This is a genomic window from Variovorax sp. YR634 (assembly GCF_900106655.1).
Lineage (GTDB): Bacteria > Pseudomonadota > Gammaproteobacteria > Burkholderiales > Burkholderiaceae_C > Variovorax.
The window spans coordinates 281,971-503,864 of the sequence record NZ_FNOL01000001.1; the positions used below are offsets into that span (position 1 = coordinate 281,971).

A 221,894-nucleotide genomic window follows, 5' to 3' on the forward strand; every position below is an offset into this window, starting at 1 on the left:
GACAAGGCGCCCAACAAGACGACCGACGTGGCCGCCTTGCAGAACGGCGCCAAGCTGTTCGTCAACTACTGCCTGAACTGCCACTCGGCAGCCTTCATGCGCTACAACCGCCTGCAGGACATCGGCATCACCGAGCAGCAGATCAAGGACAACCTTCTGTTCGCGACCGACAAGGTCGGCGAAACCATGAAGGCCAACATCGATGCGCGCCAGGCCAAGGAATGGTTCGGCACCACGCCGCCCGACCTGACGCTGGTCGCCCGCTCGCGCGCCGGCCACGGCGGCACCGGCGCGGACTACCTCTACACGTACCTTCGCACCTACTACCGCGACGACACCAAGGCCACCGGCTGGAACAACCTCGTGTTCCCGAGCGTCGCCATGCCGAACCCTCTGTGGGAACTGCAAGGCGAACGCCGCCCGGTCTACACCAAGGTCGAACAGCACGGCCACGAAACCGAAGTGTTCAAGGGCTGGGAGCAAGTCACTCCCGGCACCCTGACGCCCGTGCAGTACGACAATGCGGTCGGCGACCTGGTGAGTTACCTGCAATGGATGGCCGAACCGGCACAGAACACCCGCATCCGCATCGGCGTGTGGGTGCTGCTGTTCCTGGCCATGTCGGTGGTATTCGTGTGGCGACTGAACGCCTCGTACTGGAAAGACGTCAAGTAGTTCCGTCCACGCCGACCGGATACCCTCGGGCATCCGGTCCCACAGAGTGGGTTGCCAACGCGACCCACTCTTTTTGATTTTTAGGAGTCTCTCGCCATGATGGTCTTGTATTCAGGAACGACCTGCCCCTTTTCCCACCGCTGCCGCTTCGTGTTGTTCGAAAAGGGCATGGACTTCGAGATCCGCGACGTCGATCTCTACAACAAGCCCGAAGACATCAGCGTGATGAACCCGTACGGCCAGGTGCCGATCCTGGTCGAGCGCGACCTGATCCTGTACGAGTCGAACATCATCAACGAGTACATCGACGAGCGCTTCCCGCATCCCCAGCTGATGCCCGGCGACCCGGTCGACCGCGCCCGCGTGCGCCTGTTCCTGCTCAACTTCGAGAAGGAACTCTTCGTGCACGTCTCGACGCTCGAGAACCGCACCACCAAGGGCAACGAGAAGGCGCTGGAAAAGGCCCGCTCGCACATTCGCGACCGCCTCACGCAGCTGGCACCCGTGTTCCTCAAGAACAAGTACATGCTGGGCGACAACTTCTCGATGCTCGACGTGGCCATCGCGCCGCTGCTGTGGCGCCTCGACTACTACGGCATCGACCTAAGCAAGAACGCGGCACCGCTCTTGAAGTACGCCGAGCGCATCTTCTCGCGCCCGGCCTACATCGAAGCACTCACGCCTTCTGAAAAGGTCATGCGAAAGTAAGTAAGCTTCGTGCCTGCTTCCATCGTTTTCCGTCGCTTTTCATGATCAACGCGCTCGAGTCGTCTTCCACCCGCCCGTACCTCATCCGGGCGCTGTACGAATGGTGTACCGATAACGGGTTCACGCCCTATGTCGCGGTGCAGGTCGACGACACAGTCCAGGTGCCGCGCGAGTACGTGAAGAACGGCGAGATCGTGCTCAACATCAGCTTCGACGCGACCAGCTCGCTCAAGCTCGGCAACGACTTCATCGAGTTCAAGGCCCGTTTTGCGGGCACGGCGCGTGAAATCAGCGTACCGGTTGGGCGCGTGATTGCCATCTACGCACGCGAAAACGGACAGGGCATGGCGTTTCCCGCGCCGGCGCCGTCGGTTCCTGCGGAGCATGATGGCAGCGATGGCCCGGTCTCCGCGCCTTCGCCCCAGGGCCCTGCCCGCATGCCCTTGCGTGACGCCTCGCGCGGCACCGAAGGCGATGCCGGCAAGATCGTTCACCTGGTGACGGGCGAGGACGGCGACGAAACGGTCGATGCGGGCTCGCCCGCCGATCCGGTCGACGAGCCGCCGCGCCCGCCGGCCGGTGGCGGCACCAGGCCCTCGCTCAAGCGCATCAAGTAGCAGTGGCAGGAGCGAGCAGCCGGGCATGCCGGCTGGCGCTACTAGAATCACGCACTGGAATTTCGCCGCTTTAGCTCAATTGGTAGAGCACCCGCCTTGTAAGCGGAAGGTCGTCAGTTCGATTCCGACAAGCGGCACCATGCAAAGAACCCCTGAGTCCTGAACCGGCTCAGGGGTTTTTTCATGCCGAGGCCGATTGCGCCACGCCCTGCATCAGCAAGCCGAGCATTGCCAGTTGCGCCACCAGCGCCGGCCGTTGCGATGACCGCAGATTCTCGAGCACGGCCTCCAGCAGCGTTGCGCCTCGCCCCAGCCCGGCCTGCTTCAACCGCAGCACCTGCGCTTGCGCTTTCGACATTGCGCCGCCGCCCTGATGGCGCAGGCCTTGGCGCAGCCACAGCGCCAGCAGCTCCAGCGTGTCGCCGGCCAGCGCGTTCAACGCCGGTACTTCTTCGGCGTCGCTTTCCAGATCCAGCGGCTTCGGCGCGACCGCTTCGACTTGCAGTACCACGGCGCGCTGCGCCGTCAGCAGGCTCAGAGGCTGCATGACTGCCTGGCTGCCTTGCAGATGCACCGTGCCCGCCACGGCCCGCAGCGCGCCGTATTCGCCGGCGAGCGTGCGTGCCAGCGCATCGACCGCGCCAGGCGTGGCCGCGCGATGCGGCAACGCCAGGTGCAGCCATGCGTCTTCGGCCTTGGCTTCGTTCGCCTCGTCCGCCGCCGCCTGTCCAAGCCGCGCATGCAGCACCTGCGCCGCCGCATCCCAGTGACAAGACGCCACCTCCATGCGTTCGAACGCCACCACATGCAGCTGCCCTGAGGCACCAGCCGACGCGCCGCTCGCAGCCTGCCGCGGCCGGACGAAATCGGGCTGAGCCTCTTTCAGATGCGCCACCAGCCCCGCCACGCTGTCCTGTCGCAGCGGCGCGACCAGGTCGTCCCACGATTTCGGCGACAGCGGCAGCACGCCCGTTTGCCGCGCGCCCGCCATGATGTCGACCAGTCCGTTGGCGCGCCGCGTCGCGGTCTTGGTGATGACCTGTCCGCTCGCCAGTTGCCGCAGCGGAAAGCCCGCGACACGCCGGTTCAGCAGGTTGGGCGCCGCGCCGCCGGCCGCCGCATCGGCCTCGCGCGACCACTGGCGCTCCAGCACGGTCACGTTCTGCGTGTCGGGGTCGGCAAAGAGAATGTTCGCGCCCTCGGCCGTCTCGTCGGACCAGAGCTCCGCGCCGAGCGACACCAGCCGCAGATGATCGAGCGCGACCTCGCCCTTCACGCCGATACCAAGGATCTGGCTGGCCGGCAGCGCGGGCCGTGCAGAGCCATTCTGCGGCCGCCCGGCATGCGTCGCTGCCTGCAGCCGCGCCCACAGTTCGGTCAGCACGCGCACCAGCCTCAGCGGCTCGAAGCGGCTGCTGCGCGCCTGCTGGGCCTGCAGCAGCTGCCAGAGTTCGTCGAGCGCGTCGTCGATCCAGTTCCAGCCCAGCGCGCGGACCTGGCTGCGCACGGACTCGAAGCGGGCCGCAAGCGCCATCAGCGGCTGGCTGGAGCCGTCGAGCCAGAGCGACAGCAGCAGGGCGTCGATCTGCGCGCGCAGGGCCAGCGCGGCTTCGCCCTGCATGGCTGAGGGCAGCGGCGCGGGTTCCGCCGTGTCCACGCCCGCGGATGTGGACGGTTGCACCTCGACCATCACCTCCGCCGAACCCGGCACCAGCGATCCGGCCTGCCGGAAGGCCCACACCGCGATCACCACGTGCGCGCAGCCGCTGCCCTGCTTGCAGTCGCAGCGCGCATGAACCAGCGAGCTGCGTGAGAAGAAGCGCACGCTGCACATCGGCAGCCGCGCCACGGGCGGCGCGCTGGCGCTGCGCCAGGCCTGCACGCCGACCACAGGGCGCGCGGCGGCGAGCTTGTTCGCCTGTTCGAGCACCGAGGGCGCGAGGCTCGCGGCCAGCGCGGCATCGTCGAACTGCGCGGGGTTCCATGCGCCGTCAGGCTCTGCCGAAGCCTCGTCGGGCGTGTCCGGCGCATCGGCCTTTGCCGACGCCGCCTGCGCCTGGTAAGCCAGCACCAGCATCACCCGATGCCGGCACATGCCGCTTGCCGGGCAACTGCATTGCGCGTCGCGCAGCGTGCGGCCCGGCGGCAGGCTGGTGCGCACGCCGTCGTCGAACTGCGCCTGCACCACGCCATCGGCACCGGTCTCCATCTTCGGCAGCAGGCCCGCTGCCACGTCTTTCTGCGCGCGCTTGACGAAGCCCGCATTGGCCAGCGCTGTCAGCGCCTCTGGCGTCAGCTCCAGCAGATCGGCGCGCCATGTTGTCGTGGAGCCACTCATCCCTGCACCTTCTCGGCCAGCCAGCCCGCGAGCTGGCCAGGCGTCATCGCGCCGATCTGCGCGCCTTCGCGCACCAGCCGGGCGGCCATCTCGCGGTCGTAGTTGGGCTCGGCCTTCGAATCGAGCGCGGCCAGCCCCAGCACCTTCGCGCCGGACTCGACCAGCGCCTTCACGCGGCGCACCAGTTCATGCTCGCTGCCGCCTTCGTAGAAGTCGCTCACCAGCACCACGATGCTCTTGCGCGGATTGGCGACGAGCGATTGCGCATAGGCCACAGCCTTGGCGATGTCGGTGCCGCCGCCCAGCTGCACCTTCATCAGCAGCTCTACCGGGTCCGACACGTCGGCAGTCAGGTCGACCACCGCGGTGTCGAAGGCCACGAGCCGCGTGCGCATGCCGGGCAGCTGCCACAGGCAGGCGGCCATCACCGCGCTGTGGATCACCGAGTCGACCATCGAGCCGCTCTGGTCGATCAGCAAAATGATGTCCCATGGCTCCGCATGCCGCTTGGTGCGGCTGATGAACACCGGCCGCTCCACGTAGAGCTTGCGGCGCTGCGGGTCGTAGCGGTGCAGGTTGGCCGCCAGCGTCTGCTTGAAGTCGAAGTTGCGCGCCACCTTCATGCGCGAGCGGCGGCGCCGGTCGCGGCTGCCGCTGAAGGCCTGGCGCACTTCGGTGGCGAGCTTTTCCATGATGCGCCGCACCACCTCGGCCACCAGCTTGCGCGCGGCCGCCAGCACCTGCGGGTTCATCAGGTGCTTGGTGTGCAGAACCGCGCGCAGCAGCGATTCCGAAGGCTCGATGCGCTCCAGCACTTCGAGATTCGTCACCACCTCGTCGATGCCGTAGCGCTCGACTGCGTCCTGCTCCAGCCGCTCGATCACTTCCTTCGGAAAGAGCGTGTGGATGGCGTTGATCCAGTCCGGCGTGCTGAGCGCTGACGGCCCCAGGCCCGCGCTGCGTTCGCCGCGGGTCGCACGGTCGCCGTCGCGGCCGTAGAGCCAGTCGAGCGCGGCATCGGCGGCCTGCGCCTCGGCGCTCAGGCTGCCGCAGGCCGATTCGGCGGGGTCGCCCAGCAACAGGCGCCAGCGCTGCAGCGGATCGGGAATGTCGAGGCTCATGGGTGAGGCCTTCCTTGCGCGTTTTCCAGCGTCACGCCCCAGGCTGCGAGGCGCGCGAGCACGGCGTCTTCCACGCGGCGTGCTTCGGCCAGCTGCTCGGGCGCAGCCTCGCCGGCGCGGTGGGCCGTGAGCGCGCGGCGCGACAGGTGCGTGGCGTCGTGCAGCGCCAGCACCTGGTCGGCCAGGAGCCCGCGCTCCTGCGGCGGCAGCCAGGCGAAGGCGGCGCGCAGGCTGGGCATGGCGCGCACGAAGTCCGCGTTGTCCAGCGCCTGCACGGTGCGGTCCATGCCGGCGACGAAAGCGGGCTCGGACGACAACGTTTCGCGTGCCAGCGCCAGCAGCCCGGTGAGCGCGTCGCCGAGCACCGGCGCGGGCAGCGAGTGCAGCAGCTGCATGGCTTCGCTCACACCGTGATCGCTGTGCGTTCGGGCATCGGCAATCCGGCCAGCCAGGCTCAGCGTTGCGCCGAGCGCCGCACCGCGGCTCACGGGCGCGGCGCTGGTGTCGGCGGCCTTGCGCTGCCACACGGCGAGCGCGCGGGCCGGCTCCACGTCGAGCAGCGATGGTGCGTGCGCATCGTGCGCGTTGTCCTGCGCATGGGCCAGCACGTCGGCCACGATCCGTCGCAGCGCGAGGTGGCCTTCGAGATGCGCCTGCATGTCTGCCGGCGTGATGGCGGCGGGCGGCTCCAGCAGCCACAGCGCACGGTCGAAGCCCGATTCGATCACCACGCGCAGCACCGGCGCATCGGCCATGCCGAGCATCTGGCCGTGGCGCAGCAGCGTGTGCAGCACCGACAGGGCAGGGCCCAGTGCCTCGAAGCGCGGCTCGCTGGTAATCGCGCCGCGCAACTCGCGCAGCAGCGCATCGCTGAGTGCCGACAGCCCCGCCCACGCGGCCTGGTTGAGTCCGTCGGCCAGCGGGCCGATGCGGCCGTGGGCCTGGCGCAGATCGACTTCGAGCCGGGCGCGCGCCGCGTCGTGCAGGCTCGCGCCCCAGGCGCCGGCCTCGATCAGCGCGGCCTGCTGCTCCAGCGGCTCGCTCAGCGACCAGAGTTCGGTGCGTTCGCCCGACATCGCGAGCTTCGGCCCTTGCGTGCGGCGTACGCCGGGCAGCCGCAGGATCGACAGCCGGTGCAGCACGCGGCTCTTCGCGCGGTCGGCATCGAGCAGCAGGTCGAGCTTGAGCTGGCCGCGCAGCACGATGCCATGCGCCGCCAGCTCGGCCTGTACGGCGGCCACCAGCGGCGGCTGCGGCGTGCCGGGCGCGAGGCGGCCGACGGTGTCGCCGGCCAGCACGTCCATGGCCTGCACCAACACGGGATCGGTGCCGGGGCGGATCGCGCCGCGATAGGTCCAGGGCAGGGGCGCGTCGAGCGCGTCTTTCACGAGCGCGCCGGCCAGTGCGTCGAGCCAGTCGGAGCGCAGCGGCTTCTCGTGCCCACGCAACCGCGCGAGCCCTTGCGCGCGCAGGTGCACAGCCATCAGGTTGGCGGTGGAGGCGGGCAGTTTCTTCTCGCGCAGGCGCTGCATCACGTGTTGCAGCGCGCGGTGTGCGGCGCCCTCGGGGCCGTGGTCCCAGACCCACTGGTAGTAGGCGGGGGAGGGCATGCCCGAGGCATAGCCCGCGAAGGCGTCGAGGCGCTTGAAGGTGTAGGGCACGAGGTAGGAGCCGAAGCGCAGCGTGGCCTCGGGGTCGGGCGTCCCCGGTGCTTCTTCATCGTCTGAGGATTCGAGCGAAGGTTGTGGCGTGACGGGCAGTTCAGCCGGCAGGCCTTGCCACAACCGCGCCAGCGCGGGCGCATGATAGCCGCCGCACACCACCAGCGCCTGCGCCCGGCCCGCTTGGCTCGGCTGCGCCATCGCCCAGGCGATCCAGCGCGCCATCATCTGCTCGCGTGCCTGGTTGCCTTGCGAGCCCCGGTCCTCGCCGCGCAGGTTGTCGAAATAGGTCGAGAGGCGCTGCGCCAGCTCGGCCGCATCGCAGCCGTCCTCGAACAGGTGGTCCCACAGCGCATCGCGGCCCTGCACCGAGAGCTTTTCGGTCAGCGCGCGCTCGTAGGCTTCGGCGCGCTCCTCGTGTTCGTGGTCGGCCACGTCGGCGTAGCGGTTCTCCATGCGCGAGAAGGCGTCGTGCCAGGCCGGCAGGTCGATGAAGCGCACGGCGGCGCCGACCTCGCGCGCCACCTGCAGCGCCTGCCACTCGGGCGAATGCTCGGCAAAGGGCGACCACGAACCGCGGTGCGTCTGGTCGCCCGAGAGATAGCTGTAGATCGCCACCGGCAACTGGTGCGGCAGGTACAGCTCGTCGAGCCGTTCGTTGAAGTCGGCTGGGCCTTCGATCAGCACGTACGCCGGGCGCAGCGTGCGGATGCGCTCGGCCACCAGCCGCGCACAGGCCGGGCTGTGGTGGCGCACACCGACGATGTGGGGTTGCTGCATCGGCGCGTGTTCAGGGCAGGCGGTGGCGTGCTTCGTAGTACGCGCGCCAGTGGGCGCCGTTGCGCTTGGCGGCCTTCTGCTCGAAGTAGCGCCGCAGCTTTGCGCGGTCGTCCGCGTTGTCCTTCACCACCGTGCCGGCGATGCAGTCGACCAAGTCTGCGGGCGAGCCTTCGCGCTGTTCGAGGAACCAGGCGCGTACGCCGACCGCATGCGCCACGTTCACGGCTTCGGCGGTGGACATCACGGCGGTGAGCCGGTCCATGGCCGCATCGCTGCCCGCATTGCCGTTGTCGCCCTTCGCGGGCGCACCGCGCAGGTCGCGGAAGGTCGACACCAGCAGCTCCAGCACCGGCGCCGGCACCGTCTTCGGAATGCCGCTCTGCGCAAGCAGCCGCGTCGACGATTCCTGCACCAGCGCCAGTTCGCGGTCGAAGTCGAGAATGGGAAAGACCGTCTCGAAGTCGAAGCGCCGCTTCAGCGCCGCGCTCATTTCGTTCACGCCGCGGTCGCGCGTGTTGGCGGTGGCGATGATGTTGAAGCCCTCGCGCGCGTAGAGCATGCCGTGCTCGCCCGACAGCTCGGGCACCGCCATCACGCGGTCCGACAGCATGCCGAGCAGGCAGTCTTGCACTTCGAGCGGTGCGCGCGTGATTTCTTCGAAGCGCACCACCTGGCCCTTCTGCATGCCGAGGTACAGCGGCGCCGGCACCATCGCGCGCGGGCTCGGCCCTTCGTTGATGAGCAGCGCGTAGTTCCAGCCGTACTTGATCTGGTCTTCGGTGATCGATGCGCCGCCCTGGATGGTGAGCGTCGAGATGCCAGAGATGGCCGTGGCCAGCAGCTCCGACAGCATCGACTTCGCCGTGCCCGGCTCGCCCACCAGCATCAGCCCGCGGCCGGTGGCGAGCGTGACGAGCATGCGCTCGATGCTGGCCACGGGCGCGACGATCTTCGGTGCGATGTCGAGCGCCGCGTCGCCGAGGATGAACGAGCGTGCGGCCTTCAGGCCGAGCACCCAGCCGGGCGGGCGCGGGTCTTTGTCCTGCGCCTGCAGCCGCGCGAGTTGTGCGGCGTACAGGATCTCGGCTGGCGGGCGCTGCAGGTTCGATGCGCCGGTGTCTGGGGAGGACTTGCTGGAAGTGGCCATGATGGGTGGGGGTGAAGCTAGAGGATCCTGTAGTGACCGGGCTTGCCGGTCTCGATCGTGATGTCCGTGTTGTCTTGAGAATAGGTGTGGGTGGACCTCAGCCGGATCCTGCTGCCCTGGAAAGCCTCGCCCCGGTCGTCCAGCCTGAGCACAGCCATGCCGTTCGACAGTTCCTTCACGAGCACTCGGGCCGTTCGCCGTGGCGTACCGCGCTCGCCAATGGTCAGCCATTCGATCCAGAGGCGCGAGTGCACATGCTCGAAGCCCTCGTCGGCAATCACGACGCGGAGCACGCCGCCGCCTTTCGGCGAGAGCCATTCGCCGCCTGTTGCCACCGTGCGGACCTGCGTCGGCACCTCGGGCGCCATGCCCTGGGCTGCGGCCGTGGTCACAGCCAGAGCGAGCCCTGTGGCCAACATCCAGCAGCGCAGCCTCATGCCCTGAGGCCTTCCATGTCGCGGATCAATTCACTCGCGGAAATCGGATCGAGCTGGTGCAGCGCCTCGGCATCGCGCATGTCGCCCCAGCCCGAGGGCTTGCCCACCTGCACCTGGCCGAGCGTCTGCTCGGGGTATTCGTCCACCATGCCGACGATGATGCCGGGGTCCAGGCTCAGCTCGATCACGCGGTCCGTGCCCAGCGGCTTGCTGAAATACCAGATGCAGCCGCCGTCCTGCGCCTGACCGCGGCGCCAGCCCTTGTTGGCCAGCCCCAGCACGCGGCCGGTGGGCACTTTGGCGTCTTTCCAGCGCTCCAGCTTCAGGCTCTTCTTCTCTTCGTCGGTCAGCGTGTAGATGTCGCGGCCGATCTGCGCGAAGGGCTGCAGCAGTTCGTAGTCGGCGAACACCTGGCCGAAGGCCGCTGCGTCGGCGGCTGGCAGCTCCAGCGCATGCGGCACGCCGATGCGGATGTTCTCGCCCTCGGGCAGTTCGAACGGATCATCTTCCGCCGTGGTGTAGCTGCCGTCTTCCGCCACGCGGAAGCAGGCCTGCAGCGTGCCGCCGTAGCTGGCACTGCCCTGCACCGCGTACACGCCCCAGATCAGCCGCTGCACGATGTGGCGCACCAGCGGGTGCTCGACCAGGAACATGCGGAACACCTCGGGCGTCCAGCGGCGGCGCGCGCACATTGCCACTTCGAGGCGCAGCAGCTGCTGGCTGGCGATGGTGCGCACGTCCTTCTTCAGCAGCTTGAAGCGTTCGACCGCTTCCTTGCTCAGTTCGGCGTCGTCGGTCTTCTTGGGCTTGGGCAGGTCGGGCAGGCGCGCGCCGTCGACACCGTCGGCGCCGGTCTCGCGCACGTAGGGCTTGAGCGTTTCGTCGAAGCCGACCTTGAATGCGCGTGGGCCGAAGTCGAGCCGCATCGTGCCCTGCTCGTCGAGGCCGAGGTCGGGCGCGAGCCGGTCTTCGAGTTCCTCGGTGCTGAGGCCGCGTGCTTCGGCGATGGCATCGATCTTCTCGCGCGCCTTGTCCTGCAGGCCCTTGAACTTGACCTTTTGCGCGATGCCGTTGAGCAGCATCAGCGCGACGTCGCTGCCGATGGTGGAGAGCACGTCGAGCCCGGTCACTGCGCGCGCATGCGCGGCCTCGCCGGGCCAGGCGCGGATGAAGGGCGTGAGCTTGCGCGCGGTGTCGTCATTGCCGAAGAAGCCGAGCGCGGTGAGCGCCCAGCCTTCCTTGCTCGGGCCACCGGCTTCGAGCCAGGCGGTAAAGGCGTCCCAGGCGAATTCGGCAAGAGAGTTGGTGTCGCAAGCCTCCTTGGCCACGGCGATGCCGCCGTAGATTTCCTCGTTGGTCGGAAAGGTCAGCATCTGGCCGAGGTTGTCGAGCACGTCGTCGGGCAGGGCCTTGCCGTTCTTCAGCGTGGGTCGGCGCCAGCCGCGCGGCTGCCAGAACTCGGGCAGCTTCGCGCGCCTGGTGGGAAAGCGGTCGAGCGGGCTTTCGTCGAGCACGGCGCGCAGCGCCTCAACAACTTCGGGCTTGCCGTAGCGGCCGGCCACGTCGAGCAACAGCGCTTCGTGGCCGTTGGCCTGCAGCAGGCGCAGCGCCGAACCCGCGCAGTCACGTGCTTCGCCGGCCTTGCCGAGCGCGGGCGCAATCAGGCCGGCGGCGGCGTGCTCTGGATATTTCAGCAGCCATTCGCGGCCTTCGGCGCGCAGCGTCTTGAGCTTGGCGAAGGCGCGCGCGGCCGGCATGGCCAGTTCGGCGGCGCCGTAGTTCAGGGCGTACGAGAGGTTGTCGGTGGGCTTGGAGCGCACCATGGCCACCAGCCCCGGCAGCACGGCGAGGCCGTGCGTGGCCAGGATCATGCCGATGCTGTCGCTCTCGGCTTCGCCTGCGACCGCATTCCAGAACGACACGCCGATTGCCGCCGGCAGCAGCGCCGAGAAGCTTGCATTGAAGGTGAACCAGTAGTAGCGGTCTTTCTTGCGCTCGGCCACCATCGCGCGCCAGCTGGCGGTCAGGCCGTCGGCGTCGCCGGCCGCGACGGCCGCCGCGGCGGTCTTGGCGAAGGGCGCCAGGCTGATCCTGCCCTTGTCGAAGCCCAGCGAGTCGAGCAGCGCCTCCGTGTTCTTGCGCGCAGCGTCGTAGCGGCCGGTTTGCCATGAGTTCAGGCGCAGCGCCTTCTCGCGCTCGCCTTCGCCCCACTGCTCCACCGGCGCCAGCGCCAGCGGCTCCAGCACGAGCGCGCCGGCCGCCTTCTTCTGCACCTTGGCGAGCCACGGCGGCGCTGCCAGCACGCCGGGCAGCTCGCTCGCGTCGGCCACTTCGGTGGGGCCGGCCAGCAGCGCCAGTTGCCGGTCGATCACCGCCTGCGCGCCGGCATCGAGCCAGGGCCGCAAGGCCGGCAGGGACGCGCCGTGCGCGCGCAGCAGGCGCGTGAGGCTGGGCGTGACGAGGTTGGCGTCTTTCCCTCCCGCCGCGACCAGCCGCGACAGCGCGGGAATGGCCGCCATCGGCCAGCGGTCGACGGCCAGCGCCAGCCGCGCCAGCGCACCCTTCGAATTGCTCGCCACGCGGGCCAGCGCCTGCACGGCTTCGGGCGTGCCGATGCAAGCCAGCGCATCGCCCGCATCGTCGGTGGCGGCGCCGCGCTCCAGCACCGGCACCGCGTCAAGGCCGCGCTCCTGCACCAGCGTGCTCGTCATGGGGCCGCTGCCCCAGAAGCCGGTCGAATAACTCAGGCGGACCTTCGCGGCCAGTGCGATGGCGTCGGGGTCGGTGGCTGTCAGCAGCAGCCAGTGCATGGTTTCGGGCGTGGTCTTGTCGGCCGCGAGCGTGTGCACGAGCGTGTTCGAGATCTCGGGCGCATCGGGCAGCAGCATTGCCAGCGCGGGCTGACGGCTGGGGTGCACCTTGGGCAGGCCGGCTTCGATGCGGTCGCGGCAGTCCTGCCAGACATCGGGGGTGGCCAACGCCAGGTGTGCGCGCAGCGTCTGTTCGCCTTGCCCCAGCGGGCCGTAGTAAGAGTCGCCCATCTGGCGGGCGACGGCGGTGCCGAAGCTGCTCTGGTGCTTCTGGGTTGCGCGGTCGTAGGCGGTCTGCACATCGATCTGCTGCGCGGCCAGCGCCATGTCGACGGTGGCTGGCAGCCCGTACTGCTTCACGAGGTAGTTCACCAGCACGTTGCCTATCTCGTGCACGTTGTAGCGGCCCCCAGTGCCCAGCGCGAGTGCCAGCAGCACGGTGTCGGCCTCGGCGTCGGCCGCGGGGTCGGGCTGCGTGCTGCGGTCGACCATGCGCTGCGTGGCCGCCCGTAGGGTCGCGTCAGTGCCGGTCATGTTGACGTTGAGCTCGAGCTTGCGGCGCACCGGCAGCCAGGCTGCGGCCACGCTCACCGCTTCGTCGGAGGGCTTTGGCGGAAAGCGGCGCGACGGGAAGGCTTCGCGCTGCATGTCGGGCGAGAGCCGTATGGGCGTGCCGGCGGCGAGCCAGGGCGGGGTGTCGGCGCTTGCGGGTATTTCGACGCTGGTCGCGGGGGGAACTGCGTGCGATGCGCCTGGCGCTGCGGCGCCCAGTGCTTTCGCGATGGCCTGGGCGTCCTTGGCTGGCGTGCAACTGGTGCCCCAGCCTGACAGCAGGCCCTCGTTCTTGAGGCGCTTGAAGGCAAGCGCCGCGCCTTGCTCGCTCACGCCGTGCTGGCGCTTGAGAGTGCCGGCCGAGAGCGTGTCGCTGGAGGTCAGCGTGCCGGCTTCGATCTGCGCGCGCACGGTTTCGAACACGCGGTCGGCCTGGCTGTCGATGCCTTCGGTGGGTGCCGCATCCGCGGCCGTGGTGCTGGCGGCGACGGCCGTCGGCGTAGGGGGCTTTTCCGCTGGCTCTGCCTTCTCCACCTTCGGCTTCGCCTCGGTCTTGCCGATGGCCGCGCTGGCGGCCACGCCCACTTCGGAGTAACCCTTGCCGGTCTTCTCGGCCACCAGCTTGGTCAGCGCGGTGGCAGCCTTGGTGGCGTCGTCGAAAGACTTGGTCTGGCTCTGGCCCGCGGTGCCGATGCGGCCCCAGCGAATGTTGAGCTCGGTGTCTGCCTGCTCGATTTCCCAGAATTTGCTGGCGGTTCCCTCGATGAGTTCAAAGCGGCGCATGGAAAAAACATCCTCCTGTGAGTTCGCCGCAGAGGATAAAGGGCCTGCGTGAAAGCTCGGCCCCTCTGCAGCAAGAAGATTTCGCTCCGCGCGACAACGCTTACGAAGAAATCATTCACGTACCGCCGCGCCGCCTGCATGTTCCCCCGCGAAGGCATAGGCCGGCCCCATGCGCTGCCGCTTGCAATGCTGAAGCGCGCGGCCGGCCGATTCGAGCAGGCCGGCCAGCGTGTCGCCGTCGGCGGGGTGGCAGGCAATGCCCATGCTGAGCTCGCCCCCTGCGAGCAGCCGGCCTTCGTAGGCCACCGGCCTGGCGCCTGCGGTCTCGATGCGGATGGCCATCTCCGCGAGCTTTTGCCGCGGCGGGCTGCCGACCAGAAGAATCGCGAACTCGTCGCTGCCGAGCCGGGCGACCATGTCGTCGGCGCGCACCTGCTCGCGCAGGCGCTGGGCGATGGCGGTCAGCACCGCGTCGCCGCCCGCGCGGCCATGCCGCTCGTTCACGGCCTTGAAGCCGTTCAGGTCGATCAGCATCAGCGAGAAAGGCCGGCCGTCGCGCAGCCATTCTTCAGCACGGCTCTCGAAGCCGGCGCGGCTGGCGGCGCCGGTGAGAGCGTCGGTGCCCGAGTCTCCCGCCTTCTGCTGGACGCGTGCCTCGCCAGCGCCATCGCCCCGCAGGCGCATGCCGAGCGCGAAGACGAAGACCACCAGTTCGGCGATCACTGCGGCCTGCACCAGGTTCGGCTGGGGCGGCGCCCACGCCGGCCCGATCCAGGCCGACATCCGCGCGGTCGAGAGGCCGCCGAGCAGCAGTGCCGCGCCGGCCAGGAAGAGCGCCGCCGGCCACGGCTGGCGGCGAAGCACCTTCACAGCGCCTGCTGCGAGGATCACGGTGGAAGCCACCGCCAGCGCCTGCACCATGCGCAGCGTCCACAGGCGCTGCGTCTCGAGCGTGGCATAGAGCGTGGCGATCGCGAAGATGACCAGCGTTGCCCGCGCGACCCGGTCGAGCCGGGGCGAGAAATCTTCCAGCCGCAGCAATTGCCGCACGAACTGCAGCCGGCAGGCCGTCCACAGCACCAGCGCCGCCGCGGGCCATTGCGCGAATTGCGTGGAAGGCGCGAGGCTGTTCAACCCGGCGAAGGCTGCCAGCGCGCACGCGCAGCTCAACGCGTACCAGCCGTGGATCTTCGTGCCGAACACCAGCAGCAGCACCAGGCCGCAGGTCGTCAGGCCGGCCAGCAGGCCGTAGCTCACGCCGTCGAACATCGAGGCCCCTTAGAACTCAGCGCCTTCGACCAGGAAGCGCAGCCTGCGCACGCCCTGCCATTCATCGGCATCGAGCCGGAACGCCAGCTTGACCTTCGGCGGCAGCGGCTCGGTGTGGCTGAACCAGATCGCGTCGATAGGCTGACCCTGGTGCCTGAGCTTGAGCGACAGGTGCTTCTCGCCCACCAGCCGCTGCGACACCACTTCCACCTCTTCGCTGAAGGTGGGCGGCGCAAAGCCCTGGCCCCACACCTCGCGGTGCAGCGTGTCGACGAGGTCGATGCGCATGTACTCGCGAGCTATCGGCCCGTCGGTCTCGATCTGTCGCGTGAGCTCGGCCTCGGCCAGCCATTCGCCGGCAACCTGCGCGAAGCCTTTTTCGAAAGTCTCGAAGTGCTCGCGCGCGACCGTGCAGCCGGCTGCCATCGCATGGCCGCCGAAGCGCAGCAGCACGCCAGGGTGGCGCTTGGCCACGAGGTCGAGCGCGTCGCGCAGATGGAAGCCGGGAATCGAGCGGCCCGAGCCTTTCAGCTCCTGCTCCTTGCCCGGCGCGCCGCTCGCGGCGAAGACGAAAGTGGGGCGGTGAAAGCGGTCCTTGATGCGCGAGGCCACGATGCCCACCACGCCTTCATGAAAGCCCGCGTCGAACACGCTGATGGCAGGCGGCGGGGCTTCGATGCCTTCGCCATCGGTGGCGAACAGCGATTCGGCCAGCAGCAGCGCCTGGTCGCGCATGCCGCCCTCGATGTCGCGCCGCTCGCGGTTGATGCCGTCGAGTATGCGCGCAAGTTCTTCGGCGCGGCCTGCGTCGTCGGTCAGCAGGCATTCGATGCCCAGCGTCATGTCGGCCAGCCGGCCGGCGGCGTTGATGCGCGGGCCGAGTGCAAAGCCGAAGTCGAAAGTGGTGGCGGCCGAGGCATTGCGGCCCGCGGCCTTGAAGAGCGCCGCCACGCCGGCGGGCATGGTGCCGGCACGGATGCGGCGCAGGCCCTGCGCCACAAGGCGGCGGTTGTTGGCGTCGAGCTTCACCACGTCGGCCACGGTGCCGAGCGCCACAAGCGGCAGCAGCACATCGAGCTTGGGCTGCGTGGCCGTGTCGTACACGTCGCGCTTGCGCAACTCGGAGCGCAGTGCGAGCAGCACGTAGAACATCACACCGACACCGGCGATGCTCTTGCTCTCGAACTCGCAGCCGGGCTGGTTCGGGTTGACCAGCACGTCGGCCGTGGGCAGCTCGGGGCCGGGCAGGTGGTGGTCGGTCACCAGCACCTGCAGGCCGCGCACCTTGGCGGCCGCCACGCCTTCGACGCTGGCGATGCCGTTGTCGACGGTGATCAGCATGTCGGCGCCGCTGTCGGCCACGCGCTCGGCGATGGGCGGCGTGAGGCCGTAGCCGTCGACCACGCGATCGGGCACGAGGTAGCTCACGTGCCTGGCGCCCAGCAGACGCAGGCCGCGCACGCCGACTGCGCAGGCGGTGGCGCCGTCGCAGTCGTAGTCGGCGACGATGCACAGGCGCTTGTCCTGCGCAATGGCGTCGGCCAGCAGCACTGCGGCCTCGTGCGTGCCGCGCAGCGTGTCGGGGAGCAGCAGGCGTGCGAGGCCGTCGTCGAGTTCTTCCTTGGCGCGCACGCCGCGGGCGGCGAAGAGCCTTGCCAGCAGCGGATGCACGCCGGCCTGCTCCAGCGCCCAGACGGTGCGCGGGGGAATCTCCCTGGCGATGATCTTCATAGCGCCTCCAGCACTGTGGCGGCCCGCTTGCGGTCGAACAGGCTCCTGGCCCAGCCGGCCAGGCCGCGTGGCTGCACGGTGTAGCGCTGGGCGGCACGGTCGCCGCACAGCGTGAGCGAGACGGCGTCGCCGCGCGTGTAGTCGGCCAGAAGCGCGGCGAGGGGGCCCGCGTCCAGCTCTTGCCAGGCGCCGGCCCAGGCCATGCCGTCGTCGCGCAGGGCGGCGATGCGCAGGGCGTCGCTCACTGTCGGTGCCGCGGCAGGCGCGGCTTCCTTGTTCAGCGCGCCGGTGCCGCTGAGCCAGAACGAATTGATGGGTGGCACGCCGCGCGCGGCGCGGTCGTCGTTCACGCGCTGCGTGTACAGCAGCATCTGCATTTCGTTCTGCAGCCGGCGCAGCGGCCGCGCGGCATCGGCCAGCGGCGACCATTGCGAGATCGGATAGCCCACGGCGCGGTCGATGGAGGCGGTAGCCAGCCCGTCGAAGATGCGCGCGCGCGCCAGCCATCGGCCGGGCACGGGCGAGGGGTGCAGCACGATGCCGTCTTCCTCGAAGAAGGGGCGCGCGGCTTCCAGCAGGGCGGTCGATTCGTCGGCGTCGATCTCGATGGCGGCGGGGTCGCCCAGCACCACGTCGTCGATGCCGACCTGCCAGTTGCACAGCATGACGACGCCCCAGCCTTCGGTATCGCCGGGCGTGGCGATGCCCAGCCGCCGCGCATCGAGCGCGCCCCAGGGGATGCAGCCGTCGGCGGCCGTGATGCCCAGCGCCTGAGCCAGCGCGCGTTCATGCGGAGGCGAGCGCGTGCTTTCGTCCTGCGTGTCGGTGTCCGCGAGGGTGAGCCGCTGGAGCAGGGTTTCGAGATTGGGGAGCCGAAGCGTCGGCAGCGCCGCGCGGCATGCCGGGGAACCGCGGCCGGCAAAGGGGATCAACAAGTGACGTGGGGAGGTTTCGGCCATTCCCGTATTGTCCGGGAAGCCCCAAGGTCATCCGGAATGCCACAATTCCGCCCCTATGCGACTTCCTTATGAACTGCAACTCGGCTGGCGCTACACGCGCGCAGGCCGGGCGACGCGGCGCAACGGCTTCATCTCCTTCATCTCCGGTGTCTCGATGCTCGGCATCGCGCTGGGCGTGGCGGCGCTGATCATTGTGCTCAGTGTGATGAACGGCTTCCAGAAGGAGGTGCGCGACCGCATGCTCGGCGTGGTGTCGCACATCGAGATCTTCTCGCGCGACGGGCAGGCGCTGCAAAGCCTCGACCAGATCATGGCCGCAGCGCGCAAGCACCCCGAAGTGGTCGGAGCGGCGCCCTTCATCAATACGCAGGCGCTCATTGCGCGCGGCGAGGACATGAAGGGCACGATCGTGCGCGGCATCGATCCCAAGCTCGAACCCGAGGTCACCGACATCAACGGTATCGCCTCGAAGGGCACCTTCGACAAGCTGGTGCCGGGCGAATTCGGCATCGTGCTCGGCGCCGAGCTGGCGCGCTCGCTCTTCGTGCAGCCGGGCGACCAGGTCACGCTGGTGGCGCCGGGCGGGCAGGTCACGCCGGCGGGCGTGGTGCCGCGGCTCAAGCAGTTCACCGTGGTCGGCACCTTCGACTCGGGCCACTACGAATACGACTCGGCGCTGGCCATGGTCCACGAGCAGGACGCGGCCAAGGTGTTCCGCCTCGAAGGGCCGACCGGCATCCGCCTGAAGCTCAAGAACCTCAACGAGGCACGCGACGTGGCCGACCAACTGGCCGTGACCCTGCCGGGCGAGTTCCTCATCCGCGACTGGACGCGCCAGAACAAGACATGGTTCGCGGCCGTGCAGGTCGAGAAACGCATGATGTTCATCATCCTCACGCTGATCGTGGCGGTGGCGGCCTTCAATCTCGTCTCCACGCTGGTGATGACCGTGACCGACAAGCGCGCCGACATCGCCATCCTGCGCACGCTGGGCAGCTCGCCGCGCAGCATCATGGGTATCTTCGTGGTGCAGGGCGCGATGGTAGGCGTGATCGGCACCGTGGCCGGGCTGCTGCTGGGGCTTGGCATTGCCTACAACATCGACGTGATCGTGCCCTTCCTGGAGCAGCTGTTCCACGCGAGCTTCCTGCCCAAAGACATCTACCTGATCAGCAAGATGCCGAGCGATCCGCAGCGCAGCGACATCATGCCCATTGCAATCATCTCCCTCGTGCTGGCCTTCCTGGCCACGCTGTACCCGAGCTGGCGCGCCAGCCGCGTGAACCCGGCCGAGGCTCTGCGCTATGAGTGAAGTCGTATTGAAGGCCCGAGGCCTGACCAAGCGCTTCCACGAAGGCCGGCTCGACCTGACCGTGCTGCACGGCGTGGACCTCGACGTGCATGCCGGCGAAACGTTGGCAATCGTCGGCGCCTCGGGCTCCGGCAAGAGCACGCTGCTGCATTTGATGGGCGGGCTCGACGAGCCCACGGCCGGCAAGGTCGAACTGCTGGGCAAGGACATCGCGCACGCGGATGCGGCGGAGCAGGGGCGGCTGCGCAACCAGCACCTGGGCTTCGTCTACCAGTTCCATCACCTGCTGCCCGAGTTCAGCGCGCTAGACAACGTGGCCATGCCGCTGAAGATCCGGCGCGTGGAGCCCCATGCGGCCGCGCAGTCGGCCACGAAGATCCTCGAAAGCGTGGGGCTGGGCCAGCGCCTGCATCACCGGCCGGCCGAGCTGTCGGGCGGCGAGCGCCAGCGGGTTGCGATCGCGCGCGCACTGGTCACGAAACCGGCCTGCGTGCTGGCAGACGAGCCTACTGGCAACCTCGACCGCAGCACAGCGGACACGGTGTTCGAACTGATGCTCGAACTTGCGCACCGGCATGGCACTGCCTTCGTGATGGTCACGCATGACCAGGATCTGGCGAAGCGGTGCGATCGGGTGTTGCAGTTGGTGGCGGGGCGGCTGGCGGGCTAGACAGCCAGCAGTTCGGTCATTTCTTCCTGTTGCCGCACATCCAGCGGCAGCACGCACAACACCTTTCCACCCAGCGTGAGCACAAGGCCGAGCCGGCCGCCGATCTGCATCACCTGGCAGACCACGCGCGGAGCATCAGGTCTTGGGGCAGCCGTTGCCGACACTGCGACAGCACGCGTCGGTGGCTGCCGCAGCATCGCAAACAGCGTTCGTGCATCGCAGTCGCTCAGCGCCTGCCGATACACATGGAAGGCCGCTTCCGAGGCGCTTTCTGTTCCGTCCTTGTCCTGCCGAAGACGCAGCAGCGCCCGATGCAACTGCTGCCGGCAAGCCGCCTCGGTCTTGCCGCTGGCCTGGGCAATCTCCTTGAAGCTGGCTTCGAATACTTCGCGCAGCAGCACCGCGGCGCCGTCCGCTGGCGACAGCCTCGCGGCGATCAGACGCAGCGCCCGCTCGATGGATTCGGCCTGCGCCGCATCCACTTCCGCCGAAGGTGCCTCGGGCGCAAGCCCTTCGACATCCCGCAGCCACCGCTGCATCCAGTTCTCCCGCCGCAACTTGTCGATGGCAAGGTTCTGCATCACCGTCGTCAGCCAGGCCTGCACCGAGTCGGGCTCGGGCATGCCGCCAGCCTCGAGCGCGCGCAGGTAGCTTTCCTGCACCACGTCTTCGGCATCCGCCGGGCCACCCAGCATTCGCGCCGCCGCGCGAACCAGCCGGCTTCGCAGCGCCGGGAATTGCGAGAGATAGCGTTCATCGAGCATCGCCGCAGCTTGCCATAGCGCGCAATGTCACGAAACTGTGGGCTTGTTCGTCAAGACAGTTCAACCACAGGAGCTTTCTCCATGCAGCCCATGTTTTCAATGGAATCCGATGACGACACCAAGCCCGCCGCCACCGCCGAGCCGCGCAACTCCTACCTGGAGGAGAAGGCGTTCAAGTCGCGCACGCTGCTGATCTTCGGCACCATCAGCGACTCAGTGGCGGCCGATGTGACGCGCCGGCTCATCGCACTTGACGCCGACAGCCCCGACAAGCCCATCGACATCCTCGTGAGCTCGCCGGGCGGGCATCTGGAGTCGGGCGATGCCATCCACGACATCGTGCGTTTCATCAGCGCGCCGGTGAACATGATCGGCACCGGCTGGGTCGGCAGTGCGGCCACGCACCTGTTCCTGGCGGCGCCGCGCGAGCGCCGCGTGTGCCTGCCGAACACGCGCTTCCTGATCCACCAGCCCAGCGGCGGCGCGGGCGGGCAGGCGACCGACATCGCCATCCAGGCGCAGGAAATCATCAAGGCCCGCCAGCGCATCGCGCACGAGATCGCGCGCGAGACCGGCAAGCCCATCGACGTGGTGCTGGCCGACATCGAGCGTGACCGCTGGCTCTCGGCCACGGAGGCCGTCGAATATGGATTGGTCTCGCGCATCATCCAGCGCAAGACCGAACTGCAGGCCTGATCAGGCCTTGGGCTTGTAGGCGACCACGTCGATCTCTACCTTGGCGTCGACCATCAGCCGCGCCTCGGTCGTCGAGCGCGCCGGCTTGTTTTCACCGAAGTAGCTCATGTAGATGCGGTTGAAGGCACCAAAGTCGCGCGCGTCCTGCAGCCAGACGGTGCTCTTGCACACGTCGTCGAGCGTGGCGCCGGCCAGCGCGAGCACGGTCTTGAGGTTTTCCATCACCTGGCGCGTCTGCGCCTCGATGCCGCCCACCACGATCTCTCCGTCCTTGTTGGCGGGCACCTGGCCCGACACATAGACGAAGTCGCCGGCTCGCACGGCCGGGGAGAAGGGGCGAACCTGGCGGTCGGAGGCAAGGGGCGGGGCGCCGAGGTATTCGAGAGGCATGGGAGGACTCCTGGGGTTGAAGTGAACGATGGAAGGGGGATTGGCGAGTATCCATCCAATCTGAAAATCTATTTCAGAAAAACCCTTTATCGAGGGTTAACACGGATGATTTGGCATGAATACTGCTTCAAAGTCCGGGCCGAAGAGAAATTTTCTTTCACAAACTCGCCCGCCCCATGAAGGAGTTCCCCATGCCCCACGTCGGTCTTGTCCAGCGCCTGCCTATGCTGTCGAAGCGCAGCCTGCTGGGCGCTTCCCTGCTCGCGATGCTGTGCGCCGCGCTGCCCTACCAGAGCGCCCAGGCCCAGGGCCCGCGCAACTTCGCCACGCTGGCGATGGTGGCCGAGCCGCAGACGCTCGACCCGATGGCCTCGACTGCCGACCTGGTCGGAACCATCATGCAGCACGTGTACGAGACGCTCTACACCTTCGACGCCAAGTGGAACGTGGTGCCGATGCTGGCCGAAGGCATGCCGAAGATCTCGGCCGACGGCAAGACCTACGCCATCACCTTGCGCAAGGGCGTCATGCTGCACAACGGCCGCGAACTCACTGCTGACGACGTGGTGGCCAGCCTGCAGCGCTGGATGGAACAGTCGCCGCGTGGCAAGGCCGTGGGCAAGGAAATCGACAGCCTCAAGGCCAAGGGCCCGCTGGCGGTCGAGGTGGTGCTGAAGGAGCCCTATGCACCGCTGCTCTCGCAACTCGCGCTGCCCAGCGGCATGGCCGCCATCATGGCCAAGGACTCCATCGCCTCGCCGCTGAAGGATTTCGTCGGCACCGGCCCCTACAAGTTCAAGGAACGCCGCCCCGACCAGTTCGTGCTGCTCACGCGCTTCGACAAGTACACGGCGCGCAAGGAGCCCGCGAGCGGCTACGGCGGCAAGCGCGAAGCGGCCATCGAGGAGCTGCGCTTCGTGCCCGTGCCCAACGCCAGCACGCGCGTCGAAGGCGCGCTGGCCGGCCAGTACGACTTTGCCGACCTGCTGCCGGTGGAAGCACTGCCGCGCCTGGAGAAGTCCGGCGGCAAGACGGTGCCGATCATGACGCCCTCGTTCGGCTTCCCGTACCTCGTGCTCAACACCAAGGAAGGCGTGGCCGCCAGCCAGCCGGTGCGCCAGGCGATCCAGACCGCGCTGGGCGAAGGCGAAATGCTCGCGGCCGGCTTCGGCGACACGCGCTTCTTCGTGGCCGAGGGCAACCACTTCCCCAAGGGCTCGCCGTTCTATTCGACGGCCGGCACCGACCAGTACAACCAGCGCAACGCCGCCAAGGCCAAGGAGGCTGCGGCCAAGGCCGGCTACAAGGGCGAGCCGATCCGCGTGCTCACCAGCCGCCAGTACGACTTCCACTACAACATGGCGCTGCTGATGGCCGAGCAGCTCAAGCGCGCCGGCTTCAAGGTTGATCTCAACGTGGTCGACTGGGCCACGCTGGTGCAGCGCCGCAACGACGCCAAGCTGTGGGACATCTACGTCACGCATTCGGGCCAGTTCCCCGAGCCGATGCTCTCGCCGCCGCAACTCGGCGACGGCGCGCCCGGCTGGTGGGACACGCCCGCGAAGAAGTCGGCGCTGCAGGCCTTCAATGTCGAGAGCGACCCGGCCAAGCGCGGCGCGCTGTGGGGCAAGGTGCAGCAGGTCGTCTATGACGAAGTGCCGTACATCAACGTCGGCAAGTTCAACGGCCTCTCGGCGAAGAGCCCGGCGCTGGACAACTACACGCCCGCGACCTGGCCGTTCTTCTGGAACGCGAAGATCAAGTAAGGCAGGGATACCAGCCATGCCATCGCGTCGCCAACTTCTGCAAGCCAGCGCACTGGCCTCCGGCCTCGGAGCCCTCGGCCTCACGGCCTCCACCGTTCAAGCCGCAACCTCCGGCCCGGTCTACGCCTACGTCGGCACCTACAGCGACGGCGGCAAGCCGTGGCGCGGCGGGCGCGGACTGGGTGTGCACCAGTTCGTGCTCGACAGCGCCACCGGTGCGCTCAAGCCCATCCCCGGCGCGCCGCCGGCCGTGACCAGTGCGGGCGAGGGCGCGAAGCTGCGCAACCCCGCGTCGCTCGCGCGCCACCCGAAGCTGCCGATGCTCTATGCGGCCAACGAGTTCGAGGCCGGTTCGGTCTCGGCCTTCCGCATCGGTGCTGATGGCGCGCTGTCGTTCGTCTCCGAGACGGCCTGCGGCGGCAAGGACCCGGCCTACATCAGCGTGCACCCCGATGGCCGCTTCCTGTTCACGGCCAACTACGCCAGCGGCGACGTCAGCGTGATCGCGCTGCGCGCCGACGGCACGCCCGATGCCGGCACCCCCGCAGTCGTCTACAAGGACGTCGAGGCCTGCGGCGCATCCACGCCCTGCAAGCCCGGCGCCGACGTGGTGCCGGCAGCCGCGCGCTCGCACGAAGGCTTTGCCACCAGCGACCACGACGGCCCGCACGCGCACATGGTGCACGCCGACCCGAAGGGCAACTTCGTGCTGGTGGCCGACCTCGGGCTGGACCGAGTCATCTCCTACCGCTTCGACCGCATCACCGGCGTGCTGAGCCAGCCGAGCACGGTGGCCGTGTCGGAAAGCTCGGGCGCACGCCACTTCGTGTTCCACCCGAACGGCAAGTGGCTCTACCTGGTGAACGAAGAGGCATCGACCATCGCCTTCATGCGCTACGACAGCGCCACCGGCGTGCTCACGCTGGTGAGCGAAACCTCGGCGCTGCCCAAGGGCTTCAAGGGCACCAGCTACGCATCGGGCATCCGCATGCTGCCGGACGGCCAGCACTTCGTGTCGCTCAACCGCCTGCACGACTCGATCTCGCTCTTCAAGATCGACGCACGCACCGGCGCGCCCACGCTGGTGCGCGAGGAATGGTCGCGCGGCAACTACCCGCGCAGCTGCACGCTCGACCCGAGCGGCAGGTTCCTCTACGTGTGCCACAACAAGCAGGGCGACAACGTCAGCGTCTTCCGCGTGCAGGGTGGCGACATCAAGTTCACCGGCCAGTACGTTGCAGTGGGCAGCGCCGCCGCCATCGAGTTTTCTGCGTGATGAAGAAATCGATGTTCCGCTACATCGCCTCCCGCGCCGCGGGCATGCTCGTCGTGCTCGCCATCGTGGCGGTGCTCGTCTTCGTGCTCACGCGTGCGGCCTCGGGCGATCCGGTTTCGGTGCTGCTGGGCGACCAGGCCACCGCGGCCGACATCGCCCGCGTGCAGAAGGAGTACGGCCTCGACAAGCCGCTGCCCGTGCAGTTCGGCTACTGGCTGCGCGAGGTGCTGCAGGGCAACCTGGGCACTTCGATCTTCCTGCAGCGCCCCGTGACGCAGGCGCTGTGGGAGCGCTCCGAACCCACCACGCTGCTTGCGCTGATGGCGGTGGCCATCGCGGCGCTGATCGGCGTGCCGTGCGGCATCGTCTCCGCCGTGTTCCGCGGGCGCGCGGTCGACCAGCTGTTCACCGGCATCGCGATGCTGGGCGCGAGCATTCCGAGCTTCTGGCTCGGCATCGTGCTGATCCAGATCTTTGCCGTGTCCTTCGGTTGGTTCCCGGTGTCGGGCTATGGCGCGCCCGATGCGGCGCTGGCCGAGCGGCTGCATTCGCTGGTGCTGCCCGCCACGGTGCTGGGCCTGCTGAACTCCGCGCTCATCATCCGCTTCACGCGCGCCTCGATGCTCGACGTGCTCGGCGAAGACTATGTGCGCACCGCGCGTTCCAAGGGCCTGAGCGAAAGCACGGTGGTGCTCAAGCACGCGCTGCGCAACGCGCTGGTGCCCATCGTCACGGTGATCGGCCTCACGGTCGCGCTGATGATCGGCGGCGCCGTCATCACCGAGACCGTGTTCGGCCTGCCCGGCGTGGGCAACCTCGTGGTCAGTGCCGTGCTGCGGCGCGACTACCCCGTCATTCAAGGTGCGCTGCTCGTGATCGCCGCGATCTATGTGCTCATCAATTTCTCGATCGACCTGCTGTACGCGGTGGTCGATCCGCGCGTGAAGGTCTGAGCGATGCGTATGCCCCGAATGCTCCGACAGCTGATGCATCGCCGCATCGTGATGGTTTCCGCCCTGGTGCTGCTGGTGATTGCGGTGCTCGCGATCGGCGCGCCGCTGTTCGCCTCCATCGACCCCAACGACACGGCCGTGCTGGAGCGCCTAAAGGCGCCGAGCGCCGAGCATCTGCTCGGCACCGATGAACTGGGCCGCGACCTGTATTCGCGCATCGTGCACGGCGCGCGCTACTCGCTGGCCATCGCTGCTCTTACGGCGCTGGGCGCGGTCATTGCCGGCACGGTGCTGGGCCTGATGGCCGGCTTCTTCCGCCGGCTCGACGCGCCGCTGATGCGCGTGGTCGACGCGATGATGTCCTTCCCCGACATCCTGCTGGCCATCGCGCTGGTGGCCATCCTCGGGCCGTCGTTGATGAACACCGTGCTCGCGCTGGTGCTGGTCTACACGCCGCGCGTGGCGCGGGTGGTGCGGGCCTCGACGCTGGTGGTGCGCGAACTGCTGTTCGTCGAGGCCGTGCGCGCGCTGGGCGTGCGCACCTCGCGCATCCTGTGGCGGCACATCTTGCCGAACCTGATGTCGCCGATCCTCGTGCAGGTGTCGTTCATCTTCGCGTACGCGATCCTGGCGGAGGCGGGCCTTTCGTTCCTCGGCGTCGGCGTGCCGCCCGAGATCCCGACCTGGGGCACCATGGTCGCGGGCAGCCAGCAGTACGCGCACCAGGCCTTCTGGGTGGTGCTGTTCCCGGGGCTCGCGATCATCTTCACGGCGCTGTCGCTGCAACTGCTGGGCGACGGTGTGCGCGACCTGCTCGACCCGAAGCTCAAGAAGACATCGTGATGACGAACGCCAATCAAACACCACGTCTCACGGTCAGCAACCTGAGCACCAGCTTCCCCACCGAAGACGGCCTCGTGCGTTCGGTGGCCGACGTGAGCTTTTCCATCCAGCCCGGCAAGACGACCGCGCTGGTCGGCGAATCGGGTTCGGGCAAGTCGGTCACCAGCCTCACGCTGATGCGCCTGCTGCCCAAGACCGCGAACGCGCAGGTCAGCGGCAGCGCCTCGTTCGTGACGCGGGAAGGCAAGACGCTCGACCTGCTGCAGATCGGCGAACGCGAGATGCGCTCGCTGCGCGGCAACCAGCTGTCGATGATCTTCCAGGAGCCGATGACCAGCCTGAACCCGGTGTTCACCATCGGCGAGCAGATTGCGGAAAGCGTGCGCCTGCACAAGGGCCTCGACCGCAAGGCGGCGCTGGCCCATGCGCTGCGCATGCTGGAGCTGGTCGAGATACCGGCCGCCGCGCAGCGCATTCACGAGTACCCGCACCAGCTCTCGGGCGGCATGCGCCAGCGCGTGATGATCGCGCTGGCCATGGCCTGCGACCCGACGCTGCTGATTGCCGACGAGCCCACCACCGCGCTCGACGTGACCATCCAGGCGCAGATCCTCGAGCTCATGCGCCGGCTGCAGGCCGAGACGGGCATGAGCATTCTCTTCATCACCCACAACCTCGGCGTGGTCGCGCACCATGCGGACGACGTTGTGGTGCTCTACGCGGGCCGCGTGGTCGAAAGCGCACCGGTGCGGCCGCTGTTCGCGCAGCCCGAGCATCCGTACACGCAGGGCTTGCTGGCCTGCCTGCCGGGCAAGGCGCGCCTGCCCGGCCAGCCCAAGCCCAAGCGCCTGTTCGCCATTCGCGGCCAGGTGTCGAGCCCGCTGGCACCGCCGCCGGGCTGCGCCTTCGAGCCGCGCTGCGATCTCGCGCTGGCCGGCTGCACCGCCGGGATGCCGCCGCTGATCGAAACGCACCACGGCCGCCAGGCGCGCTGCATCCGCGTGCAGCCGGCGCAACCACTCGTGAGGGTCGCATGACCGCTGTTTCTTCTTCTCCACTCATCGAAGTCCGCGGACTCAAGAAATACTTCGGCAGCAGCGACCGCCCGGTGCGCGCGGTCGACGACGTGTCGTTCGCGATCCAGCCCGGTGAAACGCTGGGCCTGGTGGGCGAATCGGGCTCGGGCAAGAGCACCATCGGCCGCACCGTGCTGCGACTGCTCGAACGCACCAGCGGGCAAGTGCTGTACCGCGGCGACGACATCGGCACGCTGTCGGGCGAGCGCATGCGCAAGCTGCGCAGCAAGCTGCAGATCATCTTCCAGGACCCGTACGCCAGCCTGAACCCCAAGATGCGCATCAGCGCGATCCTCGGCGAGGCGCTGTCCACGCACGGCCTGCACAAGGGCGCGGCGGCGCGCGACAAGCGCATTGCCGAGCTGCTCGAGACCGTGGGCCTGCGCGCCGAGCATGCGAGCCGCTTTCCTCACGAGTTCTCGGGCGGGCAGCGCCAGCGCATCGGCGTGGCGCGCGCGCTGGCCGTGGAGCCCGAATTCATCGTGGCCGACGAGCCGCTGTCGGCGCTCGACGTGTCCATTCAGTCGCAGGTCATCAACCTGCTGGCCGACCTGCGTGAGCGGCTGGGCTTGACGATGCTCTTCATCTCGCACGACCTCGACGTGGTCGAGTACCTGTGCGACCGCGTGGTGGTGCTGTACCTGGGCAAGGTGATGGAAGTTGCCACCACCGAAGAGCTGTTCGCGCGGCCCTCGCATCCCTACACACAGGCGCTGCTGGCCGCGAGCCCGAAGCCCGACCCCGAGGTGGCGACCGAGCGCATTGCGCTGAAGGGCGACATTCCCAGCCCCATATCGCCACCCTCGGGCTGCGTGTTTCGCACGCGCTGCGCGCATGCCATCGAGGCCTGCGCGCAGACTGTGCCGCCGCTCGAAGAAATTTCGGCAGGACACTACAGCGCCTGCATCCGCAAAGAACTGCTCTCCAACATTGCCGCATGACCATGACCGACAAAGCCGTCGCCGCCAACGATTTCAACGACCCGCTGCTGGGCAGCAACTTCAAGGGCTACCCGCGCACCCAGGCGCCGCGCCGCCGCAGCGAGATCGGCGCCGCCGGATGGAACGTGCTCGCCGGTGACCTGCCGCTGCCGCTGGCCGTGCTCAAGCGCGAGGCGCTCGAACACAACCTCGCCTGGATGCAGTCGCGCGTGCGCGAATGGGGCATCGACCTCGCGCCGCATGGCAAGACCACCATGTCGCCGCAGCTCTTCCAGCGCCAGCTCGACGCCGGCGCCTGGGGCCTGACCTTCGCCACCGTCACGCAGCTGGCCGTGGGAGTGGCGGCCGGCGCGCGCCGTACGGTCATCGCCAACCAGGTGGTGAGCGACGAAGACCTCGCGGGAATCCAGATGCTGCTGAGCGAGCATGTCGACCTGCGCATCGTGTTCCTGGTCGATTCGCTGGCGCAGCTCGCGCTGATAGAGGACTGGGCGAAGCGCCACCCCGCGAGCGTGCCTTTCGAGGTGATGATCGAGATCGGAGTCGACGGCGCGCGCACCGGCTGCCGTACGCACGAGCAAGCCGTGGAGCTGGCCACACGGCTGCGCGCGAGCGATGCGGTCAAGCTCGTGGGCATCGAGTGCTACGAAGGGCAGGGCGCCACCGGCCAGAGCGAGCCCGATGCGGCCTATGCGAATACGCTGATGGACCGCGTGGAAGCCGTGGCGCGCCACTGCGACACCAACAAGCTTTTCGAGACCGACGAGGTGCTGGTCTCGGCCGGTGGCTCGGCCATCTTCGATCTCGTGGCCGGGCGGCTCAAGCCCGCGCTCGGCGCGCCGGTGCGCGGCCTGCTGCGCTCGGGCTGCTACGTCACGCACGACCATGGCTTCTACAAGCGCATGGTGAGCGCGGTCGATGAGCGCCTGGGCTGCGGTTGTGGCGAGAGCCTGGTGCCGGCGATGGAAGTCTGGGCCACGGTGCAATCGCGCCCCGAGCCGGGCCTGGCGATTCTTGCGGTCGGCAAGCGCGACATTTCCTTCGATCTCTCGCTGCCCGTGCCCATCGCGCGCGCGGCGCGCGGCGTGTTGCAACCGCAGGCCGTGCCCGCGGGCTGGAAGATCACCGCGCTCAACGACCAGCACGCCTACCTGCGCTGGGACGCGAGCGAGGAAGCCGAAGCGCCCAAGGTCGGCGACCGCGTCGGCCTCGGCATTTCGCACCCCTGCACCACCTTCGACAAATGGCACTGGATGCCCGTGGTCGAGAACGACTACCGCGTGAGCGACGCCGTCGCCATGCACTTCTGAGCACGCTGCGATGACACCCTCCCTGCTTCAGAAAATCGCGCAGATCCGCAGCGACGCCCCGGCGACGCGGCGCGCGATTCTCGACCTGATCCTCGAAGACCCCGACCGCGTGCTCGAAGAGAGCTTCGAACAGCTGGCCGAGCGCTCGCGCAGTTCGGTGCCCACCATCATGCGCACCTGCCGCGACCTCGGCTTTGCCGGGCTGCGCGAATTCAAGCTCGCGCTCGCGCAGGAACTGGCGCTCGGCGGCTCGCCGCTGCACCGCCGCGTGAACATCGAGGACGCGGCCGACGAAGTGGTCGGCAAGATCGCGCGCAGCGCTGCGGCATCGGTCTCGGGCGTGCGCGGCCAGCTCGACATGCAGGTGCTGGACGGCGCCGTGGCGGCGATTGCGGCCGCGCCGCACGTCGACCTGTACGGCGCGGGCGCCACATCATGGTTCATGGCCAACGACCTTCAGGCGCGGCTCTTCAGGCTCGGCCTGTCGGCCAATGCCTGGGCCGACTACCACCTGCAGCAGGTGGCCGGCGCGGCGCAGCGGCCGGGCGGCGTGGTCATCGCCATCTCGCACGTGGGCGGCATGCCCTCGCTGCTCGACGCGGTGGACATCGCGCGCGGGCAGGGCGCCAAGGTGGTTGCACTGACGCGGCCTGGCACGGCGCTCGCGGCCAAGGCCGACTTTCTGCTCGGCCTGTCGGTGCCCGACGATGCGGTGATGCACGTGGGCATCGACGCCTACCTGACGCACCTCACTGCCATCGAGATCCTTACCGTGCTCGTGGCCCAGCGCCGCGGCGAGCCCGCCGTGCAGCGCCTTCAGCGTGCACGCGAGGCCTTCCAGCGCCACGGCATCGATGCCACCACGCACCCGCTGCAAAGCTGGGACGGCGGCGGCATCAACAGCAACAAGGGAGCCGCATCGTGAGTGCGAAGGGAAGCAAAGCCATCCTTCTCGAATCGGGCCTGGTGGTCGACGGCTCGGGCGGCCCTTCGTGGCCCGGCGACGTACTGCTGCAGGACGACCGCATCGTCGCGCTCGGCGAAGGCCTGCGCGAGCGGCTGCCCGATGGCCTCGCGCTGGCCGACGTCGAGATCGTCGACTGCCGCGCCAAGGTCATCGCCCCTGGCTTCATCGACGCGCACACGCACGACGACGCCATCGTGCTGCGCGACCCGCTGTGCTTGCCCAAGGTGTCGCAGGGCATCACCACGGTAGTGACGGGAAACTGCGGCATCTCGCTCGCGCCCTACCGCACGCCGCAGTCGCTGCCGCCGCTCACGCTGCTGGGCGCCGATTCGTTCAAGCACGCGACCATGGCCGAGTACCGCGCGGCGGTCGATGCGACGCAGCCCGCGCTCAACGTGGCAGCGCTGGTCGGCCACACCACACTGCGCTTCGCCACCATGGAAGCGCTGGACCGCCCCGCCAGCGCCGATGAGATGGCGCGCATGGAAGCGCTGCTCGACAGCTGCATGGCCGACGGTGCGCACGGCATGTCGTCGGGCCTGTTCTACGAAGAGGCCTTTGCTGCGCCCGCCGAAGAAGTGACGGCGCTGGCGCGCGTCGTGGCACGTCATGGCGGCGTCTATGCCACGCACCTGCGCAGCGAGATGCAGCAGATCATCGAGGCGCTGCACGAGGCCGGCGACTCGGCTTTCAATGCCGGCGTGCCGCTCGTCATCTCGCACCACAAGTGCGCCGGCCCCGCCAACTGGGGCCGCACGAAGGAGACACTGCCGCTCATCGAGTCGCTGGCGCAACGCCAGAAGATCGCGATGGACGTGTACCCCTACGTGGCCGGCTCGACCGTGCTGCGCGAGGACCTTGTCGATGGCGTGATCGACGTGCTGCTCACTTGGTCCGACCCGCATCCGGAGATGACGGGGCGCCTGGTCTCCGACATCGCGCGCGAGTGGGGCGTCACCGAGCAGGAGGCCTGCCTGCGCCTGAAGCCGGGGGGCGCCTGCTACTTCCAGATGCAGGAGGAAGACGTAGAGCGCGTCATCGCGCATCCGCTCACCATGATAGGCAGCGACGGCCTGCCGCACGACCGGCATCCGCATCCGCGCCTGTGGGGGGCTTTCCCTCGCGTGTTTGCGCGCTACTGGCGCCAGCGCAGGCTGTTCACGCTGGAGCAGGCGGTGCACAAGATGACCGGCATGACCGCGCGCAACCTGCGCATCGCCGACCGCGGACTGCTGCGCACCGGCGCGATGGCCGACGTGGTGGTGTTCGACCCCGAGACCATCGCCGACACCGCGACCTACGACCAGCCGCACGGCGTGAGCCTGGGTGTGGAGCGCGTGTTCGTGAATGGTGTGCTGGCCTACCGCGGTGGCGAGGCCGAAGCACGGGTGCTGGCGCGCGCGGGGCGGATGCTCACGCGCGGGAGCTGATCAGGCGAACACCAGGCAGGCCGGCGTCGGCACTTGTGCCACCTGCACCGGCTGGTCCAGCTTGCCGCTCGCGGGGTCGATGCGCAGGCGCAGGATAGCGTCGCCTTTCTGGCTGAGCGCGTAGAGGTGACTGCCACTGGGCGCCATCGCGAGCGCGCGCGGGAAGCGCAGGCCTTCGCTCCAGTGCTGCAGCGGTGTCAGCGTGCCGCTGGTTGCATCGACGCGGAATGCTGCAATGCTGTCGGCCAGCGGGTGTTCCGACTTCAGCCGGCGGTTGCTCGCGTAGAGAAACTGCCCCGAGGGATGCATCACCAGCGCCGCCGAGTTTTTCTGGCCGGTGAAGTCTTGCGGCACTGTCGAGATCCGCTGGCGTTGTCCGTCTATCAGGCCGCTGGCCGCGTCGTAGCCGAAGCAGGCGACTGTGGCGTCGAGTTCGTTCACCAGGTACAGGAAGCGTTGCGACGGATGCAGCGCCAGGTGGCGCGGGCCGCTGCCGGGCTGCGTGGCAGTGCGGCCGACCAGTGCCAGCTTGCCGTCGGTGAGCGTGAAGACGTTGATGCGGTCGCTGCCGAGGTCGGTGGCGAGCACGCGCTGGCCCGAGGCGTCGAACTGCACCATGTGCGGGTGTGGCGACTCCTGCCGTTCGGTGTCGGGGCCGGAGCCGGTTTCCTTCTCAATGCTCGATACCTTGCCGAGCTTGCCGTCCGCACCGATCGGCAGCACGTTGTAGGCGCCGCCGCCATACAGCGCCACGACCAGGGCGCGCCCGTCGGGCGACACTGCCAAGTGCGCCGGGATCACGCCTGACAGCGACAGCGGCTGGCGGTTGATCAGCGTCAGGCGGCCACTGCGCTCATCGATGGCATAGGCTTCGGCCGTTCCGGTGGGCAGGCCTTGGTAGGTGTCGATTTCGTTGATCACGTACAGGAATCGCTGGCTGGGGTGCACGGCGAGAAACGAGGGGTTCGCGCTTGGGACCGCTTGCACTTGCGTCCAGGCACCGTCGTTGATGGCGAGCACATAGATGCCCTTCGATGCTGGTCCGCCGGCTGTGCCGCCCGGTGCGTCGCTGGTGTAGGTGCCGACATAGGCGAAACGCGGTGTGAGTGTGCTGCGACTGGTGGCTGCGGCGTCTGGGGTTTGCGCGTTGGCAGGCAGCCATGGCGTCAGGGCACCAAGGGCGGAGGTGCCGCCGATCCATTGCATGACTGTGCGGCGTTGGGGGCGATGTGTCATGAGATTCCTCTTGTGATTTGGCTCAGTGGTTGCTGTTCAGGGTGTGTGCGAATGACACCGGGTACTCCCCTCCGCGAATGTCCCCCGGCCTTCGGCCTCCTCCTTTATTTCGCTGCGGGGAGCACCCGATGCCATTCGCACATGGGCGCAGCCGTTGTGCTGGCCGATCAACCAGTGCTCTGAACGATCACGTCGATGGGGTGCCTTGCGCAGCGAAATAAAGGAGGAGGCCGCAGGCCGGGGGACATTCGCGGAGCAAGGTACCCCGTCGGCGTGATTGCGCCCCAAACAAGAGCGAGGGCTCATCTCAAGGCCGTACAGACATTGCATGGTGAAAGATGTTGTTCGGGTCATACCGACGCTTCACCTTCCGCAGGAAGTCATAGAGCCCCTGGTCGCCGTAGTAGAGCTGCGACCAGAAAGGGTAGGCCAGCATGTCGCTGTCCGGGTAGTTGATGTAGCAGCCCTCGTAGCGCTCGCCGGGGTAAGGGGTGCCGGCGTAGCGCTCGGGTACGTCGGGCGTGCCGTACACGTCGCGGAAGAAATCGTTGATCCAGCGCAGATGACCGGCATCGTCCTTCGCATCGCGCCAGTAGGTCTGGTACTGCAGCTTCATGATCGAAGCGCGCTGCGGCACCGCCGTGTCGTTGATGCGCTCGGGCTTGTTGACGGCGCCGCCGTACGAATCCACCTGCACCAGCGACTGGCTGAGATCGACACCCGGTATCACGCGCGTCAGGTGCGTGTAGATGCGCTGCGCCTCGCGAGCGCTGAAGTTCTGCTTCATGTAGGCCGACTTGTATTTGCCGCGCTGGTTGTCGCCCGAGCCGTTGAGGTACTGGGTGGCCGTGAGCCAGTCGTAGCGTGTCACCGTGTGCGGCTTGGAGCACAGCAACTGCCCCGCGTCGCGTTGCGGGGCCGGGCCCACGCCCGGCGGCCGGCCCTTGGCGGGCACCGGCGCGCAGGCGCGAAAGCGATCGAGGAATTCGTCGAGCACCGTCAGGTCGTTGCAGGTGCCGTCGGGGTTGCAGAACTGCGTCAGCATCACGATCTGGCCCGACGAGCGATGCGTGAGCTTGAGCAGCGAGAACATGCCCCAGGTGTCCGGCGACTTGCCGCGGGTCGCCCAGTATTCGCCGTAGGTGGAGAGCAGGGTGGCAAAGCGCTCGGGCGTCATGGTGGCCCAGTCGAAGGCGACCACCGCCAGCGCAACCTCGCGCGGCGCGGGCGGCAGGGTGTCGAACACGTAGCTGGTGATCGCGCCGAAGTTGCCGCCGCCCGCGCCGCGACAGGCGCGGAACAGATCGGGCTCGCGGCGCGCATCCACGGTGCGCGGCACTACCTTGCCGCGAGAGTCCACCGTGAGGATGTCCACAGCGGAAAGCCAATCGACCGTCAGCCCCTGCAGGCGCGACAGCAGGCCGTAGCCGCCGCCGCAGATGTGCCCGCCCGCGCCGACCGAATAGCAGGAGCCGCCGGGCAGCGTGACGTTGCTGCGCTTGTACAGGTCGAGGTATTCGTTCCAGTTCTGCGTGCCGGGGCCGACACGGTAGCGCCCGTCGCCGCTGGCGGGGCTCGCCTGGTTGAGCAGGCTCAGGTCGAGGATCGCGCCGTTGGGGTTGTTGGAGACGAAGTCTTCATAACAATGCCCACCACTGCGCAACGTGGGCCGAAGGCCCGCATCGACGATGCGCTGCAGGGCGGCGGCCGCATCGCCGGCGTTCTCCGCCAGTTCGATGCGAGAAGCGGCGTCCGACTCCGTTGCAGGCCATCGCAGGTTGAAACCCTTTTTCAGGGTGTTGTAGCGAGCATCCTGGCGTGTCACGGTGATGGTCATGGGCACTTTCTGATGGTCGTCTTGCGACGGTGAGCGGTAAGCAGGCGCCTAAAATGAAAGACTTTTTCTTAATTTCCTTGATTTGACGAAAATATCGCGCTACGCCGCCTATATTGACGTCAATTATTGGATTGTTTGAAAGATATTTTCATAAGGACAACCCCGAATCGGTGGTCCTCAAAGTCAGGGGCCGCAGTACCGGCACTGCGTCGTATCCAGTTGAATATGACCCCACGACCCCTAAAGTTCTAACGCTCCCGGCAAAAATCGGTCAAACTGACGCACTCACCGGCCGTCGAATTCCGACTTGGAGCAAAGATGGACAAGGACGCTGAAGGCCTTGGCGCCGATTTCGAGCTGTGGCAGCAGCTCACTGACGACTATGAAGCAGCATTGGGCGCACTGGCCCGGGGTGAGCCGGGTGCGCGGGAGCGAGTGCTCCGGTTGTCGCTGGCGCTGCGGCAATTGCACCCGGACCTGTCCCCCGTCGACGACAACAGCTAGGACAGAAGCTCGCATTCAGCCGCGCGTCGTTTCCGTTTCCTCTTCTTCTCCCTCCGCCTGCGCCTGGAACATCCGCGTGAAGTCGCAGCATTCCTGCGCCAGCATCACGATGGACGAGGTGAGCGCGCTGCGGTGCTCGCCCTTGTGCATCGCCACGTAGCGCACCACGGGCAAGGCTGGCGTCACGTCGATCACCGTAAGCATCCCCGCCGCCACCAGCGGCTGCAGGCACTCGCGCGGCAGGTAGCTCACGCCCAGCCCCGACACGGTGAGCCCGGTCAGCGCTACCAGGTTGCTCACCACGATCACGTTGGCGGGCTGCACGCCTTGCTCTTTCATCCACGCGTCGTAGGCGCGGCCCGTGCCCGAGTTGTTGCCCTGCACCAGCATGCGATGGCGCGCCAGTTCGTGCAGTCGCACGGTGCCGCCGGCCGGCACCACGCCGGGCTTGCACATCCACGCGCTCTTCACCTGGCCGATGACCTTGTGCGGCAGGCGCGAGTCGGCAAAGGTGTCGGGCACGATGACCAGGTCAAGCTCGTCGGCCAGCAGCTTGTCGCGCAGCTGCAGGCTGTCGTCCACATCGGGCTCGAGGATCACCTTGGGATAGTGCTGCTGGATGAGGCCCACCAGCCGCGGCAGCCACGTCATCGCGGTGAGCTCGGTCACGCCCAGGCGGATGCGGCGCTCCACCACGCCGGGCTTGCCGAACTGCTCGACGGCGGCGTCGCGCTGCTCCAGCAGCTTCCGGGCGAGCACGAACATCTCTTCGCCCTTCTCGGTGAGCCGCGCGGCGCGCTGGCTGCGGTCGAACAGCTCGGTGTCGAACAGCTGCTCCAGCTCGTGCACCCGCTTGGAGATGGCCGACTGGGAGGTGTTGAGCTGGTTGGCCGCCTGCGCGAAGCCGCCGAGCCGGGCGATCCAGTACAGGGCTTCGAGTTGCTTGAAGGTCATCACGGTGCGTTGCTCCTGTGAAGGCTGACTGAAAGAACGCTTTTATTCATGCGATTCGATCACAAAAAATCGCTTTTAGAAATTCATTGCGAGGCAGAAGATTCGCCAAAACCACCGCGTTCGACCAACGTCATCGACTCTTCAAGGAACTCTCCATGGACTTCAAGAAACTGCCCCTCGCGCTCGGACTTGTCTTTGCCTTCACCTGCGGCGCCGCCAGTGCCCAGGACGGCGGCACGCTGCAGAAGATCAAGGAGAGCGGCACGATCCAGATCGGCGCGCGCGACAGCCAGATCCCGTTCTCGTACAAGCTCAGCGCCGACAGCGCGCCCATCGGCTTCACCAACGACATCTGCCTGAAGATCGTCGACGCCGTGAAGGCCAAGCTGGGCCTGGCCAAGATCGAGGTGCGCTACACCATGCTCAACTCGACCAACCGCATTCCGCTGCTGCAGAACGGCACCGTCGACCTCGACTGCGCCACCACCACAAACACCACGCAGCGCCAGCAGCAGGTCGACTTCGCGCCCAGCCACTTCGTTACCAACATCACTGCCGCGGTGAAGAAGGCTTCGGGCATCAATGCACTGGGCGACCTCAACGGCAAGAACGTGGCCACCGTCTCGGGCAGCACCTCGATCCAGCTGCTGCGCGGCGCGCGCAAGAGCGGCACCATCGAAGTGAACGAGATCGCCGGCAAGGACACCTCCGACGGCTTCCTGCTGCTGTCCACCGGCCGCGCCGACGCCTATGTGCTCGACGACGTGCAGCTCGCCGGCATGATCGCCAGCGCGACCAACCCGGGCGACTACAAGATCCTGAAGGAATCGCTGCGCCAGGAGCCCTACGGGATCATGCTGCGCAAGGACGACCCGCAGTTCAAGGCACTCGTCGACGAGACCGTCACGGGCCTGATGAAGTCGGGCGCCATCGAGCAGCTCTACACCAAGTGGTTCATGTCGCCGATCCCGCCGAAGAACGCGAACCTCAACTTCCCGATGACGGATGCGGTGCGCGAGATCTACAAGAACCCGAACAACAAGGGCGTCTGAGCGATGACTCTCCAGCTTCCTGCTCTCGACCGCGGCCAGGCCTTTTCCGATGCGCTGATGCGCGAGGTGAAAGCACGCTTCCTGCAGGTCGATCATGACCACCACGGCCGCGAGCGCCTGTACTTCGACAACGCCGGCGGCTCGTTCCGCCTCAAGGCCGCGGTCGAGCGCTTCGCGCAGGTCGATGCCATTCCCGACAACGCCGAGCGCATCCATGCCACGGCCGTCGAGCTGCAGAACATCCAGGCCAAGGGCAGCACCGACCTGCGCACCATCCTCAACGCCACGGGCGGCAGCGTGTACGCCTCGTTCAGCGCCTCGGGCGCCATGTTCGACATGGTGCGCGCCATCGCGGAGAACGTGCCGGGCACGAACATGGTCACCACCGTGCTCGAACACCCGTCGGCCTTCGACGCGATGAGCCTCTACGCCCAGCGCCTCGGCCGCGAGCTGCGCGTGGCGCAGAGCAACCCCGTCACCGGTGGCGTCGACGTGGAAGAGATCGTGCGGCTGGTCGACAAAGACACCTGCCTGCTCAACGTGATCTACGCGTCGAACATCTCCGGCGCCAAGCTAGACATGGCCGAAATCGTGCGCCGCGCGCGCGAGATCAAGCCCGACCTGTACATCCTGGTGGACGCCGTGCAGCATGCGCCGCACGGCCTCATCGACCTGCAGAAGACGCCGGTGGACGGCATCAACCTCGCGCCCTACAAGTTCTTCGGCTGCCGGGGCTCGGGGCTGTCGTGGGTGTCCGAGCGCGCGGCCGTGCTGCCGCACCACAAGCTGGCGGGCAAGAAGCCCGACTACTGGGACCTGGGCAGCGCGGCGCCGTGGCAGTTCGCGGTGCTCACGGAAATCGTTGACTACGTTTGCTGGCTGGGCGGCCACTTCAGCGACGCCACCGACCGGCGCGCACTGTTCATCGCCGGCATCACGCACATCGAACTGCACGAGCGCGCGCTGCTGGCACTGCTGCTCGACGGCAACGCGAACACCACCGGCATGCGGGAGATGAAGGGCGTCAACGTCTTCCTCGACCACGAAGACCTGACGAAGCGCGACCTGATCCTGGGCATCGGCTTCGACCGTATCGACTGCACGCAGGCGGTGGTCGAGTACGGCAAGCGCGGCGTGACCGTCTACGAGCGTGTGGCGACCAGCATCTACTCGAAGCGAATGCTCGAATCCTTCGGGCTCGCGGGCACCGTTCGGGTGTCGCCGCTGCATTGCAATTCCGTCGCCGACATCGAGAAATTCCTGCGCATTACCCAGGAAATAGCCACCGACATCTGACTGTCACAAACCGTCATATTCGGTAGTTAGCATGTTTCTCTACCCCCGTTCACAGGGGGAGAGGAGCATGAGATTTGGAAATCCGCAAGCTGATCGCACCAGCGCTGGCCGTCGTCCTGCTGGCCGCGGTCGGGTCCGGCGTCTGGTACTCGAACACCCGCCTGCACGATGAATCGGCCACCGCCGCCGCCGCGCGCATCGAGCAGCAGAAACAGGTCACGCTGCGCGGCCTGATCGGCTCCGAAAAAGAAACCTTCTTTGCCGACCCGCGCGTGCAGAAGGCGCTGGCCGCGCAGGGCATCACTGTCACCGTCGAGAAGGCAGGTTCGCGTGCCATTGCCAGCCGCTACGACGCCACCAAGTTCGACTTCGGCTTTCCCTCGGGCGCGCCCGCTGCGGCGCAGCTCAAGACGCTGGCCAAGGCGCCTAACGTCTTCAACCCGTTCTACACGCCCATCGTGCTGGCCAGCTGGCGGCCGATTGCGGAAATTCTCGTGGCCAACGGCATCGCGCAGAAGCAGGGCGACTTCTACTACGTGGTCGACCTGCCGGGCCTGATGGCCATGATCGAGAAGGGCACGCGCTGGAAGGAGCTCAAGGCCAGCAGCGCGTTTTCCACCAGCAAGTCGCTGCTCATCAACTCGACCGATGTGCGCACCTCCAACTCGGCGGCGATGTACCTTGCGCTCGCGAGCTACCTCGCCAACAGCCAGCAGATCGTGCAGAGCCAGGAAGACGTGGATCGCGTCATGCCCGTGGTTGCACCGCTCTTCCTGCGCCAGGGCTTCCAGGAGCAATCGTCGGCCGGGCCGTTCGAAGACTATCTCGCGCTCGGCATGGGCAAGGCGCCGCTGCTGGTGGCCTACGAGTCGCAAATGATCGAGTTCTGGCTGAAGAACCCCGACCGCCTCAAGAGCGACATGGTGCTGCTCTACCCCAAGCCCACCGTCTATTCGAAGCACGTGCTGGTGCCCTACACGCCCGGCGGCGCGCGGCTCGGCGCGGCGCTGGAAAACGACCCGGCCCTGCGCGAGCTCGCGCACGAATACGGCTACCGCACCGGCGGCGACGCCAAGGGCCCCGAAACCTGGGCCGCGCGCGGCGTGAAGGTGCCCGACGTGCTGGTCGACGTGATCGACCCGCCGAGCTTCGAGTGGCTCGAGCGAATGACCACGGGCATCGAAGCCCGCTTCAAGTGAACGACCGAACGACTGAACCAAGGAACGCATTCATGAACGCGCCTGTCACCGCAACCACCACCACCGCAACGGCCCCCGCGCCCATCGACCTGCAGCCGCCGCAGGCCTTCACGCTCGAACCGCCCGCGCCCGTTGCCCTGGTGCCGGTCGAGTCGGCCAGCGGCAAGGTGCGCCTGAAGCCCGAGGACGTAGCCGAGCTCGACGCGCAGGTGGCGCGCTTCATCGACGACATCACCGCACACGACAGCCAGCATCCGCAGTTCAAAGAGGCCGTGGAGCGCGTCCACTCGATGGGCAACAAGGACATCGAGGCCTCTGCATCGGTCTCCAACCGCATGCTCGACCGGCCCGTGGGTTCGCTGCGCAACGGGCTGTTCGACAAGGGCGCGCAGATCGGGCAGTCGCTGATCGACTTGCGCCACCAGGTGGAAGACCTCGACCCCTCGAAGCAGGGCGACCTGTTCTCGGCGCGCAAGCTGCTCGGCATCATTCCGCTGGGCAACAAGCTGCTCGCTTACTTCGAGCGCTACCAGTCGTCGCAGACGCATCTGAACGCCATCATCGAATCGCTCAAGCGCGGCAAGGACGAGCTGCTGCGCGACAACACCGCCATCGAACAGGAAAAGGTCAACCTCTGGACGCTGATGGAGCGGCTCGAGAAATACGTGCACATCGGCAAGGCCCTCGACGGCCAGCTCGACGCCAAGGCCCGCGCGCTGGAAACCACCGACCCCGAGAAGGCCCGCGTGATCCGCGAGGAAATGCTGTTCTATTCGCGCCAGAAGGTCACCGACCTGCTCACGCAGCTCGCGGTGAACATCCAGGGCTACCTCGCGCTGGACATGATCCGCAAGAACAACCTGGAGCTGATGAAGGGCGTGGACCGCGCCACCACCACCACCGTGGCCGCGCTGCGCACCGCGGTGATCGTGGCGCAGGCGTTGTCCAACCAGAAGCTGGTGCTCGACCAGATCAGCGCGCTCAACGCCACCACCGGCAACCTCATTGCCAGCACCAGCGAGATGCTGCGCGACCAGAGCAGTGCCATCCACCAGCAGGCGGCCTCCAGCACCATCGAGATCGCCAAGCTGCAGCAGGCCTTCGCCAACATCTACCAGACCATGGACACGATCGCCGACTTCAAGAGCAAGGCGCTCGACTCCATGCAGACCACGGTGGACACGCTGACGAATGAAGTCGCCAAGAGCCGCACCTATCTCGACCGCGTGCGCCGCCAGGAAACGACAGAGGCGCTGCAGTCGCCGCGCGGCGAGGTCGCGCTGTGAGCCTGCTGACCCGGCTGCTGACTCTGACGGCTGTGGTGCTGGGCCTCGCGGCCTGTGGCAAGGAAGAGCCGCCACAGGCGATGAACGCCGCGCCGGCCGCGCAAGCCACCGCGACCTTCACCATCCTCGCGGGCTCCGAACTCAAGGACCTCGAAGCCCCCATCGTTGCCGCCGCGAAGGCGGCCGGCGTGGACGTGAAGCTCTCGTACGCCGGCACGCTCGACATCGTCGAGCGCATCAACGCCGGCGAGCGCTTCGACGCGATCCTGCCGCCCAACGGCGCATACCCCGCACTCGCGCTGCAGACCAAGCCGCTGGCGCGCGACAAGCTCTTCTATTCGCGCATCGCGCTCGGCGTGAAGAGCGCCAAGGCCGCGCAGCTCGGGTGGAACAAGAAACCGCCAGGCTGGGCCGAAATTGCGAAGGCCGCGGGCGCAGGCCAGCTGCGCTACGGCATGACCAATGCCACCAGCTCCAACACCGGCATGAGCGCGCTGTTCGCCGTGGCCTCCGCGCTCGCGGGCAAGACCGAAGACCTGGCCGCCCAGGACGTGGACGAGAAAACGCTGAAGGCCTTTCTCTCCGGCCAGAAGCTCACCGCCGGCAGCTCGGGCTGGCTGGCCGATGCCTACATCAAGGACCCGTCGGCCATCGACGCGATGGTCAACTACGAAGCCGTGATCCTGCGCGCCAATGAGAAGCTGACCGCCGCCGACCAGCTCACGCTGATCTACCCGCGCGACGGCATGATCTCGGCCGACTACCCGCTGATGCTGCTCAACGCCGACAAGCGCGAGGCCTACACCCAGCTCGTCGCCACGCTGAAGGCCGCGCCGTTCCAGCGCGATGCACTCTCGACTGCCTTTCTGCGCCCCGCCAACCCCGAGGTTGCCGCCGCCGGCGCCTTGCCTACCGCCGCCGTGGCCGAGCTGGGCTTTCCCAACCGGCTGGAGGTGATCGACGCGGTGCTCGGCATCTACCAGTCGAAATGGCGCAAGCCCGCCACCTCGATCTTCGTGCTCGACCTCAGCGGCTCGATGGCGGGCAAGCGACTGGCCTCGATGCGCGAGGCGCTCAAGTTGCTGTCGGGTGCTGACGAAGCCACCACCGCAAGCGCTCGCTACAGCGCCTTCCAGAGCCGCGAGCGCGTGGTGCTCATCACCTTCTCAACCGAGGTGCAGGAGCCGGTGTGGGTGCGCTTCGATGCCGACCGGATCGATGCGGCCCGCGCCACGCTGCGCGAGCAGGCCGACGCGATGACGGCCAACGGCGGCACGGCCATCTATTCGGCACTCGCCGCCGCTGAAGAAGTGGCGCGCAAGGAACAGCAGCGCGAGCCTGACCGCTTCGTGAGCATCGTGCTGCTGACCGACGGCGAGAACAACGCGGGCCTGAAGCCGCGCGAGTTCCGCGAGCGCTATGCCGCGGGCGGCCTGCCCGCGCGCATCTTCCCCATCCTCTTCGGCGAGGCCAACGTGAGCGAGATGCAGGAGATCGCGCAGCTCTCTGGCGGCCGCGAGTTCGACGGCCGCAAGCTGCAGCTGGGGCAGGTGTTCAAGGAAATCCGGGGCTACCAGTGATGCCGGAGCGCTCGCTCAAACTGCGCGCGCTGCTGTTTCTCTACGGCAACGGCAACATCCTCGGCTGCGCGCTGGCGCTGCTGGGGCCGGCACTGCTGTTTGCCGGCGTCATCGACACCGGGTGGCTGCTGATCACCGCCGGCCTGTACGTAGCCGGCTGGCTGCTGGGCCGCAGGGCACCCGAACTCGAACGCCGCATCGAAGACAGCCTCAGCGTCGAGCAGACGCTGGAGCGCCTCGACCGCGTGGTCGCGCAGGCGCAGCCGCACCTCACCGAAGACATGCGCAAGAGCCTCGACAACGTGCGCGGCTCGGTGGGCGAGGTGCTGCCGCGCCTCGTCGGTACGGGCTCGCATGGCGACGACCTGTTCACCGTGCGCGAGACCGTGCTGCGCTACCTGCCTGAAACGCTCGCCAACTACGTCGCGCTGCCGCCGGCCTTTCGCATCACGCATGCGGTGAAGGACGGCAAGACCGCGCGCCAGTTGCTCGGCGAGCAACTGGGCCTGCTCGATGCAAAGCTGCGCGAGATCGTCGCCAACGTCGCTTCGAGCGACGCGGCCGCGCTGGTGGCCAACGGGCAATTTCTTGAAAAGAAGTTTCGCCAGCCGGACTTCCTGGCGGGCTGAAGCGTTCTTTCAGAACGGGTAGTGCCGCGGCGTCGTCTGCACCGTGATCCAGCGCAGTTCCGTGAAGGCCTCCACGCCGGCCCGGCCGCCGAAGCGCCCGTAGCCCGATGCCTTGACACCGCCGAAGGGCATCTGCGCCTCGTCGTGCACCGTGGGGCCGTTGACGTGGCAGATGCCGGACTCGATGCGCTGCGCCACGTTCCACGCACGCGCCACGTCGCTGCCGAACACGGCCGATGAAAGGCCGAACTCGTTGTCGTTGGCAATGGCCACGGCTTCTTCCACGCCGCTCGCGCGCACCACCGCCTTCACCGGCGCGAAGGATTCCTCGTGGTAGATCTCCATTGCGGGCGTCACATGGTCGAGCACGGTGGCGGGCATCAGCGTGTTCTGGGCCTTGCCGCCGCACACCAGCTTCGCGCGGATCGCCGAGCGGCAGTGCCTGCGCGCGGGCCGCGAACTTCGCGACGAATTCATCGGCCACCGCGTTGTCGACCAGGATGCGCATGGCGCTGGCCCTGCGCAGCAGCAAGCGCCTGCTGCACAGCGCCTTCGCGGACGACGACGAAACGCTGAATGGCTACATCCAGCACCGGCGACTGGCCGCGAGCATCCGCGAACTGCTCGACCCAGCAAACGCGGCAAGGTCGATTACCGACATCGCGCTGGCTTCGGGCTTCGGCAACCTCTCGCACTTCAGCCGAGTGTTCCGCGAGCACACGGGCGGCAGCCCGAGCGAATTCAGGCGGCAGGCGGCGTTGCGCTGATTGACGCAAATACTGCGTCTGCGGTGACGCAGAAAAGCGGCAACTCGGGCCGCAACAAATCAATGTTCGGGTCGATATCATCCTGGGCGGGTGCATCGAAGCAAGCCTGCAGGTCGATGACTTGCATGTTCCGGGGTACCCACATCAACAACGAGAAATTAATTTCCGGGAGGCCGTATGGCAATTCAAATTGACACGGATGGAATGATCATTCACGCGAAAGTCCGCAATGCGCGCAGCCCTGCGATCGAACGCGGTAGACGTACGAGCACGATCACAGGCATCGTTGTGCACCAGACCGATGCGGACACTTCAGCATCCTCGCTGAACAGCTACAAACGCCCAAAGGCCAATGGCGCGCACTTTCTTGTCGACACCGATGGAACTATTTACCAGACCGCCGCGATCTACCAGCGCACGAACCATGTCGGGCCACTGAAGGCGAGGTGCCTGATCACCGGGAGTGCTCTCCGCGAGACTACCCTGCGGGCGTGAACGCGGTGGATCCGATGCATCGCATCGAGATGCGCAGGGCACCTAGCGACCGGTATCCAGGCAACATGGAGGGCATTGGTATCGAGATGGTGGGCAGGGCCAGACTACCAGCAGGGTTCCAGGTACCACGAAACAACAAACTCTCCACGGATGAATTGAGAGGACGGTACGGTGTATACGACACGCCGACCACCGCCCAGAACCAAGCACTCTCGTGGCTTGTCAAGGCGCTCGAGGACTCCATGCAGATCGCACCGAGCGAGATATTTCGACATCCAGAAGCCAGCAGAAAAAATACGACCGAGGCACAAGGTGCGAATTGGAATCTGGTGGTCCCGACGCCATGAGAAAAGTCATCGTTCTTGCGGTAACGCTGGCTACCGTAGCTATGGCCCTGTCAGTTCACGCGGCAGACAAGCGCTATCCGGCAGCCTTCGTAAAGTCGATCAAGATCGACAACCCGTCGGGGAAAACAGCGTGGGAGAACAAAGATTTTCTAGATTGTCAGGATGTTGTTTTGACCGTCGAAGATGTGTTCTATGCGCTACGTCATATGCGGAGGGTCTCAAAGAGGTCGTATCTCGTGCCGCAGGCGCAAGAAACCGGATGCGAGGGCAGTGCGCTCGTTACATTCAAGAACGGAAAAATCCTCGCTATCGGCATTGAGCCCACGGGGAGAATCAGTACCGCGGAGTTGGACGAGGCGCTTGGGCCCACGACTGATCCCGGAAGCTACTACGACTGCGAACCCTGCAACGATCGCAAGATGGCACTGCTCAAAGATGCTCTCAATCGGGCAGATGAACGGCGCCTCAAGCGACTGGAGGCAGAAGGTCGGATTCCACCAGGTCAGGCGAAACCACGGCTTAAAACTCTGCGGGAAAGCCGCGAGCCCAAGCCACCCCCCAAGAGCTGAAATCCACACGGTTGAACACGCTGCCTCCGACGGCAGGTGATCAAGAAGACCGTGGTGTCCTGTTTTCTGGTTGCACCGCATCGTCGACGCTCCAGGGCGCGTACACCTCGGCATGCAGGTCGGGCGAATTCACCTTCGCGAGCAGATCGCGCACGTCGTCCTTCACGCGCGCCAGCGACAGGCGCAGGCCGCGCACCCGCACGTATGCGGCGAAGTCGCACAGCGCCTCGATGCTCGTCGCGTCGAGGTCGGCCGATTCTTCCAGGCTCAGCACCATGCGCCGCAGGCCCGGCGTCGCGTCGATACGTGCGCGGATCGATGCGAACACTGCATCCGCATTGCCGAAGAACAGCGGCACATCGGGCCGCGCGATCAGCACGCCCGGCGGCACCACGGCTTCGGGGTGGCGCGCGGTGTCTACAAAGTCGTGGCTCTGCCCAAGCCGGCCGAGCCAGCTCACGGTGGTGCGCGAGAAGCCGCGCAGCAGCAACAGCAGGCTCACGCCGATCGCAGCCAGCAGCCCGTTGAGCACGCCCAGCAGCAGCACCGCGGCAATCGCCACCAGCGCCACCAGCCGGTCGCGCCGCCACTGGAAATACGGCCGCAGCGCCGCCGGGCTCAACGTGTGGCTCACCGCGTGGATGACGATGGCCGCCAGCAGTGGCTCGGGCGTGTGAGCGATCCACGGCAGCAGCGTGAGCACCGCCACCAGCACCACCAGCCCTGCCACGATGCCGGCCGCGCGAGTCTTCGCGCCGGCCGATTCGTTGGCCGACGTGGCCGAATAGCCCGCGCCCACCGGCATGCCCTGGAACAGCGCCGACAGCAGGTTCGCACCGCCGAGCGCCAGCAGGTCGCGGTTGGCCGACACGTTGTCGCCATGGCGCATCGCGAAGGTGCGGATAGACCCGTAAGACTCGGCATAGAGGATCAGCGCCATCGCGAAGGCCAGCCCGCCGAGGCTCTGCCACTGTTCCCGGTCGAGCTGCGGCACACCCGGGTGCGAGAAGTCGAGCGAGATCGGCCCCACCGCCGCCACGCCCCAGGCATGGCACAGGCCGCTCACGTCGAGCACGATACCGGCCACGATCACCAGCAGGGCCGCCGGCACCGCGCGCCATCGTGCCAGGCCGCGCAGCAGCACCAGCGCGACAAGCGCCATGGCCGCGCCCGCAAGATTCCAATGCCGCCATTCGGCCACCAGCCCCGCGGCAAGGCGGAAGAAATCGCTGTGCGCCGGCTGCACCGCGAGCACCTTGGGCAACTGCTTGACCACGATGGTGAGCGCCAGCCCGAGTGCGAAGCCGCGCAGCACCGGCTTGGCGATCAGGCTAGACACAGCGCCGAGTCGGGCGATGCCCGCAATCACGAAGAACACCCCGGCCAGCAGCACGATGCCCGCGCCCAACGCAAGCCGCGTGACCGCATCGACACCCGTCACCGACATCGTGGCCGCGAACAGCACCGCGGCGGAAGACGAGGTGGCCGAGACGATCGCGAAGCGGCTGCTGCCGAAGAGGCCGTACACCAGCAGCCCCGCGAACAGCGCGATCACGCCGGCCTGCGGTGGCAGCCCCGCTATGCCCGAATAAGCGACCGCCTCGGGCAGCAGCAGGCCCGCGATGGAGACGCCCGCGACGACGTCGGCAAGGCCGGGGCGGTGTGGGGCGGTCGTGGGCGTGGGCATCGGGGGAGTTTCTGCGGTCATGGGCAAGTTTGTTGTTGTCGCTTCATGCTGGCAATGGGTAGCGGACCGGAACCTGACGGCGCAGCGGGATACCGGCGCGCGACCGTGCATACTCTCGCGCGCCCTAAAAACCATATTTCAGCAAGGATCCCATGTCAGGACACGGCTTTCACGTGCACGGCCCGCACGACCACGAACTGGAACACGCTGCATCAGGCGGCCATGGCGGTGGCCATGACGACGCAGCAGCAGCGCATTCCGGCGGCATGAGCATGACGAGCAAGATCGCGGTGTGCACCGCCGTGATCGCCACCGTCGGCGCGATCTTCTCGTACATGGGCGGGGCCACGCAGGCCAACGCCGGCCTCTACAAGAACAACGCCGCGATCAAGAAGACCGAGGCATCTAACCAGTGGAATTACTTCCAGTCGAAGAGCACCAAGCAGGCGCTGGCCGAGTTCGCGCGCGACACCGCGACCGACGACACCCGCAGGCAGGGTTGGCAGGTCAAAGTAGCGCGCTACGAGCAGGAGAAGACCGACATCCAGACCGAGGCGAAGAAGCTGGAGGCGGAGGCGAGCCGGTGGGATGCGCAGTCTGATGAGCAGATGCATCAGCACCATCGGTGGGCTCAGGCTACTACTGTGCTGCAGGTGTCGATTGCGCTGGCTGCCATTGCGCTGCTGACGAAGAAGAAATGGCTTGAGCGAGCGATGTTCGGCGTGGCGGCTGCGGGGCTTGTGGTGGGTGGGTTGGCGGCGTTTCACATCTAGTGCGTACCGCCTTCGCTCAAGGCGACACGCAACGACTGCATCGTGGTGTCGGCTGTTTCGATCCGCCGCTGCAATTCTTCATTAACCACCCGCACCAGCGCGCTGAGTTCGGTGCGTGTCGGATAAACCTCTTCGGTATCGTTCACCCCCTGTGAAACGATGAGCTTTTCGAGACCTACGTACGCACGCTGCACCTCGTGAAGACTGTCGATGTCATCGCATGCTTGCAGCGCAAGCGATTCAACGCTGGCGGCTTCAGAAGATTCGGGAAGTGAGTGAAGGTGCGCGGACGCGCGAGCGGATGCAGCCATGAATGGCCTCCAAGTGATTGCGGTTTGCTGAAACCGACGCACTCAACGCCAATTGAGGGCGGCAGCTCGACGGGTTGGCGTACCGGGCAATCACTTGCGTGAAACCGGCAGGGCGCGAGCCCTCCCGTCGAGCCGCCAAAACTGGAGGCACGAACGACAAAGCCGCAGACTCTGCGGAGAAACTGCGGCTTGCGTCGCAGTGATTGCACGGGACGCCAATCCCGATCACGCCTGTTTTTGACGTGACGGCGCGCAGTATAGCCACGCAGATACCTGTGATTCGAGGAGGGGCGGGATGGTCCTGCGCCTCACAGCCCCGGAGTTGGACCTGCTTCGGTGGAATGCTGCAGTGCGATACAAGCCAAGCCCATGACAGGTACGATTTCGCCGTGGCCGCATCCACACGGCCACCGTCTCCTCCCGCGTATGCCCCTAACCCGAGCAACCTCGTCCATGACCGCCTCCCACCGCCAGCCCGTTGCACTGAACAAAGCCTACCGCCTGCTGAACCACGGCCCCACCGTGCTGGTGAGTGCCGCGCATGGCGGCCAGCGCAACATCATGGCGGCAGCCTGGGCCATGCCGCTCGATTTTGATCCGCCCAAGGTGGCGGTGGTGCTCGACAAGAGCACCTGGACGCGTGTGCTGCTTGAGGGCGCGGGCAGCTTCGCGCTGCAGGTGCCGGTGCGTGCGCAGCTCGACCTGACCGAAGCGCTGGGCAACAGCTCTGGCCGCGAGATCGTCGAGAAGTCGGGGCAGGACAAGTTCGCCGCCTATGGCCTGGAGACCTTCGCGGGCACGGCCACCGATGCGCCGCTGCTCGAAGGCTGCGCGGCCTGGCTCGAATGCCGGCTGCTGCCCGAGCCCTCGATCCAGCAGCGCTACGACCTGTTCCTTGGCGAGGTGATCGCCGCGCAGGCCGATGAGCGCGTGTTTGCCAACGGTCGCTGGAACTTCACTGGGCACGACGAGCTGCGCACCTTGCACCACGTGGCGGGCGGGCACTTCATCGTCGATGGCGATGCAGTCGACGCGCAGCCACTGCCGCCGCTGTCTCGCTAGAAGAAGTTCAGGCTGAAGTGCCCCGTGCCGCGCGCGGCACCAGCATCGCCCGCAAGGCCAGCACGCCGCACACGGCTGCCGCCAGTGCCAGCAGCACGGCCCAGAGCAGGCGCGAGGGCGACGCAGCGTCCAGCCAGTCGGCCAGCAGCAAGGTGGTTGTGTTGTAGGCGGCGTGCAGCGCAATGCACGGAATGAGCGAGCGCGTGCGCTCGTACAGCCATGCGAGCACAGTGCCCATCACGAAGCCGACCACGAACTGGTAGATGTTCATGTGCGCCGCGCCGAAGAACAGTGCCGACATGAAGATCGCCTGCCCCCGCGGATAGCGCTGCAGGAAGCCGCGCAGCACGATGCCGCGGAACAGCATTTCCTCCAGCAGCGGCGCCAGCACGCACACCGCGAGCACGGCGGCGATGCTGCCGTCGGCCATGCGGCTGAACATCGATTCTTCCCAGGCCGACAGCGGAACAACGCGCATCAGCAGGTTGAGCGCGGAAGTAATCGTCAGCAGCAGCGCGGGCACCAGCAGCAGCACAGGCGGCACCACGAGCATGAGCACTGCCCCGGCGGAAGCCGGCGACTGGTGGAACAGCTCGCGGTACGTGAGCTTCTGGGCGTGCATCACCACCGCGAACACGCAGCCGTTGCCCAGCACGGCTGCGAGCACACCGATCTGCATGGTGTTGAGCTCCAGCCATCCGTTGGCGTCGCGCAGCGCTGCGCCAATGACGAACTCGCAGAGGAACAGCGCCACGAACAGGAGGGCGGCTTGCACCGCCGAGGGAAAGGCGGCGCTTTTCGGGGAGGGCATTGGGCGGGGCGCGGAGGGAGGGTGGCGCGGATGTTACGCGACCGGCTTGTCAGCCTCGCTGCAGGTGTTGCGAGAGCGGCGCGAGCGCTATCCCGCTGCTGCCGTCCTGCGCCGCCAGCACCAGTTCTCGCAGCAATGCGTACTCGCGCAACCGGGCAGCGCCATGCGGGTCGCCCGGCTCGATGCCGGCGGAGGGGTGGCACATGAGCACGTCGCCGGTATTGCATGCCGAGATCCATTCGGACAGGCGCTGCTCGTGTTGCTGCATGTCGCCCGAAAAATCGTAGACGCCCAGCAGGCGGGTGCTCACGGGAATGCCGCGCCGCGCGGCCAGTGCGGCCAACTGCGGGCCACCCAGTGCGTGGATGACCCGGGCCTTCAGCCGCTCGGGGCCCTGGCGCAAGCCCGGCGCCGTGCTGCGGATCCAGGGCGGCGACGTGGCATAGCGCCGCGCGATTTCCTCCACCAGCAGATCGCGTACGACCGGAAACTGGTGCACGTGCCGGTGCCCGTCGACGAAGGCGGGCGCGCGGCCCATGGCGTCCTCGAAGCGCGTCAGCTGGTCGCGGATGTCGGCCTGCAGCCCCGGTGCGAACACCGTGCGCGTGTACGTCCGTGCGAGCAGCCCCAAGAGCCCGGGCTCGGTGCCACCAGCACGGGCGGGCCGCGTGAGGTCCAGATGCAGGCCGGTATCGAACCGCGCCGGGTCAATGCGCCGCAGCATCCTCGTTCCGGTCAGCCAGGCATCGCGTCGCACCATGCAGCTGGCCGCGGAGATCTTTCCCTGCTCGGCCAGATCGAACACGGCGGAGTTGATGCCCGCGCTCATGCCGAAGTCGTCCGCGCAGATGCAGAGGTAGCGCAAGGCCTCACTCATCGCCGTTCGTTCCGGAGGTTGGGGCGGGTGCGGCATCAAGGCAGTGCGGGTCGTTCGTGGCGCTGCCTGCGAAACGCCAGACGGCGGCGCCGTCGTTCACTGCCACCAGTTGCATGCGAAAGAGCCAGGGATGCATGAGCTGCGCCGTGTTCGAAGCGACGAGCCATGTGGTGCGGGGCACGCACAGCGTCGCCGCGAGTTGCGAGTGGTCGATCAGCGTGCGGGCCGCGCGCTCCGGCTCGAAGCGGCCGGCGTCGGAGATCTCCTTGCGCCAGTTGTCGCGGGTGTCCAGCGCTGCCGCCTTCCAGTCGTCCGACACCAATACCGGCCCGCGCAGGTTCCAGTAGAAGGGAATGTCGTAGTAATAGCTGTCGAGCATCAGCACCTGGTCGCCGGGCGCCGCCGCCTGCCCGACCGGCAGCCGCAGCCGTGTGCCCGGCGGCGATGAAAGGATCGAAATGGCAACCACGCAGGCGATGCACACGGCGGCGGCCCCCAGCGCCATTACGCGCACCTTGGGTAGCAGCGTCTCCAGCACGCGGCCGGCGAGCACGCGCTGCGCGATCAGGTACGCCAGCGGCGGCAGGGCAGGCAGCACGTAGCCGACGAGCTTGGAGCGCGGCAGCGAGAAGAACACCACGATGACTGCGAGCCAGATCCACATCAACCAGTCGACATCGCTGAGCCGGGGGCGCGCGGTGCCGTCCTTGCCCCTGGGCACGAACACCCACGCGAACCAAGGCAGCGTGAAGCCTGCGAGCACCGGCAGGTAGAACCAGAAGCCATGCTCGTTGTTGAAGCCCGATGAAGCAAAGCGCCGGAAGTGCTGCGTGATGACGAAGTAGTCGAAGAACTCCGGGTACTTCATCTGCATCGCGATGAACCAAGGGCCGGCCACCGCCAGCACGATTGCCCAGCCGGGCAGCCACAACGCGAGCCGCAGTGTTGCGAGCCTGCGCGTTGCCGCGCACCAGATCGCGATCACCATCGCGGGCAGCACGAGGCCGATCAGGCCCTTGGCCAGCAAGCCGGCCGCGGCGAACAGGTAGGCGCCCGCAAGCAGCGCCCGCCATGGTTCCCGGCGCTCCTTCGCCATTGCGGCGCCGGCCGCCAGAAGCACCGTGGCAGAGATGCAGCCGGCCACCAGCATGTCGAGGTTCGCGAACTGCGCGCCCAGGAAGAAGAAGGGCGTGGTCACCAGCACCACCGTCGACAGCAGCGCCTGCGGCACTGTCGTCCATCGGCGCAGGAAGAAGAACAGCGAAGCCGCCGCTGCGCCACCACCCAGGACGGACGGCAGCCGCGCCGCCCATTCCACCGGCCCCGTCACCGCCATCGCGGCGGCGCCGATCCAGTAGAACAGCGGCGGCTTGTGGAAGAAGGGCAGGCCGTCGAGCCGAGGCACCAGCCAGTCGCCGGAGTGCAGCATCGCGAGCGCGACGCCGCCGTAGCGGCCCTCGTCAGGCGCCATCAGCGGACGGAGCCAGGCGGTGGCCAGCAGCCACGCGAAGAGCGCGGCAATGAGCCACAGCGGCCGGGGCACGGTCCGCCATGCAGAGTCGAATTGCTTCATGGCTTGCCGGTCTCGATCCCCGTGCCGCGCTCTTCGCGCACCACATACAGCGGACGGCCCTTGACCTCCTCGTAGATGCGCGCGATGTATTCGCCCACGATACCGGTAGAGATCATCTGGATGCCGATGAAGAACATCAGGCTCACGACGATGGTGGTCCAGCCCGAGACGGCATTGCCGAACAACAGGTGGTCGATTGCCACGAAGGCGCCATAGCCGAAGGCCGGCAACGCCAGCAGCAGGCCCACCACGCTGACCATGCGCAGCGGCCAGGTGGTGAAGGCAGTGAGCCCGTCGATGGCCAGGCGCACCAGCCGGCGTACGTTGAAAGTGCTGCGGCCTTCCGCACGCGGTGCGGGCGTGTAAGGCAGCGCCACTGCGCGAAACCCCACCCAGGCGTACAGCCCCTTCATGAAGCGGCTGCGCTCCGGAAGGCTCATGAGCGCATCGACCACCTTGCGGTCCATCAGGCGGAAGTCGCCCGCATCCTTGGGCACGGCGAAGCGGTCCGACGAATTGACGAGGCTGTAGAAGAGCCGGCTGCCGATCTGCTTGAAGCGGCTCTCGTCGCTGCGCTCTTCGCGCACCGCATACACCACCTCCGCGCCGGCCACCCACTGCGCGACCATTGTGTGGATGAGTTGCGGCGAGTGCTGCAGGTCGCCGTCGAGCAGCACCACCGCATCGCCCGTGGCAGCGGCAAGGCCTGCAGTGAGTGCGGCCTCCTTGCCGAAGTTGCGCGACAGCGAGATGCAGCGAAAGCCCGAGAGCTCGCACCACGCCTCGGCCACCGCGGCGGTGTCGTCGGTGCTGCCGTCGTCCACCACGATGATCTCCCAGCGCATGTGCGTGGCCCAGAGGATGTCTTCGAGCAATGGCAGCAGGTGCCGCAGGTTGGCCGCTTCGTTGAAGCAGGGGATCACACAGGAGATGCTGCGCGCTCCGGTCGGCGGAGTGAAAGGCGTGGCTGCGCGTGGTGCGGGCGCCTCGGCCTGCTGCAGCCTGGCCGGTGCGCGCGAATGCCTGCTGGCGTTGCTCGGGGAGATCATGGATGCCTCCAGAAAGAAGCGGCCGCTGTCTTGTCGTCGCGCGCGCGGCCAGCGTGCGACGCCGGAAAAGAAATGAACCGGTGCGCGAGCCATTGCACGGCGGCGAGCAGCCCTGCGATCGCGACCGCGAGCAGCAGGCCGGCTGCGATGTCGAGCGGGAAATGAACGCCCACGTAGACGCGCGCCCATCCGGTGATGGCGGCCAGCAGCAGCAGTGGCACGCTCAGCCTGCGCAGGCTGGGGCGCAGCAGGAAGGCCAGCGCCACCATGAACATCACCGTCGCGTGCGTGCTGGGCAGCGAGCCGCGGCCCGCATGCTCGATGTACGAAGGCGCCAGCCCCAGCATGAAGGGCCGCGGAGCGTTGAGCGACAGCGCAATCGCGTGCGAGGCCATCGATGCGAAGCCCGCGAGCGCTGCCACGATGCAAAGGTAGGCCCGGTCGGCGCGATGCCGCCACAGCGCCACAACGAGCACGCCCGCGCACAGCCAGCTGCCCCAGAGCGCGAAGGCCGATGCAACCGACAGCACCCACGGCGTCGGCTGGCTGCCGGCCGTGAGCCATTGAAAGAGTGTGAGGTTCAGCGCATTCATGGCGCCACCTTCTTCGGCAAGCTGGAGAAAACAGTGGGCGTGCGACAGCACCCGGTGCGGCGCGCGCACCAGAAAAATCCGGACATGGTCAAACCTTTCGAGAGGGACGCAGGAGCCCGCAGCGCGAAGCAGCGGACCACCAGACGCGCGAGGCGTCGTGTCTCAGATCCCGGAAGGTGGTGCAGCAGTGGGCGGCAGAAGCCGCCAGGGCTGCGAGAGAGGCGGGGCACCACCGTGCGGCGGCACGTGTTCGGGTGCTTCGCGCACGATGGGCATCACCAGCCGTGCGGCAGCCACGGCCAGCGGCAGCAGTGCCAGCACCATCGCCATCAGCGTGTTCAGCCCGAGCTTGAAGGCATCGGGGTGGTCGATGCTCGCCGGCGCCTGGGTGAACACCGTGGTCTCGCGGTCGGACGGATGATCCGCACGGTCGTCGGCTTCGAACTGCGTGGTTTCGCTGAGGTTGCGCAAACGCAGCATCGGCTCGTCTTCCAGCCCGTCGCAGCGGAAATGCACTGCGATGAACGGCTGCAGAAAGATCAGCAGGATGCCGGCAACGCACCACGCCTTGTAGTGCGCCTCAGCAAAACGACGGATGCGTGCGAGCAGCATGCACGAATGCTAGGAGGCTCGTGTGAACAGAACCTGATCGGGCGGGTCAGCATCCCGCAAGGTTGAGGATGACGTGCGTGTGAAAAGGCCTTCGTGGACTGCTTCATCGACCCCTCGTGCCGCAAGGCTGCTTCTTGACCCTGGAGTGGCTTTGGGGCTTTCAATCGCCTGCATGAATCCAGCTCTTCAGCATCAGGCTTTTGACCGTGAAATGTCATTCGCGCGCGCCGCACTGGCAAACGGCGACACCGCACAAGGGTGGCGTGCGCTCGAACTTGCACACGTCATCGGGCAGTCGCGCTTCCTTCTGCATCTGCGCGTCCATATGGCGATGCTCGGTGTCGCGGTGCGGCACAACGACCTGAAGGAAACGGGCGCACAACTGCTGCGCTTGGCCTTGGTTCCATTGGGTCACATGCTTGGCCGCCTGCCCGCCTTCAACCCCGGCAGTGGCCGCGTGAGTGCGCTATCGCCTGCTGACTGGCCTGGCGAACTCGACCCTCACTCTCTCGAGCGGATCGATCCTTCGGCATCACCACGCCGTTGCTGAACGGCGCTCACGCGGAGACGAGCTTCGGCCGCCCGCTAAAGCAAAAACGGAATAAACCGCCGCGTGCCCCGCATGTAAGCACGGTAGTCATCGCCGAAGTGCGCGATGCACTCCTGCTCGTCGCGCAGCGCCGTCAGAAACAGCAGCACCGTGGCCGCAACAACCAGCGCCAGCGTGAGCCATGTGAACTGCTTGAGAAAAGCACCCCACGCCAGCAGCATCAGCGCCGTATACATCGGGTGGCGGATGTAGCGGAAGGCGCCGGTGCTGACGATGGCTGAGGTTTTCTCGAAACCGTACAGCGCGGGGTCGTCGCTGCGCGCCTCGGTCGGCTTGCCCTGCGCCTTGAGCAGCCGCACCGCGTGGATCGGCAGCCAGATCGACAGCACGAAGAAGAGCGACGAGACGATCTGCTTGGGCGAGAACGGATCGTCATGCCACATGGGCAGGTTCACGACGATCAGCACCAGCATGCATTCCCATGCGAAGAAGCGGTAGAAACCGTGCGAGCCGGGCTGGCTCAGCGGGCCGCGCGACACATACAGCAAAGCGGCCGTGCCGGCGACGAAAAGGAAGAGCTGAATCCAGAAGAGCATGGCGGGCGAATTTACACGGCCCGCGGGCATCAGCCCGAAATGGAAAACCCGCCGTCGACGGGAATGGCCGTGCCCGTCACGTAGTCCGACGCGGGGCTCGCGAGGAACACGGCGGTGCCGGCAATGTCGGCCGGCTGGCCCCAGCGGCCGGCGGCGGCGCGTGCCTTCACCCGCTCGTACAGGCCCGGAACCTGGCTGCGTGCGCCGTCGGTCAGTTCGGTCTCGAACCAGCCCGGCAGGATCGCGTTGACCTGGATGTTGTCGGCCGCCCACGAGAGCGCCGTCGACTTGGTGAGCTGCACGATGCCGGCCTTGCTCGCGGCATAGGCCGGCGCATAGGGCGCGCCGAAGATCGACATCATCGAGCCGATGTTGATGATCTTGCCGCCGCCCGCGGCCTTCAGGTGCGGGTGCGCGGCGCGGCTGCACAGGAAGGCGCTGGTGAGGTTGGTGTTCATCACCTTGTGCCACTCGTCCAGCGAGAGCTGGTCGACCGGCTTGCGCACGGTGGTGCCGGCGTTGTTGACCAGGATGTCGAGCCGGCCGCAGCGCGCGGCGGCGTCGTCGAACAGCTTCTGCACCGAGGCTTCGTCGCTCACGTCGGCTTCGAGCGCGAAGCTGTCGCTGCCCAGCGCCTTCAGTGCTTCGACGGCAGCGGCCGACTTCTGCGCATTGCGCGCGGCGACGATGACGCGCGCGCCGGCCTTGGCAAGGCCCTGCGCCATGCCGAGGCCGATGCCCCCGTTGCCGCCCGTGACGAGCGCGACTTTGCCAGTGAGATCGAACATCAGGTAGAGGCTGGAGTGGAGGTGGTTTCGGGTTTCTTGGAAACGAGCGTCAGGATATCGTAGCTGGCGACCAGCTCGCCGTCCTGGTTCGTCACTTCCACGTCCCATGCCACCACGCCCTGGCCCTGGCCGCTCGCGTCCTTCTTGTTGCGGTCGATCTTGCGCTTGCAGGTCAGGCGCGCCTGGATGGTGTCGCCGATGCCCACGGGCTTGGTGAAGCGCAGCGTGTCGAGGCCGTAGTTGGCCAGCACCGGTCCCGGCGATGGCGACACGAACAGCCCGGCCGCGGCCGACAGCACGAAGTACCCGTGCGCAATGCGCTTGCCGAAGGGCGACTGCTTCGCGGCCACCTCGTCGAAGTGCATGTAGAAGTAGTCGCCCGAGATGCCGCCGAAGGCCACGATGTCGGCCTCGCCGACGGTGCGGCGGTGCGTGAGCAGCGAGTCGCCGATGCGCAGGTCTTCGAAGTAGCGGCGGAAGGGGTGCACATCGCTCTCGCGCACGGCCGCGCCGCGCACGTGCTCGCCGGTGATGGCGGCCAGCATGGTGGGCGAGCCCTGCACCGCGGCGCGCTGGAGGTAGTGCTTCACGGCGCGCAGTCCGCCGAGCTCTTCGCCGCCGCCCGCGCGGCCGGGGCCGCCGTGCTTGAGCTGCGGCAGCGGCGAGCCGTGGCCAGTCGACTCGGCCGCGGCCTCGCGGTCGAGCACCAGCAGGCGGCCGTGCCATGCGGCAGCAACCGGGATCGCCTTGGCCGCGATGGCCGGGTCGCGCGTGACCAGCGTGCCCACCAGGCTGCCGCGGCCGCGCGCGGCCAGTGCCAGCGCTTCGTCGATGCCGTCGTAGGGCATCAGCGTGCTGACGGGGCCGAAGGCCTCGACATCGTGCGCAGCGTCGTGTTCGAGCGGCTTGCGGCTCAGCAGCAGCGTGGGCGCGAAGAACGCACCTTCGCTCACGCCGTCGCCCACCGGCGAGAAACCGTCGCGCTCGCCGTACACCAGTTCCGCGCCCTTCAGCAGCGTGGCCACGCGTTCGGCCACGTCGGCTTGCTGGTCGCGCGAGGCGAGGGCGCCCATGCGCACTTCTTCGCGTGACGGATCGCCGACGACAGTTTTCGCGAGCCGCGCGCGCAGCCGCTCGGCCACCGCATCGAGATGCTGGCGCGGCACGATCGCGCGGCGGATGGCCGTGCACTTCTGGCCGGCCTTGGTGGTCATCTCGCGCGCCACTTCCTTCACGAAGAGATCGAACTCCTCGTCGTCGGGCGTCACGTCGGGCGCGAGGATCGCGCAGTTCAGCGAGTCGGCCTCGGCGTTGAACGGGATCGACTGGCGCACGATGTTCGGATGCACGCGCAGCTTGGCAGCGGTATCGGCCGAGCCGGTGAAGGTCACCACGTCGGGGCCTTCGAGCCGGTCGAGCAGGTCGCCCGTGCTGCCGATCACGAGTTGCAAGCTGCCCGCAGGCAGGATGCCCGACTGCACGATGAGGCGCATCAGCGCTTCGGTGAGGTAGCTGGTGGCCGTGGCCGGCTTGCCGATGCAGGGCATGCCCGCGAGGAAGCTGGGCGCGAACTTCTCGAGTAGGCCCCAGATGGGAAAGTTGAATGCGTCGATGTGCACCGCCACACCGCCGCGCGGCACCAGGATGTGCGTACCCGCGAAGCCCCCCTTCTTGCCGAGCGGGAAGGCCGGGCCTTCGTGCACGAGGTTGCCCGAGGGCAGCTCATTGGTGCCGATGCTGGCGTAAGCGCTCAGCGTGCCCGCGCCACCCTCGATGTCGATCCAGCTGTCGGCGCGCGTCGCACCCGTGTGGGCCGAGACGGCGTAGAGCGCTTCCTTGTTCGCGGCCAGGTACTTGGCCAGCGCCTTCAGGCGTTCGGCGCGCTGCTGGAAGTCGAGCGCCATCAGCGCGGGAATGCCGGTGCGGCGCGCGTACTGCAGTGCCTCGGCGAAGTCGATGGCCTCGGCGTGCGTGCTTGCCACGGGCTGGCCGTTGACGGCACTGCGCAGTTGCTGCGCGGCCTGCTGGCCGATCCAGCGGCCGGCGATGTAGCTTTGGAGGGTGGTGGTCATGGTGCGTGTCCTTTGGTCAATGGCGCCGGGTCGAAGACTGGGTCAGTCCTTCTTGCCGATGCCCAGGTAGGTGTCGATGATTCGTTGGTCGTGCAGCAGGTCGCGCGCCTTGCCTTCGAGCGCCACGGCGCCCATTTCGAGCACGTAGGCGCGGTCGGCCACCTGCAGCGCGGCGCGCGCGTTCTGCTCCACCAGCAGCACCGACACGCCATGGCTGCGCAGCTGCGACACCACGCGCAGCACTTCGCGCACCACCAGCGGTGCAAGGCCGAGCGAAGGTTCGTCGAGCATCAGCAGGCGGGGCCGCGCCATCAGCGCGCGGCCGATGGCCAGCATCTGGCGTTCGCCGCCCGAGAGCGTCGATGCCATCTGCGGACGGCGTTCGCGCAGGCGCGGGAAGATCTCGAAGATTTCGTCCATGCGCGCACGCTGGTCGCGCTTGCCCTTGCGCCACTGGTAGAAGCCACCGAGCAGCAGGTTGTCTTCGACCGACATCTCGCCGAACAGCTCGCGCCGCTCGGGCACCAGCGCCACGCCGCGCGCCACCATCGTTTCGACGCCGGGGCGAGCGATGCGCTCGCCGCCCAGCGAGAGCCGGCCGGTGGACTGCAGCAGGCCCATGGCAGCGCACAGCAGCGTGGTCTTGCCGGCGCCGTTGGGGCCGATCACGGTGACGATCTCGCCTTCGTTCACCTGCAGGCGCACGCTGTGCACCGCCTCCACGGTGCGGTAGGCAACGCAGAAGTCCTCGAGTTGAAGCAGAGGGTGGCTCATCGTGCGTCTTCCAGCAGTTCGTCGTCGGCGCCGCCGAGGTAAGCCTCGAGCACGCGCGGGTTGGCCTGCACTTCGGCGGGCGTGCCGGTGGCGATGACGGTGCCGAATTCGAGCACCGTGATGCGGTCGGCGAGATTCATCACGAACTCCATGTCGTGCTCCACCACGAGGATGCCGAGGCCCTCTGCGCGCAGCTGGCTCAGCAGCACCGAGAGGGCGCGTTTTTCAAGATGGCGCAGGCCGGCCGCGGGTTCGTCGAGCAGCAGCACCGAAGGCTGGCCGGCGAGCGCGCGGGCGATTTCGACCACGCGCTGCTGTCCCAAAGAAAGCGATGCGGCGGGCGTGTCGGCATGTGGGCCTAGGCCGCAGCGTTCGATCTGCTTGCGGGCTTCGGCCATCAGCGCGGCTTCTTCGGCGCGGTCCAGCCGCAGCATTGCCGCGAGCCAGCCGCGCTTTGCGCGCAGGTGGGCGCCGAGCGCGACGTTCTCGACCACGCTGCGCTGGCCGAGCAGGCGCACGTGCTGGAAGGTGCGGCCCAGGCCCAGTGCGGCAAAGGCGCGCGACGGCTTCGTTGCCATCGACTGGCCTGCGAGCTTCACCTCGCCCGAGGTGGGATCGTCCACGCCCGAGATCATGTTGAAGAAGGTGCTCTTACCAGCGCCGTTCGGGCCGATCAGCGCGTGGATCTCGCCGGCCTTCAGCGTCATCGAGATCGAGTTGTTGGCGACGAGGCCGCCGAAACGCTTGCTCACGTCGCTGGCTTGCAGAAGCAGTTCGCCACTAGGGGGCAGGGCGCGTTGTGCGAGCTGCACGGTAGAGGGAGTCTTGACGAGCGCTGCTGCTGCGGCGGCCTTGCCCGCCGAGTCATCGCGCACCCAGCGGCGCACGATGCGCGCCAGCGTGGGCCACAGGCCATCGGAGAAGCGCTGCAGCACGAAGAGCATCAGCAGACCGAACACGATCACTTCGAAGTTGCCGCTGCTGCCGAGCAGCGCGGGCAGGATGTCCTGCAGCTTTTCCTTCAGCAGCGTGATCAGCGTTGCGCCCAGCACCGCGCCCCACAGATGGCCCGCGCCACCGACCACCGCCATGAACAGCAGCTCGATGCCGATGTTCAGGTTGAAGGGCGTCGGGTTCACGAAGCGCTGCAGGTGCGCGTAGAGCCAGCCCGACACCGCCGCGAGCAGCGCGGCCAGCACAAAGAGCTTGATGCGGTGGCGTGCCGTGTCCACCCCCATCGATTCGGCCATGAGCCGCCCGCCCTTGAGCGCGCGGATGGCGCGGCCTTCGCGCGAATCGAGCAGGTTGTGCAGTGCCCACAGCGCCAGCAGCAGCGCCGCCCAGATCACCACGCCCAGCATGCGCGGCGTGGCCAGCGACACGCCGGCCACCACCAGCGGCGGCACGCCGGTGATGCCGGTCTGCCCGCCCAGGAAGTCCATGTTGCCCAGCAGGTAGTACAGGCTCAGGCCCCAGGCGATGGTGCACAGCGGCAGGTAGTGGCCTTGCAGCTTGAGCGTGACCGAACCCAGCGCCCAGGCCAGCGCGAAGGTGAACACCAGGCCCAGCAGCAGGCCGGCCCATGGCAGCAGCGCCGGGCTGACCGCGCCGCCCAGCCACGCGGCGGCGGTGGGCGACGTGCAGATCCACGCCGTGGCATACGCGCCCATGCCCACGAAGGCGGCCTGGCCGAAAGAGGTCATGCCGCCCACGCCGGTCAGCATGACCAGCCCGGCCGCGACCAGCGCATACAGGCCGATGTTGCTGAGCACCGAGACGGTGAATTCGGGCAGGAAGCCCCAGGCCAATGCCAGCAGCACCACGCACACCAGCGTGAGCTGGCGCGGCGTGACCAGCGGCTTGCCTTCGGGTTGTGCGGGCACGGCAATGTTGTTCGAAGAAGACGCGCTCATTCTTCGTCCTCCACATGATGGCTGTTGAGCGAACGCCACCACAGCACGGGAATGATCAGGGTGAAGACCAGCACTTCCTTGAACGGGCTGGCCCAGAAAGAGGCGAACGATTCGAGCTGGCCGACCAGCAGCGCGCCGGCCAGTGCCAGCGGATAGCTTGCGAGCCCGCCGACGATGGCGGCGACGAAGCCCTTCAGGCCTATGAGGAAGCCGGTGTCGTAATACACCGTGGTGATCGGCGCGATCAGCAGGCCCGAGATGGCGCCGATGAGCGCCGCGAGCGCGAAGCTCAGGTCGCCCGACAGTTCGGTCGGAATGCCCGACAGCCGTGCACCTACGCGGTTGATGGCGGTTGCGCGCAACGCCTTGCCCACCATCGAGCGGCCGAAGAACAGGAACATGGCAATCACCAGCAGCAGCGTCACGCCCACCACCACCAGCGATTGCCCAGTGACCGGAATGCCGCCTATGTCGAAGCGCGCTTCTGAGAACGGCGTGGTGCGCGAACCCTCGGCGCCGAAGAACAGCAGGCCCAGGCCGACCAGCACGCCGTGCAGCGCGACCGAGACGATCAGCAGCATCAGCACGTTGGCATCCGCCAGTGGCCGGTAGGCCAGGCGATAGAGCAGCGGGCCGAGCGGCATGATGAGCAGCAGCGTGGCGAGCGTCTGGCCCGTCATCGATGTCGGCTTGAGCAGCAGCACCAGCGCGGCCGCCGCCGCCGGCAGCACCACGCACCACGCGAGCGCAGAGGCCCAGTCGACCACCGCGCCGCGCTTCCAGCGCCAGAACTCCACCAGCAGCACCGCGACAGCCAGCACCAGCAGAAGCCACAGCGTGGCCGGCACGCGGCCTGCCTGCAGCATCGCCATGGAGAGCGCCCCGAAGGCGACGAACTCGCCCTGGGGAATGAAGATGACGCGCGTGACTGAAAACACCAGCACCAGCGCGAGCGCCATCAAACCGTAGACGGCACCGTTGACGATGCCGTCCTGCCCCAGCAAAAGGGCGATCTGCGAATCCATATAACAACAGCCTTCGGGCGGCGCCCGTTAGTCAGATCGGGAACACCGAGGAACCGGCTTTGCCGGGCCTCCGGTGTTGCCCCCGGTAGGGGGTAGGAGAAGCGACACGAAGTGCGCGAAGCCTGGGGGCGAGCCCAGTTGATCAGGGCTGGTATTTCCAGGCGCCGTTTTCGATCTTCACCATCACGCGGGCGCGTTGGTCCAGGCCCAGGTGGTCCTTCTCGGTCATGTTGAAAACGCCATGTGCGCCCGACACTTCCTTGGTCTGCTCCAGCGCGTCGCGCAATGCGGCGCGGAACTCGGGCGTGCCGGGCTGTGCCTTCTTCAGCGCGACCGGCACGGCCGAACTCATCAGCAGGCCGGCGTCCCAGGCGTGCGCGCCGAAGGTCGACACCGTGCCCTTGCCGTAGGCGGCTTCGTAGGCTGTCACATAGGTCATGGCCGACTTCTTCACCGGGTTGCTGGCGGGCAGCTGGTCGGCCACGAGCACCGGGCCGGCTGGCAGGAAGGTGCCTTCTACGTCCTTGCCGCCGACGCGCAGGAAGTCGGCGTTCGCCACGCCGTGCGTCTGGTACATCTTGCCGGTGTAGCCGCGCTCCTTGAGCGCCTTCTGCGGCAGCGCGGCCGGAGTGCCCGCACCCGCGACCAGCACGGCGTCAGCCTTCGAGGCCATCATCTTCAGGACCTGGCCCGTCACCGAGGTGTCGGTGCGCGCATAGCGTTCGTTGGCGACCACGGTGATCTTCTTCAGCGCGGCGGCCTTGGCGAATTCTTCAGACCAGCCTTCGCCGTAGGCGTCGGCAAAGCCGATGAAGGCGACGGTCTTCACGCCGTTGGAGGCCATGTGCTCGGCAATGGCGAGCGACATCATGATGTCGTTCTGCGGGGTCTTGAACACCCAGCGCTTCTTGGCGTCCACCGGCTCGACGATGCGGGCCGAAGCTGCCACCGAGATCATCGGCACCTTGGCCTCGCTGACCACGTCGATCATGGCGAGCGAGGTGGGCGTGGTGGAAGAACCGAGCACGATGTCGACCTTGTTCTCGGTGATGAGCTTGCGCGTGTTGGCCACGGCTGCGGTGGTGTCCGATGCGTCGTCGAGCACGATGTAGTTGATCTTCTGGCCCCCGAGGGTCTTGGGCATCAGCGAGATGGTGTTCTTCTCGGGGATGCCGAGCGAGGCGGCAGGGCCGGTGGCCGAGACCGTCACGCCGACAGTGACGTCGGCCCACGATGCGGCGGCGGTGGCGCACAGCACGGCGATCAACAGGGGCTTGAAGAAGAATTTCATTTGGTCTTGTCTCCGGGTTGAAAAAAACGTTGAAGTGCTAGCGCTCGTCGAATGAGAGCGTTACTCGTTCGGTCAGGGGGTGGGCCTGGCAGGTCAGGATGAATCCCGCGGCTACTTCATTCTTGTCGAGCGCGAAGTTTCTTTCCATGCGGACTTCCCCGTCAACGCACTTTGCGCGGCAGGTGCCGCACACGCCCGAGGTGCACGAGAAGGGCACTTCAAGGCCCGCAGCCGATGCCGCGTCGAGGATGCTGGGTTGCCCTTCGGTGTAGGTGATCTCGCGCTGCAGGCCGTCGCGCACGATGACGATGCGCGCCTGCTTGGCGTCTCCGGGCTGCGCCTCGTGCACCACCGCGCCCACCTGGGTGGCCGAGGGCAGGGCGACGCCGAAGCGCTCGATGTGGATGCGGTCTTCGGGCACACCGGCTGCCAGCAGCGCGGCCTCGGCTTCGTCGTTCATCTGGAACGGGCCGCACACGTACACGTGGTCGATCTGCGCTGCCGGCACCACGCTCTTGAGAAACTCGCCGATCTTCTCGCGGTTCATCACGCCAAAGCCCAACGGCGAATCGGTGTGCTCGTCGGAGAACACATGCTGCAGCACGAGGCGCGTCATGTAGCGGTTCTTCAGGTCCTCGATTTCTTCCTTGAACATCGTGGACTGGAGCTGGCGGTTGCCGTAGATCAGCGTGAAGCGGCTCGCGGGCTCGCGCGCCAGCACCGTCTTCATGATCGACAGGATGGGCGTGATGCCGCTGCCGCCTGCAATGCCCACGTGATGGCGGGCCGAGGCCGGCTCGATGGGCACGAAGAAGCGGCCTTGCGGCGCCATCACCTGCAGGGTGTCGCCGGGCTGCAGGCTGGCGTTGATCCAGTTGGAGAACACGCCACCGCGCACCTTGCGCACGCCGACGCGCAGCTCGCCGTCGTCGAGGCCGGCGCAGATCGAATAGGAACGGCGCAGGTCCTGGCCGTCGATGTCGTGGCGCAGGGTGAGGTACTGGCCCTGGGTGAAGCCGAAGACTTGCTGCAGGTCGCCCGGCACTTCGAACGAGACGATGACGGCCTCGGCCGTATCGGGCTCGATGGCCTTCACGCGCAAGGGGTGGAAGAGGGTGCTCATCGCTTGGGGCGCTTTTTAGATTGGCTTGAAATGTTCGAAAGGCTCGCGGCAGGCCATGCAGCGATAGAGCGCCTTGCAGGCGGTCGAGCCGAAGGCCGAAAGGCGCTCGGTACGCTCGCTCGCGCAGCGCGGGCAGGCGATGCGTTCGCCTGCGATGCGGCCGAAGAGCTTGATCGGCATTGCGGTGTTGGCCGCGGCTTCGGGTGTGAGGTGGGCCGGCGGCGCGATGCCGTAGGCCTTGAGCTTGGCGCGGCCTTCGTCGCTGATCCAGTCGCTGCTCCAGGCGGGGGCGCGGCGCAGGGTGGCGCGGGCGTGGCCGAGGCCGGCCTGCTCGATTGCGGCCAGCACGTCGTGCTCGATGGCTTCGGTCGCGGGGCAGCCGGAGTACGTTGGCGTGAGCACGATCTCCAGGCCGTCGTCGTGCTCGATCACGTCGCGCACGATGCCGAGGTCGCAGACCGACACGGCCGGCACCTCGGGGTCGAGCACGGTGTGCAGCACGGCCCACGCGGCATCGACGCGCGAGGCTGCCATGAGGTCGACCGTGGTCACCACACGCCCCCGGGGTAGCTGCGCTGCAGGTGCTGCATCTCCGCGAGGATGTAGCCCATGTGCTCGCTGTGCACGCCGCGCTTGCCGTTGCTGCGGAAAGCGGCTTCCTTCGGCATGGCGAGGCCGGCCGCGTCGAGCACCTGCTGCATCTCGGCCAGCCAGGGTTCGCGCAGCTCGCTCCACGCCGGGCCGAGGCCGCTGGCGCTGGCTTCGGCATCCACCGCATCGCTTTCGAATAGCTCGGGCATGTAGAGCCACAGCTGCTTCAGCGCTTTTTCAGTGCGTTGGCGCGATTCGTCGGTGCCGTCGCCCAGGCGCACCACCCAGTCGCCCGAGTGCTGCTGGTGGTAGCGCGCTTCCTTCACGGCCTTGCCGGCGATGGCGGCCACTTCGGCGTCGTTCGATGCGGCGAGGCGCTGCCACAGCAGCTTGAGCAGCGTCGAGACCATCGTGTTGCGCACGACGGCAAAGGCGAAGTCGCCGCGCGGCAGTTCGGCGATGGTGAGGTTGAAGTAGTCGCGCTCGTCGCGCAGGTAGGCCAGCTGGTCTTCGTCGTGTTCGCGGCCGGCTCCTTCGAGCTTGCCGGCGTGCGTGAGCAGCGCGCGCGCCTGGCCGACGAGGTCGAGCGCGATGTTGGCCATCGCGATGTCTTCCTCCAGCACGGGCGCGTGGCCGCACCATTCACCCAGGCGCTGCGCGAGCACCAGGCAGGTGTCGCCGATGCGCAGCAGGTACTGCACGGCGGGCGTGCGGTTCAGTTCGATCGATGCTTGCATGGTCCTGGCCTTGCTCACATGTGGTCGACCGACTTGGGCAGCGCGTAGAAGGTCGGGTGGCGGTACACCTTGTCTTCAGCCGGGTCGAAGAACATGTCCTTGTCGCCCGGGTCGCTGGCCACGATCTGCTCGGAGCGCACCACCCAGATGCTGCTGCCTTCCTGGCGGCGCGTGTACACGTCACGCGCCATCTGGATCGCCATCTTCGAATCTGCCGCGTGCAGGCTGCCGCAGTGCTTGTGGTCGAGGCCGGCCTTGCTGCGAACGAACACTTCCCACAGGGGCCACTCTTGCTTGCTGTCTTGGGTATTTGGGGCGCTCATGCGGCCTCCTTCATTGGTTGCTTGTTGGCGTGGGCCATCGCGGCTTCGCGTACCCATGCGCCGTCTTCCCACGCGTCGACGCGCGCCTGCAGCCGCTCGCGGTTGCAGGGGCCGTCGCCGCCGATCACGCGCCAGAACTCGCTCCAGTCGATGGCTCCGAAGTCGTGCGCCTGGCGCTCTTCGTTCCACTTCAAGTCGGGGTCGGGCAGGGTCACGCCGAGGATGGCGGCCTGCTCGACGGCGGCGTCGATGAACTTCTGGCGCAGCTCGTCGTTGCTGAAGCGCTTGATGCCCCAGCGCATCGATTGCGCGCTGTTGGGCGACTGGTCGTCCGGCGGGCCGAACATCATGATCGACGGCCACCACCAGCGGTTGACCGCGTCCTGCACCATCGCCTTCTGCGCGTCGGTGCCGTGGGTCATCATGGTCAGCAGGGCTTCGTAGCCCTGGCGCTGGTGAAAGCTCTCCTCGCGGCAGATGCGGATCATGGCGCGGGCGTACGGCGCGTACGAGCAGCGGCAGATCGGCACCTGGTTCATGATGGCCGCGCCATCGACCAGCCAGCCGATGGTGCCCATGTCGGCCCAGGTCAGCGTGGGGTAGTTGAAGATCGAGCTGTACTTGGCCTTGCCGCTGTGCAGCGCGTCGAACATCTGGTCGCGCGAGGTGCCCAGTGTTTCGGCAGCGGCATACAGGTAGAGGCCGTGGCCGCCTTCGTCCTGCACCTTGGCCAGCAGGATGGCCTTGCGCTTGAGCGTGGGCGCGCGGCTGATCCAGTTGCCTTCGGGCAGCATGCCGACGATTTCGGAGTGCGCGTGCTGGCTGATCTGGCGCACCAGCGTCTTGCGGTAGTGCTCGGGCATCCAGTCTTTTGCCTCGATGAAGTCGCCGGCATCGATGTGCGCGTCGAAGCGCTCTTCGAGCTGCATTTCCTCGGCGGAGCGCACGGCCTTCTGCTTGCCGTCGCCTGCGTCCTTGCCCATGGTGTCCATTGCCTGGGTGTACATGTGCGTGTCCTTTCGGTGGGGTGTGAGGGGCGGCTCAGCGCGGACGCGTGTCGATCACGCGGCGTGCCTTGCCGGTCTGGGTGCGTTCCATCTCGTTGGGCGCGTGAACCACCACGCGCGTGGAAATGCCGATGAGCGTCTTCACGCGGTGCTGCACCCATTCGCCGATGGCGGTGCGGTCCGCCGAGGCGGCGTCGGCGGGGTTGAGCTCGCAGTGCACCTCGACCTGGTCGAGCTTGTCGGCGCGGCTCACGTGCACCTGGTAGAGGCCCGACAGCGCCTTGTGCGCGAGCACGATTTCTTCGACCTGCGTGGGAAAGACGTTGACGCCGCGGATGATCATCATGTCGTCGCTGCGCCCGACGATCTTGCCCATGCGGCGGAACGAACGCGAGGTGGGCGGCAGCAGGCGCGTGAGGTCGCGCGTGCGGTAGCGCACGATGGGCATGGCCTCCTTGCTCAGCGAGGTGAAGACCAGTTCGCCTTCTTCGCCGTCGGCCTTCAGCTCGCCGGTCTCGGGGTCGATGATCTCGGGGTAGAAGTGGTCTTCCCAGATGACGGGGCCATCTTTGCTCTCGACGCATTCGCTGGCCACGCCGGGGCCCATCACTTCGCTCAGGCCGTAGATGTCGACGGCGTCGATGCCGGCCTTGGCCTCGATGTCGCGGCGCATGGCTTCGGTCCACGGCTCGGCGCCGAAGATGCCGACCTTCAGCGAGCTGTCTTTGGCGTCGAGGCCCTGGCGCTCGAACTGCTCGATGATCACCTGCATGTAGCTGGGCGTGACCATGATGATGTCCGGCTTGAAGTCCTGAATGATCTGCACCTGCTTCTCGGTCTGGCCGCCCGACATCGGGATGACGGTGCAGCCCGCGCGCTCGGCGCCGTAGTGCGCGCCGAGGCCGCCGGTGAAGAGGCCGTAGCCGTACGACACGTGCACCATGTCGCCGGGCCGCCCGCCCGCAGCGCGGATGGAACGCGCCACGAGATCGGCCCAGGTGTCGATGTCCTTCAGCGTGTAGCCGACCACGGTCGGCTTGCCGGTGGTGCCCGACGACGCATGGATGCGCGCGACGTTTTCGCGCGGCACGGCGAACATGCCGAAGGGGTAGTTGTCGCGCAGGTCGCTCTTTACCGTGAACGGAAACTTCGACAGATCGGCGAGCGACTTCAGGTCGTCGGGGTGCACGCCCTTGGCATCGAAGGCCTTGCGGTAGTGCGGCACGTTGTCGTAGGCGCGCTGCAGCGTGGCGCGCAGGCGGGTGAGCTGCAGCGCGGCGATCTCGTCGCGGCTGGCGGTTTCGATGGGGTCGAGGTCGCCGGGGGCGGGGTGCTTCACGGTCATGTCTGTTGTCTCCTCAGGCGGCAGCGGCGTTCGGGACGGCGGGGCGGCCCTTGGCTGTGTAGGAACGGCCGCGGAACATCGCGATGCGCTCGCCGCGCTGGTTGATGATTTCGGTGTCGTACAGGCCGGTGCGGCCGGCCTTGGACACCTCGTGGCAGCGCGCGGTGAGCAGGTCGCCCTCGCGCGCCGGGGCGATGAAGTCGATGGCAAAGCCCGAGGCCACGGTCAGCTCGTTGTACGAGTTGCAGGCAAAGGCGAAGGTCGAGTCGGCCAGCGTGGCCATGAAGCCGCCGTGGCAGATGGCGTGGCCGTTGAGCATGTCGGCGCGCACGCGCATCTCGATGGTGGCCTGGCCGGGGCCGACCTCGACGATGCGCATGCCCAGGCCCTTGCTGGCGTTGTCGTTCTCGAACATGCCGTCGCGGACGTACTCGGCCGTCTGCTGGGGTGTGCGGGTGGTGTCGGTCATGGCTCAGCGATCCTTGAACACGGGGGCGCGCTTGGCGCGGAAGGCTTCGACGCCTTCGCGGTAGTCGTTGGCGTTGCCCATGTCGCGCTGGAGGCGGGCTTCTTCGGCGAGTGCCGCGTCGAGGTCCATGTCTTGCGCGGCGGCCATGGCCTGGCGCGTGGCGACGAGGGCGCGGGTCGGCATGCCGGCCAGCTTCAGCGCGAGCGCCGCCGTGGTTTCAGTCAGCGCCGCGTCGTCCACGCATTGCCAGATCAGGCCGATGCGAGCGGCTTCTTCGGCGGGCAGCTTGTCGCCCAGCAGCGCGATGCCGAGCGCGCGGGCCGAACCCACGAGGCGCGGCAGCAGCCAGGTGCCACCGGTGTCGGGCACGAGGCCGATCTTGGTGAAGGCCTGGATGAAGCTGGCCGAGCGGGCGGCCACCACGAGGTCGCAGCACAGCGCGAGGTTGGCGCCCGCTCCGGCCGCAACACCGTTGACAGCTGCGATCACCGGCACCGGCATCGAGCGCAGGCGCGCGACCAGCGGGGCGTAGTAAGTGGAGATGACGTGGCCCAGGTCCTTGGGCGCGGCGCCGGGCGTCGGGTCGGGGGCGACCGAAGGATCGGCCAGGTCCTGCCCTGCGCAGAAGGCGCGGCCTGCGCCCGTGAGCACTACGCAGCGCACGCTCGCGTCTTGGGCCGCCAGCTCCAGCGCCGCCATGAGTTCGGCGTGCAGCTGCGTCGTGAAGCTGTTGAGCGCCGCGGGGCGGTTGAGGCTCAACGTGCGCACGGCGCCGGCGTTGCCGGTGAGTACCAAAGGCTCAGTCATCGCGTGTCTCTTTCATCCTTTGTGGGAGCGGATCGGAGTGCAAACACTATTGACCGACCGTTCGGTTGATTTTAGTATCGAGCCTGCTACCGGCACAAGCGGGAGCTATTCAGGGCAAACCCTGAGTCCCGCGAAAAACAAAGGAGACCGAATGCCCAGCTATTCCATCGACGGCGTAATTCCGGTCGTCGACCCGAGCGCGTACGTGCACCCCACTGCCGTGCTGATCGGCGACGTGATCGTCGGCCCGAACTGTTATGTGGGCCCCTGCGCCAGCCTGCGCGGCGACTTCGGCCGCATCGTGCTGGAGGAGGGCTCGAACGTGCAGGACCACTGCTGTGTGCACGGCTTTCCCGACAACGACACGGTGATCGAGGTCAACGGCCACATCGGCCATGGAGCGATCCTGCACAGCTGCATCGTTCGGCGCGACGCGCTGGTGGGCATGAACGCTGTGGTGATGGACGAGGCCGAGATCGGCGAGAAGGCCATCGTCGCGGCCTGTGCCTTCGTGCCGGCCGGCATGAAGGTGCCGGCACGTTCGCTGGTCGCGGGCATTCCGGCAAAGGTGAAGCGCGAGTTGAGCGAGGACGAGATCGCGTGGAAGCTCGAAGGCACGCAGACCTATCAGGAGCTCACGGTGCGCAGCCTCGCGAGCCTGCATGAAGTGGCGCCGCTCGCGCAGGTGGAGGCAGACCGCCCGCGCCTGCCGGCCACCGAGGTGCGTTCGCTCATTGCCACCAAGCGGGGCTGACCCCATTCGCGCTTCGTGCAAGATCGCGCGTTGTCTCCAACAGTCCAACCCAGGAAACCGACCCGATGCCGCGTGGAAGATCCGCCACTTACGACGATCAGCGTGAACTGATCCTCGCGCAGGCCGCCCAGCTGTTCGCGCGCAGCGGCTATCCCGCCACCTCGATGAACCAGGTGGCCGAGGCCTGCGGCCTCTCGAAGGCCACGCTCTATCACTATTACAAGGACAAGAGCAGCCTGCTGATCAGCATTGCCGAGACGCACGTCTCCAAGCTCGCGGCGCTGGTAGCCGAGGAAGAGGCCTCGACGCACACCGACGAGCAGCGCCTGCGCCGCTTCATCTACCGCATCGTCGAGGAATACGCCGGCGCGCAGGACGCGCACCGCGTGCTGACCGACGACGTGCGCTTTCTCGCGGAAGCCGACCGCGAACGCGTGCTCGACAAGGAGCGCGAGGTGGTCGCGGGCTTTGCGCGTGCGGTGTCTGCGCTGCGCCCCGGTGCGCCGAGTGACGACCTTGCCAAGCCGCTGACCATGCTGCTGTTCGGCATGATCAACTGGATGTTCACCTGGATGAAGCCCGGCGGCCGGCTCGATCACGCGGCCATTGCGCCGATCGTGGCCGATCTGTTCCTGGGGGGCATCGGGGCGGTCAAGACGCCCGATGCGCCTGCGGCCAAGCCACGCAGATCCTCTAAAGAATCCGGTTGAACCAGAGCAGCGACAGCCCCGCCGACAGCAGCGTCAGCACCGCCGCGCACATCGCGAACAGCGCCGAGATTTCGGTTTCCTTTTTCTCCACCGTGAGCTTGGAGCTCAGTGTCTCGTAGACCTTCTTCAGGTCGTTCGCGGTGCCGGCGTAGAAGTACTCGGCGTTCGTCTTGTTGGCGATGGCCTTGAGCGTGTCTTCGTCGAGCCGCACGCGCATCGACCAGCCTTCGAAGCCGATGGTTTCGCCGTCGACGGTGCCCACGCCCACCGTGTAGATGCGCACGCCGCGGTCGGCCGCGGCCTTGGCCGCGTCGAGCGGGTCGACGCCGGTGGTGCGCTGGCCATCGGTCAGCATGATGATCGCGGCGGAGGTGAAGGAACCCGGCGCCACGGGTGTGAACTCCTTGAGCTTCTTCTCGTTCTGGTCGATCGGCATGCCGCGCTGGCGGCTTGGCGCGCTGAACTGCTCGACGTCGATGCCCGCATCGGGGAACAGCGTGGCCAGCGACACCACGATGGCATTGCCCGTGGCGGTGGCGCGCTGGAGCTGGAAGCTGTCGATGGCTGTCACCAGGTCTTCGTGGTTGGTGGTGGGCAGTTGCGCCACCTGCGCGCTGCCCGCGAAGGCGACGATGCCCACCTTCACGCTGCGCGGCAGGTCCTTGATGAAGCTCTTGGCTGCCTCCTGCGCCGCCACGAGCCGGTTGGGCTGCACGTCGGCCGCGCGCATGCTGCCCGACACGTCCATCGCCAGGATGATGGTCTGCTGGTTCGACGGCAGCACCACCACCGCCATCGGCCGCGCCGCGGCCACCAGCATCGCGGCCATGGCCAGCAGGAAAAGCAAGGGCGGAATGTGCCGCCGGATGCTCTGCCCGGCGCCCATGGCTTCGCGCACGATCGACAGGCTGGCGTAGCGCACGGCCAGCTTCTTCTTGCGCCGCAGCAGCCAGAGGTAGAGCAGGATCAGCAGTGGCAGGGCCGCCAGCAGCCAGAGGAATTGAGGCCAGAGAAAAGTCATGCTGCCACCGCCTTCATGCCAGCTGGGCCTCCGATGCGCGTGCGGCGCTTGCGCATATCGGCGAAACGGACGATGGCTTCCACCAGGTCGTCCTGGGTCGAGAGCTCGAGTGCGTCGACGCCTGCCCTTGCCAGCGCCTCGCGCAGTGCGGTTTCACGTTCGGACGCCAGGCGCGCGAAGCGCTTGCGAAAACCGGCGTCATGGGTGTCGACCCACAGCTGCTCGCCGGTCTCGGCATCGCGCAGCGGCACCAGGCCGAGGTCGGGCAGTTCGAGTTCGAGCGGGTCGAACAGGCGCACGGCGACCACTTCATGGCGTTGCACCAGCTGGCCCAGCGGGCGCTCCCAGCCGGGTTCGCTCAGAAAGTCGGACACCACGAACACGGTGGAGCGGCGCGGCATCAGCGTGGCGGCCGACTTGAGCAGGCCGTCCAGGCGCGTCATCCCTTTCTGCGTGGGGGCGGTCTCGGCCTTGCCGGCGCGCTTTTCCATCGCATGCAGCAGGTGCAGCACGTGGCGCCGTCCGCTGCGCGGCGGAATCACCGCTTCGAGGTCGCTGCCGTAGACCAGTGCGCCGACCCGGTTGCCGTGCCGCGTGAGCAGCCGTGCCAGCACGCCGACGAAGCCCGCCGAGATCTCGCGCTTGGCCTTCAGGCCCGAGCCGAAATCGACCGAGCGGCTCAGGTCGAGCACGAACCACGCGGCCATCTCGCGGTCTTCGGTGAACACGCGCACATGCGGCGTTTGCAACCGCGCCGTGACGTTCCAGTCGATGTGGCGCACGTCGTCATGGTGCTGGTACTCGCGCAGGTCGGCCAGGTCGAGCCCGGTGCCGCGCATCAGCGTGCGGTAGTCGCCCTGCAGCAGGCCGTCGAGGCGGCGGATCACGGTCCATTCGAGCCGGCGCAGCGCGCGCTCGGCCCCACCGGCTTCTGCGGCGAGCCGTTCGTCGTTTGCGGCCGTAGGGGCCTTACGCCACCAGCTTTTCATGCGATTTCAGGGAACACCGCGGAACCGGCTTTGCCGGGCCGCTGGTGTTGCCCCCTGCAAGGGGGTTGGCGAAGCGACACGAAGTGCGCGAAGACTGGGGGTGTGCTCATTTCAGGCCACCAGCTTTTCATGTTCGAGCGGTTTGGGTGGGGCGGGGACTGCACGCATGATCTTCTCGACCAGGCCATCGGGCGTCAGGCCTTCGGACAAGCCTTCGTAGGAAAGCGTCACGCGGTGGCGCAGCACGTCGGGCACCAGCGCCGTCATGTCTTCCGGCAGCGCATAGCTGCGGCCGCGCAAGAGCGCCAGGGCGCGTGCGCCTTCGGTCAGGCTGATGCTCGCGCGCGGGCTGGCGCCGAAGGTGATGAAGCGGCGCAGGTCCTTCAGGCCGTGCTTCTCGGGTGTGCGCGTGGCCGACACCAGCTTCACGGCGTATTGAATGAGCGAAGGGTCGACGTACACGCGCCGCGCCTCGGCCTGCAGCGCCGCGAGCTGCTCGGTGGTGGCGACCGGCGTGGCGTTGACGGGCGGGCCGATCACGCGCTGGACGATGACGAACTCTTCCTCGTCGCTCGGGTAGTCGACCAGCACCTTCATCATGAAGCGGTCGACCTGCGCCTCGGGCAGCGGATAGGTGCCCTCGGTCTCGATGGGGTTCTGCGTGGCCATCACGAGGAAGGGGCGCGGCACCTTGTGCGTTTCGCCGGCAATGGTGACCTGGCGCTCCTGCATCACTTCGAGCAGCGCGCTCTGCACCTTGGCCGGCGCGCGGTTGATTTCGTCGGCCAGCAGCAGGTTGGCGAACACGGGGCCCAGCGAGGTGCTGAACTCGCCGGTCTTCTGGTTGTAGATGCGCGTGCCCACGAGGTCGGCCGGCACCAGGTCGGGCGTGAACTGGATGCGCTTGAACTGGCCGCGCACGGTGTCGGCCAGCGTCTTGATGGTAAGCGTCTTCGCAAGGCCCGGCACGCCTTCGACCAGCAGGTGCCCACCCGCGAGCATGCCGACCATCACGCGCTCCAGAAAGCGGTCCTGGCCCACGACCACGCGCTTCACCTCGTAGAGGATCTGCTCCATCAGTTCGGCGGTGCCGGCGGGTGTGGGGTTGACGGTCTCTGCTGTGCTCATGCGAAGGACTTTCGAAGAAGGATCGGTCAGAACGGTGGCGAACCCGCGGCGGACGCGGCGTTCTCGATGGGCACCGCGAAGCCGATGCCGATGAAAGTGCGCTGCTGCGTCGGGTTGAGGATGGCGGTGACGATGCCGAGCACCTCGCCGTCCATATTGATCAGCGGGCCGCCTGAATTGCCCGGATTGGCTGCGGCATCGAACTGGATCAGGTTGCCCAGCTCCTGCTTGCCTTCGGGCGAACGGAACGAGCGCTTCAGGCCCGACACCACACCAGCCGACACCGATGGCCCGATGCCGAACGGAAAGCCCACGGCCGCCACCTGGTCGCCGGGGCGCAGGTCGGCGGTCGAGCGCATGGTGGCGGGGATCAGGTCGTCGGGAATCTTCTGCGCCTGCAGCACCGCGAGGTCGTTCTCGGGCTGCACGCCGGTGATGGTGGCGATGGCTTCCAGCCCGTCGTAGAAGGTGACCTTGATCTTGTCGGCGCCTGCGACCACGTGCAGGTTGGTGAGGATCACGCCCTTGTCGACGATCACCACGCCCGTGCCCACGCCGCGCTCGACCTCGCCCGGGGCCTCGCCGTCGTTGGGGGCTTCAGGCGGCTTGCCCTTGGCGATGTTGCGTCCGCGCTTCTGGGTCTTGGCTTCGGGCGTGTGCTTTTCTTCGCCGTAGCTCACCACCCGTACCACCGAGGGCCGGATGATGTCGGCCGCCTTGGCCGCGGGCGAGGGCAGGGTGTTGGTCTGCAGCGTGCGCAGCACGGCCGCGTCGATGTCTTTTTGCGTGAGTGCCTTGGCGCCCGGGCGCGGCATCCACAGGGCGGCGCCGGTGACCAGCGCGGCCGACAGCAGGAAGAGCAGCGCGAAGCTGCGGCGACCGGGTTGCCAGCCGGGTTTTTTCGCGGGAGCAGCCTGCAGGGACTGGCCCCCGCCGGCGTTTTCAGCCGATGCTGGCGCATCCGCCCGTTCGGCCGCCTCGTCTGCGGCCGGTGGCAGCGTGCGGGGCGAACGGCTGTAGAAAGCGGGCCTGCGCATCGGAGCACCTCCGGCTAAAAAATCGCGTGAAGGAGTTCACAGTAGCACGCTTTCCGCGCCTGCGCATCCCATCAGGCATCATCGTGCGATGGCTACCTTCGTCGATACCCACTGCCATCTGGATGCGCCCGAATTCGGTGCGGAGATGCCGGCCCTTCGCGCCCGCGCCGCCGGGCTGGGGGTGGCGATGTGCGTGATCCCGGCGGTGGCCGTCTTCAACTTCGCCACCGTGCGCGAACTGGCCCACGCGCAGGGCGATGCCTACGCGCTGGGAATCCACCCGTTGTGCACCGGCGAGGCGAAGGACGAAGACCTCGAAACCCTCGATGCCGAACTGACCGCACGGCGCGGCGACCCGCGGCTCGTGGCGGTCGGCGAGATCGGGCTCGACTACTTCGTCGAGGGGCTCGACGGCCCGAAGCAGGAGCGCTTTTTTCACACTCAGTTGCAACTGGCACGCAAGCATGGGTTACCCGTACTCATCCACGTGCGGCGCTCGGTCGACAAGGTGCTCAAGCATCTTCGCCAGACGGCGGGCGGCAGGCCGTGGCAGGGCATTGCCCATGCCTTCAACGGCAGCGAGCAGCAGGCCCATGCGTGCATCGATCTCGGGTTGAAGCTCGGCTTCGGCGGCGCGGTGACCTTCGAGCGGGCCCTGCAGCTGCGGCGGCTGGCCACCACGCTGCCAATCGAATCGATCGTGATGGAGACCGATGCGCCCGACATCCAGCCGCACTGGCTGTACCGCACGCAGGCCCAGCGCGACGCCGGCGAACCGCAGGGCCGCAACGAGCCGGCCGAGCTGCCGCGCATCGCCGAAGTGGTGGCCGGCCTGCGGGGCATGGGCATCGACGAACTGGCCGCGGCCACCACCCGGAACGCGCTCGAAACGCTTCCGCGTCTCGAAAACCTCATGGCCATGTCGGAACGCCCGCCGCAACCCGCGTAGGCCAATGCCCCGACCTGCCCGGATACGTGCAGATGCCGTGGATTTGCTGTCATCCTTGAACTTCACCAGTTCGTTGCTGGTTCAGTGGCAAGTCAGTCACTCAAAACTTCATCCAACAAGGAGCTTTACATGACCACGTCTTTCATTCGCACCGTGCCCGTCGTCCTCGCGCTGGCGCTCGCCTCCATCGGCGTGTCGGCCGTGGCCCAGACCACCGCGCCTGCTGCCACCGCCCCGGCCCCGGCCGAGCCCTCCACCACTGAAAAGGTGAAGGAAGCCGGCAAGGACGCCGTTGACGCCACCAAGCGCACCACCAAGAAGGCCGTCGCCGCCACCGAAAAGGGCACCAAGAAGGCCTGGAGCGCCACCAAGCGCACCACCAAGAAGGCCACCACCGCCACCAAGCATGCGGCCACCAAGACCGGCGAAGTCGTCGAGAACGCCGGCCACAAGACGGCCGACGGCATGCGCAGCACCGGCAAGGCCATCGGCGAGAAGATCCCCGGCACAGCCGAGAACGAAGCAGCCAAGAAGTAATTTCGGGCCTGTTTCGGTCCTCTCTCGAAAGAACCCGCTTCGGCGGGTTTTTTCATGTGCCGCGCAAGTGCACGCGGGACGGTGGCACGATTGCCGCCCATGAATCCACCCGCCGCATCCGATGCCGCCAGCTCCATGCTCACGGGGTTGGCGCCCATCGTCTCGCCTGCAACGGCCGTGCTCATTCTCGGCAGCTTCCCCGGGGTCAAGTCGCTCGAGCGGCAGCAGTACTATGCACACCCCCAAAACCAGTTCTGGAAGATCTTGCAAGCTGTCTGGCCCGAAGTCCCCTTGCCGTCGGGCGTAGACAGCTACGCGCAGCGCTGCCGCTGGTTGCTCGACCGCGGCCTGGGCGTGTGGGACGTGTACGCGTCCTGCGAGCGCGAGGGCAGCCTCGACTCGGCCATCCGCGCGCCCGTGGCGAACGACATTGCCGGGCTGCATCTGCCGAAGCTCGCCGCCATTGCGCACAACGGCGGCGAGAGCTTCAAGCATGCGCGCCATACGCGCACCCTCGGCGTGCCGGTCTACCAGCTGCCTTCCACCAGTCCTGCCAATGCGTCGTGGAGCTTCGAGCGCAAGCTTGCGGCGTGGCGCGAGGTGCTGGCCACCCACAAACTAGTCGTCTGACGGCATCGATGGCATCGAGCAAAACTTCTATTTCTCTCCCCGAGGTCAATTTCTCCGACTGGGGCGATATCCGCTACCTGCACCTGGGCACCGAATGGGTCCAGGGTTCGATGAAGCTCGACGCGCCTTTCGAGATCGAACTCGAATACGTGCAGCGCATGATGGCCTGGCTGCTGTTTGCCGACGGCAAGACCGTGGCCACCCGCCATGCGATGCAGCTCGGCCTGGGGGCGGCCACGCTCACCAAGTTCAGCCGCAAGATCCTGCGCATGCGCACCACCGCGATCGAGCTCAATCCGCAGGTGGTGTCGGCCTGCCGCGGCTGGTTCAAGCTGCCGCCCGACGACCCGAAGCTGCGCGTGGTGATCGCCGACGCGGCCGCCGAGATCCGCAAGCCCGAATGGCACGGCACTGTCGATGCCTTGCAGGTCGACCTGTACGACCACGAGGCCGCCGCGCCCGTGCTCGACAGCGAAGACTTCTATGCCGACTGCCGCGCGCTGCTCACCGAAGACGGCTGCATGACGGTCAATCTCTTCGGCCGCTCGTCGAGCTACGAGCGCAGCCTCGAAAAGATCGCCGGCGCATTCGGCGCCGACGCCGTCTGGGCCTTCAAGCCGACGCGCGAAGGCAACACGGTGGTGCTCGCGCAGCGCACGCCGAGCCGTCCGAAGCGCGAGGCGCTTGCCGAGCGCGCCCAAACGATCCAGACTCGCTGGGGCTTGCCCGCGCCGAAATGGTTGCGAGTCTTCAAGCCCCTGAATATTTCAATCACTCGACCTGCCGGCTCATGAGCGCTGTTCCCGCTGTTTCTGCTCCCGCCCCCCTGGCCGCCCGCCACGAAGGCCCGCTCGACCTGCGGCGCCTTATTGAATGGCTCGCCGCCGATGGCGTGATTTCCCCGGTCGAAGCCAAGCGCACCATCGCGCGCTGCGCACAGGCCGAAAGCCGGCAGGCACCGCTGGTGCGGCTGGCCAATGTGGCCATGACGCGAGAGAGCGACAACAAGCCGCTGGACCTTGAAATGCTTACGCAATGGCTCGCGGGCCGCGCCGGGCTCACGTACCTGCGCATCGACCCGCTCAAGGTCGACGTGGGCAAGGTGGCCGACACCATGAGCGCCGCCTACGCGGAGCGCCACAAGGTGCTGCCGGTGCAGGTGCTGCCCAACGAGGTGGTGGTGGCCACGGCCGAGCCCTTCCTCACCGACTGGATCGCCGAGGTCGAGCGCCAGGCGCGCCGCTCGGTGCGCCGCGTGGTCGCCAACCCGGCCGACATCCAGCGCTACACGGCCGAGTTCTTCGCGCTCGCGAAGTCGGTGCGCGCCGCGCAGAAGGCCGGCGGCAACACCGGCGGCGCGAGCTTCGAGCAGCTGGTGGAGCTCGGCAAGAGCAACAAGCAGCTCGACGCCAACGACCAGAGCGTGGTGCAGGTGGTCGACTGGCTGTGGCAATACGCCTTCGACCAGCGCGCGAGCGACATCCACCTGGAGCCGCGCCGCGAGCAGGGCGTGATCCGCTTTCGCATCGACGGCATCCTGCATCCGGCCTACCAGATGCCGATGGGCGTGATGAACGCGATGGTCGCGCGCATCAAGCTGCTGGGCCGCATGGACGTGGTGGAAAAGCGCCGCCCGCTCGACGGCCGCATCAAGACCCGCAACATGCGCGGCGACGAAGTCGAAATGCGCCTGTCGACCCTGCCGACCGCCTTCGGCGAGAAGATGGTGATGCGGATCTTCGACCCCGACACGGCAGTGAAAGACCTCGACGCGCTGGGCTTTGCGCAGCACGACGCGCAACGCTGGGAACAGCTGGTCACGCGGCCCAACGGCATCATCCTCGTGACTGGGCCCACGGGCTCGGGCAAGACCACCACGCTGTATTCCACGCTCAAGCGCGTGGCGACCGAAGAGGTCAACGTGAGCACGGTGGAAGACCCGATCGAAATGATCGAGCCCTCGTTCAACCAGACGCAGGTGCAGCCGCAGCTGGACTTCGGGTTTACCGAAGGCCTGCGCGCGCTGATGCGGCAGGACCCGGACATCATCATGGTCGGCGAAATCCGCGACCTCGCCACCGCCGAGATGGCGGTGCAGGCCGCGCTCACCGGCCACCTGGTGTTCAGCACGCTGCACACCAACGACGCGCCGAGCGCCATCACGCGGATGATGGAGCTGGGCGTGCCTTCGTACCTCATCAACGCGGTGATGCTGGGCGTGCTCGCGCAGCGGCTGGTGCGCACGCTGTGCCCCAACTGCAAGCAGCCCGACGACACCGTCACCCGCGAGAAGCTGGAGACCATCGTCAAGCCGTGGCAGATCACGGGCTCGGTGCGCGCGTACAAGCCGGTGGGTTGCGTCGATTGCCGCATGACCGGGTACATGGGCCGCATGGGGCTGTACGAACTGCTGAGCATCAGCGAGGCGTTCAAGGCGCAGGTCACGAAGGAGCCCAACCTGGGCGGGCTGCGCAGGCAGGCCGTGATCGACGGCATGCGGCCGCTGCGGCTGGCCGGCGCGCTGCGCGTGGCCGAAGGCGTGACGACCATCGAAGAGGTGCTGAGCGCCACGCCGCCGCTGGAATAATCCGGCAGTTCAGCATCTGAGAGGCCGCTGAGACCTTTCGGGTTATCCCTAGGCCGGCGGTTAGTGGAATCCACATCAGTCTGACCGGAAGCTGACTCGACAATCCCGCATCGAAATTTGTTCGAGGAGACTGTTCGTGAAGATCAAGAGTCAGAAAGACTTTTTCTCGGGTCTGATGTTCACGGTGGTGGGTGTGGCGTTCGCATGGGGCGCCACCACCTACACCGTGGGCACCGGGGCCCGCATGGGTCCGGGTTATTTCCCGTTGATGCTCGGCATCCTGATGGCCCTCATCGGCCTCGGGATCATGTTCAGCGGGCTCACCGTTGAAACCACCGACGGCGAAAAGATCGGCAAGTGGGCCTGGAAGCAGGTGGTGTTCATCCTGGGCGCCAACCTCGCATTCGGCATCCTGCTCGGCGGCCTGCCGAGCATCGGCGTGCCGGCCATGGGCATGATCATCGCCATCTACGCGCTGGTGATCATCTCCAGCCTTGCGGGCCATGAGTTCAAGCTGCCCAGCGTGCTCGTCCTGGCCACTGTGCTGGCCGTCGGCAGCTATGTCGCGTTCATCTGGGCGCTGAAGCTCCAGATCCAGGTCTGGCCGACCTTCATCACCGGCTGAGAAGAAAGCTGCTCACATCATGGAATTGGTTGAACACCTCTCGATGGGTTTTGGCGTTGCCTTTACCTTCACCAACCTGCTGTACTGCCTCGTCGGCTGCATTCTTGGCACGCTGATCGGCGTGCTCCCGGGCATCGGCCCGGTCGCGACCATCGCGATGCTGCTGCCCGCCACGTACGCGCTGCCGCCCGTGTCGGCGCTGATCATGCTGGCCGGCATCTACTACGGCGCGCAGTACGGCGGCTCCACCACCGCGATTCTGGTCAACCTGCCGGGCGAATCATCGTCGGTGGTGACCGTGATCGACGGCTACCAGATGGCGCGCAAGGGCCGCGCGGGTCCGGCACTCGCCGCCGCCGGCCTGGGTTCGTTCTTCGCTGGTTGCGTCGGCACGTTGATCCTGGCCGCCTTCGCACCGCCGCTGACCGAGCTGGCCTTCAAGTTCGGCCCGGCCGAATACTTCTCGCTGATGATCCTGGGCCTGATCGGCGCCGTGGTGCTGGCTTCGGGCTCGCTGCTCAAGGCCATCGCGATGATCGTGCTGGGCCTGCTGATGGGTCTGGTCGGCACCGACGTGAACTCGGGTGTCGCTCGCTACAGCTTCGACATTCCGGAGCTCACCGACGGCATCGGCTTCGTGGCCATCGCCATGGGCGTGTTCGGTTATGGCGAAATCATTGCCAACCTCTCGCGCCCCGATGACGAGCGTGAAGTGTTCACTGCCAAGGTCTCGGGCCTGTTCCCGACCAAGGAAGACTTCAAGCGCATGGTTCCCGCGGTGCTTCGCGGCACGGCACTGGGCGCGGCTCTTGGCATCCTGCCTGGCGGCGGTGCGCTGCTGGCGGCTTTCGCGGCCTACACGATCGAGAAGAAGACCAAGCTGAAGCCGGGCGAAGTGCCCTTCGGCAAGGGCAACATCCGCGGCGTGGCGGCTCCCGAGTCGGCCAACAATGCCGGTGCGCAAACTTCCTTCATCCCGCTGCTGACGCTGGGCATTCCGCCCAACGCGGTGATGGCGCTGATGGTGGGCGCAATGACGATCCACAACATCCAGCCGGGTCCGCAGGTCATGACCAGCAACCCCGAGCTGTTCTGGGGCCTGATCGCCTCGATGTGGATCGGCAACGCGATGCTGATCATCCTGAACCTGCCGCTGATCGGCATGTGGATCAAATTGCTGTCGGTGCCGTACAAGTACCTGTTCCCCGCCATCGTGCTGTTCTGCGCGATCGGCGTGTACTCGACCAACAACAACACCTTCGACATCTGGATGGTGGGCATCTTCGGTCTGGTGGGCTACACCTTCTTCAAGCTGGGTTGCGAGCCTGCACCATTGCTGCTGGGCTTCATCCTCGGGCCGATGATGGAAGAGAACCTGCGCCGTTCGCTGCTGCTGTCGCGCGGCGACTGGAGCGTGTTCGTGACGCGTCCGATCTCGGCGAGCCTGCTGGCTGCAGCTGCGCTGCTGCTGATCATCGTGCTGCTGCCGGCTGTGAAGTCGAAGCGCGAAGAGGCCTTCGTCGAAGACTGACGGCGTTCTGCTCCCTTCAAGACGGCGCCTTCGGGCGCCGTTTTTCGTTTATGCGACGACTCTTTAGGTGCGCGTTCGCGGCGGCTTCATATGCTGCCGAGCCATCGCCAGAAAAGCCATGGCAGCCGGGTTGAGCGGGTGCTTGGCCAGCCGGATGGCGACCACCGGGTACTCCAGCGTGGGCCGCACCACGCCCAACGCCCGCAGGTTGGCCGGCATCAGCACTTCCACATAGCGCGGCAGCAGCGCTACCCCTGCACCCGCCTGGATGAGGCCGAAGGCTGTCGACAGCATCGACACGTGATGCACCACGCGCGGGTACACGTTGGCCATGCTCGACAGTTGGCGGCTCACGGCACGCCACACATTGGCGTCGGGGTTGACGTGGATGAAGGGCAGCGCCTCCAGGTGCCGGGCCTCGACCACGGCGTGCTGCGCCAGCGCATGGTCGTCCCGCACGAAGAGGGCCATGCGGTCGGAGAACAGCGGCTCCGTTGCCAGCTCCGAATGCTTCTGGCCGATGTCGGAGCCGAAGCCCAGGTCGGCCTCCTGCGAGAGGATGCGCGAGATCATCTGATCCGCGGTGCTGTCGAGCAGCGTGGTCGCGAGCGTCGGGTGCTTCTGCGAAAAACGGCCGAGCAACGGCGGCAACAGGGCGCCTGCAGTCAGATGGCCCACCGCCAGCACGATGCGGCCTTCGCGCAGCTGCGACTGCGAGCGGCAGGCATCGACGGATTCATCGATCAGCCGCAGCGCACGCACGGCCGTGTCGACCATCATCTGGCCCGCGTTGGTCATGCGGATGCGACGGCCGCGCACGACCAGCGGCTGCGCCAGCTCCTCTTCCAGGCGCTTGACCAGATGGCTGATGGCCGGCTGCGTGAGCTGCAATGCCTCGGCCGCCAGTGTGAAGCTGCCCGTTTCGGCCACCGCCGTCAGCGCCCGCAACTGCTGCAGCGAGATCTCTTCAGCGGTGTTCCTTGCCATAAACAGCTTTGATAGTTGAATAAGCAGAATTATCTGGCTTGATGCGCTCCCGCTGCATAGCATCCTTTTTTCGTTCACAGGCACAGAATTCCGTACATGAAACGCCTCCAGTTCCTCCAGGTGCTCGCCGTTGCGCTCGGCATGGCCGCCTCGTCCGCCAGCCTGGCCCAGGGCTACCCGAACAAGCCGATCCGCCTGATCGTGCCGTTCCCGGCGGCCGGCGCCACCGACCTCTTCGCCCGCACGCTGGGGCAGAAGATGGGCGAGAAGCTCGGCACCACACTGGTGGTCGACAACAAGCCCGGCGCCGGTGGTGCCATCGGTTCCGACCAGGCTGCCAAGGCCCCGGCCGATGGCTACACGATCCTGCTGGCCACCACCAGCACGCATTCGATCGGCCCGGCCGTCAGCAAGCTGCCCTACGACACGGTGCGCGACTTCACGCCCATCGCGCATGTAGGCGACGCGGCCAGCATCATGCTGGTGCCGGTCAATTCGCCCGCCAAGACGGTGCGCGAGTGGATCGACTACGCGAAGAAGAACCCCGGCAAGCTCAACTATGCATCGAGCGGCAACGGCACCATCGTGCAGCTCACGGCCGAGCTGTTCAAGGCGCAGGCCGGCGTGTTCGTCACGCACATTCCCTACAAGGGCACGGCGCTGGCCATTCCCGACCTGATCAGCGGCAAGGTCGACGTGCTGTTCGACTCGCTGCCCACCGGCATGCCGCACGTGCGTGACGGCCGCCTGCGCGCACTGGGCGTTACCTCGCTCAAGCGCAGCCCGCTGGCGCCCGAACTGCCGCCCATTGCCGAGACGCTCCCGGGTTACGAATCGAACACGTGGTTCGGCTTCTACGGCCCGAAGGGCCTGCCGGCCGACATCGTCGCGAAGATCAACAAGGCGGCCAACGAGGCACTTGCCGATCCTGAAGTGAAAGAGAAACTCGCGCGCCTGGGCATCGAAACCGCGACTCCGGGCACGCCCGACCAGTTCGCGAAGATGGTCGCCGCCGACGCTGCCAAGTGGAAGAAGATCGTCGTCGACCGCAAGATCACCAACGAATGACGCAGAGAAAGTAGAGCACGCCTAAATGAACTTCGATTTCAACAACCCCTACCTCTCGACCCGCATCCCGATCTTCGCGCGCAACGTGGTGTCGACCTCGCACCCGCTGGCCTCGCAGGCCGGCCTGCGCATCCTGCAGCAGGGCGGCAACGCGGTCGATGCGGCCATTGCCACTGCCGCCGTGATGACGCTGGTCGAGCCGGTGAGCAACGGCCTGGGCAGCGATGCCTTCTGCATCCTGTGGGACGGCAAGGAACTGCACGGCCTCAATGCCTCGGGCCCGGCGCCCAAGGCCTGGACGCCCGAGTACTTCAAGGCCAAGTACGGTGCCGACGCGGCCAATCCGCCCATGCGCGGCATCGACTCGGTCACGGTGCCGGGCGCTGTGCGCGGCTGGGTGGCCATGAGCGAGCGCTTCGGCAAGCTGCCGTTCGCCGACCTGCTGGTGCCGGCCATCGACATCGCCGAGCGCGGCTATCTGGTGCCGCCGGTGGTGCAGGGCAAGTGGGCTGCGGCCACGCCGCTGCTGGGCTCGCAACCGGGCTTTGCGCAGACCTTCCTGCCGTGGGGCCGCGCGCCCGAGGTGGGCGAGCTGTTCCGCTTCACGGCCGCCGCGCGTGCGCTCAAGGCCATTGCACGCACCAAGGGCGAGGCCTACTACAACGGCGAGATCGCCGAGGCGCTGGCGAAGTTCTCGGCCGAGCAGGGCGGTGCGCTCACGGTGGCCGACCTCGCGGCCTACCAGCCCGAGTGGGTCAAGCCGATATCGCGCGACTACCGCGGCCACACGCTGCACGAGATTCCGCCTAACGGCCAGGGCATTGCCGCGCTCATCGCGCTCGGCATTCTCGAAAAGTTCGACATCGCCTCGCTGCCGGTCGACTCGGTGCAATCGCAGCATCTGCAGATCGAAGCGATGAAGCTGGCCTTTGCCGACGTGTACCGCTACGTGTCGGAACGCAAGACGATGGAAGTCACGACCGAGCAGATGCTCGACGATGCGTACCTCGCCTCACGCGCCCGCCTCATCGATGCGAAGAAGGCGCAAGACTTCAAGGCCGGCAACCCCGTGAAGGGCGGCACCATCTACCTCACGGCCGCCGACGAGAGCGGCATGATGGTGAGCTTCATCCAGAGCAACTACATGGGCTTCGGCTCGGGCTGCGTGGAGCCCGAATTCGGCATCAGCCTGCAGAACCGTGGTCACGGCTTCAGCCTGAAGGCCGAGAGCCCGAACGTGGTGGCGCCGGGCAAGCGCCCGTTCCACACCATCATTCCGGCCTTCCTCACCAAGGACGGCCAGCCGGTGATGAGCTTCGGCGTGATGGGCGGAAACATGCAGCCGCAGGGCCACATGCAGACGCTGGTGCGCATGCTCGACTACAAGCAGAACCCGCAGGCCGCCTGCGACGCGCCGCGCTGGCGCTTCAACGCGGGGCTCGAGATCAACGTCGAGGCTGCGATGAACCCGGCCACGGTGCAGGGCCTGCGCGACCTGGGCCACCACCTGGAAGTGATCAACGACTCGTACCAGGACTTCGGCGCCGGCCAGTTCATCTGGCGCGCGGGCGAGCCTTCGGTCGAAGGCTACGTGGCTGCCAGCGATCCGCGCCGCGACGGTGTGGCGGCGGGGTATTGAGCAAGGTCTCGAGGTTCCCGCGATGATCGGGGGATGAACAAGACAGCCGCATCGCTCGGCATCCCAACTCACGACGGCGCAAGAAAAGGCTATGCGTCCGGTCTGATTCTTGCCACGCTGGGCGCCATCGCGTTCAGCGGCAAGGCCATCATCGTCAAGCTGGCGTACCGCTACGGCGTGGACGCCATCACGCTCATCATGCTGCGCATGCTGTTCGCGCTGCCGCTCTTTGCCGTGATGGCATGGTGGGCGGGGCGCGGCAAGCCTGCGCTGACGGGCCGCGACTGGATCGGCGTGATCGGGCTCGGCTTCTCGGGCTACTACCTTGCGAGCTTTCTCGACTTTGCGGGGCTCGCGTACATCTCGGCCAGCTTCGAGCGGCTGATCCTGTATCTCAACCCCACGCTGGTGCTGCTGTTCGGCTGGCTGATGTACCGGCGGCGCGCTACGCGCCAGCAGGTGCTGGGCATGGTCGTGAGCTATGCCGGCGTGCTGCTGGTGTTCGGCCACGAACTGTGGACCGGGGGCGGCGGCAAGGGCGGCGGGGCGGCGGCGTGGGGCGCGTTCCTGGTGTTCCTGAGCGCGGTGAGCTATGCGGGCTACCTCGTCTACAGCGGCGAGTTCGTCAAGCGCTTGGGGTCGCTGCGGCTCGTGGGCCTGGCTACCACGGTGGCTTGCGTGCTGTGCATCCTGCAGTTCGTGCTGACGCGGCCGATGAGCGTGGCGATGCAGGTGGCGCCCGAGGTGATCTGGCTGTCGGTGCTCAACGCCACGCTTTGCACGGCAGTGCCCGTGCTGATGGTGATGATGGCCATCGAGCGCATCGGCCCGGCCGTGGCCGCGCAAACCGGCATGATCGGGCCGCTGTCGACCATCCTCATGGGGGTGGTCATACTGGGCGAGCCGTTCACGCCGTGGATCGCGGCCGGCACCGTGCTCGTCATCGCGGGCATTTTCGTTTTCACACGCAAGGGGCGCTGAAGCCCGTTGCCGTACTGACTGACTCACAGGAGCAACAACATGGATCTGGGTATTGCAGGCAAGACCGCGCTGGTGTGCGGCGCGAGCAAGGGGCTGGGCTACGGCTGCGCCGAGGCGCTGGTGCGCGAAGGCGTGAACGTGGTGATCGTGGCGCGCGGCGCCGAGGCACTGGAAGCGGCCGCGAAGAAGCTGACGGAAGCTGCAGGCGCATCGGGCCCGTTCGTCAAGCACGTGGCCGCCGACATCACGACCGAAGCCGGCCGCGCCGCAGTGTTCGCGCTGGGCCATGACTTCGACATCGTCGTCACCAACGCGGGCGGCCCGCCGCCCGGTGATTTCCGCAACTGGGACCGCGAGGCGTGGATCAAGGCGGTCGACGCCAACATGCTCACGCCCATCGAGCTGATCAAGGCCACGGTCGACGGCATGGCCAAGCGCGGCTTCGGCCGCATCGTGAACATCACGTCGAGCTCGGTGAAGTCGCCCATCGACATCCTGGGCCTGTCGAACGGCGCGCGCAGCGGCCTCACCGGCTTCGTGGCCGGCGTGGCGCGAACGCCCATCGCAGCGCAGGGCGTGACCATCAACAACCTGCTGCCGGGCTCCTTCGACACCGACCGCCTCAAGGGCACGATGGCCGGCGCGGCGCAGAAGTCGGGCCAGGACTTCGATACCGTGTGGGAAGCCCGCAAGAAGAACATTCCTGCGAAGCGCTTCGGCACGCCGGCCGAGTTCGGCGCCATCTGTGCCTTCCTGTGCAGCATGCAGGCCGGCTACATGACCGGCCAGAACGTGCTCGCCGACGGCGGGGCCTACCCGGGCACGTACTGAGCTCGCCCCCAGGCTGCGCGAGGCCCGGTGTTTTCAGCGCCGGGACGCCACCACGATCCCGCCCACGATAAGCAAAAACGCCGCGCCGTGGTACCAATGCGGCGGCTCCCGCAAAAAGGCCGCCGACAGCACCGCCGCGAACAGCGGCGTGAGGTTCATGAAGATGCTTGCCGCCTGCGGGCCCGCGCGTTGCACGCCGGTGCCCCAGCAGCGATACGCCACCACCGCGGGCCCGATGCCGATGAACAGCATCGCGGCGATGAGCGGCCAGCCCAGGTCGATGTGGGCGGGTGTCAGCGTCCATTCACCGGCGGCCAGCGCGCCCGACCATGCGACACCGAACACCAATTGCGACATCAGGAACGCGGCCCAGTCCTGCCGCACGGCCTTGGGCTCGTGCGTGCGCGCAAGCAGCCAGCTGTAGAAGGCCCAGGCGATGGTGCCCAAAATCATGTAGAGGTCGCCCGGCACCAGCCGCAGCCTGAGCAGTTGCTGCCATTCGCCGCGGCTGAGCACCAGCAGCACGCCCACCATCGACAGCAGCGCGCCACCGATTTCGCGGGCACTGATGCGTGCGCTGAAGAACAGCGCCCCGGTCGCGAGCATCCACAGCGGCAGGCTGGAGCCGACCAGCGTCACGTTGATGGGCGTGGAGGTCTGCAGCGCCAAGTACTGGAACGCGTTGTACAGGCCGATGCCCAGCAGCCCGAGCACCGCGTAGCGTTTCCAGTGCGCCCACAGCGGGCTGTTGCGGCGCAACACCGGCGCGGCCAGCGGCAACAGCAGCGCGAACGCGATGACCCAGCGCACGAAGTTCAGCGTGAGCGGCGACACCATGTCGCGCACCAGCCGGCCGACCACGGCATTGCTGGCCCAGAGCAGCGGCGGAACGACGAGCAGGAGAACGGTGAGGGGAGCGAGGCGCTGCGGCTGTGTCTGCATGGCCGCCGACTCTACCGGGCAATGATGCCCCGCGCCGCCACGGGAAACCCAGACGTGGCAGGATGCCCATCCCTCTTCTTTTCCTGTGTGTGGAGACTGCAACGATGATGAGCAAAGCCGTCCGTATCGACCGCCATGGCGGCCCCGAAGAACTGAAGATCGTCGACGTGGAAGTCGGCGAGCCCGGCCCCGGCGAGATCCGCATCCGCCACAAGGCCGTGGGCCTGAATTTCATCGACACCTATCAGCGCAGCGGGCTCTACCCGTTCGCGATGCCGCTGCAGTTGGGCATGGAGGCCTCGGGCATCGTCGAGGCGGTGGGCGAGGGCGTGACGCACCTGAAGCCCGGCGACCGCGCCGCCTATGCCAGCCCGCCGCCGGGCGCCTACTGCGAACTGCGCGTGATGCCGGCCAAGTGCGTGTGCAAGCTGCCCGACGACATCTCCTTCGAGACTGGCGCGGCCATGATGCTCAAGGGCCTGACCACCCAGTACCTGCTGAAGAAGACGCTGCCGGCCGAAGGCCTGCAGGCCGGCGACTTCATCCTGTTCCATGCAGCGGCCGGCGGGGTGGGCCTGATCGCCTGCCAGTGGGCCAAGGCGCTGGGCCTGCAGCTGATCGGCACGGCCGGCAGCGATGCCAAGTGCAAGCTCGCGCTGGCGCACGGCGCGGCGCACGCCATCAACTACAGCACCGAGAACTTCGCGGCCCGCGTGAAGGAAATTACCGGCGGCAAGGGCGTGAAGGTGGTGTACGACTCGGTGGGCAAGGACACCTTCGAAGGCTCGATCGACTGCCTGCGCCCCTTCGGCCTGCTTGCCATCTTCGGCAATGGCTCGGGCCCGGTGCCGCCGGTCAACCTCGGCTTGCTGGCGTCCAAGGGCTCGCTCTATGTGACGCGGCCAACACTGTTCACGCACATGGCCACGCGCGAAAGCACGCAGGCGATGGCCGACGACCTGTTCGCGGTGGTGCGAAGCGGCGCGGTGAAGATCCCGATCGACCAGCGCTATGCACTGGCCGACGTGCAGCAGGCGCACCGCGACCTGGAGGCGCGCAAGACCACGGGCTGCACGATCCTGACGCTCTGAATGGCTCCGGTGGGGCAGGGCGCCAGTCTTGTCCTACCGGCGGTGGGGTGTCATGCCTTCGACTTGTGCCGGGTGCACTTTGTAGCCTGTGAACACAGCGTAGAGACGAGCCAGCCCATGACCACAGTTCGCACTTTCATCGTCGAAGACAACCCGACCATCCGCAAGAGCCTTGTGGGCACGCTGCGCGAGGTGGCGCGAGTCGATCCGGTCGGCGAGGCCGAGTCGGAGGAGGAGGGCTCGCGTTGGCTTTCAGACAACCTGTCGCAATGGGACCTGGCCATCGTCGACCTGTTCCTGAAGGACGGCACCGGCTTTCGCGTGCTCGAAGCGTGTCGCCACCGCGGCCCGTCGCAGAAGATGGTGGTGCTCAGCAACTACGCCACGCCCGACATGCGGCGCAAATGCGTGCACCTCGGTGCCGATGCCGTGTTCGACAAGGCCACCGAAATCGACGACCTGATCGACTACTGCCTGCGCCATCGTCAGGCGCAGTTCAGTTCGCCCGCCGCACACTGAGGCAGGGGCATTTTTCGCCGACCGGCAACCGAGCCGGACTTCGCCGAAAATGCACCCTCAAAGGCGCGAGGAGCACGCGCCGGGCTCCGCAAATTGGCGACGAGATTCATGCGCGGAAATCACACATTCCCCTGCTGAGTCGGCCTGCGCGCCTGCAACGCGCAGCGCCCCAAGTTGCAACATGTCCCGCCCCCGCTTTCTTCCCGACAACTTCACCTTCGCGCTTCTCTCGGTCGTGACCTTTGCCAGCCTGCTGCCTGCAAGCGGCAAGGTGGCGCATTTCTTCGAACTGCTCACGACCGCCGCCATCGGGCTGCTGTTCTTCCTGCACGGCGCCAAGCTGTCGCGCGAGGCGATCTTGAACGGGCTCACGCACTGGCGGCTGCACCTGCTGGTGTTCGGCAGCACCTTCGTGCTGTTTCCCATGCTCGGGCTGGCGCTCAAGCCCCTGCTCCTGCCGTTGGTGACACCAGAGCTCTACACCGGCGTGCTCTATCTGTGCGTGCTGCCTGCCACGGTGCAGTCGGCTATCGCATTCACGGCGATGGCTCGAGGCAACATGCCCGCCGCCATCTGCAGCGCGTCGGCCTCCACGCTGCTGGGTGTGTTCATCACGCCGATTCTGGTCAATCTGGTGGTGCTGCCGAACGGCGGCCATGCGAGTTCGTCGCTGGACTCGATCGGACGCATCCTGCTGCAGCTGATGGTGCCGTTCGTGGTGGGGCACCTGCTGCGGCCGTTGATCGGCAAGTGGATACAGCGCCGCGCGGCGGTGCTGAAGTTCGTGGATCAGGGCTCGATCCTGCTGGTCGTCTACACGGCATTCAGCGCGGCCGTGATCGAAGGCCTGTGGAAGCAGGTGCCCGCGCATGCGCTGGTCGGGCTGCTGGTGGTGTGCGCGGTGGTGCTGGGGCTGGCGCTGAGCCTCACGACCCTGCTGGCGCGCAAGCTGGGCTTCGATACCGAGGACGAGATCACGATCGTGTTCTGCGGCTCCAAGAAGAGCCTGGCCAGCGGCATTCCGATGGCGAAGGTGCTGTTCGCTTCGCACGCGGTGGGCGCGATCGTGCTGCCGCTGATGCTGTTCCATCAGATGCAGCTGATGGTGTGCGCCGTGCTGGCGCAACGCTATGCGCGGCGGGGGCGCGAGGCTTCCGTGCTGAAGACGGCCGAGCAGGCCGACTAGTCGGTCAGCCCTCGATCTTTCCCAGTCGAGACTCTCTCAGCCGGCTGGGCGCCAAGGCTCCGGCCGACTCCAGGATCGGATACGCAATCGAGCAGATGTGCGAGTTGATCCGCTTCAGGTCGCTGATCAGGTCGATGTGCAGCGAGCTGGTCTCGATGCTCAGCGTCGTGCGGTCCGACAGCCGGTCCAGGTGGGTCGTGGCGTAGGCCCGCTCCAGGTTCCGGAAGCGCACCTTCTCTTCGAGCAGCTTCTGCGCATCGCGCACGTTGCCGTTCAGGAACACGCTCATGCTCAGCCGCAGGTTGGCCACCAGCCGCCCATGCAGCTCGACGATTTCCGCCATGCCCGCTTCAGAGAAGTTGCGCTGCGGTTTGATCTTCTTGTCTTCCACGTCGATGATCACGCGCTCGATGATGTCGCCGATCTGCTCCATGTTGATCGTGAAGCTGATGATGTCGGTCCAGCGCCGGCTTTCCTCTTCGCCCAGCGCCTCGCGCGAGATGCGGGTCATGTAGTACTTGATGGCCGAGTACAGCTCGTCCACCGTGTCGTCGAGCTGCCTCAGTTCCTGCGCGAGCCGCAGGTCGTTGTGGCGTATCACGTCGAGTGTGCCGATCAGCATGGTCTCCACGATGTCGGCCTGGTGCAGCGCCTCGCGCGCGGCATTCGAAATGGCGAGCGAGGGCGTCGACAGCGCCGATGGATCGAGGTGATGCGGCCGTGAGGTGCCCGCTGGCTGCTGCGGTACCGGCAGCATGCGCATTACCAGCTTCGCGACCCACTGCGTGAGGCCGATGAACCCCACGCTGATCACGATGTTGAACGCCAGGTGGAACAGCACCACGCCGTGTGTCTGGTTGGGCAGCTGCGGCTGCACGTAGCGGATCCACAGGCCGATGAAGGGGGCGACGACGGCCACGCCCAGTGCCTTGAAGAGCAGGTTGCCCACAGTCACCTGCCGCACCGCCACCGCCGACTTGGCTGTGGTCAGCACCGCCAGCAGGCCGCTGCCCAGGTTGGCGCCGAGCACCAGGCCGAGCGCCACGTCCAGCGGCACCACGTTCGACGTGGCCATGGCCGCGACCAGCAGCACCACCGCGAGGCTCGAATAGGCCACGATGGCCAGCACCGAGCCGATGGTGATTTCAAGCAGCACGTCGCTGCTGATCGATGCGAGCAGCGCGCGCACGGCCGGCGAGGAGAACAGCGGCTCGGTCGCCTCCACCACCAGCTGCAGCGCCAGCAGCATCAGCCCGAGCCCGATCAGCACCCGGCCGACGCGCCCCGCCACGGTGGCCGAGCGCGTGATGAACAGCACCACGCCCACGAAGATGAACATTGGAGAAAGCCATGACAGGTCTGCCGAGAACAGCACCGAGATCAGCGCAGTGCCCACGTCTGCGCCCCGCATCACCGCCAGCGCCGCCGGCAGCGTAACCAGGCCTTGCCCGACGAAGGACGAGGTCATGAGCGAGGTGGCGGTGCTCGACTGCACCAGGGCTGTCACGCCGATGCCCGAGAGGGCGGCCGTGAAACGGTTGCGCATGCTCTGCACGAGGATCTTGCGCAGGTTGGCGCCGAACACACGCAGCACGCCGGTGCGGACCAGGTGCGTGCCCCATACCAGCAGGGCCACGGCCGCCAGCAGATTCAGGAGATGCTTCATGGGGGTCGGGTTCTATCCTTTTCGTTCTGGTTCGTTTCGACCCCATTTTCCACAAGTGAGCGCTTCAGTCGATCAGTGCTCCGTTGTCGTGGAAAGGATAGGGGCCTTCGAAGCTGCCTGATGCTGCGAGATGGGTGACGAGCCGGCGTCCGCGCGCTGACCACGCGTGCACCCGGAAAGAAGGCGGCTCCAGCGTCCAGGCCGAGTCCGCGTCCGGGGCGAGATCGAGGCAGACCTGATGGGCCTGCGCCGGCGAGGTCGAGGCGATGGTGCCGCCGAAACGCACGTCGATGGCACGGTGCAGGTGGCCGCAGATGACACGCTCGACGTTGCTGTAGCGCGAGAGCAGGGCTTCCAGCGCATCGGCGCCTTGCAGCAGGCCGATCTCGTCCATGTGGCCGATCAGCGTTTCGAAGGGCGGGTGATGCATGGCGACGACGACGGGCTCGTCGCGGCAGGCGTCGAGCTGTGCCTCGAGCCAAGCCAGCCGCTTCTCGCACAGCGAGCCGTGGCTGGCACCGGGCACGCAGGTGTCGAGCGTGAGCAGGCGCAGGTCGCCGACGCGCACCGAGTACTGGATGAAGCCGTCTGTATCGGCGCCCGTGCCCATGTAGGCATGGCCGGGAAAGCTGCGGCGCAGCTGGTCGCGGTCGTCGTGGTTGCCGGGCATCAGGTAGACCGGCATGGTCAGCGGAGCCAGCAGGCGGGCGAGGTGCTCGTACTCGGTGGCGCGGCCGAAATCGGTCAGGTCGCCGGTGACGACCACTGCGTCGGGTTGCTGGCGCAAGGCGAGCACCGACTGCACGGCGCGTTCGAGGTATGGCGCGGTGTCGATGCGGCCATATGCCAGCCGGCCCGGCTCGCGGATGTGCAGGTCGGTCAGCTGGACCAGGACGGTGTTCTTGCTCTGAGTTGTCGTCATGCGCTTGTCTCCTGCGACGTCATCAGCCGGTCGGGGTGGATGCGAAGACCCACCGCGTCGCCCGGCCCAAAAGGATTGTCGCGCCCTACATCGGCCACCAGCACGGGCTGGTCTTGCAGGCGCAGGTGCAATTGCACGCGGTCGCCGAGGAAGGTGCGGCGCTCGACGGTGGCGGCGCCCCAATCGGGCTGCGGCGCGCTGACCTCGATGTCTTCAGGCCGCACGAGCAGCATCGCATGGCCTTGCCACGCGCCCGGGCAGGGCACGGTTGATCCACCGAGTCGGACAACACCTTGCGCGATGGCATCGGCCTCGCGCTCCAGGCGGTTGACCCGGCCCAGGAACTCGGCCACGAAAGGATGCGCGGGCGCACGGTACAGGTCTTCGCCACGGCCCACCTGCACGATGCGGCCGGCGCGCATTACCGCGAGCCGGTCTGCGATGGCGAGCGCCTCCTGCTGGTCGTGCGTGACGTGGATGGCCGTGATGTGCAGGCGGCGCAGCAGCTCGGCTAGCTCGTCGCGCAGCGATTCCTTGAGCTTGGCGTCTAGTGCGGCCAGCGGCTCGTCGAGTAGCAGCACGCGCGGGCGCACGGCCACGGCGCGCGCCAGGGCCACGCGCTGGCGCTGGCCGCCGGAGAGTTCGGCGGGGCGCTTGTTTTCCAGGCCGCCCAGGCGCACCAGGTCGACCAGCTCGCCGACGCTGCGCTTTTCCTCATCGGGCGAGACGCCGCGAATGCGCAGGCCGTAGCCGATGTTGGCCGCCACCGTCATCTGCGGAAAGAGCGCGTAGCTCTGGAACACCATGCCTACGCCGCGGTGCTCGACCGGGCGCTGCGTGACGTCTTGGCCGCCGAACACGATGCGGCTGCCCGCGTCGGGCGCTTCCAGCCCCGCGATCAGCCGCAGCAGCGTGGTCTTGCCGCAGCCCGAAGGGCCCAGCAGCGCGAGCACCTCGCCAGCCTCGACCTTCAGGTCGGTGGGCTGCAGGCCGCGCGTGCCGTCTGCGTAGGTCTTTGCGCAGTTCGTAATGTCGACGGGGATGCGTTCAAGTTCCATGGCGTTTCTGCATCAGGTTGGCAAGGTACTGCAGGCCCCACAGCACCGGAAGAATGACGGCGAAGAAGACCAGCGTGTAGGCCGATCCGATCTCGATGCGCATCGAGGCATAGCTGTCGGCCAGGCCCACGGGCAGCGTGCGGGTGAGCGGGGTGTGCAGCATCCACGTGAGGTTGAATTCGCCCACCGACAGCGTGAACACCATCAGGCTGCCGGCCACGATGGCCGGGAACACGGCCGGCACCAGGATGCCCATGAAGCGCTGGCGGAAGTTGGCGCCCAGCGAGCGTGCGGCCTCTTCCAGCGCAAGCAGGTCGTCGCGCTGGAAGGCCGAACTCACGGTGCGCACCATGAAGGGCAGCGTGAAGATCATGTGGCCGACGAGGATGAAGGCGAAGCTCTGGCGGAAGGCGGTGAGCTGGCCGTAGGCGAGGATCAAAGCCAGCGCCGTCGCAAGGCCCGGCACTGCGACCGGCAGTGTCAGCAGCTCTTCGAAGATGCGCGCGGCGCGCGAGCGGCTGCGCGCCAGCGCATAGGCGCAGGGCACGCCCAGCAGCACGGTGCCGACGACGCAGGCCACGGCCAGCGCGAGCGACCAGCCGACGGTGCCGCCGTAGTTCTCCCACACCTCGCCGAGCCAGCGCAGCGTAAGGCCGCTCTTGAGCCCGGCGCTGTAGTTATTGACGAGCCCCGCCATCACCGACAGCAACATCGGCGCGATCATGAAAAGGCTCACGATCACCGTGACGGCGAGCAGGAAGGGGGCCTTCGGTTGTGTGTTCTTGCGCATGTGCGTGGGTCTCAACGTGCGACGGGGTTCGCGCCGAAGCGGCGCGCCACGAACAGCACCAGCCAGGTCACGATGCCCAGCGAGATCGACAGCGACGCGGCGAGCGCGAAGTTGGCGTAGTTGGTGAACTCGTTGTAGATGGTGATCGGGATCACCTCGAACTTGCTGGCCAACGTGAAGGCTGTGCCGAACGCGCCCATCGACGTGGCGAACAGGATGGCGCCGCACGCCAGCGTGGTGGGCGCGAGTTCGGGCATCCACACGTCGCGCGCCACTCGCAGCCGCGAGGCGCCGAGCGAACGCGCCGCTTCTTCGAGCTGCGTGTTCATCGACTCGGCTGCCGCTGCATAAGTGGCAATGGCGCGCGGCAGCGAGAAATACAGGTACGCCAGGAACAGCCCGAGCAGGCCGTAGGCGAAGGTGATGCGCTCGCCGAACAGGCTGTCGCCGATGTCGGCCACCACGCCTTGCCGCCCGCCCAGCAGGATCACGAAGAAGCCGATGATCACGCCCGGAAACGACAGCGGCAGCGTGAGCAGCGACAGCAGCACACGCTTGCCGATAAAGGCATGGCGCGCGAGGTAGATGCCCACCGCCGCGCCCAGCACCAGCGTGGCCAGCGTCACGGCCACCGAGAGCGCGACCGTGTTGGCCATGCTCGTGAGGTAGCGCGCATCGGTCAGCACCGCGAAGTAGGTGGCCCAGCCTTTGTCGGCCGGCAGCGTGAGCAGGCGCACCACCGGCAGCAGCCAGAAGGCCGCGAAGAAGGCGGCCGCGGGCGCGACGCAGGCCAGCAGGCGCCAGCGCGGGTTCCAGGCGTTGGAAGCGTTGGAGAGAGTGGCTTGCGTCATCGCGCGTGGCGTCCGCTCAGCGGACTTCCTTCAGGTACTCGTCGGAGAAGGCGCGCTGCGCTGCGGCCATGCGGCCGTAGTCCACGCTCTTGGCGCGGGCGTATTCGCTCGCAGGCAGGAACTGCGCCTCGATGTCCTTGGGCATCGCATTGGCGCGCACCGGCCGCAGGTAGGCCTTGGCCCAGATCGCCTGGCCTTCGTCGGACAGAGTGAAGTCGAGCACCTTCTTCGCGTCGGCCGCGTGCGGGGCCTTGGCGACCAGGCTCATCACGTAGGGCACGGCCAGCGTGCCTTCGCTCGGGATCACGAAGGCGACGTTGGCCTTGTCCTTGTACTTGGCGCGGTAAGCGTTGAAGTCGTAGTCGAGCAGGATCGCGATTTCGCCCGACAGCACGCGCGCGTACGAGGTCTGCTTCGGCACGATGGGCTCGTTCTTCTGCAGCGCCTTGAAGTAGTCGATGGCCGGCTTGAAGTTGTCGAGCGTGCCGCCGCGCGCTTCGTTCACCGCGACCGCGCCGACGTAACCGACGAAGGCCGAGGCGGGGTCGAGGTAGCCGATCAGGCCCTTGTATTCGGGCTTGAGCAGGTCGGCCCACGACTTCGGAATCGGCTTGCCCTTGAGCGCATCGACGTTGACCATGAAGCCGAGCGTGCCCGAGTGGACGGTGAACCAGTTGCCGGCCGGGTCCTTCAGGCCGTCGGGAATGTCTTTCCATGCGGCCGGCTTGTAGGGCTCGACCAGGCCGTCCTTGGCTGCCTGCACCGCGAAGGTCACGCCGAGGTAGGTGACGTCGGCCACGGGGCTGGCCTTCTCGGCCGCCATCTGGGCGAGCGACTGGCCCGAGTTCTTGTTGTCGGGCGGCACGGTGACGCCGGTCTTGGCCTTGATGGCCTTCAGCTGCGTGCCCCAGTCGGCCCATTCGGTCGGGCAGTTGTAGCAAATGGCGGTCTGCGCCATGGCGCTGCCGGCGACGAGCGTGGCGGCGAGCAGGCCGAGGCGGGCCATGCGGTGGAAGCGAAGAGACATGATGAAGAAGCTCCTTGGATGGATGTAGGCAAAGAACGAGAAGTGGTCAGGGTCGTGAAATGGCGGCGTTGTTGTCTTCGTGCACCGAAGCGCACGACTCGCCGTCTCGGAAGGCATGGGGAAGCAGAAGGCTCGCATCGGCCTGCAGCGTGGCGCCGCTGGCCATGGCCTGGATCAGCAGCTCTACGCTGTGGCGGCCGATGTCGCTGTTGGGTTGGGTGATGGTGGTAAGCGCGGGCGTGAGGTCTTCACCGAGCGCAATGCCGTCGAAGCCGACGACGCTGAGGTCGCCGGGCACCGACAGGCCGCTGAGATGCGCGGCGCGGATGCTGCGAATGGCCAGCAGGTCGTTGGAGCAGATCAGTGCGGTAGGGCGGTTGCGCGCCTGCAGCTGGCTGGAGAGCGCATCGACGGCCGTTTCGACGAAGGGCACTTCGATAAGTGCGGGTGCCGCGAGCCCGGCCTCGGTCATGCCCTTCAGGTAGCCGCGGTAGCGCTGCTGCGCTCGGTCCGACGCGGCGAGCGTGCCGCTGACCATGGCGATGCGGCGGTGGCCCAGCAGCACGAGGCGCGTGACCGCGTCGGCCACCGCGCCTTCGCTGTCGACCGATACGCAAGGGTGATCCGGGTGCCGGTTGTAGGCGAGCACATAGGGCACGCCGGCTGCCTGCAGGCGGGGCAGGGCGGCCGAAGTGGAGGGGTTCGACACCACGAGGATCAGCCCGTCGACATTGCCTGCCAGCAGCAGATGAACGGCACGCTCTTCTTCGTCGAGCTTGTAGCCCGTGGTGACGGGAATGATCGCGTAGCCACCCGCGACGGCTGCGCGCGCAATGCCTTGCAGGCACTCGGCGAAGGTCGGGTTCAGCAGCGTGGGCAGCACCACGCCGAGCACACGGCTGCGCTGGGTGCGCAAGGTGCGCGCGCTGGCATTCGGCACGTAGTTGAGTTCGCGTGCCACGCGCTCCACCAGCTCGCGCGTGGCGGGCGTCACCTTGCCGGGGAAATTGAAGGCGCGCGAGACGGTGGCCACGGAGACCCCGGCTTTGGCTGCAACGGCTTGAATGCTCATTGTGCGGTGTTCATGTAATCGATTACATTGGACCGCCGCAGTATGACTTTGTTATGACATCGCGAGAAAGCGGGAGAAACCCGAGAGGGCTTTGTGTTTGTGGGCTCGGCGGTGGGTGCTGTGCCCTTGGACGGCCGACGTCACCGGCCCTTCGGGCTTCCCTGCGCTGCTCACGACGGGCGGGGTCTCGCCCAAACTCGCTTCGCTCAGACAAGGGCGAGCCCTGATCCGCCCCTCGCTGCGCTGCTCGGCGGTGCCTCAACGGCCACCCAAGGGCACAGCACCCACCGCCGTGGTCAGAGCAGTTGTTGAGCCCCACTCCTTGAAGCCCGCGCATTGTTTTGCTCCCTCTCCCTCTCGGAGAGGGCTGGGGTGAGGGCGACGGCATTCACGTCACGACAGGCGCCCGGCAGGTGGTGCGGTGTGGGCGGCCCCTCTGTGCCGCCGAGGAGCGCAGCGTTTCGCGGATCAGGGCTCGCAGCTGTCTGAGCGAAGCGAGTTCTGCGAGACCCCGCGAAACGCGAGCACCGCAGGGAAGCCGCGAAGCGGCCGGCATAGTGGGGCCGATCGCGCCGTACCGCCTGCCGGGTGCCCCAAAAAAGTCACTTACCCCGACGAACTCGCCGGATCTCGTCCAGGATCAGACAGATGGCCCCGAGCGTGATCGCACTGTCCGCAGCATTGAAAGCCGGGAAGTACCAGTTCCCAGCATGAAAGCTCAGAAAGTCGACGACATAGCCGTGCATCATCCGGTCGACCACGTTCCCGATGGCCCCGCCCAGGATGCAGGCCATGGCGAACGAAAACAGCTTCTGCCCCGCGTGCGACTTCAGCATCCACACGATGAACACCGCAGCCGCCACGCCGATGATCGTGAACAGCCAGCGCTGCCATCCCGAGTGATCCGCGAGGAATGAAAAGGCGGCCCCCGTGTTGTGCGCGCGGACGACGTTGAAGAAGCTCGTCACATAGGTCGCGTCGCCGAGCTTGTAGTAGCCCAGGATCAGCGTCTTGGTGAACTGGTCGATGATCACGATGATCACCGCCAGCCCGAGCCACGGCCAGATGCTGCCGCCGCGCGAACGCGATGCAGAAGACATGGAGCGGGTGGCGGCCATCAGGCAACGCTCCGCGATTCGCCGGCGCCGAACAGGTTGCTCGTGCAGCGCCCGCAGATCGTCGGGTGTGCCGCATCGTGGCCCACGTCGTCGCGGTAGTGCCAGCAGCGCTCGCACTTCTGCGCGGCGCTCGGCGTCACCACCGTCGACAGCGCTTCACCGGCGGCCAGCGCGATGGCCGAGGTGATGAAGACGAACTTCAGGTCATCACCCAGCGAGCCCAGCAGCGCGAAGTCGTCGGCAGGCGCGGTCAGCTGCAGATTGGCCTGCAGCGACGAGCCGACCTTGCCTTCGGCACGCACCGCTTCGATGTCCTTGTTCACCGCATCGCGGATCTCGCGGATGCGGCTCCACTTGGCGAGCAGGGCTTCGTCGGGCGCGGCGAACTGGCTGTAGGTTTGCGCGAAGATCGATTCGCCCGGCTTGCCGGTGCTCACGAACTTCCAGGCTTCCTCGGCTGTGAAGCTGAGGAACGGCGCCATCCAGCGCAGCATGGCTTGCGAGATGTGCCACAGCGCCGTTTGAGCGCTGCGGCGAGCCAGCGAGCCCGGGGCCGTCGTGTAGAGCCGGTCCTTCAGGATGTCAAGGTAGAAGCCGCCCAGGTCTTCCGAGCAGTAGATCTGCAGCTTGGCCACCACCGGGTGGAACTCGTACACCTTGTAGTGCGCGAGGATCTCGGCCTGGAACTGCGCCGCGCGCGACAGCGCATAGCGGTCGATCTCGAACAGCTGGTCGAGCGGCACCGCATCTTTGCCAGCGTCGAAGTCGCTCGTGTTCGCGAGCAGGAAGCGCAGCGTGTTGCGGATGCGGCGGTACGCATCGACCACGCGCGCCAGGATCTTGTCGTCGCCAGCGATGTCGCCCGAATAGTCGCTCGCGGCCACCCACAGGCGGATGATTTCCGAACCCAGCTTGTTGCTGATTTCCTGCGGATCGATGCCGTTCTTGAGCGACTTGCTCATCTTGATGCCCTTGGCATCGACCGTGAAGCCGTGCGTCAGCAGGCCCCGGTACGGCGCGCGGTCTTCCAGCGCGCAGGCGATCAGCAGCGACGAGTGGAACCACCCGCGATGCTGGTCGTGGCCTTCGAGGTACAGGTCGGCTTCAGGCCCCGTGTCGTGGTGCACGGCGGGGTGCGTGCCGCGCAGCACGTGGGAGAAGGTCGAGCCCGAGTCGAACCACACTTCGAGGATGTCGGTGCTCTTCGTGTAGTGCGGCGCGTCTTCGGCACCGAGGATCTCTTCGACTGTGGCGCGGCTCCAGGCCTCGATGCCGCCCTTTTCGACGATGTCGGCGGCCTGGTCGATGATCTCCATCGTGCGCGGATGCAGTTCACCCGAATCCTTGTGCAGGAAGAACGGGATCGGCACGCCCCAGCTGCGCTGGCGGCTGATGCACCAGTCGGGACGCCCGGCGATCATGTCGTGCAGGCGCGCCTTGCCGTTCTCCGGATAGAAGCTGGTCTGCTCGATGGCGTCGAGCGCGGTCTGGCGCAGCGTCTTGGGCGCCTTGTCCTTGGTGAACACGCCTTCGCCTTCGTCCATGCGGATGAACCACTGCGCCGCGGCGCGGTAGATCACCGGCGTCTTGTGGCGCCAGCAGTGCGGGTAGCTGTGGGTGATGGTCTCGCTTGTCAGCACACGGTTGGCGTCGCGCAGCGCGGCGATGATTTCCGGCACGGCCTTCCAGATGTTCTGGCCGCCGAACAGCGGGAAGTCGGCCGCGTAGCTGCCGTTGCCTTGCACCGGGTTCAGGATGTCGTCGTACGCCACTCCGTGGGCGATGCAGGAGTTGAAGTCGTCCACGCCGTAGGCGGGCGAGGAGTGCACCAGGCCCGTGCCGTCGGTGGCGGTGGCGTAGTCGGCCAGGTACACGGGCGACAGGCGCTTGTAGCCGGCATCCACGTCGTACAGCGGGTGCTCGAATTCGAGGCCGCCGAGCTTCTCGCCCTTGACCGTGGCCAGCACCTTGCCGTCGAGCGCATAGCGCGTCATGCACATCTCGACCAGCGAGTTGGCAAGGATCAGCAGGCCGCGCTCGGTGTCGACCAGCGAGTACTCGAGGTCGGGGTTCAGGTTGATCGCCTGGTTGGCCGGGATGGTCCACGCGGTGGTGGTCCAGATCACGGCGAAGACGTCGCCGAGGATCGTGTGGTCGGTGCCGAAGGCCTTGAGCACCTTCTCGCGCTCGTGCGCCTTGAAGGCCACGTCGACGGTCTGGCTCTTCTTGTCGGCGTATTCGATTTCGAACTCGGCCAGCGAGGAGCCGCAGTCGAAGCACCAGTACACCGGCTTCAGGCCGCGGTAGACAAAACCACGCTCGATCACGCGCTTGAACGCGCGCAGCTCGCCGGCTTCATTGGCGAAGTCCATCGTCTTGTAGGGATGGTCCCACTCGCCCAGCACGCCCAGGCGCTGGAAATCGACCATCTGCTGGGCGATCTGCTCGGTGGCGAAGGCGCGGCTCTTGGCCTGCATCTCGTCGCGGCTCAGGTTGCGGCCGTACTGCTTTTCGATGGCGTTCTCGATCGGCAGGCCATGGCAGTCCCAGCCGGGCACGTAGAGCGCGTCGTAGCCTTCGAGCTGGCGCGCCTTGGTGATCATGTCCTTCAGGATCTTGTTCACCGCGTGGCCCATGTGGATCTGGCCGTTGGCGTACGGCGGGCCGTCGTGCAGGATGAACTTGGGCGCGCCGTGGCGGGCGTCGCGCAGGCGGTGGTAGCGGCCTTCGTCGTTCCATTCCTTCACCCAGCCCGGTTCGCGCTTGGGCAGGTCGCCGCGCATCGGGAAGGGGGTGTCGGGCAGGTTCAGCGTGGAACGGTAATCTTTGGGGGAAGCAGCGTCAGACATGTTGGGGTGCGAAACAGGGGGCTTCGACAGGCTCAGCCCGAACTGCATGAAGCGTGTCGGTGCGGAAGGTAAAGCCGTTCGCCCTGAGCTTGTCGAAGGGCGGCAGCACGGTGCGTGCAGGGCTAAATTCGGTCGCGCGTGGTCTGGCGGTGGGTTTCCGCGTGGGTCGATGCAAAGAACGCGCGCGCGTCGCGGCCATCCTTCGCGATGCCCGCAGTGAGGGCCTCGAGGCTGGTGTAGCGCAATTCGTCGTGCAGTTTGTGCAGAAGTTCCACGCGGACGATTTTACCGTAGGCCCCTTCGGCGCCCAGATGGGAGGGCCACTCCAGGCAATGCGTCTCCAGCAAAACACGCCCGGCGTTGACGTCGTTGGCGTCCAGCGAGGGGCGCACGCCGAGGTTCGCTACGCCCGGCAGCGGCTGGTCAGCCAGGCCGTGCACCAGCACCGCGAAGATGCCGCTGGCGGCCGGCTTCCAGTGCTTGAAGCGCAGGTTGAGGGTGCGAAAACCGTCGTCCTTGCCCGGTGCCGAGGCGCCTAGCGCCCGGCCGAGCTTGCGGCCATGGACCACGTGGCCGGAGATGGTGTACGGGCGCCCGAGCAGTGTCTGGGCGTCGGCCATGCGGCCTTCGGCCAGCGCTTCGCGCACGGCGGAACTCGAAACCCGCAGGCCGTGCACTTCGTAGCTGTTCATGCGTGCCACGTCGAAGCCGCGGGCATCGCCGGCCGCATCGAGCATGGCGTAGTCGCCGGCCCGCTTGGCGCCGAAGCGGAAGTCGTCGCCCACCAGCACGTAGCGCGCGCCCAGGCCGTCGATCAGCACCTCCTGGATGAACTCCTCAGGCGACCGGGAGGCCAGCCTGCCGTCGAACGGCAGCACGATGGTCTGCGCCACGCCGCAGGCAGCCAGCTCGCTGAGCTTGTCTCGCAGCGTGCCGATGCGTGCCGGCGCAAGGTCGGGTTTCTTGGTGATGGCGGCGAAATAGTCGCGCGGGTGGGGCTCGAAGGTGAGCACGCAACTCGGCAGCCCGCGCTGGCGGGCCTCGGTCTGCAAGAGCGCGAGCATGGCCTGGTGGCCACGGTGCACGCCGTCGAAATTGCCAATGGTGAGGGCGCAGGCAGGAGCTACGCCCGGGTGCCGGAAGCCGCGAAAAACCTGCATCGGTGAGTATCTTTTTGATAGCGCCTTTCGCCCGTCAAATGGGCGAATCAGGCCGATTTGTCACAAAGCCGGTATATTGTGACGTAGTGCGTTGATTGGCGTCGGTCTTCAATGCGCTCCGTGTCCCTGGTCTTTCCGTGTTCTCTCACTTTTCGAGGAGGCGTGTGTGAAGGTCTTGAAGCTGTCGGCCCAAGGGCTGCCCCAGTCATGGATTTCGCTGGAACAGGCGGTGATCCACTATGCGGCGGACGAAGTTCGCTGGGAAGTGGGCGCGCAGGTGGCGGTGTTCCGTGGCGGCCACAACGCGATCACGGGCGAGCAGTCGCAGATTGCGATCAACAGCATCATCGGCACCAAGGGCGTGCCACGCATCAACCCCTTCGCGCAGCGGCCCGGGCTCACCAACAGCAAGTTGTTTTCGCGCGACCGCAACATCTGCGCGTACTGCGGCGGGCACTTCCACGAAGACGAGCTCACGCGCGAGCACATCATTCCGTTTGCCCAGAAGGGCATCGACACCTGGATGAACGTGGTCACGGCCTGCAAGCCGTGCAACCACCGCAAGAGCAGCCGCACGCCCGAACAGGCGAACATGCCGCTGCTGTACGCGCCCTACGTGCCCAGCCTCTGGGAAGATTTCATTCTGCGAAACAGGCGAATCCTCGCCGACCAGATGGAGTTCCTGATGGCGCATCTGCCGCAAAGCTCGCGGCTGCACGACACCTAGCTTCAGCGCTTCCAGTCGGGCGGGCGCTTCTCGATGAAGGCCTGAACGCCTTCCAGCGCGCTCTCGTCCATCATGTTGCAGGCCATGGTCTGGCTGGCGTCGGCTAGCGCGGCCTCGATGCCGGTTTCCAGTTGGCGGTAGAACAGGGCTTTGCCCAAAGCGAGCGCCTGGCGGGGCTTGGCAACGATGCTGGCCACCAGTGTCTCGACGGCCGCGTCGAGTTCTCCGGGCGGGGCCACCCGGTTGACCAGTCCCTTTTCGCGCGCTTCCTGCGCGCTGATGAATTCGCCCGTCACCAGCATCTCGAAGGCTTCCTTGCGGCCGAGATTGCGCGAGAGCGTGACGCTCGGCGTGGCGCAGAACAGCCCCACGTTCACGCCGCTGACCGCAAAGCGCGCCTCGCTCGAGGCCACAGCCAGGTCGCAGACCGCGACCAGCTGGCAGCCTGCCGCCGTCGCGATGCCGTGCACGCGCGCGATCACCGGCACTGGCAGCTTCTGGATCGACAGCATCATCGCGCCGCAGCGCTCGAACAGCTGCTGGTAGTAGCCGAGCGAAGGTTCGGCGCGCATTTCCTTCAGGTCATGGCCGGCGCAGAAAGCCTTGCCCGCCGCAGCGATGACGACGGCGCGCACGGTCTCGTCGGCCGCGATCTCGCCGAGCGCCTGTTCGAGCGCGCCCAGCATGCCTTCCGAGAGCGCGTTGAACGAGGCCGGCCGGTTCAGCGTAAGCGTGACCACGCCGCGCTCGTCGCGCGCCTGCAGGACGAAGGGGGTGTCCGTGTCGGTCATGGCCGCCTGTGCCTCAGTAGGTCAGCTCGAGCACGGTCGTGTGTTCGCTCGCGGCCGGCCAGGTCAGGCCCGTGATGCGCTCGCCGTTGAATTCGCCGCTCACGGCACGCGGCGCGCCGCCGCCCTCGATGCGCAGCCGCGATGTCGACACGCCCGACCCCTTCGGCGGCACGCCGGCGGGCGGGCTCTTGCCATCGAAGCGCATGGTGTCGCGCTGTGCGTCGAAGTAGCCGCGCGGGCGCGTGAACACGACGACGGCACTGGCCCCGTTGTCGGCGGGTATGACGCGCTCCGGCCGCAGGTTCACGACGCTGCTGCTGCGCGGGAACGGGCTGCGGTAGATGTGCGTGGTGCCGTAGCTGGGCGTGGCCAGGACGAACTCGTAGGCCGCGTCGCCGCGCGCCTTGAAGGGCCCCCAGCGGCCGTCGGCGCCGACGGACTTGGTGAAGACGGCTTCGCCGAGCCGCGCGCCGGTGGCGGGGTCGACGGCATAGACGGTCACCTTCGCGCCGTTCAGCGAAAGGTTTTCCGCGCCGATCGCACGGCCGTTGAGCACCACATCCGTCTCCGCCGCGACATCCGTGCTGCGCGGCGCCTGCCCGGTCAGAAACTGCCACGTCGCGGCGAACGCGGCGGGCGAGAACGAAGTCTCGCGGTGGTCGACGCGCGGCAGCACGATGTTGGTCGCGCCCTTGAGCGCCGGCCCGTCGAAGCCGATGTTGGTCGGCTTGCCGGGCGCGCCGATCCACACGCCGTCAGGCTGTGCGTACTTGTCGTTGTTGTCGGAGCGCAGGGTCATCCATTTCACGCCCGGCGTGACTTCCTCGCCGTTCGGTCCCTTCGGCGCATTGAGCTGCTGCATGAAACCTGACAGCCCCGAGAACTCGTTGTTCTCGCGGAAGCCCTTCACCGCCCAGATGCCGTGCGCCGGATTGCCGCCCAGCACAACGTGGCTCACCACTGCCGCGCCGCCGCCGTTCTGCACGTAGTTCCGGATGGTGTTGCCGCCACGCGAGTTGCCGATCAGCACGACCTTGCTGGCGCCCGTCACCTTTAGCACCTTGTCGACTTCAGCCTTGAGGAACACCGCCGACTCGCCGGTCGAACTGCGCCCGGGCTGGGCCACGGCGTCGTCGTCGCGCGCGACCGGATTGGGTTGGTCGACCGTGAAGAGCCGGTCGCGCGGCCAGCCGTTCGACTCGAAGCGCCATATCGTCGTCTGCCAGAGCGCGGCCGAGTCGCCGTTGCCGTGCATGAACACGATGGGTGGGCGCTCGGTGTACGAAGGCGTAGGGGAGGTGGCGCAGGCGGTCAGCATGGCTGTGGCGGCTGTCCCTGTGACGGCCATGGCAAGAAGAAGGGTGCGGCGGGATTGCATGTTTCGTTCCTGGGTTCCTGGAGTTCTGGGTTCCAAGTGAAAACGCCCGCCGGCGCGAAGGCGGGCGGGCGTTGGATGCTAGGGGAAAAAGTCCGTCAGGCGAAGACGCCAGCCGTGTCCTGCATGCGGGCCGACACTTCGCCCAGATGGTGCAGCGTGTCGCCGAAGGTCATTTCCATCTGCGTGAGCTTGCGGAAGTAGTGGCTGCCGATGTATTCGTCGGTCACACCGATACCGCCGTGCAGCTGCACCGAGTTGGCGGCCACATAGCGCATCGACACGCCGAGCTGGTACTTGGCGCGGGCCAGCGCCTGACGGCGCTCGTCGGCCGGGGCGTTGAGCTTGAGCGTCGCGTAGTAGCTCATCGAGCGCGCGAGTTCGAGCTGCATCTTCATGTCGGCGACGCGGTGGCGCAGCGCCTGGAAGGTGGAGATGGTCACGCCGAACTGCTTGCGCTGGTTCATGTAGTCGATGGTGACGGCCACGGTCTTGTCCATCACGCCGACGGCTTCGGCGCAGGTGGCGGCAATGCCGACGTCCACGGCGTACTCGAGCGCGGCCAGGCCGTCGAGTGTGACCAGTGTGGCGTCGGCCTTGTCGAACACCACTTCGGCGGCACGGGCGCCGTCCTGCGTGCCGTAGCCGCGGGCTTCGACACCGCTGGCGCTGCGCTCGACCAGGAAGAGGGCGATCTTGCCGTCGACCTTGGCGGGCACGAGATAAGCGTCGGCTTCGTCGCCCACGGGCACCACGCTCTTGGCGCCGTTCAGCGACCAGCCGGTGCCGGTCTTTGCTGCGTGGGCGTCGCACACGTCGAGGCGGTAGCGTGCCTTGCGTTCCTGGTACGCCAGCACCACGATGGCCTGGCCGCCCGCGATGCGCGGCAGCCAGCTGTCCTTGGTGTCGGCAGCGGCATAGCCGCTGAGCACGGCACCGGCGATCAGCGTCTGCGCGAAGGGCTCCAGCACGATGCCGCGGCCCAGCTCTTCCATCACGACCATGCCGGCCACCGGGCCCATGCCCAGGCCGCCGTCGTCCTCGCTGATGTAGAGGCCGCCCAGGCCGAGCTCGGCCAGTTCGTCCCAGGCCTCGCGAGAGAAGCCGCCCTTGGCCTCGATACCGCGGCGGCGCTCGAAGTCATAGCCCTTGTCGACCCACTTGCGAACGGCGTCGCGCAGTTGTTCCTGGTCGTCGGAAAAATTGAAATCCATGTGCGTGTCTCCTCAGCCCAGAACCGTCTGCGCGACGATGTTGCGTTGCACTTCGTTCGAGCCACCGTAGATGGTGGTCTTGCGCATGTTGAAGAAGGTCGACGTCAGCGGCGCGAGCGCCGGGTTGCCGCCCGGGAAGTTGCCCTGCCAGCCGGCTTCCATCGCCTCGCGGATCAGCGGCAGCGAATACGGGCCGCCGGCCAGCATCATCAGTTCGCTGTAGCGCTGCTGGATCTCGCTGCCGCGGATCTTGAGCAGGCCAGCCACGTCGAGCGAGTTCTTGCCCGAGGTGGCGGCGGAGAGCACGCGCAGCACCATCATCTCGAGTGCGACGATGTCGACTTCGAGCTTGGCGATCTCGTCGCGGAAGCGATGGTCTTCGTAGACGCCTTCGCTCCTGGCGATGCGCTTCAAGCGCTCGAGCTCGCGCTTGGCGCGGTTCACGTCGGCGATGTTGGTGCGCTCGTGCGAGAGCAGGTGCTTGGCGTAGGTCCAGCCCTTGTTCTCTTCGCCGATCAGGTTCTCGGCGGGCACTTCGACGTTGTCGAAGAACACTTCGTTCACTTCGTGGCCGCCGTCGAGCAGCTTGATGGGGCGAACAGTGACGCCGGGCGACTTCATGTCGAGCAGCAGGAAGCTGATGCCGGTCTGGGGCTTGCCTTCGTTGCTGGTGCGCACGAGGTTGAACATCCAGTCGCCGTACTGGCCGAGCGTGGTCCAGGTCTTCTGGCCGTTGACGATGTACTTGTCGCCTTTGCGCTCGGCCTTTGTCTTGACAGACGCCAGGTCGGAGCCCGAACCGGGTTCGCTGTAGCCCTGGCTCCACCAGACTTCGCCGCTGGCGATGCCGGGGAGGAAGCGCTTTTGCTGCTCGGCATTGCCGAAGGCCATGATCACCGGTGCGACCATCACGGGGCCGAACGGGACGATGCGCGGTGCGCCGGCGAGGGCGGTTTCTTCCTCGAACAGATGGCGCTGGACGGCGGTCCAGCCCGGGCCGCCGAACTCGGTGGGCCAGCCGTAGCCCAGCCAGCCCTTCTTGCCGAGGATCTTGGCCCAGCCTTGCAGATCGTCGCGCGTCAATTCGAGCGCGTTGTGCACCTTGTGCGAAATCTCCTTGGGGAGGTTTTCTTTGACCCAGGCGCGAACCTCTTCGCGGAACTTCTGTTCTTCGGGTGTGAAGCTCAAATCCATGCGTGCCTCGCTGTGTTGATCGGTTCACCGCAGACGCGGTGTGTCTCCGGAACTGCGAGTTTTAGCACGGTCGTGCTGTGAATCGGTGTCCGCGCGGCGACAAGACACGCGCCACGGATAATCCCGCCTCCCATGAAGAACATCGTGATCCTGATCTCCGGCGGCGGCTCCAACATGGCGGCCATCGTGCGCGCCGCCGAGCGCGACCGCTGGGCCGAGCGTTTCGGCGCTCGCATTGCCGCAGTAGTAAGCAACAAGGCCGAGGCCGGCGGGCTGGCGATCGCCAAGGCCCACGGCATCGACACCGCGGTGGTCCCGCACAAGGATTTCGCCTCCCGCGAGGCCTTCGACGAGGCGCTGGCGAAGGTGATCGACGGCTATGCGCCAGCGCTGGTGGTGCTGGCGGGTTTCATGCGCATCCTGACGCCGGGCTTCGTCGGCCGCTATGCAGGTCGGCTGGTGAATATCCATCCCTCGCTGCTGCCGGCGTTTCCGGGTCTCCACACGCATCAGCGCGCCATCGAGGCGGGCTGCAAGGTGGCGGGCGTGACGGTCCACCAGGTGACCACCGAACTCGACCACGGGCCGATCCTGGCGCAGGCCGTCGTGCCGGTGCTGCCCGATGACACCGCGGCCACCCTGGCCGGGCGGGTCCTGGCGCAGGAGCATCTGTTGTATCCGCGTGCCATCGCCGGATGGTTGTCAGATACATTGAGTCACAAACCTTAAAGTTGTTTATATTCGCGGGTTTTCGGGAGTCCAGAAAGTGAAAACCAAATCGTTGCTGTTGGCCGTTGCCGGCGCTGCCCTGATGGCGGGCTGTGCCGCTCCGGCGCCCGCGCCCGCCCCGGCACCTGCGCCGCCGCCTGAACCGGTCTACCAATGCAACGCAGATGGCGCCCGCTTTGCCGTAGGCCAGCCGCTGACGCCCCAGCTCGAAGCCGCCGCCCGCGTGCGCTCGGGCGCCGGAATCGTGCGAGTGCTGAAGCCTGGCGATGCGGCCACGATGGAACTCAATGGCGGACGGCTCAATCTCGATGTCGACGCCCGCGGCCGCGTAACGGACGTCCGCTGCGGTTGAAGGAATGTGGATTGCTACTGAAAAGGTAGCAATCTTTTGAGTCAGGGCGGGCGTGCGCAGCCTGACTGGCTAGATCGGAATAAATCTTCGCCGGGGCACGCCGTCAATCTCGACGGTTTCGCCGAACATGGCGGCTGGCCGGACCCAGAGGCCATGGGCGCCATACAGGGCGCGGTACAGCGTCATCGGCTCCAGCGTCTCGCTGTGCCGCACGGTGCCGAGCACTTCGTATTCGCCGCCCTTGTAGTGGCGGTAGCGGCCAAGGGGCGTTTCGATCAGGGGTGGGAGGTCTTCGTCGTTCAACGGGGGCTTCTTTCTTCAAAAACTGTCGGGGCTTGATTTGACGGGAGTCGGATGGATCGCGCTGATTTTGTTCACCTGGTTCGACTGAGCGAGCATGCCAGTGCGGACGACAGTGCGCGCTATCGACGCAGCGTCGCGGCCTTTGCCGCGCTCGGCTACCTGTGGGTGCTGGGCTGCCTCGGGCTCTCGGTGGGCCTCATCGTCTGGGTGCTCTCCTCGATCGGGGAGGTGCGATTCAACTTCACACGGGGCTGGCTGCTGCTGTTCGCCGCGGGCCTGCTGTGGGCCACGTTGCGAGCGCTCTGGGTGCGCTTCGACGAGCCTGAGGGCATCGAGCTCCATCGGGAAGACGCGCCGGCACTCTTCGAGGCGCTGGACCGCATTCGCAGCAAGATCAAGGGGCCGCCGGTCCACCACGTCTATCTCGACGACGAATTCAACGCCAGCATCCGGCAGGTGCCGCGCTTCGGGTTGTTCGGCGGCGCGGTCAACTCGCTGAGCATCGGCCTGCCGCTCTTGATGATGCTCGACCGGCGGCGGCTTCTGTCGGTGCTGGCGCACGAGTACGGCCACCTCCGCGGCAACCACGGCAAGCTGAGCGCGTGGATCTACCGCACCCGGCTGTCGTGGCTCAAGCTCGACGCCAACCTGCAGCGCAACGAGGGCGTGATGGCGCTGTTCTCGCAGGCCTTCTTCCGCTGGTACTTTCCGCGCTTCGCGGCCAAGACTTTCGCGCTGGCCCGCCAGGACGAGTATGAGGCCGACCGTATCTCGGGCCGGCTGCTGGGCAGTTCCGTGGCGGCGGCCGCGCTGACCGAGATCGCGATCAAGGGCAACTGGTACGCCAACGAATTCTGGCCGTGGCACTGGGCCCGCGCCGAGCACGAGCCGCAGCCGCCGGGCCCGTTCGCGGCCCTGCGCAAGCGCGTGCGCACACCGCCCGGCGACGACTTCGCGCGCCAGGCGTTGCGCGAGGCGATGCGCCGCGTCAGCGACCTGGAGGACACCCACCCGGTCTTGCGGGACCGTCTGGAGGCGCTCGGCCAGAAGGCGGCCATGCCCGAGTGGTCGATGCGTCCGGCGCTCGAATTGCTGGCCGACCGCAAGAAGTGGATCGAGTATTTCGACAGCCAGTGGCGCCGCGCCCATGCCGCCGACTGGAAGCAGCACCATGCGCATCGGGCACGCATCCGCGAGCGCATCGCGGTGCTGGCCGCGCGAGGCGAGCGCAACACGCCGGACGAGATGGTCGAATGGGCCGATTCCGAGCGGCGGCTTGACCCGGCAGCTCCTGTGCGCTTGCGCTACGAGAGCGCCCTGCAGATCGCGCCGGAGCATCCCGGCGCGCTGCGGGGACTGGCCCAGATGCTGCCCGCGAGCGATCGCGAGGCGCGCCTTGCCGTGCTCGAGCGCTTGCATGGCTCCGGCGCGGCCAGCCGGTGGTGGGCGGCCAGGAGCGCCGTGGCCTCGCTCGAAGATCCAGACGCGGGCCCGCACGATGAAGAGGCGCTGAAGTTGTGGCGCGGCCGCCTCAAGGAAGCAGAAGAGGCCGAGGAGCGCGCCTGGGAAGAGATCACCGGCACGCCGTTTTTCAGCCAGATCTCGCGGCACGACCTCAACGACTACGAGCTGGGCGAACTGCGGGCTGACCTCGTGCGTTGCCTGTCCGCCTCGCGGGCCTGGCTGGTGCGCAAGAACTTGCGCGAATTCCCGTGGCGCCGTGCCTACATTGTTTTCGTCGAACTGCCGGGGCTCGACGACGAAGACCGCTGGAACCTGTGCCGTCAGCTGGAGCAGACCCTCACGCTGCCAGGCGCTGCGCTGGTGCTGTGGGCTGGTCATTCGCCGAAGCTGGAAGACATCGAACGGGAAGCCTTCGGGGCGGTCTGGACGCGCGGCGCATAGCCCTTCGGGTCGGGCAGGGCTGCGGCTGAGACAATCGGGGGATGCACCCCAAAGCCCTGTTGGAGGCCACCGCCGATCTGGTCGGCCTTGTCCTGAAATTCGATCACCCGGCCGACCAGGTCGTTTCGCGGTTCTTCCGCGACCACCGCGAGTTCGGTCCGCGCGAGCGCGCGACGCTTGCCGAAACCGTCTACACCGTGCTTCGCAAGAAGCTGCTGTTCGACCACCTCTCGCCCTCGGGCAGTGGCTCGAAGGAGCGCCGCATGGCGATCCTGGGCTTTCACGGCCCGCGCGACTTTTTGAAGGGCGCTCTCAACGACACCGAGAAGCGCTGGCTCGACAACTGCGACGCCGTCAAGCCGGACGATCTGCTGGAGCGTCATCGCCACAACCTGCCCGAGTGGCTGGTGGCCCCGCTGAAGGCGCAACTGGGCGATGGTTTCTGGCCGCTGGTCGAAGCCCTGCAACAGCCTGCGCCGCTCGATCTGCGCGTCAATGCGCTGACCGACAAGCGCGCGGATGTGAAGGCTGAGCTTGCCAAGGCTGCTATCAAATCGGAAGCGACTCCGTTCTCGCCCTGGGGCTTGCGCATCGACGGCAAGCCGGCGCTGACCAAGCTGGATGCCTTTGTCCGTGGCGCCATCGAGGTGCAGGACGAGGGCTCGCAGTTGCTGGCGCTGCTGCTGGATGCCAAGCGCGGCGAGATGGTGGTCGATTTTTGTGCTGGCGCGGGCGGCAAGACGCTGGCCATTGGCGCGACGATGCGCAATACCGGCCGGCTGTATGCCTTCGACACGTCGGCGCACCGGCTCGACGCGCTCAAGCCGCGACTGGCGCGCAGCAAGCTGTCGAATGTTCATCCGGCCGCCATCGCCCATGAGCGCGACGACCGTATCAAGCGCCTGGCGGGCAAGATCGACCGCGTGCTGGTCGATGCGCCCTGCTCGGGGTTGGGCACGCTGCGACGCAATCCCGACCTGAAATGGCGCCAATCGGTCAAGTCGGTCGAGGAATTGACGGTCAAGCAGACCGCTATCCTGCAAAGCGCGGCGCGGCTCGTGAAATCGGGTGGTCGTCTGGTTTACGCCACTTGCAGCGTGCTGCCGGAGGAAAATGAGGCGATTGCGGAGGCTTTCAGCGCCGCCAATCCCGATTTCGTGCCCGTGGATGTGGCGGAATTGCTGCAGGGCCTGAAAATCGAAGGTTTCGAGGCGCTTTGCGCCGGCGGGGAGGGCGCAAAGCGCTACCTGCGCCTGTGGCCGCACCGCCATTCGACCGACGGTTTCTTTGCCGCGGTGTGGAACCGCAAATAGGGGCGGGACTCCAAACTAGGGTTAATCTGCGCTTTTCTTGAAGGTTTAAAGGCTTTGTTTTAGGCCTGCCGCTTTAAAATCGCGGGTTATCTGAAGGCTGCACCTTCGTGTGGCCATGGAGTACCTGACTCAATGTTGCTTCCTGACTCCGCCGTTTTGAACGCGGCCATCCAATGGCTCGGACACGGCCTGTGGGACATCGCATGGTGGCAAGTCGTGCTGTACACGCTCGTCACCACGCACATCACGATTGCCGCGGTCACGATCTTCCTGCACCGCACGCAAACGCACCGGGCCATGGATCTGGGCCCGATCCCGTCGCATTTTTTCCGCTTCTGGCTGTGGCTCGGCACCGGCATGGTGACGAAGGAATGGGTCGCCATTCACCGCAAGCACCACGCCAAGTGCGAAACGCAGGACGACCCGCACAGCCCGCAGGTCAAGGGCATCGACGAAGTGCTCTGGCGCGGCGCCGAGCTGTATCGTGCCGAGTCGAAGAACAAGGAAACGATGGAGCGCTACGGTCACGGCACGCCCGATGACTGGATCGAGCGCAACCTGTATTCGCGTTACAGCTGGCAAGGCGTGGGCCTGATGCTGGTGATCAACCTGGCGCTGTTCGGCACGCTCGGCATGGCCGTGTGGGCTGTGCAGATGCTCTGGATTCCCATCACCGCTGCCGGCGTTATCAACGGCATTGGTCACTACTGGGGCTATCGCAACTTCGAGGCGCCCGACGCCAGCCGCAACATCATGCCCTGGGGCCTGATCATCGGCGGCGAAGAGCTGCACAACAACCACCACACCTACCCGACTTCGGCCAAGTTCTCGGTCAAGAAGTACGAGTTCGACATCGGCTGGATCTACATCCAGGCGCTCCAGAAGCTCGGCTGGGCCAAGGTCAAGAAGGTGCCGCCGAAGATGTTGATGGGCGACATCCAGCCTGTGGCCAACGAGAAGACGCTCGAGGCCGTCATCGCCAACCGCTATGAAGTCATGGCCGGCTATGCGCGCGAAATGCGCCGTGCCACCAGCCAGGAGCTGGATGCGTTGAAGACCAAGGGTGCCGACCTGTCGGTGCTCAAGGCCGCCAAGCGCTGGCTGCACCGCGACGACGACAAGGTGCCTGCTTCGGCTCGCTCGCATGTCGTGCAGGCCCGCGCTGCCCACCCGGTGCTCGACAAGATGGTCACGATGCGTGAAGAGCTGCGTCAGCTGTGGCTGAACACCTCGCAATCGCGCGAGCAGCTGGCGGCCGATCTGGCGGCTTGGTGCCATCGGGCGGAAGCCAGCGGCATTGCCGGTCTGCGCGACTTCTCGACCCGCCTGCGCGCTGCCCGCGCCTGACGATTCCGCGCTCAATGAAAAAGCCGACCCAGGGTCGGCTTTTTTATGTCCGCCGTTCTTGCATTGCAAATCGACGGGCAACAAAAAACCCGCTGGGTTAGCAGCGGGTTTTTATTGGGAAAACCGGAGCCGAATTACTTCAGCTTGATTTCCTTGTATTCGACGTGCTTGCGCGCCTTCGGGTCGAACTTCATGATCGACATCTTTTCAGGCATCGTCTTCTTGTTCTTGCTGGTCGTGTAGAAGTGGCCGGTACCCGCGGTGGATTCCAGCTTGATCTTTTCGCGTCCGCCTTTGCTCGTTGCCATGTTTCAGCTCCTTAAGCTTGGCCGCGTGCGCGCAGGTCTGCGAGCACGGCGTCGATGCCGTTCTTGTCGATCAGGCGCAGTGCAGCGCTCGAAACACGCAGGCGAACCCAGCGGTTTTCAGTCTCGACCCAGAAACGGCGGTATTGCAGGTTCGGCAGGAACCGGCGCTTGGTTTTGTTGTTGGCGTGGGAAACGTTGTTTCCGACCATCGGGCCTTTGCCCGTTACGTCGCATACGCGTGCCATGAGGACACTCTTTCTTGAACAGCTGGCACCGGCGCAATCAGGGCGATTGCAGGGTGTTTTGCAGCTTGACCTCGCCAGAAACGGGTGGCGGTACCCCGACTTTGCCGCGGCTCGTGAGAGAGCCCTGTTTCGGCAAAGCCTCGGATTATAGCCCTTTTGGGGGCCGCATTGGCTACAGGGTGCCGTCCTGCTCCAGGAAGCGCTGGGCGTCGAGTGCCGCCATGCAGCCGGTACCAGCGCTCGTGATGGCCTGGCGGTACACGTTGTCCTGCACGTCGCCGGCGGCAAAGACGCCCGGAATGCTGGTCATAGTGGCAAAACCCTGCAGGCCCGAGCGGGTCAGGATGTAGTTGTCCTTCATCTCCAGTTGGCCCTGGAAGATGTCGGTGTTGGGGTGGTGCCCGATGGCGATGAAGCAGCCCTTGAGGTCGATCTGCTCGGTAGCGCCGGTTTGCGTGTTCTTGATCCGGATGCCCGTCACGCCCGAGTCGTCGCCCAGCACCTGGTCGAGTTCGTTGTGCAGCTTCAGCACGATCTTGCCTTCGGCGACCTTCTCCTTGACCTTGTCGATCAGGATGGGTTCGGCGCGGAACTTGTCCCGGCGATGGACCAGCGTCACCTTGTTCGCGATGTTGGCGAGATAGAGTGCTTCTTCGATGGCCGTGTTGCCGCCGCCGATCACGCAGACCTCCTGCTCGCGGTAGAAGAAGCCGTCGCAAGTCGCGCATGCGGAGACGCCGCGGCCCATGAACTTTTGTTCCGAATCGAGGCCCAGATACTTCGCGGAAGCGCCCGTGGCGATGATCAGCGAGTCGCAGGTGTAGGTGCCGCTGTCGCCGGTGAGGGTGAAGGGGCGCTTGCTCAGGTCGACCTTGTTGATGTGGTCGAACACGATCTGCGTCTTGAAGCGTTCGGCGTGCTCCAGGAAGCGCTGCATCAGGTCGGGGCCCTGCACGCCATGAACGTCGGCCGGCCAGTTATCGACCTCGGTCGTGGTCATCAATTGCCCGCCCTGGGCGATGCCAGTGATGAGCAGGGGCTGAAGGTTTGCGCGGGCTGCGTAGACGGCGGCGGTATAGCCGGCCGGACCGGAGCCGAGAATCAAAACCTTGGCGTGTTGGGAAGCGGACATGGGTAGAAAACCTAGGATATGCGCTGCGTCAGCGTGTACATTTTCAGGGTGGTAGCGATATATATGGAGTATCACTGCCCGGTTCAACACCGGGTGAACGGTGTTTTCAATGCGCGCGATTGTAGTAATCCATTGGCTTGCCCTCTGGGTCGCTCCGTGCGCTGTCTCAGGGATTGATAAATGTCGATGCTGTCCAACCTCGAATTGCTTCGGCGCGTTCCTTTGTTCGCGTCGCTGACGGCCACGCAGTCCGCCAGCATCGCGGACGCGATCATCAAGAAGCGCTTCAAGCGCGCAGAAGTCGTCGTGGAGCAGGGCAAGAAGTCCGATGCGCTGTACATCATCCTGACCGGGCGCGCACGCGTCACCAGCGCCGACAGCCGTGGGCGCGAGGTCATCCTTGCCACGCTGCATCCCGGCGACTACCTGGGCGAGATGAGCCTGATCGACGACGAGCCGCACTCGGCCACCGTGCGCACCGAAATCCAGTGCGATGTGCTCATGCTGGGCCGCGACGCCTTCGCGCGTTGCCTGCCCGAGAACTCCTCGATGGCCTACAACATCATGCGCGGCCTGGTGCAGCGCCTGCGCCATGCCGACCGCAAGATCGAGTCGCTGGCGTTGATGGATGTCTACGGACGCGTGGCCCGCTCGCTGCTCGAATTCGCCATCGACGACGGCGCTGGCAATCTCAAGGTGCGCGACAAGATCTCCCGCCAGGACTTGGCCAAGATGGTCGGTGCCTCGCGCGAAATGGTGAGCCGCGTGATGAAGGATCTCGAAGAGCGCGGTTTCGTGCAGACCATGGATGACGGATCGATGATCGTCAAGGAACGGCTCCTGTCACTGGCTTGAGCCTCCGGGGCCGGGCCCGCCGTTACCGGCGGTCCCGGCCTTTTGTTGTAGTGTTCGTGCCTCCGGCCCCTGATTTCCCGGGCCGGGCGCCGTGTTTTTCATGACCTATTCGCTCAATACGCTTCAATCTTCTTCTGCTGCCGAGGGGCAACCCGTGCGCATGCGCGCGATGCGCTTCGCTCACGAAATCACGCTGATCGCAGGATTTGCCGCGCTGTTGTTCTGGCTGCTCGCAATGCTGAGCTTCACGCCTTCCGATGCCGCCTGGTCGACTTCGGGCACCGGGGGCGAAATCAAGAACTGGGGCGGCCGCATTGGCGCCTGGCTGGCCGATGGCAGCTACTACGTTGCAGGCTATTCCGTCTGGTGGTGCCTATTCGCCGGGTTGCGCGCCTGGTTGTCGTCGCTGGCCAACTGGCTGCGCGGCGGCGAACCGTCGTCCGGCGAACAACCGGCGCCGCGCGGTCGCTTCAACCGCAGCCGTCTCGCCTTCTGGTTCGGCCTCATCCTGCTGCTGTGTGCGAGCACCGTGCTCGAATGGTCGCGCCTGTACCGGCTCGAAGCCCACCTGCCGGGCTCTGGTGGCGGCGCACTGGGCTACCTCGTGGGTCCGGCCAGCGTGCGCTGGATGGGCTTCACTGGTTCGGCGCTGGTGGCCATCGCAGGCGGCGTGATCGGCTCGGCGCTGGTGTTCCGCTTCTCCTGGAGCCTGATCGCCGAGCGCATCGGTGCGCGTGCCTACTCGCTGTTCGAGTCGCGTCGCGAGAAGCGCGAACTGGCCGCCGACATCGCCATGGGCAAGCAGGCCGCCCGCGAGCGTGCCGAGGCCGACGAACCGGCGTTCACGCGCGGTGGCGATCAGGGCCGCTCTGAGCCCTCGCTGGCACCGTCGTCCGGCGCCTTCGACGACGACGAAGAAGAAATCCGCATCGAGCCGCGCCCCAAGCGCCGCCCCCCTTCGCCGCCGGTGCAGATCGAGCCCGCGATGACCGAGGTGCCCAGGAGCGATCGCGTCGTCAAGGAGCGCCAGAAGCCGCTCTTCAAGGAACTGCCCGACAGCAAGTTGCCTCAGGTCGACCTGCTCGATGCCGCGCAGACGCGCCAGGAAACGGTTTCGGCCGACACGCTCGAGATGACCTCGCGCATGATCGAGAAGAAGCTCAAGGACTTCGGCGTCGAGGTGCGCGTGGTACTGGCCTCGCCCGGCCCAGTGATCACCCGCTACGAAATCGAGCCCGCCACCGGCGTCAAGGGTTCGCAGATTCTTGGCCTGGCCAAGGACCTGGCGCGTTCGCTTTCGCTGGTGTCGATCCGCGTGGTCGAAACCATTCCGGGCAAGAACTACATGGCGCTCGAACTGCCGAACGCCAAGCGCCAGTCGATCAAGCTCAGCGAAATCCTGGGCTCGCAGATCTACAACGAAGGCAAGTCGATGCTCACCATGGGCCTCGGCAAGGACATCATCGGCAACCCTGTGGTGGCCGACCTCGCGAAGATGCCGCACGTGCTGGTGGCCGGTACCACCGGTTCGGGCAAGTCGGTCGGTATCAACGCGATGATTCTTTCGCTGCTCTACAAGGCCGAGGCACGCGACGTTCGCCTGCTCATGATCGACCCGAAGATGCTCGAAATGTCGGTCTACGAAGGCATCCCGCACCTGCTGGCGCCCGTGGTCACCGACATGCGACAGGCGGCCCATGGCCTGAACTGGTGCGTGGCCGAGATGGAGCGCCGCTACAAGCTCATGAGCAAGCTCGGCGTGCGCAACCTGGCCGGCTACAACACCAAGATTGACGAAGCCAAGGCGCGCGAGGAGTTCATCTACAACCCCTTCAGCCTCACGCCCGACGATCCGGAGCCGCTCAAGCGCGAGCCGCACATCGTCGTCGTGATCGACGAGCTGGCCGACCTGATGATGGTGGTCGGCAAGAAGATCGAAGAGCTGATCGCCCGCCTCGCGCAGAAGGCGCGAGCCGCCGGCATTCACCTCATTCTTGCCACGCAGCGCCCGAGCGTCGACGTGATCACCGGCCTCATCAAGGCCAACATCCCGACCCGCATCGCCTTCCAGGTGTCGAGCAAGATCGACAGCCGCACCATCCTCGACCAGATGGGCGCCGAAGCGCTGCTCGGCATGGGCGACATGCTCTACATGCCCAGTGGCACGGGCCTGCCGATCCGCGTGCACGGCGCCTTCGTGAGCGACGAGGAAGTGCACCGCGTGGTGGCCTACCTCAAGAGCCAGGGCGAGCCCGACTACATCGAGGGCGTGCTCGAAGGCGGGACGGTCGATGGCGATGGTGAAGGCGATCTGCTGGGTGGCAGCGATGGCGAGAAAGACCCGATGTACGACCAGGCGGTCGAGGTCGTGCTCAAGAATCGCAAGGCCAGCATCTCGCTGGTGCAGCGCCACCTGAAGATCGGCTACAACCGCGCCGCGCGCCTTGTCGAAGACATGGAAAAGGCGGGCCTCGTCAGTGCCATGAGCGGCAGCGGCCAGCGAGAAATCCTGGTGCCGGCGCGCGCAGCGGAGTAATTCGCCGCGGGGCTTTCGAAATTCAGGTTACGTGCTGAAAGGCAATTTGCAAAAACGCCTTGCGGCATTGCAAATCTTCATCAAGGCCTACACCTGCCGCAATTCGCGGCGGGTAGGGTCGAAGCCCAGTGCCACAGCTATTCAGAGGAATCCAAATTGAAATTGCGTCATTGGCTATTGATCGCCCTCCTGAGTTCCGCCAACGCCTGGGCCGGCGGGCTCGAAAGCCTTGAAACCTTCGTGAAGACGGTCAAATCCGGCCGCGCCGATTTCACCCAGACCGTGACTGCTCCGGCGCGCGAAGGGCAACCGGGCCGCACCAAGACATCGACCGGCACCTTCGAATTCCAGCGCCCCGGCAAATTCAAGTTCGACTACCAGAAGCCCTTTGCGCAGAACATCGTGGCCGACGGCAAGACGCTGTGGCTCTACGACGCCGACCTGAACCAGGTCACGCAGCGCGCGCAGGCGCAGGCGCTGGGCTCCACGCCCGCGGCGCTGATTGCCGCCGCACCCGATCTGCGAGCCTTGCAGGCCGATTTCACGCTCGAAGCCGCGCCGGAGCGCGACGGCCTGCAGTGGGTCAAGGCAACGCCGAAGAACAAGGACGGCCAACTGCAGAGCGTGCAGGTCGGCTTCCAGGGCGATGCGCTGGCGGCGCTTGAAATCCTCGACAGCTTCGGCCAGCGCTCGGTGCTCAAGTTCAGCAAGGTCGAGGTGAACCCCTCGTTGCCGGCCAGCGTGTTCGACTTCAAGCCGCCGGCCGGCGCGGACGTCGTCAAGCAATAAGCCACAGGCTTGGCCAACACTGCTCATCAACCCCTTGCCGAGCGCCTGCGTCCCAAGACGCTGGGCGAGGTGATCGGCCAGCAGCACCTGCTCGGCCCGGGCATGCCGCTGCGCATTGCCTTCGAGTCGGGCCAGCCGCATTCCTGCATCCTCTGGGGGCCGCCAGGCACCGGCAAGACCACCATTGCGCGGCTCATGGCCGATGCCTTCGACGCACAGTTCCTGAGCATCAGCGCGGTGCTGGGTGGCGTGAAGGACATCCGCGAAGCCGTCGACCGTGCCACCTCCGCGCGCGACGGGCTGGAGCAGCGGCGCACCATCATCTTCGTGGACGAGGTGCACCGCTTCAACAAGAGCCAGCAGGACGCCTTCCTGCCGCACGTGGAGTCGGGCCTCTTCACCTTCATCGGCGCGACCACCGAGAACCCTTCGTTCGAAGTCAATTCGGCCTTGCTCTCGCGTGCAGCCGTCTACGTGCTGCAGTCGCTCGGCGAAGACGACCTCAAGCAGATCGTGGCGCGCGCACAGGCCATCCAGGCCGTGCCCGCCATCGACGCCGCGGCGGTCGACCGCCTCGTGGCCTATGCCGACGGCGATGCGCGCCGGCTCCTCAACACGCTCGAAACGCTCGCCGTCGCGGCCCGTGCCGAAAAGCTCGACCACATCACCGACGAGTGGCTGCTGCGCGTGCTCGGCGAGCGCATGCGGCGCTACGACAAGGGCGGCGAACAGTTCTACGACACCATCAGCGCGCTGCACAAATCCGTGCGCGGCAGCGACCCCGATGCCGCGCTCTACTGGTTCGTGCGCATGCTCGACGGCGGTGCCGATCCGCGCTACATGGCGCGCCGATTGGTTCGCATGGCCAGCGAAGACATCGGCCTGGCCGATCCGCGCGCGCTGCGCCTGGCGCTCGATGCGGCCGAGGTGTACGAACGCCTGGGCACGCCCGAGGGCGAACTGGCGCTGGCCGAATGCGTGGTCTACCTCGCGATCGCGCCCAAGTCGAACGCCGTCTACAAGGCCTACAACGCGGTGCGTGCCCTCGTGAAGACGGACAGCACACGCCCGGTGCCCATGCACCTGCGCAATGCACCCACCAAGCTCATGAAGGAACTCGACTACGGCAAGGGTTATCGCTATGCGCACGACGAGGAGGGCGGTTTCGCCGCCGGCGAGCGCTACCTTCCCGACGGGCTGGAAGGCCAGGTTTTCTACGAACCTGTAGAGCGTGGACTCGAGATCCGCATCGCGGAAAAGCTGCGCGAACTGCGCCGCCGGAACGCCGAAGGCAACAGCTGACAAGATCGTCGATACCCACATCGATACCGTCTTGCAGCATGCGCGCAAAGCGTGCATGACCCCACGCGCATACAGCATGACGTGAGCGGGTAAACCCCGGTCCAAGCGCACCAAATCAGCGCCGGTGCGTGCTTACAATCCCGCCCACAAATCCGCCAGCGACACATGTTGGCTGGTTTTTTGCTTGTCAGCTCAGGGGCGCCAAACCGGTGCCCTGGTGGGTGAATGGCACCCCGCAACGGTGCAACACATAGGGAATCGCGATATGGACATTTTGCTGCAGCAGATCATCAACGGTCTGGTTCTCGGCAGCATGTATGCCTTGATAGCCTTGGGCTACACCATGGTGTACGGCATCATCAATCTGATCAACTTTGCGCACGGAGAAGTGCTGATGGTCGGGGCTCTCACGAGCTGGACCATCATCGGGCTCATGAAGGACGGCATGCCCAACACACCGGGCTGGCTGATCCTCCTCATCGCGTTGATCATTGCCTGCGTTGTCGCGGCAACCCTCAACTTCGTGATCGAGAAAGTGGCCTACCGGCCGCTGCGCAACAGCCCCAAGCTCGCGCCGCTGATCACCGCCATCGGCATGTCGATCCTGCTGCAGACGCTGGCAATGATCATCTGGAAGCCGACCAACAAGGCGTATCCCAACCTGCTGTCGACCGATCCCATCCACGTGGGCGGTGCGGTGATCTCGCCCACGCAGGTGATGATCCTCAGCGTCACGGCGTTCTCGCTCGTGGTGCTCATGTGGCTGGTCAACTACACCAAGCTTGGCCGCGCAATGCGCGCCACCGCGGAGAACCCGCGCGTCGCCGCGCTCATGGGCATCCGCCCCGACATGGTCATCTCGGCCACCTTCATCATCGGCGCCGTGCTCGCGGCCATCGCCGGCGTGATGTACGCGTCCAACTACGGCATCGCGCAGCATGCGATGGGCTTCCTGCCCGGCCTCAAGGCCTTCACGGCTGCCGTGTTCGGCGGCATCGGCAACCTGGCCGGCGCGGTGGTCGGCGGCATCCTGCTCGGTCTCATCGAGGCCATCGGCTCGGGCTACATCGGCACCATCACGGGCGGTGTGCTGGGCAGCAACTACAGCGACATCTTCGCGTTCATCGTGCTGATCGTCATGCTCACGCTGCGTCCGTCCGGCCTGCTCGGCGAACGCGTGGCGGACCGTGCGTAAGGAGCGAGACATGAAGAACAGCAAGAACCTCGCCCTCTACGTCATCGGCATCATCGCGGTGCTCGCGCTGCCCCTGCTGCTGCAGATGCAGGGCAACGCCTGGGTGCGCATCGCCGACATCGCTCTGCTCTACGTGCTGCTGGCCCTGGGCCTGAACATCGTGGTCGGCTACGCCGGCCTGCTCGACCTGGGCTACGTCGCCTTCTTCGCGGTGGGGGCCTACCTCTTCGCGCTCATGGGCTCGTCGCACCTGACCGAGACCTTCCCGTGGTTCGCGCAGATGTTCCCGAACGGCATGCACACCTCGCTGCTGATCGTGATACCGCTGGCGCTGGTGGTGGCCGCCGTGCTCGGCGTGCTGCTCGGCGCGCCCACGCTCAAGCTGCGCGGCGACTACCTCGCCATCGTCACGCTGGGCTTCGGCGAAATCATCCGCGTGTTCCTGAACAACCTCGACCAACCGGTCAACATCACCAACGGTCCGAAGGGCATCACGGCCATCGACTCCATCAAGTTCTGGGGCCTGGACCTCGGCAAGGCATGGAAGTTCGACGGCTTCTCGATCTCTTCGGTCTCGCTGTACTACTACCTGTTCCTTGCGCTGGTGATCGCCACTGTGATCATTTCGCACCGCCTGCAGGTCTCGCGCATCGGCCGCGCCTGGATGGCCATTCGCGAAGACGAAATCGCCGCCAAGGCGATGGGCATCAACACCCGCAACATGAAGCTGCTGGCATTCGGCATGGGCGCGAGCTTCGGCGGCGTGTCGGGCGCGATGTTCGCGGCCTTCCAGGGCTTCGTGTCGCCCGAATCCTTCAGCCTGATGGAGTCGGTGATGATCGTGGCCATGGTCGTGCTCGGCGGCATTGGCCATCTGCCCGGCGTCATTCTCGGTGCCGTGCTGCTTGCAGCGCTGCCCGAAGTGCTGCGCTACGTTGCCGGCCCGCTGCAGTCGCTGACCGGTGGCCGCCTCGACGCGTCCATCCTGCGCCAGCTCTTCATTGCACTCGCCATGATCATCATCATGCTGGTGCGTCCGCGCGGCCTCTGGCCCTCGCCGGAGCACGGCAAGACGCTGACGAAGAAGGGCGGCGTGCCCGTCGACCCGGCCCATGCGGCCGTGGCCCCCGGATCGCTGCAAACGCACGCGCCGGGCATCGATACGCCTGCCGACGAAGTGCCGGGTGCGGCTTCGCGTCCCATGTCGATCAATCCCTGAACGCCGAAGGAAAAATCAACATGACGACAGACACCATCCTCGACGTTCGTGGAATTTCCAAGCGCTTCGGTGGGCTGCAGGCCCTGTCCGACGTGGGCATCACCATCAAGCGCGGCCAGGTCTACGGCCTGATCGGCCCCAACGGCGCAGGCAAGACCACCTTCTTCAACGTGATCACCGGGCTGTACACGCCCGACAGCGGCACCTTCGAACTCGCAGGCAAGCCCTACCAGCCGACGGCCGTGCATGAAGTGGCCAAGGCCGGCATTGCACGCACCTTCCAGAACATCCGCCTCTTCGCCGAAATGACGGCGCTCGAGAACGTGATGGTCGGGCGCCACATCCGCACGCAGTCGGGCATCTTCGGCGCCATGCTGCGCACGGGCAGCTTCAAGGCTGAAGAGAAGGCCATTGCGAAGCGCGCACAGGAACTGCTCGACTACGTGGGCATCGGCAAGTTCGCCGACTACAAGGCGCGCACGCTGTCGTACGGCGACCAGCGCCGTCTCGAAATTGCACGCGCACTGGCCACCGACCCGCAGCTCATCGCGCTCGACGAACCCGCCGCCGGCATGAACTCCACCGAGAAGGTGCTGCTGCGCGAACTGATCGACCGCATCCGCAAGGACGACCGCACCATCCTGATCATCGAACACGACGTCAAGCTCATCATGGGCCTGTGCGACCGCGTCACCGTGCTGGACTACGGCAAGCAGATTGCCGAAGGTACGCCCGCCGACGTGCAGAAGAATGAAAAAGTGATTGAGGCCTACCTCGGCACGGGAGGCCACTGAAATGAGCACCGCAACCATGACAAGCGCTGAAGAAGCAACCCGGGCCAATGCCGCACAAGCCAAGGCCACCGGCAAGACGCTGCTGAAGGTCTCCGGCCTGAAGGTCGGCTACGGCGGCATCCAGGCCGTCAAGGGCGTGGACTTCGAGGTGCGCGAAGGCGAACTGGTGTCGCTGATCGGCTCCAACGGCGCCGGCAAGACCACCACCATGAAGGCCATCACCGGCACGCTGCCGGCCGGGGCCGGCAACATCGAGTTCCTGGGCCGCAGCATCAAGGGCCGCGGCGCCTGGGACCTGGTGGAAGAGGGCCTCGTGATGGTGCCCGAAGGCCGTGGCGTGTTCACGCGCATGACCATCACCGAGAACCTGCAGATCGGCGCCTACATCCGCAAGGACAAGGCCGCCATCGCGAGCGACATGGAGCGCGTGTTCGTCACCTTCCCGCGCCTGCGCGAGCGCAAGGACCAGCTGGCCGGCACCATGTCGGGCGGCGAACAGCAGATGCTGGCCATGGGCCGCGCGCTGATGGCGCGCCCCAAGGTGCTGCTGCTGGACGAACCCACCATGGGCCTGTCGCCGATCATGTGCGACAAGATCTTCGAGGTGGTGCAGACCGTGGCCTCGCAGGGCGTCACGATCCTGCTGGTGGAGCAGAACGCCAACCGCGCGCTGCAGCTGGCCGACCGTGGCTACGTGATGGAGTCCGGCCTCATCACGATGAACGGCGATGCCAAGGAACTGCTGAGCGACCCGCGCGTGCGGGCCGCTTACTTGGGCGAGTAGTCCCGGTCTCTTCAAGAAATACCGCGGAACCGGCTTTGCCGGGCCGCCGGTATTGCCCCCTGCAAGGGGGAGGGCGAAGCGACACGAAGTGCGCGCAGCCTGGGGTTAGTCCACTTTCGCGCCGGTGGCCTTGACCACCGCTTCGTACTTGGAGAGTTCGCTCTTCATGAACGCGCCGAACTGCTCCGGCGAGCCGGCCACCGGCTCCGCCAGCAGTCCGGCGAAGCGCGTCTTCGTTTCCGGTGCGTTCAGGGCCGCTACGAACGCCTGATTGAGCTTCACGACCACGTCGTGCGGCGTACCCGCCGGCGCGACCAGGCCCCACCAGGTGTCGATCGAGAAGCCCTTGAGCGTGTCGGCGATGGGCGGCACATCGGGCAGCGAGGCGCTGCGCTGCAGCGTCGTCACTGCAATCGCCTTCAGCTTGCCCGAGCGGATGTTCGGCGCGGCGGTGGCGAGGTTGTCGAAGTTGAAATCGACCTGCCCCGAGATCAGCGCCAGTTGCGCCGGGCTGCCGCCGTTGTACGGAATGTGCAGCGCGAAGATGCCTGCTTCCTTCTTGAACAGCTCGCCCGCGAGGTGCCCCGCGCTGCCGTTGCCGCCGCTGCCGTAGTTGAGCTTGGCCGGGTTGGCCTTGGCATAGCGGATCAGGTCGGCCACGCTGTTGATGTTCAGGCGCTTGGCCGTGTCGGCGTTCATCACCAGCACGTTGGGCACGCGGACCATCTGCGTGATTGGTGCGAAGTCGGTTGCGGCGTTGAACGGAATCTTGTTGTAGAGCCACGGATTCACCGCGTTGGTGGCGGTGGCCGCGATGCCGATCGTCAGGCCGTCGGCGGGCGCCTTCGCCACGATGTCGGCGCCGATGTTGCCGCCCGCGCCGGGCTTGTTGTCGATGATGACCGGGCCCAGCGTGTCCTTGACGCGTTCGGCCAGGATGCGAGCCGTGTTGTCGATCGGGCCGCCTGCGGCGTAGGGAACGACGAGGCGGATGGGGCGCTGTTGCTGCGCCATGGCGTGGCCGGCACCCAGCAGGGCGGTGGTGCTTGCGATCAGGGTGAGGAGGAAGTGTCTCGTTTTCATTTTTTCTTGGGATTCTCTTTTTGGTTTTGTCTCAGGGAAGGGCTTTATCAGCCTCTGTAGTGAACGCGTCGGCAAAAAATTCTTCCTCGGGCAGGCCCGCCAGCGCCACGTAGTCGCGCTTGGCCGAGTCGACCACGATGGGTGCGCCGCAGGCATAGACCTGGTGGCCCGACAGGTCGGCGAAGTCTTCGAGCACGGCCTGGTGAACGAAGCCGGTGCGGCCGGTCCAGTTGTCTTCGGGCGTGGCGTTGGAGATGACGGGCACGTAGCGCAGGTTCGGCATCTGCGTCATCTGCTCGCGCACCCATGCGTCCATGTACAGGTCTTCCGGCCGGCGGCCGCCCCAGTAGAGCGTGGCGGGCCGGTCGATGGCCTTGAACTGCATGTGTTCCAGCAGCGCCTTGATCGGCGCGAAGCCCGTGCCCGAGGCCAGCAGGATCATCGGCTTGGCGGAGTCCTCGCGCAGGAAGAAGCTGCCGAAGGGGCCTTCGATGCGCAGGATTTCCTTTTCCTTCATCGTGCCGAACACATGGTCGGTGAACTTGCCGCCGGGCAGGTGCCGCAGATGCAGTTCGATGCCCGTGCCGGGCTCGCCCAGCGTGTGCGGCGCATTGGCCATCGAGTAGCTGCGGCGCGCGCCGTCGCGCAGGATGAATTCCACATACTGGCCAGCGTAGAACTGCAGCGGCTCGCCGGCCGGCAGTTGCAGGCGCACCATCATCACGTCGTGCGACTGGCGCGTGAGGGCCAGCACCCGCACCGGCATCTTGCGAATCGGCAGCGCTCCGGCCTCAGTGACCTGCCGCGATTCGAGCACCACGTCGCTCCTGGCGTGCGCGCAGCAAGTCAGCACGTAGCCGGCGAGCTGTTCCTCGGCGCTCAGGGCCTTGCTCTGGTGCGGGCCGAGGGTGACCTCGCCTGAGAGCTTCTTGCACTTGCACGAGCCGCAGGCGCCGTCCTTGCAGCCATAGGGAAGGCCGATGCCCTGGCGAATGCCGGCCGCCAGGATGGTTTCGTCGCCGTGGACCACGAAATGGCGTCCGCTGGGTTCGACGTGGATGGAAAAGCCCGCTTCATGCGGCGCTGTAGCAGTCATCGGTATTCTTCGAGGGTGAACTCTGCCCGGGCCGTGCGTAAGACCCGGTGAGCAACTGAATTGGGACAGGAACAGGATTTTGCCTTCAATCAATAGCCCCTCCGGCGCTCTGCCAGCGCGTTTCCGGCGCGAACGCCTGCTGATCGTCGGGTGCGGCGACGTCGGCCAGCGCGTGGCGCGCGACCTGCGCGGCCGCATGCAACTGGTGGCGCTCACTTCGTCGGCCGACCGCGTGGGCGCCCTGCGCACGGCCGGCATCCGCCCGCTGGTGGGCAATCTGGACGACGCAGCAACCCTGCGCCGCCTGGCGGGCATCGCAACGCGGGTGCTGCACCTGGCACCGCCCGCCCGTGACGGTGGCGCCGCCTGGTGGCGCGACCAGCGCACTACTGCACTGGCGCGGGCACTGCGGCTGCGGTCGGTGCCTTCCGCCTTCGTCTACGGCTCGACCAGCGGCGTATACGGCGACTGCGGCGGCGCCCGCGTGAACGAAACCCGCGTTGTGCGCCCCGACACCCCACGCTCCCACCGCCGCGTGGACGCCGAACGAGCCGTGCGCTGGCTGGGCCGCAGCGCAGGCGTGCGCGCCAGCATCCTGCGCATTCCGGGCATCTACGCCCCCGACCGCGAAAACGGCACCCCGCGCGGCCGCCTGCAGCGCGGCACGCCCGTGCTGAGGCACGAAGACGACGTCTACACCAGCCACATCCACGCAGACGACCTTGCGCGCGCCTGTATCGCCGCGTTGTTTCGAGGCAAGCCGCAGCGCATCGTGCATGCCTCGGACGACACCGAACTGCGCATGGGCGACTACGTAGACCTGGCCGCCGATATGTACGGCATGCCCCGCCCGCCGCGAGTGGCCCGTGGCGAGGCCGAGCGGCAACTGCCGCTGCAACTGCTGAGTTTCATGGGGGAATCGCGCCGGCTGGACAACACACGTCTCAAGCGCGAACTGCGGGTGCGGCTTTCGCACCCGACGGTGCATACAGGCCTGCGCGAACAGAACGAGCCGACATAGGGGAGAGCAGGGCCCATTCCAGGGACACCGTGGAACCGGCTTCGCCGGGCCACCGGTGTCGCCCCCGGTAGGGGGAAGGCGAAGCGACACGAAGTGCGCGTAGCCTGGGGGCGAGCCAAAGTGTGGTGCCCGGGGCCGGAATCGAACCGGCACACCTTTCGGTGGGGGATTTTGAGTCCCCTGCGTCTACCAATTTCACCACCCGGGCAGGGTTCTGAACGAAGCCCAAAATTATGGCACAGTGGCTGCCATGAATTATCCGACGATCGAAGACGCCATTGGCAAGACCCCCCTGGTCGCCCTGCAACGCATCAACGCCGCAGAAAACGCCAAGCGCGGCAACGTGATTCTCGGCAAGCTCGAAGGCAACAATCCGGCTGGTTCGGTCAAAGACCGGCCGGCCCTCTCGATGATCCGGCGCGCCGAGGAGCGCGGCGAGATCAAGCCTGGCGACACCCTCATCGAAGCCACCTCCGGCAACACCGGCATCGCCCTGGCCATGGCCGCGGCCATCAAGGGCTACCGCATGGTGCTCATCATGCCGGAGGACCTGTCGGTGGAGCGCGCGCAGACCATGAAGGCCTTCGGCGCCGAGCTGGTGCTCACGCCCAAGAGCGGCGGCATGGAATACGCGCGCGACCTCGCCGAGCAGATGGTCGCGCAGGGCAAGGGACGCGTGCTCGATCAGTTCGCCAACCCCGACAACCCGCGCATCCATTACGAGACCACCGGCCCCGAGATCTGGGCCGACACCAAGGGCAAGGTCACGCACTTCGTGAGCGCCATGGGCACCACCGGCACCATCACCGGCGTCTCGCGCTTCCTGAAAGAGAAGAACCCGGCAGTGCGCATCATCGGCGCGCAGCCGGCCGAAGGCTCGCGCATTCCGGGCATCCGCAAATGGCCTGCGGAGTACATGCCGAAAATCTTCGACCCGAGCCGGGTCGACGAAGAAATCAGCGTGAGCCAGGACGACGCAGAAGAAATGTGCCGGCGCCTCGCGCGCGAAGAGGGCATCTTCGGCGGCATCTCGGCCGCAGGTGCGTTGTGGGCCGCGCTCGAAGTGGCGAAGACGGTGGAGAACGCCACCATCGTGTTCGTTGTCTGCGACCGGGGCGACCGCTACCTTTCGACGGGCGTCTTTCCCGCATAAGCAACGACCGGCAGCAGCGCCCGCTCAAGGCGCTCAGGCAGCCACAAAAAAGAAAAGAGACCCCATGCCCCATCCCAAGTTTTGCCAGGTCTGCGCTACGCCGCTCGAGTGGATCGCGTTGATGGAAGACGGCGGCCCCAAGGAGCGCCTGCGCTGCCCCAACTGTGGCCACACCCACTGGAACAACCCGACCCCCGTGCTCGCGGCCATCGTCGAGTACCGCGGCCAGGTGCTGCTGGCGCGCAATGCGGCATGGCCGGGCAAGATGTTCGCGCTGATCACCGGCTTCATGGAAGCCGGCGAGACGCCCGAGGAGGGCGTTGCGCGCGAGGTGAAAGAAGAAACCAACCTCGACGTCAGCGCAACCAAGCTCGTCGGCGCGTACGACTTCCAGCGCATGAACCAGATCATCATCGCGTACCACGTGGTGGCCGATGGTGAGGTGAAGCTCTCGCCCGAACTGGTCGACTACCGCCTCTACGACCTACCCGATCTCCGGTGCTGGCCCGCCGGCACCGGCTATGCGCTGGCCGACTGGCTGCGCACGCGCGGGCACGAGCCCGTGTTCTTCACCGCCGCGGAAAACGAAGAGCGCCGCCGCGGCCTGAACCTGCCGCCGGAGCCGGGCAATGCAAGTTGACCGCGAGCTCGACACGCGCGGGCTGAACTGCCCATTGCCCATTCTCAAGGCGAAGAAATCGCTTAACGAGATGCTGAGCGGGCAATTGCTGAAGGTGGTGTCGACCGATCCGGGATCGATCCGCGACTTTCAGGCCTTTGCGCGCCAGACGGGCAACGAGCTGATGGAGCAGGAAACCGTCGGCAGCGACTTCATCCACGTGCTCAAGCGCCGCTGACGAAGCAAAAGAAACAAAAGAAAAGGGCCGCTACTGCGGCCCTTTGTTCATGATGGCACCTCGAAGCAGAGACGATTACAGCTTCAGGCTCTTGAGGTATTCGCGGAATTCCGCGCCCACTTCGGGGTGCGCCAGCGCCAGTTCCACCGATGCCTGCAGAAAGCCTTCCTTGCTGCCGCAGTCGTAGCGGATGCCCTTGTACGAATAGGCGTAGACCGATTCCTTCTTCATCAGCGCCGCGATGCCGTCGGTCAGCTGGATCTCGCCGCCCGCGCCCTTGGGCTGGTTGCGAATTTCGTCGAACACGCCCGGCGTGAGGATGTAGCGGCCCGCCACGCCCAGGCGCGAGGGCGCGTCTTCGGGCTTCGGCTTCTCGACCATGCGGTTGACCTTTATCAGGCCGTCTTCGACCGCGTCGCCGGCCACGATGCCGTAGCGCTTGACGTGCGCCAGCGGCACTTCCTGCACTGCCAGCAGCGAGCCGCCGAGGCGGGCGAAAGCTGCGGTCATTTGCGCCAGCACGGGCTCGCCGCCATCGGGGCCGACCATCAGGTCGTCTGCCAGCAGCACGGCGAAGGGTTCGTTGCCCACCAGGTGTTCGGCGCACAGCACCGCATGGCCCAGGCCCAGCATGCGCGGCTGGCGCACGTAGGAGCAGGTCATGTCGTCGGGCATGACCGAGCGCGCGATGTTGAGCAGGGCGGTCTTGCCGCTGGCCTCGAGCTGGCTTTCGAGCTCGTAGGCGGTGTCGTAGTGATCCTCGATGGCGCGCTTGTTGCGGCCGGTCACGAAGATCATGTCGCGGATGCCCGCGGCATACGCCTCTTCGACGGCGTACTGGATCAGCGGCTTGTCGACCACCGGCAGCATTTCCTTTGGCTGTGCCTTGGTGGCTGGCAAGAAGCGAGTACCAAAGCCTGCAACAGGGAATACGGCCTTGCGGATGCGGGTCGAGGAAGTGGACATGGGCAGCTCAGCGTCTTTCTTGAAGAGGGGAGTTAGGAGGCGCAGCGGCGCGCAGCCGCTCCTGGAATCCTAAACGCCCTCAAAGCCCTGCGTCTGTCAGCCGAGGCGCACAAGCTGGTCGCGCAAACGCTCCAGAGTGGCCGTGAAGTCAGTCAGACGTTTACGTTCTTGCTCGATCACGGCCGGCGGAGCCTTTGCGACGAAGGCTTCGTTGCTGAGCTTGCCGTGCACCTTGGCGATCTCGCCTTCGATGCGCGCGATTTCCTTGCCGATGCGAACTTTCTCCGCAGCCTTGTCGATCTCCATGTGCAGGCACAGGCGCGCTGCACCCACCACCGCCACCGGCGCCGCTTCGGCCGCGGCCGACCACGAGGCCTCGTCGTCGAAGACCTTCACTTCCTTCAGCTTGGCAAGCGCCTGCAGCACAGGTGCCGATTCGCGCAGGAAGGCCGCGCCCTCGGCGTCGTCGGCCACTGCGTAGAGCGGCAGGCGCGTGGCTGGCGAAACATTCATCTCGCCGCGCAGCGTGCGGCATGCATCGACCAGCGCCTTCAGCCGCGCCACATATGCCTCGGCCGCTTCATCGATCTTCTCCGGCTGGCTCTTCGGATAGGCCGCGATCATGATCGACTCGCCCTCACGTCCTGCAACCTTCGACACCTTCTGCCACAGCTCTTCCGTGATGAACGGAATCACCGGGTGTGCCAGGCGCAGCAGCGTTTCGAGCGTGCGGATCAGCGTGCGGCGCGTGGCGCGCTTCTGCGAATCGTCGCCGGTCTGGATCTGCACCTTGGCGATTTCCAGGTACCAGTCGCAGAACTCGTCCCAGGCGAACTGGTAGATCGCATTGGCCACGTTGTCGAGGCGGTATTCCTCGAAGCCCTTGGCCACTTCGGCCTCCACGCGCTGCAGTTGCGACACGATCCAGTAGTCGGCGCGGCTGAACTTCAGGTAGCCATGCGCCGGGCCGCCGACCTTGCACTCTTCCTTCGTGTGCTCCAGCAGGCCGCAGTCCTGGCCTTCGCAATTCATCAGCACGAAGCGCGTGGCGTTCCACAGCTTGTTGCAGAAGTTGCGATATCCCTCGCAGCGCTTCGAATCGAAGTTGATGCTGCGGCCCAGCGAAGCCAGCGAAGCGAAGGTAAAGCGCAGCGCATCGGCGCCAAAGGCCGGAATGCCGTCCGGAAACTCCTTCTGCGTGTTCTTGCGCACCGCAGGCGCCGTCTCGGGCTTGCGCAGGCCTTGCGTGCGCTTGTCCAGCAGCTGGGGCAGCTCGATGCCGTCGATCAAATCGACCGGGTCCAGCACGTTGCCTTCAGACTTGCTCATCTTCTTGCCCTGCGCGTCGCGCACCAGGCCGTGGATGTACACGTGCTTGAAGGGCACCTTGCCGATGAAGTGCTTGGTCATCATGATCATCCGGGCGACCCAGAAGAAGATGATGTCGTAGCCCGTCACCAGCACGGTCGAGGGCAGGTACAGGTCGAGGTCCTGCGTCTTCGCGGGCCAGCCGAGCGAAGAGAAGGGCACCAGCGCCGACGAGTACCAGGTGTCGAGCACGTCCTCGTCGCGCACGAGCTTCTTGCCCGGCGCCTTGGCCTGTGCATCGGCCTCGTTCTCGGCCACGTACACATTGCCTTCCTCGTCGTACCAGGCCGGGATCTGGTGGCCCCACCACAGCTGGCGCGAGATGGTCCAGTCCTGGATGTTCTCCATCCAGTGGTTGTAGGTGTTGACCCAGTTCTCGGGCACGAAGCGCACTTCGCCCGACTTCACCACGTCGATGGCCTTCTGCGCGATCGACTGGCCGTCGGCGCCGGGGCGCGTCATGGCCACGTACCACTGGTCGGTGAGCATCGGCTCGACGATGGCGCCCGAGCGCGCGCAGCGCGGCACCATCAGCTTGTGCTTCTTCACCTCGACCAGCAGGCCCAGTGCGTCGAGGTCGGCCACGATGGCCTTGCGCGCCACGAAGCGGTCGAGGCCTCGGTACTTCTCGGGTGCGTTGTCGTTGATGGTCGCGTCCAGCGTCAGCACACCGATCATCTCGAGCTTGTGGCGCTGGCCGACTGCGTAGTCGTTGTAGTCGTGGGCGGGCGTGACCTTCACCACGCCCGTGCCGAATTCCTTGTCGACGTAGTCGTCGGCAATGATTGGGATGAGTTTGTCCACCAGCGGCAGCTTCACGTGCTTGCCGATCAGGTGCTTGTAGCGCTCGTCTTCCGGGTGGACCATCACGGCCGTGTCGCCCAGCATGGTTTCGGGCCGGGTGGTGGCCACGGTCAGCGTGCCGCTGCCGTCTTCCAGCGGGTAGGCGATGTGCCAGAGCGAGCCGTCTTCTTCTTCGCTCTCGACTTCGAGATCGCTCACCGAGGTCTTGAGCACCGGGTCCCAGTTGCCCAGGCGCTTGCCGCGGTAGATGAGGCCCTCTTCGTACAGCTTCACGAAGGTCTGCGTCACGACCGCCGAGAGGTCGTCGTCCATCGTGAAGTATTCGCGGCTCCAGTCCACCGTGTCGCCCATGCGGCGCATCTGCTCGGTGATGGTGTTGCCCGACTTTTCTTTCCACTCCCACACGCGCGCCACGAAGTTCTTGCGGCCCAGGTCATGGCGGCTGACCTTCTGCTCCTGCAGCTGGCGCTCCACCACGATCTGCGTTGCGATGCCGGCGTGGTCGGTGCCCGGCACCCACAGCGTGTTGTCGCCCTTCATGCGGTGATACCGCGTGAGGCTGTCCATGATCGTCTGGTTGAACGCATGGCCCATGTGCAGCGTGCCCGTCACGTTGGGCGGCGGCAGCTGGATCGCGAACGACTCGGCGCCTTCCTTGGGTTGCTGCGTGCCGCGGAAGCCGGCCTTGGCATAGCCGCGCTTCTCCCATTCCGGGCCCCAGTGCGCCTCGATGGCGGCGGGTTCGAACGATTTCGACAGGCTGTCGAGGCCGGGCTGGGCGGAAGGGGTGATGGGTTCGCTCATGGGAAATGCAGAACGGCCCTTCAGGGAGCCGTTGGGGGACAGGGTGGGATAGCCCGCGATTTTACCGGGGCGGCCTGGCGTCACGGCAGCCACGGATAATTCCGGGATGCTCTTCCTGCTTTCCCCTGCAAAGTCGCTCGATTACGACACCCCGCTCCCCTCCGAACTCCCCGCCACCCAACCCCCTTTCGAATCCCCCCGCGGTCCTTCGGTCGAGCTGATCAAGCTGCTGCGCGAGAAGTCGCCCCAGCAGATTTCGGAGCTCATGCACCTGTCGGACAAGCTCTCGGCCCTGAACGTGGCCCGCTACGAGGCCTGGTCCAGCAAGAGCAGCGCGAAGAACGCCCGCCAGGCCGCTTTCGCCTTCGACGGCGACGTCTACGGCGGCCTTGACGCCCGCACCCTCACCAGGGCGCAGCTTGACTGGGCGCAAGACCATGTCTGCATCCTCAGCGGCCTCTACGGCCTGCTGCGCCCGCTCGACCTGCTGCAGCCCTACCGCCTCGAAATGGGCACCTCGCTCGCCAACCGCCACGGCAAGGACCTGTACGCCTTCTGGGGCTCGCGCATCGCCGAGCACCTGAACGAGCGCCTGGCGGCCGATCGCACCCCGGTGGTCGTCAACGTCGCCTCGCAGGAGTACTTCAAATCGGTCGACAAGAAGGTGCTCAAGGCCCGTGTGGTCGAATGCGTGTTCGAGGAGTGGAAGGGCGACAAGTACAAGATCGTGAGCTTCTTCGCCAAGCGTGCTCGCGGGCTGCTGGCGCGCTGGGCCGTGCAGCACAAGGCGGCCACGCCCAAGGCACTGGAAAAGTTCGACCTCGAGGGTTATGGTTTCGACGCTCAGGTGTCAACCGCCGAAAGGCTGGTGTTCAGGAGAAAAGTCTGATGTCCCAACCAATCAGTCCGGAACTGCGCGAGTGGCTGGTGGCCCAGCTCGCGGCCGGGCACTCGGTGCCGGCGCTGCGTGCGTCCATGCGCGCGGCCGGCTGGCACGATGCCGCCGCCGACACGGCGCTGGCCCAGCTCGAAGCCGGCTTCCCCAACGTGGAAGTGGCCTTGCCGCCCGTGCACACGGAAATGCCCGGCCCCGACCTCGATGGCGCGCCGCTGCATCTCGATGCCGGCGACCGCCGCGTGCAGGTGCTGCAGACCATGCGGCATCCGCGTGTCATCGTCTTCGGCAACCTGCTGTCTGGCGAAGAGTGTGAAGGTCTGATCGCCGCTGCGCGCGTGCGGCTCGCGCGCTCGCTCACCGTGGAGACGCGCACCGGCGGCGAGGTACTCAACGTCGATCGCACCAGCGACGGCATGTTCTTCGAACGTGGCGAGAACGAGATCGTCGCGCGCCTGGAGCAGCGCATCGCAGCGCTGCTGCGCTGGCCGCTCGAATTCGGCGAAGGCCTGCAGATCCTGCGCTATGCCCCCGGCGCGCAGTACCGCCCGCACTACGACTACTTCGACCCGAACGAGCCGGGCACGCCCACCATCCTCAAGCGCGGCGGCCAGCGCGTCGCCACGCTCGTGATGTACCTGCAGGAGCCCGAGGGTGGCGGCGCCACCACCTTCCCCGACGTGGGCCTCGAAGTGGCGCCCGTGCGCGGCTGCGGCGTGTTCTTCAGCTACGACCGGCCCGACCCCGTCACCCGCACCCTGCACGGCGGCGCGCCGGTGCTGGCGGGCGAAAAGTGGGTCGCCACCAAGTGGCTGCGCGAGCGCGAGTTCAAGTAGAAGACCAAGGAAAGAAGACCAGGGAACCAATGAAAGTCACCGCCAACGGGCTGCAGATCGAAGTCGACGACACCGGAGGCGAAGGGCGCCCTGTCATCCTGCTCATCATGGGCCTGGGCATGCAGCTGGTGGCCTGGCCCACCGGCTTCGTGCAGCAACTGGTGGAGGCGGGTTTTCGCGTGGTGCGCCACGACAACCGCGACATCGGCCTGAGCCAGGGCTTCGACCACGCGGGCGTCGGCAACCTGGTGTGGGAAACGATTCGCCACCGCCTCGGCCTGAAGGTGCGCTCGGCCTACACGTTGCAGGACATGACCCTCGATTCGCTCGGCGTGCTCGACGCACTGGGCATAGCCAAGGCCCACATCGTCGGTGCCTCCATGGGCGGCATGATCGCCCAGCGCCTGGCCGCCAGCGCGCCGCAACGCGCGACCAGCCTCGTGAGCATCATGAGTTCGAGTGGTGCGCGCGGCCTGCCCGGGCCGCGCCGCGAAGTCACTTCCATGCTCATGCGCCGTCCGTCAGGCAGCAGCGAGGCCGAACTGGTCGCGCACAGCATCAGGCTGCTGCGGCTCATCCAGAGCCCCGCCTACCCGCAAAGCGATGAAGACCTGGCCGAGCGCCTCACCTTCAGCATGCGGCGCTCGTACCACCCGGCCGGCCTGATGCGCCAGATGCTGGCCATCGGCGCCGATGCCGACCGCCCCCAGGTGCTGCCCCGCATCCAGTCGCCCACGCTGGTGCTGCACGGCGAGGCCGATGCGCTCGTACCCATCGCCTGCGGAGAGGACACGGCCAAACGCATTCCGGGCTCGAAGTTCGTCCCCGTTCCCGGCATGGGCCATGACCTGCCGCCCGAGGTGTGCACCATCCTCGCCAACCACATTGCTCCGTTCGCGCACGCGGCGGAATCCAGAGAAGCCAAGCCATGAGCCACGACCCGACGAACCCCAACACGCCCGAGCAATCGCAGCTCGGCCGCGCCTCGGCCTACGCCGACCACTACGACCCCACGCTGCTGTTTCCCATCGCGCGCGCCACGCAGCGCGAGGCCATGGGCATCAAGGCCGGCGCCTTGCCGTTCTTCGGCGCCGACCTCTGGAGCGCCTTCGAAGTGAGCTGGCTCAACCTGCGCGGCAAGCCGCAACTGGCCATCGCGCACTTCACCATTCCGTGCGAGACGCCCAACATCATCGAGAGCAAGAGCTTCAAGCTCTACCTCAACAGCTTCAACAACAGCCAGTTCGCGAGCATCGACGCGGTGCGCGAGCGCCTGCGCGCCGACCTGTCGGAGGCCGCATGGCGCGGCAGCGACCAGTCGGCCGGCATCGGCGTGAATCTGCTGGCGCCCGACATGTTCGACCGCGAGCCGGTGCACGAACTCGACGGCCTCGACCTCGACCGCCTCGACATCGAGTGCACCCACTACCAGCCCGCCCCCGAGCTGCTGAGCAGCGACGCCACGCAGGTGCACGTGAACGAAACCCTCACCAGCCGCCTGCTCAAGAGCAACTGCCTCGTCACCGGCCAGCCCGACTGGGGCAGCGTGCAGATCCGCTACAGCGGCCCGCCCATCGACCAAGCCGGGCTGCTGGCGTACATCGTGAGCTTTCGCAATCACAACGAATTCCACGAGCCCTGCGCCGAGCGCATGTTCACGGACATCTGGAGCCGCTGCAAGCCGACCAAGCTCATGGTGTATGCGCGCTACACGCGTCGTGGCGGGCTGGACATCAATCCGTTCCGCACGAGCTGGCCGCAGGCGCTGCCGTTGAATATCCGCACGGCGCGGCAGTAAGCCGAAGCAGCCCTTAAGCCCCTCTTCGGAAACCCGAAACCCGTTCCTGCCCCGCCTGTGGCATTCTGAAATTCGCCCGCGAACCCGCGGGCGAACATCCGGAGCAGAGACAAACATGGTTGAAGGAAAAGTGGTCGTCGTCACGGGCGCGGGCGGCGGCATCGGGCGCGACATTGCGCTGGCCATGGCGGCCCACGGTGCGAAGGTGGTGGTCAATGACATCGGCGCCGCGCTCGATGGAGCACTCGACGCCGAAGGAGGCGGCCCAACCCGCAGCGCAGGCCCCGCCCAGCAGGTGGTCGACGAGATCCGCGCGGCCGGCGGGCAGGCCGTGCCCAACACCGACAACGTGGCAGACGCCGCCAGCGCGGCGCGCATCGTGCAGTGCGCGGTCGACAGCTTCGGGCGCATCGATGCGGTGGTCAACAACGCCGGCATCCTGCGCGACCGCTTCTTCCACAAGATGTCGGTCGACGAGTGGGACTCGGTGCTCAAGGTGCACCTGTACGGCTCCTACTACGTGAGCCGCGCGGCAGCCACGCATTTCAAGGAGCAGAACTCGGGCGCGCTGGTGCACATGACCTCGACCTCGGGCCTCATCGGCAACTTCGGCCAGGCCAACTATTCGGCCGCCAAGCTCGGCATCGTGGCGCTGTCGAAGTCGATTGCACTCGACATGCAGAAATTCAACGTGCGCTCCAATTGCATCGCACCCTTTGCCTGGAGCCGCATGATCGGCGCCATTCCTACCGACACCGACGAGCAGCGCGCCCGCGTCGACAAGATCAAGCAGATGACGCCAGCCAAGGTCGCGCCGCTCGCCGTCTACCTTGCGAGCGATGCGGCCGGCGCGGTCAACGGCCAGATCTTTTCGGTGCGCAACAACGAGATCTCGCTCATCAGCCAGCCGCGCCCGGTGCGCTCCATCCACCGCTCCGAAGGCTGGACGCCGCAGAGCATCGCCGAGCACGCCATGCCCGCGATGCGCGCCAGCTTCTTCCCGCTGGACCGCTCGGCCGACGTGTTCAGCTGGGACCCGGTCTGAGGAGAAACCCGCAAGAGGGTACGCACGGCACCATTCGCCGGACAATGCGCGTTCCCTTCCTCTTTGATGCCCGCGCCCGGTGAACCTGCACTTCGACCTGTTCGACCTGAAACTGTTCGTCTACGTGGCGGACGCGCGCAGCCTCACGCGCGGCGCCGAGAAGGCCTGCATCTCGCTGGCCGCCGCCTCCACCCGCATCAAGCAGATGGAAGAGGCCGTGGGAGGCAAGCTGTTGCACCGCAGCGCGCAGGGCGTGAGCCTCACTGCCGCGGGGCAGGCGGTGCTGTACCACGCCAAGCGCGTGATGCAGCAGATGGAGCACCTGCGCTGCGACATGCAGGACTTCGGCAAGGGCATCAAGGGCCATGTGCGCGTGTTCGCCAACACCACCTCGATCACCGAGTACCTGCCGCAGAAGCTCGCGGGCTTTCTCACGCAGCACCCGGCCGTGCAGGTCGACCTGCGCGAATACCTGAGCGAAGAAATCGTGCGCGCGGTGGCAGACGGCGAGGCCGACATCGGCATCCTCGCCGGCGACGTGCACACGGGCGACTTCGATGCACGCCCGTTCGGCAGCAACCAGCTCGTGCTGGTCGTGCCCACCACGCACCACCTCGCGGGCGCGTCTTCAGTGGCCTTTGCCGACACGCTAGACGAGCAGCACGTGGGCCTGCACCACGGCAGCGCCATCCACCGCTTCCTGCAGCGCCGCGCCGAGCTCGCGGGACGGGGCTTCAACCCGCGCATCCAGGTCAGCAGCTTCGAAGCCATCTGCCTGATGATCGAAGCGGGCGTGGGGGTCGGCGTGCTGCCGGCGTCTTCTGCGCAGCGGTTATCGATGGCGATGCGCATCTCGACCGTGGCGCTCAGCGATGCATGGGCCGAGCGAGAGCTGAAGCTGATCGCGCGCAACCGCGAGCAGCTGCCGGCCTCGGCGCGCGAACTGTTCGACCACCTCGTCGCGCATTGAGGGCGCGGCCGTCATGTCCGCCGACCTGAAGTCGCTGCGCCTGTTCGTGGCCGTGGCCGATCACGGCAGCATCAGCGAGGGCGCCAAGCGCTGCCATATCGCGCTCGCGGCGGCCAGCAAACGAATCTCCGATCTTGAAGCCCGCGCGCGGTTGCCTCTGCTGGTGCGCCATGCACGCGGCGTCACGCTCACGTCGGCGGGGCATGGCCTGCTGCTGCATGCGCGCGCGGTGCTCTCGGCCATGGACCGGCTCGGCGCCGAGCTGGACGATTTCCAGAACGGTGTGGCGGGCGTGGTCAGCATCACGGCCAATGCATCGACCATCGCGCAGTTTCTGCCGGCGCAGATCGGCTCCTTCCTGCGGCTGCACCCGGTGCTGAAGATCGACCTGCAGGAGCGCGCCAGCACCGAGGTGGTGAAGGCCGTGCAGGCAGGCCTGGCCGACATCGGCGTGATCGAGGGCAACACGTCCGCCGACGGCCTCGAATGCCTGCCCTACCGCAACGACGAGCTGGCCGTGGTGATCGCGCGCGACCACCCACTGGCCCGGCGCAAGCGCATCGATGTAGACGAGGTGCTGCGCCACGACCATATCGTGGTGCGCGAAGGCACGGCCCTGCACCGCGTGCTGCTGGCCGCTGCGCTGGAGGCGCAGGTGCCGCTCAAGGTGCGCATGCAGGTGGGCAGCTTCGACATGGTGTGCCGCATGGTGGAGCAGGGCGTGGGCATCGGCGTGCTGCCCTATGCGGCCATCCTGCCGCAGCTGCATATATTGAAGCTGCGCTGCCTGAAGCTCGATGCGCCCTGGGCCATGCGTCGCCACCTGCTGTGCGTGCGCAGGCAGCAAGATTTGACCGTGGCTGCGCGCTCGGTGCTGGAGCACCTAGGCCGGCCAGACTGAGCACGAGGCTTCGCGCTGCGCGAAGCCTCGCGCCCGCCAAAAACGAATTGTTCTCTCGCGGCTTGCGCGCAAAGAATCGCGCAGCAAGAGCAAAGGAGACACCCTTGAAGATCGTTCGCGTCAGCGCCACGCCGCTGAACATTCCCGTCACCATCGACGTGGTCGGCCTGAACAAGCGGACATCGCTGTCGCTGTGTCTCACAGAGATCGAGACCGACACCGGCCTCGTCGGCCACGGCATGACTGCCATCACCGAGGAAGAAATCGTCGCCGCAGCCGTGCGCGAGGTGGCGGGCCCCGCACTGATCGGCGAAGACCCGATGGCCACCGAGCGCCTGTGGGACAAGCTCTACTGGCTGCTTTCCCCACGCGGCCAGACCGGCTACGCCAGCCATGCCATCGCAGCGCTCGACATCGCGCTGTGGGACATCAAGGCCCGTGCGCTGGGCCAGCCGCTGTGGCGCCTGCTCGGCGGCGCGCGCCCCAAGGTGCCGGTGTACGCCACCTTCGGCTTCGGCTTCTTCGAGCGCGACCAGCTCGCGGCCGCCGCGAAGCTGTGGGTGTCGCAGGGCTTCCAGCGCCTGAAGATGACCGTCGGAAACCACGCGCTCGCGCGCCGCGACGAGCCGCGTCCGCTTGACGAAGTCATCGCCGAAGACGTGCGCCGCGTCGCCGCCGTGCGCGAGGCCGTGGGCCCCGACGTGAAGCTGTACGTCGACGCCAACTGCGGTCTCGACCTGTTCCATGCTACCGAACTCGCACACCGCATCGAGCCCTACGGCATCAGCTTCTTCGAGGAGCCGCTCACGCAGAACGACGTGCGCCAGATGGCACAGCTGCGCGCACGCACCCGTATTCCGCTCGCCTGCGGCCAGAACGAAGGCCTGGCCTTCCGCTTCCGCGACCTGCTGGTGAACCAGGCAGCGGACGTGCTGCAGCCCAACGTGACCATCTCGGGCGGCTACTCGCAGTGCCTGAAGATCGCGGGCATGGCGCAGGCTTTCAACGTGCCCATCGACAACGGTGGTGCCTGGCCCTTCCACAACATGCACTTGCACGCGGGCGTGTCGAATGGCGGGCTGGTCGAATATCACTACGTCGCGGTGCAGATGCTCAAGCAGATCTTCGACGGCCTGCCGGTGCCCGAGCAGGGCTGGCTGACTCTGCCCGAGACACCGGGCTTGGGCTTCGCGCCCAATGCAGAGCGCGTGCGAGAGCTGGCGAAACTGCCGACCTCGCACGGCAAGGGCAAGGCCTGAGCCGCCCTGCGAATCAAAAAATAAAACGGAGACACGATGAAAGCCAGACAAGCGATTCGCGCGGCAGTGGCCCTGGGCCTTGCGGGTGCGTTCACCCTCGCGGCGCCCGTGGCCTGGGCCCAGAAGTACCCCGACAAGCCGATTCGCCTCGTGGTCGGCTATTCGGCCGGCGGCGGTGTCGATGCGGTGGCCCGCCTGCTCGGCGTGCGCCTGTCGGCCGTGCTGGGCCAGCAGGTGCTGGTGGAGAACCGCACCGGCGCCACGGGGCTCATCGCGGCCGAGTTCGTCGCCAAGGCGCCGCCCGACGGCTACACGCTGATGATGGGCGACAGCGCCTTGCTCATTGCCAAGCTGCTGCAGCCGAAGATCGGCATCGATCCGCTCACCAGCTTCAAGCCGGTGGCGGGCGCCTTCATCTCGCCGCTGATGATCGTCGCCAACAACGACTTTCCCGCGAAGACGCCGGCCGAGCTGGTGAAGGAGCTCAAGGCCAATGCCTCGCGCTATTCGTATGCCACGTCGGGTGTCGGCACGGTGCAGCATCTGGGCTTCGAGATGCTCAAACAGGCCACCGGCAGTTCGGTGGTGCATGTGCCGTACCGCGGCGCCGCGCAGATCGTGCCGGACGTGATCGGCGGGCAGATTCCTCTTGGCGTGGTGAGCGCGACGGCGGGCATGGCGCAGGCCAAGGCGGGCAAGCTGCGCGCGGTGGCGCTGATGAACACGGCCACGCTGGAAGGCGCGGAGAGCGTGCCGCCGTTGGCCGATGCGCTGCCGGGGTTCGATGTGGCGCCGCGCATCTTTGTGCTGGCACCCGCGGGCACGCCGAACGATGTGGTCGAGAAGCTGTCGGCTGCGGTGAAGTCGGTGCTCGATACGCCGGAGGCCGGCACGGCTGCCGCGGCGCAGGGCACGCTGCGTGCCTATGCAACGCCTTCGCAGCTTGGGAAGGACATGGCTGCGGAGACTTCTCGGTGGAAGAAGATCATTTCTGATCAGCGCATCGTGGCTGAGGGGAATTGAGTTTTTTTGTTCGTGGGGCGCTCACGCCGACGGGGTACCTTGCTCCGCGAATGTCCCCGGGGCTTCGCCCCTCCTCCTTTATTTCGCTGCGCAAGGCACCCCGCCGTCGTGATCGTTCAGAGCACTGGTTAATCAGCCGCAAACCGACAGCACGTCCGGTGCACAGGGCGCCGGGTGCTCCCCGCAGCGAAATAAAGGAGGAGGCCGCAGGCCGGGGGACATTCGCGGAGGGGAGTACCCGGTGGCCTGTGCACATACCCCGAAACAAGAGCCAAAAAAAGCATGGAGCCATCGAAATGACCACACCTCACCTGGGCCTGATCGTCCCCCCCGCAGCCGGCGAAGTGCCGGTAGACGGCCCGCTGCTTTACGGCGAACGCATCCGCTTCAGTGCCAAAGGCCTGGGCCTTGGAGAAATCTCGACACGCGGTTATCTCGACGTCATCGACTCCGTGGTCGAGAAAGCCGTGGCGCTCAAGGAGGAGGGCGTGAGCGCGGTCTCGCTCATGGGCACCTCGCTGAGCTTCTTTCGCGGTGCGGCCTTCAACCGGCAACTCGAAGTCGAGATGGCGCGTGCCACTGGATTGCCCTGCACCACCATGAGCAACGCCATCGTCGGCGCACTGCGTCACCTCGGAGTGCGGCGCGTGGCGGTGGCCACCGCGTACATCGACGAAGTCAACCTGCACCTGCGCAAGTACCTGGAACAGAGCGACTTCGAACCCCTCGCGCTCGAAGGCCTTTCCATCTCCGACGTGAAGGCCGTGGGCGAAGTTCCGACGCAGGTGCTGGTCGATCTGTGCCTGAAGGTCTTCGATGCCCAGCCCGGCGCCGACGGCATTCTCATCTCTTGCGGCGGGCTGGTCACGCTCGATGCGGTGCGCGAAGTCGAAGCGCGCCTGCGGGTGCCCGTGGTCTCAAGTTCGCCCGCAGGCTTCTGGGACCTCGTCGGCACCGCCGGGCTCGATCCGCGCGTGCCCGGCCAGGGACGCCTGTTCGCCTGAGCCGCTTCAGCCGATAAGCCAGCGCCCCACGCGCGGCGTATCGGCCAGTTGCCAGACCCGCTCGCACAGCGCCTTCGCCTCGTCGGCGGTGGCGCCTTCGCCGTAGAGCGCCAGGCGTTGCATCTTGTCCTCGATCTCCGCGCGATCCAGGCTGTTGCCCGGGTCGCCCTTGGGCTCGTCCACGCGGCCCTGCAGCATGCGGCCGTCGGTGGTGCGGACGCTGACCTTGCCGATCCAGCGCGCCGGGTAGGCGGTGTCGACTTCCTCGTCGAGTTCCATCGTCACCTTCTCGCGGAAGGCCGAGACCTCGGGCGCGAGGAAGTCGCGGTCGAACTCGCCCAGGCCCGCGCGGCCGTGCACCGCGATCAGGCCCAGCACCGTGCCCATCGAGAACTTGCCCTGGTGCACGGTGGCCGGCACGTCCACGCGGCCCAGCACGTCGATGGCGCCCTGGTGCACGTGCGTGGTCACGCGCGACACGTCGGCGGGTTTCAGTTTGTTCCTCTGCATCACCTGCAGCAGCGCGTCGGCTGCGGGATGCGTGTGGCGGCAGGAGGCGTGGTACTTGAACGATGTCTCGGCCAGCGTCCAGCGCGTGCCGAGGCCGTCAGTAAGCCTGGCCGGGTCGGCGTCGCTCGACATGCCCACGCCCAGGCCCTGCGCGCCTTCGAGAATCTTCGCGGCGCCGGTGAAGCCGTCCTGCGCGAGGTAGGCCGACATCAAGCCGCTCGCCGCCGCATGCGCGCAGTGCAACTGCTTGGAATCGGCCGCGTCGCGCAGGAACTCCCACACGCCGGCCGATTGCGTGCCTGCCGAGCCGAAGGCATGCAGCATCTGCTGCGGCGTGAGGCCGAGCAGGTGGCCCACCGCCGCCGCCGCGGCCAGCGTGCCCGCCGTCGCGGTCGTATGAAAGGTCTTGTAGTGCGAGCGGCCGAGGAATTCGCCGACGCGGATGCCCACCTCGTAGCCCGCGACCACGGCCGTCAGCAGTTGTGCGCCGCTCGCGCCGAGGCTCTGCGCCACGGCCAGCGCAGGCGCAATCACCACGGCGGCCGGATGGAACACCGAGCCGTTGTGCACATCGTCCTGCTCCACGAAATGCGAGGCCGCTGCATTGACCAGCGCAGCGAACACTGGCGAGCTGGTGCGGCGCGAGGTCAGTATCTCGCTGGGTCCGTCGGCGGGGCCCATCATCTGCGCGAAGCGTTCGATGCTGCGCACCGGCCGTGCGGTGCGGGCCGCGAGCACGGAGCCCAGCCAGTCGAGCATCAGGTCTTCGGTGCGGCGCAGCACTGGGGCAGGAATGTCAGCGAACTGCAGTTCAGCGGCGAAGGTCGCGAGCACCTTGCTCGGATGGTCGACTGGGTTCATGTGCATTCCTTCAGAACGAACGAGGCAGGCCGAGCATGTGCTCCGCCACATAGCTGAGGATGAGATTCGTCGAGATCGGCGCCACCTGGTACAGCCGCGTCTCCCTGAACTTGCGCTCGATGTCGTATTCACACGCAAAGCCGAAGCCGCCATGGAACTGCAGGCACGCGTTCGCCGCCTCCCAGCTCGCCTTGGCCGCAAGGTACTTCGCCATGTTGGCCTGCGCGCCGCAGGGCTGGTGCGCGTCGAATAGGCGACAGGCCTCGTAGCGCATCAGGTTGGCTGCTTCCACTTCGATGAATGCCTCGGCAATCGGAAACTGCACGCCCTGGTTCTGACCGATGGGCCGGCCGAACACCACGCGCTCCTTGGTGTAGGCCGTCACGCGGTCGATGAACCAGTAACCGTCGCCTATGCATTCGGCCGCGATCAGCGTGCGCTCTGCGTTGAGTCCGTCGAGGATGTACTTGAAGCCCTGGCCCTCCTCGCCGATCAGGTTCTCGGCCGGGATCTCGAGGTTCTCGAAGAACAGTTCGTTGGTCTCGTGGTTCACCATGTTCAGGATGGGCTGTACCGTGAGCCCCTTGCCGATGGCCTCGCGCAGGTCGACGATGAAGATCGACATGCCCTCGGACTTCTTCTTCACGTCCGCCAGCGGCGTGGTGCGCGCCAGCAAAATCATCAGGTCCGAATGCTGGATGCGAGAGATCCATACCTTCTGGCCGTTGATGACGTAGCGGTCACCCTTCTTCACCGCCGTGGTCTTGATCTTCGTGGTGTCGGTGCCGGTGGTGGGCTCGGTCACGCCCATCGACTGCAGGCGCAGTTCGCCGTTGGCGATCTTCGGCAGGTAGTTGCGCTTCTGTGCCTCGCTGCCGTGGCGCAGCAGCGTGCCCATGTTGTACATCTGGCCGTGGCAGGCGCCGGAGTTGCCGCCGCAGCGGTTGATTTCTTCCATGATCACCGAGGCCTCGGTCAGCCCCAGGCCCGAGCCGCCGTACTCCTGCGGGATCAGCGCGGCCATCCAGCCGGCCTTGGTGAGCGCGTCGACGAATTCGGCGGGGTAGCCGCGTGCCTCGTCGATCTTGCGGAAGTAGGCATCGGGAAACTGCGCGCACAGGTCGCGCACGGCGTCGCGAATGTCGGGAAAGCTCTTGTCGTTGGCGTTGTTCATCGGTCGTTGTTCATCGGTTGTTGCTCAGTCAGTCCTGGCGGGGTCCGCCGGCTTCTTTCTCCACGCGTTGCCAGATCTCGATGGCCATCGGGTCGTCGATCTCCTCCAGGATGTGGCCCACGAGGCCGATGGCGCGCGCCATCACGCCGAAGCCGCGAATGATCTTCCACGGAAAGCCGAACTCGGCCGCAATCGCGCCGATGGCCCCGGTCGCGTTGATCGGTAGCGACTTGCCCGACACGCGCTCGGCTTCTTCCTGCACCGCCTGCATCAGCGCGACGTAGTGCGTGGAGAGCTCGTTCTCCGCCGCGATCTGGAACAGGCGCGGCGTGCGCGGGTCGATGGGCTTGTGCAGCGGATGGCCGAGGCCCGGCACGATCTGCTTGCGCGCGCGGTAGTCGGCCACGATGTCCTTCGCCATGTCGGCGAGCGGGCGCGTGGGCTTCTCGCCGAAGGGAATCGCCTCGTAGAGCATCTTCGCGGCGCCCTCGGTACTGCCGACGAACACCGTGCCCAGGCCGCAAAGGCCGGCAGCCACGGCGGCTTGCAGTGCTTCGGGTGCGCCCGCATAAGTGAGGCGAGCAGCCAGCGCGCTGGGCGTGATGCCGTGCTCCACCAGCGTGACGACGATGGCGTTGAAGGTGACGGATTCCTGCGGCGTCGGGATGCGCCCTGTCAGCTCCAGGAAGGCCATGTCGCCGAGATTCAGGTGGCCGAGGATTTCCGAAGGCAGGTCGCGCCCGCGCACGGTGATCTTGTCGGGCGTGCTGTGGCCCAGCTCGGTGTGCAGGGATTTCTTGATTTTCGTCATGGCAGCGAATCTAGCCCGCCCTCGCGCGGGGTGGTTCTCTGATTGCGAAACCCTCCCTTCGGCAAATGCAAATGCTCGCTCGCGGGGTCTTCAGGCACGCTGCGGCGATGGATCTTGAATCACTTTCGGCAGTGCGCGAATCGGCGCTCGACTACTTCGTTCGCAGCCGCGCTATCCAGCGGCGGCGCGCATGCATGGAACAACCCGGTGCCGACGAGGCCGACGGCTGGGGCGGCATCGCCGCGCTGGGCTGGCCCGGCATGCTGGCGCCCGAATCGGCCGGCGGCCTCGCGCTGGGCCTCGACGGCGCGGCGGAAATCCTGCGGGCTGCGGGCGAGCATGTGGCGCCCGAGCCGCTGCTGGCCGTGGCTGGCCTCAGCGCGCTGCTGCTGGCACGGCTCGGCACGCCGGGCGCGGATGCCTTGCTGGCCGAACTGGTCGCGGGCCGCAGCCTGCCTGCGCTGGCGTGGCAGGAAAGCGCGGGCGACCTTAGCGCGGTGCCGCTGGCCTGCGGCTGCGAAGTACGGCCCGGGCACACAGGCGGCGTGCTGCTGCAAGGCGAAAAACTCATGGTGCTGCCCGGCGCGGCCGCCAGCGGCTGGCTGGTGTCGGCGCGCGGAGAGGACGATGCGGTGCTGCTGTGGGTGCCACGCGGCACCGAAGGCGTGACCGAAACGCTGGTGCCGCTGGTCGATGGCAGCCAGGCCTCGAACCTGCGCTTCGAGCAAGTGGCGTTGCCGCCCGGCGCAGTGCTGGCCGAAGGCCCGGCCGCGCAGGATGCGTTGCGCCATGCCCTTGCGGCCGGCCAGATCCTGCAATCGGCCGAGCTGCTGGGCGCGGGGCAGGCCATGCTGGCGCAGACGCTGGCCTACCTGCGCACGCGCTCGCAGTTCGGCAAGCCCATCGGCAGCTTCCAGGCGCTGCAGCATCGCTGTGTCGACATGTTCATCCACCTCGAAGTGGCGCAGGCCACGTTGAACGAGGTGCTGGCTCTGGCAGCACAGGGCTTGCCGGCGGACCGGATCGAAGCCGAGGCGAGCCGCGTCAACGCGCGCTGCACAGCCGCTGCGCTGCAGGCGTCGCGAGCATCGGTGCAGTTGCATGGCGCCATCGGCTACACGCAGGAGTGCGACCTGAGCCTGTTCTACAAGCGTGTGCTGTGTCTCTCGGCCTGGCTGGGTAACGTCAGCGCGCATCAGCGCCGGCATGCGTCGCTGTCGGGCGATGTGGAAGCCTCGGCGGGTGCGGCCGAGTGGCAGGGTGATTTCCCGCGCACCGCCGACTGGTCCGCCATGTCCGAGGCCGACTTCCGCAGCATGGTGCGCGCCTTCCTGCAGCAGCGCTATCCGCCACAACTGCGTTATCTCTCGCACCGCGCGCGCTGGAGCGAGATGCGCGAGTGGTATCTCACGCTGTCGGCGCAAGGCTGGATCGCGCCCGCGTGGCCGCAGGCGCATGGCGGCATGGGCCTGCCGGCGGACAAGCTCATCGCGTGGATCGAGGAGCTGGAGCAGCACGGCGTGGCGCGCGCGCCCGACCAGGGCATCGTGATGATCGGCCCGCTGCTCATCCAGCATGGCACGCCCGAGCAGCAGCAACGCTTTCTGCCGCGCATCCTGAGCGGCGAGCATGTCTGGTGCCAGGGCTACTCGGAGCCCAACGCCGGCTCCGACCTCGCGGGCCTGCGCACCGAAGCCTTGCCTGCGCGCGATGCGCAGGGCGATCACTTCGTCGTGAATGGCCAGAAGATCTGGACCACGCTCGCGCAGGACGCCAACCACATCTTCATGCTCGTGCGCACCGACAAGGACGCACGCAAGCAGGAGGGCATCAGCTTCCTGCTGTGCGACCTGCGCACGCCGGGCATCACCATCCGGCCGATTCATACGCTGGCCGGCGAGCCCGAGTTCTGCGAAGTGTTCTTCGACAACGTGCGCGTGCCGGCCGAGAACCTCGTGGGCAAGCTGCATGGCGGCTGGACCATTGCGAAGGCGCTGCTGGGCTTCGAGCGCATCTTCCTGGGCAGCCCCAAGCAGTCGCAGTACGCGCTGGGCCAGCTGGCGCGGCTGGCGCAGGCGCGGCGCCTGTTTGCCGACCCGGTGTTCGCGCAGCGCTTCGCGGCGCTGCGGCTCGACGTGCTCGACCTGTCGGCCGCCTACACGGGTTTCGCGAACATCGTGCGTGCGGGCAAGCCGCTGCCGGCTTCGGTGTCGCTGCTGAAGATCTGGGCGAGCGAGACCTATCACCGCATCGGCGCGCTGCTGGTCGAGGCGGGCGAAGAGCAGGGTGCCGTGGCCGGCGACCAGTTGCTCGACGGGCAGAGCTTCAACGTGCTCTCTCCGCTCATCGGCTCCACCGCCGCAATGATCTACGGCGGCACCAACGAGATACAGCGCAACATCCTCGCGCGGCAGGTGCTCGACCTGCCGGCCTGAGCGATGCAGCCGACGAAGAAATACACAACAGGAGACAACGCTCATGACATCGACTCACTTCTCGCGCCGACACCTCATGGCCGCGATGGCAGGCAGCGCGGCGCTGGCCGCATTGCCGCATCGTGCTTTCGCGCAGCAGCCCTTGCCGCCGCTCATCAAGCTCGTCGTCGGCTATTCCGCAGGCGGCCCGGTCGATGGCGCCGCGCGCCTGCTGGCGCCCGCGCTGAGCCAGGAGCTGGGCACGCAGGTCATCGTCGACAACCGTCCAGGCGCCAGCGGCTCGCTCGGCGGCGACGCGGTCGCCAAGGCCGCGCCTGACGGCACGATGCTGTTCTTCGGCGCGAGCCCGACCATCACCATCAACCCGAACGTGCAGCGCAAGATGGCCTTCGACCCGATGAAGGACCTGACGCCCATCGCGCCGCTGGTGGACTACACCAACGTGCTCGTCGTCAACAACGAAGTGCCGGTGCGCAACCTCGCCGAGTTGCTGGCCTACGCGAAGGCGCGGCCCGGCAAGGTGTTCTACGGCTCGGCGGGCGTGGGCGCTTCCAACCACCTGAGCGGCGCGCTGCTGGAGAAGATGACCGGCGTGCAGCTGACGCACGTGCCCTACAAGGGCAGTGCACCGGCGCTCGCCGACGTGATGGGCGGCACCGTGACCATGATGTTCGACATCATCGCCACCTCGAAGCCCTTCATCCAGACGGGCAAGGTGCGCGCGCTGGCCGTTACCTCGCGTCAGCGCAACCGCATGCTGCCCGATGTGCCGACCATGATCGAGTCGGGCGTGCCCGGCTACGACGTGGGCGGCTGGTTCGGCCTCTACGGCCCGGCGCGCATGGACCCTGCGCTGGTCGCGCGCATGAACGCCGCGGCGCAGAAGATGCTGGCGCGCGAAGACATCGCGCACCGGCTGCGCGAGCAGGGCTACGACGTGTGGTCTGGTGCGGCCGACCTGCTGGCGACGAAGGGCAGGTCAGATCGCCAGCTCTGGGCGACGGCGTCCAAGGGCATCGAGGCGGAATAGGCGATGCAGAAGATTCATCAGTTGTTGGAGGCATGCGCGGCTCACACGCCGGAGGCTGTCTTTCTTTTCGAACCCGCTGGGACGACGACGTATGCGGCGCTGCAATCGATGGTCGATGCCGCCGCAAACGACCTGCTGGCCGCCGGTGTGCGGCCGACCGACCGCGTGGTGCTGGTGGCCGAAAACTGCGCCGCGCACATTGCGCTGCTCATGGCCTGCAGCCGCGTCGGGGCCTGGTCGTGCGGCGTGAATGCGCGCATGTCGCCGGGCGAGATCGCGGCCATTGCGGAGCGTGCGGATGCACGGCTTTGCTACTTCACGACCGGGGTATCCGAAGCCGCTGAAAAGCATGCGCAGAGGGCCGGTGCAGAGCCTTCCGCACTCGAAGGCGTGATGCGCTCGGCCGTGCGTGCCGAAGCGCGCACCGAGCCCGACCCGGCATTGGCCGACACGGCCGCCATCATCTTCACTTCCGGCACCTCGGGCACGCCCAAGGGCGTGATGGTGTCGCACCGCGGCCTGCTTCATTTTGGCCGCGTCTCGGCCCAGGTGCGTGCATTGAGCGAGCGCGACCGCGCCTACGCCTTCCTGCCGATGACGCACATCTTCGGCATCGGCACGGTGCTGATGGCCGCGCTCACGGGCGGTGCCGCGCTGGTGCTGCGCGGCAGCTTCTCGCCGGTCGACATGCTGCAGGCGCTGGCGCACGAGCAGGTGTCGAACCTGCTCGGGCCGCCGACGATGTATGCGCGCCTGCTGGCACACATCGAGGCGGAGGGCGTGGCGCCGCGCTTTCCGAATCTGCGCTACGTCTACACCGGCTCGGCGCCGCTCGACCCCGCGCTCAAGCAGCGCGTGGAGCAGTTGTTCGGCCAGCCGCTGCACTATGGCTACGGGCTGTCCGAGTACGCGGGCTCGGTGTTTCTCACGCGCACCGAGTCGCCGCGCGCGGACACTTCGGCGGGCTACGCGGTGGAAGGCGGCGAGGCCCGCATCGTGACCCTCGACGGCAATGACGCCGCGCCCGGCGATACCGGCGAGATCTGGCTGCGCGGCCCCGGCCTCATGCTCGGCTACTTCCGCGATGCCGCCGCCACGGCGCAGGTGATGCGCCCCGGCGGCTGGTACGCCACCGGCGATCTCGGGCGCTTCGGCAGCGACGGTGCGCTGTTCGTGGTCGGCCGGCTGAAGGAAATGATCATCCGCTCGGGCTTCAACGTATACCCGGCGGAGATCGAGGCGGTCATCGGCCGCTTCGACGGCGTGCACCTGTGCGCGGTGGTCGGCGTGCCCGAGGCCGACGGCAACGAGCAGGTCGTCGCCTTCGTCGAACTGAAGCCCGGCGCGGTGCTCGACGAGGCGGCTCTGCGCGCGCACCTTGTCGAGCACCTGTCGCCCTACAAGCGCCCGGCCCGCATCGAGGTGATCGACGCGATACCGACCACGGCCAACGGCAAGCTGCTCAAGCGCGAGCTGCAGGCGCGTTGCGCGCCGGTTGGCTGATTCAACCGAAGATCGCGGCCCGGCCCTTCTGCGTGTCCATGTACTCGCGCACCCGGGCGATGCGGCCCTCGCGCAGCTCGAAGACGAAGCAGTAGTCGTTGTCGTAGTGCCTGCCGCTGGCCAGCGTGGCCTGCATGCGCTCTTCGAGGATCACGGTGTCGCCGTCGCAGTACAGGTGAGAGAAGCTCACCGCGACGTCCGCGACGAAGAGTTTGGGGAAAGCCTCGACCAGGAAATGCGCGATCGCAGCCGGTCCGATCATGTGGTCGGGTACGTCGAGCGCCACCGCTGTCGCGTTGCCTTTGGGCGCCAGCCATTCGGCGTCTTCGGTGAAGACGGCCTGGATGCGCTGCGGGTCGCGGCTCGCAAAGGCCTTCCAGGCTTCGGTGACGGCGTGCTTGTTCTGCTCTGGGGTCATGAGGATCGATCGGGGCGGGAGTGGACGGAGGCCTGAAGGTAGGGGCAGGGCCGAGCGCCGGCACGCCGTTTCCGGACATTCCCAACCGGTGGGCGGGGCCATCGTAGGTACGCTCCTACACCCGCACCCGGGGTCGGGCACGATACTTGTTAACTCCCCCGTTTCAGGAAGTACCTCGTGACCGTGCCGATGAACCCGACGCCCGTGGCTGCTGCGCAATGAAGGCCTCGCCCAGTGCGCGCAGCTGGATCGCCGCCGGCGTGCGCCACGAACTGCTCACACGTGCGTTGCCCGCCCTGCGGCACGACATGGCGGCGCCCGTCTCGGTGATCCGCATGGCGCTGCTGATGCTCAAGCGGCAGGTTGGCGCCGCCACCATCGACGCCGTGGCCTGCGAAGAGCGGGTGGCGCTGATCGACAACCAGGTGTCGGAGCTGATCGAAGCCGTCCGCTCGCTGCGCGACTGGGAACTGGCCACCACCGACGACGGCATCACCCGCAGCGCGCTGGTGGCGCAATGCGTGGCGCTGATGCGCTCGGCCTTCGACCTGCACGGCGTGTCGCTCGACGCCGATGCCTCGCTCGATCCGCAGGAAGACGAGCACCGCTGGCCTGCCGCGGCGGCCCTGCGCTATCTGTTCCTCGGGGCGTTGGGGTACCTGCACGACGGTGCGGCCGAGGCGGGTGCCATCCGAGTCGAGGCAGATGGTGCGAATGCACTGCGCCTCACGGCCCTGCCGCGCGAACCCGGTGGCACGCCCGCCGTGCTCGATGCGCACCGCGCACCACGCGCCCTCGCCATCGACGCCGTCGCGCTGCAGAACCTGGCTGAAGACCTTGGCTACGCCGTGGCGCTGGATGGCGACAGCGTGCGCCTCGTGCTCGCGACCGGCAACTGAGTCTTGCTGCTGCGGCCTCGCGCCGCATGCCTCCCCCGTGGCGCTCGCAGGAAGGCCAGCAGCCGCCGTTCGGCCGCATGCAGCCCACGCGATGGCCTGGCCGTGCCGTGCCCGGCGATCCTTTCGAACAGTGCGCCGGTGGCTTCGTCGCCCTCCGAGAGCGCACTGCCCAGCGCCAGCACGGCCGGGTGCACGTACGCCTTCTTGCAGACTGCGGGCGTGTTGCCGAGTTGCCTGGCGACGGCCGCGAGGATGTCCTTTGCGCTGTAGCGATTGCCGTCGGCAGCGGTGCGGCCCGGCTCGCAGGCCAGCCGGGTGAGTTCCAGCGCCTGCACGGTGCCGTGCCAGGTGCGGAAATCCTTCGCGGTGAAGCGCTCGCCCTGCGCGGCTTCGGCCAGGTAGTCGTTCACGTCGGTGGACGAGACGCTGCGCAGTTCGCCATTTCCGCCTCCCTCTGCATCCTCGTCCACGTACTGGAACAGCGCCTGCCCCGGCAGTTGCTGGCATTGCCGCACCACCCGGGCCACGCGCGGGTCGTCGAGCTTCGCCTCGTGCATCACGCCGCTCTTGCCCCGAAAGCGCAGCCGCAGGGCCTGGCCCTGCACGGCCGCATGCCGGTTGCGCAGCGTGGTGAGGCCGTAGGAGCCGTTGCTGCTCGCGTATTCCTCGTTGCCCACGCGCAGCAGCGTGGTGTCGAGCAGGCGCACCACCGCCGCGAGCACCTGGCTGCGGCCCGGCGCCTTCTGGCCCCTTGGCAATTGCAGGTCGCGCGCCACACGGGCGCGGATGCGCGGCAGCGCGAGCGCGAAGGCTTCGAGGCGGTCGAACTTGGTCTCGTCCTTCATCGAGCGCCAGTCGGCGTGATAGCGGTACTGCTTGCGCCCGCGCGCGTCGATGCCGGTGGCCTGCAGGTGGCCGTTGGGCAGCGGGCAGATCCACACCTGGGTGTAGGCCGGCGGAATGGCCAGCATGCGGATGCGCGAGATCTCGTCCACGTCGCGCAGCCATTGCCCCTTGGCATCGCGATAGCGAAAGCGCTCGCCGTGCTTCAGGCGGCGGATGCCGGGCATGTCGGGGTTCACGTAGACGAGGCCGTTGGCGATGGGCGTCGGCTTTGACGGAGGCTTTGCAGGAGTGGAAGAGTCCGGCATGGTGTTTGCGTGATGGCGTTACATCGCGCTTTTGCCAGCACCGACAATCGGCGGTTGTAGGACGCCGGGCGCGCTTGTTGTCCTTGTCCTGCCGTCCTTGTCCTTCTTAACGGGTTCCAGAATGACTTCTTTCAAGTCCTCCTTTTTCACCGCCCGCTGGCTGGCCGTGCCTGCCGCGGCGCTGCTGTTCACGGCCTGTGCTTCCACTTCGACCCCGACCGCATCTGCCCCGGCTGCGCCCGTGAAGGTCAAGGTCTTCGTCGCCGCCATGTTCGAGATCGGCCAGAACACCGGTGACCGCGCCGGCGAGTTCCAGCACTGGTACGAGCGCTACTGGAAGGGCGCCAGGCCCATTGCGGTGCCCGGCGCACTGCAGCCCGTGTACTGCAACACCGACGGCGTGTGCGGCGCGGTGCTCGGCATGGGCAAGGTCAACTCGTCGTCGTCGATGCAGGCCATCTTGCTGAACCCGCAGTTCGACTTCTCGCAGAGCTACTACGTGATCTCGGGCGTGGCCGGCACGCCGCCCTCGCGCGGCACCATCGGCGAAGTGAGCTGGGCCACCTGGCTGGTCGACTACGACCTGGGCCACCGCTGGGCACCCGAAGAGAACAAGCCAGGAGAACCAACCTTCATGCCGCGCAAGGGCTACGAGGAATACCGCCGCTTCAAGCTCAACCCCGACCTCGTGGGCTGGGCCATGAAGCTCTCGGCCGACACGCCGCTGAAAGACGCCGACTCGGCCCGCAAGTACCGCCTGCGCTACCCCGACGCCGCGGCCCGCCGCGCGCCCTTCGTAGGTACCGGCACGCACATGACCGGCGACACCTTCTTCCACGGCCCCGGCATGTCGAAGCAGGCGCAGTACATCGCCAAGCTCTACGGCGCCGACGACTACGTCATCACCGAAATGGAAGCCGCCGCCATCACCCTCGTGATCAAGCGCACCCACGGCACCGACCGCGTGATGAGCCTGCGCGGCGCCGTCAACTTCGACCAGGGCAGCCCGAAGGAAACCACGCTGCAGCACCTGGACCCTGCACCGGGCGAAACGGCCGGCGGCTTTGCCGAGACGGTGGAAAACATCGAGCTGGTGGGCAGCCGCGTGGTCGATCACATCGTCGCGAACTGGCCACAGTGGTCGGCCGGCGTGCCCAAGCCCTGAGCTTCGTCGCTCAGGGCCGCACCGGCTTCAGGTGCCACGTCACCGTGAAGTCGAAGGGCGTCCAGCGGCTGACGGTGACGCCCGAGCGCCGCAGCCCGCGCCCAGTCCAGGTGTTGCAGGTCTCGAAGAGGTTGTAGCCGCCTTCGGCTTCGTAGAAGGCGTCCTGGCTGTCGTAGTGCGCGCCCGCAATGGGCGTGGCCTGGCCCGAGGGCAGCGCGGCGCGCACGTAGCCGGCCAGTTGCGCGTACTGCGCCTGCGAGAGTGGCAGGCTGTAGGCGCCGCGCCCCAGTTGGTTGCGCCGCAGGTAGCTCACATGCATCAGCGCGCGGTTGCCGCCCGACAGCGCCCCGAAGGCGCGCGCCGCCGTCAGGTCGCCCCAGGTGGGCGTGTTCAGGTAGAACTCGCGGTCGCCCCAGCCGATGGCGATGAACTCGGCATCGGGCGGCGGCGCCTTGAAGTCTTTCAGCGGGAACACCTGCAGCCAGTCGACGGTGGCCGATCGGATGGGGAACACGTAGTCGGTGTGCACGCCGTTGCTCAGCACCCAGGTCTGTACGTCGGCGGTCGCATCGTTCGATGGCTTCGCATTGGCCGGCCAGAACACCAGCACGCAGGCCGCGGCCACGTAGAGGCCGACCAGTGCAACGAAGCCCAGCAGCGTGAAGGCGATGCGCCGCAGCCAGCGTTTCACCATGGCGTGTTCAGAACAGCGACGCGGTGGTCGCCGCCGGTTCCGACGCGGCGCGATGCGCACCGGCCCCGGCAGGCGCCAGCGCCTCGGGGCTGCCCGCCTTCGCCAGCGCGCCCACGCGCACGCCCAGGAGGCGCAGCGGGCGCTCCAGCGGCACGCGTTTCAGGCACAGACCGCCCGTGTGGCGGATGGTCTTCGCGTCGTCCGTGAAGCGGTCGATGGTCTGGTCGCGCGTGGCGATCTTGAAATCGTCGTAACGCAGCTTGATGCCGATGGTCTTGCCCACGTAGCCCTTGCGCTGCAGGTCGGCGGCGAGCTGCTCGCACAGCTGCGTGAAGATCGCGCCCAGCTCGGCGCGGTCGCGCACCGCGTGCAGGTCGCGGTCGAAGGTGGTCTCGCGGCTCATCGACACGGGCTCGCTTTCGGTCACCACCGGGCGGTTGTCGCGGCCCCAGGCCACCTCGTGCATCCATGCGCCGGTGGCCTTGCCGAAGGTGGCAATGAGCCAGTCGCGGTCGCGCGCCGCGAGCTGGCCCACCGTTTCGATGCCGAAGCGCTTGAGCTTTTCGTCGGCCTTGGGGCCGATGCCGTTCACCTTGCGGCAGGGTAGCGGCCAGATGCGCGATTCGAGATCGTCCTCGTAGACGATGGAGATGCCGTTGGGCTTGTTGAACTCGCTCGCCATCTTGGCGATGAGCTTGTTGGGCGCCACGCCGATGGAGCAGGTCAGGCCGGTGGCATCGAAGATGGCTTTTTGCAGCAGTCGTGCCAGCGAGCGCCCGCCGTCGCGCTGGCCGCCGGGCACGTCGGTGAAGTCGATGTACACCTCGTCCACGCCGCGGTCTTCCATGAGCGGCGCGACCTCCAGGATGAGGTTCTTGAAGGCGCGCGAATAGCGCCGGTACTCGTCGAAGTCCACCGGCAGGATGATGGCCTGCGGGCACAGCTTGGCCGCCTTCATGAGCCCCATGGCCGAGCCCACGCCGAACTGCCGCGCCGGGTAGGTGGCGGTGGTGATCACGCCGCGGCCGGTGTAGTCCTTCAGCAGCGGAAAGGACTCGACCGGAATGTCGGCCAGCGTGCCGCCCTCGGGAAGGTTGCGGATGGCTTCGTCCACGCGCCGCCGCCCGCCGCCGATCACCACCGGCAGGCCCTTGAGCTGCGGATAGCGCAGCAGCTCGACCGACGCGTAGAAGGCGTCCATGTCGAGGTGCGCGATGCGGCGGATCGGCGGTGTCGCAGGTGACGGTGGCTGGGTCTGTGAACTCACGGCCACGATTGTCTCGCGGTCGGGCGGCGTGTGCCCGTGCGGGGGAGATTCGGTCAGCGGGTTTCGACGGTCACGAGCAGCGGCGATTCGAACATCGCCACCGGCGAGATCACCGGCTCGTCCATCGGCACCTTGTCGCCATAGCGCTCGCGCATCTTGGCGCGCACCGCAGGGTCGCCCAGGTTGAATTCGCGGATCTTCTGCAGCTCGCCGATGCGCACGCCCAGCGCGCGCTGGTAGAGCTTCCACACGAGTTCGGAGCAGTAGATGCGCTTGTCGGACCATTCGAAGGTCAGGTCGTAGGGCCGCCCTTCGAAGTCAGAGGTACCCGCGCGCAGTTTGGCCACCGCGCCCGGTGTCAGTAGCGTGTCGGCATTGCGCAGCCGCTTCACCACGTAGTGCCCGCCGTTGCCGCGCGCGGTCCATTGCGCAAGCGGCGTGTAGCGCACCGTCGACACCGCCTCGAACACATAAGGCTTGCCGCGCCGCAACAGCACGATGCCCATGTGGCTGTAGCGCGAGCCGGTGGCGCGCTGCACCGCGATGCTCTGCGCCGAACGCGAGGTGTGGAAGATGATGTCGCCGTCTTTCAACGCCGCCGCATGGCTGGCGCTGGAGGACAGGACGAGCGCGAGCGCGACGGGGAGCTTGAATGTCATACGCCGCGCATTGTGCGGCACGCCGCGGCGCTATTTCTCCTCTGGTGGAGCGGCGCTGTCGCCGGTGTCGGGCGGCGCCATCTCGCGCATCAGGCGGTCCACCGCTTCATCGTTCATCGGCTCGGCGGGCGCGAGCGCGGTTGGCGAGGTGCGCAGCCAGCGCGTGGTCTCGGGCAGCGCCATCACCAGTGCTGTCACGGTGGCGAGCACCGCCAGGTAAGGCGCCAGTGCCCGCGCTACGGCAGCCACCGGCGGGCGCGGCGCGACCTGTCCGCGTGCCAGCACCAGCGCATAGCCGAAAGGCGGCAGCAGGAAGCCGGCCTGCAGCACCAGCAGGGTCAGGGTGGCGATCCATGCGGCGTCGTCGAGCTGGGCGAGCACCGGCGGCATGACGATGGGCACGATGAGGAAGATCAGCTCGAAGGCGTCGAGAACGAAGGCGCAGGCCAGCAGCACGGCCAGCACCGCCATGAGTCCGACCATGGGGTGGCCCTGCAGCGACAGCATGAGCCGCGCGATCAGCCCGTCGGTGCCGAAGCCGCGCAACAGCAGCGAGAAAGTGGTGGCGGCCACCAGCAGCGCATACAGCGCGCCGGTGAGCGCCATCGCGTCGTCGAGCACCTGCCACAGCACCGCTCGCGTGAGCTGGCGCGACACCAGGCCCCAGCCGAGCAGCAGCACGCAGGCGGCGGCCGCGCCCTCGACCGCGCGCACCCTGCCCAGCGTGACCAGCACGAGCAAAGCGCCGATCAGCAGGGGCACGAGCAGCAGCGTCCAGCTCTCACGTGGCGCCATCGGTTCGCGCGGCGCTGCAGTGGCGGCGGGCTTGTTGCGCCGCGCGCCGAACCACGCGACTGCGAGCCAGCCGAGCAGCAGCGCCGCTGCTGGCACCAGCGCGGCCTGCAGGATGTCCTGCGTGTTGACGATGCGATTGGCGGTAGCGGTGGGCAGCGCCAGCGTGCGCGCCATGTTCACGCCCTCGGTGTGGGCGCGCAGCATCGCGTCGCCGAGCAGCAGAAGCACAAGCGATGGCGGCACGATCACGCCCAGCGTGCTGGTCACGGCCACGAGCGCGGTGCGTTGTGCCGCGGGCAGGCCTTCGGCTGCCCAGCCCTTGCCGGCCGTGCGCGCCAGCGTCAGCAGGCTGGCGCCGACCGAGCCGTTCATCGGCGCGAGCATCAGGCCCAGCACCATGCCGGCCAGCTCCGATGCGGCGCGCGGCGCGACGAAAGCCAGCGCCTTGCGCAAGCCGTTGTACAGGTGCTCGGCCATCGCCAGCCGGTTGAGCAGCGCGCCCACCAGTGCATAGAGCGCCAGCGCCTGAAGCAGGTCGTGCTCCAGCAGGCCGACGATGCGCCACGGCAGGTTCTGCAGCAGCGCCGCATCGAACGCGCCCAGCGCCAGCCCGGCCACAGCGCCCAGCGTGCACACGCCCAGCAGCACGGCATAAGTCGGCCAGCCGGTGGTCATCATCAGCGCCAGGGCCAGCGCGAGCAGGGCGAGTCCGAGCCAGGCCATTCAGTGCCCGCGTGGATGGCGCAGTTCGCGCAGGAGATCGAGCGCGCTCTGCACCGCCAGCAACACCGCGAGCAGCAGCAGCGCCACCTTGATCATGAAATAGCCGGGGTTGAAAGTGTCGGGGAACAGCTCGAACGCGGCCACCGAGCGCCACACCGGCACCGTGGCCGTCACGATCAGGAACAGCGCCCACGGCAGCACGCACAGCGCCGCGCCGATGCGGCGCAGCCGCGCAAAGCGCCCGCTGGTGTCGGCAGCCAGGTCGGGCCGCGCCACGAGGTGCGCGCCGCGGCGCCCGGCGTGCCGCAGCGCCACGGCCACGTACAGCGCGAACAGCCACTGCGCAAGGTCGTTGGCCTGCGTGGGGCCATTGCCCGAGCCGGCCAGGTCGCGCAGCGGCCATTGGGCGAACAGCAGCAGGGCGATTGCGATGGCAAAGGGCATCGCCGCGCGGTCGATCCAGTCGAGCCAGCGCGGGGCCGGCGGCGGGGGAGGGGCTGGAAGATCGGCAGATGGCGGCGTCATGCGACGCCGATAGTCTTCCCGGAACCTGACCACCACCTGCGGCCGCGCGGGTCATTGCTTGCGCGGTGCAGCATGCCGGTGCCATCATCCGCGCCATGCAAACAGTCGCCTCCATCCTTTGGCGCAGGCTCGATGTACCGGGCCACGACGCCTGCCGTCTAGAACGCAATGCCTCGGCCTGGCAACTCGATGGCGCGGCCGTGTTCCGACAGGAAGACGGCCGCATCGGCCAACTGCACTACCGCGTGCGCTGCGACCTGCACTGGCACACCCAATGGGGCACCGTGCGCGGCTGGCTGGGCGACGTGGCCGTCGATCTGTCGATTGCCCGCGACCCGCGTGGCCACTGGAAGCTCAACGACGAGGCGGTGCCCGACCTGTCGCACTGCGTCGATCTCGACCTGGGCTTCACGCCTGCAACCAACCTGCTGCAGTTGCGACGGCTCAACCTGGCGAAGGGCGAGGGCGCCGATGCTCCGGCGGCCTGGGTCGATCTGGATGGTGGTGGCGTGCTGAGCGAACTGGCGCAGCGCTACGAGCGGCGTAGCGAGAGCGAATATGCCTACGAGGCCAAGCGCTTCGACTATGCGGCGACGTTGAGCGTGACGGAAGACGGCTTCGTGCGCGACTACCCGAGGCTCTGGGTCGCCGAGAAGTAATCAGTCGAACTGTGAGCGGTCGCCCGCGACCAGTTCGCGATTGCGCCGTCGATCAACCGCTATCTCGTGCGCGAAATCGTCGGTGCCACCACCAGCCGGCAGGTTGTAGGCCCCACGCAGCCGCGCACGCACCACACTGCTGTCCAGCACACGATTGATCTCCGCATTGAGCCGCTGCACCACCGCCACCGGCGTGCGCGCAGGCGCGAAGATGCCGAAGAGCGAATCGCGGTTCGCCTTCTCGAAGCCCAGCTCCGCGAGCGTGGGCACCGCTGGCAGTGCCTCGATGCGTGCAGGCGCGCCGACTGCAAGCGCCTGGAAGCGCCCGCCTTCGATGTACTGAAGCTGCTGCGCCGCGACGTTGGTCGACAGCACCTCGAACTGTCCGCTCAGCGCATCGTTGAGTTGAGGCCCGCCGCCCTGGTAGGGGATGTGCGTGATGTCGGTGCGGCTCTGCACGCGCACCTGCGCCAGCACCAGGTGGCCGATGGTCGCCACGCCCGAGGTGGCCCAGCGCACCTCGCCCGGCTGCCGGCGTGCCTGCGCGATCAGCTGGCCAAAGCCGTGCCCTGTGAAGGCCGGCGTGCCCACCACCAGCACCGGTGTGCGCATCACGCTGGCCACGGGCACGAAGGCGCGCTGCGGGTCGTAGGGCACGCGCGCCAGCAGCGGGTGCAGCGTGAGCGGGCTGATGGCGGAGAAGGCCAGTGTGCAGCCGTCGGGCGTGGCGCGCGCGAGCGCATCCATGCCGAGACTGCCGCCCGCGCCGGGACGGTTCTCGATCAGCACCGGCACGCCCAGCGACTGCGCCAGAGGCTCCGCCAGCACGCGTGCCATGCCGTCGCTCACGCCGCCGGGCGGGTAGACCACGATCAGGCGCACCGGGCGGCTCGGCCATGGCGCGGCATGCGACACCTCCGGCAGTGCGCACATCGCCGCCGCGAGCACGCCGCCCGCGCGCTGGATGAAATGACGACGCCGCAGCAAGCTCATGACCCAGGATTTTCGACAGCCAACCTGCGCAGCAGCTCCGCGAAATGCTGCGCGGGCAGGTTGTCTTCCTCTACGCGCGACACCAGTGTGAGCGGCGCATCGAGCTGGCCGCCATCGGCCAGCCGCGCATAGGCGATGGCGTGTGCGTGCACGCCGGTCATCGAGGCCGGCACCACCGACAGGCCGACACCGGCGGCCACTAGGTTCAGGTTGGTCATCATGCGATCGACTTCGGCCACCACGCGCGGGCGCAGGCCCTTGGCGTGGCACAGCGCTAGCAGGTCGGCATAGAGGCCGGGCGCGCCGGGGCGGCGCACGAGGATGATGCCTTCCTCGCACAGCTTCGCGAGCAGTAGCGGGCGCGAGGCCTTGTTGCGGCCGAGGGCAAAGCGATGGTCGCTGGGCATGGCGACGAGCACCGGTTCGCGCAGCAGCGTCTCGAACACCAGCCCCTCGGGCCGCGCGACCGGCACGCGCAACAGGCCGCAGTGCAGTCGGCCCGCGGCCAGCGCCTCGGTGAGTTCGGCGGCGTTGTCTTCGCGCAGCTGAAGCTCCACCGCCGGGTACGCCCGGCGGAACTCGCGCAGCGCCTCGGGCATGAAGCGGTGCGCCGCGGCCGAACTGGTGAAGCCGACTGCGAGCGTGCCGGCCTGGCCCTTGGCTACACGCACCATGCGCTGCTTCATGGCGTCCATGTCCTGCAGCATGCGCAGCGCCTCGGTCTGAAAGAGGCGGCCCGCGTCGGTGAGGGCCACGCCGCGCGGATGGCGGCGAAACAGCAGCACACCCAGCTCGCGTTCCAGCGCCTTGATCTGCTGGCTGAGCGGCGGCTGCTGGATGCCCAGTTGCTCGGCCGCGCGTGTCATGTGGCCGGTCTCCGCGACGGCGGCGAAGTAGCGCAGTGCCCGTATGTCCATATTTTTTTCGTATGAAGAGTGCCTTGTTATTTTATTTGACCCTAAGTCACCCTGAATCTATCGTCCGGCCGCCTATTCAAAAAGCGGCCCACCGAGGCCGCATGCCGGAGACAAATCCATGCGCACAACGCGCCCCGCCTCGATGTTTCGTGCCGTCGTTTCCGCGATCGGTATTGCGCTGATCCTTGCCGCCTGTGGTGGCGGCGGTGGGGGAGGCGGCGGTGCCGGCTTCCTCCCGATCCTGCCCACAACCCCGCCCGCCAGCGACGGCAATAACCCGCCCGCCGACAACCCGCCGGACGGCCCGCCCGACAACCCGCCGCCCCCGCCCGTGCAGCCGGTCGTCTCCTGTGCCGACCTGTCGGGCAAGAGCCTGCCCGCCTCGCTCATCAGCCTGCCCACGCAAGGCGCCACCGTCACCAGTGCCACGCCCGTGGCCGCGGGCGACGTGGGCAACACGCTCGGCGACTACTGCCGCGTGCGCGGCACCATCCAGCCGGTGGACCCCGCTTCGCAGGTCATCAACTTCGCGGTGAACCTGCCCGAGAAGTGGAACCAGAAGACCATCCACTTCGGCGGCGGCGGCTTCGACGGCGTGCTCATCGACGGCACCGAGGTCATCCGCTTCGGCCCCGCCGACAAGCCCGCGCCGCTGGCGCTGGGCTATGCCACCTACGGCGACGACTCGGGCCACCAGTCGGGCAGCATCACCGACGGCAAGTTCGCGGCCAACGACGAGCAGCTTGCCAACTACGGCGGCCTCTCGCTCAAGAAGACGCGCGACGTGGCGCAGGCGCTGGTGCTCGCGCGCTACGGCATGGCGCCCAAGCACGCCTACTTTCTCGGCACCTCGACCGGCGGGCGCGACGCGCTGAGCTACATCCAGCGCTGGCCGCTGGACTACGACGGCGTGATCGCCAACGAACCCGCGCTCAACTACACCGGCACGCGCCTGTCGAACGTGGCCGTGGGCCGCGCCCTGTACCGCAACGGCGGCGTGGGCTGGATGAACGTGACCAAGACGCTGCTGGTGCAGAAGACCGTGATGAACGCCTGCGACAAGCTCGACGGCGCAGCCGACAACCTCATCAGCAACGTGGAGAGCTGCCGCCTGCTGAACACGCAGATCCTGGCCTCGCTGCGCTGCCCCGGTGGCACGGACACGGGCAACACCTGCCTGTCGGACGCGCAGCTCGACACCGTGCGCGCCATCGAGAACCCGCTGGACTTCACGACCTACTCGCTGGCCAACGGCGTGAAGCGCGCGGGCGGCTACAACATCCTCGAAGGCACGCTGGTGGCCGGCCCGTACACCACGCGCGACCTCGGCACGCGCGCCGTGCCGGGCAACCCGGCCACCTCGCTGGACGCCAACATGTACGTCACCGGCGACCAGTGGGTGAAGTACTTCGTCACGCGCATCGACGCCTTCGATTCGCTCACCTTCGACCCACTCGACCCGGGCGCCTACACCGCGCGAGTGACGGCGGTATCGAACCTCACGGACGCGACCAATCCCAACCTGGCGCCGTTCTTCGGCCATGGCGGCCGGCTCATCATGCTGCACGGGCTGGCCGACGAGGTGATCAGCAACAACTCGACCATCGACTATTACAAGCAGGTCGTCGCCACGCTGGGCCAGGCGGCGGTCGACCAGGGCATGCGCTTCTACACCGTGCCCGGCATGGGCCACGGCACCGGCAGCTTCATTCCCAACTGGGACTCGCTCGCCGCGCTCGAAGGCTGGGTGGAAGGCGGCCTCGCGCCCGCCACCGGCATCGCGGCCGACGCGGTGGCCGGCACCTATGGCCGCACGCGCCCGCTGTGCCGCTTTCCGGCATGGCCCAAGTACCGCGGCAGCGGCAGCCTGGACGCGGCCGTCAACTACAGCTGCGTGACCGAGGTCGGCGACCCGCTGGCCTGCCCGAACCTGCCCGCCTCCGTCACCAGCTACAAGGGCGGCAACAGCTTCGGCGAAGAGCTGCGCGTGCAGATCGACCCCGCCGCCATGACCTACGCCATAACCATCGACGCCAGCCTGCAGCGCACCGTGGGCACGCAGCGCACCGGCTCGCTCATTGCCGAGGGCAACTGCAGCTATTCGAGCGCCGAGAGCGGCGCGGTGTTCAGCTTCGGGCCCGGCGGCGTGGTGTCGGGCGGCGTGAATGCGCCCAGCGGCGGCGGCTTTGCGCCCCTGGTGGCGTTCCAGAACACCTTCGCGGCGGCGCCGGTGTCGGGCGACTTCAAGTCGGTGGCGAACATCTTCAACGCGGTGGGTGTGCAGCAGGGCACGGGCGGCACCAGCGCGCAGTCGCTGGCCGTGCGGCTGCGCAATGCGGGCACCTTCCAGTACTGCCGCGACCCCGTGTCGGGCGGCTTCATGATCTACGACGCCAACTGCACGCAGACCGAGAAGGGCTACGTCGCCTACAACACCACGCGCGCCTCGTTCGACCTGTTCACCACCTCGCCCACGGGCAGCGCCGTGACCACCGGCGGCACGCTCACCGGCTCGATGGTGATCGGCCTCGTCAACGGCGTGGCCGTGCCGGTGCACCTGGTGCGCGAGTCGGCCGCGAATGCGGGGCTGCGTGTGTTCGGCCTGCAGCAGAGCCTGACGCCCGGCACGGCCGACGGGAGCTATGCGCTGGTCAGTGTCAAGGGCGAGAACCACGATGCCACGGTGGCCGGCAACGGTCTCAATCTGGCGGGTGCTGCCGCGGTGCTGAGCTACGACGCGCCCGTGCTGGGCGTGGTGCAGGCCGATGCGGGCCGACCGGGCAATTTCATCTTCAACAGCGGCGTTCTCGCCTTCGTCTCCGACCCGGGAGCGAACGCGGCGCTCGAATTCGGAGTACGCCATTGAAAAAACGACTGTCCAGCCTCGCGGCATTCGCACTGATCGGCGCTGCGCCGATGTTGTCCGCGCATGCGGCGGCGACCGCACCCAAGGCCACCACCTGCCCCGCGCCGGTGCCTGAGGCCGCGCGCTGCTACACCGGTGAGGACGGCACGGGCGCCCTCTACTGGATCGCCATTCCGAAGGACTGGAACCGCGGCGTGCTCGTCATGCACGCCCACGGCGGCCCCGAGACCGGAGCGCCCAAGCTCGAGCGCAGCGCGGAAGACCTCAAGCGCTGGGCCGTCACCGTGAAGGCCGGCTACGCCTGGGCCGGTTCCACCTACCGACGCGGCGGCTACGGCGTGACCATGTCGGCCGAAGACACCGAGCGCCTGCGCCAGATCTTCGTGCGCCACTTCGGCCAGCCGCGCCGCACGCTGCTGCACGGGCAGAGCTACGGCGCGGGCGTGGCGGCGAAAGCGGCCGAGCTGTATGCGCCGGCCGGCGGCGCGAAGAGCCCGTACGACGGCCTGCTGCTGACCAGCGGCGTGCTCGGCGGCGGCAACAGCGCCTACGACTTCCGGCTCGACCTGCGCGTGGTGTACCAGTACGTCTGCCGCAACCACCCGCGCCCCGACGAGCCGCAGTACCCGCTGTGGATGGGCCTGCCGATGGACTCGAAGCTCACGCGTGCCGAACTTGCAGAACGCGTGAAGGCATGTACCGGCGTCGGCCTGCCCGCCGCGCAGCGCACGCCGGAGCAGGCGGCGAAACTGAAGACCATTCTTTCAGTCGTGAAGATCCAGGAGCGCTCGTTGGTAGGGCACCTCACATGGGCGACCTGGCTGTTCCAGGACCTGGTGCAGAAACGGCTGAACGGCCGCAACCCCTTCGGCAACATCGGCGTGGTCTACAGCGGCTCGGCCGACGACGCGGCGCTCAATGCCGGCGTGGCGCGCTACGCGGCCGACCCGCAGGCCAAGGGCGCACTGGCGGCCGACAGCCAGCCCACCGGCCGCACCGCGCTGCCCACCGTGGGCCTGCATGCCATCGACGACCCGACCGCTTTCGTCGAGCTGGAAAATTCCTATCGCCGCATCCGCGATGCGGCAGGCACCGGTGACCTGCTGGTGCAGAGCTTCAGCAACGAGCGCGAGCACAGCTACCTCAGCGATTCGGAATATCCCGCGCTCTTTGCCGCGCTGCTCGACTGGATCGACAAGGGCGAGAAGCCCACGCCCGAAAGCCTCGCGCAGCGCTGCAAATCGCTGATGCCTCGCTACGATGCCGACGGCAAGAACGGCTGCCACATCCAGCCCACGTGGCAGCCGCCCGCGCTCGAAAGCCGCGTGCCGTCACGCGCGTCCTGATCTACTTTTTTCATCCTCTTTTTTTCCAACGTCCCGGAGACTCCATGAAGAAATTGTTCGCCCTCGCGGCGATCGCCGCTGCCGCTGTCGCTGCCCACGCGCAGGACTTTCCGGGCAGCAAGCCCGTCACCATCGTCGTGCCCTTCGCGGCCGGCGGCCCGACCGACCGCGTGGCGCGCGACCTTGCCGAGGCGCTGCGCAAGCCGCTCGGCGGCAACACCGTCATCATCGACAACGTGCCTGGCGCCGGCAGCTCCATTGGCGCGGCCAAGGTGGCGCGCGCCGCACCCGACGGCTACACGCTGCTGCTGAACCACATCGCGATGGCAACCGTGCCGAGCCTGGTGCGCAACGTGCCGTTCAAGGTCGAGACCGACTTCGAATACCTGGGCATCGTCAACGACGTGCCGATGACGCTCATCTCCAAGCCCAGCATTCCCGCCAGCAACTACAAGGAACTGAGCACCTGGATCGCCGCCAACAAGGGCAAGATCAACATCGGCAACGCGGGCGTGGGCTCGGCCTCGCACCTGTGCGGCCTGCTGTACCAGAGCGCCACCAAGACCGAGATGACGCCCGTGCCCTACAAGGGCACCGCCCCGGCCATCACCGACCTGATCGGCGGCCAGATCGACCTGCTGTGCGACCAGACCACCAACACCACGCCGCAGATCCAGGCCGGTAAGGTAAAGGCCTTTGCCGTCACCACATCGAAGCGGCTTGCGCTGCCGATGCTGAAAGATTTGCCGACGCTCGACGAAGCCGGGCTGAAGAACTTCCAGGTCACCATCTGGCACGGTCTCTATGCGCCGAAGGGCACGCCTGCGCCGGTGCTGAAGAAGCTCAACGATGCGCTCAAGGTTGCGCTGAAAGACCCGGACTTCATCCATCGTGAAGAGCTGCTGGGCGCCGTGGTGGCTACTGATGGGCGCATCGAGCCGGCGGGTCACAAGAAGTTCGTGATCGAAGAGATCGCCAAGTGGACGCCTGTGATCAAGGCGGCTGGCGTCTACGCGGACTGAGGGCTGGCTCCCTTTCCTCGCTGCGGATGATCTGGTGCAGGGTGCGCAGCAGCACCTCCGGCTGAACCGGCTTGAACATCACGACCAGATCGCTGGCGTAAGCGGCACGCACACGCTCGGGGTCGGTATCGCCCGTGACCAGGATCGTGGGCACGCGACGGCCGGCAAGCTGGCGCAGTTCCGCGGTCGCCTGGATGCCGTCCTGCGGGTCAGCAAGCCGAAAGTCGACGATGAAAGCGTCGAAGTCTTCCGGCGTTGCCCGCACCTGTGCGCAGGCATCGGACAGCCGGGTGGTGATTTCGATGCGCTCGCAGTAGGGTGCCAGCCACATGCGCACCGCCTCACCCACAGGTTGCTCGTCGTCGAGCAGCAGTACGCGTGGCGGCACCAGCGGTAGCTCCGTGGTGTCGATCGCGGCGGGAGCGGGCGTCGCCGTGGGCGCGAGGGCCGGGGCTGCCGGTGCCGGTGGTCGGCGCGGCAGGTCGACCCAGAACACGCTGCCATGGTCCTGCCGGGAACGCACGCCGACTTCACCGCCGAGCAGGTCGACCAGGCGCTTGACGATGGCCAGCCCGATGCCCAGGCCACGCGCGACATCACGTTGCGGGTTGTCGACCTGGTAGAACTCGTCGAACACATGAGGCAGATGCTCGGGTGCGATGCCCAGGCCCGTGTCCCACACGGCCAGGCGCAAACGGTCGCCGCGTGGTCGCGCGCTCACAAGAATGCCGCCGTGCCGTGTGTACTTGAGGGCGTTGTCGACGAAGTTGGTCAGCACGCGCAGCAGCAGGTCGGCATCGGTTTTCAGCCATTCGGGCCCGGTATGGAACCGCAGCGAGAGCCCCGCCTGCTGGGCACGCGGCTCGAAGAGTTGCGACAGCCGCAGGAACAGCGGGTCCACGGCGATCTCCATGGGCTGGGGCACCACAGTGCCCGCATCGATCTTGGAGATGTCCAGCATCGCGTTGAGCAGGCCGCTCACTGCGTCGGTCGCCTGCACGACGCGGCCGGCCACGGGGGCAAGCGGGTGGTCCGCGAGGTCGCGCTCCAGCGAGCGCGAGAACAGCGCCAGTGCATGCACGGGTTGGCGCAGGTCATGGCTGGCTGACGCGAAAAACCGGCTGCGCTCGCGGTTGAGCCGCTGCAGCTCGAACGACTGGCGCAGCAGCTGCTCGCTCAGCAGTTCCTTGTCGATCTGGTCAGACAGGCTGCGCCGGATGAGCTGGTGCTGCGACAGTGCGTAGCGCGCCATCGAGCCGCCGAACAGCAGGCCGACCACGCAGGTGAACCAGCCGTCCGTGCCGCCCATCCACGCGAAGCGCGTCACCACGCCCAGCGTGAGAGGAATGGTGACCACGGGCACCATGGCGCGCCATGTGGCGATCACCGGCACCGAGCCCATCAGCACGGCGAACATGCCCAGCAGCAGTATCAGGATTCGCATGGGCGATTCCGTACCCGGCGGCATCAGCGCCCAGGGCGCCAGTGTCCACATGGACATGTAGGCACCCAGCGGGCACATGAAGCGCCACGCGCCGTCGGGCTGGCGCAAGGTGAACTCGGGCTCCGGGTACAGACGCGCGTTCCAGCGCATGAACACCAGCCTCAGGCCGAGCAGCGCGCAGATCACGAAGCCCCACATCAATGCGCCGAGGCCGCGGGTCATCCAGAAGAACACGCCGGCCATCGCGATGGCCGCGGCCAGCGCTGTGAGCACCGTGGGTGGGCCCATCACGAACATGCGGCGCAACAGGCGTTCGCGAACCAGCTGGGCATGGGAGTCGCCGGGGCCAGGCGGTGCATCTGCGCCTGTGATCGTGTTGCCTGGCGCGGATGAGGGTGAGCCCTGCGTACTCATGAAGGGCAGTGTAAGGGAGGCGATACGTGTGCAAGGCTTGCAGGAGTTCGTGCGGCGCGCTCCGGTGCTTTCAAGGTGCGCGTGCAACGACCATCCAGCAGGCGGCGGTCAGGCGCACTTCGTCGCCATGCACAAAAGGCTCGAAGGCGGCACGCACCGTGTCGATGACCCGTGCACGCATGCGCTCGTTCGCCTGCTGAAGCACATTGCCGACGGGGCCGAGCCGGCTCAGGTAGCCAAGCAGTTCTGTCTCGCGCATGGTGCAGGGCACGTCGATGGGCTGGATGTCGATGTCGGCCCAGCCGCTCTCTTCGAGGATGGCGTGGATCCGGCGCTTGTCGCCGAAGGCGAACTGGCCCGGCGCATCCGGCCGGCGGGCGGGGAGGTTCGGCAGCAGCGGCGCGGCGGCGCGCTCGGCGGTGGTCATGAACGGGTTTTCTGCCGCACTGCGCCAGGCGATGAAGCGCAGCTCGGCGTTGTCCCTTGCGGCAGTCCGCAGGTTGGCAAAGGCCCGCGCGGGGTCGTCGAAGAACATCACGCCGAAGCGCGACATGATGCTGTCGAAGCTCGCGGGCTCGAAGGCGTGGGTCTGCGCGTTGGCGCAGATGAAGCTTGCCGGCGAGCCTTCGCGCTCGGCGCGGCTGCGGGCGACGGCAATCATCGGCTCCGAGATGTCGATGCCGACGCAACCGCCTTCGGCGCCGTGCAGCCGTGCGAATGCGAGCGTGGTGCTGCCGGTGCCGCAGCCCACGTCTAGCACGAGGCTTCCCGGTCGGGCGGACGCAGCCTCGACGAGCAGGTCTTCGAAGGGCTGGAACAGGCGGTCGAGCGTTGCCTGCGTGTCGACCCAGGCGCGTCCGGCCGAGCCGTTCCAGAGCCTTGCCTGTTCGTCGCCGGCCTGCGGGGTGGTGTCGTCCATGGTCGTTTCCTTTGGCTTGCCTTCATGAGGCGGAAAACGCACTATGCAAGTTCAAGTCGGCTTGAGGTCAAGAGGGTAATGAAACATCTGGATATCGGCGAGGTTGCGCAGCGCTCCGGCGTGCCCGCCTCGACGCTGCGCTATTACGACGAGAAGGGGCTGATCGCCTCGACCGGAAGGCAAGGCCTGCGCCGCCTGTTCGATGCGGGCGTGCTGGAGCGGCTCGCACTCATTGCGCTGGGGCGCGCCGCCGGCTTCTCTCTGGACGAGATCGCGCGCATGTTCGGGCCCAACGGGCAGCCGCGCATCGACCGGTTGATGCTCACAGCCAAGGCGGAAGAACTCGACAGGACGATCCGCAGCCTGAGCGCCATGCGCGACGGCCTGCGGCACGCTGCTGTGTGCCGCGCGCCCAGTCACATGGAATGCCCCACCTTTCGCCGCATCCTCGGGGCTGCGGCGTCCGGGGCCATCGGCGGGCGAAAGAAGAAGGCGCCCAAGCCTCCCGGGAACTAGGCGTTCGCGAGCAGCGAAAGGTCGCGCGCAGCCTGCAGCATCAGTTCGCGCGCGCGGTCCAGCGACGGAATGGCATGGCGGTCGATGCGCCGGATGTACGGCGTGGTGAGCACCGCCAGCGCATGCCCGTGCGGGCCGAGGATGGGGCACGAGATGTCTATCACGCCGAAGTACTGCATGCTCTCGCGCTGCCGGTAGCCGGTGGCGCGCACGGCTTCGAGCATGTGCTCCAGCTCGTCGGGCGGTATCTGCACCTCGCCGTCGAGCGCCACGTGCTCGGCCACCATCTGCTTGCGCCGCTCGTCCGATTCGCAGGCCAGCAGCACCTGGCCCGAGCCGGTGTCGAGCAGGTTCACGCGTGTGCCTGGCCGCACCGTCATGTTGCTCGCCGCCGGGCTGTTGACCTGCGCCACGATCTGAACGTTGCCCCGGTCGTACACGCCCAGGTGGCACGACTGCTCGGCCTCCTTCACGTAGCGGTCCATCACCGGAAGCGCCTGCGTGACCAGCCGGTGGTTCGGCGGGTAGCGGTGCGCCAGGTCGAACATCTTCAGGCTCAGGCTGTAGCGGTCGCCCGCGAGCGAACGCAGCACGTACTGCCGCGCCACCAGCCGTTCGAGCATGCGGTAGATCTCGCTCGGGCCACGGTCGAGCGCCTTCACGATCTCGCCGCGCGTCAGGCCCTCAGGCTGGTCGGCCAGCAGTTCGAGGATGTCCAGGCCCTTGTCGAGCGCGGGCGCGCGGTAGCGCTCAGGGTCTTCGGCGGGCTTGCTCAGGATGTCGGTTTGAATCGATTTGTTCACTGATGAATTTCAACAGCAGACATCGCTTTTTGCAAGTTTCGTTCTACGGGTAAGCACCCATGAAGTGCGCTTGACGCTAAAAGTTCGTATGTAAATACTCTGTTCACACATGGACTAGAGAGGCAAGGCGTTCGGCAGCATACCGCTGCCCGCGACCCGACATGATCCAGCGCATCGACTCGCACCAGCATTTCTGGCGGCCCGCACGCGGCGACTACACATGGTTGAGCGCGAGCGTGCCGGCGCTGGCCCCGCTGGTGCGCGACTTCCTGCCCGAAGACCTCGCGCCGCTGCTGCAGGCTCACGGCGTGGGCCGGACCGTGCTGGTGCAGGCCGCCGAATCGAAGGCCGAAACCGACTTCATGCTCGACCTGGCCACGGCGCACGACGTCATCGGCGGCGTGGTCGGCTGGGTCGACCTGAGCCGGCCCGGTGCCGTCGCTTCGCTGGAGCGGATGGCGCGGCACCCCAGGTTCAAGGGCGTGCGGCCGATGCTGCAGGACCTGCCCGACGACGACTGGATCGCGCACCGGCCGCGTCCTGATGCGCTGCGCACCTTGCTGCGGTTCGGCCTGCGCTTCGATGCGCTGGTGAAGCCACGGCACTTGCCGCCGATGCTGCGCTTCCTGAAGCAATGGCCGGAGCTGCCGGTGGTGGTCGACCATGGGGCCAAGCCACCCGTTGGCGCGCACGGCAGCGAAGACTTCGAGCGATGGCGCAAGAGCATTGCAGCGGTCGCGGCACTGCCGCAGGTGTGCTGCAAGTTCTCGGGGCTGTGGGGTGAGGCTCCGCCGTCCACGCACGGCGACGTCGATGCGGCTGTGCGCGCCGTGTGCCCGGTGTGGGAGCACCTGCTCGACGTGTTCGGGCCCGATCGCCTGATGTGGGGCAGCGACTGGCCCGTGCTCACGCTGGCCGGCGACTACGCGGGCTGGGTCGCAGTGAGCGAGGCCTGCATCGGCAGCCTTTCGCCAAGCGAGCAGGCCAGCGTGTGGCGTGGCACGGCGCAGCGCTTCTACGACCTGCCGTTGCACTGACAGGGAAAGTTCATGACGCAACCCATCGTCACCCTTCGCGACCTGAGCAAGTCTTTCGCCGGCGTGCGCGCGCTCGACAAGGCGCAGTTCGATCTGCTGCCCGGCGAGGTGCATGCGCTCATGGGCGAGAACGGCGCGGGCAAGTCCACGCTGATGAAGGTGCTGGCGGGCGTGTACCGCAAGGACTCCGGCGAAGTGCTGCTCGACGGCCAGCCCGTGGACATCGCGAGCCCGCGCGCTGCGCAGGCCCTGGGCATCGGCATCATCCATCAGGAGCTCAACCTGATGAACCACCTGAGCGCCGCGCAGAACATCTTCATCGGCCGCGAGCCGCGCGGGCGCTTCGGCCTCTTCATCGACGAAGAGGCCATGTGCGCCGAGACGCAACGCATCTTCGAGCGCATGAACCTGCGGCTCGACCCGCGCACGCCGGTCGGCGAGCTCACGGTGGCCAAGCAGCAGATGGTGGAGATCGCCAAGGCGCTGTCGTTCGACTCGCGCGTGCTCATCATGGACGAGCCCACCGCCGCGCTGAACAACGAAGAGGTGGCCGACCTGTTCCGCATCATCGGCCGGCTGAAGTCGCGGGGCGTGGCCATCGTCTACATCTCGCACAAGATGGACGAGCTCAAGCGCATCGCCGACCGCGTGACCGTGATGCGCGACGGCCAGTACATCGCCACCGTGCCGATGGCCGAAACGCCGATGGATTCGCTCATCGCCATGATGGTGGGCCGCCAGCTCGCGGAGGTGGAAACCGACATGCCCGACACCTCGGGCAACGAGATCGTGCTCGAGGCCAGGGGCATCTGCCGCGGAACGATGGTGCGCAACGCGAGCTTCGTGCTGCGCCGCGGCGAGATCCTCGGCTTTGCGGGCCTGATGGGTGCGGGCCGCACCGAGCTGGCGCGCGCGGTGTTCGGCGCCGACCGTATCGACGCGGGCGAGGTCTTCGTGCACGGCAAGAAGGTGTCGATCAAGTCGCCCGAGGACGCGGTGGCCCACGGCATCGGCTATCTGTCGGAAGACCGCAAGCACTTCGGCCTGGCCACCGGCATGGACGTGGAAACCAACATCGCGCTGCCGAGCATGAAGAAGTTCCTGTCGATGGGCCTGTTCATCGACCAGGGCGCCATCGAGGCGGCCGGCGAGCGCTACGTGAAGCAGCTCAGCATCAAGACGCCTTCGGTGCGCCAGCAGGTGCGGCTGCTGTCGGGCGGCAACCAGCAGAAGATCGTCATCGCCAAGTGGCTGCTGCGCGACTGCGGCGTGCTCTTCTTCGACGAGCCCACGCGCGGCATCGACGTGGGCGCCAAGGCCGAGATCTACCGCCTGCTCAACGAGCTTGCCGCGCAGGGCAAGGCCATCGTGATCATCTCTTCGGAGCTGCCCGAGATATTGCGCATGAGCCACCGCGTGCTCGTGATGTGCGAAGGCCGCATCACCGGCGAGCTGCCGGCGCGCGAAGCCTCGCAGGAAAAGATCATGCAGCTCGCCACCCGGCGTGAAACCACCGCTGCTGCCACCGCATGACGATTGGAGACACCCTTTGACGACCCCCACCGCCACCACCGCTGTCACGCCCGGCTTCTCGCTGAGGGCACGGCTCTTCCGCCCCGCCACCAGGCAGAAGCTGCTGGCCTTTGCCAGCCTCGTCGCGCTGATGGTGTTCTTCAGCGTCGCGTCGCCGCAGTTTCTGCAGGCCGACAACCTCGTGAGCATCCTGCAGTCGACAGCGGTGAACGGCGTGCTGGCCATTGCCTGCACCTTCGTCATCATCACCGCGGGCATCGATTTGTCGGTTGGCACGCTGATGACCTTCTGCGCCGTCATGGCCGGCGTGGTGCTCACCTACATGGGCATGCCGCTCGCATTGGGCATTGCGGCCGCGATTCTCTTCGGGGCGCTGGCAGGCTTTGTCTCTGGCGTGCTGATCGCCAAGCTCAAGATACCGCCCTTCATCGCGACGCTGGGCATGATGATGCTGCTCAAGGGCTTGTCATTGGTGATCTCGGGTACCAAGCCGATCTACTTCAACGACACGCCGGACTTTCCGGCGATCTCGCAAGACTCGCTCATCGGCTACTTCATTCCGGCGCTGCCGATTCCCAATGCGGTGCTGATCCTGTTCCTGGTGGCGGTGGCCGCGAGCATCGTGCTCAACAAGACCATCCTGGGCCGCTACACCTTCGCGCTCGGCAGCAATGAAGAAGCGGTGCGCCTGTCGGGCGTGAACACCGACTTCTGGAAGATCGTGGTGTACACGGTGAGCGGTGGCATCTGCGGCATTGCGGGGCTGTTGATTGCCTCGCGCCTGAACTCGGCGCAGCCCGCGCTGGGGCAGGGCTATGAGCTCGACGCGATTGCGGCCGTGGTGATCGGCGGCACGTCGCTCAGCGGCGGCACCGGCACCATCGTCGGCACGATCATCGGCGCCTTCATCATGAGCGTGCTCACCAACGGCCTGCGCATTCTTTCGGTTGCGCAAGAGTGGCAGACGGTGGTCACGGGCGTGATCATCATCCTGGCCGTGTACGCCGACATCCTGCGCCGCCGCGGCAGCAAGACGCACTGATTCCCCTCGCTTTCGTTTCGTTCTACAACCACAGGAGACTTCGCATGATCCAGAGAAGAACAGCCGTTGCGTGCACGCTGGGCGCGGCGCTCATCGGCCTTGCCGGCATCGCGCAGGCACAGACGCAAGAGGTCTACATTCCGCTCGTGTCCAAGGGCTTCCAGCACCAGTTCTGGCAGGCCGTGAAGTCGGGCGCCGAGCAGGCCGCGAAAGACTACAAGGTCAAGGTCACTTTCGAAGGCCCCGAGACCGAGGCCATGGTCGACAAGCAGATCGACATGCTTTCTGCCGCGCTTGCCAAGAAGCCGCAGGCCATCGGCTTTGCCGCGCTCGACAGCCAGGCGGCCATTCCGCTGCTGAAGAAGGCGCAGGCCGCGAAGATTCCGGTGGTGGCATTCGACTCGGGCGTGGACAGCGACATTCCCGTGACCACCACGACCACCGACAACAAGGCTGCCGCCGCGCTCGCAGCCGACAAGATGGCCGAGCTGATCGGCAAGAGCGGCGAAGTCGCGCTGGTGGTGCACGACCAGACCAGCCGCACGGGCGTCGACCGGCGCGACGGCTTCGTGAACCGCATCAAGTCGACCTACCCGAACATCAAGATCGTGAGCGTGCAGTACGGCGGCGGCGACCAGCTGAAGTCGACCGAGATCACCAAGTCGATATTGCAAGCCTCGCCAAACCTCAAGGGCATCTTCGGTGCCAATGAAGGCTCTGCCATCGGCGTGGTCAATGGCGTGAAGGAGATGAAGCGCAACGGCAAGGTCGTGATCATCGGCTACGACTCCGGCAAGCAGCAGAAGAACGCCATCATGGACGGCAGCATGGCCGGCGCCATCACGCAGAACCCCGTGGGCATGGGCTACAAGACCGTCGAGATGGCCGTGAAGGCCATCAAGGGTGAGAAGCTGCCGAAGGTGGTCGACACCGGGTTCTTCTGGTACGACAAGACCAACATCGCCGATCCGAAGATCGCAGCGGTGCTGTACGACTGATCGCTCGCCCGCAAAGTCCCATGACCATCGTCCGATCCATGCGCGTGCTCGACGTGCGCTTTCCCACCTCGCAGCATCTGGACGGCTCCGATGCGATGAACCCCGACCCCGACTATTCGGCGGCGTACGTCGTGCTCGAAACCGACCAGCCGGGGCTCGAAGGCCACGGCCTCACCTTCACCATCGGCCGCGGCAACGAGATCTGCTGCGCGGCCATCGAGGCGATGCGGCATCTGGTCGTGGGGCTCGACCTGGCGTGGGTGGCCGAGGACATGGGGCGCTTCTGGCGGCACGTGACATCGGACAGCCAGCTGCGCTGGATCGGCCCCGACAAGGGCGCGATTCATCTTGCGACCGGCGCGGTGGTCAACGCGATGTGGGACCTGTGGGCCAAGTCCGAAGGCAAGCCCGTGTGGCAGCTGGTGGCCGACATGAGCCCCGAGGAGCTGGTGCGATGCATCGACTTCCGCTACATCACCGACTGCATCGCGCCGGATGAGTCACTGGCCCTGCTGCGCGCGGCGGCCGTTGGCAAGGCCGAACGCATCGCCACACTGCAGGCCGAGGGCTACCCCTGCTACACCACATCGGCCGGCTGGCTGGGCTACTCCGACGAGAAGCTGCGGCGCCTCGCGCAAGAGGCTGTGGATGCGGGCTTCAACCACATCAAGCTGAAGGTGGGGCGCGACCTGCAGGACGACATCCGCCGCCTGCGCGTGGCGCGCGAGGTGCTCGGGCCCGACCGGCACCTGATGATCGACGCCAACCAGGTGTGGGAAGTCGGCCAGGCCATCGACTGGGTGCGTCAGCTGGCGTTTGCCAAGCCGTGGTTCATCGAGGAACCCACCAGCCCCGACGACGTGGAAGGCCACCGCAAGATTCGCGAGGGCATCGCACCGGTGAAAGTGGCCACGGGCGAGATGTGCCAGAACCGCATCATGTTCAAGCAGTTCATCATGCGCGGCGGCATCGACGTGGTGCAGATCGACGCGTGCAGGCTAGGCGGCGTGAACGAGATTCTTGCGGTGATGCTGATGGCCGCGAAGTACAAACTGCCCGTGTGCCCGCATGCAGGGGGAGTGGGGCTGTGCGAGTACGTGCAGCACCTGTCGATGATCGACTACCTCTGCATCTCGGGCACGCGCGAAGGCCGCGTGGTCGAGTATGTCGACCACCTGCACGAGCACTTCGTCGAGCCCTGCGAGATTCGCAATGCGGCCTACATGCCGCCGAAGGGCGCGGGCTTCTCTATCACGATGAAGCCGGAGTCGCTGGAGAAATACCGCTTTCGTGGATAAGGAAAGGCACTGCACAGCATGGACCTGAATCTGAAGGACAAGGTGGTGATCGTTACTGGTGGCGGCAGCGGAATCGGTGCGGCCATTTCGATGACGCTGGCACAGGAGGGCGCGGTGCCTGTGATCTGCGGGAAGAATCCGCTCGAAGCGCCTTTTGAAGAGGCATTGCGTTCGCTGCAGCCGCGTGCGCGGTTCTTCCAGTTCGAGCTGATGGAAGAAACCGCTTGTGCCAAGGCCATTGCCGATACCGCTGCCGAGTTCGGTCGCATCGATGGCCTGGTCAACAACGCGGGCGTGAACGACAGCGTGGGGCTGGAGGCGGGACGCGAGGCCTTCGTACGTTCACTCGAACGCAACCTCGTCCATTGCTACGTGATGGCGCACTACTGCCTGCCGCACTTGAAGGCCAGCCACGGTGCCATCGTCAACATCTCATCGAAGACGGCAATAACGGGGCAGGGCAACACCAGCGGCTACACCGCAGCCAAGGGCGGGCAACTGTCGCTGACGCGTGAGTGGGCCGCTTCATTGCTGGAGGACGGCGTTCGCGTGAACGCGGTGATCCCGGCCGAGGTGATGACGCCGCTGTACCAGCGCTGGATTTCCGCGTTCGACGAGCCTGATCGCAAGCTCGCGGAGATCACCGACAAGATCCCGCTTGGCCGCCGCATGACGACTCCACAGGAGGTTGCGGACAACGTCGTGTTCCTGTTGTCGGAGCGTGCCGCGCACACCACCGGGCAATGGGTGTTTGTGGACGGCGGATATACGCATCTGGATCGGGCGCTGACCTGATTGATTCCCTGCTTTGATCGGAACAAGCCATGCGCCATTTCCTGGCCCTCGATTTGAAAGACGACCCTGTATTGATCGCCGAGTACGAGGCTTATCACCGCAGCATCTGGCCCGAGGTGCGCGAGCACCTGAATGCGCACGGCATAACGGCCATGGAAATCTACCGGCTCGGTACGCGGATGGTGATGCTGATGGAGACGGACGATGCCTGCTACAACGCCGATGCCATGGCGCTTGCCACGCGGAGCAATCCAAAGATCAGGGAGTGGGAAGAACTGATGTGGAAGTTCCAGGCGCCCACGCCATGGACACCCGAAGGGGAGAAGTGGGTCGCAATGACGCGGATCTTCGCTTTGTAATCAAAAGATTCAAATTTGATCCAAGATTTGACATTCTTGTCCCGTGTTTACATTTGCTGGGCACAATGCCGGCATGCCAAACATTGCATCCATCCTTAAATCTGAAATCTCGCGTGTCGCCCGCAAGGAAGTCCGCGCAGAAATGGAAACCCTCAAGAAGGCATCGGTTCATCACCGTGCGGCCATCGCGGCATTGCGCCGCCAGGTGAGTTCGCTGGAGAAGGAACTGCGCAGCGTTGCCAAAGGCACGGCCCGCAGCGCACGCGCGAGCGAACCCGACGAGTCGGATGAAGGCGGAACCAAGCGCCGCTTCAGCGCCGGGCGCCTGGCTGCGCATCGCACGAAGCTGGGTATTTCCGCCGCGTCTTATGGAAAGCTGGTGGGCGTGTCGGGCCAGACGATCTACCACTGGGAACAGGGCAAGGCCCGGCCCAGGGCCGCGCAACTCGAGAACCTTGCTTCGGTGCGCGGGCTGAGCAAGCACGAAGTGGCGCAGCGTCTGGAAGCCGAGTAGCCAGCCGCCAGTGTTGGTTCAGTGATCGTGATGAAGGTAGCTCGCTTGCCTCGGCAGGCGCAGGCTCACCAGGAACGCGATCACCATCATCGCGCTCACGTACCAGAAGAATGCCGACTCGTGTCCCAGTGACTTGAGTCCCAGCGCCACGTATTCGGCCGAGCCGCCGAAGATCGCGTTGGCCACGGCATAGGCCAGTCCTACGCCCAGCGCCCGTACTTCAGGCGGGAACATCTCCGCCTTCACGATCCCGCTGATCGAAGTGTAGAAGCTCACGATGGCCAGCGCCACGATGATCAGCACGAAGGCCATCACCGGGCTCGTCGTGTGCTGCAGTGCGGTAAGGATGGGCACGGTCGTCAGCGCGCCGAGCCCGCCGAACAGCAGCATGTTGTTGCGCCGCCCGATGCGGTCCGACAGCGCGCCGAACACCGGCTGCATGCACATGTAGGCGAACAGCGCCCCGGTCATCACATAACTTGCGGTCTTGATGGGCAGGTGCACCGTGTTCACCAGGTACTTCTGCATGTACGTGGTGAAGGTGTAGAAGATCAGCGAGCCGCCGGCCGTGTAGCCCAGCACCGTGAGGAAGGCGGGCGTGTGATGCCTGAACAGGCCGGCCATGCTGCCGGCCTCCTTGTTCTTCTTGGCTTCGTCGGTCTGCGTTTCATGCAGCGTGCGGCGCAGCAGCAGCGCGACAACCGCTGCGATGGCGCCGATGACGAACGGAACACGCCAGCCCCAGGCCTTGAGTTCGGCCTCGGTCAGCAGTTGTTCGAGCACCACGATCACCAGCACCGCGAGCAGTTGCCCGCCGATCAGCGTGACGTACTGGAATGACGAGAAGAAGCCGCGCTGGCCGCGCAGTGCCACCTCGCTCATGTAGGTGGCGGTGGTGCCGTATTCGCCGCCGACCGACAGCCCCTGGAACAGGCGGCAGATCAGCAGCAGGAAGGGCGCCCACGCGCCTATCTGCGCGTAAGTCGGCAGGCACGCGATGACGAGCGAGCCGGCGCACATCATCGTCACCGAGATCAGCATCGACGTCTTGCGCCCCAGCCGGTCGGCCACGCGCCCGAAGAGCCAGCCGCCGATGGGCCGCATCAGGAAGCCGGCCGCGAATACGCCGGCGGTGTTCAGCAACTGGGCGGTGGGGTCCGATTTGGGAAAGAAGGCCGGTGCGAAGTACAGCGCCGAGAACGCATACACATAGAAGTCGAACCACTCGACCAGGTTGCCGGAAGAGGCCGCCATGATCGCGAAGACGCGGTGGCGCTTTTCTTCGGCCGTGTAGTGCGGTAGTGGCGAAGCAGAGGCCGCTGGGCCTCCCGGAACAGGCGTGACTGCGCTCATGGTGCCTTCTTGTGCCGTGCAGGCAATGTTGTTGTTGCCAAAACATTCTGCGCCGGCAAGAGGCTGCGGCGTGTCGGTCAACGCCGCATCGGCCTACCCCCGAAGTGGCCTTCGGGGGGCCTTCAGGCAAGCCTAGAACGTACCCGGCAGCAGGATGCTCGAATCGACTTCGTCGATGTTCGTGCGGCCGCAGAAAGCCATCGTGATGTCGAGCTCCTTGTGGATGAGCTGCAGCGCGCGCGTTACGCCCTCTTGCCCATAGGCACCCAGGCCATACAGGAAGCTGCGGCCGATCATGGTGCCGCGAGCGCCCAGCGCGCGGGCCTTGAGCACGTCTTGCCCGCTGCGGATGCCGCCGTCCATCCACACCTCGATCTCGGTGCCCACCGCGTCGACGATGGCGGGCAGCGCCGCGATGGATGATGGCGCGCCGTCGAGCTGCCGGCCGCCGTGGTTCGACACGATGAGCGCATCGGCGCCGCTCGAGGCTGCAAGGCGCGCGTCTTCCACGTCCATGATGCCCTTGAGGATGAGCTTGCCGCCCCAGAGCTTCTTGATCCATTCGACATCGGCCCAGCTCAGCGCGGGGTCGAACTGCTCGGCGGTCCACGACGACAGCGACGACAGGTCTTTCACGCCCTTGGCGTGGCCCGCGATGTTGCCGAAGGTGCGGCGCTTGGTGCCCAGCATGCCCATGCACCAGCGCGGCTTGGTGGCCAGGTTGATCAGGTTCTTGATGGTGGGCTTGGGCGGCGCTGTGAGACCGTTCTTGATGTCCTTGTGGCGCTGGCCGAGGATCTGCAGGTCGAGCGTGAGCTGCAGGGCCGTGACGTTGGCGGCCTTTGCGCGCTCGATGAGGCGTTCGATGAAGTCGCGGTCCTTCATCACGTAGAGCTGGAACCAGAAGGGGTGGCGGTCGGTGCCTTCGGCAATGTCTTCGAGCGAGCAGATGCTCATGGTCGACAGCGTGAACGGAATGCCGAAGGCCTTGGCCGCGCGCGCACCGAGGATTTCGCCGTCGGCATGCTGCATGCCGGTGAGGCCGGTGGGCGCAATGGCCACGGGCATTGCGGCCTCCTGGCCGACCATGGTGGTGCGGGTGGAGCGGCCTTCCATGTTCACGGCCACGCGCTGGCGCAGCTTGATCTTCTGGAAGTCGCTCTCGTTGGCGCGGTAGGTGCCCTCGGTCCAGGCGCCGGAGTCGGCGTAGTCGTAGAACATCTTCGGCACACGCCGCTTGGCGATCACCCGCAGGTCTTCGATGCTGGTGATCTTGGAAAGGTCGGACACGGGCTGTCTCCTGGCTGGTTCTTGTGGGTTGACGAAGGCGAACCGGCCATTATCGGCAGGCGCTCCGGTGCGCCATCTGAAAAAAGCCGGGCTCGCAACTGAAAAAAATTCAGATCGGTCGCTTCACTTGCGCAGGGCCTCGCGCAGCCACTCGACGAAGGTCGCGCACTCCCAGCGCTCCATGGCGCCCGGCCGCCAGCACAGGAAGTAGGCGTTGGGCGAAGGCACGCTGCGCTGCGACAGCCGCACCAGCCGCCCGTTGTCGAGCCAGGCGCTGCCCAGCCGCAGGTGCATCAGCACCACGCCGAAATCTTCGGCCGCCGCGTCGAGCGCCAGCCCGAGGTCGTTGAACTGGTGGCCCGTGGCCGGCTCGGGCAGGCCCACGCCGCAAGCCTTGAACCAGGTGCGCCACGACTCCAGCGGCGTGCGCAGCAACTGCGCGCGCGACACCTCGGCATCGGTGGCAAAGCCGTCGAAGGGGCCGTGGCGCTTCAGGTAGGCGGGGCTGCACACCGGCGAGACCTCGTCGGCCAGCAGTTGGACAAACTCGCGATCGTGAAAGGGCCCGGTGCCGAAGCGCAACTCGATGTCGGCCTCTTCGACCGTGACGTTGCGCACCGGCATGGTCACCTGCAGCATCAGCTCGATGTTCGGGTACGCGTCGCGAAACCGCGCGAGCCGCGGCAGCAGCATCTGCCGCGAGAAGGTCGGCGTGACCGCCACGCGCAGCCGCCGCATCTGCGACTCGGGCTCGCGGCCCGGTACCTGCTGCAGCGCCGCAATGGCCTCGCGCACGCGCGCCAGGTAGGCCATGCCGTCGGCGCTGAGGCTGAAATCGCTACCCACGAAGAACTTCAGCCCCAGCAGCAGTTCGAGCTGGCGGATGCGGTGGCTCACCGCGCTGGGCGTCACGCTGAGCTCTTCGGCGGCGAGGTTCACGCTGCGCAGGCGTGCAACGGCCTCGAAGGCCTGCAGGCCCTGGGTCGAGGGGAGACGCGGAGAAACCATCTTTTGCTGGCGAGGGGAGCGGGTTAGGATGGTAGCGAACGCTTTCGGCCGCTCGTGGCAGGACCATTCCCGCCTCGTGTTGCCGACTCAAAAAGATTCCAACAAAGAGGAGACAAGCGCATGGTCTGGCAACAGGTTTACAACCCGTTCGGCAACATGATCGTATCGACGGCACTGGCCGCGATACCGGTGGTGGTGATGCTGGTGTGCCTCGGGTTGCTTCACGTCAAGGCGCATTACGCGGCGGGGCTCGGCCTGCTGAGTGCGGTGGTCATCGCGGTGTTCGCTTTCGGCATGCCGGCCGACATGGCGGGCAAGGCGGCCTTTCTGGGCGGCATCACCGGCCTGCTGCCCATTGGCTGGATCGTGCTGAACATCATCTTCCTGCAGCAGCTCACGCAGCAGAACGGCAGCTTCCAGATACTGCAGGACTCGATTGCCGGCATCACGGAAGACAGGCGCCTGCAGCTGCTGCTCATCGCCTTTGCCTTCGGTGCCTTCTTCGAGGGTGCGGCCGGCTTCGGCACGCCGGTGGCGGTCACGGCGGCCATTCTCATCGGGCTGGGCTTCTCACCGCTCGCGGCCTCGGGGCTCTCGCTCATTGCCAACACGGCGCCGGTGGCCTTCGGCGCGCTGGGCACGCCAGTCATCACGCTGGCCAAGGTGCACGGCTACGACCTGATGGCAGTCACCGCGATGATCGGGCGGCAGCTGCCGTTCTTCTCGCTGCTGGTGCCGTTCTGGCTCATCTGGGCCTTCGCGGGGCGCAAGGGAATGGCTGAGGTGTGGCCGGCCATCCTGGTGACGGGCGTGTCCTTTGCGATTCCGCAGTTCCTGGTGTCGAACTACATCGGTCCCGAGCTGGTGGACATCATCGCGGCCATCGTGTCGATGGTTTGCCTGGTGCTGTTCCTGCGCGTGTGGAAGCCTAAGAAGATCTGGACCTCGGTGTCGCTCAAGGGGCACGAAACCGACGGCGGCGAGGCCGGCCCGGCCGTTGCGCCCGCGAAGCATTCGAGCGCCGCCGTGATCCGCGCCTGGACGCCGTGGCTCATCCTCACCGTGTTCGTGTTCATCTGGGGCCTGCCGGTGGTGAAGACCTGGCTCAACGGCATCTTCGCGCCCAACTTCCCCATCGACGGGCTGCACAACATGATCGAGAAGGTGGCGCCCGTGGTGCCCAAGCCGACGAAGGAGGGCGCGGTGTACCAGCTGCTGCTGTTCTCGGCCACGGGCACCGGCATCCTGGTGTCGGCCATCGTGGGCGGGCTGGTGATGAAGTACAACCCGATCCAGCTCGTGGCCGCCTATGGCCGCACGCTGTGGCTGGTGAAGTTCTCGCTGCTCACCATCATGCTGATGCTCGCGCTGGGCACGCTCACGCGCTACTCGGGGCTGGACACCACGCTGGGGCTGGCCTTTGCCAACACCGGCATGTTCTACCCGTTCTTCGGCACGCTGATGGGCTGGCTGGGCGTGGCGCTCACGGGCTCCGACACGGCGTCGAACGTGCTCTTCGGCGGCATGCAGAAGGTGGCGGCCGACCAGCTGGGCCTGAGCCCGAACCTGATGGGCGCGGCCAACAGTTCGGGCGGCGTGATGGGCAAGATGATCGATGCACAGTCGATCGTGGTTGCCTCCACCGCCACGCGCTGGTTCAACCACGAAGGCGAGATCCTTCGCTACGTCTTCTTCCACTCCATCGCGCTGGCCTGCCTCGTGGGCTTCTACGTGACCTTGCAGGCCTATGTGTGGCCGTTCACGCTGATGGTCGTTAAGTGACGAGCGCGGCTGTCAGCGCCTGAAGCAAGCGGCGCAGGTCATCGACCGCTTCGCGCGCGAGTGCGGCGTCGCCCATCTGCGCCTTGACGATGGCGCCGTCGACGCCCAGCGCGGCTGCTTGTGCGATGGCCGTGCGTTGCGGTCCATCGGGCAACAGCCCGGCAATCACCTCGACCATCTCGCGCTTGTGCTCGCGCGCGATTTCGCTGGCACCGGCCACGCTCGTGCCCACTTCCACCACCGAGTTGATGAACGCGCAGCCGCGGAACACCGGGTCGGCAAACCATTCGGCCATCACGTCGGCCAGCATCTCCAGCGCCTGTGCATCGCCGATGCGCTGCTGCGCGCCGCGCCGGCCCAGCGCATCGATGAACCATGCCATCCATCGTCCGTGCCGGTGGTCGAGAAAGGCACGCACCAGATCGTCTTTCGAAGGAAAGTGCCGGTAGAAGGTGACCTTGGTGACGCCCGACGCGGCAATGACGCGGTCGATGCCGGTGGCACGGATGCCATCGGCATAGAAGAGGTCGTGCGCGGTGAGAAGGATGCGCTCGCGCGCAGGCAGCGCAGAGATGACGGAGATGTCCATGCCGCGATTGTAGGCATGTAGACAGGTCTGTCTACATGTGGCACATTGCGGCGCATTCCCCTTCACCACTTCAACGAAAGACCCTCATGGAATCCCGTCCGCCGCTGCCGCCCTTCACCCTTGAGTCGGCCACCAGGAAAGTCCAGGCTGCCGAAGACGCCTGGAACTCGCGCGACCCCGTGCGCGTGAGCCTGGCCTACACGCCCGACACCGAATGGCGCAACCGCGCCGAGTTCGTCAATGGCCGCGAGCAGGTGGTCGAATTCTTGTCGCGCAAGTGGGTGCGCGAGCTCGACTACCGGCTGAAGAAGCAGCTATGGGCCTTCATGGACAACCGCATCGCGGTGCGCTTCGAGTACGAATGGCACGACGACGCGGGCCAGTGGTATCGCAGCCACGGCAACGAGAACTGGGAGTTCGCGGAGAACGGCCTGATGCAAAGGCGCTTTGCGAGCATCAACGACCAGCCCATCAAGGAGGCGGATCGACAGTTCCACTGGGCGCGCACCTGACCCGGCCGGGGTGCTTCGGGCACGGCTGTTGCTTGCTTTTGGTGCATGGAGACGCCCGTACTGAACCCGACCGCCAGCCACCCGCTCTGGCAGCACCAGCTAGGCCTGCTGCTTGAGTCGACGGGCGAGGGCATCTTCGGCATCGACCTCGACGGTCATTGCATGTTCATCAACCGGGCCGGCGCGCAGATGCTCGGCCACGAGGTGCGCGACGTGCTCGGTTCGAACATGCACGAGCTCACGCACCACTCGCACCCCGACGGTTCGCACTACGCCGACACCGACTGCCCCATCTTCAACGCCTTCAGACGCGGCCTGCCGTGCCGCATCGACACCGAGGTGTTCTGGCGCCGCGACGGCACCGCCTTCGCGGTCGAATATTCGAGCCACCCCATCATGGATGGCGCGCAGGTGCGCGGCGCCGTCATCACCTTCGTCGACATCACCGAGCGTCGCCGCCAGGCCGAGGCATTGCAGCAGGCCAAGGACGAACTCGGCCTGCGCGTGCAGGAGCGCACCCGTGAGCTCAGCGACGCGCTGGTGCAGCTGCGTGAACTTTCTGCCTGGCTCGACAAGGTGCGCGAGGACGAGCGGACCCGCATCGCGCGCGAGGTGCACGACGAGCTCGGAAGCCTGCTGGTGGCGCTGAAGATGGACGTCAACTGGATCGGCAAGCGCCTGGGCGAACAGCAGGAGCGCACGCCCGACGCGGCACAAGCCATGCGCGACCAGATGCGCTGCAAGTGCACGAACATGAGCCAGCTCATCGAACGCGCGGTAGACAACGTGGGGCGCATCATCACCGACCTGCGTCCCAGCATCCTCGACCATCAGGGCCTGTGGGCCGCGCTCGAATGGCAGGCGCACGAGTTCGTGCAGGCGGCGGAGCTCGAACTGGACTGGCGCTTCGACGTGCCGCCTGGCGTGGAGCTGCCCGAGCCCGCTGCCATTGCGGTGTTTCGCATCTTCCAGGAGATGCTGAGTAATGTCGGCCGTCATGCGAAGGCGAGCAGTCTTGATATCCGCATCGGTGTCGAACATGAGCAATTGAGCATCAGCGTGCGCGACGACGGCGTCGGCGCACCGGCGCAGGCCTTCGAGGCCGCCACTTCCTATGGCGTGCTCGGCATGCGGGAACGTGCGCGCCACTTCGGCGGGCGCGTCGATATCGAGAGCCGGGTGGGTGAGGGCAGCACCTTCTGTCTGCACTTGCCGCTGCCATGAAGCCCTGTCTTTCGATTTGCTGCGTCGGTTTGGGGCGCGATCACGCCGACGGGGTACCTTGCTCCGCGAATGTCCCCCGGCCTTCGGCCTCCTCCTTTATTTCGCTGCGCAAGGCACCCCATCGACGTGATCGTTCAGCGCAACGGTTGATCGGCCGGCACTACAGCCGCGTCCATGTGCGAATGGCATCGGGTGCTCCCCGCAGCGAAATAAAGGAGGAGGCCGCAGGCCGGGGGACATTCGCGGAGGGGAGTACCCGGTGTCATTCGCACGCACCCCGAACAAGAAGAACAAGCACGGACCAATGAGATGACCGACATCCGCGTACTGATAGCCGACGACCACCGCATCGTGCGAGAGGGCCTCAAGCAGATGCTCGGCGACCTCTCCAACGGCCTGCCCGCCATGACCGTCCGTGCCGAGGCGCAGACAGGCCCCGAAGTGCTGGAAGCGGTACAGGCGCTCGGAGGCCAGGAAGGCCTCGACGTGGTCCTGCTCGACATCGCATTGCCGGGCCGCGACGGCCTCGACGTGCTGCAAGCCTTGCGCAAGCAGTGGCCCACGCTCCCGGTGCTGATGCTCAGCACGTACCCCGAGAAGCAGTACGCCGTACGCTGCATCAAGCTCGGCGCCTCGGGCTATCTCAACAAGAGCGCCGACGCCGACGACATGGTCGGTGCGGTGCGCAAGGTGGCGGCCGGTGGGTTGTACGTGTCGGCGGCCACGGCCGAGGCGCTGGCCACCGCCGTCGGCCGTGGCGCCGGGCAGGGCGCCGAGATGCTCTCGCACCGCGAGCATCAGGTGTACCGCCTGCTCAGCGCCGGGCACAGCGTGAGCGAAATCGGTGCGCAGCTGGGCCTGGCGCCCAACACCGTGAGCACCTACCGCGCGCGCATCCTCGAAAAGACCGGCACCAAGAACGACGTGGAACTGGCCCTGTATGCCGAACGCCACGGCAAGCAGGGTGCGACTGGCTGAAAACACGGCCGGTGTGCACCGGCTTGTAGTGCCAGCCCTACAAGGCCTCGACATCGGCGGCACGATCTGGAGCCGCAACGCGTCGAAAGGGAGTTGCGGAGCATTTCCGGCCCGGCGCTTGCAACGGCTGCTGCATCTTTCCAACGAGGTGCACCACCATGTCCAGCCCGCACGAACAGACCGCCTGCGATCCCTACGATGCCGACCGGCCACTGAAGATGCGCTGCGCCTGCGGGCGCGTGCACGGCGCGGGTGTGCTGCCAGAAGACAAGCTCGAAGCCAGCCTCATGAAGGCGCTGTTCCCTGTCGACAGCGTGCGGCGCGGCTTCCTGCGCGCCGTTGGCGCCAACACCGCGCGCGCCGCCATCGCCTCGGTATTTCCGCTCGGCGCGCTGCAGGCCATGGCGCAGGAGAAAGCGCCGCTCGAGAAGACCAGGCTCAAGATCGGCTTCATTCCAATCACCTGCGCCACGCCGCTCATCATGGCGCACCCGCTGGGCTTCTATCAGAAGCAGGGCCTCGACGTGGAAGTGGTGAAGACGGCGGGCTGGGCGCTCATCCGCGACAAGATGCTCAACAAGGAGTACGACGCCACGCACTTCCTGTCGCCCATGCCGCTGGCCATTTCGATGGGCGCGGGCTCCAACGCGGTGCCCATGAACGTCGCGACCATCCAGAACACCAACGGCCAGGCCATCACCCTGGCCAACAAGCACAAGGACAAGCGTGACCCGAAAACCTGGAAGGGCCTTAAGTTCGCCGTGCCCTTCGAGTACAGCATGCACAACTTCCTGCTGCGCTACTACGTGGCGGAAGCGGGCCTGAACCCCGACACCGACATCCAGATCCGCGTGGTGCCGCCGCCCGAGATGGTGGCCAACCTGCGCGCCGGCAACATCGACGGCTACCTCGGCCCCGACCCGTTCAACCAGCGCGCCGTGTTCGAGGAAATCGGCTTCATCCACCTGCTCACCAAAGAGCTGTGGAACGGCCACCCGTGCTGCGCCTTCGGCTCCTCGACCGAGTTCATCGAGAAGAACCCCAACACCTTCGCCGCGCTGGTGCGCTCGGTGCTCACCGCATCGGCCATGGCGCGCGATCCGAAGAACCGCGAGCTCATCGCGAAGGTGATCGCGCCCGCGCAGTACCTGAACCAGCCCGAGACCGTGCTCATGCAGGTGCTCACCGGCAAGTTTGCCGACGGGCTGGGTAACATCCGCACCGTGCCCGACCGGGCCGACTTCGACCCTATTCCCTGGCAGTCGATGGCCGTGTGGATGCTCACGCAGATGAAGCGCTGGGGCTACGTGAAGGGCGACATCAACTACAAGCAGATCGCCGAAAAAGTCTTCCTGCTCACCGACGCGAAGAAGCGCATGAAGGACCTGGGCCAGGCCGTGCCCGATGGCGCCTACCCCAAGTTCACGATCATGGGCAAGGTGTTCGATCCGGCGAAGCCCGACGACTACGTCAAGAGCTTCGCCATTGCGAAGATGGCCTGAGCCATGCCGAAGAGGGCCCTCTCGTTCAAGGCGGCGCTGGTGTCGCTGCTGATGTTCCTGCTGCTGGTCGGCGTGTGGCAGCTGGCGACCGCACCGACCACCGGTGCCTCCGCCGCGACTGGCATGACAGCCGAGCAGATCGAATACCAGAAGATGCTTGGCAAGGACCCGACGCAGGGCCAGGTGAAGAGTTCGGGCTTTCCCACGCCGGCCGAGATGGGCGCCACCGCGTGGAAGCACCTGTCGAATCCGTTCTACGACAACGGGCCCAACGACAAGGGCATTGCCATCCAGTTGGCCTATTCGCTGGCACGCGTGGGGTTGGGCTTTGCGTTGGCGTGCCTGGTTGCAGTGCCGCTGGGCTTCGTCATCGGCATGTCGCCGCTGCTGCACAAGGCATTCGATCCGTTCATACAGGTGCTCAAGCCGATCTCGCCGCTGGCGTGGATGCCGCTGGCGCTCTACACCATCAAGGACTCGTCGGTCAGCGGCATCTTCGTGATCTTCATCTGCTCGGTGTGGCCGATGCTGCTGAACACGGCCTTCGGCGTGGCCTCGGTCAAGCGCGAATGGCTCAACGTGGCCAGCACGCTCGAGGTGAAGCCGCTGCGCCGCGCGTTCCGCGTGATCCTGCCGGCGGCAGCGCCGACCATCCTCACGGGCATGCGCATCAGCATGAGCATTGCGTGGCTTGTCATCGTGGCGGCCGAGATGCTGGTGGGCGGCACGGGCATCGGCTACTTCGTGTGGAACGAGTGGAACAACCTGTCGCTCACCAACGTGATCTTCGCGATCTTGCTGATCGGTGTCGTGGGCATGCTGCTCGACCAGGCCTTTGCGGGCCTGCAGCGGAAGGTGACGTATGTGGAGTGAGCGCACCGATCTTCCGACCCAAGGCGAAGTCATGACTCAACCCGTTGCACCCACTGCCGCCGTGGAGGCGCCAGGCGCCCGCGGCTTCCTGCGCATCGAAGGGCTCGCCAAGGCCTTTGTGCCAACACGGCCTGTGTTCGCGGACGTGTCGTTCACGCTCGACCGTGGCGAATTCGTCTGCATCATCGGCCACTCGGGCTGCGGCAAGACCACCATCCTCAACGTGCTGGCAGGCCTCGACCAGGCCAGCGCAGGCCACGTCTTCATGGATGGACGCGAGGTGGCGGGCCCCAGCCTGGAGCGCGGCGTGGTGTTCCAGAGCCATGCGCTCATGCCGTGGCTCACCGTGCGCAAGAACATCGCGTTCGCCGTGGTTTCGCGCTGGCCCGACTGGTCGGCCGCGCAGGTCGATGCGCAGGTGGAGCGCTTCGTTGCCATGGTCGGCCTGCAGGCGGCCATTGACAAGAAGCCGTCGCAGCTTTCGGGCGGCATGAAGCAGCGTGTGGGCATTGCGCGCGCCTTTGCCATCCAGCCCAAGATGCTGCTGCTCGACGAGCCCTTCGGCGCACTCGATGCGCTCACGCGCGGCACCATTCAAGATGAATTGATGGCCATCGTGCGGCAGACGCAGCAGACCGTCTTCATGATCACGCACGACGTGGACGAGGCCATCCTGCTGGCCGACCGCATCCTGCTGATGACCAATGGCGCCGACCTGCCGCAGGGCGGCTACCGTGCGGGGAACATCGTCGAAACGGTAGTCAACCCGCTGCCGCGCGAGCGCACGCGCGCCTCGCTGCACCACCTCGACGGCTACTACGCGCTGCGCAATCACATCGTCGACTTTCTCGTCACGCGCGCGAAGGCGTCGTGAGCCTTCCGCTTTTCTTCAATCCAATCAGGAGCAAACCCGCATGAACCGCAACGACGTCACCGAGAAAATCATTACCGTCAAGGTGAGCAAGGGCATTCAGTGGGCCGACGTGGCCAGGAAGGTCGGTCTCTCGAAAGAGTGGACCACCGCCGCCTGCCTCGGCCAGATGACGCTCGACGACAAGCAGGCCAAGGTCATCGGCAAGATCTTCGGCCTCACGGTCGAGGAACAGAAGTGGCTGCAGGTGGTGCCCTACAAGGGCTCGCTGCCCACGCCCGTGCCGACCGATCCGCTCATCTACCGCTGGTACGAAGTGGTGAGCGTGTACGGCACCACCATCAAGGAGTTGATCCATGAAGAGTTCGGCGACGGCATCATGAGCGCCATCGACTTCAGCATGGACATCCAGCGCCAGGCCGACCCGAAGGGCGACCGCGTCAACGTGGTGCTGTCGGGCAAGTTCCTGCCGTACAAGACTTATTGAATTACTGGACGTACACGGAGGGATGCGGCTTCTGCCTGCTGGGCGGCCGCATCGCTCCGGCCGTGATGCCATAGCCTTCGATGGCCCCGGCAATCGACCGGGCCACGGCATCCACCGGCACTGCAAGTCGCCGGTTCGTGCGCATGCGTTCGCGGGCGTAGCTGGCCGCGATGCGCTCGGCCAGCGGGTCGCTCGGGCCGTTCACGTCGGGGCTCACCACCGTCACGTGCAGGCGGCCGGCGTGCTCCTGCCGCAGCCCCTCGGAGATCGCGTTCACCGCGTACTGCGTGCCGTGGTACACGGCCGAGTTGGGCGACACGCCCTGCATCGCCACCGGCGCCACGTTCACGATGTGGCCCCAGCCCTGCTCCTGCATCGTCGGCAGCACGGCCGCGATGCCGAGCAGCACGCCGCGCAGATTCACGTCGATCATGAGTTCCCACTCCTCGATCTTGCGGTTCCACAGCGGCGACATCGGCATCACGCCCGCGGCGTTGACGAGCACGTCGATCTGCTCATGCGTCTCGAGGGCGAATTCGGCAAAGGCTTCCACGTCGGGCCGGTGCGTCACGTCGAGTCGCTGGAAGCTCGCCGTGCCGCCCGTGGCCTCGATTTCGGCCACGAGTGCCGCGAGCCTGTCGGTGCGGCGCGCACCGAGCACCACCTTGGCGCCGCGCCGCGCAAGCAGCCGCGCGGTCGCTTCGCCGATGCCGCTGCTCGCGCCGGTGATGAGAACGACTTTTTCCTGGATTGCGGTCATGGAGAACTCCTCGTGCTGGTCTGGTTGCCGTGGGGCTCACACAGAAAAGAGCGTGAGCCGGGCATGGAAAGAAGTTTCGCTTCCGAGGTGCTTGAGGTGGTATCCGAATCGAACGTGGTTTTTGCCTGATCCTGCAAAACGCGAGGCCGATCCGGTCGCCGTTCAGCGCCGCGTAGTGCTTTTGCTTTCGCGGTAGAGCACCATGCCAGCGTGGTACAGCACGCCTTCGCGGAACTCGCCGTCCGCTGTGAAGCCGGTGTCGTCGACGTAGTCGATGTGATTGCCGGTGAGCGTGTAGCGGCCCTGGTAGGCGCTCTGGCGCGTGCCGCGGGCTTCGTCGTAGCGGCCGTTTGGAAGCAGTTCGTGGCGGATATGGCCGTCTTGTGTCACCCACATGCCCACGTAGCGGTTCGGGTCTTCGAGCAGCCTGGGGCGTTGCGCCTGGGCCTGCGAAGGCCCGGAGGCCATGGCGAGGGACAGCGAGAGCGCGGTGATTGCGCCGGTGCGATGTGCGGTGTTCATGGTGCGCCTTGGGTCGTGAATGGAAGGAGCGTCCATTCTTGAAAAAGGCGCGAGCGGGGCGGTAGTCGCTTTATGCGAGTTTCTTGCCTGATTCCCCGAAGGCCGAGGATTGGTGCCGTGTGCCTGATGCATCCATCGGTAAGTCGCTTCACACCATGTTGCCGAGATTGAGCCGAGCTCGGAAATCGATGATGCTCTGCCGATGGACAAATCTCCCGAGATCCCGGCTCGCCCGCGCATCTACCTGGCGGGCCCGGACGTCTTCCGTCCCGACGCGAGAGATCACTTCATCCGGCTGACTGCCGCGTGCGATGCGGCCGGCCTCGCGGCACTGCTACCCGCCGACGGCAACGAGGAGCAAACCCCCGACGCCCCGGAAATGCAGATCTACAAAGCCAACATGCAGCGCCTTCGCAGCGCAGACGGCGTCGTTGCCAACCTCCAGTGCTTCAGAGGCATGGAGCCCGATTCCGGCACGGTGTTCGAAGTTGGCGCGGCGATTGCGCTGGGGATTCCGGTGGTGGCCTACGGCGTGCCCGAAGGCGGCTATGCAGACCGCGCGCGGGCGGCATTGCAGTGCGAGGTCGACGCGAATGACGTGCTGCGCGAAAGCGGCACGGGCATCGCGGTCGAAGACTTCGGCCAGCCGCTGAACCTGATGCTGGCCTGCTCGATCCACATCGAGCCGACGCCGGAAGCTGCGTTGAAGAAGATGGCAGCGCTATTGGCTGTCCGCCATGCGACAGAGGCTGGAAACCCCTGATCGAAGCTCCGTTCATCAGCACCTAGGATGGTGCTCCCTTCAAATCGGAGCACCGCATGCCCACCACCGAGACCCACTTCGAACTGACCGCGAACGACGGCGTCACGGTGGAGGTCCATCGCTGGCAGGGCGCGACGCAGCGCGCCGTCATCCAACTGGCGCACGGCATGGGCGAGCATTCGCTGCGCTACCGGCATCTGGCGGATGCGCTGGTGCAGGCCGGCTACGTGGTCTATGCGAACGAGCACCGCGGCCATGGCAAGGGCGCTTCAGAGCGCGGCGAACTGGGCGAGTTCGGACCGCGCGCGTTCGCCGGACTGGTGGACGACATGGCGCTGCTGAGCCACCACGTGCGCGGCGTGCATCCCGGCCTGCCGCTGATCCTTGTGGGCCACAGCATGGGCTCGTTCGCCACGCAGTACTACCTCGTCAAACACAGCGCGCTGCTGGCGGGCGCGGTGCTTTCGGGCACCTCGGCGCTCGACCTGCTGGGTGCTGCATTGCAATCGGGCTTCAAGCTGGAAGACATGAACGCCGCGTTGCCCGACGTTCGCACGCCCTTCGACTGGCTCAGCCGCGATCCGGCGCAGGTCGATGCCTACATTGCCGATCCGCTGTGCGGCTTCACGGTATCGGCCGAGGGGCTGGGTTCGATGTTCGCGAATCTCGCCGACCTGACGCCTGCCGCGATGCGCAAGCACATCCGGCCCGAGCTGCCGCTCTATCTGTTCATCGGTGATGAGGACCCGGTCAGCAACAAGGCCGAGTGGTTCTATCCGCTGGTGCAGCGCTACCGCGAGGCGGGGCTGCGCGATGTGTCGTGCCACGTGTTCGGCGGCGCGCGACACGAGACGCTGAACGAGGTCAACCGTGAGGAAGTCGAGGCGGTGCTGCTGGCTTGGATTGCACGGGTGGTGGGGAAGCGCTGAGCGCTGCCCCGTCTACTTCCTGCAGTCGCCGCCGACGGACACGGTGCCGTCCTTGCATTCGGTGAGGATCGGTTCGCCCGACGATGTGGGCGGGACCGCCGGGGCCGAGCCCGGCCCGGACCCGACGTCCTTCAGGTACACGACCTTCTTGCTGCCGAGCTCGCAGCTGCCCACCACCTGGCCGTTCGCCGATGCGTTGGCATCGACGACGGTGACGGTGAAGCGCGCCACGCCGGCCGCGGCAATCTTCGATTCGACGCGGGTGCGCAGGGCCTCGCAGTCTTCGGCCCCGTGCGCAGTGCCTGCCGCGCCAGCCAGGGCCAGCGCGGCGGGAAGCATTGCGAGCCAGGGCTTCACGGCTGCCACCCGCTCGATACCCATCAGCCCTGGGCCGACGCCAGCGCCGCGTTGAGCGTGGCGCTCGGGCGCATCACGGCTTCGAACTTGGCGGGGTCCGCCAGGTAGTAGCCGCCGATGTCCACCGGCTTGCCCTGCACGGCCGAGAGTTCGTCGACGATCTTCTGCTCGTTGCTGGCGAGCGTGCCGGCCAGCTTCACGAACTGGGCCTGCAGTTCCTTGTCGTCCGTTTGCGCGGCGAGTTCCTGCGCCCAGTACATGGCCAGGTAGAACTGGCTGCCGCGGTTGTCGAGCTGGCCGGTCTTGGGCGACGGGTTCTTGTTGTTGTCGAGCAGCTTGCCGGTGGCGGTGTCGAGCGTCTTGGCCAGGATGGCGGCTTTCTTGTTGCCGGTCTTCAGGCCCAGGTCTTCCAGGCTCACGGCCAGCGCAAGGAATTCGCCCAGCGAGTCCCAGCGCAGGTGGTTTTCTTCCACCAGCTGCTGCACATGCTTGGGGGCCGAGCCGCCCGCGCCGGTCTCGTACAGGCCGCCGCCGGCCATCAGCGGCACGATCGACAGCATCTTGGCCGAGGTACCCAGTTCCATGATGGGGAACAGGTCGGTCAGGTAGTCGCGCAGGATGTTGCCGGTGGCGCTGATGGTGTCCAGGCCGCGCACGACGCGCTCCAGCGTGTAGCGCATGGCGCGCACCTGGCTCATGATCTGGATGTCCAGGCCCGAGGTGTTGTGCTCGTGCAGGTACATCTTGACCTTGGTGATCAGCTGCGCCTCGTGCGGGCGGTAGGCGTCCAGCCAGAACACCACCGGCATGCCCGAGTTGCGCGCACGGGTAACGGCCAGCTTGACCCAGTCGCGGATCGCGGCGTCCTTGACCTGGCACATGCGCCAGATGTCGCCTTGCTCCACGTTCTCGCTCATCAGCACTTCGCCGCTGTCCAGGTCGGTGATGTTGGCGACGCCGTCCTCCGGGATCTCGAAGGTCTTGTCGTGCGAGCCGTACTCCTCGGCCTTCTGGGCCATGAGGCCCACGTTGGGCACCGTGCCCATGGTCTTTGGGTCGAAGGCGCCGTGCCACTTGCAGAAGTTGATGATCTCCTGGTAGATGCGGGCGAAGGTCGATTCGGGCATCACGGCCTTCACGTCCTTCAGGCGGCCGTCGGCGCCCCACATCTTGCCGCCGTTGCGGATCATCGCGGGCATCGAGGCGTCCACGATCACGTCGTTGGGCGAATGGAAGTTGGTAATGCCCTTGGCCGAGTCGACCATGGCCAGCTCGGGGCGGCCCTCGTGGCAGGCGTGCAGGTCGCGCTTGATCTCGTCCTGCGTGCTCTGCGGCAGCGTGGCGATCTTGTTGTAGAGATCGATCATGCCGTTGTTGACGTTGATGCCCAGCTCGTCGAACAGCTTGCCGTGCTTCTCGAAGGCTTCCTTGTAGAAGATCTTCACGCAGTGGCCGAACACGATGGGGTGCGAGACCTTCATCATGGTGGCCTTGACGTGCAGCGAGAACATGACGCCGGTCTTATGCGCGTCCTCGATCTCCTTTTCATAGAAGGCCAGCAGTGCCTTCTTGCTCATGAACATGGAGTCGATGACCTCGCGGTCCAGCAGCGCGACCTTGGGCTTGAGCACGATGGTCTTGCCGCTCTTGGTGATCAGCTCCATCTTGACGTTGCGCGCGCGGTCCAGCGTCATGGACTTTTCGCCATGGTAGAAGTCGCCGCCGTGCATGTGCGAGACGTGCGAGCGCGAGGCCTGGCTCCAGTCGGCCATGCTGTGCGGGTTCTTGCGTGCGTATTCCTTCACGGCCTTGGGCGCGCGGCGGTCGGAGTTGCCTTCGCGCAGCACCGGGTTCACCGCGCTGCCGGTGCACTTGTTGTAGCGCGCGCGGATGTCCTTGTCCTCGTCCGAGGTCGGGTTCTCGGGGTAGTCGGGGATCTTGTAGCCCTTGCCCTGCAGTTCCTTGATGGCCGACTTGAGCTGGGACACCGAGGCGCTGATGTTGGGCAGCTTGATGATGTTGGCCTCGGGCTTGAGCGTGAGCTTGCCCAGTTCGGCCAGGTTGTCGGGCACCTTCTGGTCGTCGCTCAGCAGCTCGGGAAATTCGCCCAGGATGCGGGCCGCCACGGAGATGTCGCTGGTGGCCACGTTGATGCCGGCCGGGTTGGTGAAGGCGCGGATGATGGGCAGAAACGCGTAGGTCGCCAGCAGGGGCGCCTCGTCGGTGAGGGTGTAGACGATGGTGGGTTGCTTCGAGCTCATGCGCTTGCTTCCGTAGATCCTGGGTTGTCGGGTTGGCTGGAACTTCCGGCGGAACGGGGATAGGGGTGTTTTCGCCGGAATCCCCGATTGTCGCCCGGCTGGGGCCGGGTTCGGCCGGATGGGGCCCGATGACCCCCTTCGGCGGGCGCTTTAAGGCTTCAGCATTTCCCGCGCCAGGTCGACAAAAGCGCGCAGCTTGGGTGCCTGCGCCGCGCGGCGCGGAAAGTACAAAAACAGCCCCGGCTCGTCGAAAGCCGTGCGCGGCAGCAGCTGCCGCAGGCGGCCGTCGCGCAGTTCGGCGCGCACCAGCGGCTCGAAGATGTAGGCAATGCCCACGTCGGCCAGTGCCAGATCGCGGGCATACAGCGCGTCGGTGACGCGCACCGTGCCCGGCACTTCGACCGATACGTGGGCGCCTGCTTTGTCGCGCAGGTCCCAGGCGTACACGCCGCCTGATGTGACGAACCGGAAGCCGATGCAGTTGTGCTGCTGCAGCGCGTCGATGTTGCGCGGCTCGCCAGCCGCAGCCAGGTAGCGCGGCGTGGCCACCATGATGGCCTGGAAGGGCGGCGTGAGCCGCACGGCGACCATGTCTTGCGCCACCGTGTGGCCCAGCCGCACACCCGCGTCGTGGCCGCCGGCGACGATGTCGGCCAGGCCGTCGTCGCAGGTAATTTCGACCGTGAGTTCGGGGTGGCGGCGCGACATTTCGGCCACCAGCGGCGTCATGGCCAGTGGCAGCGCCACGTGCGGCGCGTTGATGCGCAGCACGCCGCTCACGCGCCCCAATGCTTCACCGAAGCGGTCGACCGCATCGGCAATCTCGCCCATGGCGGGGCTGAGCATGCCGATGAAGCCGGCGCCGGCCTCGGTGAGCCGCACGCTGCGGGTGGTGCGTGCGAACAGCGGCTGGCCCAGGTGGTCTTCGACGGCGCGCACCGCGTGGCTCACGGCCGAGGCGCTCATGCCCAGTTCGGCCGCGGCAGCCGCGAAGCCGCCGCGCCGGTGCACCGCCAGCACGATCGCGAGGTGCGGGAGCAGGGTGCGGTCCATTCATGCATCGTATCGCAAGGTGCATTCGATTTGAACCGTCTAGTCGATGAATGCGATTGCTGGAACAGTCACGCCATGCCTCTCCAACAACCCGCAAATACCGAAGGAGCCACCCTCATGTCCACCACCGCCAACACTCCCGAAACCCGCAAGACGTGGTTCATCACCGGCGCTGCTTCCGGCTTCGGCCACGCCTTTGCCGAACACGCGCTGGCGCAGGGCCACAACGTGGTCGCCACCGCCCGCGACGCCGGCCGCCTCGCCGATCTCGTGGCGCTGGCGCCCGACCGCGTGCTGGCCACGCCGCTCGACGTGGACGCAGCCGGCGCAGCCGAAGCCGCCGTTCAAGCCGCGGTCGCGCGCTTCGGCCGTATCGACGTGCTCATCAACAACGCCGGCTACGGCGTGGTCGGCGCGCTAGAAGAAACCCCCGACGCCGAGCTGCGCGCCCTGATGAACACCAACTTCTTCGGCGCCATGGCCGTCACCCGCGCCGCGCTGCCGGTGCTGCGCGCGCAGCAGTCGGGCGCTATCGTCAACATCTCCAGCCTGGGCGGGCAGTTGTCGTTCTCGGGCTTCAGCGCGTACTCGGCCTCCAAGTTCGCGCTGGAGGGCGCTTCGGAAGCGCTGGCGCAGGAGGTCGCGCCCTTCGGCATCAAGGTGCTGATCGTCGAGCCGGGCCAGTTCCGCACGCAGCTCGCGGGCAGCGGCATGCGCCACATGCCGGTGATCGAGGCCTACCAGCCGGTGGTGGGCGCCACGCGCGAGTTCGCGCACACCATGCACAACACGCAGGCCGGCGATCCGCGCAAGGCCGCGGCAGCCATCGAAAAGGCGCTGGACGCCGAACACACGCCGCTGCGCCTGCAACTGGGGGACGATTCGGTCGATGCGGTGCGTGCGCATGCGCAGGCGCTGCTCAAGGACATGGAGGCCTGGGAGGCCGTGAGCCGCAGCACGAACTTCGACGCGGCCTGAAGAGACGCTTCAGTCGAGCGGCAGCTCGATGGTGGCCGCGAGCGGCACCGTGTCGATGCGCGCCGCGCTGGCCACGATGACCGCCTGCTTCGACTGGTCCGCAAAGCCGGTGAGCGTGGCCCACAAGCAGCGGGTCGACGGCACATCGAGCCCGGCCGTCGGCTCGTCGAGCAGGATGAGCGGGCGGCCCGATGCAAGCCCGGCTGCCATCCACACCTTGCGCTTCGAACCGGTCGAGAGCATGAACATCTTCTTGTCCAGATGCGGGGCGAGCGCAAAGCCGTCGGCAATGGCCTGCCACTTCGCGTCGCTGAAGCCTGCGTCGCCCTCGACGAGCGAGGCCGTGCATTCGCGTGCGGTGAGCTGGTCGAAGCGGTCGGTCACCGGATCGACGAAGAACACCTGGCGGCGATAGGCCTCGGGCGCGGTATCGAGGCTCACCCCCGACACCGTCAGCCGCCCGGTGGCGGGCAGCGTGCCTGCAATCACCTGGAGCAGCGCCGATTTGCCGGTGCCCGTGTCGCCATAGAGCAGCGTGACGCCCGGGCCGATGGATGCGCTCCAGTTCGACACCAGCGCAGGCTGGTCGGGGTACGCGAAGCGCAGCGCATCGATCCGGAGAAGGGGAGGAGAAGAAAGATTCATGGTCGGGCCGACTTTAGCAAGCGACCCTCGCGCAACGCCCAGGCCGTGGCTACCATTCGGCTCCATGAAAAAGCTGTTGCCGCTGCTGCTCGCCCTGCCGTTCGCCGCCCCCGTGCTCGCCGCGCCGTCCGCGCAGGTGTTCGATGCCGTGAAGAAGCCAGAGGCGCTCGATGCGCAATGGCGAGCGCACCTCTGTGCCTTGCTGCCGCAGCCCTGCGACGTGCAGGAGCTCGGCCTGTACCGCCCGCGCGGCGCTTCGCCCAATGACTACGTGGTGCTCTCTGGCGAGCCGTTGGTCATGGCGCGCATCAAGCGAGGCATCGATGCGAAGAGCTGGCAGCTCGATCGCCTCCATGACTTCTCGGACTACGCGCAGGGCCTGAAGAAGGACGCCGACCGGCCCGACACGCACCTGTCGCTTGCGCCCGCGCTCTACCCGATGGCTGAAGGCAAGTGGGCCGTGGCCGTGCTGCAGACCGTGTTCGAGGGGTACTCCGGCGGTGGCGCCTCGTTCGACACGGCCGACTTCATCCCGCTCGAAGGCGGCAAGGCCGTGCAAGAAGGCATTCCGTTCTCGTGCTTCAAGATGATCCGCGCCTGCTTCAGCGAGAAGGAATACAAGACCTCGAAGCACTGCCACGACGAAAGCAACGGCAGCCTGCGCATCGCCTACGGCGAAGCCGCGAAGCCGGGTGCGCCGTATGAGTGGCAATACACCTGGCTGCAGAGCGAGTGGCCGCAGAACGAGCCGAAAAGCTCAGCGAGCAGCACGCGCATCCGCTTCACCGCGAAGACCACCGAACGCGCGGATTTCTGCGGCGGGCCGCAGTAAGGCAGCAGACCTGCTCAGTGCCGGGGCACGGTCGTCGTGCCCACGTGCATCGTGCGGCCGGCGCCCAGCCCCGCGACGACGAGCGCGATGCCCAGCCCGATGAAGAGCCACGACGAGGCGCGAAAGCTCCCCGTCCAGCCGTGCAGCAGCCCGGCCACCAGCGGACCGAAGGCCGCCACCATGTAGCCCACGCCCTGCGCCATGCCCGAGAGGTGCGCGGCCACGTGCGAGTCGGGCGAGCGCAGCACGATCATCGTGAGCGCCAGCGCGAAGGTGCCGCCCTGCGCAATGCCCAGCAGCACGGCCCAGGCCCATACCCCACCGAGCGGCGCGAACAGCATCGCCAGCATGGCGCCCACCGTGAGCATCGCCAGCACCACGGCCAGCCCGCGCTGGTTGCGCAGCTTCACCGCCAGCGCCGGCACCACGAGGCAGGTGACCACCTGCGTCATGACCGACAGCGACACCACGTAGCCGGCTGTTTCGCTGCCGAGGCCGCGCTCGCGCAATATCGGCGCGAGCCAGCCCATCACGATGTAGGCAAGGGCTGATTGCAGCCCCATGAAGAAGGTGACCTGCCACGCCAGCCTGTCGCGCCACAGGCCGCGCACCGTGAAGCCCGATTCGCTCGCCACAGGCTTGAGCGGCAGCGCCTGCGGCGCCCAGATCAGCGTGACCAGCGCGGCCGGCAGCGCCCACATAGCGAGCGCCATGGTCCAGCCTCCGCCCAGCGCGTGCTCGATGGGCACTGTGAGGCCGGCGGCGCTGGCCGCGCCGCCGCACACGGCCATGGTGTACAGGCCCATCATCAGCGCCGCCTGCGCCGCGAAGTCGCGCTTCACCAGGCCTGACAGCAGCACGTTCGACACCGCGATGCCGCTGCCCGCGATGGCCGAGGCCAGGAACAGCAGCGGAATGTTGCCGGTGCCGCGCAGCACCGTGCCGACCAGGATCAGCACCATGCACGCGAGCAGCGTTCGCTCTGTGCCGAAGCGCCGGCCCAGGCCGGGCGCGAGCGGCGCGAACACGCCGAGGCAGACGATCGGCAACGTGGTCAGCAGGCTCGCGGCGGTGGACGAGAGCCCGGTGGCCTTGATGATTTCCGGCAGCACCACCGAGAGGCTGGCGAACACCGGGCGCAGGTTGAAGGCGATCAGCACCACGCTCGCGCCGAGCAGGATTCGGCGGGCGAGTGTTGGTGCGGGTGTGGGGCGCGGCATGGGCAGGCTGTCGGCTTCGGCGTCGATCAGCAGGTCGTTGCTTGCGTGGCGCGTAGTGGCGCCGTTGCCCGGCGCGAAAGTGGCCGAACTCATCACGAGCCCAGCGCCAGCGCGTTGATCATCGGCGCCATGAAGGTGCGCACCGCCGCGGCGGCCACGTCGGGATCGCGGCTGGCAATGCCTTCCACGATGGCGCGGTGCGCGGCCTCGTCGGGCTCGGGCAGGTTGCTGCTGCCCAGCGAGCTCGCGATGGTTTCCTTGATGTAGCCCGTGATGAAGCGGCAGGTTTCGGCCAGCGCGAGATTGCCCGACACGTCGACGATGGCGAGGTGAAAGGCGAGGTCGCGTTCGATGAAGCCCGCGCCGTTGTCGCTGGCGTCGAAGGTGCCGCGCTTGTCCAGCAGGGTGTGCAGGCGGCGCAGGTCGCGCGCCGTGTGGCGCACCGCCGCGAGCCGTGCGGCCTCCACTTCGAGCGCGCGGCGCACCTCGAACTGGTCGCGCAGGCTGGCCAGGCGCATCTTCTGCAGGCTGGACGACGGGTCGAAACCCGAGCGAACGTAAGTGCCCGAGCCCTGGCGCACTTCGAGCAGCCCGCGCGACACCAGCGTCTTGACCGCCTCGCGCACCGTGCCGCGGCTCACGCCCAGCAGTTGCGCGAGTTGCGGCTCGATGGGAATGCGGGAGCCGACGGCCCAGCGGCCGGCGGAGATTTCGGCGCGGATGCTGTCGGCAGCGGTGTCCGCCAAGGATGTGCGAGGGGCTTGGGCAAGCATCAGGTGGGCCTAGTCATTCAATGATTGGACGAATTTTGCCGTCCAAAGCCCGGACTGTACATCCGGTGATTGGCCCGGACGGCAACCGGGCCAATTACCGGCGCGCGCTTTTCGTCACCACGCCCGCGCCGCGCACTTCGAGCCGGCGCTGGTCGACCACCTTGCCGCTGGCGTCCACCAGTTCGATCACGTGGCGCCCCGGCCAGGGAAACCACTGCACGCTGTTGCCGCGCGCAAAGGGCTTGCCGTCGACGCGCCACTGCACGCCGCGGCCTTCCGAGTCGAAGCGCACGCGCTGGCGCTGGGGCGGAATGTCGGGGTCGAGCGCGATGATGGTGCCGTCGGTCGGCGCGGTGATGCGCGCCGAGACGGTGTCGGCAGCCATGCCGGTGTCGAGCGCGAACAGCGGCTGCTCGGTGCCCTGCAGGAACCATTCGCTGCGCGCCGCTTCGAGCGGGTTGCCGTCGGCGCCGGGGCCGAAGCTCACGCGCGTTTCGACGAGGCCCGGCGGCGGCGCGGGCGCGCGGCTCGGCTCGCGTGCGTGCAGGAAGCGCATTACCTCGGCCCACACCGGCGCGGCGCCGCTGGTGCCGCTCACGTCCCACATCGATTCGCCGCTGGCGTTGCCGACCCACACGCCCACCGTGTAGCGCTGCGACCAGCCCACGGCCCAGTTGTCGCGCATGTCCTTGCTGGTGCCGGTCTTCACGGCCGTCCAGAAGCGGGTGGAGAGGATGCTGTCGAGGCCGAAGGTGCGCGTGCGCGCGTTCGGGTCGGAGAGGATGTCGCCGACGATGAAGGCGGCGCGCGGGTCGAGCAGCGGCGGGGCGCCTGCCTTCGTCTTGTCCGCAGGCACAGGTGGCCGCGCGGTCAGCGTCGTCGTGCCGTAGCGCCCGCCGTTGGCCAGCATGCGGTAGGCATTGGTGAGCGACAGCAGCGACACCTCGGCGCTGCCCAGCGCGAGGCTGTAGCCGTAGTAGTCACCGCTCTCGCGCAGCGGCAGGCCGGCGGCGCGCAGTTCGCGCGCGAAGGCCTCGGGCGACACCATCACCAGCGTGCGCACCGCCGGCACGTTGAGCGACGCAGCCAGCGCGGTGCGCGCCGACACAGGGCCCTTGAAGCGGCGGTCGTAGTTCTGCGGAATGTAGAGGCCGCTGGCGGTGCTGATCTGCGCCGAAGAATCCTCGATCAGCGAGGCCGCGGTGATGCGCCGCTCGGCAATCGCCTGGCCGTAGAGCAGCGGCTTGAGTGTGGAACCGGGCTGCCGCAAGGCGGTGACGCCATCGACCTCGGCCGCCTGGCTCAGCGGACCGGAGGAGCCGACCCAGGCGAGCACTTCGCCCGTCGCGTTGTCGAGCACGACGAGCGCGCCGTCTTCCACGTGGCGCTCGCGCAATTCGCGCAGGTGGCGCTGCAGGGAGTCGAGCGCAAAGCGCTGTAGCGGTGCGCGCAGCGTGGTGCGCACGCCGACTTCCCTGTCTTTATCCTTCGGCCGCTGGGAGAGGGTCGGGGTGGGGGCTGCCTCCGCATTCGCGTCCCTCAGTTCCCGCAGCACACGCCGCGCCGCATGCGGCGCAATCCCTTCGTTCGCCTCGAAGGCCTTCCGCTGCACCGCCGCGCTGGTGAACATGTCGAGCGCCTCGCAGTCGGTCTTCTGCTGCGGCTCCATCGCGCGCAGCACCTCGCAGGCGCGCTGCGCCACCACGGCGGGCTTGGCATTCGGCGCGCGCACCAGCGCCGACGCAACGGCCGCCTCGCGCGCATCGAGCCCGCTCGGCGCCTTGCCGAACAGCGTGCGCGAGAGCGCGTCGATGCCCACGATCTCGCCGCGGAACGGCACGGTGTTGAGGTACGCCTCCAGGATCTGGTCCTTGCGCCAGTTGCGCTCCAGCTGCGCGGCCGCCACCGTCTGCCCGATCTTCTGCGTGAAGCTGCGCCCGCCCGAGTTGCGGCGCAGGTCTTCGTCGAGCAGGCCTGACAGCTGCATCGTGATGGTCGAGGCGCCGCGCGTGCGCGTGTTCCACAAGTTGCCCCAGGCGGCCGCCGAAACTGCGCGCCAGTCGATGCCGCTGTGCTCGTAGAAGCGCTTGTCCTCGCTCAGCACCATGGCCGTGCGCAGCGCTGGCGACACATCGGCCAGCGCGGTCCACTGGCCGCGCCGCACGGTGGGGTCGGTACGCACGCGCTGCAGCAGCTCGCCGTTGCGGTCGAGCACCGCGGTGTCGGACGAGCGGAAATCGCGCTTCACTTCCTCGAAGCTGACGAGAGCCCAGGCAGGGTGCGCGCAAGCCACGGCCAGCAAGGCAGCGGCGAGGGTCTTGCGGGCGGGAATGAGGGGCGCGAGCTGCATCGAAAAGATTCGTGTCCGAAAGGCGTGAGGCCACGACATTCTCGGCGATGCACCACGGGAACCTCGCCTACTCGGGGACGGGCGGCCCGCCTCCTTGCCGGAGCTGGAACTCCGGCTCAGAGTTCTCTTCAGGTTCCACATCCGGTAACGAACTTCACGCGGGGGCTTCAATGCGGAAACCCAACGCGTACCGGCGTGGCCTTCAATGCAGTACCGGCTCGCAGGAGGCGAACCCCGGTTTCACAAACACTCCAAGGAGAACTCACATGACGAAGACATTGGCGATCCTGCTGGCCGCATCGGCCATCCTGGCCGGCTGTGTGGTCGCACCCTACGACCGTCCGCCGCCGCCGCGCGGCCAGCACTACGGCGACCGCGATCGCGACGGCGTGCCGAACCGCTACGACAGGGACCGTGACAACGACGGCGTCCCCAACCGCTACGACCGCAATCCGAACAACCCGTACCGCAACTGAGCGGCAACGAAAGAAAAGGCCGCGAAGCATGGCGCTTCGCGGCCTTTTTCATGGGGCTGCGCGGGTTGGCTACACCGGCCGGCGAGCCATCAGTGCCCAGATGCCCGCCGCACTCAGCAGCGAGCCACCCGCGAAGTTGAAGCGCCGCTGCGCGCGTGGCGACGACAGCAGCTTGCGCGCCGAGCCCGCGAACACTGCATAGAGCGTCGCGTTGGTTGCGGCCAGCACCACGAAGGTGACGGCCAGCACCCAGAGCTGGCGCGTCACGTCGGCCGCCGGGCTGATGAACTGCGGCAGGAAGGCCACGAAGAACACGATGCCCTTCGGGTTCAGCGCCGTCACCAGGTAGGTGTTGGCGAACAGCCGCAGCCGCGAGGCGGGCGCGGCCGGTGCGGCCACCTCGGTGGACGAGATGCCCGCGCGCAGCAGCTTGATGCCGAGGTACAGCAGGTACAGCCCGCCCACGCACTTGACCACCGTGAACCAGAAGGCCGAGGTGGCCAGCAGCGCACCCAGCCCCAGCAGCGACACCACCAGCGCCGTCGAGTCGCCCAGCGCCACGGCCGCCACCAGCGGCACGTTGGCGCGGCGGCCGTGCGACATGGAATAGCTGATCACCGTCAGGATGGTCGGCCCCGGAATGATCAGCATGACGGCGGAGGCCGCGACGAAGGCAAGCCAGAGTTCGATGGGCATGTGCATATCTCCAGATGGTGGTTTGTGCGGGAAGCGGTTCTCTTCGTCAGATTCCGATGGCTGTGCGCGCGACGTGCCAGGTGCCGCGGTGTCCGTCCACGTAGCTTATCGGCGAGTTGGCGAGGTCGTCGAGGTCCATGTCGTCCAGGCAGGTCACGTTCACGCCATAGGCGCTCGCGCCGGTCTCGGGCGAATGGCCCACGCCGAAGGAGCGCACGCTGCAATGCCTGCAGACGATGTAGTGGCTGTTGCGGGTGTCGAGCATCTGCTCGCTGAGTTCGGATCCGCCTTCGATCAGCCGGAAGGCATCGGTCGCGACGATGGCGGGCCAGAAGCGGGTCTTGGTGCAGATCGAGCAGTTGCAGCGCAGGGTGCCCAGGCTCAGGTCGATATCGGCTTCGAATCGAACGGCGCCGCAATGGCAGCCGCCCGTGTAGGTCTTTTTCATACGCTCGGAATTCGCATGGTGGTGCTGGAGAGCACCATATCAAAGGCGATGCCGCGACGCTGGCGGCAGGTTATCCGGCGGTGCTGCTGCCGAAGCGCACGGCGGCGCGGGCCTTGGCGCGCTCGGCTTCGATGGCCCGATCGCGCGGCTCGGCCGTGGTGACCAGCGAGTCGATCAGCCGCGCCGCGGTGGCGGCCACCTCATCGACCGCGCGTTCAAAGGCTTCCTCGTTGGCCCTGGACGGCACGCTGAAGCCGCTGAGCTTGCGCACGAACTGCAGCGCGGCGGCGCGGATCTCCTGCTCGGTGGCCGGCGGCTCGAAGTTGTAGAGGGTCTTGATGCTGCGGCACATGGGCACTCTCCGTTCGACGCCGCTGTCCAGTCTAGCGAAGCAGGGCCATGGCGTGGGCGTCGTAATACACGCCGTCGATCAGGTTGGCGCGGCGGTACGTGCCTTCGAGCTCGAACCCGAATCTTTCGTACAGCGCCTTGGCGTTGAGGTTGTCGGTGCGCACCGACAGCGCGATGCGCGTCAGTCCGCGTGCCCATGACTTGTCGATGGCGGCCTGCAGCAGCGCGGCGCCGAGCCCCTTGTGCCGCGCCTCGGGCAGCAGCGCGATGCCGAGCACGCCGATGTGCGCCCTCGAATGCCCGAAGACCGGCGCGACGTCACACCAGCCGACCACGGCCCGGCCATGCAAGGCCACGAAATGCGGGAAATCGTTGGCCAGCACGTCGCGATAGAAGGCGATCGATTGTTCGAGCGGCGGCGCCTCGATCAGTGCCAGGTACTTGTGTTCGCGCGCGACGATGTCGACTGCACGGTGCAAGCCTTCGAAGTGCTCTTCCGATGTGGGTATGACCGAATGACTCATCCTCTGGGTTCCTCCGTTGCGCCAAGCCGCGCTTCCAGTTGCTGTTTTACCGCCGGCCACTCGTCGTCGATGATGCTGAAGCGCACCGAATTGCGCTTGCGGCCGTCCGGCATGATGCGTTCGTTGCGCACGACGCCTTCCTGCTTCGCACCGAGCCGAAGGATGGCCGCGCGCGACTTGGCATTGATCTCGTCGGTGGTGAGCTGTACGCGCACGCATTGCAGTTCTTCGAAAGCGTAGCGCAGCATCAGCAGTTTGGCCTCGGTGTTGACGAAGGTCTTCTGCCATGAGGCCGCGATCCAGGTGCTGCCGATTTCCAGCTTGCGGTTGATGCGGTCGATTTTCCAGAAGCGCGTGGAGCCGATGACCTTGCCGGTCTCGCGCAGCACGGTGGCGAAGGGCATCACGGTGCCGGCGTCCCGGCCGGCGAGGGCGTTGCCGATGTAGGCATCGACGGTTTCGGCCGAGGGCACGACGGTGAACGGCAGGCTCCAGAGTTCGCCGTCGGAGGCTGCCTCGACGAGCGCCGCCGCGTCGGAAGCAAGCAGCGGGCGCAGCAGAAGGCGGGGGCCGGTGAGTGAGGGTTGCGCGAGCGACATGAACAGGACGATAGCCGATGACCCCGGGGCAGGGCAGCCACCAGTGGACGGCAGCGGGCCAATGCCCATAATGTGCCGGTCGTCCCAAGCCCCATGGCGTGGAGGAAAACCAAGATGTCTGCTGCCATGTTTGCCGCCCTGTTCTTCACGGTGGCACTTCTCGTCACGACGGCTTACTTCATCATGGGTTCCATCCCGCTCCTGGTGCTGAAGCACGACACGCCGCTCGACGCCCGCTTTGTGCGTGGCTTCTTCAACATCTACTACCGCGCCGCATTCGTTACCGCGGCTGCAACGGCCGTCAGCTTTGCATTTGCGGGTCGCCCGGGGCTCGCGGTGGGTGCTGCGGCGCTGGCGTTGATTGCCGTCGCGCTGCGCAAGAAGGTCATTCCCAAGATGGACGCGCTCGGGGCGCAGATCCAGTCCAACTACATGGATGCGATCCCGGGATTCCGCAGGACCCACATCACCGCAATCCTGATCAACCTCGCCCAGCTCGTGGCGATCGTGTGGAGCCTTATCGCCTTGAGCCGGTAACGGGCGGCTCAGGGGGCGATGAAGTGCGCCGCACGCTCCGCCACCATCACCGTCGGTGCATTCGTGTTGCCCGAAACCATGCAAGGGAACACCGAGGCATCGGCCACATAGAGGCCTTCGATGCCATGAACCTTCAACGTCGGGTCCACGACTGCCAGGCCGTCGATGCCCATCTTGCAGGTGCTGGTCGGGTGATACAGGGTGGATGCGTGGCCGCGAACGAAATCGCGCAGCTGCGCATCGGTGACTGCGCCCGCACTGGCTGAAATCTCATCGCCGAGGTGTTCGGCGATGGGCGCCTGGCGCAAGATCTCCCGGTTCAGGCGGATGCCTTCCACCAGAAGCTGCAGGTCGCTGCCCTGCGCGTCGCTGAAGTACCGAGGGTCGATGGCCGGCGCCTCGAGCGGATCGGCGGAACGCAGGCGCAGCTCGCCATGGCTCCGCGGTCGCTGCAGGACCGAGAAAAGCGTGATGCCCGGGCTTGCCGAGAGATGGCGGTTGTGGTCGCGGTTGGCGCTGGGGATGCAATAGAGCTGAAGGTCGGGGTCGCCGGTGCCGGGTTCGACGCGCGCGAAGCCCCCGCATGAAGACCAGTTCGAGGCGAGCGGTCCGCTGCGGTCTTGCTCCCACAGCTTCATGTGAAGCGCCGCTTCCTCGTCCGCAGCCTGTGCGATGCCGAACCGCTCGTGCGTGGCACAGGTGATGGAGGCATTGACGTGGTCCTGCAGGTTCTTGCCGACGCCGGGCAGGTCGATCAGCGGGCGTATGCCGACGCGGGAAAGCTCGTCGGCCGCACCGATGCCCGAGTTCAGCAGCAGGTGAGGCGAGCCCACGGCGCCTGTACAGAGCACCACCTCGGAAGAGGCGGTGACGCGTCCGTGAATCCCGTTGTGAAGAAACTCCACGCCGGTCGCGCGCGTACCTTCGAAGATCAGGCGCAGGAGCGTCACGCCGGTGTGCAGGGACAGGTTGGGACGCGCCAGCGCGGGCGCCAGGAACGCACTGCCGGTGCCGAAGCGCGCGCCGTCCTTCACCGTGGCCTGGAACAGCCCGACGCCTTCCTGGCGCGGGCCATTGAAATCTTCGTTCGCCGGCAAGCCGGCTGCCTGCGCGGCCTGCAGCCAGAGGCGTTCCACCGCGTCGACGTGCGCGATGTCGGAGACGACCAGCTCCCCTTTGCTGCCGTGCAGGGGCGAAGCGCCAAGCCGAAGGTTCTGCTCGGACCGCTTGAAGAACGGCAGTACCTCTTTCCAGCTCCACCCGTTGCATCCGGCCGCTGCCCAGCGGTCGTAGTCGGAGGGCACGCCGCGCATGTAGATCATCGCGTTCAGGGCGCCCGATCCACCGACCATCCTGCCTCTGGGCCAGTACAGGCGCCTTCCCTTGCAACCCGGCTGCGGCTCGGTATGAAAGCTCCAGTCCACCTCGGTGTTCAGCATCGACGACCACAGCGCCGGAATGCTGGAGGCGCGGGGCGGGGCCCTGCCCGCCTCGAGCAGCAGCACCTTGCGGGCCGGATCGGCCGACAGCCGGTTCGCCAGCACGCAGCCTGCGGTGCCGGCGCCAACGATGATCGTGTCGTACGCCTTCAAAGCGCCGGATGCCGCTGGTGCCAGTCGGTCGCCTGCTGAAAGGCCCAGCCCGCGCGCACAAGCAGTTCTTCCTCGAAATGGCGGGCGACGAACTGGAAGGCAACCGGCGTGCCGGCCTCGGTGAAGCCGCCCGGCAGCGTGATCGTGGGGCTGCCGCTCATGTCGAAGGGGCAGGTGTAGCGCAGCATGGCGGACATCAGCGCGGCGTCCTCGCCGAAGGTGGCCATGCGCGCGAGCGTGGGCGACGCCACGCCGTGGGCCGGCACCAGCAGCAGGTCGATGCCCTCGAACATCGCCCGCACCCGGCCGCTGAAGGCATGGCGGTTCAGCACGATCTTCTGGTAGTCCATGCCGCTCTGCGCGCGGCCGAGGTCGAGCAGGCCGGACAGGGCCGGGCCGTACATGTCCTTGCGTGCGGGGTAGGTCGACTCGTGCACCACGGCCGCCTCGATGCCGCAGAGCGGAAACCAGTCGGCGATGACCTGCGCCGGGTCGGGGAAGGCAACTTCGCGCACCTCGGCGCCCAGCTCGCGCACGGCCGCGAGCGCGCCTTCCATCACCTTCAGGGTCTGCGCATCGACGCCCTCGCCATTCCAGCGCGCATCGATGCCCACGCGCAAGCCGCGCAGGCCCCGCTGCATGCCCGCCAGGTAGTTGGGCACGGCCGCCAGGCTCGCGGTCGGGTCCTTGGGGTCGGCGCCCGCGATGGCGCCGAGCATCGCGCCCGCATCGGCGGCGCTGCGCGTCATCGGGCCGATGTGGTCGAGTGTCGCGGCCAGCTCGAAGGCACCGTAGCGGCTCACGCGGCCCCAGGTCGGCTTGAGGCCGGTGAGCCCGTTGGCGGCGCTGGGGAAGCGGATCGAGCCGCCCGTGTCGGTGCCCAGCGAGCTATAGCAAAGCCCCGCCGCGGTCGCGACGCCCGAGCCGCTCGATGACGCACCCGACCAGTGCGCCGCATTCCACGGATTGACCGGCGGCGTGACTGTGGGGTGGTGGTCGGCATATGCGCTCTCGGTGAGCTGCAGCTTGCCGAGGATCACGGCGCCGGCCTCGCGCAGCTTGCGCACGGCCGTGCCGTCTTCGGTGGGCACGAAGTCCCGGTAGAGCGTCATGCCGGCGGCGGTGGCCACGCCTTCGGTCCAGCACAGATCCTTTACCGCGATGGGCACGCCATGCAGCGGCCCGCGGACCTGGCCCTTTGCGATCTCGGCCTCGGCGCGGCGCGCTTCGGCCAGCGCCTGTTCGGCCGTCACGATCGCATAGCTTTTCAGCGCGCCGTCGACCTTGCCGATGCGGTCGAGCTGCGCTTGCGTGACCTCGACCGGCGAGAGCTCCTTGCGCTGGATGCGCTGGCCGATGTCCACCAGCTCGAGGTAATGCAGTTCGTTGCTCATCCATGGACTCCTGTGTATTGACTCATGATTTCGAAATCGCCGAGGTGCTCGCGCGGGATCTCCCCGCCGATCTGGCCGCGCTTGATGACGAGCACTCGCTGCGACACGGCGGCGATGAATTCGAGGTTCTGCTCCACCAGCACGATCGTGAGCTTCATGCGGTCGCGCAGCGCCGCCAGCGTTTCGGCGATCTCCTCGATGATCGAAGGCTGGATGCCTTCGGTGGGCTCGTCGAGCAGCAGCAGCGTGGGCTTTCCGGCCAGTGCGCGGGCCAGCGCCAACAGTTGCTGCTCGCCGCCCGAGAGCGAACCGCCGGGCCGTTCGAGCAGCGGCTTGAGGCGCGGAAAGTCCTCCAGCAGCGCCTCGATGGTGTGCAGCGTGCGCTCGCCGGTCTTCACCAGGCCCATGCGCAGGTTGTCCATTGCGCTCAGCGTCGGAAAGATCTCGCGCCCCTGCGGCACGTAGGCCATGCCCAGGCGGGCTCGCGCATGTGGCGCAAGGCGCGTGACGTCGGCATCGCCGAAGCGCACGGTGCCCGATGTGGCACGCAGCGCGCCGATCAGCGTGCGCAGCATGGTGGTCTTGCCCATGCCGTTGTGGCCGAGGATGCCGACCGATTCGCCTTGTGCGATCTTCAGCGAGATGTCGTGCAGCACGGGGATGGCCCCGTAGCCTGCGTGAAGCCCCGATACGTCCAGCATGTTGTGGTGCGCCTTCGGGGTCAGTGCGGCTTCTTGCCGAGGTAGATCTGCTGGATCAGCGGGTCGCTCATGATGCGGTCCGGCGTGTCCTCCTTGATCACGGCGCCCTGGTGCAGCACGGTGACCTTCCTGGCGATCATGCGGATGAAGTTCATGTCGTGTTCCACCACCACCAGCGCATGCTGGCGGTTGATTTCCAGAATGAGTTCGGCCGTGCGCGCCACCTCGGCGTCGCTCATGCCGGCGGCCGGTTCGTCGAGCAGGATCAGCGGCGGATCGGCCGCGATCACCACGCCGATCTCGACCCACTGCCGCATGCCGTGCGCCAGCAGCCCGGCCGTGACGTCGCGGTAGGCATGCATGCCCACGCGTTCGAGCGTCTCACGAGTGATGCGGTCGGCCTGCGCGGTGCTGTTCAGGCGCCGCGCCGAGAGCCACACGTTCTCCCACACGCTCAGCCCGTTGAACAGGCTCGGCACCTGGGTCTTGATGCCGATGCCCAGGCGGCCCGGGTCGTGCGGCTGCATCTTCGAGATGTCCTGGCCGCGGAACAGGATCTGGCCCGAGGTCGGCTTGACCTGGCCGGTCAGCAGCTTGAAGAAGGTGCTCTTGCCGGCGCCGTTCGGGCCGATCACGCAGCGCAGCTCGGCCTCGGCCAGCGTGAAGTTCACGTCGCGCGTGGCGTGCACGCCGCCGAAGCGCACGTTGAGGTTGCGGGTCTCGATCAGGGGTGTCGTCATGGGGCCGTCTCCGTTGCGGCCAGCGCGTGCGGCGCTTCGACCGGGGCCTTGGGGACTGCCGCGGGCGAGGCCGCCTTCGGGGCATGGGCCGGCGTCTTGCGCAGGCGCCGCCACGCCATGTCGATCAGGTCGCCGAGGGTCGGCACGATGCCGCGCGGCACCAGCAGCACGAAGACCACCAGGATGCCGCCGAGCACCAGGTTGGAATTGAAGGTCTGCTGCGTACCGATCTGCGAGGTGAGCCACTGGATGGCGATGCAGCCGACGATCGGCCCGACCAGTGTGCCCAGGCCGCCGACGATGACCCAGATGATGATCTGCGCCGACTGCCCGAGGCCGAAGATGGTGGGGCTCGTGAACGCGCCCCAGTTCGCGAACAGGCAGCCCGCCAGGCCCGCGATGGCGCCGCCCAGCGTGAAGCTGAAGAGCTTGTAGGCGCGCGCGTCGTAGCCCAGCAGCAGCACGCGCTGCTCGTTCTCCTTGGCCGCGACGATCACGCGGCCGATCTTCGAGCTGATCAGCACGCGCAGCCCCAGGTAGACCAGCAGCAGGCAGCTGAAGGTGACGTAGAACAGGTCCTTCGGCGTGAGCACCTCGTCCTGCTGCCCGGGCCAGTTGAGCGTCGGTATCGCCGGGATGCCGTTGAAGCCGCCCAGCGGCGCGCTGCCGATGCGCCACTCCGGCCCGGCGGTCGAGTTGATCAGGTTGAACAGGATCAGCGTGACGGTGAGGGTGATGACGCCCATGTACACGTCCGACAGCCGGCCGTAGAAGATCACGTAGCCCAGCAGCGCGGCGAACAGCGCGGGGACCACGATCGCGAGCAGGAAGGGCACGGTGCTGTCGCCCATGTTCATCATCGCGATCGCGTAGGTGTACGAGCCGAGCCCGAAGAAGGCTGCCTGCCCGAAGCACAGGATGCCGCCGAAGCCCCAGATGAAGGCCAGGCTCACGCCGAGGATCGACATGACGGCGTAGATCGTGACTTCGATCAGCGTGTAGTCGTCCATCACGCCGGGCAGGCCGAAGAGCAGCGCGACGCCAACGGCCAGGCTGATCGCCGCGCTGGCCCAGGACTTGGCAAAACGATTCACAGGGACCCCTTGAAGAAACGCCCGGTGATGCCTTGCGGCAGCAGCCGCAGCATCACGATCGCGGCCACGAGCAGCGCCACCTCGCCCAGCACCGGCGTGGTCACGAAGGTCGCGAGCTGGTTGATGGCGCCGAACAGCGCCGATGCGCCGATCAGGCCTGCCAGGATGGCCGGCCCGCCGCCGATCACGGTGATGAAGGCCTTGGCCACGAAGGCGGCGCCCATGGTCGGCACCACGCCCGTCAGCGGCGCGAGCAGCCCGCCGGCCAGGCCGGAGAGCGCGGCGCCCACCGCGAAGGTGACCGAGTACACGCGGCTCGGGCTGATGCCGAGTGCGTTCGCCATGTCGGGCTTCTGCATGGTGCCGCGTGCGATCAGGCCCAGCTGCGTGCGCGTGAGCACGAAGCGGATCGCGAGCGACAGCACCACGGCAACCGCGATGATCACCAGCGTGTAGCCGCTGACCGAGTAGGCGCCGACGGAGAAACTGCCCAGCGGCGCCGAGACGCCAGCCGTGGTGTTGCCCGCCACCGAGGTGACGATGCCCACCAGCAGCAGCGACAGCCCCCAGGTGGCCAGCATGGTGTCGACCATGCGGCCGTAGAGGCGGCGGATGACCAGCCGCTCCAGCACCACGCCGACCAGGCCCACCGCGATCGGCGCGACGATGAACATCGCGATCCACAGGTTGATACCGATCTTGAGCGCCGCGATGACGGCATAGGCACCGAGCATCATGAACTCGCCGTGCGCGAGGTTGATGACCTTCATCATCCCGAAGATGACGGCCAGCCCGGCCGAGACGATGACCAGGCTCGCCACCGCGTAGAGCACTTGGATGAGAACGACGAGTGCGAGATCCATGCCGGTGCCTTGCCTTCAGACCTTGATCACGTACTGCTGGTTGTCCTTCGGGTTCTTCACGAGGTTGCAGACCGCGCTGGTGTCCACCGGGGGCTGCTGCTGGAAGGTCTCGACGATGTTGAGCTGCTTGTTGCGCACCTCCGCGATGCTCACGTTCAGCACGCAGTGGTGGGTTGCCGGGTCGAGCGAGACCTTGCCGCTCGGGCCATCGATGCTGATGCCGGTCTCCAGGGCGGCGATCATCTTCTCGCGGTCCAGCGAACCGGCCTTCTTCACGCCCTCGGCCCAGAGCTTGAAGCCCTGGTAGGTACCCATCGCGAGTTCGGTGATGTTGGGATAGTCGGCGCCGAAGCGCTTGTAGAAGCGCTCCTTGAAGGCCTTGTTCTGCGGCGTGTCGAGGTTCTGGAAGTAGTTGTAGGAGATGAGAAAGCCGTCGGCCTCGGCCTGCGACAGCACGATGTGCTCATTGCCGCCCGCAAACGTCGTGGACGCGAGCGGGATCTTCTTCGTCAGGCCCGCGGCTGCCCACTGGCGGTAGAAGGAGATGTGCGCGCCGCCGACCAGCGCCGAGACGATCATGTCGGGCTTGGCCGCCTCGATCTTCGAGATGGTCGGGCCGAAGTTGGTCACGTCGAGCGGGAAGAAGTCGATGGAGGCGACCGAGCCGCCGTTCTCCTGCACGAACTTCTTGACCCATTGCGACGTGATCTGGCCGTAGTTGTAGTCGGCCGCCACCACGTAGACCTTCTTGCCCCACTTCTTCATCGCGTAGGGTATGAGCTTGGCGACGGTCTGGCCGGGCGTGACGCCGGTGCAGAAGGTGTTGCGGTCGCACACGCCTCCTTCGTACTGCGTGTTGTAGAAGTACAGCGTCTTGTTGCGCGTGAGCACCGGCCGGATCACCTCGCGCGAGGCCGAGGTGATGCCGCCCATCACGACCGTCGACTTGTCCTTCAGCGCTGATTGCTGCGCGAACTGCGCATAGAGCTGCATGTTCGACTGCGGGTCGTAGGTGGCCAGCCTGATCTTCTTGCCCAGCAGGCCGCCGGCGGCGTTCTGCTCCTCGACCGCGAGCGTCATGCAGTCGGCCATCGGCTTGCCGTAGATGTCCAGCCCGCCCGACATGTCGACGATGCTGCCGACGACGATCTCGTCGGCGGCCATGGCTGCCATCGGAAACAGCGGCACCGCGGTGCCCGCCAGGGCAGCGGCCGAAGACTGGATGAAGGAACGACGATCCATGGAACTAACTCCTCGTTGCTCGGCGGGCGCAGCCGCCACTGTGTTGTCGGGAAGGGCAGGAACAGAAGAAAGCGGGCGAAAGCGTCAGATGGCTTTCCAGTCGCCGGCCTGCTCGAAGGCATAGGCGGCGCGGTAGATGGTGGCCTCGTCGTAGCAGCGGCCGGTGAGCATCATCCCGACCGGCAGGCCGTCGATCAGCCCGCAGGGCACGCTCATCGAGGGATGGCCGGTGACGTCGAAGGGGCAGGTGTTGGGCAGCACCTCGAAGGCGCGCGTGACCACCTCCTCGATGCTGGCGCCCGGCGCCGGCAGCGGCGTGGCCGTGATCGGCAGCGTGGGCATCAGCAGCAGATCGACATCGGACAGGGCGCTGTCGTAGGCCGCGGTCAGCTGGCGGGCCAGGTTCTGCGCCTTGGCGTAGTAGTGGCCGCGGTAGTGCTTGATGAAATACTCGCCCAGCACCATGGTGAGCTTGAGCGTTTCGGAGAGCTCGTCGGCGCGGTGCTTCCAGCCGGCGTGGAAGTCGACCATGCTGGTGACGTAGAGCCCCTTCCAGTTGAAGCCGTGGCCGTTGTCTTTCATCATCTGCTGGGTGGCGCCCTCGGCGGCAATCGGCAGCCAGATCGCCGGGCCGACCGAGTGCATGGGGACCGACACCTCGCTGACGATCGCGCCCAGCCGGGTGAACACCTCGGCCGCCTTGCGCACCTTGGCACCGACGGCGGGGTCCGACTGGGGCCAGCCGAAGCCTTCCTTGACGATGCCGATGCGCAGGCCGCGCACGCCGTCCTTCATGAGCTCGCTGTAGGGCTTGGCGACCTGGCCCGCATGCTGGCGGGGGTCGAGTCCGTCGGGGCCGGCCAGCACCTCGAGCATCAGCGCGTTGTCGGTCACGTTGGCCGTCATCGGGCCGGTGTGGTCGATGGTGAGTTCGATCGGCATCACGCCGGTGTAGGGCACCAGGCCGTGGGTGGCCTTCATGCCGTAGATGCCGCAGTAGGACGCCGGCATGCGGATGGAGCCACCCTGGTCGCCGCCGATCGCGAGGTCGACCTCGCCCGCGGCCACCAGCGCTGCGCTGCCCGACGAGGAGCCTCCGGCCGAGTAGCCCATGCGGTGCGGGTTGTGGACCGGCCCGGAGGCACTGGTGTGCGAGCCGCCCGAGAAGCAGAAGTATTCGCAGACCGACTTGCCCACCACCGTGGCGCCGGCATCGAGCAGCCGGGTGACGACGGTGGCGTCGACGTTCGGCACATAGCCTTCGAGCGTGGAGGCGCCGTTCATCATCGGCACGCCGGCGAGGCAGACGTTGTCCTTGAGCACCACGGTCTTGCCGGCGAGCTTGCCCTCGGCCTTGCCCTTGATCGTGGTCTTGACGTACCAGGCGCCGTACTTGTTTTCTTCGCCCAGGGGACGGTAGCCGGGCGTGCGCGCATAGCTCACGACAGGCAGGTAGTCGGGCATCGCGTCGACCGCGTCGTAGGCGTCGAAGTTGGCCTGCAACAGCGCGTTGTAGCTGCTGGCCTGCGCTTCGGACAGATGGATGCCCAGGCCCAGGGCAACGTCCTGCAGCTGGTCGAGGGTGGGGCGCTTGATGGCCATGAGCGGACTCCGCGTTCTTCGTTGAGTGGGCGCCGGCAGCCCCGAAGAGGCGGCCGGATCGGCGTTGCGTCGGCCTTGCCGCACCGTGCGAAACAGCGGGCGCCTACAGGCTCGTCACGGCTTTATTCTGTGTGCCGATATTTTCCAAGTCAAGGATTTTATTTTCCTTGGAAAATAAAACACAACCGCTCTCAGCTCACTCAAAGTCGCGTGATGACGCGAAACGCATTGCCTTCGGCCCGGGCCAGATAGATCGGCGTGCGGTTCACTCCACCGCCCTGGTAGTCGGCTTCCCGCGCGCTGCGGTAGTGGATCGGCGTGCCGCCCAGGTGTTCCAGGCAGGCCATGGGCTGCCTGCTCCCGGCGAACAGCGCGCCCAGGAAATGCATGCCCTCGTAGGTCGACTGGCCGAAGGTGTTGAGGGTCGGCGCGCGCTCGCCGAAATGCGCGTGGTAGCGCTCCTTGAAGGCCAGGTTGGCCTCCGTGTCGAGCGTGGCGAAGTAGCCGCAGGCCATGTAGAGGTCTTCCGCGTTGTCGGCGCCGATGCCCAGGAGTTCGTTCTCCCCGATGGCGCAGGAAAGCCGCAGCATGGCGCGCGACAGGCTCGTGCGGCCGAAGGCCCGGTTGAACTCGATGGCATCCTGCCCGATGAGCGAGAGCAGGACGGCGTCGACGCTGCCCTTGTGGAGCGCGTCGAGCACCTGCGAGAAATCCGTGGTTCCGAAGGGAACGTACGTCTCTCCGACCAGCTCGCCGCCGGCTTGCGCGATGTAGCCGCGCGCCATCCGGTGCGAGACGTGCGGCCAGATGTAGTCGTTGCCGACCGCGAACCAGCGCCGCGGGTGCTTGTGGCGGCCCAGCCAGCCGATCGCCGGCTGCAGCTGGCGTGCGGCGGTCTCGCCGATCGCGAAGACACCTGGCGTGGATTCCCCGCCTTCGTACAGCGGCGTATAGACGATCGGGATCTGCCCCCCCACGGCGCGCAGGAT

General features: G+C 66.9%; 212 protein-coding genes, 2 tRNA genes and 1 pseudogene (2 of these 215 only partly in view). 105 read left to right on the top strand and 110 right to left on the bottom strand.

All coding sequences use genetic code 11. From position 1 onward, the window contains the following. The 4 genes from BLV60_RS01295 to BLV60_RS01310 form a co-directional block, all read left to right on the top strand. A protein-coding gene (locus tag BLV60_RS01295; RefSeq protein WP_093048682.1) for a cytochrome c1 crosses the window boundary here: on the top strand, positions 1-675 show its 3' portion. 99 nt of this gene lie to the left of the window's left edge; the window shows 675 of its 774 coding nt (coding positions 100-774); its start codon lies off the left edge, out of view; it ends in the stop codon at positions 673-675. Positions 676-771: 96 nt separating this feature from the next. Next, positions 772-1,383 carry a glutathione S-transferase N-terminal domain-containing protein gene (locus BLV60_RS01300; protein ID WP_007835362.1) on the top strand — a complete coding sequence of 204 codons (612 nt, stop codon included), beginning with the start codon at positions 772-774 and terminating at the stop codon, positions 1,381-1,383. Positions 1,384-1,424: 41 nt separating this feature from the next. Continuing rightward, complete coding sequence (locus tag BLV60_RS01305; RefSeq protein WP_093048685.1) at positions 1,425-2,000, top strand: ClpXP protease specificity-enhancing factor; 576 nt, start codon at positions 1,425-1,427, stop codon at positions 1,998-2,000. A 64-nt stretch (positions 2,001-2,064) separates the two neighbouring features. Next, positions 2,065-2,140 (top strand) — tRNA-Thr (locus BLV60_RS01310). 41 nt (positions 2,141-2,181) lie between these two features. Here BLV60_RS01310 and BLV60_RS01315 read toward each other — a convergent pair. From BLV60_RS01315 to BLV60_RS01355, 9 genes are all read right to left on the bottom strand, one after another. Further along, a complete protein-coding gene (locus BLV60_RS01315; protein WP_093048688.1) occupies positions 2,182-4,338 on the bottom strand; it encodes an SWIM zinc finger family protein in 2,157 nt (718 codons plus the stop codon). Beyond that, positions 4,335-5,459 (bottom strand): VWA domain-containing protein, encoded by a 1,125-nt coding sequence (locus tag BLV60_RS01320; protein ID WP_093048691.1) that lies wholly within the window; start codon positions 5,457-5,459, stop codon positions 4,335-4,337. Before BLV60_RS01320 ends, BLV60_RS01315 begins: the two co-directional genes overlap by 4 nt. Further along, the gene (locus BLV60_RS01325; RefSeq protein WP_093048694.1) at positions 5,456-7,900 is read right to left on the bottom strand and encodes a DUF5682 family protein; all 2,445 of its coding nucleotides are present in this window, start codon (positions 7,898-7,900) and stop codon (positions 5,456-5,458) included. The genes BLV60_RS01320 and BLV60_RS01325 overlap by 4 nt, the downstream gene beginning before the upstream one ends. A gap of 10 nt (positions 7,901-7,910) precedes the next feature. After that, complete coding sequence (locus tag BLV60_RS01330; RefSeq protein WP_093048697.1) at positions 7,911-9,047, bottom strand: ATP-binding protein; 1,137 nt, start codon at positions 9,045-9,047, stop codon at positions 7,911-7,913. A 17-nt stretch (positions 9,048-9,064) separates the two neighbouring features. After that, positions 9,065-9,484, bottom strand: a complete 420-nt coding sequence (locus BLV60_RS01335) for a hypothetical protein (RefSeq protein WP_093048700.1) — start codon at positions 9,482-9,484, stop codon at positions 9,065-9,067. After that, positions 9,481-13,629 carry a WGR and DUF4132 domain-containing protein gene (locus BLV60_RS01340; RefSeq protein WP_093048703.1) on the bottom strand — a complete coding sequence of 1,383 codons (4,149 nt, stop codon included), beginning with the start codon at positions 13,627-13,629 and terminating at the stop codon, positions 9,481-9,483. The genes BLV60_RS01335 and BLV60_RS01340 overlap by 4 nt, the downstream gene beginning before the upstream one ends. A gap of 111 nt (positions 13,630-13,740) precedes the next feature. Beyond that, positions 13,741-14,898 carry a GGDEF domain-containing protein gene (locus BLV60_RS01345; protein WP_093048706.1) on the bottom strand — a complete coding sequence of 386 codons (1,158 nt, stop codon included), beginning with the start codon at positions 14,896-14,898 and terminating at the stop codon, positions 13,741-13,743. Between the two features lie 9 nt (positions 14,899-14,907). Next, entirely contained in the window at positions 14,908-16,629 is a 1,722-nt protein-coding gene (gene recJ, locus BLV60_RS01350) for a single-stranded-DNA-specific exonuclease RecJ (RefSeq protein ID WP_093048709.1), read from the bottom strand. After that, the gene (locus BLV60_RS01355) at positions 16,626-17,588 is read right to left on the bottom strand and encodes a hypothetical protein (RefSeq protein ID WP_093048712.1); all 963 of its coding nucleotides are present in this window, start codon (positions 17,586-17,588) and stop codon (positions 16,626-16,628) included. Before BLV60_RS01355 ends, recJ begins: the two co-directional genes overlap by 4 nt. A gap of 55 nt (positions 17,589-17,643) precedes the next feature. Here BLV60_RS01355 and BLV60_RS01360 point away from each other — a divergent pair, with 55 nt between their 5' ends. Together BLV60_RS01360 and lolD are read left to right on the top strand one after the other, a co-directional pair. Further along, on the top strand, positions 17,644-18,900 hold the full coding sequence (locus tag BLV60_RS01360; RefSeq protein WP_093048715.1) for a lipoprotein-releasing ABC transporter permease subunit: 1,257 nt from the start codon (positions 17,644-17,646) through the stop codon (positions 18,898-18,900). Further along, positions 18,893-19,570 (top strand): lipoprotein-releasing ABC transporter ATP-binding protein LolD, encoded by a 678-nt coding sequence (gene lolD, locus BLV60_RS01365; RefSeq protein WP_093048718.1) that lies wholly within the window; start codon positions 18,893-18,895, stop codon positions 19,568-19,570. The genes BLV60_RS01360 and lolD overlap by 8 nt, the downstream gene beginning before the upstream one ends. Here the strand turns inward: lolD and BLV60_RS01370 are convergent. Then, positions 19,567-20,334 (bottom strand): sigma-70 family RNA polymerase sigma factor, encoded by a 768-nt coding sequence (locus tag BLV60_RS01370; RefSeq protein ID WP_093048721.1) that lies wholly within the window; start codon positions 20,332-20,334, stop codon positions 19,567-19,569. The two genes, lolD and BLV60_RS01370, sit on opposite strands and share 4 nt — an antisense overlap. Before the next feature lie 81 nt (positions 20,335-20,415). Between BLV60_RS01370 and BLV60_RS01375 the strand changes: the two genes are divergently transcribed. Beyond that, positions 20,416-21,030 carry an ATP-dependent Clp protease proteolytic subunit gene (locus tag BLV60_RS01375; protein ID WP_371127339.1) on the top strand — a complete coding sequence of 205 codons (615 nt, stop codon included), beginning with the start codon at positions 20,416-20,418 and terminating at the stop codon, positions 21,028-21,030. On the opposite strand, the gene BLV60_RS01380 is transcribed toward BLV60_RS01375, so the two are convergent. Next, positions 21,031-21,420 carry a RidA family protein gene (locus tag BLV60_RS01380; RefSeq protein ID WP_093048728.1) on the bottom strand — a complete coding sequence of 130 codons (390 nt, stop codon included), beginning with the start codon at positions 21,418-21,420 and terminating at the stop codon, positions 21,031-21,033. It abuts the gene before it with no gap. Between the two features lie 191 nt (positions 21,421-21,611). On the opposite strand from BLV60_RS01380, the gene BLV60_RS01385 reads away from it, so the two are divergent. Genes BLV60_RS01385 through BLV60_RS01425 form a run of 9 tightly spaced genes read left to right on the top strand, consistent with a single transcriptional unit; the run spans position 21,612 to position 31,982 of the window. Continuing rightward, on the top strand, positions 21,612-23,186 hold the full coding sequence (locus BLV60_RS01385) for an ABC transporter substrate-binding protein (RefSeq protein ID WP_093050316.1): 1,575 nt from the start codon (positions 21,612-21,614) through the stop codon (positions 23,184-23,186). A 16-nt stretch (positions 23,187-23,202) separates the two neighbouring features. Continuing rightward, a complete protein-coding gene (locus BLV60_RS01390) occupies positions 23,203-24,462 on the top strand; it encodes a lactonase family protein (protein WP_093048731.1) in 1,260 nt (419 codons plus the stop codon). 11 nt (positions 24,463-24,473) lie between these two features. Further along, entirely contained in the window at positions 24,474-25,415 is a 942-nt protein-coding gene (locus BLV60_RS01395) for an ABC transporter permease (RefSeq protein ID WP_093050319.1), read from the top strand. A gap of 3 nt (positions 25,416-25,418) precedes the next feature. Beyond that, positions 25,419-26,258, top strand: a complete 840-nt coding sequence (locus tag BLV60_RS01400; protein WP_093048736.1) for an ABC transporter permease — start codon at positions 25,419-25,421, stop codon at positions 26,256-26,258. Next, positions 26,258-27,295, top strand: a complete 1,038-nt coding sequence (locus tag BLV60_RS01405; protein ID WP_093048739.1) for an ABC transporter ATP-binding protein — start codon at positions 26,258-26,260, stop codon at positions 27,293-27,295. The genes BLV60_RS01400 and BLV60_RS01405 overlap by 1 nt, the downstream gene beginning before the upstream one ends. Continuing rightward, positions 27,292-28,275, top strand: coding sequence for an ABC transporter ATP-binding protein (locus BLV60_RS01410; RefSeq protein ID WP_093048742.1), 984 nt, complete (start codon positions 27,292-27,294; stop codon positions 28,273-28,275). Before BLV60_RS01405 ends, BLV60_RS01410 begins: the two co-directional genes overlap by 4 nt. Before the next feature lie 2 nt (positions 28,276-28,277). Beyond that, complete coding sequence (locus BLV60_RS01415; RefSeq protein WP_256328794.1) at positions 28,278-29,585, top strand: amino acid deaminase; 1,308 nt, start codon at positions 28,278-28,280, stop codon at positions 29,583-29,585. Between the two features lie 10 nt (positions 29,586-29,595). Further along, positions 29,596-30,510: a MurR/RpiR family transcriptional regulator gene (locus tag BLV60_RS01420; protein ID WP_093048748.1), complete on the top strand. Its 915-nt coding sequence runs from the start codon at positions 29,596-29,598 to the stop codon at positions 30,508-30,510. Continuing rightward, entirely contained in the window at positions 30,507-31,982 is a 1,476-nt protein-coding gene (locus tag BLV60_RS01425) for an N-acyl-D-amino-acid deacylase family protein (RefSeq protein WP_093048751.1), read from the top strand. Before BLV60_RS01420 ends, BLV60_RS01425 begins: the two co-directional genes overlap by 4 nt. Here BLV60_RS01425 and BLV60_RS01430 read toward each other — a convergent pair whose 3' ends face one another. Continuing rightward, on the bottom strand, positions 31,983-33,218 hold the full coding sequence (locus BLV60_RS01430) for a lactonase family protein (RefSeq protein ID WP_093048754.1): 1,236 nt from the start codon (positions 33,216-33,218) through the stop codon (positions 31,983-31,985). It abuts the gene before it with no gap. Positions 33,219-33,525: 307 nt separating this feature from the next. Continuing rightward, a complete protein-coding gene (locus tag BLV60_RS01435) occupies positions 33,526-35,055 on the bottom strand; it encodes an FAD-binding oxidoreductase (RefSeq protein WP_093048757.1) in 1,530 nt (509 codons plus the stop codon). A 318-nt stretch (positions 35,056-35,373) separates the two neighbouring features. Between BLV60_RS01435 and BLV60_RS01440 the strand changes: the two genes are divergently transcribed. Beyond that, positions 35,374-35,559: a hypothetical protein gene (locus tag BLV60_RS01440; protein WP_093048758.1), complete on the top strand. Its 186-nt coding sequence runs from the start codon at positions 35,374-35,376 to the stop codon at positions 35,557-35,559. A 15-nt stretch (positions 35,560-35,574) separates the two neighbouring features. On the opposite strand, the gene BLV60_RS01445 is transcribed toward BLV60_RS01440, so the two are convergent. Then, a complete protein-coding gene (locus BLV60_RS01445; RefSeq protein ID WP_093048761.1) occupies positions 35,575-36,513 on the bottom strand; it encodes a LysR family transcriptional regulator in 939 nt (312 codons plus the stop codon). Between the two features lie 155 nt (positions 36,514-36,668). Here BLV60_RS01445 and BLV60_RS01450 point away from each other — a divergent pair, with 155 nt between their 5' ends. The 6 genes from BLV60_RS01450 to BLV60_RS01475 all read left to right on the top strand — a co-directional run bounded on the left by BLV60_RS01450 (position 36,669) and on the right by BLV60_RS01475 (position 43,555). After that, on the top strand, positions 36,669-37,565 hold the full coding sequence (locus tag BLV60_RS01450) for a transporter substrate-binding domain-containing protein (protein WP_093048764.1): 897 nt from the start codon (positions 36,669-36,671) through the stop codon (positions 37,563-37,565). A 3-nt stretch (positions 37,566-37,568) separates the two neighbouring features. Next, the gene (locus BLV60_RS01455) at positions 37,569-38,861 is read left to right on the top strand and encodes an aminotransferase class V-fold PLP-dependent enzyme (RefSeq protein WP_093048767.1); all 1,293 of its coding nucleotides are present in this window, start codon (positions 37,569-37,571) and stop codon (positions 38,859-38,861) included. A gap of 74 nt (positions 38,862-38,935) precedes the next feature. After that, entirely contained in the window at positions 38,936-40,060 is a 1,125-nt protein-coding gene (locus BLV60_RS01460; RefSeq protein ID WP_093048770.1) for a hypothetical protein, read from the top strand. Positions 40,061-40,092: 32 nt separating this feature from the next. Next, positions 40,093-41,346: a toxic anion resistance protein gene (locus BLV60_RS01465; protein WP_093048773.1), complete on the top strand. Its 1,254-nt coding sequence runs from the start codon at positions 40,093-40,095 to the stop codon at positions 41,344-41,346. Beyond that, a complete protein-coding gene (locus tag BLV60_RS01470; protein WP_256328797.1) occupies positions 41,343-42,926 on the top strand; it encodes a vWA domain-containing protein in 1,584 nt (527 codons plus the stop codon). Before BLV60_RS01465 ends, BLV60_RS01470 begins: the two co-directional genes overlap by 4 nt. Beyond that, positions 42,926-43,555: a hypothetical protein gene (locus BLV60_RS01475; RefSeq protein ID WP_093048775.1), complete on the top strand. Its 630-nt coding sequence runs from the start codon at positions 42,926-42,928 to the stop codon at positions 43,553-43,555. The genes BLV60_RS01470 and BLV60_RS01475 overlap by 1 nt, the downstream gene beginning before the upstream one ends. Before the next feature lie 9 nt (positions 43,556-43,564). Here the strand turns inward: BLV60_RS01475 and BLV60_RS01480 are convergent, their stop codons facing one another. Next, on the bottom strand, positions 43,565-44,032 hold the full coding sequence (locus BLV60_RS01480; protein WP_093048778.1) for an aldehyde dehydrogenase family protein: 468 nt from the start codon (positions 44,030-44,032) through the stop codon (positions 43,565-43,567). Positions 44,033-44,043: 11 nt separating this feature from the next. Here BLV60_RS01480 and BLV60_RS01485 point away from each other — a divergent pair, with 11 nt between their 5' ends. Further along, a complete protein-coding gene (locus BLV60_RS01485) occupies positions 44,044-44,322 on the top strand; it encodes a helix-turn-helix transcriptional regulator (RefSeq protein WP_256328798.1) in 279 nt (92 codons plus the stop codon). Here BLV60_RS01485 and BLV60_RS34280 read toward each other — a convergent pair. Continuing rightward, entirely contained in the window at positions 44,297-44,449 is a 153-nt protein-coding gene (locus BLV60_RS34280; protein WP_176928691.1) for a hypothetical protein, read from the bottom strand. The two genes, BLV60_RS01485 and BLV60_RS34280, sit on opposite strands and share 26 nt — an antisense overlap. A 50-nt stretch (positions 44,450-44,499) precedes the next feature. Here BLV60_RS34280 and BLV60_RS34825 point away from each other — a divergent pair. Beyond that, positions 44,500-45,164: pseudogene (locus BLV60_RS34825) on the top strand (N-acetylmuramoyl-L-alanine amidase). Further along, on the top strand, positions 45,161-45,733 hold the full coding sequence (locus tag BLV60_RS01495) for a hypothetical protein (protein ID WP_093048784.1): 573 nt from the start codon (positions 45,161-45,163) through the stop codon (positions 45,731-45,733). Before BLV60_RS34825 ends, BLV60_RS01495 begins: the two are co-directional and overlap by 4 nt. Positions 45,734-45,773: 40 nt before the next feature. Here BLV60_RS01495 and BLV60_RS01500 read toward each other — a convergent pair whose 3' ends face one another. Beyond that, positions 45,774-47,441 (bottom strand): SulP family inorganic anion transporter, encoded by a 1,668-nt coding sequence (locus BLV60_RS01500; protein ID WP_093048787.1) that lies wholly within the window; start codon positions 47,439-47,441, stop codon positions 45,774-45,776. A 131-nt stretch (positions 47,442-47,572) separates the two neighbouring features. Between BLV60_RS01500 and BLV60_RS01505 the strand changes: the two genes are divergently transcribed. Continuing rightward, positions 47,573-48,193, top strand: coding sequence for a DUF4337 domain-containing protein (locus tag BLV60_RS01505; protein ID WP_093048790.1), 621 nt, complete (start codon positions 47,573-47,575; stop codon positions 48,191-48,193). Here BLV60_RS01505 and BLV60_RS01510 read toward each other — a convergent pair. Beyond that, complete coding sequence (locus BLV60_RS01510; protein ID WP_093048793.1) at positions 48,190-48,504, bottom strand: hypothetical protein; 315 nt, start codon at positions 48,502-48,504, stop codon at positions 48,190-48,192. The genes BLV60_RS01505 and BLV60_RS01510 overlap by 4 nt on opposite strands. A 453-nt stretch (positions 48,505-48,957) precedes the next feature. Between BLV60_RS01510 and BLV60_RS01515 the strand changes: the two genes are divergently transcribed. Further along, the gene (locus tag BLV60_RS01515; protein WP_097199919.1) at positions 48,958-49,566 is read left to right on the top strand and encodes a flavin reductase family protein; all 609 of its coding nucleotides are present in this window, start codon (positions 48,958-48,960) and stop codon (positions 49,564-49,566) included. A gap of 7 nt (positions 49,567-49,573) precedes the next feature. Here BLV60_RS01515 and BLV60_RS01520 read toward each other — a convergent pair whose 3' ends face one another. The 6 genes from BLV60_RS01520 to BLV60_RS01545 all read right to left on the bottom strand — a co-directional run bounded on the left by BLV60_RS01520 (position 49,574) and on the right by BLV60_RS01545 (position 55,081). Then, positions 49,574-50,377: a CPBP family intramembrane glutamic endopeptidase gene (locus BLV60_RS01520; RefSeq protein ID WP_093048799.1), complete on the bottom strand. Its 804-nt coding sequence runs from the start codon at positions 50,375-50,377 to the stop codon at positions 49,574-49,576. A gap of 49 nt (positions 50,378-50,426) precedes the next feature. Further along, a complete protein-coding gene (locus BLV60_RS01525; protein ID WP_093048801.1) occupies positions 50,427-51,254 on the bottom strand; it encodes a ChbG/HpnK family deacetylase in 828 nt (275 codons plus the stop codon). After that, a complete protein-coding gene (locus BLV60_RS01530; protein ID WP_093048804.1) occupies positions 51,247-52,827 on the bottom strand; it encodes an ArnT family glycosyltransferase in 1,581 nt (526 codons plus the stop codon). Before BLV60_RS01530 ends, BLV60_RS01525 begins: the two co-directional genes overlap by 8 nt. Then, entirely contained in the window at positions 52,824-53,876 is a 1,053-nt protein-coding gene (locus BLV60_RS01535) for a glycosyltransferase family 2 protein (RefSeq protein ID WP_176928692.1), read from the bottom strand. The genes BLV60_RS01530 and BLV60_RS01535 overlap by 4 nt, the downstream gene beginning before the upstream one ends. Then, entirely contained in the window at positions 53,873-54,469 is a 597-nt protein-coding gene (locus tag BLV60_RS01540) for a phosphatase PAP2 family protein (protein WP_093050325.1), read from the bottom strand. The genes BLV60_RS01535 and BLV60_RS01540 overlap by 4 nt, the downstream gene beginning before the upstream one ends. Positions 54,470-54,631: 162 nt before the next feature. Beyond that, on the bottom strand, positions 54,632-55,081 hold the full coding sequence (locus BLV60_RS01545; protein WP_093048807.1) for a hypothetical protein: 450 nt from the start codon (positions 55,079-55,081) through the stop codon (positions 54,632-54,634). A 172-nt stretch (positions 55,082-55,253) separates the two neighbouring features. On the opposite strand from BLV60_RS01545, the gene BLV60_RS01550 reads away from it, so the two are divergent. Continuing rightward, complete coding sequence (locus tag BLV60_RS01550; RefSeq protein WP_093048810.1) at positions 55,254-55,631, top strand: DUF3703 domain-containing protein; 378 nt, start codon at positions 55,254-55,256, stop codon at positions 55,629-55,631. A gap of 35 nt (positions 55,632-55,666) precedes the next feature. Here the strand turns inward: BLV60_RS01550 and BLV60_RS01555 are convergent, their stop codons facing one another. The 15 genes from BLV60_RS01555 to BLV60_RS01625 form a co-directional block, all read right to left on the bottom strand. Then, positions 55,667-56,227, bottom strand: coding sequence for a methyltransferase family protein (locus BLV60_RS01555; protein WP_093048812.1), 561 nt, complete (start codon positions 56,225-56,227; stop codon positions 55,667-55,669). Positions 56,228-56,256: 29 nt separating this feature from the next. Continuing rightward, positions 56,257-57,015 (bottom strand): SDR family NAD(P)-dependent oxidoreductase, encoded by a 759-nt coding sequence (locus BLV60_RS01560; RefSeq protein WP_093048815.1) that lies wholly within the window; start codon positions 57,013-57,015, stop codon positions 56,257-56,259. Beyond that, positions 57,015-59,087 (bottom strand): phenylacetic acid degradation bifunctional protein PaaZ, encoded by a 2,073-nt coding sequence (gene paaZ / locus BLV60_RS01565; protein ID WP_093048818.1) that lies wholly within the window; start codon positions 59,085-59,087, stop codon positions 57,015-57,017. Before paaZ ends, BLV60_RS01560 begins: the two co-directional genes overlap by 1 nt. Positions 59,088-59,129: 42 nt before the next feature. Beyond that, positions 59,130-59,861, bottom strand: coding sequence for an ABC transporter ATP-binding protein (locus tag BLV60_RS01570; RefSeq protein WP_093048821.1), 732 nt, complete (start codon positions 59,859-59,861; stop codon positions 59,130-59,132). Further along, on the bottom strand, positions 59,858-61,774 hold the full coding sequence (locus BLV60_RS01575; RefSeq protein WP_093048824.1) for a branched-chain amino acid ABC transporter ATP-binding protein/permease: 1,917 nt from the start codon (positions 61,772-61,774) through the stop codon (positions 59,858-59,860). Before BLV60_RS01575 ends, BLV60_RS01570 begins: the two co-directional genes overlap by 4 nt. Next, a complete protein-coding gene (locus BLV60_RS01580; RefSeq protein ID WP_093048826.1) occupies positions 61,771-62,799 on the bottom strand; it encodes a branched-chain amino acid ABC transporter permease in 1,029 nt (342 codons plus the stop codon). The genes BLV60_RS01575 and BLV60_RS01580 overlap by 4 nt, the downstream gene beginning before the upstream one ends. 142 nt (positions 62,800-62,941) lie before the next feature. Then, positions 62,942-64,090 carry an ABC transporter substrate-binding protein gene (locus BLV60_RS01585; RefSeq protein WP_093048829.1) on the bottom strand — a complete coding sequence of 383 codons (1,149 nt, stop codon included), beginning with the start codon at positions 64,088-64,090 and terminating at the stop codon, positions 62,942-62,944. A 37-nt stretch (positions 64,091-64,127) separates the two neighbouring features. Beyond that, positions 64,128-65,213 carry a 1,2-phenylacetyl-CoA epoxidase subunit PaaE gene (gene paaE / locus BLV60_RS01590; RefSeq protein ID WP_093048832.1) on the bottom strand — a complete coding sequence of 362 codons (1,086 nt, stop codon included), beginning with the start codon at positions 65,211-65,213 and terminating at the stop codon, positions 64,128-64,130. A 15-nt stretch (positions 65,214-65,228) separates the two neighbouring features. After that, a complete protein-coding gene (paaD, locus tag BLV60_RS01595) occupies positions 65,229-65,747 on the bottom strand; it encodes a 1,2-phenylacetyl-CoA epoxidase subunit PaaD (protein WP_093050334.1) in 519 nt (172 codons plus the stop codon). A 14-nt stretch (positions 65,748-65,761) separates the two neighbouring features. After that, positions 65,762-66,541 carry a 1,2-phenylacetyl-CoA epoxidase subunit PaaC gene (gene paaC / locus BLV60_RS01600; protein ID WP_093050331.1) on the bottom strand — a complete coding sequence of 260 codons (780 nt, stop codon included), beginning with the start codon at positions 66,539-66,541 and terminating at the stop codon, positions 65,762-65,764. A gap of 14 nt (positions 66,542-66,555) precedes the next feature. Continuing rightward, complete coding sequence (paaB, locus tag BLV60_RS01605; RefSeq protein ID WP_093048835.1) at positions 66,556-66,864, bottom strand: 1,2-phenylacetyl-CoA epoxidase subunit PaaB; 309 nt, start codon at positions 66,862-66,864, stop codon at positions 66,556-66,558. Beyond that, positions 66,861-67,871, bottom strand: a complete 1,011-nt coding sequence (paaA, locus tag BLV60_RS01610) for a 1,2-phenylacetyl-CoA epoxidase subunit PaaA (RefSeq protein WP_093048839.1) — start codon at positions 67,869-67,871, stop codon at positions 66,861-66,863. The genes paaB and paaA overlap by 4 nt, the downstream gene beginning before the upstream one ends. A gap of 34 nt (positions 67,872-67,905) precedes the next feature. Beyond that, positions 67,906-69,216 (bottom strand): phenylacetate--CoA ligase PaaK, encoded by a 1,311-nt coding sequence (paaK, locus tag BLV60_RS01615; protein WP_093048842.1) that lies wholly within the window; start codon positions 69,214-69,216, stop codon positions 67,906-67,908. Positions 69,217-69,229: 13 nt separating this feature from the next. Beyond that, positions 69,230-69,685 carry a hydroxyphenylacetyl-CoA thioesterase PaaI gene (gene paaI / locus BLV60_RS01620; protein ID WP_093048845.1) on the bottom strand — a complete coding sequence of 152 codons (456 nt, stop codon included), beginning with the start codon at positions 69,683-69,685 and terminating at the stop codon, positions 69,230-69,232. Between the two features lie 3 nt (positions 69,686-69,688). Then, complete coding sequence (locus BLV60_RS01625; RefSeq protein WP_093048848.1) at positions 69,689-70,492, bottom strand: enoyl-CoA hydratase-related protein; 804 nt, start codon at positions 70,490-70,492, stop codon at positions 69,689-69,691. 151 nt (positions 70,493-70,643) lie between these two features. Here BLV60_RS01625 and BLV60_RS01630 point away from each other — a divergent pair, with 151 nt between their 5' ends. Next, the gene (locus BLV60_RS01630; protein WP_093048851.1) at positions 70,644-71,246 is read left to right on the top strand and encodes a phenylacetic acid degradation protein PaaY; all 603 of its coding nucleotides are present in this window, start codon (positions 70,644-70,646) and stop codon (positions 71,244-71,246) included. Positions 71,247-71,311: 65 nt separating this feature from the next. Beyond that, a complete protein-coding gene (locus tag BLV60_RS01635) occupies positions 71,312-71,956 on the top strand; it encodes a TetR/AcrR family transcriptional regulator (protein WP_093048854.1) in 645 nt (214 codons plus the stop codon). Here BLV60_RS01635 and BLV60_RS01640 read toward each other — a convergent pair. The 4 genes from BLV60_RS01640 to BLV60_RS01655 all read right to left on the bottom strand — a co-directional run bounded on the left by BLV60_RS01640 (position 71,940) and on the right by BLV60_RS01655 (position 76,131). Continuing rightward, positions 71,940-72,977, bottom strand: coding sequence for a VWA domain-containing protein (locus tag BLV60_RS01640; protein WP_093048857.1), 1,038 nt, complete (start codon positions 72,975-72,977; stop codon positions 71,940-71,942). The genes BLV60_RS01635 and BLV60_RS01640 overlap by 17 nt on opposite strands. Then, complete coding sequence (locus BLV60_RS01645; protein WP_093048860.1) at positions 72,974-73,966, bottom strand: DUF58 domain-containing protein; 993 nt, start codon at positions 73,964-73,966, stop codon at positions 72,974-72,976. The genes BLV60_RS01640 and BLV60_RS01645 overlap by 4 nt, the downstream gene beginning before the upstream one ends. A 111-nt stretch (positions 73,967-74,077) precedes the next feature. Further along, positions 74,078-75,094, bottom strand: a complete 1,017-nt coding sequence (locus tag BLV60_RS01650) for an AAA family ATPase (protein ID WP_093048863.1) — start codon at positions 75,092-75,094, stop codon at positions 74,078-74,080. Positions 75,095-75,120: 26 nt separating this feature from the next. Continuing rightward, on the bottom strand, positions 75,121-76,131 hold the full coding sequence (locus BLV60_RS01655; protein WP_093048866.1) for a S1C family serine protease: 1,011 nt from the start codon (positions 76,129-76,131) through the stop codon (positions 75,121-75,123). A gap of 88 nt (positions 76,132-76,219) precedes the next feature. Here BLV60_RS01655 and BLV60_RS01660 point away from each other — a divergent pair, with 88 nt between their 5' ends. The 7 genes from BLV60_RS01660 to BLV60_RS01690 all read left to right on the top strand — a co-directional run bounded on the left by BLV60_RS01660 (position 76,220) and on the right by BLV60_RS01690 (position 82,990). After that, the gene (locus BLV60_RS01660) at positions 76,220-77,080 is read left to right on the top strand and encodes a TatD family hydrolase (RefSeq protein WP_093048869.1); all 861 of its coding nucleotides are present in this window, start codon (positions 76,220-76,222) and stop codon (positions 77,078-77,080) included. A 129-nt stretch (positions 77,081-77,209) separates the two neighbouring features. Continuing rightward, on the top strand, positions 77,210-77,617 hold the full coding sequence (locus tag BLV60_RS01665; protein WP_093048872.1) for a hypothetical protein: 408 nt from the start codon (positions 77,210-77,212) through the stop codon (positions 77,615-77,617). 99 nt (positions 77,618-77,716) lie between these two features. Further along, the gene (locus BLV60_RS01670; RefSeq protein WP_093048874.1) at positions 77,717-78,247 is read left to right on the top strand and encodes a DNA-deoxyinosine glycosylase; all 531 of its coding nucleotides are present in this window, start codon (positions 77,717-77,719) and stop codon (positions 78,245-78,247) included. 8 nt (positions 78,248-78,255) lie between these two features. Then, positions 78,256-79,041, top strand: coding sequence for a class I SAM-dependent methyltransferase (locus BLV60_RS01675; RefSeq protein WP_093048877.1), 786 nt, complete (start codon positions 78,256-78,258; stop codon positions 79,039-79,041). Beyond that, complete coding sequence (locus tag BLV60_RS01680; protein ID WP_093048880.1) at positions 79,038-80,834, top strand: type IV pilus assembly ATPase TfpB; 1,797 nt, start codon at positions 79,038-79,040, stop codon at positions 80,832-80,834. The genes BLV60_RS01675 and BLV60_RS01680 overlap by 4 nt, the downstream gene beginning before the upstream one ends. A gap of 136 nt (positions 80,835-80,970) precedes the next feature. Beyond that, positions 80,971-81,459 (top strand): tripartite tricarboxylate transporter TctB family protein, encoded by a 489-nt coding sequence (locus BLV60_RS01685; RefSeq protein WP_093048883.1) that lies wholly within the window; start codon positions 80,971-80,973, stop codon positions 81,457-81,459. A 19-nt stretch (positions 81,460-81,478) separates the two neighbouring features. Further along, positions 81,479-82,990, top strand: coding sequence for a tripartite tricarboxylate transporter permease (locus BLV60_RS01690; protein WP_093048886.1), 1,512 nt, complete (start codon positions 81,479-81,481; stop codon positions 82,988-82,990). Between the two features lie 63 nt (positions 82,991-83,053). Here BLV60_RS01690 and BLV60_RS01695 read toward each other — a convergent pair whose 3' ends face one another. Next, positions 83,054-83,977, bottom strand: a complete 924-nt coding sequence (locus tag BLV60_RS01695) for a LysR family transcriptional regulator (protein WP_093048889.1) — start codon at positions 83,975-83,977, stop codon at positions 83,054-83,056. 96 nt (positions 83,978-84,073) lie between these two features. Here BLV60_RS01695 and BLV60_RS01700 point away from each other — a divergent pair, with 96 nt between their 5' ends. The 4 genes from BLV60_RS01700 to BLV60_RS01715 are packed head-to-tail and all read left to right on the top strand — an operon-like array spanning position 84,074 to position 88,496. Next, the gene (locus tag BLV60_RS01700; protein ID WP_093048892.1) at positions 84,074-85,045 is read left to right on the top strand and encodes a Bug family tripartite tricarboxylate transporter substrate binding protein; all 972 of its coding nucleotides are present in this window, start codon (positions 84,074-84,076) and stop codon (positions 85,043-85,045) included. Positions 85,046-85,070: 25 nt separating this feature from the next. Then, positions 85,071-86,684, top strand: a complete 1,614-nt coding sequence (locus BLV60_RS01705) for a gamma-glutamyltransferase family protein (protein WP_093048895.1) — start codon at positions 85,071-85,073, stop codon at positions 86,682-86,684. A gap of 33 nt (positions 86,685-86,717) precedes the next feature. After that, complete coding sequence (locus BLV60_RS01710) at positions 86,718-87,665, top strand: DMT family transporter (RefSeq protein WP_093048898.1); 948 nt, start codon at positions 86,718-86,720, stop codon at positions 87,663-87,665. A 39-nt stretch (positions 87,666-87,704) separates the two neighbouring features. Continuing rightward, positions 87,705-88,496 (top strand): SDR family oxidoreductase, encoded by a 792-nt coding sequence (locus BLV60_RS01715; protein WP_093048901.1) that lies wholly within the window; start codon positions 87,705-87,707, stop codon positions 88,494-88,496. Positions 88,497-88,529: 33 nt separating this feature from the next. On the opposite strand, the gene BLV60_RS01720 is transcribed toward BLV60_RS01715, so the two are convergent. Next, positions 88,530-89,438 carry a DMT family transporter gene (locus tag BLV60_RS01720; protein ID WP_093048903.1) on the bottom strand — a complete coding sequence of 303 codons (909 nt, stop codon included), beginning with the start codon at positions 89,436-89,438 and terminating at the stop codon, positions 88,530-88,532. Positions 89,439-89,545: 107 nt separating this feature from the next. Between BLV60_RS01720 and BLV60_RS01725 the strand changes: the two genes are divergently transcribed. The 3 genes from BLV60_RS01725 (at position 89,546) to BLV60_RS01735 (ending at position 92,234) form a co-directional block, all read left to right on the top strand. Beyond that, complete coding sequence (locus tag BLV60_RS01725; protein ID WP_093050337.1) at positions 89,546-90,529, top strand: quinone oxidoreductase family protein; 984 nt, start codon at positions 89,546-89,548, stop codon at positions 90,527-90,529. A 117-nt stretch (positions 90,530-90,646) separates the two neighbouring features. Then, on the top strand, positions 90,647-91,048 hold the full coding sequence (locus tag BLV60_RS01730; protein ID WP_093048906.1) for a response regulator: 402 nt from the start codon (positions 90,647-90,649) through the stop codon (positions 91,046-91,048). Between the two features lie 181 nt (positions 91,049-91,229). Further along, entirely contained in the window at positions 91,230-92,234 is a 1,005-nt protein-coding gene (locus BLV60_RS01735; RefSeq protein WP_093048909.1) for a bile acid:sodium symporter family protein, read from the top strand. Positions 92,235-92,238: 4 nt separating this feature from the next. Here the strand turns inward: BLV60_RS01735 and BLV60_RS01740 are convergent, their stop codons facing one another. The 10 genes from BLV60_RS01740 to BLV60_RS01785 all read right to left on the bottom strand — a co-directional run bounded on the left by BLV60_RS01740 (position 92,239) and on the right by BLV60_RS01785 (position 104,747). Next, complete coding sequence (locus tag BLV60_RS01740) at positions 92,239-93,900, bottom strand: Na/Pi cotransporter family protein (RefSeq protein WP_093048912.1); 1,662 nt, start codon at positions 93,898-93,900, stop codon at positions 92,239-92,241. 64 nt (positions 93,901-93,964) lie between these two features. Next, positions 93,965-94,822, bottom strand: a complete 858-nt coding sequence (locus BLV60_RS01745; RefSeq protein WP_093048915.1) for a phosphodiesterase — start codon at positions 94,820-94,822, stop codon at positions 93,965-93,967. After that, complete coding sequence (locus tag BLV60_RS01750; protein WP_093048918.1) at positions 94,819-95,880, bottom strand: ABC transporter ATP-binding protein; 1,062 nt, start codon at positions 95,878-95,880, stop codon at positions 94,819-94,821. Before BLV60_RS01750 ends, BLV60_RS01745 begins: the two co-directional genes overlap by 4 nt. Next, on the bottom strand, positions 95,870-96,670 hold the full coding sequence (locus BLV60_RS01755; RefSeq protein ID WP_093048921.1) for an ABC transporter permease: 801 nt from the start codon (positions 96,668-96,670) through the stop codon (positions 95,870-95,872). The genes BLV60_RS01750 and BLV60_RS01755 overlap by 11 nt, the downstream gene beginning before the upstream one ends. 11 nt (positions 96,671-96,681) lie before the next feature. After that, entirely contained in the window at positions 96,682-97,521 is an 840-nt protein-coding gene (locus BLV60_RS01760) for an ABC transporter permease (protein WP_093048924.1), read from the bottom strand. 16 nt (positions 97,522-97,537) lie between these two features. Then, positions 97,538-98,548, bottom strand: a complete 1,011-nt coding sequence (locus tag BLV60_RS01765; protein ID WP_093048928.1) for an ABC transporter substrate-binding protein — start codon at positions 98,546-98,548, stop codon at positions 97,538-97,540. A 46-nt stretch (positions 98,549-98,594) separates the two neighbouring features. Beyond that, positions 98,595-99,620: a LacI family DNA-binding transcriptional regulator gene (locus tag BLV60_RS01770; protein WP_093048931.1), complete on the bottom strand. Its 1,026-nt coding sequence runs from the start codon at positions 99,618-99,620 to the stop codon at positions 98,595-98,597. A 602-nt stretch (positions 99,621-100,222) separates the two neighbouring features. After that, positions 100,223-100,738: a signal peptidase II gene (lspA, locus tag BLV60_RS01775; protein WP_093048934.1), complete on the bottom strand. Its 516-nt coding sequence runs from the start codon at positions 100,736-100,738 to the stop codon at positions 100,223-100,225. Further along, the gene (ileS, locus tag BLV60_RS01780; RefSeq protein WP_093050340.1) at positions 100,738-103,587 is read right to left on the bottom strand and encodes an isoleucine--tRNA ligase; all 2,850 of its coding nucleotides are present in this window, start codon (positions 103,585-103,587) and stop codon (positions 100,738-100,740) included. The genes lspA and ileS overlap by 1 nt, the downstream gene beginning before the upstream one ends. Positions 103,588-103,709: 122 nt before the next feature. Next, the gene (locus BLV60_RS01785) at positions 103,710-104,747 is read right to left on the bottom strand and encodes a bifunctional riboflavin kinase/FAD synthetase (RefSeq protein WP_093048937.1); all 1,038 of its coding nucleotides are present in this window, start codon (positions 104,745-104,747) and stop codon (positions 103,710-103,712) included. Positions 104,748-104,913: 166 nt separating this feature from the next. Between BLV60_RS01785 and BLV60_RS01790 the strand changes: the two genes are divergently transcribed. After that, on the top strand, positions 104,914-105,474 hold the full coding sequence (locus tag BLV60_RS01790) for an HNH endonuclease (RefSeq protein ID WP_093048940.1): 561 nt from the start codon (positions 104,914-104,916) through the stop codon (positions 105,472-105,474). A 2-nt stretch (positions 105,475-105,476) separates the two neighbouring features. Here BLV60_RS01790 and BLV60_RS01795 read toward each other — a convergent pair whose 3' ends face one another. The 4 genes from BLV60_RS01795 to BLV60_RS01810 all read right to left on the bottom strand — a co-directional run bounded on the left by BLV60_RS01795 (position 105,477) and on the right by BLV60_RS01810 (position 110,048). Then, positions 105,477-106,265 carry an enoyl-CoA hydratase gene (locus BLV60_RS01795; RefSeq protein WP_093048942.1) on the bottom strand — a complete coding sequence of 263 codons (789 nt, stop codon included), beginning with the start codon at positions 106,263-106,265 and terminating at the stop codon, positions 105,477-105,479. Positions 106,266-106,278: 13 nt separating this feature from the next. Then, the gene (locus BLV60_RS01800; protein WP_093048945.1) at positions 106,279-107,643 is read right to left on the bottom strand and encodes an alpha/beta fold hydrolase; all 1,365 of its coding nucleotides are present in this window, start codon (positions 107,641-107,643) and stop codon (positions 106,279-106,281) included. A gap of 95 nt (positions 107,644-107,738) precedes the next feature. Continuing rightward, the gene (locus BLV60_RS01805) at positions 107,739-108,854 is read right to left on the bottom strand and encodes an acyl-CoA dehydrogenase family protein (RefSeq protein WP_093048948.1); all 1,116 of its coding nucleotides are present in this window, start codon (positions 108,852-108,854) and stop codon (positions 107,739-107,741) included. A 12-nt stretch (positions 108,855-108,866) separates the two neighbouring features. Then, on the bottom strand, positions 108,867-110,048 hold the full coding sequence (locus tag BLV60_RS01810) for an acyl-CoA dehydrogenase family protein (protein ID WP_093048951.1): 1,182 nt from the start codon (positions 110,046-110,048) through the stop codon (positions 108,867-108,869). 132 nt (positions 110,049-110,180) lie between these two features. Between BLV60_RS01810 and purN the strand changes: the two genes are divergently transcribed. Together purN and BLV60_RS01820 are read left to right on the top strand one after the other, a co-directional pair. After that, positions 110,181-110,777, top strand: a complete 597-nt coding sequence (gene purN / locus BLV60_RS01815) for a phosphoribosylglycinamide formyltransferase (protein WP_093048954.1) — start codon at positions 110,181-110,183, stop codon at positions 110,775-110,777. Positions 110,778-110,814: 37 nt separating this feature from the next. Then, complete coding sequence (locus tag BLV60_RS01820; protein WP_093048957.1) at positions 110,815-111,129, top strand: I78 family peptidase inhibitor; 315 nt, start codon at positions 110,815-110,817, stop codon at positions 111,127-111,129. A 69-nt stretch (positions 111,130-111,198) separates the two neighbouring features. On the opposite strand, the gene BLV60_RS01825 is transcribed toward BLV60_RS01820, so the two are convergent. Next, positions 111,199-111,432: a DUF1653 domain-containing protein gene (locus tag BLV60_RS01825; protein ID WP_093048960.1), complete on the bottom strand. Its 234-nt coding sequence runs from the start codon at positions 111,430-111,432 to the stop codon at positions 111,199-111,201. A 51-nt stretch (positions 111,433-111,483) separates the two neighbouring features. Here BLV60_RS01825 and BLV60_RS01830 point away from each other — a divergent pair, with 51 nt between their 5' ends. The 3 genes from BLV60_RS01830 (at position 111,484) to BLV60_RS01840 (ending at position 115,997) form a co-directional block, all read left to right on the top strand. Next, the gene (locus BLV60_RS01830; RefSeq protein ID WP_093048963.1) at positions 111,484-113,337 is read left to right on the top strand and encodes a M48 family metallopeptidase; all 1,854 of its coding nucleotides are present in this window, start codon (positions 111,484-111,486) and stop codon (positions 113,335-113,337) included. Positions 113,338-113,378: 41 nt separating this feature from the next. Further along, complete coding sequence (locus tag BLV60_RS01835; RefSeq protein WP_093048966.1) at positions 113,379-114,650, top strand: RsmB/NOP family class I SAM-dependent RNA methyltransferase; 1,272 nt, start codon at positions 113,379-113,381, stop codon at positions 114,648-114,650. 132 nt (positions 114,651-114,782) lie between these two features. Next, positions 114,783-115,997: a DesA family fatty acid desaturase gene (locus BLV60_RS01840; RefSeq protein WP_093048969.1), complete on the top strand. Its 1,215-nt coding sequence runs from the start codon at positions 114,783-114,785 to the stop codon at positions 115,995-115,997. 134 nt (positions 115,998-116,131) lie between these two features. Here BLV60_RS01840 and rpmG read toward each other — a convergent pair whose 3' ends face one another. The 3 genes from rpmG to trxB all read right to left on the bottom strand — a co-directional run bounded on the left by rpmG (position 116,132) and on the right by trxB (position 117,682). Then, positions 116,132-116,305 carry a 50S ribosomal protein L33 gene (rpmG, locus tag BLV60_RS01845; RefSeq protein WP_007830291.1) on the bottom strand — a complete coding sequence of 58 codons (174 nt, stop codon included), beginning with the start codon at positions 116,303-116,305 and terminating at the stop codon, positions 116,132-116,134. Between the two features lie 11 nt (positions 116,306-116,316). Next, entirely contained in the window at positions 116,317-116,550 is a 234-nt protein-coding gene (gene rpmB / locus BLV60_RS01850) for a 50S ribosomal protein L28 (protein WP_007830293.1), read from the bottom strand. A gap of 172 nt (positions 116,551-116,722) precedes the next feature. Beyond that, positions 116,723-117,682, bottom strand: a complete 960-nt coding sequence (trxB, locus tag BLV60_RS01855) for a thioredoxin-disulfide reductase (RefSeq protein WP_093048972.1) — start codon at positions 117,680-117,682, stop codon at positions 116,723-116,725. A 180-nt stretch (positions 117,683-117,862) separates the two neighbouring features. Between trxB and BLV60_RS01860 the strand changes: the two genes are divergently transcribed. The 8 genes from BLV60_RS01860 (at position 117,863) to BLV60_RS01895 (ending at position 127,156) form a co-directional block, all read left to right on the top strand. Beyond that, positions 117,863-118,537, top strand: coding sequence for a Crp/Fnr family transcriptional regulator (locus BLV60_RS01860; RefSeq protein ID WP_093048975.1), 675 nt, complete (start codon positions 117,863-117,865; stop codon positions 118,535-118,537). Positions 118,538-118,637: 100 nt separating this feature from the next. Beyond that, positions 118,638-121,073: a DNA translocase FtsK gene (locus tag BLV60_RS01865; protein ID WP_093048978.1), complete on the top strand. Its 2,436-nt coding sequence runs from the start codon at positions 118,638-118,640 to the stop codon at positions 121,071-121,073. 156 nt (positions 121,074-121,229) lie between these two features. Beyond that, positions 121,230-121,862, top strand: a complete 633-nt coding sequence (gene lolA, locus BLV60_RS01870; protein WP_093048981.1) for an outer membrane lipoprotein periplasmic chaperone LolA — start codon at positions 121,230-121,232, stop codon at positions 121,860-121,862. A 9-nt stretch (positions 121,863-121,871) separates the two neighbouring features. Further along, entirely contained in the window at positions 121,872-123,164 is a 1,293-nt protein-coding gene (locus BLV60_RS01875) for a replication-associated recombination protein A (protein ID WP_093048985.1), read from the top strand. A gap of 265 nt (positions 123,165-123,429) precedes the next feature. Further along, positions 123,430-124,359, top strand: a complete 930-nt coding sequence (locus BLV60_RS01880; protein WP_093048988.1) for a branched-chain amino acid ABC transporter permease — start codon at positions 123,430-123,432, stop codon at positions 124,357-124,359. A 10-nt stretch (positions 124,360-124,369) separates the two neighbouring features. Continuing rightward, a complete protein-coding gene (locus tag BLV60_RS01885) occupies positions 124,370-125,578 on the top strand; it encodes a branched-chain amino acid ABC transporter permease (protein WP_093048991.1) in 1,209 nt (402 codons plus the stop codon). Between the two features lie 20 nt (positions 125,579-125,598). Then, positions 125,599-126,372: an ABC transporter ATP-binding protein gene (locus BLV60_RS01890; RefSeq protein ID WP_093048994.1), complete on the top strand. Its 774-nt coding sequence runs from the start codon at positions 125,599-125,601 to the stop codon at positions 126,370-126,372. Positions 126,373-126,388: 16 nt separating this feature from the next. Beyond that, entirely contained in the window at positions 126,389-127,156 is a 768-nt protein-coding gene (locus tag BLV60_RS01895; RefSeq protein ID WP_093050343.1) for an ABC transporter ATP-binding protein, read from the top strand. A gap of 105 nt (positions 127,157-127,261) precedes the next feature. Here BLV60_RS01895 and BLV60_RS01900 read toward each other — a convergent pair whose 3' ends face one another. Continuing rightward, positions 127,262-128,239 carry a Bug family tripartite tricarboxylate transporter substrate binding protein gene (locus BLV60_RS01900; protein ID WP_093048997.1) on the bottom strand — a complete coding sequence of 326 codons (978 nt, stop codon included), beginning with the start codon at positions 128,237-128,239 and terminating at the stop codon, positions 127,262-127,264. Between the two features lie 31 nt (positions 128,240-128,270). Beyond that, positions 128,271-129,335 carry a CDP-6-deoxy-delta-3,4-glucoseen reductase gene (locus BLV60_RS01905; RefSeq protein ID WP_093049000.1) on the bottom strand — a complete coding sequence of 355 codons (1,065 nt, stop codon included), beginning with the start codon at positions 129,333-129,335 and terminating at the stop codon, positions 128,271-128,273. A gap of 79 nt (positions 129,336-129,414) precedes the next feature. On the opposite strand from BLV60_RS01905, the gene BLV60_RS01910 reads away from it, so the two are divergent. Next, positions 129,415-130,356, top strand: a complete 942-nt coding sequence (locus BLV60_RS01910) for an SDR family oxidoreductase (protein WP_093049004.1) — start codon at positions 129,415-129,417, stop codon at positions 130,354-130,356. Between the two features lie 123 nt (positions 130,357-130,479). Here BLV60_RS01910 and BLV60_RS01915 read toward each other — a convergent pair. Next, a tRNA-Leu gene (locus BLV60_RS01915) sits at positions 130,480-130,564 on the bottom strand. Between the two features lie 42 nt (positions 130,565-130,606). Between BLV60_RS01915 and cysM the strand changes: the two genes are divergently transcribed. The 3 genes from cysM (at position 130,607) to BLV60_RS01930 (ending at position 132,366) form a co-directional block, all read left to right on the top strand. Further along, complete coding sequence (gene cysM, locus BLV60_RS01920; protein ID WP_093049007.1) at positions 130,607-131,509, top strand: cysteine synthase CysM; 903 nt, start codon at positions 130,607-130,609, stop codon at positions 131,507-131,509. A gap of 64 nt (positions 131,510-131,573) precedes the next feature. Beyond that, positions 131,574-132,149, top strand: a complete 576-nt coding sequence (locus tag BLV60_RS01925) for an NUDIX domain-containing protein (RefSeq protein ID WP_093049010.1) — start codon at positions 131,574-131,576, stop codon at positions 132,147-132,149. Beyond that, positions 132,139-132,366 carry a sulfurtransferase TusA family protein gene (locus tag BLV60_RS01930; protein WP_093049013.1) on the top strand — a complete coding sequence of 76 codons (228 nt, stop codon included), beginning with the start codon at positions 132,139-132,141 and terminating at the stop codon, positions 132,364-132,366. The genes BLV60_RS01925 and BLV60_RS01930 overlap by 11 nt, the downstream gene beginning before the upstream one ends. Before the next feature lie 75 nt (positions 132,367-132,441). On the opposite strand, the gene galU is transcribed toward BLV60_RS01930, so the two are convergent. Together galU and BLV60_RS01940 are read right to left on the bottom strand one after the other, a co-directional pair. Further along, the gene (galU, locus tag BLV60_RS01935; RefSeq protein ID WP_093049016.1) at positions 132,442-133,332 is read right to left on the bottom strand and encodes a UTP--glucose-1-phosphate uridylyltransferase GalU; all 891 of its coding nucleotides are present in this window, start codon (positions 133,330-133,332) and stop codon (positions 132,442-132,444) included. A 96-nt stretch (positions 133,333-133,428) separates the two neighbouring features. Then, positions 133,429-136,308 (bottom strand): valine--tRNA ligase, encoded by a 2,880-nt coding sequence (locus BLV60_RS01940; RefSeq protein ID WP_093049019.1) that lies wholly within the window; start codon positions 136,306-136,308, stop codon positions 133,429-133,431. A gap of 106 nt (positions 136,309-136,414) precedes the next feature. Here BLV60_RS01940 and yaaA point away from each other — a divergent pair, with 106 nt between their 5' ends. The 10 genes from yaaA to BLV60_RS01990 all read left to right on the top strand — a co-directional run bounded on the left by yaaA (position 136,415) and on the right by BLV60_RS01990 (position 146,039). Continuing rightward, positions 136,415-137,197: a peroxide stress protein YaaA gene (gene yaaA, locus BLV60_RS01945; protein WP_093049022.1), complete on the top strand. Its 783-nt coding sequence runs from the start codon at positions 136,415-136,417 to the stop codon at positions 137,195-137,197. Continuing rightward, a complete protein-coding gene (locus BLV60_RS01950) occupies positions 137,197-138,039 on the top strand; it encodes a 2OG-Fe(II) oxygenase (protein WP_093049025.1) in 843 nt (280 codons plus the stop codon). Before yaaA ends, BLV60_RS01950 begins: the two co-directional genes overlap by 1 nt. 29 nt (positions 138,040-138,068) lie before the next feature. Next, a complete protein-coding gene (locus BLV60_RS01955) occupies positions 138,069-138,971 on the top strand; it encodes an alpha/beta fold hydrolase (protein WP_093049028.1) in 903 nt (300 codons plus the stop codon). Then, positions 138,968-139,837: an NADPH-dependent 7-cyano-7-deazaguanine reductase QueF gene (queF, locus tag BLV60_RS01960; protein WP_093049031.1), complete on the top strand. Its 870-nt coding sequence runs from the start codon at positions 138,968-138,970 to the stop codon at positions 139,835-139,837. The genes BLV60_RS01955 and queF overlap by 4 nt, the downstream gene beginning before the upstream one ends. Before the next feature lie 115 nt (positions 139,838-139,952). Further along, on the top strand, positions 139,953-140,882 hold the full coding sequence (locus BLV60_RS01965; protein ID WP_093049034.1) for an SDR family NAD(P)-dependent oxidoreductase: 930 nt from the start codon (positions 139,953-139,955) through the stop codon (positions 140,880-140,882). 79 nt (positions 140,883-140,961) lie between these two features. Continuing rightward, entirely contained in the window at positions 140,962-141,852 is an 891-nt protein-coding gene (locus tag BLV60_RS01970; protein ID WP_093049037.1) for a LysR family transcriptional regulator, read from the top strand. A 13-nt stretch (positions 141,853-141,865) separates the two neighbouring features. Beyond that, a complete protein-coding gene (locus BLV60_RS01975; protein ID WP_093049040.1) occupies positions 141,866-142,753 on the top strand; it encodes a LysR family transcriptional regulator in 888 nt (295 codons plus the stop codon). Between the two features lie 104 nt (positions 142,754-142,857). Then, positions 142,858-144,012 carry a mandelate racemase/muconate lactonizing enzyme family protein gene (locus BLV60_RS01980; RefSeq protein ID WP_093049043.1) on the top strand — a complete coding sequence of 385 codons (1,155 nt, stop codon included), beginning with the start codon at positions 142,858-142,860 and terminating at the stop codon, positions 144,010-144,012. 36 nt (positions 144,013-144,048) lie between these two features. After that, positions 144,049-145,035 (top strand): Bug family tripartite tricarboxylate transporter substrate binding protein, encoded by a 987-nt coding sequence (locus BLV60_RS01985; RefSeq protein ID WP_093049046.1) that lies wholly within the window; start codon positions 144,049-144,051, stop codon positions 145,033-145,035. A 296-nt stretch (positions 145,036-145,331) separates the two neighbouring features. Further along, positions 145,332-146,039, top strand: coding sequence for an arylmalonate decarboxylase (locus BLV60_RS01990; protein WP_093049049.1), 708 nt, complete (start codon positions 145,332-145,334; stop codon positions 146,037-146,039). Between the two features lie 6 nt (positions 146,040-146,045). Here the strand turns inward: BLV60_RS01990 and BLV60_RS01995 are convergent, their stop codons facing one another. The 3 genes from BLV60_RS01995 to BLV60_RS02005 are packed head-to-tail and all read right to left on the bottom strand — an operon-like array spanning position 146,046 to position 149,395. Continuing rightward, positions 146,046-147,410, bottom strand: coding sequence for an MmgE/PrpD family protein (locus tag BLV60_RS01995; protein WP_093050346.1), 1,365 nt, complete (start codon positions 147,408-147,410; stop codon positions 146,046-146,048). Between the two features lie 10 nt (positions 147,411-147,420). After that, positions 147,421-148,584, bottom strand: a complete 1,164-nt coding sequence (locus BLV60_RS02000) for an acyl-CoA dehydrogenase family protein (protein WP_093049052.1) — start codon at positions 148,582-148,584, stop codon at positions 147,421-147,423. 28 nt (positions 148,585-148,612) lie between these two features. After that, the gene (locus BLV60_RS02005; RefSeq protein WP_093049055.1) at positions 148,613-149,395 is read right to left on the bottom strand and encodes a citryl-CoA lyase; all 783 of its coding nucleotides are present in this window, start codon (positions 149,393-149,395) and stop codon (positions 148,613-148,615) included. Positions 149,396-149,502: 107 nt separating this feature from the next. On the opposite strand from BLV60_RS02005, the gene BLV60_RS02010 reads away from it, so the two are divergent. The 3 genes from BLV60_RS02010 to BLV60_RS02020 are packed head-to-tail and all read left to right on the top strand — an operon-like array spanning position 149,503 to position 154,363. Then, positions 149,503-151,830: an acyl-CoA dehydrogenase family protein gene (locus BLV60_RS02010; protein ID WP_093049058.1), complete on the top strand. Its 2,328-nt coding sequence runs from the start codon at positions 149,503-149,505 to the stop codon at positions 151,828-151,830. A gap of 43 nt (positions 151,831-151,873) precedes the next feature. Beyond that, on the top strand, positions 151,874-152,860 hold the full coding sequence (locus BLV60_RS02015) for a Bug family tripartite tricarboxylate transporter substrate binding protein (protein ID WP_093049060.1): 987 nt from the start codon (positions 151,874-151,876) through the stop codon (positions 152,858-152,860). 3 nt (positions 152,861-152,863) lie between these two features. Continuing rightward, positions 152,864-154,363 (top strand): class I adenylate-forming enzyme family protein, encoded by a 1,500-nt coding sequence (locus BLV60_RS02020; protein WP_093049063.1) that lies wholly within the window; start codon positions 152,864-152,866, stop codon positions 154,361-154,363. A gap of 1 nt (position 154,364) precedes the next feature. On the opposite strand, the gene BLV60_RS02025 is transcribed toward BLV60_RS02020, so the two are convergent. After that, entirely contained in the window at positions 154,365-154,781 is a 417-nt protein-coding gene (locus BLV60_RS02025) for a nuclear transport factor 2 family protein (protein ID WP_093049066.1), read from the bottom strand. Positions 154,782-154,999: 218 nt separating this feature from the next. On the opposite strand from BLV60_RS02025, the gene BLV60_RS02030 reads away from it, so the two are divergent. Beyond that, on the top strand, positions 155,000-155,680 hold the full coding sequence (locus BLV60_RS02030; RefSeq protein WP_093049069.1) for a hypothetical protein: 681 nt from the start codon (positions 155,000-155,002) through the stop codon (positions 155,678-155,680). Here the strand turns inward: BLV60_RS02030 and BLV60_RS02035 are convergent. Then, positions 155,623-156,831: a DNA topoisomerase IB gene (locus tag BLV60_RS02035; RefSeq protein WP_093049072.1), complete on the bottom strand. Its 1,209-nt coding sequence runs from the start codon at positions 156,829-156,831 to the stop codon at positions 155,623-155,625. The two genes, BLV60_RS02030 and BLV60_RS02035, sit on opposite strands and share 58 nt — an antisense overlap. A gap of 121 nt (positions 156,832-156,952) precedes the next feature. Here BLV60_RS02035 and BLV60_RS02040 point away from each other — a divergent pair, with 121 nt between their 5' ends. Continuing rightward, positions 156,953-157,996 (top strand): purine-nucleoside phosphorylase, encoded by a 1,044-nt coding sequence (locus BLV60_RS02040; protein ID WP_093049075.1) that lies wholly within the window; start codon positions 156,953-156,955, stop codon positions 157,994-157,996. A gap of 10 nt (positions 157,997-158,006) precedes the next feature. Here BLV60_RS02040 and BLV60_RS02045 read toward each other — a convergent pair whose 3' ends face one another. The 5 genes from BLV60_RS02045 to BLV60_RS02065 form a co-directional block, all read right to left on the bottom strand. After that, complete coding sequence (locus tag BLV60_RS02045) at positions 158,007-158,690, bottom strand: TIGR02117 family protein (RefSeq protein WP_093049078.1); 684 nt, start codon at positions 158,688-158,690, stop codon at positions 158,007-158,009. 7 nt (positions 158,691-158,697) lie between these two features. Then, on the bottom strand, positions 158,698-159,891 hold the full coding sequence (locus tag BLV60_RS02050; protein WP_093049081.1) for a Y-family DNA polymerase: 1,194 nt from the start codon (positions 159,889-159,891) through the stop codon (positions 158,698-158,700). Positions 159,892-160,010: 119 nt separating this feature from the next. After that, entirely contained in the window at positions 160,011-160,616 is a 606-nt protein-coding gene (locus BLV60_RS02055; RefSeq protein WP_093049084.1) for a YiiX family permuted papain-like enzyme, read from the bottom strand. Between the two features lie 30 nt (positions 160,617-160,646). Then, positions 160,647-162,134 (bottom strand): TRAP transporter large permease subunit, encoded by a 1,488-nt coding sequence (locus BLV60_RS02060; RefSeq protein ID WP_093049087.1) that lies wholly within the window; start codon positions 162,132-162,134, stop codon positions 160,647-160,649. Further along, the gene (locus BLV60_RS02065; protein WP_093049090.1) at positions 162,135-162,659 is read right to left on the bottom strand and encodes a C4-dicarboxylate ABC transporter substrate-binding protein; all 525 of its coding nucleotides are present in this window, start codon (positions 162,657-162,659) and stop codon (positions 162,135-162,137) included. A gap of 95 nt (positions 162,660-162,754) precedes the next feature. Between BLV60_RS02065 and BLV60_RS02070 the strand changes: the two genes are divergently transcribed. Further along, positions 162,755-163,318, top strand: coding sequence for a putative glycolipid-binding domain-containing protein (locus BLV60_RS02070; protein ID WP_093050349.1), 564 nt, complete (start codon positions 162,755-162,757; stop codon positions 163,316-163,318). Here BLV60_RS02070 and BLV60_RS02075 read toward each other — a convergent pair whose 3' ends face one another. After that, positions 163,319-164,311 carry a Bug family tripartite tricarboxylate transporter substrate binding protein gene (locus tag BLV60_RS02075; protein ID WP_093049093.1) on the bottom strand — a complete coding sequence of 331 codons (993 nt, stop codon included), beginning with the start codon at positions 164,309-164,311 and terminating at the stop codon, positions 163,319-163,321. Further along, positions 164,308-165,228 (bottom strand): LysR family transcriptional regulator, encoded by a 921-nt coding sequence (locus BLV60_RS02080; protein WP_093049096.1) that lies wholly within the window; start codon positions 165,226-165,228, stop codon positions 164,308-164,310. Before BLV60_RS02080 ends, BLV60_RS02075 begins: the two co-directional genes overlap by 4 nt. A 118-nt stretch (positions 165,229-165,346) precedes the next feature. Between BLV60_RS02080 and BLV60_RS02085 the strand changes: the two genes are divergently transcribed. The 3 genes from BLV60_RS02085 to BLV60_RS02095 are packed head-to-tail and all read left to right on the top strand — an operon-like array spanning position 165,347 to position 170,462. Then, positions 165,347-168,094: a tannase/feruloyl esterase family alpha/beta hydrolase gene (locus tag BLV60_RS02085; protein WP_093049099.1), complete on the top strand. Its 2,748-nt coding sequence runs from the start codon at positions 165,347-165,349 to the stop codon at positions 168,092-168,094. Between the two features lie 50 nt (positions 168,095-168,144). Continuing rightward, a complete protein-coding gene (locus BLV60_RS02090) occupies positions 168,145-169,440 on the top strand; it encodes an alpha/beta hydrolase family protein (protein WP_371127344.1) in 1,296 nt (431 codons plus the stop codon). 44 nt (positions 169,441-169,484) lie between these two features. Further along, positions 169,485-170,462 carry a tripartite tricarboxylate transporter substrate-binding protein gene (locus BLV60_RS02095; protein ID WP_093049105.1) on the top strand — a complete coding sequence of 326 codons (978 nt, stop codon included), beginning with the start codon at positions 169,485-169,487 and terminating at the stop codon, positions 170,460-170,462. Here BLV60_RS02095 and BLV60_RS02100 read toward each other — a convergent pair. Both BLV60_RS02100 and BLV60_RS02105 read right to left on the bottom strand, forming a co-directional pair. After that, a complete protein-coding gene (locus BLV60_RS02100) occupies positions 170,434-172,320 on the bottom strand; it encodes an ATP-binding response regulator (RefSeq protein ID WP_093049108.1) in 1,887 nt (628 codons plus the stop codon). The two genes, BLV60_RS02095 and BLV60_RS02100, sit on opposite strands and share 29 nt — an antisense overlap. 70 nt (positions 172,321-172,390) lie before the next feature. Beyond that, positions 172,391-173,239 (bottom strand): class I SAM-dependent methyltransferase, encoded by an 849-nt coding sequence (locus BLV60_RS02105; RefSeq protein WP_093049111.1) that lies wholly within the window; start codon positions 173,237-173,239, stop codon positions 172,391-172,393. A gap of 78 nt (positions 173,240-173,317) precedes the next feature. On the opposite strand from BLV60_RS02105, the gene BLV60_RS02110 reads away from it, so the two are divergent. Then, on the top strand, positions 173,318-173,755 hold the full coding sequence (locus BLV60_RS02110) for a helix-turn-helix domain-containing protein (protein WP_093049114.1): 438 nt from the start codon (positions 173,318-173,320) through the stop codon (positions 173,753-173,755). On the opposite strand, the gene BLV60_RS02115 is transcribed toward BLV60_RS02110, so the two are convergent. Further along, positions 173,752-174,531: an IclR family transcriptional regulator gene (locus BLV60_RS02115; RefSeq protein WP_093050352.1), complete on the bottom strand. Its 780-nt coding sequence runs from the start codon at positions 174,529-174,531 to the stop codon at positions 173,752-173,754. The genes BLV60_RS02110 and BLV60_RS02115 overlap by 4 nt on opposite strands. A gap of 188 nt (positions 174,532-174,719) precedes the next feature. Between BLV60_RS02115 and BLV60_RS02120 the strand changes: the two genes are divergently transcribed. The 8 genes from BLV60_RS02120 (at position 174,720) to BLV60_RS02155 (ending at position 182,134) form a co-directional block, all read left to right on the top strand. Beyond that, on the top strand, positions 174,720-175,595 hold the full coding sequence (locus tag BLV60_RS02120) for an amidohydrolase family protein (RefSeq protein WP_093049117.1): 876 nt from the start codon (positions 174,720-174,722) through the stop codon (positions 175,593-175,595). 12 nt (positions 175,596-175,607) lie between these two features. Further along, the gene (locus BLV60_RS02125; RefSeq protein WP_093049120.1) at positions 175,608-177,128 is read left to right on the top strand and encodes a sugar ABC transporter ATP-binding protein; all 1,521 of its coding nucleotides are present in this window, start codon (positions 175,608-175,610) and stop codon (positions 177,126-177,128) included. 16 nt (positions 177,129-177,144) lie between these two features. Next, positions 177,145-178,170, top strand: a complete 1,026-nt coding sequence (locus BLV60_RS02130) for an ABC transporter permease (RefSeq protein WP_093049123.1) — start codon at positions 177,145-177,147, stop codon at positions 178,168-178,170. A 44-nt stretch (positions 178,171-178,214) separates the two neighbouring features. After that, positions 178,215-179,168 (top strand): ABC transporter substrate-binding protein, encoded by a 954-nt coding sequence (locus BLV60_RS02135; protein WP_093049126.1) that lies wholly within the window; start codon positions 178,215-178,217, stop codon positions 179,166-179,168. 20 nt (positions 179,169-179,188) lie between these two features. Continuing rightward, on the top strand, positions 179,189-180,466 hold the full coding sequence (locus BLV60_RS02140; RefSeq protein ID WP_093049129.1) for an L-fuconate dehydratase: 1,278 nt from the start codon (positions 179,189-179,191) through the stop codon (positions 180,464-180,466). Between the two features lie 18 nt (positions 180,467-180,484). Then, a complete protein-coding gene (locus tag BLV60_RS02145) occupies positions 180,485-181,261 on the top strand; it encodes an SDR family oxidoreductase (protein WP_093049131.1) in 777 nt (258 codons plus the stop codon). A 29-nt stretch (positions 181,262-181,290) separates the two neighbouring features. Continuing rightward, the gene (locus BLV60_RS02150) at positions 181,291-181,620 is read left to right on the top strand and encodes an L-rhamnose mutarotase (protein WP_093049134.1); all 330 of its coding nucleotides are present in this window, start codon (positions 181,291-181,293) and stop codon (positions 181,618-181,620) included. Positions 181,621-181,693: 73 nt separating this feature from the next. Then, positions 181,694-182,134 carry a helix-turn-helix domain-containing protein gene (locus BLV60_RS02155; protein ID WP_093049137.1) on the top strand — a complete coding sequence of 147 codons (441 nt, stop codon included), beginning with the start codon at positions 181,694-181,696 and terminating at the stop codon, positions 182,132-182,134. An 18-nt stretch (positions 182,135-182,152) separates the two neighbouring features. Here the strand turns inward: BLV60_RS02155 and BLV60_RS02160 are convergent, their stop codons facing one another. The 3 genes from BLV60_RS02160 to BLV60_RS02170 form a co-directional block, all read right to left on the bottom strand. Next, a complete protein-coding gene (locus tag BLV60_RS02160; RefSeq protein ID WP_093050355.1) occupies positions 182,153-183,487 on the bottom strand; it encodes an MFS family transporter in 1,335 nt (444 codons plus the stop codon). A 132-nt stretch (positions 183,488-183,619) separates the two neighbouring features. Beyond that, positions 183,620-184,777, bottom strand: coding sequence for an alpha-hydroxy acid oxidase (locus BLV60_RS02165; RefSeq protein ID WP_093049139.1), 1,158 nt, complete (start codon positions 184,775-184,777; stop codon positions 183,620-183,622). A gap of 123 nt (positions 184,778-184,900) precedes the next feature. Beyond that, positions 184,901-185,785: a LysR substrate-binding domain-containing protein gene (locus BLV60_RS02170; protein WP_093049142.1), complete on the bottom strand. Its 885-nt coding sequence runs from the start codon at positions 185,783-185,785 to the stop codon at positions 184,901-184,903. 120 nt (positions 185,786-185,905) lie between these two features. Here BLV60_RS02170 and BLV60_RS02175 point away from each other — a divergent pair, with 120 nt between their 5' ends. Further along, positions 185,906-187,567, top strand: coding sequence for an L-lactate permease (locus tag BLV60_RS02175; protein ID WP_093049145.1), 1,662 nt, complete (start codon positions 185,906-185,908; stop codon positions 187,565-187,567). Here the strand turns inward: BLV60_RS02175 and BLV60_RS02180 are convergent. Continuing rightward, complete coding sequence (locus tag BLV60_RS02180) at positions 187,560-188,156, bottom strand: TetR/AcrR family transcriptional regulator (protein WP_093049148.1); 597 nt, start codon at positions 188,154-188,156, stop codon at positions 187,560-187,562. The genes BLV60_RS02175 and BLV60_RS02180 overlap by 8 nt on opposite strands. A gap of 86 nt (positions 188,157-188,242) precedes the next feature. Between BLV60_RS02180 and BLV60_RS02185 the strand changes: the two genes are divergently transcribed. The 7 genes from BLV60_RS02185 to cynS all read left to right on the top strand — a co-directional run bounded on the left by BLV60_RS02185 (position 188,243) and on the right by cynS (position 194,603). Next, positions 188,243-188,668: a nuclear transport factor 2 family protein gene (locus BLV60_RS02185; protein ID WP_093049150.1), complete on the top strand. Its 426-nt coding sequence runs from the start codon at positions 188,243-188,245 to the stop codon at positions 188,666-188,668. A 45-nt stretch (positions 188,669-188,713) separates the two neighbouring features. Further along, positions 188,714-189,892: a sensor histidine kinase gene (locus tag BLV60_RS02190; RefSeq protein WP_093049153.1), complete on the top strand. Its 1,179-nt coding sequence runs from the start codon at positions 188,714-188,716 to the stop codon at positions 189,890-189,892. Between the two features lie 309 nt (positions 189,893-190,201). Then, the gene (locus BLV60_RS02195; RefSeq protein WP_093049155.1) at positions 190,202-190,870 is read left to right on the top strand and encodes a response regulator transcription factor; all 669 of its coding nucleotides are present in this window, start codon (positions 190,202-190,204) and stop codon (positions 190,868-190,870) included. Positions 190,871-191,088: 218 nt separating this feature from the next. Further along, positions 191,089-192,372 (top strand): CmpA/NrtA family ABC transporter substrate-binding protein, encoded by a 1,284-nt coding sequence (locus BLV60_RS02200; protein WP_371127345.1) that lies wholly within the window; start codon positions 191,089-191,091, stop codon positions 192,370-192,372. A 3-nt stretch (positions 192,373-192,375) separates the two neighbouring features. After that, positions 192,376-193,245, top strand: coding sequence for a nitrate ABC transporter permease (gene ntrB, locus BLV60_RS02205; protein ID WP_093049160.1), 870 nt, complete (start codon positions 192,376-192,378; stop codon positions 193,243-193,245). Positions 193,246-193,276: 31 nt separating this feature from the next. Continuing rightward, positions 193,277-194,119 (top strand): ABC transporter ATP-binding protein, encoded by an 843-nt coding sequence (locus tag BLV60_RS02210; protein WP_093049163.1) that lies wholly within the window; start codon positions 193,277-193,279, stop codon positions 194,117-194,119. 40 nt (positions 194,120-194,159) lie between these two features. Then, positions 194,160-194,603 (top strand): cyanase, encoded by a 444-nt coding sequence (cynS, locus tag BLV60_RS02215; RefSeq protein WP_093049166.1) that lies wholly within the window; start codon positions 194,160-194,162, stop codon positions 194,601-194,603. Position 194,604: 1 nt separating this feature from the next. Here the strand turns inward: cynS and BLV60_RS02220 are convergent, their stop codons facing one another. Both BLV60_RS02220 and BLV60_RS02225 read right to left on the bottom strand, forming a co-directional pair. Beyond that, positions 194,605-195,363: an SDR family oxidoreductase gene (locus BLV60_RS02220; protein WP_093049169.1), complete on the bottom strand. Its 759-nt coding sequence runs from the start codon at positions 195,361-195,363 to the stop codon at positions 194,605-194,607. Between the two features lie 162 nt (positions 195,364-195,525). Further along, positions 195,526-195,885: an Atu4866 domain-containing protein gene (locus BLV60_RS02225; protein WP_256328808.1), complete on the bottom strand. Its 360-nt coding sequence runs from the start codon at positions 195,883-195,885 to the stop codon at positions 195,526-195,528. Between the two features lie 202 nt (positions 195,886-196,087). On the opposite strand from BLV60_RS02225, the gene BLV60_RS02230 reads away from it, so the two are divergent. Both BLV60_RS02230 and BLV60_RS02235 read left to right on the top strand, forming a co-directional pair. Further along, positions 196,088-196,648, top strand: a complete 561-nt coding sequence (locus BLV60_RS02230) for a nucleoside 2-deoxyribosyltransferase (RefSeq protein WP_093049171.1) — start codon at positions 196,088-196,090, stop codon at positions 196,646-196,648. 56 nt (positions 196,649-196,704) lie between these two features. Next, a complete protein-coding gene (locus tag BLV60_RS02235; protein ID WP_093049174.1) occupies positions 196,705-197,577 on the top strand; it encodes an alpha/beta hydrolase in 873 nt (290 codons plus the stop codon). 12 nt (positions 197,578-197,589) lie between these two features. Here the strand turns inward: BLV60_RS02235 and BLV60_RS02240 are convergent, their stop codons facing one another. The 3 genes from BLV60_RS02240 to BLV60_RS02250 form a co-directional block, all read right to left on the bottom strand. Beyond that, a complete protein-coding gene (locus BLV60_RS02240) occupies positions 197,590-197,934 on the bottom strand; it encodes a DUF1161 domain-containing protein (protein ID WP_093050361.1) in 345 nt (114 codons plus the stop codon). A 23-nt stretch (positions 197,935-197,957) separates the two neighbouring features. After that, the gene (locus BLV60_RS02245) at positions 197,958-200,195 is read right to left on the bottom strand and encodes an NADP-dependent isocitrate dehydrogenase (protein WP_093049177.1); all 2,238 of its coding nucleotides are present in this window, start codon (positions 200,193-200,195) and stop codon (positions 197,958-197,960) included. 150 nt (positions 200,196-200,345) lie between these two features. Next, positions 200,346-201,248 carry a LysR family transcriptional regulator gene (locus BLV60_RS02250; protein WP_093049179.1) on the bottom strand — a complete coding sequence of 301 codons (903 nt, stop codon included), beginning with the start codon at positions 201,246-201,248 and terminating at the stop codon, positions 200,346-200,348. A gap of 117 nt (positions 201,249-201,365) precedes the next feature. Here BLV60_RS02250 and BLV60_RS02255 point away from each other — a divergent pair, with 117 nt between their 5' ends. After that, complete coding sequence (locus BLV60_RS02255) at positions 201,366-202,226, top strand: oxidoreductase (RefSeq protein ID WP_093049182.1); 861 nt, start codon at positions 201,366-201,368, stop codon at positions 202,224-202,226. 9 nt (positions 202,227-202,235) lie between these two features. On the opposite strand, the gene BLV60_RS02260 is transcribed toward BLV60_RS02255, so the two are convergent. After that, on the bottom strand, positions 202,236-202,871 hold the full coding sequence (locus tag BLV60_RS02260) for an ABC transporter ATP-binding protein (protein WP_093049185.1): 636 nt from the start codon (positions 202,869-202,871) through the stop codon (positions 202,236-202,238). Positions 202,872-202,935: 64 nt separating this feature from the next. Here BLV60_RS02260 and BLV60_RS02265 point away from each other — a divergent pair, with 64 nt between their 5' ends. After that, on the top strand, positions 202,936-203,703 hold the full coding sequence (locus BLV60_RS02265; RefSeq protein WP_093049187.1) for a hypothetical protein: 768 nt from the start codon (positions 202,936-202,938) through the stop codon (positions 203,701-203,703). A 14-nt stretch (positions 203,704-203,717) separates the two neighbouring features. Here BLV60_RS02265 and BLV60_RS02270 read toward each other — a convergent pair whose 3' ends face one another. From BLV60_RS02270 to pbpC, 3 genes are all read right to left on the bottom strand, one after another. Further along, positions 203,718-205,016: a CynX/NimT family MFS transporter gene (locus BLV60_RS02270; protein ID WP_093049190.1), complete on the bottom strand. Its 1,299-nt coding sequence runs from the start codon at positions 205,014-205,016 to the stop codon at positions 203,718-203,720. After that, a complete protein-coding gene (locus BLV60_RS02275) occupies positions 205,016-205,669 on the bottom strand; it encodes a FadR/GntR family transcriptional regulator (protein WP_305449895.1) in 654 nt (217 codons plus the stop codon). The genes BLV60_RS02270 and BLV60_RS02275 overlap by 1 nt, the downstream gene beginning before the upstream one ends. Before the next feature lie 121 nt (positions 205,670-205,790). After that, positions 205,791-208,046, bottom strand: a complete 2,256-nt coding sequence (gene pbpC, locus BLV60_RS02280) for a penicillin-binding protein 1C (protein WP_093049195.1) — start codon at positions 208,044-208,046, stop codon at positions 205,791-205,793. A 266-nt stretch (positions 208,047-208,312) separates the two neighbouring features. Here pbpC and BLV60_RS02285 point away from each other — a divergent pair, with 266 nt between their 5' ends. Beyond that, positions 208,313-208,522, top strand: coding sequence for a thrombospondin type 3 repeat-containing protein (locus tag BLV60_RS02285; protein WP_093049198.1), 210 nt, complete (start codon positions 208,313-208,315; stop codon positions 208,520-208,522). A gap of 69 nt (positions 208,523-208,591) precedes the next feature. Here the strand turns inward: BLV60_RS02285 and BLV60_RS02290 are convergent, their stop codons facing one another. From BLV60_RS02290 to BLV60_RS02310, 5 genes are all read right to left on the bottom strand, one after another. Continuing rightward, positions 208,592-209,218 (bottom strand): LysE family translocator, encoded by a 627-nt coding sequence (locus BLV60_RS02290; protein ID WP_093050364.1) that lies wholly within the window; start codon positions 209,216-209,218, stop codon positions 208,592-208,594. 46 nt (positions 209,219-209,264) lie between these two features. Continuing rightward, positions 209,265-209,666, bottom strand: a complete 402-nt coding sequence (locus tag BLV60_RS02295; protein WP_093049201.1) for a GFA family protein — start codon at positions 209,664-209,666, stop codon at positions 209,265-209,267. A 70-nt stretch (positions 209,667-209,736) separates the two neighbouring features. After that, a complete protein-coding gene (locus BLV60_RS02300) occupies positions 209,737-210,018 on the bottom strand; it encodes a DUF2277 domain-containing protein (RefSeq protein ID WP_093050367.1) in 282 nt (93 codons plus the stop codon). Positions 210,019-210,049: 31 nt separating this feature from the next. Beyond that, positions 210,050-210,541 carry a GNAT family N-acetyltransferase gene (locus BLV60_RS02305; protein WP_093049204.1) on the bottom strand — a complete coding sequence of 164 codons (492 nt, stop codon included), beginning with the start codon at positions 210,539-210,541 and terminating at the stop codon, positions 210,050-210,052. After that, positions 210,538-211,140, bottom strand: a complete 603-nt coding sequence (locus BLV60_RS02310) for a GNAT family N-acetyltransferase (protein WP_093049207.1) — start codon at positions 211,138-211,140, stop codon at positions 210,538-210,540. The genes BLV60_RS02305 and BLV60_RS02310 overlap by 4 nt, the downstream gene beginning before the upstream one ends. Positions 211,141-211,254: 114 nt before the next feature. Between BLV60_RS02310 and BLV60_RS02315 the strand changes: the two genes are divergently transcribed. Continuing rightward, a complete protein-coding gene (locus BLV60_RS02315) occupies positions 211,255-211,677 on the top strand; it encodes a hypothetical protein (protein ID WP_093049210.1) in 423 nt (140 codons plus the stop codon). Positions 211,678-211,685: 8 nt separating this feature from the next. Here BLV60_RS02315 and BLV60_RS02320 read toward each other — a convergent pair whose 3' ends face one another. The 9 genes from BLV60_RS02320 to BLV60_RS02360 form a co-directional block, all read right to left on the bottom strand. Then, complete coding sequence (locus tag BLV60_RS02320; RefSeq protein WP_093049213.1) at positions 211,686-213,269, bottom strand: GMC family oxidoreductase; 1,584 nt, start codon at positions 213,267-213,269, stop codon at positions 211,686-211,688. Continuing rightward, positions 213,266-214,663: an amidase gene (locus BLV60_RS02325; RefSeq protein WP_093049216.1), complete on the bottom strand. Its 1,398-nt coding sequence runs from the start codon at positions 214,661-214,663 to the stop codon at positions 213,266-213,268. Before BLV60_RS02325 ends, BLV60_RS02320 begins: the two co-directional genes overlap by 4 nt. Continuing rightward, positions 214,660-215,364 carry an ABC transporter ATP-binding protein gene (locus BLV60_RS02330; RefSeq protein WP_093049219.1) on the bottom strand — a complete coding sequence of 235 codons (705 nt, stop codon included), beginning with the start codon at positions 215,362-215,364 and terminating at the stop codon, positions 214,660-214,662. Before BLV60_RS02330 ends, BLV60_RS02325 begins: the two co-directional genes overlap by 4 nt. A 20-nt stretch (positions 215,365-215,384) precedes the next feature. Continuing rightward, positions 215,385-216,104, bottom strand: coding sequence for an ATP-binding cassette domain-containing protein (locus tag BLV60_RS02335; RefSeq protein ID WP_093049222.1), 720 nt, complete (start codon positions 216,102-216,104; stop codon positions 215,385-215,387). Continuing rightward, positions 216,101-217,198, bottom strand: coding sequence for a branched-chain amino acid ABC transporter permease (locus BLV60_RS02340; protein WP_256328809.1), 1,098 nt, complete (start codon positions 217,196-217,198; stop codon positions 216,101-216,103). The genes BLV60_RS02335 and BLV60_RS02340 overlap by 4 nt, the downstream gene beginning before the upstream one ends. After that, positions 217,195-218,061, bottom strand: coding sequence for a branched-chain amino acid ABC transporter permease (locus BLV60_RS02345; RefSeq protein ID WP_093049225.1), 867 nt, complete (start codon positions 218,059-218,061; stop codon positions 217,195-217,197). Before BLV60_RS02345 ends, BLV60_RS02340 begins: the two co-directional genes overlap by 4 nt. A gap of 15 nt (positions 218,062-218,076) precedes the next feature. After that, the gene (locus BLV60_RS02350) at positions 218,077-219,303 is read right to left on the bottom strand and encodes an urea ABC transporter substrate-binding protein (protein WP_093049228.1); all 1,227 of its coding nucleotides are present in this window, start codon (positions 219,301-219,303) and stop codon (positions 218,077-218,079) included. A gap of 84 nt (positions 219,304-219,387) precedes the next feature. After that, positions 219,388-220,905, bottom strand: coding sequence for an amidase (locus BLV60_RS02355; protein ID WP_093049231.1), 1,518 nt, complete (start codon positions 220,903-220,905; stop codon positions 219,388-219,390). A 200-nt stretch (positions 220,906-221,105) separates the two neighbouring features. Next, positions 221,106-221,894 carry the 3' portion of a substrate-binding domain-containing protein gene (locus BLV60_RS02360; RefSeq protein ID WP_093049234.1) on the bottom strand. 321 nt of this gene lie beyond the right edge of the window, so the window shows 789 of its 1,110 coding nt (coding positions 322-1,110); the start codon falls outside the window, past its right edge; it ends in the stop codon at positions 221,106-221,108.

Coding starts and splice junctions, on each gene's coding strand:
- BLV60_RS01300 (WP_007835362.1), top strand. CDS start 772: ATGATGGTCTTGTATTCAGGAACGACCTGCCCCTTTTCCCACCGCTGC.
- BLV60_RS01305 (WP_093048685.1), top strand. CDS start 1,425: ATGATCAACGCGCTCGAGTCGTCTTCCACCCGCCCGTACCTCATCCGG.
- BLV60_RS01315 (WP_093048688.1), bottom strand. CDS start 4,338: ATGAGTGGCTCCACGACAACATGGCGCGCCGATCTGCTGGAGCTGACG.
- BLV60_RS01320 (WP_093048691.1), bottom strand. CDS start 5,459: ATGAGCCTCGACATTCCCGATCCGCTGCAGCGCTGGCGCCTGTTGCTG.
- BLV60_RS01325 (WP_093048694.1), bottom strand. CDS start 7,900: ATGCAGCAACCCCACATCGTCGGTGTGCGCCACCACAGCCCGGCCTGT.
- BLV60_RS01330 (WP_093048697.1), bottom strand. CDS start 9,047: ATGGCCACTTCCAGCAAGTCCTCCCCAGACACCGGCGCATCGAACCTG.
- BLV60_RS01335 (WP_093048700.1), bottom strand. CDS start 9,484: ATGAGGCTGCGCTGCTGGATGTTGGCCACAGGGCTCGCTCTGGCTGTG.
- BLV60_RS01340 (WP_093048703.1), bottom strand. CDS start 13,629: ATGCGCCGCTTTGAACTCATCGAGGGAACCGCCAGCAAATTCTGGGAA.
- BLV60_RS01345 (WP_093048706.1), bottom strand. CDS start 14,898: ATGTTCGACGGCGTGAGCTACGGCCTGCTGGCCGGCCTGACGACCTGC.
- recJ (WP_093048709.1), bottom strand. CDS start 16,629: ATGAAGATCATCGCCAGGGAGATTCCCCCGCGCACCGTCTGGGCGCTG.
- BLV60_RS01355 (WP_093048712.1), bottom strand. CDS start 17,588: ATGGCCGAAACCTCCCCACGTCACTTGTTGATCCCCTTTGCCGGCCGC.
- BLV60_RS01360 (WP_093048715.1), top strand. CDS start 17,644: ATGCGACTTCCTTATGAACTGCAACTCGGCTGGCGCTACACGCGCGCA.
- lolD (WP_093048718.1), top strand. CDS start 18,893: ATGAGTGAAGTCGTATTGAAGGCCCGAGGCCTGACCAAGCGCTTCCAC.
- BLV60_RS01370 (WP_093048721.1), bottom strand. CDS start 20,334: ATGCTCGATGAACGCTATCTCTCGCAATTCCCGGCGCTGCGAAGCCGG.
- BLV60_RS01375 (WP_371127339.1), top strand. CDS start 20,416: ATGCAGCCCATGTTTTCAATGGAATCCGATGACGACACCAAGCCCGCC.
- BLV60_RS01380 (WP_093048728.1), bottom strand. CDS start 21,420: ATGCCTCTCGAATACCTCGGCGCCCCGCCCCTTGCCTCCGACCGCCAG.
- BLV60_RS01385 (WP_093050316.1), top strand. CDS start 21,612: ATGCCCCACGTCGGTCTTGTCCAGCGCCTGCCTATGCTGTCGAAGCGC.
- BLV60_RS01390 (WP_093048731.1), top strand. CDS start 23,203: ATGCCATCGCGTCGCCAACTTCTGCAAGCCAGCGCACTGGCCTCCGGC.
- BLV60_RS01395 (WP_093050319.1), top strand. CDS start 24,474: ATGTTCCGCTACATCGCCTCCCGCGCCGCGGGCATGCTCGTCGTGCTC.
- BLV60_RS01400 (WP_093048736.1), top strand. CDS start 25,419: ATGCGTATGCCCCGAATGCTCCGACAGCTGATGCATCGCCGCATCGTG.
- BLV60_RS01405 (WP_093048739.1), top strand. CDS start 26,258: ATGACGAACGCCAATCAAACACCACGTCTCACGGTCAGCAACCTGAGC.
- BLV60_RS01410 (WP_093048742.1), top strand. CDS start 27,292: ATGACCGCTGTTTCTTCTTCTCCACTCATCGAAGTCCGCGGACTCAAG.
- BLV60_RS01415 (WP_256328794.1), top strand. CDS start 28,278: ATGACCGACAAAGCCGTCGCCGCCAACGATTTCAACGACCCGCTGCTG.
- BLV60_RS01420 (WP_093048748.1), top strand. CDS start 29,596: ATGACACCCTCCCTGCTTCAGAAAATCGCGCAGATCCGCAGCGACGCC.
- BLV60_RS01430 (WP_093048754.1), bottom strand. CDS start 33,218: ATGACACATCGCCCCCAACGCCGCACAGTCATGCAATGGATCGGCGGC.
- BLV60_RS01435 (WP_093048757.1), bottom strand. CDS start 35,055: ATGACCATCACCGTGACACGCCAGGATGCTCGCTACAACACCCTGAAA.
- BLV60_RS01440 (WP_093048758.1), top strand. CDS start 35,374: ATGGACAAGGACGCTGAAGGCCTTGGCGCCGATTTCGAGCTGTGGCAG.
- BLV60_RS01445 (WP_093048761.1), bottom strand. CDS start 36,513: ATGACCTTCAAGCAACTCGAAGCCCTGTACTGGATCGCCCGGCTCGGC.
- BLV60_RS01450 (WP_093048764.1), top strand. CDS start 36,669: ATGGACTTCAAGAAACTGCCCCTCGCGCTCGGACTTGTCTTTGCCTTC.
- BLV60_RS01455 (WP_093048767.1), top strand. CDS start 37,569: ATGACTCTCCAGCTTCCTGCTCTCGACCGCGGCCAGGCCTTTTCCGAT.
- BLV60_RS01465 (WP_093048773.1), top strand. CDS start 40,093: ATGAACGCGCCTGTCACCGCAACCACCACCACCGCAACGGCCCCCGCG.
- BLV60_RS01475 (WP_093048775.1), top strand. CDS start 42,926: ATGCCGGAGCGCTCGCTCAAACTGCGCGCGCTGCTGTTTCTCTACGGC.
- BLV60_RS01480 (WP_093048778.1), bottom strand. CDS start 44,032: ATGAATTCGTCGCGAAGTTCGCGGCCCGCGCGCAGGCACTGCCGCTCG.
- BLV60_RS34280 (WP_176928691.1), bottom strand. CDS start 44,449: ATGCAAGTCATCGACCTGCAGGCTTGCTTCGATGCACCCGCCCAGGAT.
- BLV60_RS01495 (WP_093048784.1), top strand. CDS start 45,161: ATGAGAAAAGTCATCGTTCTTGCGGTAACGCTGGCTACCGTAGCTATG.
- BLV60_RS01500 (WP_093048787.1), bottom strand. CDS start 47,441: ATGACCGCAGAAACTCCCCCGATGCCCACGCCCACGACCGCCCCACAC.
- BLV60_RS01505 (WP_093048790.1), top strand. CDS start 47,573: ATGTCAGGACACGGCTTTCACGTGCACGGCCCGCACGACCACGAACTG.
- BLV60_RS01510 (WP_093048793.1), bottom strand. CDS start 48,504: ATGGCTGCATCCGCTCGCGCGTCCGCGCACCTTCACTCACTTCCCGAA.
- BLV60_RS01515 (WP_097199919.1), top strand. CDS start 48,958: ATGACCGCCTCCCACCGCCAGCCCGTTGCACTGAACAAAGCCTACCGC.
- BLV60_RS01520 (WP_093048799.1), bottom strand. CDS start 50,377: ATGCCCTCCCCGAAAAGCGCCGCCTTTCCCTCGGCGGTGCAAGCCGCC.
- BLV60_RS01525 (WP_093048801.1), bottom strand. CDS start 51,254: ATGAGTGAGGCCTTGCGCTACCTCTGCATCTGCGCGGACGACTTCGGC.
- BLV60_RS01530 (WP_093048804.1), bottom strand. CDS start 52,827: ATGAAGCAATTCGACTCTGCATGGCGGACCGTGCCCCGGCCGCTGTGG.
- BLV60_RS01535 (WP_176928692.1), bottom strand. CDS start 53,876: ATGATCTCCCCGAGCAACGCCAGCAGGCATTCGCGCGCACCGGCCAGG.
- BLV60_RS01540 (WP_093050325.1), bottom strand. CDS start 54,469: ATGAATGCGCTGAACCTCACACTCTTTCAATGGCTCACGGCCGGCAGC.
- BLV60_RS01545 (WP_093048807.1), bottom strand. CDS start 55,081: ATGCTGCTCGCACGCATCCGTCGTTTTGCTGAGGCGCACTACAAGGCG.
- BLV60_RS01550 (WP_093048810.1), top strand. CDS start 55,254: ATGAATCCAGCTCTTCAGCATCAGGCTTTTGACCGTGAAATGTCATTC.
- BLV60_RS01555 (WP_093048812.1), bottom strand. CDS start 56,227: ATGCTCTTCTGGATTCAGCTCTTCCTTTTCGTCGCCGGCACGGCCGCT.
- BLV60_RS01560 (WP_093048815.1), bottom strand. CDS start 57,015: ATGTTCGATCTCACTGGCAAAGTCGCGCTCGTCACGGGCGGCAACGGG.
- paaZ (WP_093048818.1), bottom strand. CDS start 59,087: ATGACCACCACCCTCCAAAGCTACATCGCCGGCCGCTGGATCGGCCAG.
- BLV60_RS01570 (WP_093048821.1), bottom strand. CDS start 59,861: ATGAGCCACCCTCTGCTTCAACTCGAGGACTTCTGCGTTGCCTACCGC.
- BLV60_RS01575 (WP_093048824.1), bottom strand. CDS start 61,774: ATGAGCGCGTCTTCTTCGAACAACATTGCCGTGCCCGCACAACCCGAA.
- BLV60_RS01580 (WP_093048826.1), bottom strand. CDS start 62,799: ATGGATTCGCAGATCGCCCTTTTGCTGGGGCAGGACGGCATCGTCAAC.
- BLV60_RS01585 (WP_093048829.1), bottom strand. CDS start 64,090: ATGAAATTCTTCTTCAAGCCCCTGTTGATCGCCGTGCTGTGCGCCACC.
- paaE (WP_093048832.1), bottom strand. CDS start 65,213: ATGAGCACCCTCTTCCACCCCTTGCGCGTGAAGGCCATCGAGCCCGAT.
- paaD (WP_093050334.1), bottom strand. CDS start 65,747: ATGGCAGCCTCGCGCGTCGATGCCGCGTGGGCCGTGCTGCACACCGTG.
- paaC (WP_093050331.1), bottom strand. CDS start 66,541: ATGCAAGCATCGATCGAACTGAACCGCACGCCCGCCGTGCAGTACCTG.
- paaB (WP_093048835.1), bottom strand. CDS start 66,864: ATGAGCGCCCCAAATACCCAAGACAGCAAGCAAGAGTGGCCCCTGTGG.
- paaA (WP_093048839.1), bottom strand. CDS start 67,871: ATGTACACCCAGGCAATGGACACCATGGGCAAGGACGCAGGCGACGGC.
- paaK (WP_093048842.1), bottom strand. CDS start 69,216: ATGACCGTGAAGCACCCCGCCCCCGGCGACCTCGACCCCATCGAAACC.
- paaI (WP_093048845.1), bottom strand. CDS start 69,685: ATGACCGACACCACCCGCACACCCCAGCAGACGGCCGAGTACGTCCGC.
- BLV60_RS01625 (WP_093048848.1), bottom strand. CDS start 70,492: ATGACTGAGCCTTTGGTACTCACCGGCAACGCCGGCGCCGTGCGCACG.
- BLV60_RS01630 (WP_093048851.1), top strand. CDS start 70,644: ATGCCCAGCTATTCCATCGACGGCGTAATTCCGGTCGTCGACCCGAGC.
- BLV60_RS01635 (WP_093048854.1), top strand. CDS start 71,312: ATGCCGCGTGGAAGATCCGCCACTTACGACGATCAGCGTGAACTGATC.
- BLV60_RS01640 (WP_093048857.1), bottom strand. CDS start 72,977: ATGACTTTTCTCTGGCCTCAATTCCTCTGGCTGCTGGCGGCCCTGCCA.
- BLV60_RS01645 (WP_093048860.1), bottom strand. CDS start 73,966: ATGAAAAGCTGGTGGCGTAAGGCCCCTACGGCCGCAAACGACGAACGG.
- BLV60_RS01650 (WP_093048863.1), bottom strand. CDS start 75,094: ATGAGCACAGCAGAGACCGTCAACCCCACACCCGCCGGCACCGCCGAA.
- BLV60_RS01655 (WP_093048866.1), bottom strand. CDS start 76,131: ATGCGCAGGCCCGCTTTCTACAGCCGTTCGCCCCGCACGCTGCCACCG.
- BLV60_RS01660 (WP_093048869.1), top strand. CDS start 76,220: ATGGCTACCTTCGTCGATACCCACTGCCATCTGGATGCGCCCGAATTC.
- BLV60_RS01665 (WP_093048872.1), top strand. CDS start 77,210: ATGACCACGTCTTTCATTCGCACCGTGCCCGTCGTCCTCGCGCTGGCG.
- BLV60_RS01670 (WP_093048874.1), top strand. CDS start 77,717: ATGAATCCACCCGCCGCATCCGATGCCGCCAGCTCCATGCTCACGGGG.
- BLV60_RS01675 (WP_093048877.1), top strand. CDS start 78,256: ATGGCATCGAGCAAAACTTCTATTTCTCTCCCCGAGGTCAATTTCTCC.
- BLV60_RS01680 (WP_093048880.1), top strand. CDS start 79,038: ATGAGCGCTGTTCCCGCTGTTTCTGCTCCCGCCCCCCTGGCCGCCCGC.
- BLV60_RS01690 (WP_093048886.1), top strand. CDS start 81,479: ATGGAATTGGTTGAACACCTCTCGATGGGTTTTGGCGTTGCCTTTACC.
- BLV60_RS01695 (WP_093048889.1), bottom strand. CDS start 83,977: ATGGCAAGGAACACCGCTGAAGAGATCTCGCTGCAGCAGTTGCGGGCG.
- BLV60_RS01700 (WP_093048892.1), top strand. CDS start 84,074: ATGAAACGCCTCCAGTTCCTCCAGGTGCTCGCCGTTGCGCTCGGCATG.
- BLV60_RS01705 (WP_093048895.1), top strand. CDS start 85,071: ATGAACTTCGATTTCAACAACCCCTACCTCTCGACCCGCATCCCGATC.
- BLV60_RS01710 (WP_093048898.1), top strand. CDS start 86,718: ATGAACAAGACAGCCGCATCGCTCGGCATCCCAACTCACGACGGCGCA.
- BLV60_RS01715 (WP_093048901.1), top strand. CDS start 87,705: ATGGATCTGGGTATTGCAGGCAAGACCGCGCTGGTGTGCGGCGCGAGC.
- BLV60_RS01720 (WP_093048903.1), bottom strand. CDS start 89,438: ATGCAGACACAGCCGCAGCGCCTCGCTCCCCTCACCGTTCTCCTGCTC.
- BLV60_RS01725 (WP_093050337.1), top strand. CDS start 89,546: ATGAGCAAAGCCGTCCGTATCGACCGCCATGGCGGCCCCGAAGAACTG.
- BLV60_RS01730 (WP_093048906.1), top strand. CDS start 90,647: ATGACCACAGTTCGCACTTTCATCGTCGAAGACAACCCGACCATCCGC.
- BLV60_RS01735 (WP_093048909.1), top strand. CDS start 91,230: ATGTCCCGCCCCCGCTTTCTTCCCGACAACTTCACCTTCGCGCTTCTC.
- BLV60_RS01740 (WP_093048912.1), bottom strand. CDS start 93,900: ATGAAGCATCTCCTGAATCTGCTGGCGGCCGTGGCCCTGCTGGTATGG.
- BLV60_RS01745 (WP_093048915.1), bottom strand. CDS start 94,822: ATGACGACAACTCAGAGCAAGAACACCGTCCTGGTCCAGCTGACCGAC.
- BLV60_RS01750 (WP_093048918.1), bottom strand. CDS start 95,880: ATGGAACTTGAACGCATCCCCGTCGACATTACGAACTGCGCAAAGACC.
- BLV60_RS01755 (WP_093048921.1), bottom strand. CDS start 96,670: ATGCGCAAGAACACACAACCGAAGGCCCCCTTCCTGCTCGCCGTCACG.
- BLV60_RS01760 (WP_093048924.1), bottom strand. CDS start 97,521: ATGACGCAAGCCACTCTCTCCAACGCTTCCAACGCCTGGAACCCGCGC.
- BLV60_RS01765 (WP_093048928.1), bottom strand. CDS start 98,548: ATGTCTCTTCGCTTCCACCGCATGGCCCGCCTCGGCCTGCTCGCCGCC.
- BLV60_RS01770 (WP_093048931.1), bottom strand. CDS start 99,620: ATGAGCATTCAAGCCGTTGCAGCCAAAGCCGGGGTCTCCGTGGCCACC.
- lspA (WP_093048934.1), bottom strand. CDS start 100,738: ATGGCCGCCACCCGCTCCATGTCTTCTGCATCGCGTTCGCGCGGCGGC.
- ileS (WP_093050340.1), bottom strand. CDS start 103,587: ATGTCTGACGCTGCTTCCCCCAAAGATTACCGTTCCACGCTGAACCTG.
- BLV60_RS01785 (WP_093048937.1), bottom strand. CDS start 104,747: ATGCAGGTTTTTCGCGGCTTCCGGCACCCGGGCGTAGCTCCTGCCTGC.
- BLV60_RS01795 (WP_093048942.1), bottom strand. CDS start 106,265: ATGACCGACACGGACACCCCCTTCGTCCTGCAGGCGCGCGACGAGCGC.
- BLV60_RS01800 (WP_093048945.1), bottom strand. CDS start 107,643: ATGCAATCCCGCCGCACCCTTCTTCTTGCCATGGCCGTCACAGGGACA.
- BLV60_RS01805 (WP_093048948.1), bottom strand. CDS start 108,854: ATGGATTTCAATTTTTCCGACGACCAGGAACAACTGCGCGACGCCGTT.
- BLV60_RS01810 (WP_093048951.1), bottom strand. CDS start 110,048: ATGGATTTGAGCTTCACACCCGAAGAACAGAAGTTCCGCGAAGAGGTT.
- purN (WP_093048954.1), top strand. CDS start 110,181: ATGAAGAACATCGTGATCCTGATCTCCGGCGGCGGCTCCAACATGGCG.
- BLV60_RS01830 (WP_093048963.1), top strand. CDS start 111,484: ATGGATCGCGCTGATTTTGTTCACCTGGTTCGACTGAGCGAGCATGCC.
- BLV60_RS01835 (WP_093048966.1), top strand. CDS start 113,379: ATGCACCCCAAAGCCCTGTTGGAGGCCACCGCCGATCTGGTCGGCCTT.
- BLV60_RS01840 (WP_093048969.1), top strand. CDS start 114,783: ATGTTGCTTCCTGACTCCGCCGTTTTGAACGCGGCCATCCAATGGCTC.
- rpmG (WP_007830291.1), bottom strand. CDS start 116,305: ATGGCAACGAGCAAAGGCGGACGCGAAAAGATCAAGCTGGAATCCACC.
- rpmB (WP_007830293.1), bottom strand. CDS start 116,550: ATGGCACGCGTATGCGACGTAACGGGCAAAGGCCCGATGGTCGGAAAC.
- trxB (WP_093048972.1), bottom strand. CDS start 117,682: ATGTCCGCTTCCCAACACGCCAAGGTTTTGATTCTCGGCTCCGGTCCG.
- BLV60_RS01860 (WP_093048975.1), top strand. CDS start 117,863: ATGTCGATGCTGTCCAACCTCGAATTGCTTCGGCGCGTTCCTTTGTTC.
- BLV60_RS01865 (WP_093048978.1), top strand. CDS start 118,638: ATGACCTATTCGCTCAATACGCTTCAATCTTCTTCTGCTGCCGAGGGG.
- BLV60_RS01880 (WP_093048988.1), top strand. CDS start 123,430: ATGGACATTTTGCTGCAGCAGATCATCAACGGTCTGGTTCTCGGCAGC.
- BLV60_RS01885 (WP_093048991.1), top strand. CDS start 124,370: ATGAAGAACAGCAAGAACCTCGCCCTCTACGTCATCGGCATCATCGCG.
- BLV60_RS01890 (WP_093048994.1), top strand. CDS start 125,599: ATGACGACAGACACCATCCTCGACGTTCGTGGAATTTCCAAGCGCTTC.
- BLV60_RS01895 (WP_093050343.1), top strand. CDS start 126,389: ATGACAAGCGCTGAAGAAGCAACCCGGGCCAATGCCGCACAAGCCAAG.
- BLV60_RS01900 (WP_093048997.1), bottom strand. CDS start 128,239: ATGAAAACGAGACACTTCCTCCTCACCCTGATCGCAAGCACCACCGCC.
- BLV60_RS01905 (WP_093049000.1), bottom strand. CDS start 129,335: ATGACTGCTACAGCGCCGCATGAAGCGGGCTTTTCCATCCACGTCGAA.
- cysM (WP_093049007.1), top strand. CDS start 130,607: ATGAATTATCCGACGATCGAAGACGCCATTGGCAAGACCCCCCTGGTC.
- BLV60_RS01925 (WP_093049010.1), top strand. CDS start 131,574: ATGCCCCATCCCAAGTTTTGCCAGGTCTGCGCTACGCCGCTCGAGTGG.
- BLV60_RS01930 (WP_093049013.1), top strand. CDS start 132,139: ATGCAAGTTGACCGCGAGCTCGACACGCGCGGGCTGAACTGCCCATTG.
- galU (WP_093049016.1), bottom strand. CDS start 133,332: ATGTCCACTTCCTCGACCCGCATCCGCAAGGCCGTATTCCCTGTTGCA.
- BLV60_RS01940 (WP_093049019.1), bottom strand. CDS start 136,308: ATGAGCGAACCCATCACCCCTTCCGCCCAGCCCGGCCTCGACAGCCTG.
- yaaA (WP_093049022.1), top strand. CDS start 136,415: ATGCTCTTCCTGCTTTCCCCTGCAAAGTCGCTCGATTACGACACCCCG.
- BLV60_RS01950 (WP_093049025.1), top strand. CDS start 137,197: ATGTCCCAACCAATCAGTCCGGAACTGCGCGAGTGGCTGGTGGCCCAG.
- BLV60_RS01955 (WP_093049028.1), top strand. CDS start 138,069: ATGAAAGTCACCGCCAACGGGCTGCAGATCGAAGTCGACGACACCGGA.
- queF (WP_093049031.1), top strand. CDS start 138,968: ATGAGCCACGACCCGACGAACCCCAACACGCCCGAGCAATCGCAGCTC.
- BLV60_RS01965 (WP_093049034.1), top strand. CDS start 139,953: ATGGTTGAAGGAAAAGTGGTCGTCGTCACGGGCGCGGGCGGCGGCATC.
- BLV60_RS01975 (WP_093049040.1), top strand. CDS start 141,866: ATGTCCGCCGACCTGAAGTCGCTGCGCCTGTTCGTGGCCGTGGCCGAT.
- BLV60_RS01985 (WP_093049046.1), top strand. CDS start 144,049: ATGAAAGCCAGACAAGCGATTCGCGCGGCAGTGGCCCTGGGCCTTGCG.
- BLV60_RS01990 (WP_093049049.1), top strand. CDS start 145,332: ATGACCACACCTCACCTGGGCCTGATCGTCCCCCCCGCAGCCGGCGAA.
- BLV60_RS01995 (WP_093050346.1), bottom strand. CDS start 147,410: ATGAACCCAGTCGACCATCCGAGCAAGGTGCTCGCGACCTTCGCCGCT.
- BLV60_RS02000 (WP_093049052.1), bottom strand. CDS start 148,584: ATGAACAACGCCAACGACAAGAGCTTTCCCGACATTCGCGACGCCGTG.
- BLV60_RS02005 (WP_093049055.1), bottom strand. CDS start 149,395: ATGACGAAAATCAAGAAATCCCTGCACACCGAGCTGGGCCACAGCACG.
- BLV60_RS02010 (WP_093049058.1), top strand. CDS start 149,503: ATGGATCTTGAATCACTTTCGGCAGTGCGCGAATCGGCGCTCGACTAC.
- BLV60_RS02015 (WP_093049060.1), top strand. CDS start 151,874: ATGACATCGACTCACTTCTCGCGCCGACACCTCATGGCCGCGATGGCA.
- BLV60_RS02020 (WP_093049063.1), top strand. CDS start 152,864: ATGCAGAAGATTCATCAGTTGTTGGAGGCATGCGCGGCTCACACGCCG.
- BLV60_RS02025 (WP_093049066.1), bottom strand. CDS start 154,781: ATGACCCCAGAGCAGAACAAGCACGCCGTCACCGAAGCCTGGAAGGCC.
- BLV60_RS02030 (WP_093049069.1), top strand. CDS start 155,000: ATGAAGGCCTCGCCCAGTGCGCGCAGCTGGATCGCCGCCGGCGTGCGC.
- BLV60_RS02035 (WP_093049072.1), bottom strand. CDS start 156,831: ATGCCGGACTCTTCCACTCCTGCAAAGCCTCCGTCAAAGCCGACGCCC.
- BLV60_RS02040 (WP_093049075.1), top strand. CDS start 156,953: ATGACTTCTTTCAAGTCCTCCTTTTTCACCGCCCGCTGGCTGGCCGTG.
- BLV60_RS02045 (WP_093049078.1), bottom strand. CDS start 158,690: ATGGTGAAACGCTGGCTGCGGCGCATCGCCTTCACGCTGCTGGGCTTC.
- BLV60_RS02050 (WP_093049081.1), bottom strand. CDS start 159,891: ATGGACGCCTTCTACGCGTCGGTCGAGCTGCTGCGCTATCCGCAGCTC.
- BLV60_RS02055 (WP_093049084.1), bottom strand. CDS start 160,616: ATGACATTCAAGCTCCCCGTCGCGCTCGCGCTCGTCCTGTCCTCCAGC.
- BLV60_RS02060 (WP_093049087.1), bottom strand. CDS start 162,134: ATGGCCTGGCTCGGACTCGCCCTGCTCGCGCTGGCCCTGGCGCTGATG.
- BLV60_RS02065 (WP_093049090.1), bottom strand. CDS start 162,659: ATGACGCCGCCATCTGCCGATCTTCCAGCCCCTCCCCCGCCGCCGGCC.
- BLV60_RS02070 (WP_093050349.1), top strand. CDS start 162,755: ATGCAAACAGTCGCCTCCATCCTTTGGCGCAGGCTCGATGTACCGGGC.
- BLV60_RS02075 (WP_093049093.1), bottom strand. CDS start 164,311: ATGAGCTTGCTGCGGCGTCGTCATTTCATCCAGCGCGCGGGCGGCGTG.
- BLV60_RS02080 (WP_093049096.1), bottom strand. CDS start 165,228: ATGGACATACGGGCACTGCGCTACTTCGCCGCCGTCGCGGAGACCGGC.
- BLV60_RS02085 (WP_093049099.1), top strand. CDS start 165,347: ATGCGCACAACGCGCCCCGCCTCGATGTTTCGTGCCGTCGTTTCCGCG.
- BLV60_RS02090 (WP_371127344.1), top strand. CDS start 168,145: ATGTTGTCCGCGCATGCGGCGGCGACCGCACCCAAGGCCACCACCTGC.
- BLV60_RS02095 (WP_093049105.1), top strand. CDS start 169,485: ATGAAGAAATTGTTCGCCCTCGCGGCGATCGCCGCTGCCGCTGTCGCT.
- BLV60_RS02100 (WP_093049108.1), bottom strand. CDS start 172,320: ATGAGTACGCAGGGCTCACCCTCATCCGCGCCAGGCAACACGATCACA.
- BLV60_RS02105 (WP_093049111.1), bottom strand. CDS start 173,239: ATGGACGACACCACCCCGCAGGCCGGCGACGAACAGGCAAGGCTCTGG.
- BLV60_RS02110 (WP_093049114.1), top strand. CDS start 173,318: ATGAAACATCTGGATATCGGCGAGGTTGCGCAGCGCTCCGGCGTGCCC.
- BLV60_RS02120 (WP_093049117.1), top strand. CDS start 174,720: ATGATCCAGCGCATCGACTCGCACCAGCATTTCTGGCGGCCCGCACGC.
- BLV60_RS02125 (WP_093049120.1), top strand. CDS start 175,608: ATGACGCAACCCATCGTCACCCTTCGCGACCTGAGCAAGTCTTTCGCC.
- BLV60_RS02135 (WP_093049126.1), top strand. CDS start 178,215: ATGATCCAGAGAAGAACAGCCGTTGCGTGCACGCTGGGCGCGGCGCTC.
- BLV60_RS02140 (WP_093049129.1), top strand. CDS start 179,189: ATGACCATCGTCCGATCCATGCGCGTGCTCGACGTGCGCTTTCCCACC.
- BLV60_RS02145 (WP_093049131.1), top strand. CDS start 180,485: ATGGACCTGAATCTGAAGGACAAGGTGGTGATCGTTACTGGTGGCGGC.
- BLV60_RS02150 (WP_093049134.1), top strand. CDS start 181,291: ATGCGCCATTTCCTGGCCCTCGATTTGAAAGACGACCCTGTATTGATC.
- BLV60_RS02155 (WP_093049137.1), top strand. CDS start 181,694: ATGCCAAACATTGCATCCATCCTTAAATCTGAAATCTCGCGTGTCGCC.
- BLV60_RS02160 (WP_093050355.1), bottom strand. CDS start 183,487: ATGAGCGCAGTCACGCCTGTTCCGGGAGGCCCAGCGGCCTCTGCTTCG.
- BLV60_RS02170 (WP_093049142.1), bottom strand. CDS start 185,785: ATGGTTTCTCCGCGTCTCCCCTCGACCCAGGGCCTGCAGGCCTTCGAG.
- BLV60_RS02175 (WP_093049145.1), top strand. CDS start 185,906: ATGGTCTGGCAACAGGTTTACAACCCGTTCGGCAACATGATCGTATCG.
- BLV60_RS02180 (WP_093049148.1), bottom strand. CDS start 188,156: ATGGACATCTCCGTCATCTCTGCGCTGCCTGCGCGCGAGCGCATCCTT.
- BLV60_RS02185 (WP_093049150.1), top strand. CDS start 188,243: ATGGAATCCCGTCCGCCGCTGCCGCCCTTCACCCTTGAGTCGGCCACC.
- BLV60_RS02190 (WP_093049153.1), top strand. CDS start 188,714: ATGGAGACGCCCGTACTGAACCCGACCGCCAGCCACCCGCTCTGGCAG.
- BLV60_RS02195 (WP_093049155.1), top strand. CDS start 190,202: ATGACCGACATCCGCGTACTGATAGCCGACGACCACCGCATCGTGCGA.
- BLV60_RS02200 (WP_371127345.1), top strand. CDS start 191,089: ATGCGCTGCGCCTGCGGGCGCGTGCACGGCGCGGGTGTGCTGCCAGAA.
- ntrB (WP_093049160.1), top strand. CDS start 192,376: ATGCCGAAGAGGGCCCTCTCGTTCAAGGCGGCGCTGGTGTCGCTGCTG.
- BLV60_RS02210 (WP_093049163.1), top strand. CDS start 193,277: ATGACTCAACCCGTTGCACCCACTGCCGCCGTGGAGGCGCCAGGCGCC.
- cynS (WP_093049166.1), top strand. CDS start 194,160: ATGAACCGCAACGACGTCACCGAGAAAATCATTACCGTCAAGGTGAGC.
- BLV60_RS02220 (WP_093049169.1), bottom strand. CDS start 195,363: ATGACCGCAATCCAGGAAAAAGTCGTTCTCATCACCGGCGCGAGCAGC.
- BLV60_RS02225 (WP_256328808.1), bottom strand. CDS start 195,885: ATGAACACCGCACATCGCACCGGCGCAATCACCGCGCTCTCGCTGTCC.
- BLV60_RS02230 (WP_093049171.1), top strand. CDS start 196,088: ATGGACAAATCTCCCGAGATCCCGGCTCGCCCGCGCATCTACCTGGCG.
- BLV60_RS02235 (WP_093049174.1), top strand. CDS start 196,705: ATGCCCACCACCGAGACCCACTTCGAACTGACCGCGAACGACGGCGTC.
- BLV60_RS02245 (WP_093049177.1), bottom strand. CDS start 200,195: ATGAGCTCGAAGCAACCCACCATCGTCTACACCCTCACCGACGAGGCG.
- BLV60_RS02250 (WP_093049179.1), bottom strand. CDS start 201,248: ATGGACCGCACCCTGCTCCCGCACCTCGCGATCGTGCTGGCGGTGCAC.
- BLV60_RS02255 (WP_093049182.1), top strand. CDS start 201,366: ATGTCCACCACCGCCAACACTCCCGAAACCCGCAAGACGTGGTTCATC.
- BLV60_RS02260 (WP_093049185.1), bottom strand. CDS start 202,871: ATGAATCTTTCTTCTCCTCCCCTTCTCCGGATCGATGCGCTGCGCTTC.
- BLV60_RS02265 (WP_093049187.1), top strand. CDS start 202,936: ATGAAAAAGCTGTTGCCGCTGCTGCTCGCCCTGCCGTTCGCCGCCCCC.
- BLV60_RS02270 (WP_093049190.1), bottom strand. CDS start 205,016: ATGAGTTCGGCCACTTTCGCGCCGGGCAACGGCGCCACTACGCGCCAC.
- pbpC (WP_093049195.1), bottom strand. CDS start 208,046: ATGCAGCTCGCGCCCCTCATTCCCGCCCGCAAGACCCTCGCCGCTGCC.
- BLV60_RS02285 (WP_093049198.1), top strand. CDS start 208,313: ATGACGAAGACATTGGCGATCCTGCTGGCCGCATCGGCCATCCTGGCC.
- BLV60_RS02290 (WP_093050364.1), bottom strand. CDS start 209,218: ATGCCCATCGAACTCTGGCTTGCCTTCGTCGCGGCCTCCGCCGTCATG.
- BLV60_RS02295 (WP_093049201.1), bottom strand. CDS start 209,666: ATGAAAAAGACCTACACGGGCGGCTGCCATTGCGGCGCCGTTCGATTC.
- BLV60_RS02300 (WP_093050367.1), bottom strand. CDS start 210,018: ATGTGCCGCAGCATCAAGACCCTCTACAACTTCGAGCCGCCGGCCACC.
- BLV60_RS02305 (WP_093049204.1), bottom strand. CDS start 210,541: ATGAGTCATTCGGTCATACCCACATCGGAAGAGCACTTCGAAGGCTTG.
- BLV60_RS02310 (WP_093049207.1), bottom strand. CDS start 211,140: ATGTCGCTCGCGCAACCCTCACTCACCGGCCCCCGCCTTCTGCTGCGC.
- BLV60_RS02315 (WP_093049210.1), top strand. CDS start 211,255: ATGTCTGCTGCCATGTTTGCCGCCCTGTTCTTCACGGTGGCACTTCTC.
- BLV60_RS02325 (WP_093049216.1), bottom strand. CDS start 214,663: ATGAGCAACGAACTGCATTACCTCGAGCTGGTGGACATCGGCCAGCGC.
- BLV60_RS02330 (WP_093049219.1), bottom strand. CDS start 215,364: ATGCTGGACGTATCGGGGCTTCACGCAGGCTACGGGGCCATCCCCGTG.
- BLV60_RS02335 (WP_093049222.1), bottom strand. CDS start 216,104: ATGACGACACCCCTGATCGAGACCCGCAACCTCAACGTGCGCTTCGGC.
- BLV60_RS02345 (WP_093049225.1), bottom strand. CDS start 218,061: ATGGATCTCGCACTCGTCGTTCTCATCCAAGTGCTCTACGCGGTGGCG.
- BLV60_RS02350 (WP_093049228.1), bottom strand. CDS start 219,303: ATGGATCGTCGTTCCTTCATCCAGTCTTCGGCCGCTGCCCTGGCGGGC.
- BLV60_RS02355 (WP_093049231.1), bottom strand. CDS start 220,905: ATGGCCATCAAGCGCCCCACCCTCGACCAGCTGCAGGACGTTGCCCTG.